Source organism: Pseudogemmobacter hezensis, assembly GCF_013155295.1.
Taxonomy (GTDB): domain Bacteria; phylum Pseudomonadota; class Alphaproteobacteria; order Rhodobacterales; family Rhodobacteraceae; genus Pseudogemmobacter; species Pseudogemmobacter hezensis.
Window position 1 is genome coordinate 1 of sequence record NZ_JABJXT010000005.1, and the last position, 225,170, is coordinate 225,170.

Below are 225,170 nucleotides of genomic sequence, written 5' to 3' on the forward strand. Positions count from 1 at the left end.
CTGCTTGAGCCGATCGGGAGCATCCCGCCAGCAGAGGCAGAAGCAAACTTCTACGCGGCTCTGGAAATTGAAGACATCGCCGCGTAACTAACCGTAATCAGCCTCCGGCAAACCCGGAGCGGTTCAATCCGCTATCGAAAGCGCAGGAGGAGAACCTATTTAAGCCCATCAAGTTCGTGCCCATTCAAGGCCTCGATCAGGAGGATGCGGACGATCGGATTGTGGCGGAAGCAGTTCGCGTGATGAAGGAGGATCATGCCGCGGGCTACGATCATCTAGTGATGGCGCGAGCAGGCACTATTTCCCGGGCTGCTACTCTTTACCTTAAGTATGCAAGCGCTGCTCCCGACGCCGCCCCGGTCCTAATTCATAGCGAACTCAGTAAAGCTGATCGAGATGCCAGACTAAATGAATTGATGGAGAAGCGAAGCAAGATCGCAGTTTGCGTGGATATGCTGGGCGAAGGCTTTGATCTCCCGGATCTGAAAATTGCCGCCCTTCATGATAAACAGCGGAGTGAGGCGGTCACTTTCCAGTTCGTCGGGCGGTTCACACGCACGCGTAATGATCTTGGCGATGCAACGGTGATCGCCAACATCACCGGCACGGACATTAAAGATTCACTTAGGGCGCTCTACGCTGAGGATGCTGACTGGAATCGAGTCTTGAGCGTTGTCGGAGCCAATCGGACGGAGAAAGAGCGTCGCCGTGAAGAGGTATTTTCGGGATTTTCTGAGGTGCCCGAGCATTTTCCGCTAGAGACTTTAACGCCTCGGATGAGCACTGTTGTTTACAAGACAACCTGTGCAACATGGCAGCCCCATGCTGTTGAAGATCTCTTTAAGGCCGGGTCCATTGTTGAAGGCCCACATATTAATGAGACGGAGCGGATCGCGATCTTCGTCAAAAGAGATGAAGATCGCCTACGGTGGACTTCTACCAAGGAGCCTACGAATGTAGAGTACAACCTCTACATGATCCACTGGGATGACGACCAAGGGCTGCTCTACATTAATAGTTCCCGACTTAAGGATCTTCATGAAGATATTGCGAAAAAAATCTGTGGGTTAGATGTCGAGCGGATCCGCGGCGAGCATATCTTCCGGGTTCTCGACGGTTTCCGTCGAATGGTTTTGATGAACCTTGGCTTAAGCGAAACGCAACGCAAGCCAGTCCGTTACTCTAGTTTCATGGGATCGGACATCGGTGAGCAACTTGATACGTTGCCTGGAAATCGCAACAGAATGAAAACCAATCTCTTTGGGCAGGGCTACACCGACGATGGTAAAACGACGATTGGCTGTTCAGTAAAGGGCAAGATCTGGTCCTACGACAGTACGAACAATTTTGGCGACTGGATAGACTGGTGCCAAAGTCTTGGCCGTAAGCTAACCGACAGCACGATCACAACCGATAAGATTATTCAACGATTGGTCAGACCAAAACGGCAGACGAGCCGTCCCGAGAAGCCTGCGATCGCGATAGCCTGGCCGGAGACCTTCCTCCATCTGCAAGAAGACAAGGTTGATATTGAGGTCGAAGGTGTACGATCTCCCTTCTATGACTGCGATATCGAACTAACATCCTTTAGCGCGACAGGTCCGCTCGGTTTTCGCATTGTTGCTGATGAGAGGGTCGCCAAATTTGAGATGACAATTGATGCATCTGGCGCACACTATCGCCAAATCAGCGGGCATGATGTTTTGGTTCATTTCCGCGGCAAGGAGAAATTTTTGAAAGATAAGTTTGTAGAGGACCCGCCGCACATTTACTTTGCCGACGGTGATATGCTCGTCGATCACGACCTGTTTGTGCTACCACCATATGAGGATCGTCCCGCTTTTGATCTGGATAAGATCGAACCTGTTAACTGGATGGGCGTCAATATTCGTCGGGAGTCCCTTACATCCATGGACGATGACTCGATTCAGGCCTTCATGGCTCGTCGATTGCGCGATAGCGATGCGGAGTATGAGGTAATCTATAATGACGATGGATCAGGAGAAATCGCCGATTTGGTCGCTATGCGATTATCAGGAAATACTCTCAAAGTGGATCTCTTTCATCTGAAATATTCGTCAAGCGATCACCAAGGTGCGCGTGTTGATGATCTCTATGCCGTATGCGGTCAGGCGCAGAAATGCATCCGTTGGCGCGAGCGGCCTGACATTTTCTTGGATCATCTGCAGAAAAGAGAGGCAAAGGCGAGGAGGGGCAGTCGTGCTAGTCGATACCTTGTTGGGTCGCCCGCCAATGTCAATGGATGGGTAAACCGCTGGAAAGAGCTCTCCTATGAATTCGGCGTGACGGTGGTCCAACCTGGCTATGTCAAGACGGACTTCAACCCTAGCCATTTGGAGATTTTTGCTTCGACTGAGGCACTTCTGATGGACACGTGGGGGATGAAATTTCGAGTGGTGGTAGCCGAGCGCAGCTAATCCTCGCAGTTTCAACTTAAAAGATAATTGGTCTCAGATCTGTACAATGCTGTCGTCATTTTGTCATCTTCTCAGGTAAGACCATTTCCAAGGCTGTTTGCTGCATCTTGCATGAGTGACCGTTATCTTGGCTTTGCTGTGATTGCGATGCTGCGACTCGGTCAGACGGCTTTCCGCCCTTTTCGACCTTGTAGGCGTCTCGGTGGCGCTACTTGCTACCGACAGCGTGTCTGGCCATGCAAGTCGTTGGCCAGGTGATTGCTTTTGAAGCATCATGTTTTGAGCGAGTTTGATGGCGCAGTGGTGTGTCATCGGGACCGCCGTTGATTTTGTTGCTGCCTCTAGAAATTTCCTGAATTCGGCACCGCGCTAGTGTGGGGCACTGCGTATCCCGCGTAGGTGCGCTCCATATCTCCCGCTATCGGGCCGCGTGGTCATCCGACTGGTAGACGGTCGGGCCGTGCGGCAACTGTCAGTCAGTATCGGGCTGGGTGCCGACCTCCCGACACGGGCGAGGAGCCCGTTTCGCCATCTGACGCGGGACGCGCCTGTAGCGTGACGCGATCCGGCCAGGGGTTTTGCCCATCGCGCAGCCAGGTCAGCGTTTCACGCCAGAAACTCCGCGCATGGCTGTCGTGGAACAGGTTGAAATGACCGATGCTCTGCCGCCCGTAATCGGCGGGATGCAGCAGCACGGCGGTGCGATCCGCGCCGGTGTAATACCCAAGGGTGCGACGGATGGCGGGAGGGGTTCCCAATTCGTCATCCGAGACCCCGACCGCGAGGATATCCGCGCGGACAGAAGCCATGCGTCGCGTTACCTCCGACCTTTCCGCAACCGGATGCGACAATTCGAAACGCATGCGGCGGAAGGCCCATTCATGGGCGACCCCGGCTGGAAGGTCCTCCAGCCACCCAAGGCGCCGGCCGGGGAAATAGCCGCAAAGCGCTGCAAGTACTGGCATGGCAATATGCCATTTCAGCAAGAGCGCCAGTCGCCGCCGGGGGGCGTAATCGCCCCACCATGCATATTGCGCGCCGATGGTGAGAAGCCGGTCGATCTGCTCCGCTCCTGCCGCGAGGCCGGGAAGAAAGCCGCCGATGCTGTGCCCCACCACGATCAGCGGGCCGCCTCTGCGCCCGGCCATGAACGTCAGCGCCGCCGCGAAGTCCTGCGTTCCCCAGTCCTGCCAGCGATAGCCACACCCGCGCAGATCCGCCGGGCGTGACAGTCCAATGCCGCGATAATCCCAGGTCAGGACGTCGAACCCGTGCATGGCAAGAAAAGCCGCATAGCGGTGATAATACTGCGCGAGCACGCCGGTGGCCGGGTTGATGATGACCCGGCCTTCACGCATTGCCCGGGCGGGCCACAGATGACCATGCAAGCTTACCCCGTCGGCGCATTGGAGCGTGACGGGAGCGTTCGGCGGGGGTTGATGATCGCAACTATGTTCCATGCGCGCCAGCTTAGCAGCGGGTCGGATTGAGTATATTCACTGGTCGGTATATATTTGGCCATGGCTAGGCTGTCTTCCCCCACCCGCGACCGCATCCTCGACGCTGCCGGAAAGCTGTTCTATGCCGAGGGGCTCCGCGCCGTCAGCATGGACGGTATCGCCGAGGCGGTGGGGGTGACCAAGCGCACGCTCTATTATCATTTCCGCAGCAAGGACGATCTGATCGCCGCCTGGCTCCAGATGCGGGACCAGCCCAATCTGGCCGTGTTTCAGCACTGGTTCGCGCGGTCGGAGGGCGATGTGGCCGACAAGGTCCAGGCCATTTTCGACCAGCTGGCCCGTGCCGCACGCCGCCGCACCTGGAAGGGCTGCGGTTTCCTGCGGGCCTCCGTAGAACTGGTCAACCTACCAGGCCACCCGGCCATTGCTGCGGCGCGCGCGCACAAGAAGCGGGTCGAGGCCTGGCTGTGTTCGGTGCTGCGCGAGGTGGGGGACGATATGATTGCGCAGACGCTTGCCCGCCAGGTCATCCTGCTGTTGGATGGCGCCTTCGCGGTCGTCCTGCTGCACCGCGACCCGGAATACTTCGAGGTCGCCGGAGCGGCCGCCGCCGCTCTGATCCGCAGGGGGCGCCATGAGATCCTGAAGGAACAGCGCCGGTCATAAGCACGAAAGGTAATATCAGACTCCAGCGACCAGGCGCAGTTCGGCATGAAATGCGTCAGGTGCACATTCCAACGCTGCGAACGTCAGTTCTCTGGCACCATCGATCACATAAGTGCACCCTCGAGTGCCGGGAACGCGGAACGTATGTGAGGTCAGTCAGCGACCTTCTTCACGAACTGCGACTTTAGCCCCATCTGGCCAATTCCCGGGATTTTGCAGTCGATGTCGTGATCGCCGTCAACCAGTCGGATGCTGCGTACCTTGGTGCCCACCTTCACCACAGAAGAAGATCCCTTGATCTTCAGGTCCTTGATGACGGTGACGGTATCGCCGTCATGCAGCACATTGCCCACGCTATCCCGCACCTCCCGCGTATCTGTGTCTCCAGCCGAACCTGGCTGCCACTCATGGCCGCATTCCGGGCAGGTCAACACCGTGTCCGCCTGATAGGTATAGGCGGATTTGCATTCTGGGCAGGGGGGCAGGGTATCGGTCATGGTTTGGCAATAGAGCTATAAGGTCAAAAATGCCAGATGCGCATGTTCGGGCATCCGCAATATCCTCTCGTGTCTCTGGCTACGGAGCCCCCCCTCAGATTCACTTGGTGGGCGGTTCCGGCTTCAATCTCCCGTCAGTGGATCGAGATGATCCCGTCAACAGCTTTCCATTCTGATGGCCTGATCAGGTGTTGATGCGCGACGCGCACGGAGTGCAGCGGGCCGTGGAGTTTTGCTTTCCAGAATTCCAGAAAGCCTCGCAGTTCCGGGAACTCCGGAGCAAGATCATATTCCTGCCAGATATAGGTCTGGAGGATCCCCGGATGATCGGGCATCCGGTAGTGGATTTCCGCAGTTGTGAGGCCGTAGCCTTCCAGCTGCATACGGAGCTCGCGTCCGTGAATACGGGTCATATCATCCTCCTTCGTTTGATAACCCGGACAGAGGCATGCTGTCCCGGCGAGAGCGAATTTTCAAGATGTTGGGGCGGAGCTCGCGATTTTTTGTCGGGGGAATACAGTCTGTTAGCAGCGACGGGTTGCGAGTGATTTTTTTTGACCTGACCCCTTGAAACCTCTTTTGGGGTTACAGAATTATATGGCGCGCGACGCCTCACGGGTCGCGCGGCCCCGCTCTGGGCCCGGTCTTTCCGGGCCGGTCCGGAGCGGTGGAACCTCTCAAAATCTGTTTGTCCAAGAGGAGAACGATATGACGTTCCGTCCACTGCATGACCGTATTCTGGTCCGCCGTATCGACGCTGAAGAGAAGACCTCCGGGGGGCTGATCATCCCCGACACCGCCAAGGAAAAGCCCCAGGAAGGGGAGGTCCTGGCTGTCGGCTCGGGTGCCCGTGATGACAGCGGCACGCTGATCCCGCTCGACGTCTCTGTCGGGGATCGCATTCTGTTCGGCAAATGGTCCGGTACCGAGATCCGGCTTGATGGTGAGGATCTGCTGATCATGAAGGAAAGCGATGTGATGGGTGTCATCGACCAGCCCGCCGCCGCGAAGAAGGCCGCCTGAGGCCTTCCCCTGCAATCCAGTCGAAGAAACTGCCTGTAGAGGAGAAATCAGAAAATGACTGCGAAGGAAGTCAAATTCCACTCTGACGCCCGTGAAAAGATGCTGCGTGGCGTCGATATCCTTGCCAATGCCGTGAAGGTCACGCTTGGCCCCAAGGGGCGCAATGTCGTGATCGACAAGAGCTTCGGAGCTCCGCGCATCACCAAGGACGGTGTATCGGTCGCCAAGGAAATCGAGCTTGAGGACAAGTTCGAGAATATGGGCGCGCAGATGGTGCGCGAGGTTGCCTCCAAGACCAATGATGCTGCCGGGGATGGCACCACGACGGCGACGGTTCTGGCGCAGGCCATCGTGCGCGAGGGCGCGAAGGCTGTTGCTGCCGGCATGAACCCGATGGATCTCAAGCGCGGCATCGACAAGGCGGTCGAGGCCGTTGTCGGTGAGTTGAAAGCGAATGCCCGCAAGGTGACGAAGAACGACGAGATCGCCCAGGTCGGCACGATTTCCGCCAATGGCGATGCGGAGATCGGCGGTTTCCTGGCCGAGGCGATGCAAAAAGTCGGCAATGAGGGCGTCATCACGGTCGAAGAGGCCAAGACCGCGATCTCCGAGCTGGAAGTGGTCGAGGGCATGCAGTTCGACCGTGGCTATCTATCACCCTATTTTGTGACCAATCAGGACAAGATGCGGGTCGAGTTGGAGGACCCCTACCTGCTCATTCATGAGAAGAAGCTCTCGAACCTTCAGGCGCTCGTCCCGGTCCTTGAGACGGTGATCCAGTCCGGCAAGCCGCTCCTGATCATCGCCGAGGACGTCGAGGGTGAGGCTTTGGCGACCCTGGTGGTGAACAAGCTGCGCGGCGGGCTGAAGATCGCGGCGGTCAAGGCTCCGGGCTTTGGCGATCGGCGTAAGGCAATGCTGCAGGATATCGCCATTCTCACCGGCGGCACCGCGATCAGTGAGGAACTGGGCATCAAGCTGGAAAACGTCACGCTCGATATGCTCGGCCGTGCGAAGAAGGTCGTCATCGACAAGGACAATACGACCATCGTCGATGGGGCAGGCACCAAGGCCGATATCCAGGCGCGCGTCAGCCAGATCAGAGCCCAGATCGAGGAGACCACCAGCGACTACGACCGCGAGAAACTTCAGGAGCGGCTGGCAAAACTCGCAGGCGGTGTTGCGGTGATCCGTGTTGGCGGTGCAACCGAAGTCGAAGTGAAGGAGAAGAAGGACCGCGTCGACGATGCGCTCCACGCGACCCGCGCTGCCGTGGAGGAGGGCATCCTTCCCGGGGGTGGCACGGCGCTTCTGCGCGCGGCGAAGGTTCTGGACAGTATCGCGACCGAGAATGCTGACCAGAAACACGGCACCGAGATCATCCGGCAGGCCATCGAGGCCCCGGTTCGTCAGATCGCGGCCAATGCCGGTACCGAAGGGGCCGTCATTGTCGGCAAGCTCCGGGAAAGCTCCGAACCGACCTGGGGCTGGAACGCCCAGACTGGTGAGTTCGGCGATCTCTATGCGCAGGGCGTGATTGACCCGGCAAAGGTGGTCCGGACTGCTCTGCAGGACGCAGCTTCGGTTGCGGGGCTTCTCATCACCACCGAGGCGATGATCGCAGAAAAGCCGAAGAAGGAAACAGCGGCTCCTGTTCCCGCAGGCGGAATGGACTTCTGAGGTGAAAACCAGACGGCCTCGCCCCAGGTATGGGGCGAGGCCACTGACCTTCGCGCCGAGGTCGCGTCCCGGAGGTTCGAATACTTACCGCCATAGCCCCGCAGTCTGACTGCGGGGCTATGGTCATCCTGACCTTCTCCTCGACTCCTGAGGGCTCCCGCTTGCCTGGTTACATAGTGCTGCGGGTGGCGTTTGTCGGTGGGACAGGCAATACGCGCTTGAGAATGTCGGCCAGAGTTACGACGCCAGCGACGCGGTTTTCATTCATAACCACCGCCAGTTGAACGCTTGCCGCGCGCATATTTGCCAAAGCCTCATAGATCGGTGTTTCGGCTTTCAGGATGAATGCCGGGCGCGCCAGGCTGGTGGCGGGGATCTTGTCGTCCTTCAGCAGGAGGTCCCGCACATGGATGACGCGCGGTTCGCCGGCTCCGCCAATGAGCAAGCGCATATGCGTGGATTTCGAAGCGATTTCGCGGACCTCTGCCACGGTTGCGTCCGGTTTGACGGTGGTCACGGAATGGCCGGCTGCGATGATGCTCTGGACCGGCATGGTGCCGAGGTCGATCAGACCGGAGAGCTGACGGCGCAGGCCGGGTTCCAGCGCGCCAACCTCGGCGGAATGCTCGACAAGCTGGCGGATGGTGGCTGCGTCCTGTCCTCCTACTGCGGCGCTTTCGACCGGTTCGACGCCGCTCGCCCTGACCAGACGGTTGGCGATGTGGTTGATCCAGCGAAGGAGCGGGCGCAGCGGCCAGATATAGGCCTGCGCAAGGAGGCTGATCGACATTGCCGATTTCTCGGGATTGGCAATGGCCCATGACTTCGGGGCCATCTCTCCGACCACCAGGTGCAGAAAGGTGACGAGCAAGAGAGACAGGAAGAAGGATGCGCTTTCCGCCAGCCAGCTGGCGGCCCCCCATTCAAGGAGGAGCGGTCCAAGCGCGTAATGGACCGCAGGCTTGGTAATGGCGCCAAGGGCAAAGGTGCACAGCGTTATCCCGAGTTGCGCCCCGGCCAGCATCAGGGTCAGGTCATTCATGCCACGCAGTGCCGCACGGGCAGAACTGCTGTTCGGGGCCAGCTCTTCCAGCCGGTGCCGCCTCGCGCCGAGCAGCGCAAACTCGATGATCACGAAGAAAGCACTGAGGACGATCAGCGCGATTGTCGCGAGGGTAACAACAAGCGGGTCGGTCATTGGTCCTGCTCCGTCTCTTCGACAAGTTTGACGCGCACGAGGCTTGGGACATGGCGCGCGATGCGCAGGACATTCACCTCCAGCCAGCGGCGGACCGGCGCGTCGGATACGAGATCGGCGCCCTCGGTCGGCAGATCGATGCGAATGGTTTCGATCTTGGTGGGCAGGCGGCCCAGTTGCGCGATAAGCAGACCGGCAATCGTTTCGAAATCGCCGCGGGGCAGGTCATGGTTCAGGGCCCGTTCCACCTCATCCAGGTGAACATCGCCTTCCATAACCCAGACATTCTCGGCTTCTTCCTGGACCGGCGTGATAGCACTTTTGTCGAATTCGTCGGTGATCTCACCCACGACCTCCATTGCGATGTCCTCGATGGTGAGAACCCCCGCGAAACCGCCATATTCGTCGATGACGCAGACCATCTTGTTGCCGGACTTGACCAGCGTGTCGAGCGCGGCGGGAAGCGGCATCAGGGTCGGCACGATGGAGACTGGCCGCATCACCGATGTGGCAGGCGCGTCAGGCCTGCCTGCATTGATCTGCGGCAGAATGTCGGCCAGATGCACCACGCCGACGGGCACGTCATCGTCATTGATGACCGGGTATCGTGTGTGCCCGGTGGCCATCATCTTCTGGATCTCTGCAATGGTGGTGTCGGGGTCGATCCAGTCGGCCTGGGCGCGCGGCACCATTGCGTGCTCGACATCGCGATGGGGGAAATCTAGGATGCGGTCCATCATCAGCGACAGTTCGACCGGAAGGTCACCGCTCTCGCGCGATTCCGCGATGATATGTGGCAAATCCTCGGCCGAGGCGCTGACGTCCAGATCATGCACCGGTTCGATCCGCAGCAGTCGCAGGAACAGGTTGGCCGATTTGTCAAAGAAGGTGATCAGCCAGCCGAAGATCTTCAGATAAGCTTGGGTCGAGGCCGCGAGCCTTTTGGCCATGGGTTCGGGATCCGCGATGGCCAGGTTCTTCGGGTAGAGTTCGCCAAAGATCATCTGCACGATGGTGGCGAAGACGAGGGTCAGCGTGGTGCCGACTGCGATTCCTACGGTTTGCGGCACGCCAATGCCGCCGAGAAGCAGGCCCAGTGACTGGCCCACCAACGGTTCCGCGACATAGCCGACCATGAGTCCAGTGACCGTAATACCCAGTTGTGCGCCCGAGAGCATGAAGCTGGTGCGTTTGGTGACCGCGAGCGCGCGCTTCGCTCCGGCGTCTCCGCTTGCGGCCTGCGCCGCCAGACGGGTGCGGTCGACGGCCATATAGGAGAATTCCTGGGCAACGAAATATGCTCCGGCCGCGATAATGACGAGGATCACAAGAAGGCCGGCAAGCAGAAGTAAGAGGGGCTCAATCATCGGAGGGCATGTCTCAGGGTTGGAGGCAGGACGCCGGAGCCCAAGGCTGCCGTGCGGTGCTGTTGAACGAGTTGGTTTTCTGGGGGGAGCGGCTCACGCGGCAGCAGGGTGCTCGGCAAGGCACTCCTCGGAGGCGCGAAACTATGTTCCGAGAAAACACAGTCCCGTTCAGCGGTGAACGCACCGCTGCGGTAGCGGTCTGGATCGGACCGGGAGAGTTCTGGTTGGTGTTCTGCGGAGGATCGATGTATCGCAGACGGCGTCTCATCGTCCTCCGCGGGACTTCGGCTGGGATCAGGCATCAGGTGCGGTCGTCTGATAGGTAGCGCACCAGAACTCCTTTCCGAAAAGCTTCAGTATCGAACCCGTGGCGCGTCGCGTCTGCAAGGTTGAAACAACATATCATTTTCTTCAGCCTTTTCCCAGTGAGGTCTATGAAACAATTATGCGCAGGTATCTTAGCTATGCGCAGGTATCTTAGCCCTCTAAGATGATGGCCGTGCCGCGGAGATCGGGGTATTTTCTTCCCTACACGCGGCGATTGCCCCCTAACTCCGGATCCGCCACATGTTCGCCCGATCAGGGTTGGGCTCGCAGCGCTCGGCAATGATCAACACCGTTGGCTCGATTGCGCGAGTGGTGAGCGGGCCATTGAACTGCCAGCATTGTCCGGCTTCATAGGGACGATTGCCAAAGGTGCCACTGCCTTCCACAACCGCTACAGCTGCCAGGGGATCCATGAGCATGACCCGTTGCTCAGGGCCGAGCATCTCACAGGCGATGCGGAACGGAAGATGGTCGCCGGGCAGAGATGCAATAGGGCTCGGGACAAGAGTGGTCTGCTGGGAGATTTGTGCCAGCTGCGCAGCATCTGTTGCGGTCAGAGGTATAGCGTCATCATTACCACGCGCGATTTCCACGATTGTCAGGCCAGGACCGAGGGCATGTACGGTCCCTGCTTCGACAACAAACATATCGCCGACCGCAGGTTCGATTTTTCTCAGAAGGGCTGGAAGATTGTTTTCCACCACTGCAGCCCGGAGCTGCTCGGCAGTGCAAGGCTGCTTCAGTCCAAGTTGCAGCCAGGAGCCAGGGGTGGTGTCAGCGATGTACCACCATTTGTCGCCGCGTTCCGGTCCGTACAGAGGATGCACGGCGGGGGTTCCAGAAGAGGCGGTCCGGATCCATCTGACTACAAGCCCGGTCTCGGACGCATCGAAGACCGTCTCGACAGCGGCCTGTTGGCAGTCCGCCTCGCCCATATGTGAGCATGCAGACGGTTTTCTGGGGGGCAGCAACTCTGCCCTGAAGGGCAGGGCTGGGGTGTCAGGTGCGAAGTGGTTTCGGTTTTTCTGTGTCTCGATCAGCATCGGCCCGGTTTCCCAAACGGGTGTTGGAGGGTGATAGTAGTGAAGTGACTGTAATCACCGGACAATATCCGGGGACTTCGCCTGAGATGGGGAGAGCGATCCTGTTTTCAAGATCCCTGAAGCTGTCGAAACCGCGACCGCCGCGCTTCTCCAAGCTGCCGGATAGTTTGTAACGATAACAGCAGTTAACCTCGCCCAGGACCATGCTCGCGAATCCTTTGGTAGTAATTCTGCCTCTCATGCGCTATATGTGTTGAGCATCTTCTGTTTTTCGGACCTGTCCCTTTCGGCTCAGCTTTGGATTTTCAGCTTTGCCGGGCCGCCGCATTTTGTGGGTGGCACCTATGAAAGGAACATCACGATGGCCAATGGCACCGTGAAATGGTTCAACTCCACCAAAGGCTTTGGTTTTATCGCGCCCGAGGGTGGCTCGAAGGACGTTTTCGTCCATGTGACCGCGCTTGAGCGTGCGGGTATCCGTGGCCTTGATGATGGTCAGGCTGTCTCGTTCGATCTGGAACGTGATCGCAATGGCCGTGAATCCGCTACAAATCTCGTACTCGCCTGATATTCGGGTATTGATACAGAGAGCGGGATCGGTGTGATGCCGGACCCGCTGTCCCCGGAATGGTAGAGATGCGATCCGCATATCCCTTCCGCCTTCCAAGAAAGAAATCTGGTTGATTGAAATTAACTGGGGGCAACCCCTTTCCTTTGTCATGTCTCCTGATGGCGATGTGCAGAAGTTCAGCACCATCGAGCAAGTAAAATACTGGTTGCTGAAAAGGTGGCCGATTGCGGACGAGGCGCGCTCGACAGCTCTCCAGCAGGTCGAAGCGGCCATGGATTGTATTGTTCCCGTCGGTGTGGCGCGACGCGCCTTCGTCGCTGCGGCAAGATCGGCCGGCTTTGTACCGGAAAACCTTGTCGGCTATTCGTCCCGGCGTGCGGCCTGACGCCCCTGTTGGGGGACCAGTGCGGCCGTATTCACTGCTGGCCTTCAAATAACAAGGTCCCGGCGGGGAAGGCCTTTTCCCCAGGTCGGATGGTAATTGTTTTGGAAATCGGAGAATCATAATGCCTGGTACATTGAGCAGAGCACGGCAGATTGCGGAAATGGCTTTCGACAAGACCCAGTCGCAGTTTCTGGACCGCACACGCGCATTGGAAGAGCGGGATACCGAGATTTCCGAGCGCGCAGAAAAAACCCGCCGGTTGAGAACAGCACGGCTCGAAAGAGAACAGGCCGGAAAGCTGGTAGCTTCCCTGCCAACAGGAAAACGCATCAAGGCGGTCTGATGGATCGCCCGGATTTCACATCCAAAGCAAAGACAAGAGAAATGACCAAAACCAAAGAATACTCGGATCGCCGCAGCGACGCGAACAAGGCCAAAGCGGCCCTGCTGGAGAAGTTCAGGACTGCCACTGCTGCGCCTGATCTGGCCTCAAAGCGGGCCGAACGTGCTGAGGTGGTGCGGGCACGCGACGCCCGCCGCGCTGCGCATGATGCGGAAAAACTGGCAGAGCAGCAGCGCGTGGCGGCTGAAGCTGCCGCGGCGGTCGAAGAAACATTGCGTCAGAAAGCAGCCGAAGCGGCCGTGATCGAGGCGAGCCAGTCAGACCAGGCGAGACGAATTGCCCTTGTCCTGTCCGATGAAGCTGCACGCAAGGCCGCACGAGATCTTCGTTACGCAAAGCGGAAGTCTGCGCAACTGGTTGCCTGATCTTCCAACTTGAACTGCCAGGGGTGCCATTGCGCCCGAACAGTCGGATGTTCCTCATTCGAAGTCGCTTCGTCGCTCGACGTGGGGCCGCTGGTAAGAGGCTACATCGCTGCGCCTTCCAGTCAGAGACAGACTTCGCGGGCGGGGGGTAATATGTGCTGCCCGCGCGAAGTGTTCAATGCAGTTCCACATTGGCCGGAAACTGCCTCCGAGCCATGCCGCGACGCAGCAAGCCATTGACCTTACTCGCGGCATCATGAGAATCTGATGTTGATATCTGGTGGGCGCGAGGTTTGTCTCAGCGCTGTCTGCAGTGCCGGTTCTGCATTGGCGACCAGATGATGAGACCTTGCATTTCGTTTCTCGGGGAGACCGGTCCCGTCGAGAAGAAGTGACATGATGCTGAAATTCAGGACACAGATTTTTGACGGCCTGATCGCCCTCTGGGCTCTTGTTCTGAGCCCGGCGATACCTGTGCTTGCACTTCTCCGCTGCCCCGGTCTGAACCGTCGCATGATCCGTTTTTGGGCGAGGGGTACGCTTGCGCTTTCGCGTTGGGTGCTCGGGCTGCACATGATCGAAACCGGGAAGGAAAACGTCCCGGATCGGAGGCCATGCTTCTACGCGGCGAACCACCAATCTGCCTGGGAAACGCTGGCTTTCAACGTGTTGATCCCGGACATCTGCATCGTGGCAAAGACCGAACTTGCCCGGATCCCGATCTTCGGCTGGTTCCTGCGCAATGCGCCGATGATCCTGGTTGATCGCGCGGGCGGGGCCAAGGCTCTGACCAGGATGGTGAAGCAGGCCCGACAGGCCGTTGCCGAGGGCCGGTCGGTGATGATTTTCCCGGAAGGAACGCGGGTCAGGCCAAGGCAACACCGTCGTTTTCAGCCGGGGATTGGCGGGCTCTATCGAAGCCTCGGGCTGCCGGTTGTCCCTGTGGCCCATAATTCCGGGCTGTTCTGGACTGGCGAGGGTAAGCGAGCGGGATCTGTTGCGGTATCATATCTTCCTGCCTTGCCCGCCGGATTACCGCCACAGGAGGTCATTGCCCGGCTGGAGGAGATGATCAACGCCGAGAAAGGCCGCCTCGAAGGTCTCGTCGACGCGTGATTGCCTGCCAGCATTCACGACGGCATCCAGCAGAAAAAATCTCGTGTCAGCCCCTCTTGAAACCCGAAACGTGGTTTCTAAATGGATTTTCGCAGGCGGCCCGGATGGGCGTCTGTCGTCGGATAATCCGGCGAAATCATCAACTTGTACCCATGTTGCTCAATGGAGGATGTGGCTATGAGAACCACATTTGACTTTACACCGCTCTTCCGGTCGAGCGTTGGCTTCGACCGGCTCCTGACCACGCTGGAAGCTGCAACGCGATCTGACGCGGCAGACAGTTGGCCGCCCTATGATATCGCGCGGCTGGATGAGGACCGCTATCGCATCACAATGGCGGTGGCCGGTTTCCGCGAGGGGGATCTGACCCTGACCCAGGATCGCAATGTGCTGATCATCACCGGACGCAAGGAAGGTGAGGACAAGGCGCAGTATCTGCATCGCGGAATCCCGGCGCGCGCCTTCGAGCGCCGGTTCGAGCTTGCCGATCATGTCCGCGTCGACGGCGCGTCCCTGACGGATGGTCTCCTTGAAGTCTCGCTGACCCGGGAGATCCCCGAGGAGAAGAAGCCGCGCCGGATCGAGATCGTGCAAGGCACCGACGCTGCGGGCGCTGACCTGCCGCGCATCGGTACCGCCAGGGTTTCTGAAAAGCAGCCGGAGCCGGTCGCAGCCTGACCCCCGACCCAGACCAGATCGCAGACCTGGCCCCGGGCGCGCAACGCGCGCGCTCGGGTGAGAGATGCGTATGATGAATGGAGAAAAGAGATGAGTGTGAGAGATCTGATTCCCCAAAGCTGGACGCGCAACCTGCCCTGGTGGCGCAGCCGTGAGAGCCAGCAACCCGCGCAATGGCGCGAAAGCACTCCAGCCCGGGAGGAAAGTGGCGACCCTTTTGTGAGCTTCCACCGCGAGGTGGACCGGTTGTTCGACGACTTTTTCCGCTCTTTCGGCATCCGCTTGCCGTCCTTTTCTGGCAATGGGGCTGGCTGGGCGACACCGGCCTGGGGCGCGACCTGGCCCAGCGTCGAGATTGCCGAGACCGACACGGCGATCCGGGTGACGGCCGAACTGCCCGGTCTTGAAGAGAAGGATGTCGAGGTCCTGTTCGAGGATGGGCTTCTGACCCTGCGCGGCGAAAAGAGTTCGACGACCGAAGATCGCGAGCGCCACTTCTCGGAGCGGGTCTATGGCCGTTTCGAGCGGCACATCCCTTTGCCGCCGGGGATCGATGAGAATGCCATCGAGGCGGGATTTCGCAATGGCGTTCTCACCGTCACGTTGCCACGAACCGAGGCGTCCCGCGCGCAAGTCAGGCGTATTCCGCTGACGCACTGATCCGCGCCTCTTCTGTTCCACGCATTGGAGGATGACATGCAACTTGTGAAAGGAGACCTTACGTCCGCCGGCCCGTCCGCCTTTGCCGCTGGCGGTGCAGACTGGAGCTCGTGCCTGCCAGAGGGCAGCCGGGCCGTGATCTGGAAGCCCGCGAAATCTGCGATGACCTCGGGACGGGCGCGTACAAAACGCTGGCGCTTGCGCATAGAGCGACAAAGCGCGCCCTGGATCGAGCCGCTGATGGGCTGGACCGCGGATGATGATGTGGCGCAGCAAATCGAGCTCGGCTTTCCCGATCTCGAGGCCGCGATCCGCCATGCGCGCCGTCTTGGTCTGCCCTATGAGGTGCAGATGCCCCCGGGCACCGACCTCAGGCGCGGCAGTCCGGTCCTGGTCGCCACATCGCCCGGAGTGGCAGCGCCGTGCGGTGATGCGGATCTTTCGCGGCAGGCGGCCTGAAAGGGGCGGCCATGAATCCGCTCGTAGCACTCGATTGTCAGCGCGTACTGCCTGATCGCTTCGGGCTGGTCATGGCGGTGGCGGCGCGGACCCGCGCCCTGCGTGAGGGCGCGCCGCCCCGGCTGGATGATGCGCCAGACAGCGAGACGGAAACCGCGCTTTGCGAAATCGCGGCAGGCCTGTTCAGCCCCGAGGAGCTGGGTGCCTTCCTTCCGCCTGCCGCGCCGAAGCGGCTGGCTAAGCCCCACTGACCAAATGCCAACCATCTGATGAAAGGAGGAAAATGATGATCGCAAACTGGACTTCCACACAAGACAGCACATTCAACCGCCTTGTCGCGGGCGCGGCGATTGTTGCGGGCCTTCTTCTGACCCTGTTGCCGCTGGCCATTTCTCTGCCGACGGCTGCGTTTTGGGGCACCCTTCTGACCGGCCTCGTCCTTGTCGGCATGGGCGGTTGGAGCCTGTGGTCTCCGCATGAGGCCGCTGACCGGCTGCTATTGCTCGCCGCGCTATGGCTGGCGATCAGCCCCTGGGCCACGATGGCGGGGCACCCGTTCTGGCTGAATGCGCTGCATGTCGCGGTGGGGCTCGGTCTCGCGGGATGCAGCGGTCTTCGGCTCTGGTCCGCCCGTGCGCAGCGCCGTCGTGGAACCGGCGGGGCGACAACCGCCTGAGGCAGACGGGCCGGCCCTTTCAGGGGCCGGCCTTTTACGACAAGGAGATGTTCCATGGCTTCGGTTCGTGTTCCACCGTTTCGCTGGCTGCTCGTTTTGATGACTGCGGCGCTGGTGGTTTTGACCCCATTCCCCTCTCGGGGCGAGACGGCTTTCATTCAGGATGATCGCGGCGTTCTGACCGCCGCGCCGATGCTGGAGCGGGTCACGCCCGCCATCGTCAATATCGCCACCCGAACAGAAGTGGAGATCAACGCCAATCCCCTGTTCAACGATCCCTTCTTCCGCCGCTTCTTCGACCTGCCGCCGGGGGCGTCTCCGCAGCCGCGCAGTCAGCCGCGTATGAGTGCAGGTTCCCGGGCCAGGATCTCGCGGGCCGGGTGGCTGGCAATGGCAACCGAATGTTCCGCCGAGATCTCCCCTGCCGCGATCAGCGCATGATAGCGGTTGCAGCAGATCCGCAGGAATGAGGTGAAATTGCCGAGGTCGTGATCGACATCCACCGCCTCATGCCAGAGCCGGGTGATAAGTTGCGCGACGGTCATCCCGTCGCCCGGGCCGATCTCGGTCAGGGTTTCCCGGAAATGGTTCTTGATCCGGATCGAGGTGGCGACCCCGTCGATGCGTAGGGAATAGATCTGCTCGCCCTCGAAATCATGGATCGCGGTCTTGAACGTATCGCCCGCGGTTTTGTCGGGGCCGCCCGCGTTGATGCTATGGCCGTGCCAGAAGCGTTTGGAACGGGACCATGGTCTCATAGCCCTCGGTGAAATCGCCGGTGATTATCAGGATCTTCGCCATCTCGCATCCTCCCTCGGCTCGCGGTGCGGGAAGGATAGGGCAGGGCAGGGCAAGACTGCGTAGGTGTTAGCAGAGAACAACATAGAATGTGGGCAACCGCGGGAGCGGACCCGCGATACAGTCTTGGAGCATCACATGGGGTTTCGACCCCGAGGATTGTCAGGTCATGACGTGTCCCGTCGCGGGTTTCCCAACTGAAGCGCGCACCGTTGCGAAGGCCGATCAGTGCAATACCGATTGGCGTTGCAACCGAGACTTTTCCTGCCGAAATATCGGCCTGCTCAGGCAGAACCAGCGTGATGAGCTGATCTCTTCCGGTTGTGTCATCGCGGAATCGCACATGGCTGCCGAGACCGATCGCGTCAGCTGGAACCTCCTGCGCCGGAAGGGTTTTCGCCCTGGCGAGTTCATCGAAGAAATGAGCGGCCAGTGCCTGATTACGATGCTCCAGGCCTTCGGCCAGCTTTTCAAGGATCGGCATCGCCTCTTCGGAAATCACGATATCGGGCCGGGGCATATGTTCGAGCATCTAAAGGCTCCTCTTCGGGCCATGCGTTTGTGTTCGGGAGTGCTGTGAAAAAGCCGGAACGATCTTCGCCTTCTTGAGGCGCTTTCCCATGAGCCTTTCAGCAAGCCGGGCGCAGAGATCGTTTCTTGCTCATGCGGATCAAGCTGGGGTCTAGCCGAGCGGAAGTCAAGAAACCGCAGTTGCGGTCGACGGGCAGAGGCCGCCTCGGCCCGCTCTCTCGCACCCTGCCGTAAGGATTGTCTGGACAGTTTTCTCTGTGCGCCCCTAGGCTGAGCCGATCTGTTCGGTATCTTTCGGTGAACCATGGCTGAACGCCTGTTTTCAAGACTGGATGACGTCTTCGGGGAGGCCGATTGGCTTGCCGATCTCAAGGGGGCTGTCCTCGCCGTCGATTGGGCAAACACTGCTGCAGGTCCCGTCAGCAACTGGTCGCCCGCCTTGCGCTCAACCATACGAACAATGCTCTATGCCGCCTCACCCATGGCAGTATTGATCGGCCGCGAAGGTATCGTCATTTGTAATGAGGCAGCACGTGAGATTTTCGGGGATGCCTGGGCACAGGCGCAGGGCAAGCCAATATTCTACTCTCTTCCGGTTGCGCGGAAATTCTACCGCGACAAGATCGACGATGCCTATCGTGGCCTGAGCCATCGGCTGAAAGACCAGCCGATCCGTCTTTTCCGGGACGGTGCGGCGGTGACCTGTTGGTTCAATCTCGGCCTCTCGCCGATCATGGGGGATGATGGCGAGATCTTCGGCATGCTTATGGCCGCGAGTGAAACCACTGCGCATGTCCGGACACGGCGAGAACTGCTGCTCGTGCAAGAGCGTATGGAGGTCGCGCTTGAGGCAGGTGGTATCGTCGGGACATGGGATTTTGATATCCGAACGCGCAAGATGATCATCGATGGCGCCCTCGCTGAACAATACGGCATCCCCTCTGCCGAAGCGCGGTCGGGTATCATGATAGAGACCCTGTTTGAGATCCTGCATGAACAGGATCGTGCCAGGGTTCTGGCTGCGGTCGAGGAGGCAGTGGCCACCGGGAGCAAGTTTCACAGCCGGTTCCGCACGATCACGCCGGACGGCGCCCTGCACTGGTATGTCGCATCCGGAAGGCCAGCTCGGGACGAGGCCGAAGCCATCACGAGCTTTGCGGGGATTCTGATCGACACGACAAGCCAGTCGGAAGTTGCCGCCGCACTGGAGGCAAGTAATCTAAGATTCGATACTCTGGTCGAGGCTATTCCGCAGATCGTCTGGAGTACGGATCCGCAGGGAAACCACGATTTCTTCAACCAGCGCTGGACTGATTTCACCGGCATTGACCATGCCGATATCACCCCATCAACCTGGACCGACTTGGTCCATCCCGATGACTGGGACCGTGTGGCTCAGACCTGGGCCCGATGCCTCGAGACCGGGGAAGCCTACGACATCGACTATCGCTTCAGGCATAAAGGGGGCAATTACAGATGGTTGCGTGTCATCGCACTGCCCATGCGGGATACCGACGGTGAGATCACGCGCTGGTATGGCACGTCAACCGATATCCAGGATGCCAAACTCCTCGAGACCGAGCGCGAACTCGTCAACCGCGAGCTTGACCACCGCATCGGCAACCTCTTCGCAGTCGTCAACGGCTTGATTGGGCTCTCCTCTCGCGATGCCGAAGACATCGAGAGTTTCGCGAGTCAGCTGAAAAGCCGGCTGTCAGCGCTTCACAAAGCGCACCAACTCGGCAAAGCAGCTGTCGCAAGCAAACCTGTCTCGCTAGGCAGTTTACTCGCCGAGATCCTTGCGCCCTACCGGCAGGTGGCGTGGAGCACTCTGGCCGACGACGCAGACGCGCTGATGCTAAAACCGGAATCGGTTTCTTCCTTCGCTCTGGTTCTGCATGAGCTGGCGACAAATTCAGCTAAGTATGGGGCGCTCTCCTGCCCCGATGGGCATCTCGAAATGAGCCTGGCTGAACGTGAGGGCGAGGTCGTCATCGAATGGCTTGAGCAGGGAGCCAGCGAGACTGCGCCTGGCAATAGCGCAGGGGGATTTGGGTCGAAGCTGCTGACTGCGATCATCGAAGGACATTTCCGGGGCAGGTTCGAGCGAGATCTGAGGCCCGAGGGAAACCGCATTGCTCTGCACATCCCTCGGGTAGCATTCGGGGATCAGGGTGCGCCGGAATAGCATCGTTCCGGATGGCGCTGAGCTGACGTACAGTAGTAACAGGGCGTTCCTCTATTGAAAGATCAGCATTTGGTCTTTTGCGTCCAATAGTCTCCAGTCACCCGGCGCTAGATCTTCAGGCAGGCGCAGATCGCCCAGCCTTTCCCTGTATAACTCCAACACGTGATTGCCACATGCCGCAAACATGCGGCGCACCTGATGATAACGGCCTTCTGTAATCGTCAGAAGGGCTTCCTGATCTGTGACCACCTCCAGAAGGACTGGGGCGAGAGGTTTGTCATCACCTTTCAGCGTCAGGCTGCCGGAAGCAAACACCGCCGCCTCATCGCCGTTGAGTGGGCGGGCAAGCCGCGCACGATAGGTTTTCCTGACCCGCTGCCGGGGGCTGGTAACCCGATGCAGAAGATCGCCGTCATCCGTCAACAACAGCAATCCTGAGGTCTGCTTGTCGAGCCGTCCCACGGCCGAGATCCCGGGAACTCGCCGCTTCCAGCGCTGCGGCAGGCAATCATAGACCAGAGCTCCGCTTTCCTTATGGGAACATGTAGCGCCCACGGGCTTGTTCAGCAGGATCACGATCCCCGGCAGAGGATCAAGCGCTTCACCATTGATGTTCATGCGCGCTACCAGATCGGGCGTGACTGGAATCCGCATGGTGACGTCACTGATCGCTTCCGCATCAAATACGATACGGCCTGCTTTTGCCAGCCATCCGATCTCGGAACGTGTCCCATACCCCATGGAGGACAGCAATTTGTCGATACGTGAGCTTGAGATCTTGGATATGGTATTGATCCTCTGTCAGATAGAACGATGGGAAGCCCCCCAAAGTCCGGTGGATCGCTGGAGCGACGCATCCAGGGGGTTACAGTGAAGCTGCCACCTGGGGAGTGAGGGCGACGCCCTGCTTTCTCAGACCGTCGTCGATCAGACTGAAGACCTCGTTGCGACAGGCCATTGCGAGATCATGCTGGGGCACCCAGTACTTTACCCGATAGGTGATCCCTTGTGGGCTGAACTGCGCCACCTGAACTTCGGGAGGTTTGTTCTTCACGATGGACGTCGCCCTTGAAAGCGCCGCCTGGACAAGCGTCTTCGCATCGGAGACGGAGAGGGTCACAGGCAGGGTCAGTTCGGCATGATCCCGGTATTCCGGCCTTGGCGCGCTATAGTTTGTGATCCGCTGACGCGATATCTGGCTGTTGGGCAGGATCACATGCGTGCTGTCCCGCGTGATCAGCCGTGTGCTGCGCCAGCCGATTTCCTGTACACGCCCCTGTGCCAGACCGTCGATACCGACCCAATCGCCAATCCGGAAGGGGGCCTCAAGTCCAAGGGCAAGGCCAGAGAACGTATCTGCCACAACATTACGGATGGCAAAGCCAAGCACGGCCAGAACAAGGCCGGAGCCGGTCAGGATGCCCGAAAGATCCTGGCGGAAAAAGAGCGACAGGCTCGCCAGCGTTGCTGCGGCGAACAGGGCAACGCGAAAGAGGTCCAACGCCACTTTTGGCACCGGTCGCCTGCCCTTGCGGCGCGGTGTCAGGCGGGCGGAACTGACGGCATGGAGGAGATGCGCACCAAGAAAGAGCGCGGCTGCGATGGCGGCGCTGCGAACCGGCTCCCACCAATCTGGTTCTATCTGAAGGGTCGCGAGTATCGGATGACCAAACAGCGCAAATGCGACCAGGACACTCAGCAGAGCTGCCAGCTGCAGAGGTGGATTGCGCATACCAGCCCCCGTCATTCGCTGTCCGCCTTCCCCTCTTGCCGCTTAGTGCCGATGCGGGAGGGTCGTATGGGCTGCGGGCGGGGCTGCGCCGTCCTCGAGCCGGAGAACGGGATAAGGCAGAGCGGACAGCGATGCGCGGCGGCACGGGGAACATCCTCACCGCAGGCAGGACAAGTGATGGGCAACAGAGCGCGATACATGAGGGAAACCTTCCGGCAGAACATAAACAGGGCATCTTCCCCGGCCCCGTCACCTGCCATTTGGCTTAGGCTAACGGAGCCGGGGCGGCGCATGCGCCTGTTGAGCGCAAATGTTCAGAGGCATGGGGCCAGGGCGGCGCATGACGACATCACTCTTCCGGAAGGTTTTGGACTGTTTCGATCCTGACTTCTGATATGGTCCTTTTTCAAAATCTTTCAATGAGTTGATCTGGTCTGCCTTCGCATCGTGTCCTAAAGGCTGCAAAGAGAGCGGAGTGTCTGCGGATTGCCTTGAAACAGATGAGAGCCCTCAGCTTGATGATGACTGTCCGCCGACTGTCGCTACAAGATCTGTTCGGGGATGAGGGCTTCTATCAGGGCTGAGCGGAAAAAAGGTTGCTGAGGTCAGTCGTTTCATCAGCTTCGTCGGTCCATACCCTGAACATGGTCAGTTGATGCGGCCCGAAAGAATGGATCAGAGGAATATCGGTCGCATCCCGTCCGCGCGCGATCACGACACGGCCGATACGTGGCTCATTGTGGCGGGCGTCGAGGGTGAACCAGCGGTCCTCCAGCCAGATCTCGCACCAGGCGTTGAAATCCATTGGTGCCGGGTTCGGGGCCACACCGATATCGCCGAGGTAACCATTGGCATAGCGGGCCGGGATGTTCATGCAGCGGCAGAGTGTGATCGCGAGATGGGCAAAGTCACGGCAGACGCCGACCCTCTCCCGCCAGGCCTCTGCTGCGGTGCGGGTTGCCCGCGCATGCTCATACCCGAAGGTGAGGTGGCTGTTCACATAGTCGAAGATCGCCCGTACCCGCGTCCAGCCCGGTGCCAGATTGCCAAAGAGTTCCCAGGCCTCTGCCATCATGAGATCGGTTTCGCAGTAGCGGCTCGCGAGCAGGTAACCGAGAGCCTCGTCCGGTAAATCGCTGACGGAGCATTCTCGCGCCGTCTCGTCCCATTGATCAGGCCGGCCTTCCACCTCGACCAGACTGTCACGCGAGAGGCGCGTCGCACCGGCAGGCGCAGTCAGCCGCAGGCAGGAATTGCCATAGGGGTCGATATATGTCCGGTTGGGGACTGAAGGCTCGATCTGCACCCCGCTGGTCCTGACCATGTTTCCGGCCAGATCCGGATGTGGGTCCAGCAGCGCGATCACTTCCGTTGGCTGACCGCAGGTGATCTCGATCTCATATCCCAACCTGATAAGCACATTCATACCCCGCACATGACAGAGGAAGAACGTTTCCGGGCGAGACAGGTTCCGATGCGAGGATATGCGGCGGGCCGCGGCAGAGTCCCGCCGATGATGGTGGTGGGTTCGGAACCGGGCCTCCGGGCAGGACGTTTCCCTTGCACGAGTGTTTTGAGTGAAAGGAGAGAATGCCATGGACCATACCAGACATATCCGCCTGAACGACACTGAACTGACCGAGGCTGTCCTGAACGGAGCTACCATCTACGGCCCCGGCGATGAGAAGATCGGCCATGTTTCTGAAGTACATGGGCAGGGCAATGCCGCTCAGGTCGTTGTCGATGTCGGCGGCTTCCTGGGCATCGGGGCGAAGCCGGTGGCTGTGCCTGCGCGTGACCTCGAGTTCATGCGCGATGAGAGCAATGCCGTCCATGCGGTGACCCGCTGGACCAAGGACGAGCTGAAGGCACTGCCGGAACATCGCCACTGATCAGGGACGTATTGGCCGCCCGCCCGCCGGGGGTGGGCGGCTCCACTCAGGGAGGACGTCATGAAGACGCTTCAGGATGCCTTTGAGCATACGTTGCAGGATATCTACTGGGCCGAGAACGCGCTCTTGAAGGCGCTGCCCAGGGTTTCGAAGTCTGTGAACAATGCCGAACTGAAGGCAGCTTTCGATGATCACCTGACCGAGACGAAGGGCCATGTCGCCACGCTCGACAAGGTGTTCAAATCCATTGGCAAGAAAGCCTCTGGCGAGAAATGCGATGCCATGGCCGGCCTTCTGAAAGAGGCCGATGGGCTGATCGAAGAGGCCGAAGGACACGCGCTTGACGTGGCGCTGATCGGCGCGGCGCAGGCTGTCGAGCATTACGAGATCGCCCGATATGGCACCTTGCGCGAATGGGCGAAGGTTCTGGGACATGATGAGGCCCATACCTTGCTCGGCTCCGTTCTCGATGAGGAAAAGGCTGCCAATGCGAAGCTGACCGCGCTGGCGGTCATGGCCGTGAACGAGGCCGGCAACAAGCGGAAGTGATCTTGCAAGGGGCGGCCCCGGACCCTGGGCCCGCCATTGCAGATCAACGCCGGACGGCGCGGGCACCCCAGATCAGGATGCATGCGCCGACGGCTCCGGCGACCAGATAGCCGAGCCAGCCTCCGAACGAGACCCCCAGCAGGCCGAAGAGGAATCGTGCGACTGCTGCTCCGATGATGCCGAGCAGGACGTTCAGGAAGATGCCGGTATCGGACTTCATGAAGCTCGATGCGATCCAGCCGGCAAGGCCGCCGATGATGATGGCTGCGATCCAGCCGATGCTCTCATTGTCCATTCATCCCTCCTGTTGGTTCGGTAACGCCGGTAAGCCGGTCCAGATGTACTTTGCGAAACGCGCCCATTTCTTTCCGATACCTTCCGGCGCGTCCCGGGGCAGGTTCGTCGCGGCGGTGAGGGCACTCCTGCAAGTCCCAGGTCAGACCGCCCGGCGCCTTCTTACCTCGCCTGACAGTATCTGCGCGGACGTTTCATTTTACGCACGGCCACCTCGCGGATGTCGCGCGCGATGACGACGCCGATCTCAGCGCAGGCCGTGATCCCCTGGACGAAGGGCCGATCATGCATCAGCCAGGGGATCGATCCTAGCCATATCCGGCTGGCGAAATCAGCGCAGTTGAGCAGGGCGTAATCCTCGTCGACCTGCGGGATCTCCTGATCGGCCTGCAGCAAGGCATTTCGGAGCGTCGGGAAGGGCAGGTCTTTTGTTGAGAGGGGTTTCTGGCCGCGCGCATCAATGAACGTGTCGAATGTCCATGTTTCCCCCTTCGCCTTGATCACCGTTTTCGGGCCCTCTCGCCGCAAATCGTAATCCTCGCCAAGGGGCAGAATTTTTAGGATGCCGGCTTCGCGCAGGGCGAGCAATCGGCGGATCGATTCCGAAGGTACGGCGGCGTAGTTATCGACAAATAAATTTTTCAGGCCCTTGTCGAAACGCGCGCGATCCTCTTCCGAAAATTCGGGGACCAGATCTTCGATCTGCTCATGCATGCGCAGAATGGCGTATCGCCAGGGTATAGTGATGCGGGCGGCCTTGTTGCCTTCGACCTCGCGCAGGTTTTCGCGCGCCCAGCGGAACGGGTCACTGGCCTCGCGCGCGGCGAAATAGGCGTCGGGAAAGCTGTCGGCATCGAGCTTTGCGAGATTGATACCTGCGGCCCAGGCCGGATCGGCTTCGGCAATCTCGCGGGCGAATAACGCGAAGACATCATCCAGCCGTGCGCCCTCTGTCTTCAACGTATCGAGAGCGGCTTCCGTCATCACCTTTAGCGGCTCATAGGGAATGGGGCAATAGAAATCAGCTTCAGGCAAAACACCGGTCCAGGACATGAGGGTAACGCTCAGCCCATCACTGGTTGACGTGAAGATCAGATCCTCGCCTTTGTGCCAGAACCGTCCATGCTGGTTCACGACCGCCATGGCCGCGTCAATCGAGCTGAGGGAGGTTCCCATGATGCCGACGCGACAGGCAGGGATCTCCGCGTCGATGAGGCCCGACCAGGGGCTGGGAAACCAGCTGCGCGTGGCCTCTTCCTCATCGGGGAAGACATGGCCAGTGGCCAGGATTACCCTGTCAAATATGGTGTCGACGGGGCCGTTTGCCGTGAGGATTCCGATGCCGCTTCCGTCGGGCTGTAAGTCGGTGACTTCTGTGCTTTCCATGACCTCGACCTCATGTCCGGTGGCTCGGGCCCGGTCGATCAGTTCCAGAAGCTGGTCGCGGAAGTATTCTCCGAGTAACAGGCGCGGTGTGAATTGGCGCGCGTCCAGGTCCTCTGGGTCGAGCCCGTAATCGCGGAGGCGCGCATCGGGCTGTCCCTCCAGCCAGTCAAGATATGGCCCGACTAAGGGCGGGATCTCGATGCTCGCGATATTTGCGAGCATCGCCTTGCTGGATGTTTCGGGGGAATATGGCATGCCGATACCGGCTTTCTCGCCGCGCTCGAACAACCAGATCGACAGGGGGTCGGGATGGTCGATGAGGTGGCGGAGTGTGTAGATGCCAGTCGGGCCGGTGCCGATGATCGCGATGCGTTGTGCCATGCGGGGTCTCATTTCTGCCGTTAAGATTGCATCTGCTGCCATTGATCTGAACAATGTCCGGTCTGGGGCTGCGGCGGTGTGGTTTGACGCAATGCCTGCCCGACCGTTGCGGCGCGGTGACATCGCCGATCCTGCTTGGCCCTTCGGCAATCTGGCGGCTGGCGGTGAACTCCTCACCATAGCGGATCGCCATGATGTCGAGCGTCTGGCGCGTGGCCATCACCGCGCCATGGCCGGGGCGGGCATGGTCGGAATGGCCGTGGGTCACAAGCGCCCGGTCAACCGGGCGGAGGGGGTCGATGTAGAAATCCCCTGCGGCACAATAAAGCCCCGCTTCGGTGGGATAGACGATCTCCTCCGCCCCGAGCCTCATGCCAGATCACGCAAACCCGCTTCGCGCGCCCAATAGCGGTGCTTGGCGGTATCGGGCAGGTCTTCCCAGGGGCCGACGCCCGCGCCATCCTCGATCCCGGCGCGGGTCAGGATCACGCCCGATCCCTTGCAATAGCCGATGGCCTTGAGATGGGCGAAAGCATCCATGACAAAGCCGATCGCCGCACTGTCTCGCGCCAGCTTTTCGGCCTGATCCGGCATCAGGATCATCGCAATCGCGTCGAACAGAACCGAAGGGCTGCCGGCAAGCTGTCCGTCCGGGGTGATTGTACCGCCCTTCAGCTTCAGCGGCCCCACTTTGGGCGCGATGGTGAAAACCGTGCCGCCTTCGGCCTCGATGGCCCTGGTCAGCTTGTCGATCCCGGCCTTGTCCGATCCTTCGGCGATCAGGAGGCCGACCTTGCGGCCCTTGAGCGTCTCATGCCAGTTCTTCTGGATCGACAGCGCGTCCGACGGGTCAAGATCCAGCGGCTCTCGGAAGGGTTTGGCGGGCGCGGGCAGGTCGATGCCAAGCCCATCGGCGACCCGCGCGCTGAGATCCTTCTCGATCAGTTGCAGATGCGACAGCACCCGTTCGCGCACATGATCCAGCCCGACTTTCGACAACTCAAAGACGAAGGCCGAGGCGATATGCGCCTGCTCATTCTCGGTCATGGATCGCCAATACATGCGCGGCTGGCTGTAGTGATCGCCGAAGGTTTCAGAGCGGATGCGCAGCGTGTCGCCTGCAACTGCCTCGCGGGCGCTGACAAAGCCCTCGGCACTGGCGCGCGGTCCGGGATCCTCGCCCGCTTGGTCGAGGCTGTTGGGCTCGTAATTCGCGCGGCCCTTCGGCACCTGTACCTGCATCAGCCCGTCGCGCATCATATTGGCATAGGGGCATTTCGGCGCATTCACCGGGATCTGGTGGAAATTCGTCGTGCCGAGGCGCGATTTCTGCGTGTCGAGGTATGAAAACAGCCGCCCCTGCAGCAGAGGATCATCCGAGAAATCGATCCCCGGCACGATGTTCGAGGGCAGAAAGGCCGCCTGTTCGTTCTCGGCGAAATGGTTGTCGGGGTTTCGGTTCAGCACCATGCGGCCGACCACCCGCAGGGGCACGATTTCTTCGGGGATGATCTTGGTGGGGTCAAGTACGTCATAAGGCAGGCCGTCGGCCAGTTCCTGATCAAAGACCTGCACAGCGAAATCCCATTCCGGGAAATCCCCGGCCGCGATGGCCTCATACAGGTCGCGCCGGTGGTAGTCGTTATCCGCCCCCTGCAATTTGGCGCTTTCGTCCCAGATCAGCGATTGGGTTCCTGGAACCGGGCGCCAGTGGAATTTGACAAAACTGACCTTGCCCTCGTCATTGACGAATTTGAAGGTGTGGACGCCGAACCCTTCCATCATGCGCAAGGATCGTGGGATGGCACGGTCTGACATAGCCCAGATGACGGTGTGCAGGCTTTCCGGCATCAGCGAGACGAAATCCCAGAACGTGTCATGGGCCGATGCCGCCTGCGGATAGCCGCGATCTGCCTCCATCTTTACCGAATGCACGAGGTCGGGGAATTTGATCGCGTCCTGGATGAAAAAGACCGGGATGTTGTTGCCGACCAGATCCCAATTGCCCTGATCGGTGTAGAATTTGACCGCAAAGCCCCGCACGTCGCGTGGTGTGTCGACCGATCCCGCGCCGCCTGCGACGGTGGAAAAGCGCACGAAAACCGGGGTTTCCTTGCCCTTCTCGGACAGAAGGCTCGCCCTTGTCAGTTCAGGTATCGGGTGGGTGCAGGTGAAGACCCCATGCGCCGCCGAGCCACGCGCATGGACGATCCGCTCGGGGATGCGCTCATGGTCGAAATGAAAGATCTTCTCGCGCAGGAGAAAGTCTTCCAGCAGCGTCGGGCCACGCGCGCCTGCACGCAGAGAATTCTGATTGTCGGAAACCGGAATGCCGTGGTTCGTGGTCAACAGAGCGCCGCCGCGCTGCTGCGTCTCACCCGCATTTCCGGTCTTGGTGTCGTAAGGTTTGCGTGCCATCTGTCCTGCCTTTCAAAGGTGGGAAAGGGTGGCGCTGTGGGGCCCATGTCCTGTGTGGGCATCTCCGAGGCCCGTGGCGCCGGCTCTGTCGTGAGGCGGGGCGCGCGCCATATCAGCGCGCGCGCGCCCCGCGAACTTTTGTGGCGTGTCAGAGGCGGTAGCTGAACCCGCCCCATATACGGCCGTCATCGCGATGACGGCCGCCGCGCACGGCACCGGAGACGGCTGCCGCACCCGCGACCAGAGCCGCGGCCGTCAACAGGAAGGCGGTCAGGATCGCACTTTTGCGGGCTGTCTCGGCTGCGGCGATCGCGGCCTCCTCGGCCTCTTGTGCAAGACGCTCGGCCTCTGCCTGCGCCTCGGCCACCGCACCTGCGGCCTGCTCACGCACTTCCTGGACGGCGGTCACAGCCTGATCCACGCGCGCCTCGACCTCGGCCTCGCTCTGTCCGGTGCGCCGCGCAACGGCAGCGATCAGGAAAGCGCGATCATCTTCAGAGATCTCGCCGGTCCGCAGGACATTGCCCAGAACCAGACCGCTCTGGCGCGCGAGTTCTGCGTCATCCATCGACGGCGTGCCCGGCGAGGTGGTGCCGTCCGCCTGCTGCACGCCCTGACGCATCGCGCCGACTTCAGGGCGCATCAGGGTGCTGTTGATATAGTCCATCAGCCCCTCATCTGCATCATCTGGAATTGCTGCGCCCGCTGCTTGCGCCACCCCCTGAACAGCGCCGCCGACCGCATTGCCTGCGCCCTGAGCCATGCCCCCGACGGCCGCTCCGGTCGCTGTCGCTGCCGTGCCTACGGCGGAAACCGCACCGCTGATGGCGCCCGCAGCCATCCATGCCGTCACCAGCATGCCGAGGCCCCAGACAACGAGGCCGTTGATACCGTCGCGTGCCGCGACCTCATCGGCGGATGCATCATCGACGCGCCGCCGCATCCGCCCGGCAATATAGCCGCCGGCGAGATAGCTTGCGACCAGCGTGATGACGAGCCAGAGCGCCGTTACGATCAGCCAGAGATTGAGCGAACCCTCACCCGGCTCGGCCGAAATCGTCGAGAGGCCCAGAGCGGCCCCGAATGCGGTGAATATACCGGCCGTCGCCGCGGCAACGACCGCGCCACCGAATACCGCAGCCCAGTCGATATAGGCCCCGCCGGTCTCAAAGCGCGGGGCCGAGGCGGCAGTCATGGTTTCTGTACGTTCCATTCCAGCCCCTCCTCAGCGCAGGCCAAGAAACGACAGGATGGCAAGAACCACGACCACAAGGCCGACCAGATAGATGATGCTGTGCATGAACGTCCCTCCCGGAAATGCCTGTTCAGGCGATTACAGATAAAACTGAGGATGCAGCGGGGGCGTCGGGTGCCGCATCCAGAGGGAAACGCAAACGATGTATTCTGGTTCCTTCTTTGACGAGCGAGCCGAGACGACGTTGCGTCACCCGGACAGGCAGCTCAGTTCAGGCGCCAGATTTCGAAATTCAGCAGCGTGGCAAAGGAAACCCAGGCGTAATAGGGAATGAACAGGCCCGCCGAAAGCTTGTCTTGCGGCAGCGCCCGCAGAATGAAAACAATGATCGTGGCGAGCAGAAGGGCGATCACCACCAGGGCGAGGCCCGGGTTTTCCAGCCCGAAGAAAGCAGGCGACCAGGCATAGTTCAGCAGCAGTTGCAGGCCCCAGAGGGCGCGGAGGCTCGGGGCTCCGGATCCGCTGTCTGCTGCCCTCTCATATACCCGCCAGCCCACAAGGCCGATGATCACGTAAAGCACGGTCCAGACCGGGCCGAACAACCAGTTCGGCGGGTTGAAAGCGGGTTTGGCGAGGCTTTCATACCAGGGGCCGGGGATGTTGAGCCAACCGATCACCCAGCCTGCGAGAACCACAGGAATGACGAAAAGGGCTGCTTTCAGGGACATGCTTTGATCCTTTGCGGGAGGGTGCCCTGGTCCGCCGCGGTCCGCCGCGTCACCGACCCGCCGCCATGGCCAGGCAGGATTGGGCCAGACAGGATTGCGGCCCGCGCGGGAGCAGAGCGGGCCGCAACTTTCCGGAAAGGGAGGGAAAAACCTTTCCGGATGAAAACCGTGCTCAGCGCCGACGGTCGCCGGACAGAACGCCACTGAGCAGCATACCGGCAGCAAGGCCGATGAGACCGACAGTCGAGAGCACCGTGGCGGTCGTGCCGGGATTGTCGCGCATCGCGCCAACGGCGACATGGGCCTGTTCACGGACATGGGCAACGGCCTGATGGGCGCGGCCCTTGCCATCCTCAAATGCCTCTTCTGCGTCGTCCATTGCATCCGAAGCGCGCGATGCAAGTGACTTGCTGATCTTCGACATTTCCTTTTTCAGATCGGCGATCTGCTTTTCGAGATCGGCGCGGATATCATTTGCGGCATCGGCCATCACTGCACTCCATTATATCACCAGACGGGCCAAGGGCCTCGGCTAGGGAAATGCGCCGAGGCCGATCTGGTTCCGGGAAATGACGCAGCGTTCTTTGCAATCAAATGAGGCGTGTAATGGATGCGGCACGCGTGAGGTCCTCGGTCAATGCGCTCCGCAATTTCCTGGCTGCCTCTCCGCTTTGCCGGAGTATCGCCGAGGGGTGCCAGGTGATCAGCACCGGCCCCCCATGCAGCCCGGTTTCCACTTGCCCGCGCCGATCGGCAAGGGGGACGGCATTGCCGGTCAGCGCGAAAGCTGCCGAGGCGCCGAGCGCGACGACAAGTTCGGGCTGAATGAAGGCCAGTTCCAGCCCCAGCCACCAGCGACAATGCTCGATCTCCTGGCGGTTCGGATTCTGATGCAGACGACGCTTGCCGCGCGGTGCGAACTTGAAATGTTTCACCGCATTGGTGAGCCATACCGCAGCAGGGTCCATCCCGGCCGCCGCCATGCTATCGCGCAGCAGCTGGCCAGCCGGGCCGATGAAGGGTCGGCCCTCCAGATCCTCACGGTCGCCGGGCTGCTCGCCGACCAGCATCAGGCGGGCAGACCTCGGCAACCAGGCGCTGGAAGCCCGGTCGGGCGACCAGACCGGATCCGGAGCGTCCCAAGCTATCGTCGACGACCCGGACCTCGGCGAAGCCGGTGTCGCGGGCGGCTTCGGCCAACTGATATTGCCGCTTCTGGCTTTCAAGATTGCCCAGCACCTAACCTATCGTCGACTGACGGACATAGACGACTGCGCTGCGGGCGAGGTGTTCAGCGCTGATCTTGGTGTGCATCATGACCTGCGCCCTCCGCAATCTTGGCCGCGGCCATCAGCAGAAGTTCGGGCAAGACTTCCAGGATCGCAGGTGTCACCGGCACGGTCGGGGGGCGATCCGGGCTGTCGCTCAGGTCCAGGCAGAGCTGCCTCTGCATCGGCTGCTTCCGCTGCGAGAGGGGTCGGGGTCGGCGGGGCATGCGTATCCTCCTCTGGAATCGATCTCCCACAGGATGACGCTAGCTGGGCGTCACGCATCAGATCCAGGGTGCGTGCAAGCACATCCAGCGCTTTGAGAGCGACAAGCGGCGGACGGCATTCAAGGCGCGCGCAACAGGCAGCGTCGCACATCCAATGTGGCAGGGTTCGGAAAACCCCCTGCCGTTCTTCGACTAGAAGGGAGTCAGATCCGCGCCTGCGCCCTCCGTCGCGCGCGCAAGGTGCGACCATGCAGCGGGTGCCAAGGATACTCGATCCGCAGGTCGCGCAGTTGGTATGTGGAATGAAAGCCAATCGGCCTTCTTCGCGCGGAACACGAAGACCGTTCCGGTGAACGGGGCCTTGCGCAACTCGTTCTTCACCATCGCGGCCAGGCTGTCGTGACCCTTCCTGAAGTCGATGGGTTTGGTCGCCACCATGATCCGCACCCGGTGCGACGGGAAGATCATGAGCAGGCCCGCAGCGCCATCGCCAGTTCCGCGACCCAAGCAGCAGGCGTGGCAGCATCAAGACGCACTGTCGCCGGCCAGATGATCAGATCAATCGACGCCGTCATTGTAGCTGTCGTGACCGCCATCGGCGACGCCACGGGAGCTGAAAACTCTGCCCCCGTAACCTCAGGCACAACCAGCTTGCCCTTCCGCGCCAGCGTCCGCCACGAAGATAGGTGGTTGGCCTTCAGTCCGTGCCGACGCGCCACCTCGTTCACCTTGATCCCGGGAACCAGTATCTCCGCCGCCATCCGGCCCGTCGCCTCGTCAGACCATCGCCGCTTGGCCGCTGGAGCCGCCAAGAGCTCCACAAACCCAACTGCCTCCATCCTGCGCTCCCGATGGAATCCCATGAAAGCTCCCGTGCAAATCTCCACACGAGGGCACATCGCAGCTTACGGAGTCAGCAGGAAGGTGGGGTCAGGACGGCGCTCTGATGTCTTTTTCAAAGGATCGCGCCAAGCGATTTGGAATGCCGGGGCGTTTATCGTGGTCTGGGCGCCCAAAGGTGGGCACGAGGTCTGAAGACGTCGGTGAGCAAGCTCTGATGCGCGGGTTGGATACCGCATGACCGATTGTGCGTTTCGGGGCTATCCCTGTTTTACAACGGGAGTCAGCACGAAGCTGGCCACAAAGCGACTGTCGGATATTCCCCTGCCATCGACCTCGCGCCCGCCATTGGGCGCTTTGGGGGACAAGCTCAGTGCGTGGGCATGGTGCGGCGTGCGATGTCGCACATGAACGCCTCCATATCCCGCGCGATTGCCGCAGTGACGACAGTCGATTTCTTGCCGCGCTGGCTGAGCTTGCGGCATCTGGCGGTCAGGCGGGACTGCGCCTTCCACGCAATGTCCTGAACCTCTGGTGACTGTTCCTCGAGGATGTAGAGCTTCCTCTCGCCCGGTCGCGCCTGCAGACGATAGGTCCAAGCACCCTCGATCAGCTTGTGGCGCACACGAGAGTTGCCCGCTCGGGTGATACCGCCGTGGCTTGTCGTCTTGCCGGTCGAGTATTCGCTCGGCACGAGCCCCAGATAGGCCATCAGCGTCACCGGTGTCTCGAACCGCCGCACATCGTCGATCTCTGCCATGAAAGTGACGGCGCTGATCAGCGCGACGCCCCGCAGCGCCTGAAGCGCATTCACGGCCGGCGAGAGGGTCCAGTCCGGCACCAGAACCTCGATATGCTTGGTCAGTCGCTCCAGCCGCTCCGAGGCATTGCGTACCGCCTGCAGCATCTCCTGAAGCGCGATCTGGTGCGCGGGATGGTCGAAGGCCAGGGTCTGCAGCCATCGCCGATATCGCATAGTCTAAGGTTTGGAGCGCTGATAGACGCGTCCGTGGCGCAGCACGAAGGCCGAGACGAGCTGGCGCTTGTGGCGCTGATCCTCTGCGGCGCTTTCCCGGGCCCGGACCAGATCGCGCATCGCCTCGTGCGTCTCGTCAGGGACCCAGACGGAGGCCAGCTCTCCGGCCCGCAGAAGGCGCGCAAGACGCAGGGCATCAAGTCGATCGGTCTTGACCCGCTCTCCCGCTCTGACCGGGATCAGGGACGGGGCAATCACGCAGCCGGCGCAGCCGGCGGCGCGTATCTGGCGGTAAAGACCGTAGCCCGTTGGCCCGGCCTCGTAGCAGGCCGAGATGTCACCGCGCCCGGAAAGCTTCTTTAGCAGCTTGTCGACGGTGGCAGGGGTATTCTCGAATGTGCCCAGACTGAGCACCTCATCCCCCCGCTCTCCACCCGCGATCGCGACCGCAAGCTTGTCCTTTGACACATCAATTCCAACGTAGGTCGTTCTATCGGCGTTCAGCATGTCTCTCTCCATCGCAAACGGACGGCACCCGCCGCCCCGCGATCAGATTACAGGCTTATCCGTCAGGCCAGGGCCGGTGAAAAAGACATGCGGTCTTACTGCAAAGTGGCAAAGGCGCAAGCTACACCTGCAGGCTCATCCGAACGCAAACGACCCGGCCGACAGCCACTACCTGTGGTGGAGTTTCTTGAACCGCTTGAAACCACATGGGACGAGCCGGACAATTTTGGCGCGGCGCTCCGGCTGCATGCCGCCCGCCATGGCTAAACCATTTATCATCTCCACAATGCCGTGGTGAGATCCGAAGATGGTGTGCATCGCAGTACCTTGATTGCGTGGGGCAGGGGCGCGAAGGCAGGGGATCGAGGGAGAGCCATTCCTCGATCCGGATCACATGGGTCCAGTCGTCGCCGAAGTCGTAGAGATAGCTGAAGGCCAATTCCTGCCCTGTGAAATCCGCCAGCCTGACCTCTGAGCAGTCGAAGATCCTCACTCCACCGAAGCTGTCTTCAAGCTGGCCGGTATCGCCATAGCGCAAGCCGCCGATCCGGATTTCATGCAGATGGCTGTCGGTCCAGCTGAACGCAGCCTGAAGCACGAGGTGAAGCTTGCCGAGCGTCCAGTCTGTTGGCACGACAAGACGCCGCCAGATAGGCGGCTCGATTTCGGCCAGCGCGACATGCAGGCGGACCGCGTTCACCGGCTGGTACATGGCGGATGCTTCCTGATCAGATCGCGAAATCCTCAAGCGACTTGCCGGATGACAGCGCGTCTGCGATCCATGCCGGTTACCGCCGTTGCCGCCTGTAGGGTTGTCACCTCCGGCGGGATCGTCTCGGCGAAAGGCATGGCGGGCAGGTCGTGGATGCGATTGACCGTGCTCAGCGTCAGCGAGGGCCAACGGAACTGCCAGGTGCCGTCGGGCGATGGCGATTGGTCGAGAACGAAGGCTTGCCTCCGAATATCGAGCCCGAACTTTCGAAGATGACAGGCGGAACACAGGTCGGCCTGCCATCGGCGATCACGACGATCTCGGCCTCTCGTATCACCCGCATGGGCTATCCATCCAATCCTCGCAGATCAAAATGCAGATCGCGCCATTCGCCACAATATTGCTGCTCAAAAAACGGGCATCCAAGAAATTTGGCATTGGATGCTAAAAATTACCCGGAAAAGGCGCGCCAGATTTCACTTTGGCGGTGGCTGGCTTAGAAATCGCAACCCCATGCTGCACACATCCCAGTATGTTCGTTCTCGATTGCTCAATGTGGGCTATCCGCCCCACCATAGACAGGCCGAGCCATGAGCCCCGCCATGCCGGTCTTCATTCTTCAGCAGAACAGCACCCCCGCATCCGAAACTGAGCGCGCACTCTTATGGAAACCCTGGATGGGGGAAGATATGGTCAAGCTGCGCCATGCTGAAGCGAAGGGTTGGCATGACGGGCGGATCGGGGCGTGGACGAACCTCGCATTCATCCGGGCTCGATGGCGCTGCACCATGTCCCGGAAATCTTCAAGGATCACCACCCGTCTGCGGACCACGCTGACCGGCATCCAGTTCGGCCGCGTGCCCGATCCGCATGGGTGGTTCGACCGCATGTTCTAAGCCGCAAACCGAAGACGATTGAATAGAGACGAATACGCATGACTTCTGCTCCAGCCCCCTCCCATTGCGATCAAGATCAGCCCATCGGCTTCATCGGCCTCGGTGTCATGGGACAGCCCATGGCGCTGAACCTCGCCAGGGCCGGAACGCCTCTGATTGTCTGGAACCGATCGCCGGAAGCGGTCGAGCCGTTGCGCGTGGCGGGCGCGGCGGTCGCCGGGTCGGTCGCCGAGGTGTTCGCGTGCGCGCGGATCGTGATCCTGATGCTGGTCAACGAGGCGGCGCTGGATTCCGTGCTGGAACGCGGCACGCCCGGTTTTCAGGAACTCGTCTCTGGCTCAGTGGTGGTGTCGATGGGGTCGAACCCGCCCGACTACTCGAAGGCGCTGGCTGCCGAGATCGAGGCAGCGGGCGGGCGCTACGTCGAGGCTCCGGTCTCCGGTTCGCGCAAGCCCGCCGAGGCGGGTCAACTGGTCGCCATGCTCGGCGGCGACCCCGGGACGGTCGCGAAGGTCGCGCCGCTGCTGGCCCCGATGTGCCGCGAAACCGTCATCTGCGGCCCGGCGGGCAGCGCGCTGATGCTCAAGCTTGCCGTCAACCTCTATCTCAACACCATGCTGGCCGGGCTTGCCGAGGCGATGCATTTCGCCGGCCGCAACGGCCTCGACCTGTCCACGTTCAAGGCCGCCCTCGACGCCGGGCCGATGGCCTGCGACGTGACACGGGTGAAAATCCCGATGCTGGCGGCGCGGGATTTCTCCGTGCAGGCGGCGACGGCCGATGCCTTCAACAGCACAGGCCTGATCGCCGATGCGGCGCGCGCGGCCGGGCTTGCAACCCCGCTGCTCGACATCAGCCGCGCGCTCTATGGCGAGAGCGTGGACCTCGGCAATGGCCGCCTCGACATGGTGTCGGTGATCGAGGCCATCGAAGCGCGCACGGCGGCGCTGGACGGCAGCGACGCCGCCCCCGGCGCATCGCGTTGACCGGACCCCGCCCGTGCTCGCCGCGCTTCAGATCGTTTCGCCGATCTTCGCCCTCATCTTCGTTGGCTGGCTCGCCGGGAAGACGGCGATCCTCGGGCCGCATGCCACGGCCGAGATCAACCGCTTCGTCGTCTGGCTGGCGCTGCCCGCGCTGCTCTTCAACGTGATCGCCGGTTCCGACTGGAACGACCTGTGGCAGCCCGATTTCATCGCGGCCTATACCGCCAGCGCGGCGCTCAGCATGGCGGCCGGGCTCGCCGTGTCCTTCTGGCGCAACCGGCACCTGGCGGACGCCGCCATCGAAGGGCTCAATGCCGGCTATGCCAATATCGGCTTCGTCGGCTTTCCCATCGTCCTGCTGGCGCTCGGTCCCGACGCGCTGGTGCCGGCGACCATCGGCTCCATCATCACCATGTGCGTCATCTTCGCCGCCGCCATCGTGCTGGTCGAGGCGGGCTTGCAGGCCGAACGGCAGCCGCTTCGGCTCGTCCTCAAGGTCGGGGCCACGCTGATCCGCAATCCCATTCTCATGGCTTCCGCGACGGCCTTCGTGTTTCCGGTCACGGGGATGGTCGTGCCTGCGCCGGCGAAAACCTTCCTGACGCTGCTCGGCAACGCGGCCGCCCCTTGCGCGCTTGTCGCCCTGGGCCTGTTCCTCGCCGCGCGCAAACCGGCGAACGGCCGCGCCTCCCAGGCCATGACGGTCTTCCTGATCCTGTGCAAGCTCGTCCTCCAGCCCGCCCTGGCCTGGCTGCTGGCCGTCCATGTCTTCGGCCTGTCGTCCTTCGCCACGCTTGCCGTCGTCCTGCTTGCGGCTCTTCCCGCCGGAACCGGCTCCTTCATGCTCGCCGAGTTTTACAAGCGGGACCCGCAAGTGTCCTCCCACGTCATCATCTTCTCGACACTGGCTTCGACCGTCACGCTCGCGATCATCCTCGCCGTGATGGCCTAGCACCTTCAGAGCCTTCGATCACCATGTGGACGCGCAGCCCACGGACCTGTTCGAGGATCAGGTCGCGACGATTGCGATTTCCTCGGTGCCGCGCGCGGCATCAGCAGGATAGTCGATCCCCATCGGCGTGGCGGTAACGAATGCACGACCCCTGATGCCGATTTCCCGGATATTATGGTATATAGTGCCACATTGCTTCGTATTCGTGATGGCTGGAGCCGGCTGTCACTGTATATTGAGCGGATGAGCAAACTGGACGACATAGACCGCCGCATCCTTCGCGCCCTCCAGCAGGATGGCCGAATGCAGAATATCGAACTAGCCGCCAAGGTCGGCCTGTCGCCGTCACCCTGCCTGCGTCGCGTGAAGATGCTGGAAGACGCCGGCATCATCCGCCGCTACGTCGCGCTTCTCGATGCGTCGAAGATCGACATGGGACTGACTGTCTTCGCCCGCGTCTGGCTGACTGGCCAGCACGTGGAGACTGTGGACCACTTTACCAACGAAATCGAAGCTCTGCCGCAGGTCGTTGAATGTCATCTGATGGCTGGCGACTGCGATTTCCTGCTGCGTGTGGTCGCGCGCGATCTGGACGATTACCGGAAGTTCCAGATCAATCACCTGACGCGCATCAAGGGCGTACAGAGCGTGAAGACCGAAATCCCCATGCAGAACATCAAGCTCACTTCGGAACTGCCGCTATAGGCATTTCTACGATCATTGCGTAAAAGGGTTCGACAACCGCCCTCCACCGTGTTTGCGCCCGGTTGCAACAAGCCCTCATTCAGTACGCGCTGAAAATCTTGAGAGGTCTGCTGGGAATCGCCTTTCCGCGTTTCGCCGCGCTTCGTCAACAACATGATGGTCCTTTATCGGTCACGCGGCTGTCTGGCGGCGGCAAAGCAGGGCCAAGCTCGGCGAGATAGCGCCTTCGCAGGAATCTCGCGACACGCCTTGAAAACCCGTCGATGTAGGACAGGATCACCGGCACCACGATCAGCGTGAGGACGGTCGAGCTGATCAGCCCGCCGATCACCGCATGGGCCATCGGCGCGCGCTGCGCCCCGCCGCCGCCCACGGCCAGCGCCAGGGGGATCATGCCCACGATCATCGCCAGCGTGGTCATGACGATGGGCCGGAACCGGATCGCGCCGGCATTGACCAGCGCCTCGTTCAGCGGCAGGCCGCGCCTGCGCTCTCGGTTCGCGAAATCCACCAGCAGGATGCCGTTCTTGGTGACGAGCCCCATCAGCATGATGAAGCCGATCAGCGAGAACATGTTGATCGTGCTGCCCGCGACCATCAGGCCGAGCAGCACGCCGACCAGCGACAGCGGCAGCGCCGCCATGATGGCGATGGGTTGCAGGAAGCTGCCGAACTGCGAGGCCAGCACGATATAGATGAAGGTCACGGCCATCAGGAGCGCGGTTATCATGTGGCCGATGGTTTCCTGCATGGTCGAGGAATCGCCGCCGAACTGGATGCGATAGCCCGGGGGCAGGTCGAGCGTGGCGATCAGGGTTTCCAGATCGGTGGTGGCATCGCCCAGCACGCGGCCGGAGATGTCGGCCGAGATCTGCACCTCGCGCGTCATGTCGAGGCGGCGGATTTCCGAGGCGGTGGCGACCCGGGCGAACCCGGCGACCTGATCGAGCCGGACCATCGCCGGGGTGCCATTGGCATCCGTCCCGCCGGTCGTGAGCATCAGATCGCCGAGCGCATCGGTATCCGCGCGCCGCTCGGCCGGCAGGCGGACCACGACATCATGGGTCTCGCCCAGAGGATCGGTCCAGGTGGTGACCTCCTCGCCGCCGATCAGGGGCGCGAGGGCGGCGCCAATCCGGTGGATGCCGAGGCCCAGATCGCTGGCGGCCTCGCGCCGCAGCCGCACCGCGATGACGCTGCTCGCCGCATCGGCGCTGGAGGCGATGTCGACCATGCCGGGAATCCCGCGCATCCCTTCCATCAGCCCGGCCGCGATCCGCTCCAGTTCCGTCTGGTTGTCGCCGAGGACGCTGAGCCGGATCGGGCTGTCGCCGCCGCCGAGCCCCTGCTGCACGATGGCGATCTCGATCCCCGGGATGACCGAGAGACGCTCCCGGATCGGATCGGCCAGCATGACGGGGGTGCGTTCGCGTTCCTCCTGCGGCACGAGGCCGACGAGGATGGCGGCGCGATGCTTGCCGGTGGCGGTGCCGGTGTTGACGGTGGAATAGAGCGTATCGACCTCGGGGAATTCGCGCAGCGCCGCCTCGATCTGCCCGACCTTGGCGGCGGTATAGTCGAGCGAGGAGCCGACCGGGGTCTGCACATTGATCTGGAAGCGCCCCTCGTCGGCCCGGGGCGTGAACTCTGCCCCGACCAGCGGCACCATGAAGAGGCTGCCGATGAAGATACCCACGGTCGCAGTCAGCGTGACGAGGCGATGGCGCAGGGTCCAGCCGATCAGGCGGCGGTAGCCGCCGGCCAGCCGCTCGAAGCCATGCTCGAACCGCGCGATCAGGCGGCCGATGGGCCCGCGCTTCGCATCGGGTTGGGAGTCCGGGTCATACCAGACGCTCGACAGCATCGGGTCGAGCGTGAAGGCCACGAAGAGCGAGATCAGCACGGCCGCCGAAACGGTCACGCCGAATTCGTAGAAGAAGCGCCCGACGATCCCGTCCATGAAGGCCACGGGCAGGAAGACCGCGACGATGGTGGCGGTCGTCGCCAGCACCGCGAGGCCGATCTCGCCCGTGCCGTCGAGCGCGGCCTGAAGGTGCGACTTGCCCATGTGCAGGTGGCGGGTGATGTTTTCGCGCACCACGATGGCGTCATCGACCAGAATGCCGATGGAAAGCGTCAACGCCAGCAGGCTCAGCGTGTTCAGCGTGAAGCCCAGCATCGAGATCACCGCCAGCGTGCCGATCATGGCGATGGGCAGGGTCAGGCCGGTGATCACCGTGCTGCGCCATGAGTTCAGGAACAGGAAGACGATGGCGACGGCCAGCGCCGCGCCCTCGATCAGCGTGGCCTGCACCTGCGCGACGGATTCGCGGATCGGCAGCGAGGCATCGGTGACCACGCTGAGCATGACGCCGCTCGCGGCGAGTTCGTCGTTCAACCGGTCCAGGCGCGCGATCACGTCGTCGACCACCTGCACGGTATTGGCATCCTGCACCTTGACGATGTCGAGCGCGAGCGCGGGCTGACCGTCATAGAGCGCGAGGCTCTCGGCATCGGCAGCCCCGTCCGAGACGGTCGCGACATCGCGCAGATAGACCGGCCCGCCGCCGCGCCGCGCCACGATCATGTCGAGGAAATCGGCGGGCGCGTCGATCCGGCCCTGCACCTGGATGCCCAGATCGGAGAAGCCGGTCACCAGGCTTCCGGCGGGCCGGTTCTGGTTGCCCTCGCGCAGCGCCGCCAGCACCTCGTCGATGCCCACGGACAGCGCGCGCATCCGGGTTTCGTCGATGGTGATATCGACCTGCTTCGTGCGGCCACCGACAAGCGTGACCTGGCCGACGCCGGAGACGGTGGTCAGCTGCCGGACGATGCGCTGCTCGGTCAGGGCGGTCAGCCCGGCGGTATCGAAGCGCGGGCCGCTGACGGCGATGGACAGGATCGGCTGGTCAGAGGGGTTGAAGCGCGAGACCACGGGCTTGTCGACATCATCCGCGAAACTCGCCTCCAGTGGCGCGAGCTTGTCGCGGACCTGCTGCACCGCCGCCGGCCCCGCCACGTCGAGCCGGAACTCGGCCACCACCACTGATCGGCCCTCATAGGAGGTCGAGGTGACCTGATCGAGCCCGCTGACGGTGTTGATCGCCTCTTCGATGGGTTTCGAGACTTCGGTTTCGACCGTCTCGGGCGTGGCGCCGGGATAGGTGGTCATGACGACCACGATCGGCACATCGACATTGGGATACTGATCCAGCCCCAGCCGGGGATAGGAGAAGGCGCCGAAGACCACCAGCGCCACCATCATCATGGTGGCGAAGACGGGATGCGCGACCGAGATGCGGGTGAGGAACATCCGTCAGCCCCCCGAGGCTTCGGCCAGCGCGCCGTCGCCGAGACCCGGAAGCGGGGCGATGAGGATCGTGTCGCCCGCTGCGATCCCTTCGCGGATCTCGATCTGCCCGCCGCTCCACGTGGCGCCGGTCACGACGGGACGGCGCTCGAGCCGCCCCTCGGCCAGCCGGAGCACATAGGCCCCTGCCTCATCCTCGCGCAGCGCGGTCTCGGGCAAGGCCAGCACATCGGTGCGTTCCTCGACAAGGATCGTGCCCGTTGCGAACATGCCGCCCCGCAGCCGCCCGTCCGGGTTCACGAGCCCGATATGGACCGCGATGAAGCGCGAGCCGTCGTTCGCGACCGGATTGATGCGCAGGACAGTGCCCCTGACCGTCTCGCCCTCCAGCCCGTCGATGCGCAGTTCGGCCGACTGGCCGGTGGCGAGACAGGACACGTCACGCGTGGCGATGAGGACCCGCGCTTCCAGCCGGGACGGATCGACCAGCGTCATCAACTCGGCCTCGGCGGCGGCGCGCTCGCCGATATCCACATTGCGGCTGGCGACCACCCCGTCGAAGGGCGCGCGGATTTCAGCATCGCGCAAGGCCGCTCGCGCGATCCCGGCCTGGGCCCTGAGGCCATCGAGCTGCGCCTGCAAGACTGCCGCTTCGCGACGCGCCTGGTCGAGCTGGTCCTGCGAGGCGATGGTGCGTTCGGCCAGACGCTCGATCCGGTCGAGCGCCTGCCGCGCGAAGAGAAGCCGGGCCTCGGTCGCGTCGATCTCGCTTTGCCGCAGCGCCAGCGTGGCCGCGAGGTCTTCGGTGTCGAACCGCACCAGCAGATCCCCGGCCTTGACCGCTTCACCCTCGCGCGCCCCAAGCTCAACGACAACGCCCGCGGACCGCGCGCGCAGGATGACGCGCTGCACCGGCTGGACCTCGCCGCTCACGGTCAGGCGCTCGGCGATGGTTGCGGGCGTGGCGCGAAGAACCTCGCGCGGCAGGAGTTGCATCACGGGCTGCGCAGGCGGCACGGCCGCCTGCGCTCCGGCTGTCGTGTCGACGCCCTGCGACGCGCCATCTGACGACACCAGAAGGGTGGAGGCGAGATAGAGACCGGCCCCCGTCATTGCGACCAGCGCGAGGGATCGTATCCAGATAGTCATCCTGCGTCTCCTCCTGCTCGTGATCTGGTAGTGTCTGATGGTTTCGGGGTGAGGAAGATCATTTCAGGAACCTTTGGAACCGGCTGAGCGACAGCGCGAACAGCGCGGTGCCGATGGCAAGAAGCCAGAGCATCTGTGGCCAGATCACATCGAGGCCCGCGCCGCGGAACAGAACCGCCTGCGCCAGCTTGACGAAATGCGTGTTGGGGGCGGCCTGCATGACGAACCGGACGGGGTCCGGCATCGCCTCGATGGGCGTGCTGCCGCCCGACAGCACCTGAAGGGGCAGCAGCACCATGATCAGCAAAAGCCCGAACTGCGGCATCGATCCCGCCATCGTTGCGAGAAAGATGCCAAGCGATGCGGTGGCGAAGACATGCAGGGCGGCGCCGGTGAAGAAGAGCAGCAGCGAGCCTTGCAGCGGGATGCCGAGGAGCCAGTCCACCATGCCGAGCAATGCGAATGCCGTGCCCGCCATCACCACGAGGCCCATCGACCAGATCTTGCTGATCAGGATTTCCGGCGGCGTCACCGGCATGACCAGCAGATGCTCGATCGTGCCATGCTCGCGCTCGCGGATCAGCGCGGCCCCGGCCAGGATGATCGACAGCATGGTCACGCTGTTGACCACGCTCATGATCGCCTGGAACCAGCCGTCATCGAGTTCGGGGTTGAAGCGCGGGCGCAGCACGAGGTTCACGGGGGGCACGTCGCTCGCGCGATAGCGGGCGAGGAACTCGGCTACCTCGGCCGAGACGATCCGCTGCACATAACCCGAGCCGAGGAAGGCCTGGGTCATCCGCGTCGCGTCGACGTTCAACTGGATCTCGGGCTGCTTGCCGGCCAGCAGGTCGCGCTGGAAATCGGGCGGGATGTTCAGCGCGAAGGTGTCGAGCCCCTCGTCCATCCGGCGATCCATCTCGGCGGCGGTGATGAGGACAGGTGCTGCGAAATAGGGTGGCTGGAAGGCTTCCAGTATCCGCAGCGACAGCGGCGACTGATCCTCGTCCACGATGGCGATGGGCGCGCGGTTGAGCGTCTCGGAGCGCGAACTGCCCGAGGTATAGACCGAGAAGGTGAAGGAAAACACGATCAGGAACAGCATCGCCGGATCGCGCAGCAGCCCGCGGATTTCCTTGACGCCAAGGTGCAGGATGTTGGCGGGGTCCATCGGCTATTTCTCCTGCTTGCGCATCAGGAGCGCGCCGAGGCCGATCAGCACCGGGATCACCAGCGCCAGGCGGAGGATCGCGCCGCCGAGTTCCTCAAAGCCGAGCGCCTTGGAGAACACGCCGCGCGAGATGGTGATGAAATGTGTGGTCGGATAGATCTGCGAGACCACGGCGCCGACGCCATCGAGGGAGGATACCGGATCGGTGAGGCCGGAGAACTGCACCGCCGGCAGGATGGTGATCAGCGCGGTGGCGAAGACCGCTGCGAGCTGGCTGTTCATGAAGGCCGAGATCACAAGGCCGATGGCCGTGGCGGCCGTGACGTAGAGAAAGCCGGACAGCACGAAGACGGCGAAGCTGCCGGTGAAGGGCACCTTGAAGGCGAAGATCGCCAGCGCCGTCAGCAGGAAGAAGTTCAGCATGGCAATGGCGGTATAGGGGATCTGCTTGCCCAGCAGGAATTCGAGCCGCGTCACCGGGGTGACGTAGAGGTTGGTGATCGAGCCCAACTCCTTTTCCCGCACAACCGACAGGGCCGAGAGCATCGAGGGGATCAGCAGCAGAAGAAGCGGGATCACCGCCGGCACCATGGCGACGAGGCTCTTGATGTCCGGGTTGTAGCGGTAGCGCAGTTGCAGGCCGAAATCGCCCGCCACCGCCGCCGCGCCAAATTCCTCGCGCATCCGCTGGGTCAGCCAGTGCGCATGCATGCCCTGCACATAGCCCTGCACGGTCTCGGCGCGCTGCGGACCGGAGCCGTCGATCCAGCCGCCGATCTCTACATCGCGGCCGCGCAGGATGTCGCGCCCGAAATTCGGCGGGATTTCCAGCGCAAGGTTCAGTTTCCCTTCGCGCAGGCGCCGATCCATTTCCGCGTAGTCCGCAAGCGGCTCCTGTTCGATGAAATAGCGCGATCCGGCGATCTGCTGGACATAGTCGCGGCTGATCGTGCTGTCGTCGTGGTCCAGAACCGCGAAGGTCAGGTCCTTCACATCGGCTCCGATGCCGAGGCCGATCACGAACATCAGGATGAGGGTGCCGAGCACGGCCAGCGCGCCCCGGATCGGGTCGCGCCTGAGTTCCATCGTCTCGCGCATCGCATAGCTGAACATGCGGCGGGGATCGAAGGCGGGGCTTTTCGCAGGGACATGGTCCTGCGGCAGAACCTGCGGGGCTGGCGGTCCCGGTGCGGATGTGGTGTCACCGATCGCCTCCTGGAGATAAGAGATGAAGGCGTCTTCCAGCGTCGCCGCGCCGCGCCCCCCGGTGATGGCTTCGGGCGTGTCGGTAACCAGAACCTTGCCCGCATGCATCAGAGAGATGCGGTCGCAAAGCTCCGCCTCGTTCATGAAATGGGTCGAGACGAAGATGGTCACGCCATCCTTGCGCGACAGATCCGACAGGATCTGCCAGAACGCATCCCGTGCCACCGGATCGACGCCGGAGGTCGGCTCGTCGAGGATCAGGATGTCCGGCGCGTGCAGCATGGCGATGGCCAGCGACAGGCGCTGACGGATGCCGAGGGGCATAGCGTCGGGTCGCTGGTCCATCACATCGGTCAGGTCGAATCGTCCCGCCATCTCGCGAATGCGGGAGGCAATCCGGCCGTCGTCGAGCTTGAACAGGCGTGCATGGAGGTCGAAGTTCTGCGCCACGGTCAGCTCGCCATAGAGCGAGAAGGCCTGGCTCATGTAGCCAACACGCTTGCGCACCGAGAGATCATCCGGATCGACCTCGTGGCCGAAAAGCCTTGCCGTGCCTTCGCTGGCGGTCAGCAGCCCGGTGAGCATCTTCATCGTAGTGGTCTTGCCGCAACCGTTCGAGCCGAGAAAGCCGAAGATCTCGCCCTTCGGAATCCTGAAGCTGACATCGTCCACGGCGATGAAGGTGCCGAACCGCATGGTCAGGCCCTCGGCCTCGATGGCGTAGTCGCCCGCATCCCGCGCCATGGGCGGGATGACCACCCGGTTGTGACCGCTGCGGTCCTCCTCTGGCAGGAGTTCGATAAATGCGGCGTCAAGGTTGTCCGTCGCCGTGCGCGTCATCAATTCCGCCGGCGAGCCGGTGGCCAGCACCCGGCCCGCATTCATCGCCACCAGCCAGTCGAAGCGCGCGGCCTCCTCCATATAGGCTGTGGCGACGATCACACTCATGCCCGGGCGGCCTGCACGGATGCGGTCGATCAACTCCCAGAACTGGCGGCGCGACAGGGGGTCGACGCCGGTGGTAGGCTCGTCGAGGATCAGCAGGTCCGGGTCGTGGATCAGCGCGCAGCACAGGCCCAGCTTCTGTTTCATCCCGCCCGAAAGCTTGCCCGCCGGGCGATTGCGGAAGCTCGAAAGCCCGGTCGCGGTCAGTAGATCGGTGATCCGGGCCTCGCGTTCGGCCTTGTCCTGCCCGAACAGCCGCCCGAAGAAATCCACGTTCTCGAATACCGACAGTGTGTGGTAGAGGTTCCTGCCCAGCCCCTGGGGCATGTAAGCGATACGAGGGCAGACCGCCTTGCGGTGAGCAGGCTGGCTCATGTCGCCGCCCAGCACCTCCAGTGCTCCGGTCTGCAGGGCACGCGCCCCGGAGATCAGCGCGAGCAGGCTGGATTTCCCCACCCCGTCCGGTCCGATCAGCCCCACCATGCGGCCGGCAGGGATATCCAGCGCGACAGAATCCAGCGCCTTGACCCTGCCGTAGGTCAGGCCGACCTCCCGGATATGCGCAACGGCGGCATCACTCATTGCGCTACGAGGTTCTGTTGCAGAAAGTCGGGCCATTCCGCATTCGGATCGATCCGCACATAGGCCATGCCGGGCAGGCCGGTCTTCACCTGCCGGATGTGCTGCAGCAGCAGTTCCGGGGCGATCTTCGCCCGGACGCGGAAGGTCAGCTTCAGCCGCTCTTCCTCGGTTTCGACAGACCGCGGGGTGAACTGCGCCACGTCGGATACGAAGGACACCGTGGCCGGGATCACCGCACCGGGCGCGACATCCATCACCAGCCGCACCTCGGTGCCGATGGCGATCCGTCCCGCCAGTTCCGTGGGCAGGAAGATGTTCATGTAGACGTCCGATACGTCGATCATGTTGATGACGCGCCCGCCCGAACCCAGCACCTCGCCGGGCTGCGCGAGCCGGTATTGCACCCGCCCGTCACGCGGCGCGGTCAGCGTCGCATCGGTGATTTCGGCGGCGACGCTGCCGAGCGCGGCTTTTGCGGCCGCAACGGCAGCCTCTGCATCGACGATCTGCGCCCGTGCCGCACCGATCGCGGCGTGCGAGGCTGCCAGGGATGCCCTGGCCGAAGCCAGGGCCGCGCGCGCCTTGCGCTCGTTCGCGCGATCATCGTCGAGAGCCTGTTGCGAGAGGGCGTTGGTCAGCGCGAGAGCCTCGGATCGGGCCAGACGACGCTCGACCGCATCCAGTTCGGCTTCCCGCAGCTCGACCTCGGCCTGCGCCGCATCGCTTTCGGCCTCGCGTTGGGTCACGAGGCTGTTCGCGGTCTCGATGCCGATTTCCGCCCGCCGGATCTGGGCTTCCGCCTCCAGCTTCTGCGCATCGAGTTGGGCCGTGTCCATCTGTGCCAGGATCTGTCCGGCCTCGACGAAATCGCCCTCATTGACGAACACATCCTTCAGCCGCCCGCCGGTCTGTGCCGCGATGTCGATATCCACGGCTTCGAGCCGGCCATTGCTGCCGGTGATCCCGGCCGGAAGGGATTGCGGATCGCTGCCGAGCCAGAACCAGCCACCGAGAGCCGCTGCCGCAACAGCGCCTCCGGCGATCCATATTCTGCGGGATGTCATGCGGACCTCTCTGGGAAAGCGGATCGCGCCGCTGCGCCATTGCCATCGGGGTCAACCCCCTTCGGCGATGCCGCGACGGCGCGGGCAGTCGGGCGTCAGTTGCCGAAGCGGTAGGAAACCCCGATGAAGCCGAACGCCTGGGTGTCATCGAAGACAATCGGGCTGTCCTTCACGTCGCCGAGGAGCTTCGACATCGTGGCGGACGCCGTCAGGTTCACGCGGTCGGTGACCCGATAATTGGCGGTCAGGCCGATCGAGACATCCTTGAACCCCCCACCCGGAGAGAACGAGGAGATGCCAGCCGAAGCCGCCTGCATCGGCGTGACGCCGAAGTAGCTCTGGTTGTAGTCGCTGTCCGACCAGGTGGTGCCAATCACGGGGATGAGCGTCAGCTTCTCTGTCACGTTGTAGCGGTAGGACAGGCTCGCATCGACGAGCATGCCTTCGAGATCGCCCGATACCGCCTTGGTCACGCCGAAGGTCGCATTGAACCCGTCCCGTTCCCAGTCCGTGAACAGGCGGGCGCCCGCGCTGCCCGAGACTTCCCCGAACGCATAGGGGAGATCGAAGCCCGGAATGTAGACGATGCTCGCCCCGAACCTGAAGTCCCCGTATTCAAGAGGATAAACGCCGATTCCGTTGCGCAGGTTCATGAAAAACGGCCCGCGCGCGATGTCGATCAGCGGGATCGCCCGCGTGCTGCGCTCGTCGGAGCCCTGATATTCCGGGGCGCTGGCGGCGCCGAGTCCGAAGATCATGCGGTCCCGGGACGGCAGTTGAGCCTGCGCCTGTGTCCGGACCTGGGTCTGGGCCTGTGCCGGCAGGGCAATGCCGGCGATGCCGAGCGTCAGGCCGACGGCGCAGAGCCGCAAAAGACCGCCTGGGGTTCGTTTCTTCATTCTCCGCTCCATTGTTCGAAGTGCAATTCCGGGGTTGTCTGCATTGGCCAAAGCGTATGAGAGCGCCCCGCAGGTCTGGTAGAGACGTCGTGACGCTGCGCCGTCCTTAAGATGCTTAAACGTATCTTATGCCGCCATGGATCTTGTCAATAAGATTCTTGGTTGTATCTTATACAGGGGCGGACTTCTCGGTCGCGGTCGTTTCGGTCGGAGAATTATGCTTGATATTTGAGCGAATAGCCCGAATGGAACGTCATGCTAACGCGCCCATGATGTTCCATTCGGGCAGGTACAATGTAAAAGTATTGCTAGCTGTCGGTTCCGATCCGCCTTCGGTGGTCTCGCGCCGGCAAGCGGCGAGTATTCCGGGAGGCAAAGCAGTATGGTGGACACCGGAAGCGAAAGAGCACGTCGCAGACGTGGCGCCGCTTTGGAGGAAGCTATTCTCGATGCGACCTGGGAAGAACTGGCCTCGCACGGCTATGAGAGCCTGACCCTGGAGGCCGTCGCACGACGCGCGGGAACGAGCCGCCCGGTCCTCAGCCGCCGGTGGGACAGCCTGTCGAAACTCGCATCTGCGGCCATTGCGCGATACGCGATTCAGAATCCCATCGACGTGCCGGATCTGGGAAGCCTGCGGGAAGAACTGCTTATGCTGCTGCGTCAGGTTGCCCGGAGATCCTCACCGAAGCTGGTGCGACTGATCTATGAAATGCGCAAGGATCTCGAGGACGCGTTCTCCAGTTTTGCCGACATCCGCTCCCAGGTCGGACGTGCGGGATATCCCACGCAGCAGATCCTGGACCGCGCCATCGCCCGGGGAGAGGTCGCCCCGGAACGCATAACCCCCCGGCTTCTGCGCCTGCCCGTCGATCTTGCGCGCCACGAGATGATGATCACCTTCCAGCCGCTTTCCGAGCCAGACATCTACGAAATCGTTGATGATATCGTCCTCCCGCTCTGGACTGCGCGAGTCTGATCCATACCGTTTTCGGCGGAGACGCCGCTAACTTGCCAGAACGGCCATGATGTTTTCGATCAGCAGCAGATCCTGGCGCGCGTCGGCGATGTCGGTGTCGATTGCCGCCCCTTCGGTGATCGCGGCATGGAAACTCGCCCATTCTGCCACGAAGGCATCCTGCCGCATCGGCTGGTGGAAGGTCTCCTTTACACCGGACTCGCCCTCGGCTTCGGTGACGCGCAGGGTCGCCGGCAGGTGCCGCACGAAGGGAGTGTCGTAATCCAGCCGGATGACGCGCTCGTCCGACAGCACCTCCATGCTGGCGTCGAAGCGGGCAATCCGGTCGATACCGGTCTCGAAATGGCAGATAAAATCGCCATAGTCGAAATCGACGGTGAGGAACCGGCCGTCCCGGCGATGGCGGGCCGACAGCACGCGCGCCGGCATTCCGATGAGACCGCGCATGACCGAGATGTCATGCGTCGACAGCCCCAAGAGCAGCATATGGACGAAGGCACGGGGGCCTTCCGTGGTCCCCGCGACCGCGCGCGTCGCAAGCGCGTTCGCCTCGGCCGCCTCCGCCAGGCTTTCGGGCGGAATGTCGTCGCCCTCGATGATCGCCGCCGTCGGCTTCAGAAAGGCGCTGTTCGGCCCGATGATGGCGCGCAGGCGCGCCATGTTGATTTCGGCCCCGCCCGCGGCGATCAGCCGCTTTGCCTCGTGAAAAGCCTGGGCGTGCCGCCGCATATAGCCGATCTGGGCGATCATGCCTGTCTCTTGCGCGGCGGCGGCAAGTGCGTCCGCCTCGGGCAAAGTCATGCACATGGGCTTTTCGATCAGCACATGGCGTGCGGCGCGCATCGCCGCGATGGCGTGCGGCGCATGCAGCGCGCTTGGGCTGGCGACAAGGACCGCGTCGACCTCGGGGTTGTCCAGCAGCGCACCGATCGAGTCATGGGCCATGGCCCCCGGCATCCGTGCCGCCAGTTGCCCGCGCACGGAAGGCGAGGCGTCGTAAAGCGCCCGGACGGCGAAACGGTCGCCCAGTTGCCCGAGCGCCGGGATATGCAGGTGCTGCGTGACCATGCCGCAGCCGATAAGGCCGATGCCCAGTGGTTTCATCGCTTCGTCTTTCTCCAGCATCGCCGAACCGCTGTCCAGCGGATCATTCGGCGAGGAAGCCGCGCAGGTCCGCGACGAATTTCTGTGGGTTCTTGAGCATCAGGAAATGGTCTCCCTCTTCTGCGCTGGTATAGTTGAACAGCCGCCCGTGGGGCGCGGTTTCGGCGATCCAGGCTTGGCTCGGCAGGTTGTTGCTCTCCTCGCCAGAGAAAACCGCGACGGGGATGTCGAGCTTCTGCTCGATCACGTCGCGCCAGTCGTTGGCTGCATGGTCGAACAGAACGCGGAAAGTATAGGCGGGGTCCGTGTCGATCACCGCATGGGCGAAGCCCGCCGAGTTCTGCGTATAGGGCGAATCCATCATCAGCGACCGCTGCACCACCTTCATGTCGACGATCTGGTGGTTGGTCGGCGCGCCCTGATAGGCGGCGATCATCCTCTCCACCGAGGTGGTCATGCCGCCGGCGTTGAGGCGTTCCTCCTCGGACCAGTCGTCATGGGTATAGATCGACACCGGTTGATCGACGAAGACGGCCTTGGAAATCCGCTCGGTACCGAACAGGTCAATGTAGCCCCAGATGACCGACACGCCCATCGACCAGCCCGCGAGGACCGTCTTCTCAAGACCGACATGGTCAAGAAACTCGTTCAGATCCATCGAATAGCGGGCGATCCGCGCGCCCTTGAGCGTCTTTTCCGACAGGCCCTGATTGCGCGGGTCTAGGACATAGACATGATGGCTCTGCGACAAGAGCCAGATCACGTTGATCAGCTCCGCGCCATTGGCGCCCCAGGCCGGCACGAAGACGATCGGATCGCCGCTTCCCGCCTCCCAGTAGCTCAGCCGCACGCCGTCGTTGGTGGTGAAGCGTTTGATCTGCAGCCCCGCGAAGTCCGACAACCTCCCGGGCATGCCGTCGATCCGGTTGGGAAAGGTGTAGTCGGTGCCCAAAGCCTCGACCGCCGGTTCCGCCAGAACGGGGCCCGCAAGCAAAGGCAGCGATACAAGCGCGGATATTAAAAGGTGTTTCATCGAAGCCTCGTCTGGATTGTCGCGGGACATGGGGGCCGGGATAACTGCCGGTTCAAGGGCGGGAACCCGGCAGTCACCGGCACCCCGCCCTCGACCGATGTCAGCCGAACAGCTTGCCGGAACCGGCCCAGTCGGACGGCTTCACGTCCTCAAAGATCACATAGATATAGCTCGCATCGGTCTTGGTGTTGCGGACGATGCTTTCGGTGATTTCGGCGGCGACCTTCGCTTTTTCTTCAGCCGACTTGCCTTCGAACCAGCTTACGCGAACCACGGGCATGTTGTTTCCTTTTCATTGCAGGACATGGGGCACAGATCCCCGACCCTCGGCACGAGGGCGCAACAGGACTTGCGCCGTAAAGGATAGTCGTGTCTCTGTAGATTATAAATGCGTACAAAGTGACTTTATAGTAGAGTTGAAATCTACAATGACCCAAATAGATCATCTTGCCGGGGTTCAGGCTTTTGTCGAGACCGCGCGCCATCTGAACTTCACCGAGGCTGCGCGGACTTTGGGCGTGACCAAATCCGCTGTGGGGAAAAGCGTGAGCCGCCTTGAGGCCCGCCTCGGAGCCCAGTTGATCCACCGCAGCACGCGCCGGCTGGTACTGACCGCCGATGGCGAGGCCTATCTGGCGGTCGCGCGCCGCGCCCTTGAAGAGATAGGTGCTGCCGAAACCTTCCTCGCGAGCGGCAACCGCGACGTCGCCGGGCGCCTGCGCGTGGATGCGCCCGCCGCCTGGGGGCGTCAGGTTCTGCTGCCGATCCTTGTCGGCATCACGCGCGATCATCCGGGTCTGCATCTGTCGCTTTCCTTCACCGACCGCATCATCGACCCGATCGAAGAGCGCGTGGATCTCGTCATCCGCTTTGGCGAGACGCCGGACACCGGCGGCCTGATTACCCGCAAGCTGGCGGAGCAGCGCGCGCCGCTGGTGGCCGCGCCGGGTTACATCCTGCGCAAGGGGGTTCCAGCCTCGCCGGCGGACCTGCACCATCACGACTGCATCACAGGCGTTCGGAAAGATGCGCCCACCGGCTATCGGATCGCGCAGGGACAGGCCCCGGCTGAGCGAATCAATGTGCATGCCACGCATGAAATCGGCGATGGTGCGGCGGTGGTCGAGGCGGCAATCGCCGGGCTCGGCATCGCACAGATGCCTCTGTCGCTGGTCGCACAGCCGCTGGCGGATGGCAGGCTGGTCGAGGTTCTGCCGGATTACGGCATCGCGCCGGTGGGCATCTACGCGCTCTGGCCCGAGACGCGGCATCTGCTGGCCCGGGTTCGCCATGTCGTCGATGTGCTCGCAAGGCATGGGCAGCAGGGGACCCTTTAGAACCCAGGCCTGAGCGCCGGTGTCTAACCCTTCATGCTTGCAGGTTGCGATGCCACGTCATCCGACCGTGCAAGTCCGCGATCCCAGGATGGGTTAGGGCCAAGGTCGCTCACCAGGAAATCAATGAAGGCGCGGACCTTGGCCGGAGGGCGGCGGTTGGCCGCGTAGACGGCGAAGACACCGGCAAGTTCCATCGGCGGATGATCGAGACAGACGGGGACCAGCCGCCCTGCGCGGATTTCGCTGCCGACAAGAAACGTGGGCTGATAGATCAGGCCTTGCCCGGCCAGAGCCGCGGCAAGCAGGGCATCGCCATTGTTCGCCTGAAATCTGCCGCTGACGCCCGCGCTGAAGGCACCATCTGTCCCGAACTGCCAATGCGTCGGGCCAAGCGCGGTCGACAATGTGTAGCCGAGGCAATCGTGGGAGGCGAGATCCGAGATCGTTCGGGGCGTGCCCCGTGCCGCCAGATAGGCCGGGGAGGCGGCGACGAGCAGGCGGCAGCGTGCGAGCTTTCGGGCGATCAGGGTTTCGTCCTGGATATGCCCGATCCGAATGGCGACATCCCAGCCTTCCTCGACAAGATTGACCACCCGGTCGCTGAGGCCGAGGTCGATCGTCAGGGCAGGATGCAACCTCGAAAATCCCGCAAGGCGGGGCACGAGTTCGCGCACGCCGAAAGACACCGGCACGTTCACTCGCAGCCTGCCGGTCACCTCGACCCGCTCTGCGCTGGCGACGGCATCGGCCTCCGCGAGGTCCGAAAGGATGCGCTCCACACTTTCCAGATAACGCCTGCCGGCTTCGGTCAAGGTGATCTTTCGGGTCGTCCGGTGGAGCAGCTGCACACCCAGCCGCTCTTCCAGCGCGGCCATATGCTTGGTCGCCATCGTCTGCGACATGCCAAGCGCCCGCGCGGCGCCGGACAGGCTGCCGAGAGCGGCCACCCTGGTGAAGACCTGCATTCCCGCGACCCGATCCAGCATCTGACTTCACTCCGTTGGTGTGAGCTGTTCCTATTTCTTGCCGGATTGTCGGTCAAGCGACCCGGGTGCATATCCATGGTGCGGGCCCTGATGGCGACGGGACAATCGTCGGGGCCCGCGCGGCGAATGCCGCAAGTCTTTTTTCCCGGCCAAAGAGACACCTTTCGGCCATCCTTCCCTGACGTGACGGAGAATACCCATGAAACGCACATTCAAAACCCTCGCCACGGCCGCAGCGCTTGCCGGCGTGTCCACCCTTGCGGTTGCGCAGGACCGGCCGGCGGATATCGTCAGCCCGATCACCGACGGCACGCTCGCCCTGCAGTCGACGCCTGCCGAGGCGCGCGCGGCGGGTCGTTCCGCCTATGACAAGCCGACGGCCGAAAACAGCATCATGCTGTTCGTGGACCATCAAGTCGGGCTGATGGCCTCGGTCCGCGACTTCGCGCAGGCATCGGGCTACAAGGCCAATGTCGTTTCGCTAGCGCAGATGGCGAAGGCGATGGACATCCCGGTGCTGCTGACCAGCTCCAACGCGCAGTGGCAGAACGGCGACATCCTGCCCGAGCTGAAGGAGATCTTTCCCGATCAGCCGATCATCCGCCGCACCGGCATCATCAACGCCTATGAGGATCCGACCTTCCGCAAGGCGCTGCTGGATCTGATGGCGGAAACCGGCCGCACGCATATCATCATCTCGGGCGTGACGCTCGGCACTTGCGTCGCGCTGCCGACCCTGTCGCTGATCAATGACGGCTACCAGGTCATCCCGGTGGTCGACGCCTCGGGTGCGTGGAGCGCCTATGAAGCCGATGCCGCCATCGCCCGCATGGGTAATGCGGGGGCGCAACTCCAGTCCGTCTTCGCGCTTGGCGCGGAACTTCAGGCCGACTGGAAGCGCCCCTCGGGCAACGACATGCTGCTGCCCTTCACCGAGGGCCTGCCGGAATACGGCTGGATCGTGCAGGGCTTCTGGAACAATGCCGGCGAAACCCGGGCCGTGGCCGATCCCTTCGGCCTCGTGAAGTAAAACGCTGCGGCGAGGCGCATCTTTCATTGCGCCTCGCCGCACTCGGAAGCCGGGCTTTCGATCAGACATCTGTCACCCGGAAAGGAGCGTGGAATGGAACTCGGACTCTATACCTTTGGCGATCTGCCGGTCGGGACGATCGGCCCCGAGGCCGCGCACCGCCGCATTCAGGACATCATCGCCGCCGCAAAACTCGCCGACGAGGCCGGCCTGTCCGTCTTCGGTGTCGGGGAGCATCACCGGCCCGACTATGCCGTTTCGGCACCCGAGGTCATGCTGGGCGCGATCGCCGCCGCGACCGGGGCGATCCGATTGACCACGGCTGTCACCATCCTGTCCTCGGCCGATCCGGTGCGCGTCTTCGAACAGCTCGCGACCCTCGACCTTGTGTCGAATGGCCGCGCCGAGATCACGGTGGGGAGGGGCGCTTTCATCGAATCCTTTTCGCTGTTCGGCTATGCGCTTGAGGATTACGATGCGCTTTATATCGAGAAGCTCGACCTGTTCCTGAAACTGGCGGCAGAAGAGCGGGTCACTTGGCAAGGCCATTTCCGCGCACCGCTTCAGGACGCGCCGGTCGCGCCCAGGCCGCTTTCGACCGACGGCCGGATCTGGATCGGTGCGGGCGGCACCCCGGAAAGCGCCGTTCGGGCGGGCAAGGCGGGATTGCCGCTCAACCTTGCCAATATCGGGGGCGATCCGGCTCGGTTCAAACCGTTCATCGATCTCTATCGTCGCACGGGCCATGCCGCAGGCCACGATCCCTCGGGTCTGAAAGTGGCGATCTCCAGCCATCTGCATGTCCAGAAGGATGCGCAGGCCGCCCGCGACGCGTTTTATCCGCATTACGCGCGCTATATAGGTCACAACCTGCCGAACGGCGAGAATGGCTGGAAGGTCTCACGCGCCGATTACGATCAGATGCTGTCGCTGCGCGGCCCGCTGTTCGTCGGCAGCCCGCAACAGATCGTCGACAAGATCCTCTACGAACGCGAGCTTTTCGGCCATGACCGATTCATGGCGCAGATCGACATAGGTGGCCTTCCGTTCGGCAAGGTGGCGAACGCCATCGAGCTTCTGGCTACCGACGTGCTGCCGCATGTGCGGCGCGCAGGTCCAGCCCCGACCGGGCGGGATGAAAAGGCCCCGCATTCGGACAGATAACCATCCGGTGGCAGACCGCACCGGTCCCTCGATCATCCCCATCTCAAGGAAAATCATCATGATCGACACTCGCACCGTTCCCTATGCCGTATTCGTCCTGCGCGTCGCGCTCGGGGGGCTGTTCCTCGCCCATGCGGGGCTGAAGATCTTCGTCTTCACTCCCGCCGGGACCGCTGGCTTCTTCGGCTCGCTTGGCCTGCCGGGCTGGCTGGCCTATGTCACCATCGTCTGGGAAGTCATCGGTGGCGCCGCGCTGATCCTCGGCGTCTGGCCGCGCATCGCCGCAGTCGCGCTGATCCCGATCCTGCTCGGCTCCATCTTCACCGTCCACGGCGCCGCCGGATTCTTTTTCGACAATGCCAACGGCGGCTGGGAATTCCCCGCCTTCTGGATCGTCGGGCTGGTCGTTCTGGCGCTGGCCGGCGATGGAAAGTTCGCGCTGAAGCCCACGCCGACATTCTGAACCTTACTGTAGAGGAGAACGACCATGACCACCCCATCCGCCCCTGTCCGATCCGAAACCGGGTCTGCGCCGCTGTCCATGGGCAGGGTCGCGCTCACCGTCAACGATCTCGACCGCGTCGGCGATTTCTATCAGCGCGTGGTCGGGCTTCACCGGCTGGGCGGGGATGGCGAGAGTGCGCTTCTTGGCGCGGGCGGCACCGTCCTGCTGGAATTGCGCAGCGACAAGGCCGCGCGGCGGAGGTCCCCGCGCGAGGCCGGTCTGTTCCATACGGCTTTTCTGCTGCCCGAACGGGCCGATCTTGGCCAATGGACGAAGAACGCGATGGCAACGCGGGCCCCGGTGATCGGCGCCTCGGATCACGGCGTCAGCGAGGCGCTCTACCTGTCCGATCCCGAAGGCAACGGCATCGAGATCTATGCCGACAGGCCGGTTTCGGCATGGAAGCGGGCCGGCGGCCAGATCGAGATGCCGAGCGATCCGCTCGACGTCGGAGATCTGGTTGCCAGCGTCGGCGACGGGGTCTGGACCGGTTTCCCCGAGGGCTCGGTGATCGGGCATGTGCATCTGCAGGTGGGGGCCATCGCCGAGGCCGAGGCGTTCTATGCGGGGATCCTCGGGTTCGACATCACCTGCCGTTACCCCGGCGGCAGCTTTTATGCCGCCGACGGCTACCATCACCATATCGCCACCAATATCTGGAACAGCCGCGGAGCACCCGCGCGCAGCTATCCCTCGACCGGCCTCGCCGAGGTCGCGATGGAGGTGAACCCCGCCCGGCTGGAGGCGGCCCGCAACCGCGCCGCCGCCGCCGAAGCGGGGCAGGGCACCCTCGCGCTGCGCGATCCCTGGGGCACGGCGATCACTTTGCGCATGTCAGGAAAGGACTGAATCATGCTCGTGGACGGGAAATGGACGGCGGACTGGCATCCGGTGCAGGCGACCGACAAGAAGGGCGGTTTCGTGCGCCAGATCTCGGGGTTCCGCAATTGGATCACACTGGACGGCAGCGCCGGGCCGACCGGCGAGGCGGGCTTCGCGGCCGAGGGCGGGCGCTATCACCTCTATGTGGCGCTGATCTGCCCCTGGGCCTCGCGCACGCTGATCGCGCGCAAGCTGAAGGGGCTTGAGGACATCGTTTCCGTCTCTGTGGTTGAACCCGCGCTGACCGACGAAGGCTGGCGCTTCGGCGATTATCCCGGCTCGGACCGCGACATGCTGAACGGGGCCACCTATTTGCACGAGCTCTATACCCGCGCCGACCCGCATTACACGGGCCGCGCCACCGTGCCCGTGCTCTGGGACAAGACGCGCGGGACAATCGTGAACAACGAATCCGCCGAAATCGTGCGGATGTTCGACACGGGCTTCGGTGCGCTGGCGCGCCCGGACCACGATCTCTACCCCCAGGGCCTGCGCGACCGGATCGACGCGCTGAACGAGCGGATCTATCCGCGTCTCAACAACGGGGTCTACCGCGCGGGCTTCGCCACCACGCAGCTCGCCTATGAGGAGGCCTTCGCGGATGTCTTCGGCATGCTGGACGAACTGGAGACGCATCTGGCGGGCGAAGGGCCGTATCTTCTGGGCGAGCGGTTCACCGAGGCGGATATCCGGCTTTTCGTGACGCTGGTGCGTTTCGACGCCGCCTATTACGCGCTCTTCAAATGCAACCTGCGTCGGCTGGCCGATTACCCGGCGCTCAGCGCCTATCTCCGGGCTGTCCTCAATCTGCGGGGTGTGCGCGAGACCGTCAATATCGACCATATCAAGCGCGGCTATTATTCGATGCGGGCGCTCAATCCCAACGGCATCGTGCCGGTGGGGCCGGACCTGCCCGGACTCAACCCCGTCACGCTAGCCCCCGCCGCAGTGGCGCCCGCAGTGCAAACCCGAAAGGAACGGTCATGAGCCGGTCTCTCGTCATTTTCCTGCACGGCGTCGGCAGCCGTGGCGCCGATCTGGCACCGCTCGGCGATGCCTGGCGTGCGCTGCTGCCGTCGACGGATTTCGCGGCGCCGGACGGGCCCTTCGCCTTCGATCACAGCGGAAGCGGCCGGCAATGGTTCAGCGTCAAGGGCGTGACGGAGGCCAACCGGCCCGGCCGCATCCTCGCCGCGCGGGATGCCTTCGATCACACCATCGCCGGGATCGTCGCCGCGCATGGCTTGACGGGACAGCCTGACCGCGTTGCCCTGGTTGGTTTCTCGCAGGGCTCGATCATGGCGCTGGACGCGCTTGCCTCCGGTCGCTGGCCTGTGGCGGCGGTGGTCGCTTTCGCTGGCCGCCTCGCTTCGCCCGCGCCAATGGCGCCGTCGACGGGCAGCAGGGTCCTGCTCGTCCACGGTGACGGCGACCGGGTGATGCCTGTCGAGGAAAGCCGAACCACCGCAGCGGCTTTGAAGCAGGCGGGCGTCGATGTCGCCCTGAATGTCCTGCCCGGCCTTGGTCACACGATCTCGCCAGAGGGCGCGACGGCTGCGGGCGCGTTCCTGTCACACGTATTGACGGCCAGTCAAAACGACTGAAAGAGCCACAACCGAAGACGTCGGGCCGCCGCGCGGTCCCTTGCCCGGTGAGAGTCGGAAATCTTGCCCGCGAAGCCGATGAACCATCCTGGCCCCGCTGGCTTCCGCATAGGGCAGAACGGGGCGGGCGGGACGCGATACCCCGCCTGCCACCGGCCAGCGGGCCTGTCCCGATGGCCGGATGTTCCCGAGCATCGGGTAGCGCAGGCGTTGATGGTGGCCGGGCCGGATGAGGCGGTAAATAGTAGACCCACAGGAAACTCTGTGTGGAGCCTTTGTGTCTTTACGCTGAAACAGCGCCGGAATAGCAAATTTCAGGATGTGTAGCCCATGGCATACCGCCCGATTTCCATTGCTGAACGGCATTGACCACACCTGACACAACGACCGCCGATTAAGCTTGTCTGGCAAGAAGCGTCACGACTTGTTCAGGCCGGGTTGGCGCCATGGCCGCTGGCATCGGGAATGCGGGCGCCGGGAAAAGCTCGGAACAAGGAGATCTCCCAGCTACTTCACCCGAACCAGCGCCGCCGGGTCACTCTCTTCGTGGGAGCCACGGGATCAAACGATACAAGAGGAAGGACAAGAACTGGCATGTCAACTTCAACACGTGGCGGGGCGGATAGCCGCGCCGGAATGAGCAACCGCGCACGGTGGACGCTCCTGATCTTTGGGGCGCTGCTCGCCCTGGTCGGTCTGGCCCTGACAATAGGCGGGATTCAGCTCGCGGGGCTGGGCGGATCCTGGTATTATCTTCTTGCCGGTCTGGCGTTGCTGGCTTCCGGCGGTCTTCTCGCGATGCGCCGGTCTGGGGCCCTTTGGCTTTTCGGCGCAACCACCATCGCCACGGTTCTGTGGGCGCTGTGGGAAGTCGGCCCGGAATTCTGGGCACTGGTTCCGCGCCTTGCACCCTTCGTGGTGATGACCCTCATTATGGGGCTGCTTGCGCCCCTGCTTCTGGGCGGAGCGCGAAAGAAGGCCAGCTATTCCGTCTCTGTGGTCGCCGTGCTGGTTCTGATCGCGGGAGCCGTGTCGGTCTTCATCCCTCACGGCGTCATCAGCCCCGGCGCCACAGTCGTCGCGCGCGCGGTGACAGAGGCGCCCGGGGAATCGCGCTGGCAGTATTACGGCCGCACCCCTGACGGGACCCGCTTCGCGCCCGAAAGCCAGATAACGCTGGAAAATGTCGATCAGCTCAGCGTTGCCTGGACCTTCCGCACCGGCGAGATGGCCGAACTTGGGTCGGAGAATCAGAACACCCCGATCCAGATCGGCGATACGCTCTATGTCTGCACGCCGCTGAACAAGGTCTTTGCCATCGACGCGGACACCGGCGAGGAACGTTGGAGCTATGATCCGAAGCCTGTCGATACGACCGTCTGGAACCGTTGCCGTGGCGTGGCCTATTATGAGTCCTCCGCCGTCGCCGCGCCGCCGATCCCGGATGCAGAGACGGGCGCTGTGCCCGCCATCGTTCCTGCGAATGCGGTCTGCGGGCGGCGTATCGTGACGACGACGGTCGATGCGCGTCTGATCCAGCTCGATGCCGAAACGGGCGCCCTGTGCGAAAGCTTCGGGACGGGCGGGATCGTCGATCTCAAGGCCGGGATGGGTGAAATAAAACCGGCATGGTATCAACCCACCTCGATGCCGACAGTGGCCGGGCGGCTGATCATCGTCGGCGGTTGGGTGTTCGACGGGCGTTCGGTCGATGAGCCCTCGGGCGTCGTCCGCGCCTTCAACGCGGACACCGGCGCGCTGGTCTGGGCATGGGATCTTGGTAACCCCGAGATTACCGGCCTGCCACCGGAGGGCGAGACCTATTCGCGCACCACGCCGAATGTCTGGTCCACGCCCGCCTTCGACGAAGAGCTGGGCCTGGTCTATCTGCCGACCGGCAACCAGAACCCCGATTTCTGGGGCGCGCTGCGGCCGGAGATTTCCGAGCAGTATTCCTCGGCCATCGTCGCGCTGGATATCGCCACCGGGCGTGAGCGGTGGAAGTTCCAGACCGTGCATCACGACATCTGGGACTATGACGTTCCCGCCCAACCGGCGCTCTACGACGTGCCCGACGGAAACGGCGGCACGATCCCGGCTCTGGTCCAGCTGACGAAGCGCGGTCAGATTTTCATGCTTGACCGCCGCACCGGCGAACCCATCGCTGATGTCGTCGAAAAGCCGGTTCCGCAGGAACATCAGGAAGGCGACTGGGTTTCGGCCACGCAGCCCTACTCGGTCGGTATGCCCGCCATCGGTGCGGAGCCGCTGTCCGAGGAAAGGATGTGGGGGGCGACGTTCTTCGACCAGCTTTCCTGCCGGATCGCCTTCCGCAAGCTGCGCTACGAGGGCGAATTCACGGCGGCCACCACCGAGGCCAGTCTGCTCTATCCCGGCTATTACGGCGGGATGAACTGGGGCAGCGCCTCGATCGACGCGGGGACGGGCTATCTGATCGTCAACGACATCCGCATGCCGCAGGTCGTGCGGCTGATCCCGCAGGCCGAACTGGCGGGCGCGAACGCGGGTCACGGCGTCGGCAGCATCTATCCGCAGGAGGGCGTGCCCTTCGGCATCGAGCACAGCTCGCTGGTGTCGTTCCTCGGGCTGCCGTGCAATGCCCCGCCGTGGGGCACCTTCTCGGCAATCGACCTGTCGAAGCGAGAACTGGTCTGGCAGCGCCCGGCCGGAACGGTCGAGGATACCGTGGTCGCGGGCGGCCTCAAGGCGAGCCTTCCGGTTCCGCTCGGCATGCCGACGCTGGGCGGCCCGATTACCACCGGTTCGGGGCTGGTCTTCTATGCCGGGACACAGGACTACTATCTGCGTGCGCTTGACGCAGCGACGGGCAAGGAAATCTGGAAAGGTCGGCTGCCGGTTGGCGCCCAGGCCACGCCGATGACCTATATCTCACCCAAAAGCGGGCGCCAGTTCGTGGTCGTATCGGTCGGTGGCGCCCGTCAGTCGCCGGATCGCGGCGACTACGTGGTCGCTTACGCCTTGCCCGAGGCGCAGTGACCCGGAGTATCTTTACGGCGTTCGTAAGAAACCGGATCCAAAAACCCGCCCCGAAAGGGGCGGGTTTTCATTTTCAGCGTCTGTCAAATGAATCCGGGTGGGAACAAGTTTCTCACCTGGCAGTGCCGCCTTTGAAAATCCTCGGATGGTCGATGAGCTCGCGCGCCATCAGATGCGCAAGACGAACGGCTGAGGTCATATTCTCCGGCACAATGGCCCGGCCTGACTCGAGGAGTTCGCGCCCACAGGCGGCAGGGTCCGCAATCGGATTTGCCAGTCTGCGCAGGCAATCCTGCGCAATGTCGCCCCCATCGACAGCAGGCGGCTCCCGATGCACGATCTGGCCAAGCCGCATCGCGATATGGCCGAGGGACAGCGCGGCGACCGCATCCCCGATGACCGCCGTGTCTGCCCGGGCCCGCGTCACCATTTCCACGACGAGATGACGCAGCCGCGACAGGTGGCGTTCGGCCAAGGGGGTGCCGGCGCGCAGGCTGACGAACGCAATCTCGCGCCGGATCGAGGCTTCGATGTGGCCGCGGCGGCGATCGACGTCCATCGGCAGGACCCAGCGATAAAAGAAATCGCTGATCACCACGCCCACGATCAGCATGGCGGCGCTAGCGACGACAGTCTGCGGCGAGGATGGCAACATGTCCACCGGCCGCGCCATGACGGCAAAGAACATGTTGAATGTCAGGCCTGCGAAAACCGTTGCCCGGCTTGCCTGCAGCAGGGAGGCGACACAGAACAGTGGAAGCGCCAGCAGCAGCGAGAGCCACGAAAGCTCCGCGAACGGGACAATGCCCAGCCGCCATGCGACAGCTGCCAGCGCCGCAACCGCGCCGCCGATCAACCCTTGGCGGACCAGGGGCAGAGGCTGGTCCAGCGTCGCGAACAGCACGGTGAAAATGGAGGCGCCGAGCACCAGGAAGCGCCCGGCCTCCCATCCCGTCAGGGTCCAGACAACAGCGGGCGTTGCAATCGCGAGGAAGCCGCGCGCCACCGCGCGCTTGAGCCCGGTCAGATCCGGCTGCGGCCGCATGCGCGCGGTGGAGACAATGAGCGAGGGGTCGGCGAGTGCCCGATGGCTTTGGGCGACCTCCCTCAACCCGGCCGCGAAGGTGCCGAGGATGGCCTTCAGTTCGGCATGCGCGGCGGCGGTCCGCTCGATCACGCCGAGGGCGGGCAGGGGGGCGAGTTCTCCGGTCTCCTCCAGAACGTCCGCCGCGCGCTCCAGTGCGGCGCGCAGCGCCGGCAGGTCCGCCTGCTCGGTGATGGATCGGCTTTCCGATGCCTTGCGGATCATCCTGGCCACCACGATCAGATCCAGCAACGATGCGGACATCGTGTTGAGCGGTCGCAGGCGGCGCCGCGCCTTGAACGATCCGGCGGCAGCATCCTCGGCGCCCGCCGAGATCGCGGCCAGGGCCGACAAAAAGGCCGCTTCCCGTGCCACCAGGTCGGTCTGATGTTCCTGCAACGCCATGCCGACCAGGCGGAGACCCTCGGCCAGCACGGTCGCCGAGCGCGCCGACAGGCTCTGGGCCCGCGCACGGGGCTGTAACAGGAATCCCACGGCCAGCGATGCGCCGATCCCGATCAGCGTGTCGGCAACGCGGGCGCCGGCAAAGCTCAGGGGTGCGATTTCGGTCCCGGTCGTCAGGGTCACGACGACGCTGGCCGTCAGCCCGGCCAGCGCCGCCCCATAGGCGCGCTGATGCCGCATGGCGTTCGCCAGGCCGCAACAGAACGCCAGCCACAGCGCGAGGCATGTCAGTTCGAGATAGGGGTTCCCCGCAAGCGCGATGGCCACCCCGGTGGCGGCGCCCAGAAGCGTTCCGACGAACTGGGCGACGCTGCGCTCCAGCATCAGCCCGCGCGGCGGCTGGCCGATCATCCATGTCGCCATCGCGGCCCACCACGGGTTCTGCAAGCCAAATCCGGTGGCCACCACCATTGCAATCATGGCGGCCAGTGTCAGTCGAAGGGCGGTTGCCCGGACAAGCGGATCACGCAGGGCGCCGTTCAGGTTTTTCATCGGGGTATTCCGAAAGGCTGTCCATCCTGCCATGAAGACCGGATGGGAGAGTTGCCGAAGGATGCAGGCTCCCCTATTTTCAGAACTGACGGGTAAAGTAAATAGGATTGGCATGACCGCGAAGCGAGAAAATCCGTCCGGCCGTGGACGGGGAAGGCCGCGAGACGCCGGCTTGCGCGAACGGATACTGGAAGCCGCCGAGGCCGAGTTCCTCGACAAAGGGCTGGAAGGCGCGCGCATGGAACGCATCGCCCTGCGCGCGGGCACATCGAAGATGGCGCTCTATCAACACTTCGCCTCGAAGATGGTGCTGTTCCATGAGGTCCGGAACAATCTGCTGATCGACCACTTGCCGCAGGTGGAGCAGTTTTCTCTGGATGCCGACCCCCGCGAGGTGCTCGTCGAGATCGCCAGGCATTATCTGAAAGCGATCACCGCACCCGCCACGATCCAGCAGCTGCATCTGCTCTGCCAGCCGCGCGCGAGAGATATTCGCGCGGCAACGGCTTTCTTTGACAGCGGGCCGCAGGCTGCCGTTCGGCAGGTCGAAGCCCTGCTGCAGCAGTACTGCGACCGCGGTGTGTTCGCCGTTCCCTCGCCGCGGATGGCGGCAGAACAGTTTCTCGCCATGGTCCGCGGAAACGAACACATGAGGGCGCTTCTCGACCTGCAACCCGGCAGGGACGCGGAGGCGCTGGATATCTATTTGACCTCCTGTGCCGATCTGTTCGTGCGCGCGTTTCGCGCCGGTTAATGCTGTATGGCCGCAGTGCGCGGCGGGTGTCGGGACAGGAGTTGTTGTGTCCGCCCGTTCGCAGCGCAAGGACGCGCATCCGTTCGACCCTGCAGCGCTATGGCCGCGCCGAGCCGTGACGCCACGAAATCGATGAGTGCTTGATCTTCGGCGCGGTATGGCGGCTGGACGGCCACAGGATACAAAAACGCGCTGATCCTGCACATACGTGTCCAACACCCAGGGTCAGCTTGCCGGCAGCGATGGCATCGCAGACCATGAAATCGGGCAGCAGCGCTATGTCCATGCCCGCTTCCGTCAAATCCAACAGCGAATCCATGGTATTGGTGACGGACGATTGGGGTGGGTTGATGTTCAGCATGCTACCGCGCGTATACAATGGCCAGAGGGCGATGATGGTGGCCGAACAGTTCGAGAGGCTCGACACGATTTTTCCCGGACAGATCGATCTGGGCATCGGCCGCGCTGCGGGGGGGGGCCGCCGGACCGAGCATGCGGCCCCTGAACGGGATTTCGAAAGCGATATCCGCCAGCTGACCGATTATCTGAAGGACAACGGTCGTCCGCCTGCGCGTGGCATTCCCGTCAGCCAAGAAGTGCCGATCCGGCTTTTGGGCAAGTATGTACCGTGCCTATCTGAGCGCCAAGCTCGGCCTCCCTTATGCCTTCGCCTCGCATTTCGCGCCACATATCCTCATGAATGCTATTATGTACTATCGTGAGAATTTCTGGCCATCTGTGGCGCTGGCCGCGCCCTATGTGATCGCGGGTGACAATGCCTTCGTCGTCGATACCGAGGCTAAAGCAGCGCTTCTCGTCAGTTCGCATTTCCATTGGGTCAACATGCTGTACAAGGGTCGCCCCGGCCCCTTGCCGTATCCGAATATAGGCTATCTCGCATCGCTGTCCGATCATGAAAAGCAGAGAATACAACAGGCATTGGCCTATTCCATTTTCGGCGACAAGACGCAGGGTCGGACAGTGGCTGTCGGATTTACTGCCAGGACGGGTGCGGATGAGCTGATCCTTGGCGCCCGGATCCATAATCCTGCTGCTCGTTGCCGCTCCTCCCAACTTTTGGCGGAGGCCCTGTCATGTATGATGGTGAACTCTGTGATCTAGATTAGGGTTTGTCGGTCAGCCCTTTTGATCGCTTGCCCTGCATTTTGCGATAGAGCGTGGCACGCGAAACCCCGAGGTAGCGTGCCGTCTCCATCACATTGCCCTTGTGATAGCGGAGGGCTGTCTCAATCCTCGCCGTCTCGGCTTTCGAGCGTGCCAGAACATCATGAGTTTCAGAAAGCTCGATCAGCTGGGTCGGAAGATGCGCCACTGTGACCGTATCCCCTGCCAGTGCGATTGCACGACGCAGGGCGAAGTGAAGCTCTCTGAGGTTGCCGGGCCAGTGATGGCAGCACAGGATTGCCAGCGCTTCGGACGAAATATGCGGCGCAGCCCGACCGGCCAGCCGGGCTTCTTCGGCCAGAGCCCGCAGGAATACCTTCTCCGGCTCGGGGGTCGATCGCAGCGGAGGCAGGATGAATGCGGCACCGTTAAGCCTATGGACGAGATCCGGACGAAGTCCCGCCAGTTCCGGCTGCAGGTCCTTTGCGGAGGATGTGACCGTGATGAGAGGGCGTTGGGCGCCTTCCAGAACCTGAACCAGGCTTCGCTGCATCGGAACGGACATCTCGTCGATCTGATCGAGAACAAGAGCAAAGCCTGGTCGTGCCCTGAGCGTATCGAGTTTCAAACGGGTGACATCATCAGCCGCCCCGCCCTCTAGCATCAGGAAATCGCCGGAGACAAGGCGGGCGAGCCGGAGCGCGAGTGTCGTCTTTCCGGTTCCCGTTTCACCTATGAGCATAAGCGGTAGTTGTCGGCGTGCGAGGTCAAGAGCTTGGTGTAGTATTTCGTCCAGCCGGGGATCTGAGAGCGTCGCTTCGGATCCGGGCGTTGCCACTGGCTGGTGACCGCTGATTGCCACAGTTGTCTGGCTTGGAGCCGCCACGCGCAAGTGCCCTGCTTCAGCAGGAGTCATAGGTTCGGACCAGACTCCGTGCACAACATCAGGCTCGACGATTTGATCAAGGCGAGCCATCGGGAGTTGGTCTGCCGCGCGGCGGAGCATCACGGGAGCGTCGTGTGTGAAATCGACGATTTGCCCGGAATCATCCAGCGCCAGCATGGAAAGCGCCGCCGCATCGGCGAAATCGCCATCCGCCGAGAGGCTGACGAGGCGGTGGCCGGAATTGCGCCGCTGAAAGAGCTGGGTTTCGATCCTGCGCGCGGAACGGTTCACCACATCGCTCAGAAGGCGGACAGCCTGTGCGCCAATCCTGCCAAGCGACGAGATGTTGAGCACACCCGCGAGCTGGCCATTGCTGCCGAAGATCGGGGCCACGGTGCAGGTGATGTCGCTCAATACGCGATTGAAGTGTTCGTCTCCGACAATCGAGAGTGGACGGCGCTCCAGCAGGCAGGTGCCTATGCCGTTTGTCCCCTGCATGTCCTCGGCCCAGACCGAGCCGGGCAGAACGCCCGCCCGGTTCAGATCGTCCATATGATAGGGATCGCACCGGAAAAGCAGCTTGACCCCCTGGGCCGAAGCCAGAGACACAGTGCAGGCATCGGCGGCCAGACGGCGGAACAGCCGGTCTATTTCGGCAGTGGCCGAGCGGATCAGCAACTCCTCCTGATCCAGCGTTTCACGCAGCTCGCCATAGCTCAGAACGTCGGCACGGCGCGCGAAGTCAGGCAAAAGCCGGTGGGTTTCAAGACATCTGCGCCAACTGCCTTCGACTAGGGCCGGCAACCCTCTCGCCCCTTCGACCGTGGACAGGGCGCGCAACCGATGAATATGAGAAAGCATGCCCGGGCCCTCCCCTGCAACAGACATGGTCGTTATTCCGGTCGGTCTGGCCGACCGTACACCCTACCAATCTAGGCGGTTCCCCAAAGAAAGACAGAGAAAATCTGCCGGTCAGCGAGAACCATCCTTGAACGGAAAGCGGCCCCCGCATCGGACGGGGGCCGCTCCCTGTTTCGGATGGCGCGAATTCGCGGGGAGGAGGCCATCCGAATGCGGTCGCGTCAGGCCGAGGCCTCGCGGATCATGTTGCGGGCGATCACCAGCTGCTGGATCTGGGTCGTGCCTTCGTAGATGCGGAACAGGCGCACATCGCGATAGAAGCGCTCGATGCCGTATTCCTCGACATAGCCCGCCCCGCCGTGGATCTGCACCGCGCGGTCGGCCACGCGGCCCACCATCTCCGAGGCAAACATCTTGCAGCATGCGGCCTCGGTCGAGACATTGGCCCCCGCGTCCTTGCGCCGCGCGGTTTCCTCGATCATGCAGCGGGCGGCAAAGGCCTCTGCGCGGCTGTCAGCCAGCATGGCCTGCACCAGTTGCTTTTCGGCGATGGGTTCGCCGAATTGCTTGCGCTCCATCGCATAGGCCAGGCTGTCGCGGATCAGACGTTCCGCGGCGCCGACGCAGACGGCCGAGATGTGAAGCCGCCCGCGATCCAGCACCTTCATCGCGGTTTTAAAGCCCTGTCCTTCGCGCGCGGGCCCGCCGATGATGGCCGAGGCCGGAACGCGGCAGTCTTCGAGGATCACATCGGCGGTATGCGATCCCTTCTGCCCCATCTTCTTGTCGATGGCGCCGATCGAAAGGCCCGGCGTGCCGGCCTCGACCAGAAAGGCAGTGACGCCGGCGGACGTCTTCGAGGTGGGATCGGTGCGCGCAAAGACGGTGAACAGGCCCGCATGCGGTGCGTTGGTGATAAACCGCTTGGTGCCGTTCAGCACGAAGTCATCGCCGTCCCGGCGGGCGGAAGTGCGCAGCGATCCGGCGTCGGAGCCCGCCTCGGGTTCGGTCAGCGCGAAGGACGCGATCATCTCGCCACTGGCGAGCTTCGGCAGATAGGCCGCCTTCTGCTCGGGCGTCCCGTCGATGATGATCCCCTGCGAGCCGATGCCGTTGTTGGTGCCGACCAGCGAGCGGAAGACGGGCGAGGTCTGGCCAAGCACGAATGCGGCGGCAACCTCTTCGGACATGGTCAGGCCCAACCCGCCGAATTCCTCGGGAATGGACATGCCGAACAGGCCCATCTCTCGGATTTCCGCAATGAGGCCGGTCGGGATACGATCGTCTTCGGCAACTTGCGCTTCATGTGGCACAAGCCGTTCGCGCACGAACCGATCCAGCGTTTCCAGAAACTGCTTCAGCGTCTCGGCATCCAGGCTCATGGTCTGGCGTGTCCTTCTCTCTTGGCGGCCGGATGGCTGAAGCCGTCCGGCGATCAGCATTTCACAGCAGGAATATCAGACACTTGGGAAACGTGTAACTGGCGCAGGTGTGGCAGCACGGCAGGGATAGCCTGTCGCACAAGAGACAATTGCCGCAGGGGTGAGGTTCCCTCTAGCAATGAAGGGGAATGTGGCGGCGCAGCTTTAGCTGGGGCCGGATGCGGCCATTTCGGATCACATCCGGGGTGCTGGCTGTCGGCAATGAGGAGGACCTGTGATGCATTCCACCCCGTATCCCCGGATCGAGCTTGTGATCGGCGCCGAGCGCATCGGCCCCGAGGCGCGTGAGGCCCGGCCCGTGATCAACCCAGCAACGGGTGAACAGTTGGGGATGATGCCTTCGGCCACGCCGCAGGATCTGGACCGGGTTGTCAGCGCGGCCGAAGCGGCCTTCGCCACATGGCGCGCAATGTCGGCCTACGATCGCAGCGCGATCCTGCGGCGGTTCGCCGATTTGCTCCGGGCCAATGCCGAGGCCATCGCGACCAACCTGACGCGCGACATGGGCAAGCCGCTGGCCGAAGCGGTGGTCGAGATCCGCTCGGGCGCCGATCACGTCGACTGGCACGCCGAGGAGGGGCGGCGCATCTATGGGCGCATCATTCCCGCCCGCATCGCCGGGGTGCAGCAGCAGGTCCTGCGCGAGCCGGTGGGTGTCTGCCTCGCGATCTCGCCCTGGAACTTCCCGATGAGCCAGGCGGTGCGCAAGATCGCGGCGGCGCTCGCCTCTGGTTGCACCGTGATCCTGAAGGCAGCGGCGGAAACGCCGTCCTCGGTCATGGCGATGGCCGACCTCCTGCGCGAGGCCGGGCTGCCGGACGGCTGCCTCAACCTCCTCTGGGGGGATTCGAACCTGATCTCGCAGACGCTGATGGCGCGGCCCGAGGTCAAGAAGCTCAGCTTCACCGGCTCGATCCCGGTGGGCAAGCATCTGGCGGAACTGGCGGGTCGTCACATGAAGCGGCTGACGATGGAACTCGGCGGTCATGCGCCGGTGCTGGTCTTCGACGATGCCGATCCGGAGGCCGCGGCCCGCGCGCTGGCGGCGAACAAGCTGCGCAATGCCGGGCAGGTCTGCATCTCTCCAACACGGTTTTTCGTGCAGGAACGCGGATATGAGCGGTTCGTCGACGAACTGGCGGGGGCTTTTTCTAAGGTGAAGGTCGGCGACGGGCTGGAGCCGGGTGTGCAGATGGGGCCCTTGTGCCATCCCGGGCGTGTCGCCGCGATGGAAACCCTTGTCGCCGATGCGGTCGAGCGCGGGGCGAATGTGGTGACCGGCGGCAGCCGGATCGGCAATGTCGGCAACTTCTATGCGCCGACCATCGTCACCACCGAGGGCGACGAGATCGCGCTGATGAACGACGAACCCTTCGGCCCGATCGCGGTGGTGTCGCCCTTCCGTGGCATCGAGGACGGTCTGGCGCGGGCGAACCGGCTGCCGCTCGGCCTTGCCTCCTATGTCTTCACCAGTTCGCTGGAGCGCGCCGAGCAATCAGCGGCCGGGTTGCAGGCGGGCATGGTCAGCGTGAACCATTTCGGCCTCGCCCTGCCGGAAACTCCCTTCGGCGGGGTCCGGGACAGCGGATACGGCACCGAGGGCGGGTCGGAGACCTTCGACGCCTATCTCAACACCAAATTCGTATCGATGATGACCCGGCCCGTGGCGTGAGGATCAGATGACCGTTCATTGCGAGATCGCCGGGGGCGTGGCCCTCATCACCATCGACAATCCGCCCCTGAACGTCCTCGGCCAGGCAACGCGCGCCGGTCTTGATGCCGCGATCATACAGGCGGTCGAGGCCGGGGTTGGCCGCATCATCCTGACCGGCGCGGGGCGCGCCTTTGTCGCCGGTGCGGATGCGAAGGAATTCGACGGCCCTCCCCTGGCGCCGCATCTGAACGAGATACTCGCAAGGCTCGCCGCGCTGTCGATTCCCACGGTCGCCGCGATCAACGGCATCGCGCTCGGCGGCGGCTGCGAGATCGCGCTGGCCTGCCGCTATCGCATCGCGGCACCCTCGGCGGGGCTGGGCCTGCCCGAGGTGACGCTCGGGATCGTCCCCGGCTCGGGTGGCACGCAGCGGTTGCCCCGGCTGACGGGAATCGCGGCCGCGGTCGATCTGATCGGCCAGGGCGGCAGCGTGAAGGCGGCGGAGGCGCTCGATCTGGGCATGATCGACGCGATCGCCGAGGATCCGGTCGCGGCGGCGAAGGCGCTGGACGAGGCCACGCTGCGCGGCGCCCTCGTCGCGGATGTCCGTCCCGCACCCGAGGCCGATGCGGCGGCCATCGAAGCGGCGCGCGGGCTGGTGGCCAGGCGCATGCCGGGACAGACGGCGCCACTGATCGCCATCGGCCTGGTCGAGGCGGCGGCAGAGCATCCCCTGGAGGCCAACCTTGCGGCCGAGCGGAAGGCGTTCCTCGACCTGCGCGGCGCGGATCAGTCGCGCGCGCTGCGCCATATCTTCTTTGCCGAGCGGGCGGCGCTTTCGGCGGGCAAGGCCTTCCCCGCGCCGGTCGGCGCGATAGAGACCGCCATCGTCGTGGGCGGCGGCAACATGGGCGCCGCGATCGCCTATACACTGGCGAGCAGCGGTATCCATGTCACCGTGGTCGAGACCGATGCCGCCGGGCAGGTTCGGGCGCAGGCGAATGTCGATGGGCTGGTGCAGCAGGGAGTGAAGCGCGGCGCGCTGTCCGCCGATGCGGCGGCGCGGATCGCCACGCGGCTGACCTGCGTCGCGGGGTTCGACGCCCTGCCACAGGTGGATCTGGCCATCGAGGCCGCCTTCGAGGATATGGAGGTCAAGCGCGGCATCTTTGCCACCTTGCCGGCCAGCCAGCCCGAGACGACGATCCTTGCCACCAACACCTCCTATCTCGACGTGAACCGGCTGGCGGATGGTATCCACAATCCGGGCCGGTTCCTCGGGCTGCATTTCTTCAGCCCGGCGCATATCATGAAGTTGCTGGAGATCGTGCGCGGCGAGCGGACTTCGGCGGAGACGCTGGGGGTGGCGTTCGCGCTGGCGAAACGACTGGGCAAGATGCCGGTGCTGGCGGGCGTCTGCGACGGCTTCATTGGCAATCGCATCCTGACCCGTTATCGTCAGGTCGCCGATATCCTGCTGATCGAGGGCGCGCTGCCCGGGCAGGTGGATGCCGCGATGCGCGGTTTCGGCATGGCCATGGGCCCCTATGCCGCGCAGGACATGTCGGGGCTCGACATCGCCTATGCCAACCGCAAGCGCCAGAACCTTAAGGACCGGACGGATATCCGCCATGTCCCGGTCGCCGACATGCTGGTCGAGGATATGAAGCGCCTCGGCCGCAAGTCCGGCGCGGGCTGGTATGACTACGACGACAAGGCCAGGCCCATGCCTTCTGCGGCGGTGGAAAAGGTCATCCTCGAAGCTTCTGCAGGCGCTGGCGTCACCCGCCGGAGCTTCGCCCCCGAGGACATCTCGGGCAGGATTCTGCTGGCGATGATCGCCGAGGCCGCGGACATCCTCGATGAAGGCATCGCCGCGCGCCCGCGCGATATCGATATCGTGCTGGTGCATGGCTACGGCTTTCCGCGCTGGCGCGGCGGCCTGCTGCACTATGCCGACACCTTGGGCACCGCTGCGATCCTGCGCCGGATCGAGGAACTGGCCGTCGCCGATCCGCTCACCTGGCGGGTGCCGCCGCTGCTGCGCCGCCTCGCCGACACCGGGACGGCCTTTGCCGACCTCAACGACTGAACCGACAGGAAACGACCATGAGCGATGTGTTCATCTGCGACTATGTGCGGACCCCGATCGGGCGTCACGGCGGCGCGCTGGCGGCGTTGCGCACGGACGATCTCGCGGCCGTGCCGCTGACGGCCTTGCTGGCGCGTCAACCCGAGCTCGATCCGGCCGCCATCGAGGAGGTGTGGATGGGGTGCGCCAACCAGGCCGGTGAGGACAACCGCAACGTGGCGCGCATGGCGCTTTTGCTGGCGGGACTGCCCGAATCCGTGCCGGGCGTCACGCTGAACCGGCTCTGCGCTTCGGGGCTCGAGGCGGTGCTGACTGCGGCCCGGGCGATCCGCGCGGGCGAGATGGACATGGCCATTGCGGGTGGCGTCGAAAGCATGAGTCGCGCCCCCTTCGTGATGCTGAAGGCGGAAAGCGCGTATTCCCGGACTGTCGCGATGGAGGACACCACCATTGGCTGGCGCTTCGTAAACCCGAAGATGCGGGCGCAATACGGCGTCGATCCGATGCCGGGAACTGCCGAGAATGTCGCGACGGATTTCGCGATTTCGCGCGCCGATCAGGATGCCTGCGCGCTGGCTTCGCAGCAAAAGGCCGGGGCGGCGATAGCCAGTGGTTTTTTCGCGCGCGAGATCGTGCCGGTCACAGTCCCGGCCGGCCGCGGCAAGACGGTCAAGGTGATGCAGGACGAACATCCCCGCCCGCAGACCACGGCCGGGGACCTGGCGCGGCTGAAGCCGGTGGTGCGCGCCGATGGCTCTGTCACCGCGGGCAATTCCTCGGGCGTGAACGACGGCGCCGCCGCGCTGTTGCTTGCGTCGGAGGCGGCGGTGAAACGCCACGGGCTGTGCCCTCTGGCCCGCGTCGCCGGTGGCGCGGCGGCGGGGGTTGCGCCCCGGATCATGGGCTACGGCCCGGTCCCAGCGGTGCGCAAGCTGATGGAGCGGGCGGGGCTCGGCACGGCGGATATCGACCTGTTCGAGGTGAACGAGGCTTTCGCCTCGCAGGTTCTGGCCTGTCTGCGGGGGCTGCGCATCGCCGATGACGATCCGAGGGTGAACTCCCATGGCGGGGCCATCGCGCTTGGCCATCCCTTGGGCATGTCGGGGGCCCGGATCGCGGGCAGCGCGGCGCTGGACCTTCACAGCACGGATGCGCGCCGGGCGATCGTGTCGATGTGTGTCGGCGTTGGACAGGGCGTCGCGCTGCTGCTCGAGCGCGCGTAAGAGTGTCTGGCTGATAAGGCGCGTCCGTCGTGCCGAACCTCTGCACCGGCAGTGATCACTGCCGGTGCAGAGGCATCCCGAAACAGATCAGGGCCGGTTCGCGTATTTCCGTGATCCGGCCCTTCCGCTGTCCTTCCGGGCAGCCGTGGCGACTGTTACGGCTGAAGGTTGATCAGGATCTTCAGGTGGCTGCCCGCGGGATCGAGCAACACGTCGAAGCCTTCCTTGATCGCGGTATCGAGCGTGACCGTCCGGGTCACCACCTTTTGTGCCGGGATCTGCCCCGAGGCGAGAAGGCGCATCACGCGCGGCCAGATCTGGCTCGGGTAGGCCCAGGACCCCCGGATGTCGATGTCCTTGTAGACCACGTTGAACCAGTTCACGGGCGCCTCGCCCGAATGCAGGCCGATCTGGACGACGACCCCCTGCTTGCGCACGGCATCGACGCAGGCCTGCAGGGCGAAGGTGTTGCCGACGCATTCCAGCGCGACATCCACGCCGACATTTCCTTCGGTCACGTCGCGGACGACATCCCCGACATTTTGCTCTTTCGGATTGATGGTCACGACATCCGGCAGGATACCCTTGGCGATCTCCAGCCGCGTCGGGTTGGGGTCGGACACGAAGAGCTGCACCGCCCCGGCCGCGCGCGCGGCCAGCAGGGTCAAAAGGCCGATCGGCCCGGCGCCGGTCACCAGAACCGAATCACCTACCTTCACCCCGCCACGGTCACAGCCGTAGACGGCGACGGCGGTCGGCTCGACCAGGGCCGCATCGGTATCCGACAGGGCCTCAGGCACCTTGTAGACATTATAGCCCTTCAGCAGGCAGGCCTCGGCCATTCCGCCTCCAACCCAGCTGAGCCCGGCCAGCGCCATCGTGTCCGACAGGTTGAAGGCGCCACGGTCGATGTAATAGTCGCCGCTGCGCGGGGTGATGAACGGCTGGACAGACACACGGTCGCCGACGGCGACATGCGTCACGTCGCGGCCGACTTTCGTGACCACTCCGCCGAATTCGTGGCCCAGGACCTGGGGACCGGACACTCCGGTCACGGGATGCGGCTCTTTCGGCACGAAGATCGGCCCGTAGGCATATTCATGCAGGTCGGTGCCGCAGATGCCGACATAGCGATTGCGGATTACCACCTCGTCCGCCGCAGGGTCCGCCGGCTCCGGAATGGTTTCGACGCGCAGGTCTTTGGCTGCGTGGAAACGCAGTGCTTTCATGGGGTTTCCTCCTCCCTCGTGCCACCTGACGGAGGTGTCAGGCGGACTGCATCGGCGGATCCACGGAATTCGGCTTTTTGAAGAGCGCGGGTGCGCCGACGGCAGCAGGAACAGAAGTAATTGCTCTCCCTTTCCGGTGACAACTGTCTCTCATGAGACAGCGGGCAAGCCCGGATTGGCGCAATTGGGCCAGTATACAGATGCTAACCGATTGATATCCATGGATCGCACAGCTGGAGGACGTGCGTCGGGAGCATTGCTCGGCAGGCATTTGCCCGGCGCGACAAAGAGGAGGCTGGAGATGATGATGAATGACGTGAGTGTAGACGGGACCCTGACGGATCGTTTTCGCGCCAGCATGCGCCTTGCCGCGGCAAGCATCTCTCTGGTGACCGCCCGCGATGGGTCGGGCAAGCGGCACGGGATGGCGGTGACCAGCGCCACTTCGCTGTCGATGGATCCGCTGTCGATGATGGTCGCCGTCAATCGCACGGCGTCGATCCATCCGGTGATCGCCGCCAGCAGCACGTTCTGTCTGAACCTTATGACCGAGGATCATGGCGCTATCCTTGAACGCTTTTCGCGCAGCGATATGCGGGAAATGCGTTTCGCGACCGACGACTGGTCCGAGGGGCTGCACGGGCTTCCAGTCCTGCGCGGCGCCCTGGCGTCGCATCTGTGCACCGTTGTCGCTGCACATGACTTCGGCACTCACACGGTTTTCTTCGGTCAGGTCGACGATGTCGTTTTGCCTGGGGCCGGGATGCACGAGTCCGCACCGCTCGTATGGCGGAATGGGGAGCGGGTTTCCATCCGCTCCCGCGTGGCCTGACACTTTCAACTGCGCCCATCCGGGCGTTGAGCAAACCTGAGGGAGGAATACTTTGGAAATCGGACTGTTCCATATGCCGCTGCATCCGGCCAGCCGCGCGCTTTCGGATGTCGTGAAGGAAAACACCCAGAAGATCATCTATGCCGACGAGCTCGGCTTTGCCGAGGCCTGGGTGGGCGAGCACATGTCGGCGACCACCGAGCCGATCACCTCGCCGCTGGTTTTTCTCGCCTCGCTTCTGCCGCAAACGAAGAACATCAAGCTCTGCTCCGGCGTGGTCTGCCTTCCGAACCGCCATCCCGCCATCGTGGCTGCCGAGGTCGCGCTCTTCGATCACATGGCCGAGGGCCGCTTCGTGTTCGGTGTCGGCCCGGGCGGACTCGCGTCCGACATGGAACTGTTCGGTAACCTTGATGCCGGCATCCGCAACGAGCGCATGGCCGAGTCGATGCAGATGATCCTGAAGATCTGGTCGCAGGATCCGCCCTATGACATCCAGGGCAAGCACTGGCAGATCAAGATCACCGAGAACATCATCCCCGAACTCGGCGTCGGCTTCATGCAGAAGCCCTATACCAAGCCGCATCCGCCGATCGCGCTGACTTCGATGTCGCCGGGCAGCAGCTCGATTTCCTTCGCGGTGAAAAAGGGTTACCGGCCGGTTTCGGCGAACTTCGCCCCGGAAAGCACGATCATCAGCCACTGGGAAAAATATGTCGAGGGCTGCGAGGCGATCGGGCGCGAACCCACCGGCGAGGACTGGACCATCGCGCGCAACGTGCTGATCGGCGAAAGCGATGCGCAGGCCGAGGACTGGCTGATGGATCCCAAGGGCTCGAACTTCTACTACTTCGACTATCTGTTCCAGGTGCTGAAACGCGCCGACTATATTTCGGTGATCAAGCCCGATCCCGACATGAAGGATGAGGATGTGACCGTCGAGGATATCGTCCGCGCATCGGTCATCTTCGGTTCGCCCAAGACCGTGGCGGACAAGATCAACAGTCTGCGCGAACGGTCCGGCCCCTTCGGCACGCTGCTGATGGCGGCAATGGACGGCAGCGGTGAGAACCTCGAGCGTGAGCGTCTGACGATGCGCAGCCTCGCACAAGAGGTTTTGCCGATGGTGAACGCGTCCTGAGCCAGGTGGACTGGTAAACCGGAGTATCTATCGTGAATATTGACTGCAAGATCGAGCCTGCGTCGGAAGCGCTGCCTTTTCGCGTGGTCCCGCACGAAACGGATCCGGTGAGCCAGGCCATCGGGATCATTGCCGAAGGCGGCATGGTCATCGTTGTCGACAACGATGACCGTGAGAACGAGGGCGACCTGATCGCCTCGGCGCAGGGCATCACGCCAGAGATGGTCGCCTTCATGGTCAACCATACGACGGGCATCCTGTGCGCGGCGATGGATGACGACAGGGCGGAGGCGCTTGGTCTGCCCCCGATGGTTGCGCACAACAACGACCCACAGGCAACGGCTTTCACCGTGACCTGTGATGCTGTCGGCTGCGGGACGGGTGTCTCGGCCAGTGACCGAACGCTGTCGTTCCACGTGCTGTCGGCGGCGACACCTCAACCGGGAATGCTGCGTCGGCCCGGGCACATCTTTCCCCTGCGTGCGCGCAGGGGAGGTGTCCTGACCCGCGAAGGGCATACCGAGGCCGCCTGGGATCTCGTCCGGCTTGCCGGTCATGTGCCGGTCGGAGTGCTCGGCGAACTCGTCAATCCGGATGGCACTATGATGCGGGGCGAACAGATCGCTGCCTTCGCCCGCCGTTTCGGGCTCCAGACCATCTCCGTCGCGCAAATGATCGAGTGGCGCAGGGCGCGCGGCGATATCTGACCCTTACTTTGCTCGCCCCCGTTGATGCTGATGGGGGCGGCTATCTTTCCTTGAAGCCCGCTGGAGCGAACATGAACACATTGCCTTCGGGCTGCCTGAACGGCACGGTCGTAGTTGATGCCTCGCGGGTGCTCGCCGGGCCGTTCGCCGGCCAGCTTTTGGGCGACTATGGCGCAGAGGTCACCAAGGTCGAGGCCTTTGACGGGGACGATACCCGACGTTTTGGCCCGCCCTTCGTCGATGGCGTCGCACCCTACTTCCTTGGCCTCAACCGCAACAAGCAGGACCTGGCCATCGACCTTTCGACCACAGCCGGAATGGAAGTGCTGTTCGAGATGCTCGAACGGGCAGATGTGTTCATCGAGAACTTCAAGCTCGGGACCTGGGCCAAATGGGGGATCAACGATCCGGCCGAGATCACCCGCCGTTTTCCCCGCCTGATCCATTGTCGGGTTTCGGGCTTCGGCGATACCGGCGAATATGGAGGGCTTCCGGGCTACGATGCGGCGATCCAGGCGATGTCGGGCTTGATGGCGATCAACGGCGACCCGGCTGACGACGCCTGTCGCATCGGCGTTCCGGTCGTCGACACCTGCACCGGCATGTATGGCGCCATGGGAATCCTGATGGCCCTGCTGGAGCGCAATCGCTCCGGCAAGGGACAGATGGTCGAGGTCACGCTCTACGATACCGCGATCGCGATGCTGCATCCGCATGCAGCCAATGTGCTGAACGGCGGCAAGGCCATCCGCACCGGCAACGGGCACCCGAACATCGTGCCCTACGACCTGTTTCCGACCGGCACGGTCAAGCTGTTCGTTGCCATCGGCAACGACCGCCAGTTCCGCACCTTCTGCCGTGAGCTCGGCGACGAGGCCCTGGGTACCGATCCGCTTTACCGCACCAACGGCGACCGGGTGGTGAATCGCGAGAGCCTGCGCGCGCGGATCGAGCCTCTGCTGAGCCCGCACGACGGTCTGGCGCTTTTCGAGCGGCTGATGGAGCTTGGCGTTCCCTGCGCGCCGGTCCTGTCGGTCGAGCAGGCGCTGGCGCTCGACCACACCCGCAGCCGCGAAATGACGGTCGATTACGAGGGTTATCGCGGACCGGGCCTTGCGGTGAAACTCAAGCGGACGCCCGGCTCGGTCAGACTGGTCCCACCCAGCATCGGGCAGCACAGCCGTGAGGTTCTTGGTCGTTTCGGTTTCGATGATGCGAAGATCGCCGCGCTGTTCGGAGAGGCCGTGGTCAGATGAGCATGGGATTTCCGATGAACTGAGTTGACCGGATTTCAGCCCCGGTGATCCGCCTGGAGGCCCGATCTGTGGCCAGTCTCATTTGAGACAGTCATTCCGCCTGCTTTGTCTCTCCTGAGCCATATACCAAACTTCGTTTCTCAATGTAGCATCTGCCGACCTTCTGTCTGAGGAGCCAGAAGGTCAGGGGGAGATGAAGAGGCACGGACATCCATGATCGTGACAGGCAGAAGGCATTTGGGCCGGCCCTGACTCGAGACCATGACCGATCCGAATTCATATTCCGGAGATTGCTTTGGGAGGAGCAAGATGTGGGAGCAGGGGAATAGCGCGGAACATTGTGGAACGGATGCTTCGCTTCAGGAAGTTTACCGGCTGCGTGCCGCCCGAAGCCAGGAAGTAGCGGCCCCGCTGTCAGGCATTGTCGCCGACTCGTGGAAGCGCTGTCTATCAGAATACAATCTCGACCCTGATCGTGTGCCGCGCGCGGCTGTGCTTACCCATTCCGAGATGCGTGAGCTTGCGGATCGACATCACGAGATGATCGGCATTGCGGGACCTGAGGTCGAACGGCTGTTTATGAGACTGGTCGACAGCGAGTATCTCGTATCCTTCGCATCGCCCGAGGCGGTCATGATGCTGTTCCGGTGCGATTTCCCATTCCTGGACAATATGTCGGCCTTCGGCGTTCAGCCGGGGTCGGTCTGGGTCGAGGAGCGTCAGGGTACGAACGGTGTCGGGACCTGCCTTCGCACAGGTCGTTCAATCGCCATTGCGGGGGGTGAGCATTATGGGAGCTCAACCCGGGCGCTCACCTGCATGACGGCGCCCGTATTTGGTCGGGATGGCGCTATTGAAGGCGCGATCAACGTGACCACCGCTTCGGGTGGTGATATGCGGGCGAACCGTGTCGTGCGCGATATTGTGGAACGCGCGGCGCTGCGCATAGAGAACCGTCAGTTCCTTCGGCAGCATCGGACGAGCCGCCTGTTGCGGATCGCGGTGGACGTTGTCGATGCGGAACTGGCCGAAGCGAGCCATGTGGCACTGGATGACCAGGGCCGCATTCGTGCGGGCACTTCTAACCTGCAGGCTTTGGTCGGTGTTTCTCTCGCGGAGGTCCTTGGGCGCAGAGTCGAAGAGGCGTTCGATCTCGACTCTGATCTGGGCATGATCCGTCCTGACGAGACTATACGGATGCATGCCTACGGGCGTCGTCTGCAGGCATTGGTGCGCGAGCCCGTGTCAGAATCGCCGCGCTGGAGGGCCCGCTCCGGCGGTCGGAACCCGGCACAAAGCGAAGTGATTTCAAAGGTGCAAATGGTCGATGAGGTTTCAGAGCCCCGTTTGTCGCGTATGGGACCAGTTTCTGAAATCGCTCTGGAGCGCGGGCAACGCCTTCTTCAATCTGGGCTGCCACTGATCGTGGTGGGAGAGACCGGCACAGGTAAATCGGCCTATGCCAGGGCTGTCGCTACCCGCTGTCTGGCGCGGGAGGGCGAGATGATCTTTGTGGACTGCGCGGCGATGTCTGGTGATGAGGCCGGCCGTGCAATCCGATCCATCAGTCAAACCCGCGGCCGTGCCTGCCTGATCCTGGACCGGATCGATGAGCTCGACGACGCGGGGCAAATTGCACTTCTCGGGATGCTGGAAAGAGATCGCAGCGCAGGGGCAAACGGGATCTCCGTTGTCGCCAATACCAATCTTTCGTTGGAACAGATGCAGAAGGACGGCCGCCCGCGTGCAAGTCTGCTTCATCGGCTCAAGGGTGGTTCGATCGTGCTGCCGCCGCTTCGGGCGATCGCCGACCTCGAAGGCATGATCCTCGAGATGTTGGAAGTCGAAGCGCAGATACTGGGCAAAGCGAACATTCGGCTCGGTGACGAGGCACGCGTTGTTCTGCTCAACTATCACTGGCCCGGAAACGCACGGGAGCTACAGCATGCGCTTCGACATGCGGCGGCTCTGTGCGATGACCGCTTCATCCAGCTCGATCATCTGCCTGACGACATCGTTGCGGAAATCGCGGACACCGATCTGACCGCGCGATCGAAGTCGGAAGCCTCGCGCATCCAGGCTGCGCTGCGTCACAACAACGGCAATGTCTCGCTGACCGCCAGGTATCTCGGCGTGTCGCGGGCAACGCTCTATCGAAAGATCAACATCGGCAAGGTCCGCGTCGAGGCCTCGTAGTCCTCGCGCCCCGCCGTGGGACAAGGTCCCGATCCTTTCGCCGGCGCGAGGCGGTGCCAGTCGATCCTGCGCTCCGGCGATGCCCTGTTTCAGCAGTCAAGAATGGAGGAAAAATCTTGGCAGATTCTCAGTTTTCCCTGAGCGGAAGTGTCGCCCTTGTCACGGGTGGAGGCCGTGGGATCGGCGCAGGTATCGCGAAGGCATTGGCCGGGGCCGGCGCCGATGTGCTGATCGCCGACTATAATGCGGCTCTCGCCGAAGAGGGGGCCGCCGCAGTCAAGGCCCTGGGGCGTAAGAGCGCCGCGATCGTCGTCGACGTCCGCGATCCCGAGAGCGTTCAGGCGATGATCGACAGCATCGAAACCACCTGGGGTCGGCTCGATATCGCGGTAAACAACGCAGGAGTCGTCAGCCTGGGCGGAATCGAGGACCTGACTGTCGAGCAATGGGACGACTTGATCGACGTCAACCTGCGCGGGGTCTTCCTTTGTTGCCAGGCGGAGATCCGGCTGATGCGCAAGGCGGGCTTCGGACGGATCATCAATACATCATCGATCGCGGGCAAGGTTGGGTTCCCGAACCTTTCACACTACAGCGCGTCCAAATTCGGCGTGATCGGCTTCACCAACGCGATCGCAAAGGAGGTCGCGAAGGAGGGTATCACCGTCAACGCGCTGTGCCCGGGGATCGTCGCTACCGGCATGTGGCGCGGCGAGACGGGGCTGTCCGGGCTCTGGGCTCTGCCTGGGGAAACCGAAGAGCAGTCCTGGGCGCGGCATCAGCACTCCTTTCTGCCGCAGGGTGAGGCGCAGACACCGGAGGATATGGGACAGATGGTTGTCTATATGGCTTGCGCGCCGCATCTGACCGGTCAGGCTCTGGCGGTCGATGGCGGGTTCTCGCTGGGCTGAGGACTGCGGAGACCCGGCCAAACCAGGTCGGGCAATGGACATCACCTACGTTCCGATGGCGCGCGGCTTCGTCTACCTGGCCGCCGTCGTCGACTGGTGCAGCCGCAGGGTCCTTGGCCTGGTGGCTGTCGATCACGCTCTCGGTGGACTTCTGTGTCGAAGCGCTGGAGGAGGCGCTCGCCCGCCACGGCCGGCCGAGATCGTCAACACCGACAGTCATACGATTGATGCCAGTTCTCGGGTGGTTTGACTCAAACACCGATCGACCATTCGCTGGGTTGGCGCCGCATGGCTTTCCGGTGTGATCTGACCCTCACTCCGATCGCCCCAACACATGTCTTTCCCTGGACCTGTCGATCATCCGGGAACGCCCTGCGGCGAGGCTTGGCCTCGAAGATGCCGCCGTGACCCAAGAAGGGCATGACCATCCGGTCCCGCGACTGTCCTGTCCCTGCATCCTTCGAAGCAAAGAGCAGACAGGCGCCACAGGAAAGGATATCGACCGCCAGTTTGGCCGGGAGGTCATGGGGGTGATGCGGGGCGGATCGGTATCCTGGAGGTTGGGGCGGCAGAGGGGCTTGGGGCTGTAGGTTGACCTGATGGCCAAGTCTGACCTAGCGCTCCCGCGGATAGGAGTATCGCGCAAAACGGATTGCATGCTGGGCATTCAGCGCTTTCCTGGGTTACCTTTCGTGCTCCTACCCCGAGGGACGGGGTCGCCTATTCCCTAGACAGAACAACGAAGTATTCGCTGATTCATCGCTTTTGCACAGGGCGCGGCTTAACATAGATCTCCAGCTTGTGACCGACGATCTCGAAGCCGTGTTCCTCTGCAATTCTCTGCTGAAGCTGCTCGATCTCGTCGCATCTGAACTCGATCACCTCGTCCGTCTCGACGTTGACGAAATGATCGTGGTGTTCCGATCCACCGGCCTCGTAACGCGCGCGGCCGTCCGCAAAACTGTGGCGCTCGATCAGCCCGTGCTCGGTCAGCACGTTCATCGTCCGGTAGACGGTCGCAATGTTGATGCCTGGCTCCACTTCGGTAACACGCCGGTGAAGTTCTTCGGCATCGGGATGGTCGGGTGACTCGGACAAAACGCGCAGGATGGTGCGCCGCGGCCCGGTGAGGCGCATCCCCTTTTCCTTGCAGAGCTCGGCGAGTTTGTCTTCAAGATCTTTGGTCATGCGTCCGGTTTTCGTGTGTGGTTTTCGGCAGTCAACGGCAGGCGCAGACTTGCTTTTCGTCCGTAGGATAGCAGGAGGGCTTGCAGGGGTCACCAGCGGATCGGCCCCCTACCTTATCCAAGACAGGCGGTCATACCGGGCGAAGCTCCTCCATTTCCTGCACGGCTCCATCTGCCCCGATGCGGTAGAGGATCGGAACACCCGTCGCGATCTCTCGACCGACGATCTGTTCGCGATTGAGACCTTCCAGCTTCATGATCAGGCCGCGCAGGGAATTGCCATGCGCAGCGACAAGCACCGTCTTGCCGCTCGTTGCCAATGGCGCGATGTGCTTTTCATACCAGGGCAGGACGCGGTTCGCCGTGTCCAACAGGCTTTCGCCTCCCGGCGGGGCAATTTCGTAGGAACGGCGCCAGATATGGACCTGATCCGCGCCCCAGCGTTTCCTCGCGTCGTCCTTGTTCAGGCCGGAAAGCTCACCGTAATCACGCTCGTTGAGCTTCGCGTTCCGGGTGATCGTCAGATCGCTGATGCCCATTTCGAGAAGCAGATGGTCCAGAGTGTGGTAGGCGCGCCGAAGCGCGGAGGTGAACCAGGCATCCGGCACGATTTCCTGCGCAAGCAGCATTCTGCCAGCCAGGCGGGCCTCCTCGATGCCACGGTCAGTCAGGTCGGGATCGCGCGCTCCGGTGAACAGGTTCTGCGCGTTCCAGGTGCTCTGTCCGTGGCGCAACAGGATCAGGGTTCCGGTCATCGTCTCATGCTCTCTCGCTGTCCTCGGCCCCGCAATGCGTTGGGAAGGTCATGTATGATATTGCAAGTCAGTTGCAATACTCTTGACCAAGACGCCGCTTTGGTCGAGAAGTCAATTGCGATCAGGTCGCAACAAGAAACCCCGATACACCTGCGACGAAAGAGTGGCGATGCTCGACCCGAACATGAAATCCCAGCTCAAAGCCTATCTGGAGAGGTTGCAACGCCCGGTCGAGATCACCGTATGGGCCGACGACGGCCCGAAGTCGCAGGAGATGATGGCGCTGCTCGAAGACATCCGGGGGTTGTCGGACAGGATCACCGTGACCCGGGGCACAGATGCGGCGCGGGTGCCATCGTTTGCGCTGACCTCGCCGGGGCAGGACATCCATCTGACCTTCGCGGGCCTGCCGATGGGGCATGAGTTCACCTCGCTGGTGCTGGCGCTGTTGCAGGTGGGCGGCTATCCGCCCAAGGCGGAACAGGCGCTGCTCGACCAGATCCGGGCGCTGGAGGGCAACTTCCGGTTCGAGACCTATTTCTCGCTGTCGTGCCAGAACTGCCCCGACGTGGTGCAGGCGCTGAACCTGATGGCGGTGCTGAACCCCGGCATCGAGCATATCGCCATCGACGGCGCGCTGTTCCAGTCGGAGGTTGAGGGACGGCAGATCATGTCGGTGCCGACGATCTTCCTCAACGGCGAGCCCTTCGGTGCAGGCCGCATGGGGGCGGAGGAGATCCTAGCAAAAATCGACACGGGTGCCGCCAACCGCGCGGCGCAGGCGATCAACGATCAGGCGCCCTTTGACGTGCTGGTGGTGGGCGGCGGCCCGGCGGGCGCGGCGGCGGCGGTCTATGCCGCGCGCAAGGGTATCCGCACCGGCGTGGTGGCCGAGCGTTTCGGTGGGCAGGTGCTGGATACGATGACGATCGAGAACCTGATCTCGGTCCCGCTGACCCACGGCCCGAAACTGGCCGCCGCGCTGGAAACCCATGTGCGCGAATATGAGGTGGAGATCATGAACACCCAGACGGCGAGTGGGCTCGAACCCGTGGCCGGGGGCTTCCGCGTCACGCTGGCCTCGGGCGCGGCGCTGACGGCGGCCTCGGTGATCCTGTCGACCGGCGCGCGCTGGCGGCGCATGGGCGTGCCGGGCGAAGAGCAATATCTGAACAAGGGCGTGGCCTTCTGCCCCCATTGCGACGGCCCGCTGTTCAAGGGCAAGCGCATCGCGGTGATCGGCGGCGGCAATTCGGGCATCGAGGCGGCCATCGACCTCGCCGGTATCGTCGGTCACGTCACGCTGATCGAGTTCGACAGAGCGTTGCGCGCCGATGCGGTGCTGCAACGCAAGCTGCGCTCGCTGCCCAATGTCACCATCCTGACCAATGCCCGCACCACCGAAGTGAAGGGCGACGGTGCCCGCGTCACCGGCCTTGCCTATGAGGACCGCGCTTCGGGCGAGATCCGCGATCTGGCGCTGGAAGGCATCTTCGTCCAGATCGGCCTCGTGCCCAATACCGACTGGCTGAAGGGCACCCTGGCGTTGACCCAGCGTGGCGAGATCGAGGTCGATGCGCATGGCGCGACCTCGCTCCCCGGTGTTTTTGCCGCCGGCGACTGCACCACCGCGCCCTACAAGCAGATCGTGATCGCCATGGGCGAGGGCGCGAAGGCCAGCCTTGCGGCCTTCGATCACCTGATCCGTCGGCCGCTCGGCGAAAAGGCGGCATGATGTTCCCGAACCGCATCCTGCCGATCGACGATCCCCGGCTGCGCCAGCCCTCAATGCCGGTGATCGCGATGGATGACGAGACCCGCGCGCTGGCCGCGCATATGTTCCGGGTGATGGATGCGGCCCGCGGTGCCGGCCTGGCGGCGGTGCAGATCGGAGTCCCGAGGCGGCTGATCGTCGTGGATGTCGAGGATGCGAGCGGCCTGCGCCATCGTCTCGCCCTCGCCAATCCCGAGATCGTGGAAGCGAGCCGCGCGCAGGTAGCGGGAGGCGAGGGCTGCCTGTCGATGCCCGGAGTCGTGCAACAGGTGGTGCGCGCCGAAACCGTCGTGGCCCGTTATCTTGATCTGGATGGCCGAGCGGCTTCGGTTCGGGCGGACGGGATGTTTGCGGTCTGCCTCCAGCATGAGATCGACCATACCAACGGGATCGTCTTCACGGACAGGATGTCGCGCCTGAGACGGGATCAGGCCCGGCGTCAGTATTCCCGGAACCTGCGGCAGGCTGCCCGACCGGCCATTTCCCTGGAGGGCGGACTGCAATGACGATCGGCAATGAGAACGATCTTGAGAAGCTGCGCGTGATCGGACGTATCGTCGCCATGACCTTGCAGAAGATGGGGGCCGCGCTTGAGCCGGGGATGACCACGGCGGAACTCGACGCTATCGGCCGTGAGTGCCTTGAGCGCGAGGGTGCCCGTTCCGCGCCACAACTTGACTACAAGTTCCCCGGCGCGACCTGCATCAGCGTGAACGAAGAGGCCGCGCATGGCATTCCTAGTTCGCGCCGGATCGAGCGGGGCGATCTGGTGAACATCGACGTTTCGGCCGAGCGTGACGGTTATTACTCGGATACCGGGGCGTCCTTCATCGTGCCGCCGGTGATGCCGGAGGCGCGACGGCTGTGCGAAGACGGCGAACGTGCGATGTGGGAAGGAATCCGGCAGGTCCGCACCGGCCAGCGGTTTTCCGAGATCGGTCGCGCCATCGGCTCTTTCGCCCGCAAGAATGGCTATAGTCTGATCCGGGATCTGGCCAGCCATGGGGTTGGGCGATCCTTGCATGAGTATCCACAGGCGCTGGCGACCTGGAACAATCCTGCGGACAAGCGCGTGATGCGGGAGGGCATGGTCTTTACCATCGAGCCCTTCCTGTCGCTGGGTGCCTGGCAGACGGTTCAGGGCGGCGATGGCTGGACGCTCTATGCCATGCCGCCGGCACCGGTCGTGCAATTCGAGCATACGGTCGTGGCGACCCGGCGCGGGCCGGTGGTGTTGACTCTGCCGGATGGCGCCCCGGGCATGGGGCATCTTGCATGACGGATGAGGAATTGCTGCTCGCCCTGCAAGCCTGTCGGATCGCGCATCACATCCCCGGAAGGCTGCGGGTCAAGCTGGGCACGACTGGCCCGGAGGGTTTGCCAGGACCGGCCGAGGCATCCGCCCTGCTCGAACGCCTGCGAGCGGTCGAGGGCGTGCGCTCTGTGTCGGTGAACGCACTCGCCCGATCCTGCACGGTGGACTACCAGCCCGCCGTTCTGCCGCCAGCGGGTTGGGAAGACCTGCTGGCGGGACGACGATCAGAGGGTGCGGAGCGGCTTCTTGCGGGCTTCGCGCTGGCGGGATTGTCAGGAGAGTGAATGTGGAAAGGGGCTTTGGACAATGAATCCGATTGTGACACTGGCGGCGGGGATCGTCCTCGGCGCACTCGGCATCCGCTGTGGGCAGAAGGTCGGCTCGGGCAAGGCGATCAGCGACAAGACCGCCGCAGGCACGGCGCTGCTGCGTGGCGGGCTGCAACGGGCGGGAAACGATTTGCGGGGCGCGGCCGTCTCGGGGCTTTCCTTGGTCGAAAAGCAATCCGGGCAGTTGCGCCAGCGGCTGGAAGGGTCTGCGGGCGAGCCGGTCGTGGAAGCTGCGGCCGAGGCGCCCAAACCGGCGACACGGCCGAAGCGCAGTCCCCGTAAATCCTCAACCGCGGCGGCAGACAAGGCGAACCCGTGAAGAAGAAGGATCGCAAGCGACAGGCGCGACTTGCCCGCACGGCGTTCATCCGGGGGATGGTCGCAACCGGGATTCTGGCGGTTGCCGAGTCCAGCGGCAGGCCGCTGTCGCGGAAGGTAGTCCGGCGGGTGCTGAAATCCGGCATCGCGGTCGCGGGTGGCACAGTCGTTGCCGATGCGCTGGAGCGGGATGACCCCGTGAAAGCGATGCTTGCGATCGCCGGCGGGATCATTGGGGCAGTGACGGTGGATAGCCTGTTCGCCATGGCGGATCAGGAACAGGAGCGAGAGAAAGATGGCAAAGAAGAAATCGGGTAAGAAAAAGAACGGCAAGGTCCGCTACGTCGAGGTTGCGCCGCAGAAAAGCACGATGCTCGATGGGCTCAGGGCTGTCCTGCCAGAGACTGTCTCCGGGCAGCTTCTGGTGGGGGTGCTGATCGGCGGTGCCCTGACTTATGCGCTGAGCGATGAGAAGCTGCGCGAGAAGATCATCCGTCAGGGCGTGCAAGGCTTCGGCAGCCTTGCCGGAGCGATGGCCGAGTTGAAAGAGCAGATTGCGGACATCCAGGCGGAAGTCGCGTCAGGACAATCCGGGGACGCATGACGCAGGGTCTCTGGCTTTCGCAGGCCGAGCCGGTTCATCGCCTCTCGGGCCGCGTGCGGTTCCGTTGCAGTTTCCGGGATTCGGGGCCGGCGGATTGGGTGGCGCTGGCGGCAGAGGCCGCGCGATTCGATGGGGTAGAGGCGTCGCGGGCAAGCGCCCATGCGCAATCGCTTGTTCTCGCCTGTGATCCGACCGTGACAGATGCGAGCCGCCTGCGGGACGCGCTTCTGGCGCTTGGGCAGCCGAACCCGTCCATTGCGAACGAAGGCGCGCAAGATCACGGCCCCCGCAATGCGCTGCTCGCCAGTGCGGCGATCCTGTTCGGGATCGGCTGGCTGCCGCGCGCGGCGCAGCTCGCGATTTCCACGATGGCGGCGCACTCGCTGCTGCATGAAGCGGGCGAGGATCTGGCGCAGGAGGGGATCACTTCCCGCGTTCTGGAAGGGCTCGCGGTGGCGATCTCGCTGGCGCGGGGGGATTATGCAGTGGCGAACACCACCGGCTTCCTGCTGTCGCTCGGCGAATATCTCAGCGAGTCCACTGCGCGGCGTTCGGACATACTGCTGCGCGATCTGCTGCGCCCGGTCCACCCTTCGGTCTGGGTGACGCGCGGCGGGCAGGAGGTCGAGATCCCCGCAGATGCGGTGGTGATCGGCGATACGGTGGTCGTGGCCGCCGGATCGGTCGTCCCGGTGGACGGGCGCGTCCTTTCCGGCATCGCCGGCGTCAACGAAGCCGCGCTGACCGGCGAGGGCGCTCTGGTCGAGAAGACACGGGGCGCGCGGGCGCTGTCGGGTTCGGTGGTGCAGGAGGGACGGATCGCGATCTATGCAGAAAGCGTCGGCGCGGGCACGGTGACCGCCCGGATTGCCGAATATGTCGAACGCTCGCTGGCCGCTAAGGGGCGGATGCAACTGGAGTCTGCCCGGCTCGCCGACCAACTGGTTCCGACGATCCTGCGGGTGGCAAGCGGAGCCTTTCTGATCTCGGGCGACTGGCGGCGCCCGGCCTCGGTCCTGCAAGCGGACTATTCCTGCGCGCTGAAACTGGCGACACCGATCGCATTTCGTTTCGCCATGTATGGGGCGGGGCAGTCGGGCATCCTCATCAAGGGCGCGGATGCGCTGGAACGCCTGGCCGAAGCCGATACCATCGTTTTCGACAAGACCGGGACGCTGACCACCGGCGTTCTGGAGGTGACGGATGCCATTGCCTTCGACGAGCATTTCAGCCCGGACGATCTGCTCTGTCTCGCCGCTTCGGTCGAGGAGCATTATGCCTTCCACCCGCTGGCAATGGCGGTGGTCGAGGCTGCCCGCGCCACCGGCAGGAACAAGCATTTCGACCATCAGGAGGTCGAGTTCATCGTGGCCCATGGCGTCGCCAGCACCATGGACGGCAAGCGCATCGTCGTCGGCTCGCGCCATTTCGTTGAGGATGACGAGGGGATAGATTGCAGCGCGCATCGCCCGATGATCGGGAAACTGCTCGATGAGGGAAAGACGGTTCTCTTCATCGGCTTCGGCGGCCGTCTGCTCGGGATCATCGGGCTGGAGGACACGCTGCGCCCGTCCGCAGCCGCAACCGTCGCTAGGCTGCGCGAGCTGGGGGCACAGCGGATATTGATGCTGACCGGGGACCGCGAGGACCGCGCGGCCGAAATCGCCGACATGCTCGGCCTCGACGGCTATCACGCGGATCTTCTGCCCGAGGACAAGGCGCGCATTATCGAGGATCTGGGAGAATCCGGCGCGTGCATCGCCTTTGTCGGGGACGGGATCAACGATGCGCCCGCGCTGGCGCGTTCCCATGTCGGCATCGCGATGAACCGGGGCGCGGACATCGCTCGTCTGACCGCCGATATTGTGCTGCTCGAAGATGATGTCGCCGGTTTGAGCGATGCGGTGATGATCGCCCATGAAGTGATGGAGATCATCCGAGTCAGTTTCCGGCTGACCATCGGGCTCAACACCAGCATCCTGGCGGGAGCGGCGCTTGGGGCGCTGTCGCCGCTTGCAACCTCGGTCCTGCATAATGGCAGCACCATCGCCATCCTCCTCAATGTGCTGCGGCACCGGATCGGATCGCAGCGCCATCTTGCTGCGATCTCCTCGCCCTGATGCTCCGCATCACAGCTTCAGGGCGGGGATAATCTGCTTCTTGCGGCTGACGATGCCGGGCAGGGTTACCGTATCGCCGTCTGACCTGACCCCGAAACTGGCCTCTGCGATCTGCGCGACCAGCGTATTGGGCACCAGCAGGACCGCTTCCTGTTTCAGAATGTCGATGATGAACAGCAGCAATTGATCGGCCCCGGTTTGGGCTGCGACCTGGGGCATCGTGGCGATCAGCGCCGCCTTGCGCGCCAGAAGCAGGGACGGGGTAGTAGTTTCCAGAACCGAGATTCGCAGGAGCTTGTCGCCGATCGGATAGGCTTTGGAATCCATGGTCAGCAGGGCCGCCTCGTCATAGGCGGCAACATCGGACTTCGCGGCAAACAGCTCGGCCGCATAGTCGGGGATCACGTTGCCCAGATCCCCGGCCAGTGCCGTGGCCACAGCCCGATCATGAGCCGTCGTGGTCGGCGAGCGGAACTCCAGCGTATCCGACAGGATGCAGGAAAGCATCACGCCCTTCAGGTTTCGGGGCATCCGCGCCATATCCGGGCCGATCAGATCGTGCAGGATGGTTGCACTACAGGCAACCGGGCGGATGGCGATCTCGATCGGTGCCCTGGTTGTCAGGCCGCCGGCGAGAAGATGGTGGTCAACGATCCCGATAATCTCCACCATCTGAATGGAAGGCGGCAGCTCCGATGGGTTGTTGGTGTCCACGATGAAGCATCGGTCGCCTTGCGCGACATCACCGAGGATTTCGGGTGCGTCAGCCTGCCACCTCTCCAGAACGAATGCGGTCTCGGTATTCGGGGCGCCGAGCGCGAAGGCCCGCGCCAGCTCTCCCCGGATTTCACTCAGATACCAGGCGGCGATCAGAGCCGATCCGATGGCATCTGTGTCGGGTGCCTTGTGGCCGAAGACCTTGATCATGAGGGTATCCTTTGCTGGCGGGATTGGGCTGACAGGAAAATCGGGTGTCGGAACGTCGCCTCAACGCACGGTGCCCGAGGCGGCGGATCTCGCCAGAACGCCGAGCAGCGCCTCGTGCGGAACCGAACCGGCCATGGCGCAATCCCCGAGCCGTCGCGGCAGGATGAAGCGCAACGTGCCGCCCATCGCCTTCTTGTCCTGCTGCATGAGGTCGATGATCGCCTCCGCAGGCGGCATGGTGCCCGGGATCTCCGAGATGCTTGCCTTCATGCCCATGCGTCGCAGATGGCGGCGCAGCCGGTGCATGTCCTCATGCGGGCAATCCCCGAGCGTACTGGCAAGCTCGAAGGCAAGCATGCAGCCGATTGCGACGCCTTCGCCATGCCGCAATCGGTCGGAGTATCTCGTCGCTTTCTCCAGGGCATGGGAGAAGGTATGGCCGAGGTTGAGAAGCGCGCGATCACCGGCTTCCGTCTCGTCCCGGCCGACGATTTCCGCCTTCATGCCGACCGCGCGCCGGATCGCATGGACCCGTGCGGCAGGATCGCCGGCGATGACGGCCGGGCCGTTTACCTCCAGCCAGCCGAAGAACGATGCGTCGCCCAGAAGGGCGCATTTCAGGATCTCGCCATAGCCGGAAAGCAAATCGCGCCGCGGCAGGCTGTCCAGAAATGCGGTATCGGCCAGAACCAGTTCGGGCTGGTGAAAGCTGCCGACAAGATTCTTGCCTTGATTGGTATTGATCCCCGTCTTGCCGCCCACCGAGCTGTCGACCTGGGCAAGAAGCGTCGTGGGGATCTGAACGAACCGCACGCCACGTCGAAGGATCGAGGCCGCGAAGCCGGTCAGATCGCCGATGACTCCGCCGCCGAAGGCGATGATCAGATCATTGCGCTCGACCTGTCTGTCGAGCAGCCATTCGGTGGCCTCGATCAGATGCCGCCAGCTTTTGGTGGCCTCGCCCGGTGGAAGCACCAGGGCGGAAGAAGCGATCCCCTCATCCTGCAACGCAACGGTCAGGCGCTGGAGGCCGATTGCGGCAACGGTTTCATCGGTGACGATGGCAACGCGCGGCCGGGCGAGGAGCGGTGCGATTTCACGCCCCGCCTGATCAATCAGCCCGCTGCCGACAAGAACATCATAGCTGTGGGTGGCAAGGTGAACGCGAATGGTGCCGGGTATGGAGGAACGGCTCATCGGACCGGGCAACCGATCAGCGCCCCGAGCTCTGCCGCAGCGCGCGCAACCCGTTGCCCGAGTTCCATTCCGGGAACCCCTGCGCTGGCCCAGTCGGACGGTGTGGCGAGCACAACCGTGGGAGCGACGAGCATCCTGAAGCTGCCAAAGAGGTTGCGCATCGGCCCGTCAAGCGCGAGCGTTGAGCGGACAGAGCCCGCACTGGCTGCAAGCACCACCGGCTTGCCACGGAGGGCGGGAGGATCGATCAGATCCACGAACATCTTGAAGAGGCCGGAGTAGCTGCCGTTATGCAACGGGGTGATCATGACCAGCGCGTCGGCTTGCGTAATCATGCGGAGTGCTGTGTCCAGATCGGTGTCGGCCTCGCCGGTCAGGCTTGCGTGCAGGATTGGGCTTGCCAAAGTGCGCAGCTCCGTCAGTTGAGGTAGCAGAGAGATCGGGGAACGCCGGAACTCGCCCGCAAAGCATCCGGCAAGGGTGCTGCATTGGGACGGGTTTCCGGTTCCGGCGGACAGGATGGCGACGGTTGGCATCTGGATTTCGCAGCATTGGCCGACTGGGCAGGAGAGTCTCTCCGGTCAGCATGTTGTCTTTCATGACGGAGGTGGTGGACCGGCGATCTGTCGCCGGTCCATGAAACTGTCAGATTTTGCCGACCAGATCGAGCGAGGGCGCTAGGGTCTGGTCTCCTTCCTGCCACTTCGCCGGGCAGACCTCGCCTGGGTGGTTACGGACGTATTGCGCGGCCTTGATCTTGCGTAGCAGGTCCTCGGCATCACGACCGATGCCCTCGGCGGTGATCTCTACCGCCTGGATCAAGCCGTCGGGATCGATGATGAAGGTGGCACGATCAGCCAGGCCCTGTTCTTCCCGCATGGCATCGAAGTTGCGGGTGATGATGCCTACCGGGTCGCCGATCATCGTATAGCGGATCTTGCCGATGGTCTCGGAGGCATCGTGCCAAGCCTTATGGGTGAAATGCGTGTCGGTCGAGACCGAGAAGACTTCGACGCCGAGCTTTTGCAACTCGTCATAGTGGTCGGCCACGTCGCCCAGTTCGGTTGGGCAGACGAAGGTGAAATCGGCCGGGTAAAAGAAGAAGACGGCCCATTTGCCGAGGACATCGGCCTCGGTTACTTCGATGAACTTTCCGTCTTTGAAGGCCGATGCCTTGAACGCGCGGATTTTCGTGTTGATCAGTGCCATGTCGTCTCTCTTGATCTGATGGGGACCGGCCGCCGCGCGGCTCAAGCCCCGCAGCTCACGGTCGGATTGAAGTCGCGTGTCGGGCTGCGAAGCGCCTCAGGGAGGCGCGCGTTCCCAGACCCGGGTGACCCCGATCTTTTCGGCCGGACGGATCAGCCCGTCCCGCGCCATACGGCGCAGAAGATGCAAGGTGCCGGTACGGCTCATGCCGAGCCGGTCCTGCAACTCGCTCTGTGTCCTGGGTCGGCGCAGTTGATCGAGAACGAGCTGGCGTCGGGCGGTGGCCCCGGCATTTCGCCGGCCAAGGTTTTCCGGGGTCTGATTGTGCATTCTTGTTCCCGCCCGACACCTGCTCGACGGTCCCGCTGGGGATGGGACCGATCGGGTGACGCCTCTATGCGCTCAACTCATCCATTTTCTTCCCGGCATTGGGGCCGGAGCGCAGCGACCATATCTCGTCGATATGAACGAGAACCGCGAATTTCGGCGTCTTCATCCCGTTCTTTTCGGCAAAGGCCACGGCATTGTCGAAAGGCGCCCCTTCGGTGAACAATTCCGGCGTGCCCAGGAACCGATAGCCGTCCAGCTTTTCGCGGTCGATCACCGCCACGGCGATCCTTGATCCGTTCTGCATATTGGTCAGGGTCTGGCCGCCGGTATTCTCGTTGAAGATCAGCGTACTGTCGTCATAGACGCGCAAGCTGCGCTTGGGGCCGAGATTGGGAATAGCGCCTTCGGTCACCGTTGCCTGGATCGGAGTCTGCGTGGCCAGCATGTCTTTCATGGCCTGGGTCAAGGTTTTCATCGTTCGTCTTTCTGTCAGTGGAAGGGCCGCCCTATGATCTGCGCCGGGCGGCATGGCGGGATCAGATTGTCGGATCAGTTGGACAGGCCGCAGTGCCCGCAGCTTTGCAGGTCGGTGGCGCGTTCCATGTGAGTGGCCGCATGACTGACCGCGGCGGCGCTCTCGCGCAGCTGAAGGACGTAATGCCCGATGGGTGGCGCGGGCGCATCTTGCGCCGCGAGGTGCCCGGCCAGTTCGGAGAGCGTATATTTCAGGTGCTGGATGCAGGCGATCCGCAGTTCGAGTGGGGTCGCCGGTTGCCGCGCGGCACCATTCAGGCGATCGAAGGCAAGGATCAGTAGACGACGGCATTCGGCCTCGCGCCCCTCCTGTCGGGCAAGTTGCGCGAGGTTGTGGCAGGCGATGTTCATGATTGCCGGCAGCGGGATTGCCGTATCGTTCGGATTCAGGGTGGCGAAGATCCGCTCGGCTTCCTCAAGGCCCCGAAGGTAGAGTTTACGGGCCGGTTCGACCGCGCCGTCCTTGAACGCCTGATTGGCCGCCGAGGTCAGTTCCAGCCAGCGGTGGTCGCGCAGGATCGGGGTGGCCGTCGCCATGGACAGGTTTTCGGGCTGGGTACGGGCGTTCATGGTGCATCTCCGGTGAGGTTCGGTTGCGGGCATGACGAAGCCGTGCGCGCATTGCGCGCACCTCGTCAGACGGAAAGGGTGAGACTCGAGGCCCATGCGGAGATGGGAAGCCGCGGGTCGGGGATCTCAACTTGCAAGCGGGTGCCCCTGGCTATGGGCGGTATTCCCTGGGGTGCCGCCATTCAGGATCGTCGCAATGACAGCAAGTGTATGAGCGATTCCGAGAATGGAGTTGATCGCGCCATCCCGGACCCCGCCTGCGCGCACAGCATGGAGCCGGGACAGAAGATCGACCTGGCCGGCCCAGGCGGCGGCCGCAGCGAGGGAGAAGAGCGCCATGGCCGCCGCTTCCTGATCCTGCGGCGGGACGGCTCCGGGTTCGTTTGGGGGCTCCTCTTGTGCAATCAGATCGGAGGCGGGTTGTTGCGCCAGGAGGGATGCCACCGCCGCCCGTTGGGCCAGGTCGCGCGTCTGATGGGGAATTCGAACTTCGGCATCCCGCAGGACTGCCTGTATCAGATCGGCATTTCCGGTGGCGATGCCGGCCGCGATGACCGAACCCCATTTCTGATCTTCGTTGAGCGTTGCGTTTCCCTGATCCAAGACAAGGAGAAGCCGCGTTCCCGCTGATCGCGCCCAGGCGGGCAGGGTCGCGCATAGGGCAGCCAACGGCCGGTGTGGCGGCTCGCAAGGTGACTGGCCAATCAGAGACTGGCGCGCGATCTGGCGCAGATATTGGCGGCGGTTCATATCTCTGTTCCTGTATCCCGCGGTCTCTCCGGTTCCAGCCGGATCACCACGTCGATATTGGCGATGCGGTAGCCTTGCGGCGGTTCAGGAAGCCGGGCGAAACTGATTTCTTCCGGCGGAATGTCGATGACCCGGTTGTCAGCCTCGACATGGAAGTGGTGATGGTCGCCGGTGCCGATGTCGAACTGTGCCGGGCCGCCGGCCGTGGCGAGACGGCGGATCAGACCATGCGCGGCAAACTCGTTCAGGGTGTTGTAAACGGTGGCCATCGACAGGCGCTGGCCGGTCTCCGCAGCCACGGCAAAGATCTCCTCGGCCGTGAAATGGTGATAGCTTCGGCCGAACAGGATGGCCGCGATGGCGCGGCGTGGGCGGGTGCTGCGCAACCCTGCTCCGTCCAGCAGGTTTGCGCCTGTGGGAGACGGGTTACGTGGATCGGTTTGGAGAATGGCTTCCTTGAGCATGGGAGCTGACTTGTTGCTGGCGTTTCGGGTCAGGATCTTTGAACGGGAGAGTCATTCCGGCGGATGCGGCAGAGAATATCGACGCCGGAAAGGACGTAGCCGGGCGGCGGTGGCGGCAGATCGCCGAGGCGGATCAGGTCTGGCGGGATGTCGAGCAGGCGGTCTTCATCCTCGACGTAGAAATGATGATGATCTTCGCCTTGCAGCTCATACCATGCGGTGTTGCCGTAGATCGGCACGCGGCGCATGAGGCCCGAGGCGCAGAAGTGCTTCAGGCTGCCATAGACCCGGCTCAGCGAACCCGGGGCGCCGCGTCGGCGCACCTCGTCAAACAGCCCCTCTGCCGAGACATGCGCCGGAGGCTGGCCGAACAGGATGTCGATCATAGCCAGTCGCTGCCGCGTCGCACGCAGCCCGGCTTCCGTCAGGATGCGGCGCGCTTCGTCGGGGGCGAGCCCGTTGTCATGGCTCAGCGTCATGGATGACCTCATATATTGCGAGTGAGTCGCAAGAAGGATGCGCTGGCTGGGCAGGGGAGGTCAAGCCAATATTGCGACTGATTTGCAGTTGCAATTTCGCGGGCACCCGCTATCCATACTGCGACTCACTCGCAACTAATCCGTTAGGGAATGTTTGCGAAGGCTTCACGACCGGAAAACACGAAAGGACTTCTGATGTCTTCGACACTGTCGCGTCTCCTGGGCGCAGTGACTGCCACGGCCCTGATGGCCGGTACCGCTATGGCGGATGATGATCGCCTGAAGGTGGTGACGACCTTCACCGTGCTGGCTGACATGGCGCAGCGGGTTGCCGGGGATGCGGCCGATGTCGTGTCGATCACCGTGCCGGGGGCCGAGATCCATGGCTATGAGCCGACTCCGCAGGATATCGTGCGCGCTCAGGATGCCGATCTGATCCTGTGGAACGGCATGAACCTGGAACTGTGGTTCGAGCAGTTCCTGCGCAATCTGGGGGATGTGCCCTCGGTGACGCTGACCGACGGCATCGACCCGATCTCGATCTCGGGCGGGGAATATGACGGCAAGCCGAACCCGCATGCCTGGATGGGGATCGACAACGCGCTGATCTATATTGACAATATTCTTTCCGCCTTCGCCGAACATGATCCGGAAAATGCCGCGACCTATGTGGCCAATGCCATGGCTTATAAGGCGGAATTGCGCGCCGTGCTGGAGCCGCTGCGCGCCCGGATCGCGACGGTGCCGGAGGCGCAGCGCTGGTTGGTGACCTGTGAAGGCGCCTTCAGCTACATCGCCCGCGATTACGGCATGCAGGAGCTCTATCTCTGGCCGATGAACTCGGACGCCATGGGTACGCCACAACAGGTTCGTGGTGTTATTGACGGTGTGCGGGCCAACAACATCCCGGTCGTCTTCTGCGAAAGCACGGTCAATACCGCACCGGCCGAGCAGGTCGCGCGGGAAACCGGTGTGAACTATGGCGGCGTTCTCTATGTTGACAGCCTGTCGGAGCCCGATGGTCCGGTTCCGACCTATATCGACCTGCTTCGTGTGACTTCCGAGACCATCGCCAATGGTCTCGCCCCTGCCGCGCAGTAACCCTCCTGCTGAGCGATCTGGCCTGCCGCGCGGTTTTTGCGCGGCAGGCTGCGGCATTCAGGCATCCCCACCCGGGCGACCGACCCTTTCCGGCAGAAAGACCACAGATGATGCAAGACAGATCCATTCAGCCAGGTCAGGGCGATGGCAGCGGGATCACCGCCCGCGATGTGACTGTGACCTATCGCAACGGTCATACCGCGCTCCGCAACGCCAGCTTCCAGATCCCGAAGGGAACCGTGACGGCGCTGGTCGGCGTGAACGGTGCCGGGAAATCGACGCTATTCAAGGCGGTGATGGGCTTTGTGCCGGTGGCAAAAGGCGAGATCCGGTTGCTCGGCCTGACGGTGAAGGAGGCGCTGAAGCGCAATCTCGTCGCCTACGTGCCGCAGAGCGAGGAAGTCGATTGGTCCTTTCCGGTGCTGGTCGAAGATGTGGTGATGATGGGGCGCTATGGCCATATGGGCTTCCTGCGCCGCCCCTCGAAAGCTGACCATGATGCGGTCAGCTCCGCGCTGGCGCGGGTGAACATGCAGGACTTCCGTCATCGCCAGATCGGCGAGCTTTCGGGTGGCCAGAAGAAGCGCGTGTTCCTGGCCCGCGCCCTGGCGCAGGATGGGCAAGTGATCTTGCTGGATGAGCCCTTTACCGGCGTCGATGTGAAGACCGAAGAGCAGATCATCGCGTTGCTGCGCGAACTCCGCGCCGAGGGCCGGGTGATGCTGGTCTCCACGCACAATCTCGGCTCGGTGCCTGAGTTCTGCGACCGGGTGGTTCTGGTGAAGGGCACGGTGCTGAGCTACGGTCCCACCGAGACCACCTTCACCCGCGAGAACCTGGAACATGCCTTCGGCGGTGTGCTGCGGCACTTCACCCTCGGCGGCGACGCGCTGCACGACGATGACGATGCGCGCCATGTCTCGATCCTGACCGATGACGAACGCCCCCTGGTGCAATATGCGGGCCGCACCCATACTGCGGCAGGGGAGGGGAAGCAGTGAGTGTGCTTCTTGAACCCTTCACCTATGGTTACATGACGAATGCGATGTGGGTCTCCGCGCTTGTCGGCGGCGTCTGCGCCTTCCTGTCGGCCTATCTGATGCTCAAGGGCTGGTCGCTGATCGGCGATGCGCTGTCTCACTCAGTCGTGCCCGGTGTCGCTGGCGCCTATATGCTGGGCCTGCCTTTTGCGCTTGGCGCATTCATCTCCGGTGGGCTTGCTGCCGCGGCAATGCTGTTCCTGTCGGACCGTTCGGGGCTGAAGGTTGATGTGGTGATCGGGCTGATCTTCACATCGTTCTTCGGTCTTGGCCTGTTCATGGTCTCTATCAATCCGATGTCGGTTTCGGTCCAGACCATCACCATGGGCAATATCCTTGCGATCTCTCGCGACGATACGATCCAGCTTGCGATCATCGGCTTCGTCTCTCTGGCGGTTCTGCTGATGAAATGGAAAGATCTGATGGTCGTCTTCTTTGACGAGAGTCATGCCCGTTCCATCGGTCTGCATCCCGGCTTTCTGAAGGCGGTGTTCTTCATCCTGCTGTCGGCCTGCGTGGTGGCAGCGATGCAGACAGTCGGGGCATTTCTGGTGATTGCCATGGTGGTGACGCCGGGGGCCACGGCCTATCTGCTTTGCGACCGCTTTCCGCGTCTGATTGCCCTGTCGGTTCTCATCGGGACGGTGACGAGTTTCGTCGGCGCCTATGCCAGCTACTTCCTCGATGGTGCGACCGGCGGCATTATCGTCTGCCTGCAAACCCTGATCTTCCTTGCGGCCTTTGTCTTTGCACCAAAACACGGGTTGCTGGCTGCCCGCGCCAAGGCGCGTGCTGCGCTGCGTGAGGAGGCAGTTCAATGATCGACCAGCTTCTGCTGCCCTTCCAGTTCGGCTTTATGCAAAATGCCTTCTGGATCGCCGCCGTGGTCGCCGTCCCGACCGCACTCTTGTCCTGCTTCCTTGTCCTCAAGGGTTGGGCCCTGATGGGGGATGCCGTCAGCCATGCCGTGCTGCCGGGGATCGTTCTGGCCTATATCTTCGGCTTCCCCCTGATCCTTGGGGCCTTCGCTGCTGGCCTCTTCACCGCCGTTTCAACCGGCTATCTGGCCGAGAACAGCCGGGTGAAGCAGGATACGGTGATGGGGGTGGTCTTCTCGGGCATGTTCGGCCTCGGGATCGTGCTCTACACCTCGATTACCTCTGACGCCCACCTTGACCACATTCTCTTTGGCAACATGCTCGGGGTGGGGTCGGAGGATCTCTGGACGGCAGGCATCATCGGTGCGGGTGTCTCAGCTTTGCTGCTCCTGAAATGGAAGGACCTGATGCTGCACGCCTTCGATCCGGCGCAGGCGCGGGTCTCTGGTCTGCCTGTCGGGCTGCTGCATTATGGCCTGCTGACCATCCTGTCGCTGACCATCGTAGCCACCATGTCGGCAACCGGGCTGATCCTGGCAGTGGGCCTGCTGATTGCACCCGGGGCGATTGCCTTCCTCGTGACCCGCAGTTTCGGCAAGATGCTGGCGGTCTCGGTCGTGGTCTGCCTGTTTTCGATGCTGGGCGGTGTCTATGCCAGCTTCTTCCTCGACTCTGCCCCGGCGCCGACCGTGGTGCTGATCCTGACAGCCCTCTTCCTGATCGCCTTTGTGCGCAAGATCCGCCTGCAACGACAGGTCACGACAGCAATCTGAGCACATCCGAACGGAGCACTACCCGTTCCATATACTGCTGTTCTGGCGGGGTGACCCGCCAGCAGCCCCCTCTGGCACGCCTCGCGTGCCCTCTTCAAAGGACGTTCCGATGCGTGGCATCTCTCGCGCCGCAACCGCATTCGCAATCGGTCTGACTGCAACTGCAGCCTCGGCCGAAACCACTTCCCCATGGGAGGGCAATATTGATCTCGAGTTCGGTATCGATTCCACCTTCCGAGCTGATGACCCTGATGCAAGGCTGACCGACACATTCGGCAGTGCAGCCTTCGCGCTCCGTCTGCGCATGACGGACGGCATCGCGTTGAACTTTGGTGCCACCGCAGAGGCGGTGCTTGATCCGCGCCCCGCCACAGATCGCACCTTCGGAGATATCGGCCTCTATATCGATACGCTGAATCTTGAGGCTGAAATCGGTCCGGTCACCCTGACCGCAGGCAAGTTCGGAGCTGGTTTCGGCACGGCCTGGGACACGATGCCGGGGATTTGGAGCGCTGATCTGGCTGAGGATTATGAACTCGCCGAGCAGCTTGGTGTCGGCCTGTCGTGGGATCTTGGTGCAACACCGCTTGGCAGTCTGACTTTGGGTGTCAATCTCTTCACTGCGGATACCACTACGCTCTCGGATTCCGCATTGACCCGGCGCGGCCGGTTGACGCGCGCCGACGGCGGGGCCGGCAATACCGGGCGCCTCAACAACGTCTCGTTGACCCTTGATGGCAGCGACCTTGAGGCTGCACCGGGCCTTTCGTGGCATCTGGGCTATCGGCAGTTGAAACCGGGCATTGGAGACATTGCCAGTGAGCGCGGCATGGTCTTCGGTTTGGCCCAGACCTTTGAACTCGGGAATGGGACAGAGCTGACCGTTGCGGGCGAAGTCGCAAGATTGCGCAATGCCGGTGGCAGCGCCGATGATGCGGACCATGCCACGCTCGGCCTCGGGCTGGCACGCGGTGCCTGGCATGGCGAACTTGCGGCGTCCTCCCGTCGTCTCACTCTCGGAGCCGGAGGCTCGGCACGCGACACGCTTGTCCAGATCTCCGGCGGCTACACCTGGGATAACGGTATCGATCTCAGTCTTGGATATGGCCGTTTCTCGGAGGCCGGCTCACGTTCGGAAATTATCGGTCTGCGCCTGACGCGCAGCTTCTCCTTCTGAACACATGGCTCACGCCCCTGGCGCAAGCGTGCCGGGGGCAGTTCATCATTGGCCGGAAACCATGGCATACCTCGACTGGACCATCCCTCTGAAGCTGCTCGCGGTTCTCGTGCTCGTCGGCGCGAACGGCTTCTTTGTTGCCTGTGAGTTCTCGCTGGTGGCGCTGCGACGTTCACGTATCGACCAACTGCGCAACGAGGGGCACCCGCTGGGCGGTGATCTGACCCGTGCCAGCGACAACCTCGATTCCTATCTCGCGGCCACGCAGATCGGGATCACGCTGTCCTCGCTCGGTCTTGGCTGGATCGGTGAGCCGGCGGTGGCTGCGGTCCTTGGGCCATTGTTCTCGGGCCTGCCATCACCGCTAAACTGGCTTGGAACCCATACAGCCGCCTTCATCATCGCTTTCAGCCTGGTTACGTTTCTCCATGTGGTCTTTGGCGAGCTGTTGCCCAAAAGCCTTGCCATCCAGCGCTCCGAACAGGTCGCGCTGCGCATCACCCGGCCACTGGCGCTGTTCCTCCTCGTGTTCAGGCCGCTGCTCTATGTGCTGAACGGCTTTGCCAACTGGGTGTTGCGCAAGATCGGCCTCGATCCGGCGACCGGAGAGGGCCACCTCTATTCCATGGAGGAGTTGCGCCTGCTGATCTCGGCCTCGAATGAAGCCGGGCTGATCCACAAGGCGCAGGGGAACCTTGTCGATCGGGCCCTGACAATGGGTGACCGCAAGGCTCTTGCCTATATGACCCCCGCGGTCGATCTGGAATGGGTGGAGGCAGATCGTCCCTTAGCGGAAACCCGGGCGCAGATGCTGGCGAGCCCCTATAGCCGTTTCCCGGTCAGGATCGGCGATGGCGGACAGATCGGCATCGTCACGGCCAAGACCATCCTTGGTCTCGATCCGTCGCTACCCACGCTTCCGTCGGAGGCAATCATGGAGGCGGTCTTCCTCCCGGAATATGCACGAGTGGTCCAGGTCATGGAGGAGTTTCGCCGCAAGCATCTCGAATGTGCTTTGATCCTTGATGAACTGGGCGATCTTGAGGGTATGCTGACGACCCACGACCTGTTCGACGCGCTGGCCGGTGACAGTCGGACGCCGCCGCAAAAGGTCAAGATCAAGCCGCGGAAAGCGGGAACGCCAGCGCAGCCAACCCAGATCGAGGATGGCCGGATATTCGATGCCGGTCTTCCCGTTGACGAGTTCGCACGGATGGTCGGGCGGCCGCTTCTCGGGATGGAGGAGAACCGCTGGTATAATACGCTCGCCGGCTTCGCTCTTGAGCGGCTGAAGCAGCTACCGCAGGAAGGGCAACGCTTTGGGCATGACGGACTACTTTTCGAGATCGCCGAGATGCGTGATCGGAGAATTCTGCGGATATCCGTCTTTGAGCAAAGTGGCCCTCGTCCGGAGGACGCCTCGTCGAATGGTGCGGAGAACCAGCTGCCCCAGGTTGGCTTGCAGAAATGTCACGCCTGAGTGAGAGATGGAATCTCGCCAGAGGCGACGTTCCATATCCAGACATCGAGATCGGGATGTGAAGGAACAAATGTTTCCAGGTCCGCTCGGATCAAAGATTCGTCCCGCGGCGGAATGATGTAGAGGGCCAGTGGCTTTGGGTGGTGCCGTGGGAGGAGTGCAACCATCTCGGAATCCTCAGGGGCCTGCCCAAAGTTGAGTTTGCGGATGCTCTCTTCGCGGAGTCCGGCCAGTTCGTTCAAAAGGCGATGCTCATAGATGCTGCTGAACGGGATCCAGTTCGTCGTGCAGACCATCAGGACGATCTCTTCTACACTGGCCAAGCCGGCGGGATTGAGGCCGAACGTCGCGAACAAGATGAGATGGCTACTTTCGTCCGCTTCCCAGAGAGAGAGTTCGTTGGCAAACAGGGTCTGGACCCTCGACCATGACCGATCATCGATCAGGAGCGGGAAGTCGGGCAGATGGCGAAGGATGATTTTCCGGCCAAGGCGTGACGTGTCGATGGATTTCACCTCTCCAAGCATCAACATCAACCGGCCCTGGCCACCGGCTCCGGGTTGCAGCGGAAGAAGGGCCGCCATCCTGCGCTGCTCGATCTCCGATTTCGCCTCCAGGCGGAAGGTTTCGGGTATGAACAGCAGTGAAGCCAAAGTCTCGCCCCGGACCATCATGGTGCGGGAGGCTGCGATCAGATGCGATCTGACCGTCCACCAATAGCGCTTCCCCGCCCAGTTTGCTGTCCATCTGGTCAAATCGGCCTCATGCCAGAGCAGATGGAGCAGCGCGGCCAGGGAGAGCTTTGGAGGGACCATGACGACAGAGCTCTTGACGCCTGGAATCGCAGGAGCAGAGTTGCCCGGATTGCGGGTACCGGTTTTGGCGAGGCCGAACCCCAGCTTCAGCGACACCCGACCGGTGGCGTCATCCCGGCGGATTGCATTGCCTATGAGGGTGTCCAGTGCCGATGTGCTCCACTGCGGTTCAAAGGCCTCGCAGCCGGGATCGTGGCTTTCCCCGGAAAGCGGCATGCGCTTAACGAGGTATTGGCCACCAATTTTGGCGATATAGGTCGGAACACCTGGTTTTCTGCAAAGGCACAGGGGGCGAATTCTGTCCTGCCAGGCCCGTTCGAGGGCCTTTTGGAATTCGGGGGCGGATACCTTCAGGATGGTGCCGTTGATGTCGAAGCGGCGCATGTTGGCTGCCTTTCAAACTGAGGGGAAGCGATTGTGGTGCCGGGACGTGACGGAGCCCGGGGGTCCTGCCTGTACAGGGCCACGTTTTCGCTCGACAAGCCCGATGAGGCTTCCGGCCAGGTTAAGCCGGCCGCCCCGGTGTAATCGGATGAAGGTTCTGAGCAGCCCTCCCGGTGATCTGACAGGGGTGACCGGGTGGTTCCGATTGGCGTCAATGATCAGGATCGCGAGTGCCGCACGCAGAGGGCTCAGCTGGTCCAGAGCCTCTTCCCAGGCTGAATCGCTGATACCCAGTTCCGGTACACGCCGCGCTGCAGCCTCTATGAAGTCGGTCTGGTCAAACTCGCGCCGGCCATCACGAACCCCGTCGAGCCAGAAGCGCATTTCCTCACTGGAAATGGCATAGAGTTGTGTCGGCTTCAGAAATGCGGTGTCAGCGGATATGATATTGGCAGGGGGATTGCTTTCTTCCGACCGCGAAGCATGCTGGCTTTCCTGGCAGCTACAGGATTCAGGAAATCTTTCGGTTGTATCTTGTATATGGCACCGGAAGTCCGTTTCCGGTTCACCGGAAGGCTCATGGCACAGATCGCGGAATTGGCTGGCCTCGCGAACTGCCGCAGCGATAGCGGCGCGGTATTCGTCGAGGGCTTCTGCGGTCCATCTGCGGTCCATTCGATGCGGCCATGCATCTTGCGCTTGCTCCAGCTGCAGCAGCTGAGGGCTTTCAGGATGGGTTTCCCTGAGCTCAGTAAGGAGCAGTCTGAACTGTTGCCGAAGGGCAAGACAGGACAGGCGGAGGGCGCGCACCCGGTTGGCCTCGCGCTGGAGAAGTTCTCTCAACTCGAAAAGATGTGTCACCTGACTGATCAGGGGGCTGAACGACAGGCCATATTTTTCGGGCGAGGCCGTTACGGGCGCACAGCGGCGGCCGTTACCGATGGTGCCGCGTGAGATGAACCCGAGCCTGACAAGAGCTGCCTCATCGTAGCGCAGCGCGCGGGCCGATTTGTCCAGATCCATTGCCAGCTGCTGCTGCTGCACATAACAGACTGCATCCGTGCCCGGGTCGGTCCAGTCAGAGGGCCGCGTCCGCCGGATCATCGCGAGAAGGGCGTCGAGCCGGGCGGGTGACAAGCCCAAAGCGCTTCGCAGATCTATAAGCAGTCCCTCGATATCGCCGCGCTTCAGTGTGCCGGGCAGGACTGGCCAATTGGACGAGGGGTCTTGCAAGCAGGCCTGATTGCTTCTCATGCCCTTTGATCCTTCATTACAGGCAGCGAGCAGGACGCAGGGGATCGATCGCAGAAACTGCGATTTCTCGTTGCGCATGGTCCGGGGAGGAGCTACGCTTAACCTTGTCGTGGTCGGGATTGCCGTCCCTGCGTAGTCTTGCCTCCCCCCGTGCCGGTTGCCGCCGCGCGGGTGTTGCAATTTGTGGCTACGCGCGAGATCGAGCCGGAGTTGGCCGCTGGACCTCGCGAGCGAGCATTACAGATTTCCGCACATCTCTGGCGAACCCCGCGGAAGGTGGGATTCAAAGAGGCCAGGAGTCACGGACACGTGGCAGACCTGCGGGGAAGGGATCATGGCCGCGCCAGTTTTCGGTTTCCTATCAAGGTAGAAATGGCTTTCCAGATCTCTCCTCATGGATGATCGCCTGTGGTGGACACGAGTTCACCGCAACGTTCACTACCGTGAGAAGGAATGTCGGTATGTCGCAAGAAATCCCAAGTTTCGGCTGTGTCACGCACAACCTCTATGCCGTTCGGTTGAATCGTGGGGGTCGGACGGAACTCTTGCTTGTCGGCGTGAGGTTGCAGACAGATCTGGGTCAGCATTTCGAATTCCTCTTCGACGGAGAAACCGCTGCGGGCGCGATTGTGCTTGCCCAGCCGCTTGACCTGCCCCTGAGCGGGACATCAGGGCTGTTGTCAGCCCTCATCGGTTGACCCTTCCCGATTTCCGACGGAGCTGAGCGCGGATGAAACGGACGGTTTCCAGCGGAATCCCGGTGCTCCCGGCGATTTCTTCGTCGGTGTGGCCCTGGCCAATGGCGTCCCCGATCCTGCCCCAGTCCAGCGGAAATGACAGATCAGAGCGGTTCGCGCCGCGCTTTGAGCGCGTGCGCGGGCTGCGCAGAACCTTCTCGATCTTTGCACAAGCCGCTTCGCTGATTTCTGTGGTGGAACGTGAGATGTCGAGCGGAACGGCAACCTGGGGCAAGCCCCAGCTATCGACGAGCCGGATCAGTCCGAGCGGATCAGAAAACACCTTGGGGCGAGGATTGGTGGAAAGCCCAAGTGTGCAGTTTACCTTGTTGTCCAACGGTGTCGAAAGGGTGAGCCTGATCTCCCCATCCTGTACGAGCCTGTCGATATGGAGAAGGCGGCTGCGCAGCAGTTGTTCACGAAAGCGGATGGATGTCATGGTGATGGGGGGCAAGGCACACCTCATTGCATGGCGGTACGCTCGGCACCTGAAGGTGCCGGTGACGTTAGCCGCCGTTTCGGGCTGGGTCCGCTTGAGCCTGGTCAGAAGGACGTGTGCCGGACTGGGGATAGAGCGGAAGCGAGTCTGGATTATTGATCTATGACACCATCACGGCACATTTAATATCATTTATCAACATAAACTATGAGATGTTGACCTTGGCTAATCGTTGTTAGGTGGTCGGCGCGTCGCCGACGGTGGCTGTCGCGGCGTAAAACAGTTGGTCATGGCGCTCCAGATTCATGATATTATTGACTAAAATGAGTTTGGTACATTTCAGCCTGGGACGCTTCTGCATTCGCTGAAGCCCGCCGCAGGTTCCATGCGAGATGACGATTGATGCTGTCCGGAAGTGGCGGATACGACCCGTAACGCCGAGGCTGCTGTTCGCCGACATCTGACAGGAATCTGCGATCTTACAAGAATTGCCCATTGTCAAAAAATAGGTGGAAACGCGTAAGAATGGTATGTATTGTCAAGACGTGCAGGTTTTGCGCGAAACGTCGACAATTCAGCAGACCATCCATCGGGAGGAGACCCGTCGTGGGAGAACAGGCAAACCGGAAGCCTCATGTCGTGTTCGAGAGGATGGCAGCACAGCTGGTGAGGGAGGGAGCTGATGTGGAACTCATTGCCCGAGGCAAAAAGGGGACCCGGGACATCGATGGCTGGTATATGATGATCAGGCAACCAGACGGACGGCGCCTGCTCGTACTCACAGTGCGGGAGGCCAAGCTGAAGTTTACGCAGACGATTATCGCTGTGTTCAGAATGCTCGAACGCATGTCGGCGAAAGAAATTCTTGTACCGCTCGAAGCACAGATTGAAACGGAAGGCGAACTTTGGGCCTTGCATGCCCGACTGAATGCTGAAGCTGGTACGCAAAGCGCAGGATAGCGGGAGAACCGTGGATCGGATTACAATCCGATCTGAAGGGTCGGCATCGAGATGATCGTTCCTCAGTTTTGACATTTGATACTAAACGTCAACGAATCATATTGATTGATTCACTCTGATCTGTAATGTGCGTCGGGCAGGCGGCCTGCTGACCACATCCCAGCTCCAGAGGTAACTCCATGAAACTTTTGCGTTTCGCGGTGGCCGTTGCGGCCACCCTGCTTCCTGCTGCGGCAATGGCCGCAGGTGCCGGTACCGGCGTCGAGGCCGGTTTCGCCGGCATCACCACCACGCTCACGACCCTTCTCAGCGGTGCGGGCGGCTATCTGATCCTCATCATTTCGATCATCGTGGCGGCGATCACGCTGATGGCGACCGGTCGCTGGACCTTCGTCATCACGGCGGTCGCCGTTTCGCTCTTCCTCGGCTACGGCGTCTCGATCGTTTCCTCGATCGGCGGCGTGACTGCGACGATCGATATGCTCGCTGAAGCTCCTGTGAGCTTGCCCGTGCAGCACCCGGTTCTCTGAGCCGCCGGCCGCACGGCTTATCCCGTGCGGCCATTCCTGTCCTTTCCAGCTACATTCGAGGAGCAGATGCAGGAGAACGTCGTCCGCATCGAACAGCGCCTTCAGGATCAGGCCCGCATCCTTCTCTTCCCAGTGGATGAGGGACTGGCCCTGCTCGCGCCTGCAGGCGTTGGTATTGCCCTGCAATCCGCCATCTCCGGGATCATCCTCGGTGTGATCAGCTACCTCTTGTGGAAGCGCCTGAAGGGGGAAGGCGGCCTGGAGCGGTTGCTCGCACTTCTTTACTGGTCTCTGCCCCGCGAAGTCGGCCCGATGAAATCCTGGCCCGACAGCTCCGTGACGATCTGGAGGGGCTGATGGATTTCGCCACCCTCAGCCGCAAGATGAAGGCCGCACAGAAGGCGCGCAATGTGCTGGTGGTGCTGCTGGCGGTCTCGGTCGCGGGCAATTTCCTGCAAAGCTACCGGATCAGCCAGGAAAACACTCAGGTCGTGCTGATCCCTTCCCGGGTGAGCGACGGTATGGTGGCCAGGGGTGCCGCAGATATCCGCTATATCGAGGCGCTCGGCCTCGACGCCGTCTATTCCATGTACACGATCAGTCCGGGCACGATCCGCTATGGCAGGGATGTGATCGAGCGGATCGCCGCAGCCCAGGACCGGGCGCGGTTGCTCGAAAGCTATGATGACATCGCGGAGGACATCCGGTTGCGCCGGATCTCGACCGTGTTCCGGCCCGAGCGGATCGAGCACAACCTCTCCCGCCTCCAGATCGTCGTTGAAGGCAGTCTGGCAACCTATCTCGACACCACTGAAGTCTCGACGGGACCGCGCCGGATCCAGCTCAGCTTCGTCGAGGAAGGCTCCTCGATCCGGCTGTCTCGGATGGACTTGCTGGAGGTCGAGAAATGAACCGCTCCCTGATCATCGCCGCGTTGATCGCGTCTCTGGCCTGGCCCGCGCTTGCGGAACAAAAGCTTTCGACCCGGCCGAACGGCTCGGTGCGGATTTCGGCCTCGGCCGGGGATGTGACGCGGATCAGCGTCGCCGGCGACCGGATCCGGCGCATCATCAAGGATGAGAGCCAGTTTCAGGAAATGAACGACGAGGCAACCGGCGACATCTTCCTGCGCTATGCCGGGGATCAGTCAAAGCTCGCCCCCGAATCCGGCTATATCATCACCGAACGCGGGGTCACGATCAGCTACGAGCTGACCCCGAAATCGAACCTCGGCGCCGAGACGGTCATCATCACGGTCAATGGCTTGCCGGATCTCCCGGCAGGCACAACGAGCGGCAGCGCGGGCGCAAGCGGGCAGAGATCTGCGGCGGGTTTCGAGCTGGCGGCGGGTGAGGGCGGCGGGGGGTATGCCTCCAGCCTCGTTGCCTTCACCCGTGCGACCATCGACAAGCATGTCGCCGGGCGCGCAGCCCCCTCGCGCGGGCATGGCACCGTAGTTGCCTCGGAAACCGGCAGCGGCATGCGGGCCCGGGTGATCGTTGCGGCTGGCGGAGAGTCCGGCCGCTATGTCCGACCGCAGGATTTCTTCAACAGCAAGGTGCTCGCCGTCTGGGTCGAGCGCAATGATCTCGCGCCCAATACGCGGGCCTGGGTCGTGGTGGTGGAGAAACGCTGATGGCTGAGGCACGCAAGCAAAAGCAATGGCTGATCCTTGGCATCGCCGGTGGGGTGCTGCTCCTCATCATCCTGTTTCTCGGCCAGGTGATGAATGCCCGTCGAAGTGCCTTCCAGGGCATCGGCAGTTCCGGTCATGTCGATGAGACAATCATCGCGGACCGCACCTCGCAGGCCTCCCCGGAACTGACCTGGGCGAGACAGAGCCGGACCGAGATCGAAAGGCTCAGCAAGACCGTGACCGAGCTGACCGCAAGTGTCACCGCGCTGACCGAAAGCCAGAAGGCGGAGATCGAGGCGATCCGCGAGCAATATGACGAGGTGATCGTCACCCAGCAGGCGGAAATCGACGCGTTGAAGACCGGGGACCCCGGAGGGGCGGCCGCAGCGGCACCGCCGGGTGCGGCTCTTGGTCCCAATGGCGAGAACTATGGCCAGGAGTTCATTACCGGTGGCGGCCGCACGGCCGCACCAGGAAGACCTGGCGCAGGGGCCGCTGGCAGCGAGGCAGCCGTCCAGCCCTTTGGCGGTGGCTTCGCCATCGACTTCTCGCTGACGCCGCTGCCGGAACCGCCGCCTGCGGCGCCGGATGACCGCTCATCCAGCGTCCATGTTCTCGGCTCGTATATTCCGGCCGGAAGCTATGCCCCGGCGGTGGTGATCTCCGGTGTGGATGCCTCGACCGGCGTCGTCTCCCGCGACAATCCGGTCCCGGTGCTGGTGCGGATCACCGGGCCTGCCATCACCGCAGCCGGCGGCGCGGGCGCAGGTCGGCGGATCGCGATCACCGGCTGCACCGTGCTCGGCTCCGCCATGGGCGATCTCTCCAGCGAACGGGTCTATGTGCGCCTGACCACCCTGACCTGCCTAGGGAAAGGCGATCAGGTGATCGAGACCCAGGTGGCAGGCCTTGTGGCAGGCTCAGGCAAGGCCGGCGTGCGCGGCCAGGTGGTCAGTCGCGAAGGCAACCTCGCAAGGAGTGCCGCACTCGCCGGCGCGCTTGGCGGTTTCGCCGATGCCGTCTCTTCGGCCGCCTCGATCGCAGGCTCGAATGATGGCGCCGAGACCGTGGGCTCGGTTCTGGCCGGCGCAGGCACCGGCATGCTGGGCGGTGCGGCCGGAAATGCCGCCGACCGGCTGGCCGAATACTACATCGATCGCGCCGAACAATATCAGCCCGTGGTCTCGCTCTATGCCGGGACCGAGGTCGAGGTCGTCTTCATGGAAGGAGTCTCGCTCAAATGAGCCTTGCTTTGCATCCGGGCGCGATTTGCGCGCTTCTCCTGCCTCTTGTTCTCGCGGCCTGCGGCAGTGGCAATACCGAGAAGGATTTCCTCTGCCCGGCCCAGACCGGCGGGTCGCCCTGTGCCACGATTTCTGAGGCGGATCGCGGCGGCACCCCCCGGACGCAGCCGGTCGAGGAGCGGTTTGCCGACACGCTCGGCAAAGAGATGTCCCAGACCCCGCTTGCCGCCACCGGTGGCAAGGCCGGGGCAGGGGGTGCTCCCGGCGGGATGGGGGACGGTGGTCAGGCCTATGCAGCCGCGCAGTACCGGGTTCCTGAACAGGTGGGCACGCTCTGGGTCGCCCCGCATCTCGATGCGGACGGGTTGCTGCACGAGGCCGGGTTTGTCCATTTTGTCGTGCAGGAGGCCCGCTGGGCCTCGGGCAGGCCGTGATGGGGGCGTTCAAATCCTTCTTCGCAGGCCTTTTCGATGATCCCGACTGGTCGGAAGACGAGCCGCAATCGCTTGCCAGCGATGTCGTCGCGGAACTGCTGCCCTATCGCATCTATGACCCGGAATCCGAGCTTTACTTCAACGAGAACTCGACGGGCTTCATCATCGAAGTGAACCCGGTCATCGGCGCCGATGATCTCGCCTCGAACCTGCAGGCGGTGATCAACTCGAACGCCCCGAATGGGGCCACGATCCAGTTCCTGAACTGGACCTCGCCCGATATCGATGGCCCGCTGATCCGATGGGCGCGACACCGGCTGACCGGCGACGATCTGGTCAAGGAGATGGCGCAGCGGCGGATGGGTCACCTGCGGGCGGCGCGCTACGGCAACGACCATGTGATCAAGGCGGTGCCGCATCATCGCCGGGTGTTTGTTGCCTGCTGGCTCGACGGATCGGTCGACCTCAGCGGCCAGAAGGATCTGCGCAATTTTCGCAGAGCGCTCTACTCGGTCTTCGGCGGCGAGCAGTTCGTGCGCCACCTCGGGCCTGCGGATTTCGTGCGGCTGATGGGCGAGCTGCTGCATTGCCGGGGGCTCACCGGCATATCGCAGCTTGAGTACAGCGCCGAAGAGGCGCTGAACCACCAGTTGCCCGGAGCGGGCCTGCTGGTGCGCCGGGCGGCCATCGGTCTTCTCGGCGATCCACCCATGGCGGTGGCCAGTGCCAGTGTCCGACGCTACCCGCGGGAGTGGCAGTTCGTCCTCGGCATGCTGCTGAACGGCGTGCCGGAGCGCATCGCTGATCGCCCGGTCGGGCCGGTTCTGACCTCCTTCGCGCTGCGCGTTCGCTCGAAATCCGATGCCTCCGGTTTCTTGATGAAGAAACGGGCCGGGCTCCAGCACACCGCCAGCACACAGTTCGCGCGGTTCGCGTCCAACCTTGCCGAGAAGATGCAGGAATTCGACGGGCTCAACGAGGCCGTGGAGATGGGCGAAAAGCTGCTCGATACCGTGTTCACGGTCTCGGCCTATACGCTCGGCGGCATCGAGGATGCGCGACACGCGCTCGCGGAAATGGCGAAGATCTACCGCTATGCCGGGCTGGTGCTTGAGAACGATACCTTCGTCCAGCTCCCGATCTTCCTCTCGGCGCTGCCTTTTGCCGTCCATGGCAAGCGGATGGAAGATCTGAAGAAACTCCAGCGGATGAAGATTCTGAAGGCCGAAGCCGCCGCAGCCATGGCGCCGATCCATGGCGAATGGACCGGCTCCGGCAACGGGCGTGGCGTGCTCCTGCTCGGCCGCCAGGGTCAGATCATGGACTGGGATAATTTCCTGTCCGACGGGAATTACAACGTCTCGGTCGTGGGCAAGTCCGGCGCCGGCAAATCCGTCTTCATGCAGGAATTGGTGACCTCGATCTATGCCGCCGGCGGCAAGGTGGTGGTGATCGACGACGGCTATTCCTTCAAGACCACGGTCGAGATCATCGGTGGCAGTTTCGTCGGTTTCGACGGCTCGCGCGAGATCAGGCTCAATCCCTTCTCGATGCTCTCGGTCGCCGATATGGGCCGGGACGAATACCGCGCCGACGCCGTGGAATTGCTGACCCGGATCTTTGCCTCGATGGCTGCGCTCGGGGAGGGGGGCCAGTCCCGGGTCGAGGATCTCGAAGAAGGCTTTATCAGCCGTCTCGTCGGCGAGGTCTGGGACGAGAAAGGCCCGGCGGCCGAAGTCACCGATGTCTGGGAGCGGCTGAAGGCGATTGCCAGCGAGGACCAGCGCCTGATGGATGTGGTGGTCAAGCTGCAGGCCTTCACCCGCGGGGGGCCCTATGGCGCCTATTTCGCCGGGCCCGCCAACCTGAAGCTCGACAGCGATTTCACGGTCTTCGAGCTTTCCGACATCAAGGGCCAGCGCGTGCTGCAGGATGTCGTTCTGCAGATGATCATGTTCCTGGCGACTGAACTGATGTTCAAGACCGAGCGTGCCACGCCGGTTGCCATCCTGATCGACGAGGCCTGGGACCTTCTGCAGAGCCATGCCACGGCGAAGTTTATCGAAGGCGTTGTGCGCCGCGCCCGCAAATACACCGGTGCGCTGATCACCGGCACGCAAAGCATCGACGACTATTACGACAATGTCGCCGCGACGGTCTGTCTGCAGAACAGTGATTGGACCGTGTTTCTGGCCCAGAAATCCGAGACCATCGACCGGCTGGTGGCCGACGGGCGGCTCTCGGTTTCGCCCCATATCGCCGGCCAGCTGAAATCCCTGCAATCGGTACGCGGCCAGTTCTCGGAAATGGGCATCAAGGGGCCCGGCGGCTGGTTCTTCGGTCGGCTGTTGCTCGATCCCTTCTGCCTCGCGGTTTATTCCTCGAAAGGTACCACGGTCGAGAAGATCCGCCGCCTCCGGGGTCAGGGCTACAGCACGGTCGAGGCAATCCGCATCCTTGTCGAAGAGGGGGCGGTCGAATGAAGCTGAGCCTCGGTCGTTTCATCGAACTGGCGCTGACTGCGATGATCAGCATCGCCGTCACCCTTGTTATCGTTCTTGCGACGCAACCCGTCGGCTTGCCCACCGGGATCGTGACCATTGATGCGACCGAAGCGGTGCTGCGCTTCATCCAGGCCGGTGGCCGGGAGATGTCGGATGCCGATTATGAACAGGTGGCTCTCGCCTGGCAGGCCGATCTCGAAGCTGCCATTGCGGAGTTTGCCCGCGCCAATAACGTGATCGTGGTGAACTCGGCGGCGGTCCTTGCGGGAGCGCCCGATATCACTGGCCTTGTGGCCGATCGCGCTCTGGCCGGTGCGAGCACGCGAGGAGACCTGCAATGAGGGCAGGACGCATTCTTCGCTGGAGCATCATCACCTGCGGCGCCGTATTTTGCCTCGCCGGGTTCTGGGCGCTGAACGCCTTGCGGCTGAACATCAATGCCTCGGATTCCATGCCGGACCATGCTTACGTGATGTGGGCCTGGCCGAAGCTGATCTGGCGCGGCGCGGTGATCGCAGCAGATCCGCCCGAGGCCTATGCCGGACGTTTCGAGGGGCTGTACTTCACCAAGCGGGTCGAGGGTCTGCCAGGCGACCGCATCTTCCATGTCGGCAATGCGGTCTGCATCGAGGCCAGGTGCTTCCCGCTGGCGATACGCGATGGGGAGGTTTTCGACGCGCCGCTCCCGGAAGGTCTGATCCCTCCGGGCAGCTATGCCGCCTTCGGCACTTCCGACGATTCCCTCGACAGCCGCTACGCCACAGTGGGCCTCTTTCCACGTGATCGCATCCGCGCGGTCGGTTTTGGCACCGATCTCATCCCTGAATGGAAGGAGTTGAAGGCATGGCTCGACGCCCGCGGATACTGATCCTCCCGTCCCTCGCCGCAAGTCTTCTGGCCTTCACCCCGTTGCAGGGCGTGGCAAAGAACTTCGGCGCCTATGGCACGGTCTTTCCGATCATCGAGCCGGATTTCCTCGAAGAGATCCTGTCGCGCTTCCGGGCGATGGAGGAAAATGGCGGGCTCGCGCAGATGGAGCGCGACATGCAGGATCGCACCCGCGAATACCTCGAGCGGCCAACCTCGCTGATCGATCTGCCCGCCGCCGAGGAATACCGGGCGTTCCATTTCGATCCGTCCATCACCATCGACCGCGATCTGGCCGATCACAACGGGACGGTTTTCGCGCGCGCCGGCACCACGGTGAATCCGCTCGCCTATTCCGGGTTTTCGAAGCGCATCGTGGTGATCGACGGCGATGCCGCGGATCAGGTCAGCTTTGCGCTGGAAGAGGGCGACGAGCTGGACACGCTGATCGTCATCGCCCGAGGTGCGCCGCTCGATCTGATGCGCCAGCATGGGCGCCGGTTCTGGTTTGACCAGGATGGGGTGATCGGCGCGCGCTTCGGCCTCGAACATCTGCCTTCGGTAATCACCCGGGCAGATCCCTTGCTGCTGATCGAAGAGATCCCGACCGGGGAGGCGGCCCAATGAAACGCATCGGATTTCTGCTTGGCCTCGCCCTCTCGATGATCCTGACCACCGAGGCCGCCCTGGCCAAATGCAATGTCCGCTTCCTCAATCCGATCACCGAAGTCTGCTGGGATTGCATTTTTCCGATATCCATCGGCGCAATCCGCGTTCTGAACAAGCGTCCCGATACCTCGAACCCGTCGCTGCCGGTCTGCATCTGTCCCGGCGTGCCGCCGCGGATCGGCCTCGCCATCGGGCTCTGGGAGCCGGCCCGCCTCACCGATGTCGCCAATGAGGCCGGCTGTTTCGTCAATATGGGCTTCAAGGCCGATCTGGGCCTGTTCTCGATTGGCAAATCTTCGGTCACCAGCTCGGACGGCGATCAGACTGGCAGCAAATGGCAGGTCCATTACTACTATTACCCGCTGATCTCCTGGCTCGGCACAGTGGTGGATGGCCTCTGTCTTGAGAACACCACCTTTGACATCGCCTATATCAGCGAGTTCGACCCGCTCTGGCAGGACGCGGAGCTGAACACGATCGTCAACCCCGAGGCCATCCTCTTCGCCAATCCCGTGGCCCAGGCAGCCTGCGCGGCCGACTGCGTTCAGGCTTCCAGTGGCGGCCTGCCGATGGACAGCCTGTTCTGGTGCAATGGATGTCAGGGCGGGATGTATCCGATCCAGGGCGACAGCAACGCCCATTATGGCGGTGTCCAGGCCAGTGAGACCGTGACCGCGAAGATGATCGCGCGCCAGCACAGGCTTGGTCTTGCCCGGAACACGTCTTCAAGCAGCTCCGCGCTCTGCACGCCCAATGTCGCGCCAATCATCAAGAAATCGCAATACCGGCTGCAGATCACCCGGCCGCGCGCCGCCACGAGCGGGCGCTATGCCTGCGGGCCGCTCGGTTCTTCGACCCAGTTCGTCGATTCCATGCGGGAGTTTCCATATAAAGGGGAGAGCTTCGGATGGCTCATGTGGCGGAAACGCAATTGCTGCGCGCTCTGATGCGAGGGACAGGCGTCGCGGCAATCGTCCTCGGTCTGGCATCCCCAGTGTCGGCCGAGGACGAGCCCCCGGTGCAGTTCGCGCCGGGGGCAACCGGATCGATCACCATACCTTTGGTCGATATCGTCAGGGACGCCGAGCGTCGCGGCGAAGAGCTGGCCGACAGGCTCACGATCCAGGAGCCTCGGGAAGGGGTGGAGATCGAGGATCTGGAAGGGATCCGCACACGGGCGTTGAACGATCCCCGCGTGCGGCGTTTGCTTGGGACGGATGGCGCCGGGCCGGAGGAGGCCCCGCAGGAAAAATACGCGGAAACCCGGGCGATCCTGTTCGCGAGCTTCTCGATGCCGGCAGCATCGCTCCGGCAGATGATGCAGGAAGCCACAGATCACGGGCTGACCATCGTGTTTCGGGGCTTTGTCAACAACTCGGTCTTCGAGACCCGGGCAAAGCTCGAGGAGGTTTTCGGCGAGGACGAGATCGGCGAGGCTTTCGCCATTGATCCGACCCTGTTCCGGCGCTTCGATATCCGTGCCGTGCCGGTTCTCGTGGTCCTGGGCGAAAGCCTGGACGTCTGCGAAACCCCTGCCTGCGAGGCAGATCTGCCGCCGCGCCATGATCGGCTGAGCGGCAATATCCCTGTCGAGACAGCGCTGCGCCTGATCGCAGCCGGCAATGGCGATGCGGCCGAAGTGGCCCGGGCACTGGCAGAGGTGCCAAAATGACCTTCCGGGCGCTGCTTCTCTCGGCGAGCCTGATGGCATTCGCGCCGCCGGTGGCAGCGCAGGAGCCGGATTTCGATCCCTCGGCCCGGGCGAAGGCCGCAGGTGACGCGGCGCGGCTCGGGCAGAGGTCTTCGGTCTTTACCGGAGGCACGGTGTCGGAGGTCGTCACCCCGTTCGAGACGGCAAATCCGCCCGAGACCACCATCAGCAGCGGCAACATCGAGGCCAGGCAGAACGAAGTGATCGCCGGCGAAACCGATGCCGCAGACGCCTATGGCAATGTCATCGACAGCGTGACGCTGCGCCCCGCCTATGACCTCGGGACCGACCATATCGGTGTCACGGTCGGCGACCAGGCGACCATCAGCGCCGAAGAAATTGCAGGCCAGTACTTTTCCAGCACCGTCAGTGCCGATCCGGCCTGCAATTTTAGCGAGTTCAGCGTGCTGGAGCCTTTCGAGCGGTTTTGTGACGTGCATTCCAACATGCGCGAGGAAACCTGTACGATAAGCCGGGTTGTCGAGGTTGACCGCCGGGACACCTGGCGATGCGACCGGACCACCGACGATGTCACCGTCACCTGCACACCCGGCGAGGACGGGGTCTGTGCAACAGAAGATTTGCCCGAAGGCAATCCGGCGAGCCAGTGCAGCTTCATCGAGGAGCGCTGTACCGCCTGGGAGAGTTCAACGATCCGGGAACCGCAAACGGGATCCCGGTTCGTGACCAGCGGGGCGAATGCTTCCTATGTCTGGTCGGATGAGCTGTTCAGCTTCTATGTCTGGGACGGCGAGATCGTTGGCTTGTCGCCGTCGGGGGATGACAGTCCCGACCCGATGTTCATTCCCGATGGCGAATGGCTCTATCACAAGGATTGCGCCCCCGATGCGCCCTATGGCGCCTATGGCTTCTACGACTGCGGGATCTATCGCACGAAGGAGGGGCTCCTGACCGAGGAGCAGGGTCCATTCTACGGGCTTGAGGAGGGGGTAGGCTACGGCTGGTTCGACGAGGATGGCGTCGGCGGCCCGCTGATCTGGGCCGGGGTGAACTATGGCTATCACACCGACGGGGCTGTGATCGGCGACTGCACCTATAACTACGGTGACTGGGGGCACGCCTTTGCCGATTTCTCCTGGGCTCCTGTCTACAACAGCCCGGTGATGCGCGAGTTCTGGTATCCGGTCCGTCGCACCTGCCAGGTCGAGAACCGTTGCAGTCAGATCGAGCGGGATTACAGCTGCACCACCAATGATCAATGCGGCTCGCTGGCTGCGAACACGTCCTGCAGCCGCACCGAACATAGCTGCCTCACCACCGGCGATGCAGGCTGCGAGCTGGAGCGCTCGACCTGGGACTGTCTGAACGATCTCAGCGACCACGCACCCGCCGCACGCCTCGACTCCCGCATTGAGCGCATCGAGGACCGGCTGGTCAATTCCTGCGACCCGTCGCCCGAAGCACAAGGCTGCATCGCGGGAGAATCCGTCTGCTCGGTCGGGGCCGAAGTCCGCACGATCATGGGTTTCCCGGTGTCCCGCGACTGCTGGGAGTACGAGCAGGGTTTCACCTGTCTGGCGGAAGGCGTCGAGGACTATACCGATTGCGGCCCGTTCCAAGCCGATCCGTCCTGCGAGGTGATCGGGCAGACTTGCCTCAGCTTCGTGGAATCCGACGAGACGGTCGGGGGAACGCCCGCCGAATGCCAGCATTGGGAATACCAGTATCGTTGCGGCGGCGGGATGGAACTTCCCGAACATTGCACCGCCTTCAACGTCTGCGTCGGCGAACTCTGTGAAGGCATCATCGACGAGCCGAACACGGATTTCGGCAATGCGGCGGCCTGGCTGACCGTGCTGGATGAGGCTGCAAAAGACAGCGAAAAGTCTGTCGACATGCAGGACGTCACGCTGTTCTCGGGCACCGGGCGCAACTGCAAGGTTGGCGCGCTCAGCACCATCAACTGCTGCAACGACAGCGGATGGGCGAACGGCATTCTCGGCGATTGCTCTGAAAGCGAACTGGCGCTGATGGATCGCATCCAGGCCAAGGCGGCCGTTTATATCGGCACCTACTGCTCACGCAAAGTCCTCGGCGTCTGCCTCCAGAAGCGCCGTAGCTACTGCACCTTCAACAGTCAGCTTGGCATGGTGTTCCAGAAGGAAATCCGCCGCCTCGCCGGGCGCGGATGGGGCAGCGCCAAAAGTCCGAACTGTGCCGGCCTGCCGCTCGATCAGATCGAGACCATCGACTGGGATCAGATCGATCTCAGCGAGGCCTTCGAGGACATGATGAACGACGCCAACGTGCCCACCACCCAAATGGTCACCGACTATCTGCGCGACCGTCTCGAGCTGACGGCGGGGGCGATTTCCGAAGGAGATTGAAATGAAAAGACGTGAATTTGTTGCGGGCCTTGCAGCAACACCGTTTCTGGCAGCAGGTCGGGTCGGGGCAGAGAGCCTGCGCGATCACCCGATCGGGCTGATCCTTGTCGGGGTCAGTTGGTGCCAGTTCTGCAAAGGCGCTGCCTCGGCGCTGCAGGCCGCCGCGGGTCCGGTGGATCTCCCCTTGCTGGTCGCCTCGCAGGACGGCCGGCCGATCGATCCGATCGCCGATTGCGTCGATGCCCGCGGCCATCCGCTCGCGCGGGAGATCCCGCAGGTACCGACCCTGCTTTTCGTCCATATCCCGAGCCAGGAGGTGATCGCCCGGATCGAGGGCTATCGCAATCCACGCGCCTATCTCGCCCGGGTGAAATCAACCCTCATCGCAGCTGCCGAGGCCGGCTATGCCTGAGCCCGAAGCATCGCCTTCATGCCGGTTCCGTTCAGCGGTCCTCTCGGAAGCAGGAAACTGGTCCGCAGGCGTGGGAATTGCGTGCCCACCGGCTTTACGCGCTGCCGCGGGCACCGGACGGCCCCGCTGCGCGAGCCGGAAAAAACTCGCATCGAGGGGGGCGATCTCACCATCAGGTCCGCTCCCTCCGGTCTTCATATTTCCGCTCCTCGCGTTGGGTTGCCCGCCTTGCGCCGATCAGGTGGATGTCGGGTCCATCGAAATGCCAGACGATTACCCACAGACCATGGCGCAAAGGCCCGATGGTCACATAGCTCGGTTCGGCGCTGTCACTGTGGGATTCGTCCAGAGTCAGAGCACTGCCCCAGGGAAAGGTGTCCAGCTCGGCCGCGATCATCTCAAGGCCGGACGCTTTGTCCGGCAAAGGCGTATCGCTGCGAGTGTTCGATCGTGGCAAGGGCATAGCGGGGATTTAGATCTGCCGCGCCAATGGTCCAAGCCGGATCCTCGCCACGCAAGGGCCATGCGTCGGAAGTCGCCGCATGTCGCCGATGCGTAGCGGCCCCCGTTTTTTCGTTCTGGTGGGGCTGCTGCAGCTGGCGGTTTCTATAACTGCGGGCCCGGCCCTGTCCCGGGATGGTATCCTTCCGGGCTATTGTCAGGACGGCATTCGAACTGGCTGGAACTTCTACTGCGACCCGCCCCCGGCCGTGGCAGAGGACGATGCCGCTCCATCTCCGGCGATCTCTGGCCCGCCCGCGCAAGAGGAGCCACCGAAGGCACCAAGCTATACCGAGCAGATCGAGACGTTCCGCAAAGAACTGGACGAGATCAAGTACCGCGCGGTGCTCGATCCGAGCCCCGAGAATCTGCAGGCCTATATGGAAGCCCAGCAGAACATGACCCGTATGGCCACGACCTTCACCGACCAGTGGCAGCGCGTCCTGTTCCAGACCCCGGCCCTCGACATCAACACCCGCTTTCCGATCAGCCAGATGGGCGGGGCGGTCTATCAGGACCAGATCCGGGTGGCCCGCGAGACCTCGCTGCGCGATGCCGCCGCAAATCTCGGCTTCATCGTGATCGTAGAGGATCCAGCCATGTGCGGTCTCTGTACTTCGCAACTCGAAGTGGTGGCCCGGATGCAGGCGAATTTCGGAATCGAGGTGATCATCGTCAGCGCCGACGGATCATTTCATCCCCTCTTCCCGAACGCCCAGGTCGATACCGGCCAGCTGCGTGCGCTCGGTCTTGCCGACAGCCCGCGACCGACCATCGCCCTGGTGGAACCCCGGACCGGCACCGTCGAGCCTATCGGCTCCGGGCTGCTGACCGAGGACGTTATTCTCGAACGTGTCCATGTCGTCACCCGGATCCCAGCCGGCGAGCGCTACTAGGAGGCCCCATGTCCAACAAACTCACCACGCTGATCGCCAGCGCCGCCGCTTCCCTCCTGCTCCTCTCCCCCTTCCAGGCCCCGGCCCAGAGTCTGGGTGATGATCTGAAGGGGTTTTGGGAGCGGACCGGCGGCGGCATCAATGTGACACGGCCGCAGGCCTATCAGGGGCAAATGGGCGGCTATGTCACTCTCGGTTCGCTCTATGTGCGCACCAAGCCGCGCAACGCGACCATGATGCAGATCCAGCTGCCGAGCGTGCGCGCGGGCTGCGGCGGCATCGACATCTTCGGCGGCTCCTTCAGCTTCATCTCGAAGGAAGAGATGATCTATCTGATGGAAGCGATCATGCAGAACGCCGCAAGCTTCGCGTTCGAACTGGCGCTGGAAAGCCTCTCGCCCGCTGTCGCCGAACAGGTCTCGAAACTCCGCGACCTCCTCCAGGAGGTGAACGCGATGAACATCAACAGCTGCGAGGCGGGGCAGCTTCTTGTCGGCTCGCTCTGGCCGAAGATGGACGGCGCGTCGCAGCACATCTGCCAGACGGTTGGCGGGATGAACGGCAAATTCGCCGACGCGGTCGCGCGCCGGCATGGCTGCGGAACCGGCGGCCAGCAAAATGAGACCCTGGGCGAAGCGACCGGAGAGCTGGCCGATCAGGTGCCGATCAATATCAACTACGCCTGGCGCGCGGTGAAGAAGAACGGTTTCCTGTCGTCGAACCCGACCATCGGCGAGTTGTTTATGTCGATGACCGGCACGATCATCACCACCGGCGCCGCCAACGACAACGAAGGCCCGCGGCACCGCACCGTCGCGCCGCGTGCCTTCAGCCCTGAGATGCTGCTGGCCCTGGTCGATGGCGGAACCGTCCCCATCCTGAAATGCGACGATTTCGACCTCTGTCTCAACCCGGTCTGGACCGATATCACGCTCTCGCATGACGATGCCTATTTCGCTCTGGTCGAGGACGTCGTCAGGGGCATGTCGGATGCGATCCGCGACGATACGGCGCTGACGGAGGAGATGATCGGCATCATCGGTCTGACCTCGGCCCCGGTCTATGAGACGCTGAAGACCGCCCGGGCCTACAAGTATCAGTTCGTTGACGACGAAATCGCGCTTCTGTCCGAGCTCGTGGCGGTCGAACTGGCCATGCTCTACATGAACGAAACCCTGAGCGAGATGAGCCGTGCCGCCTCGAACGTCGACACCTTTGGCGACATCATTCGCGAGTTTCAGGAAACGATCCGGCAGACGCAGAACGGCTTCGGCACTCTTCGTCGTCAGGCGGCCGAGAAATACAACGACGCGCTCTCCGCCATCGAAAAGCTCCAGTTGCACAAGGCGCTCCTGACCGCCGGAAGCTCGACCAAATTCGCCTCGATGATGGGGCAGGGGGGCTGACGTGCAGTGGGAGATCTATACCACCGGCGGCGCCTATTACCTGTGGGACGTCTTCAACATGCTTGCGGCCTATACCAGCAGCGGCAATTTCAGGAACCTGATGTCGATCGGGGTCATCATCGGGGTCGGCTGGATGTGCGTCCAGCTGGCCTGGGGCGGCAGCCTCGGCGGCGCCATGAAGTATCTGCTGACCATGGTCGTGGTGATGCTCTTCGCGCTCGGGCCGCGCTCCAGCGTGGTCATCATCGATAAGACCAGCGGAACGATTCCAATCTACGGCATCGTCGACAATGTGCCGACCTCCATCGCCATGCTCGGGCACTATACTTCGGCGGTCAGCTATTTCGTCACCGGGCAGATGGAGACGCTGATGTCCACGCCCACCGACCTGACCTATCAGCAGAATGGCATCCTTTTCGGATCGACTCTGCTGGCACAGGCTGCGAACTGGCGCGCGGTTAGTCCGAAGATCCACGAGAACCTCGTGAACTTCATGCAGCAATGCGCCATCGACGCCTCAAACCTCGGCCACATGGACCTCGAAATGCTCGCCACCAATGGCGAGATGGAGAGCTTCATCACCGCGAACATGCCGGCGTCGCTCGCCTACTATGACGTGGTGACCGGCGAGACCCGGACCTGTTCGGCGGGCTGGGCCGATGTGCGCAATTCGGTCACCGCAGAGGTGAATGCGGTGCTTCGGCAGAAGGCGGCCGGGATTTTCCAGGGAGTGAATGCGACGGGCCCGGCCAATGTCGCGCGCCTGCAGGGCACGCTCGCGGATTTCCAGGGGCTGCTGGCGATGTCTTCAGCCTCGGCAGTCTCGACGATCAAACAGGCCATGTATGTCAACGCGATGGACGATGGCATGATGCGCTTCATCGCCACCAGCGGCAATTCGGCGGCGATGGACATTTACCAGATCGCCCGGGCGGATATCCAGACCCGCTCCAGCTATGCCGCCATCGGCGCCAACGCCGCGAAATGGGTGCCGCTCCTGAAGATCACCTTCGAGGTGCTCTACTTTGCCGCCTTTCCACTGGCAGTCTTCCTGATGATGACGCCGCTCGCGACCACCGTATTCAAGGGCTATTGCGGCGGCTTCGTCTGGATCGCGGCCTGGGAGCCGCTCTCTGCGATCCTGCATTCCGTGGTCATCAAGGCCTCGACCGGCTTCTATCGCTCGGCCGGCGCCGTGACGAGCGACGGCTCGGTCAACGATGTAGTCCTCTCCTGGGCGAACCATTTCGGGATACGCGCCGTGGAACAGGATGTCGGCACGGTCGCGGGTTATCTGATGATGTCGGTGCCCTTCCTCGCCACCGCCATCATGTTCGGGGCGAACCGCATGGTCGGAATGGCGACCTCGATGCTCAACGTCAGCCAGGGGGCAGCGATCGAGACCGGACGCGAGGCAGCGACGGGGCAGATCAGCCTCGGCAATATGTCGATGAACAATTACGCGGCCAACAAGATGAACATGTCTTCAGTGATGGATACCGGGCGCGAAACTTTCACGGCGCCGAATGGGGCCTTGCTGACCCGCAACTACGACGGCAGTCACTCTTGGGCAGGTGGCACCGCCGTCTCCAGCGGCGGTATGACAGCCCAAGCCAGCGAAGCCGTACGTTCCGAAATCTCGCGCCGCGCCGAAGAGTCCCGGGTTGCTGCCAGCAGCGCCGCGACAGAGCTGTCGGATTTCATCGCCAGCAGCGCCAGCGACCTTACGGCCTACGGCCGCAGCGTCACGAATGGCACTATGGGATCGTCTACTGGCAGCAGCGACATTACCGATCAGAGCAGTCGCGGTGTTCGGGAGTCGTTCACGAGGGTGGAAGATTTTGCGCGGCGTCATGGCATTTCGACAGAGCTTGCGATGCAAGCTGCACTCTCTGGTGCTCTTGGCGTTGAAGGCAAGCTCGGTGGTCCAATTGGCGGGAAGGCGTCGCTCAGCGGTCAAGGCCATCTTGGTGGAGCGAGCCGGGAAGAGTTTACGGAACTCGCAAGGTGGGCAAATGAGGAGGGTCTCAGCGCGGACGCTCAGCACATCTTCGCCAACCGTCACTCTCTTGCGCGATCGGAAACCAGCGGAACACAAACCTCCGCAAGCGAGGACAAGCGCTTCTCGCTCGAGGAAGGACAACGTCTCGCCGAGACTTACATCACCCGGCTCGATGAAGCGTCGACCTATGCCAGTGCCGAAAGCCGAATGGAATCCGCAGGTGTTTCGATGGATGCGAACCTCAACCAACTGGTTGGGCGCGAACTGGTGCGGCGCGGTATGTCGCCGCTGGATGTGGGTACGGTTTTCAACCCGCAGACACCCGAGGAAGTCGGAAAAAGCTCTGCAATCATCGACAGCGTGGTCGAGCGGGTTGTGGACGATATGATCGGTTCCGGCCCGGCGGATCCAACGGCGGGCTATACCAATGCGACGGATCGGGAGGCGTTCAGAGTGCCCCCCTCGAGTGAGGCGGTCTTCTCCGATGGCGCGGGTGGTACCACTGTCGTTTCGCTGGAAGGCGAGCGCGAAAAGGCGGATGAGAGGATTGACTACCATCAGGAGCATATCGCCGGTGAAGGCCGGGATATGTATGCGGGCTTCGAGGAAGCCTGGGAGAAAGGTGTCGTCGCGAACGCAGACGCGGAGCTTGGCCACCGTGGCGATATGGACCAGACCATTGGTGGGGCGATGGCCCGCAGGGTCTTCGGCTGGATGGATGTCGATGAGACGGAAGGAGAGGCGCTGATGCGCGCGCATCCCGAAGCCTGGACCTCCGCTGGCGCCGCCTATGATTACTACGCCGCGAATCCGGAAAAGTATCGCGAGGTAACTGGTCGCCCTTTCGTTGAGGGGCAGGAGATCCCCATCTCTCCCGAAATGGCGGGCGGCTCCGCGCGTGAATTGCCGACGCCCAGGGTCACGATGCGCCCAGCTTCAGGAGTTACACCTCCCCCGGAAGCGGATGTAACGCAAGTGCTGCCTGGAAAAAGCATCAGCCCGGAGGAGCGCGATGTGGTGATCCGAACGGTTCTCGGCGAGGCAGCTGGCGAGAGCAATGCAGGTATGGCGGCCGTGGCGATGGTGATACGGAACAGAGCGGACGATACCCGCTATCCGGATTCCGTCGGCGAGGTCAGCTTGCAGCCGCGGCAATTCTCAGCCTGGAACGAGGATGGCAGCGGGAATGATCTCGTGACCAAATACGGACCCGGAAGCCCGCAGTATGAAAGGGCTGCTTATATCGTCGATGTGGTGATGGCAGGCCTGGTTCCGGACTTCACGGAGGGTGCGACCCACTATTATTCGCCGGCCGGGATGCGCGCGCTTGTGGATCAGGGCTATCAGAAGAACCTGATCCCGACTTGGCTCGAGCGTGAAACTGCGTCACGCGACACGTTGCCTGTTCAGGTGGGTGGTCACGTGTTCACCGGGCGGGCCAGGTCGGAAGACTAGAAAGAACTGGCCCGAACAGGCGCTTGGTCTGTTCAGTCCCACTTCATCATACGATGGCGCATTTCGTATTCCGGGGTGCCCGGGATCATTTCATTTTCAGCCCACGTATCCCGCATCGGTTCGAGTAAAGGCGAGCCATAGCGCGAAAGCGATTTCCCAGATGCTGGTCGCGTAGCGACAAAGGCTGCAAAGGCCAGAAACCCGCCGATCACCAGGAACGCCGGATTAACGACGCTGCCAGCAATCAGGAACGGAACCGCCATGCCGCCAAGGATCCGCGCGACCATCTTCCTTTGCTTGTCGACAACCTCATCGCCGGTCGGCGCAGCTTCTCTGCCCGTTGAAACCCGCGTCACGCCGGGAAGAGCAGGAGTTTTCAGGGCTTTGTGGGACATGAGCAGATCCTCGGATGCGGATCGGTTCTGGCAGGAGGTGGGCTTGAACGATGACAATTAGAACTTTCTGAGAACATAGCATGGGTCGGTCAGTGTAGAAAGGGCAGAAGCATTATCCCAAAGGCTATCCGCGAACAGGCTGGATTTCCGCCTGGAACCGGCCTGAATTCACCATGGTTGCCGATGGTATCCTGCGCGAGTTGTGCTTTCTCAAACAAACCGACAACCCGGTATTCGCCACGACTATCTCCCGGGCTTTCAAATCTGCCTGTCTGTCCTAGGTGAGGGCAGCCAGAGTATAGGGCGGTGTTGTCCGATAAACGTATACATATTTCGGACATTATGGTTGTTTCATATCCGAAATCATGCTACATATTTCGGACATGACAGGACCAGTATCAGATCTGAAGGCCGACGTTCTGGCGCGGATTGACGCAGGGGCTTCCAGCGCCGTCTGGACGCCTCGGGATTTTCTCGACCTCGGGGCGCGGGATGCGGTGGATAAAACGCTGCAACGCCTGACCAGTACAGGAGCCTTGCGGCGGATCGATCGCGGCCTCTATGACAAGCCGTCCTTCAACACGCTGACGCAGAAAGAAAATCCCCCCGACCCGCGCAGCGTGATCGATGCCATCTCCCGGCGTAATCGGATCCGTGTGCTGGTGGATGGCATGACAGCTGCGAATGATCTCGGGTTCACCAATGCCGTGCCCGCTAAGGTGGTCGTACATGCAGATACGCGGCTGAAATCGATCTCGCTCGGCCAGATGGAAATCGTCTTCAAGCCGACCGCCGCGAGCAAGCTCCATTGGGCCGGTCGCCCGGCCATGCGTGTCGTTCAGGCACTTCACTGGCTGCGCGATACTTTGGGGAAGGACGACAGTGACGAACTTGTCGCCCGACGTCTGGGCATGATCCTTCGTGACCCGAAGGACGGTCTGGCACTGCGGCAGGATCTGTCCGAGGGTCTGGCGTCGCTTCCCGCCTGGATGCAGAATCTGCTGCGACCAATGCTGAAGGAACAGGCCGCCTCATGATGAATCCCGCATACGACCAGATTCTCGCCGTCGATGCGGAGACGAGGGCGGGTCTCTTCACGACCACGGCGCAGCGTCTTGGGACCACGCCGCAAAATGTCGAGAAGGACTTCTGGGTCTGCTGGACACTGGACGCGCTGTTCAACGGTCTGAAAGACAGGCCCCGCCTGCTGTTCAAGGGAGGCACATCCCTTTCCAAGGGCTTCGGGCTGATCAGGCGCTTCTCCGAAGATATCGACGTTACGGTGTTTCGGGACGATCTCGGAGTGGCGGCGTCGATTGAGGAGTTGCAAGCCCTCAGCGGCAAGAAGCGGGGGGCGGCGCTCGATGCGATCAGGGCTGCCTGCGAGACGTGGATCAACAGGCCGTGCCTGATCGGATTGTCTGAAATCGTTGATGAGATCGCGAACAGAAACAGGCTGAGTCCGGAGCGGTTCCGGATCGAGCCCGACCCTCACGACAGTCAGGCGCTCTATCTGCACTATCCATCGGCAACGCCCGCAGACGCCTATATTGCCAAGGCGGTCAAAATTGAATCCGGCGCGAAATCAGCCCTTGATCCCAATTCGGAGCGGGTGATCCGGCCCTATCTTGAAGCCGATGTGCCCGGCATCGACCTTGGCGTTCCCGGCGTCACGACAGTCGATGCGGAGAGGACGTTCTGGGACAAGATCGTCATTCTTCACGGGCTTCGGCGCTGGTTTGATAACCGGGGTGAACTCAAAGGTGACGGCCAGCGCGTCTCGCGGCACTATTACGATGTCTGCCAACTGCTAACATCGGATGCAGGAAAGAGCGCATTGAAAGACCGCAGACTGGCCGAAGATTGCGTCGCTCATGCCAGAATGTTCTTCAACCGCCCGGCCTTCGACCTGGCGACAGCTGCACCGCCAACATTTTCTATCCGTCCCGAGGGACAGATGCTGGATGATCTCCGGCGCGATTATCGCTCGATGGCAGGCATGATCTTTGGTGAATCTCCTGCATTTGAAGCGGTCATGGAAAGTATTTCCGAGCTCGAAGTGGCGCTTAACGCCGTGGGAAAGGAAACCGGAGTAGGGAGCAAACGAGGTGATGCCTGAGAAAGCGTTGTGAACCCCGGGGAAATGCTGCGGGTATCAGATCGCTGCATGGACCGAATGTCGGTACCTCAGACTGCGCGCACGCGCATTACGCCGTTGCAATCCACGGCAAACCTTTCACTCCCAAGTGGCATTGCACGGCTGCGCGGGAAGCGGATACCGGCATTGCGACTGAGAGCAGCATTACGGTGCCCACCTTACGATTGACGGGGTTCACGCTCTTCATTTCGCCGCAAACCTGAATTTGTATTACATAAGTACTATTATACGACTCTGATCTGTAGGCTTTAGCCGCGCAGGCCGGTCGCCTTCAGCCAAGCATCAACCTGACCGAAAGCGTCCCTCTGCCACTGATCCGCGTCACGCTCTCCGAGGATTTGGCTGCCCTCAACAAACCGCCGGACGCAGGTCGGCCCGAACCCTTCGATGCTGTCGAACTTCGCAGCGATAAAGCTGTATCCGGCCACGGCGCTGTCATGGGCGAGAAGCGGTCGGCAGGCAGCAGCGAGCGCCGGGATGCCGTCGGGATAGTTCCGGATGCAGTAGTAGATGTCATAGGCATCCTTTTGCTTCAGCCGATTCTGAAGCGCATGCCCCTTCATCGCCAGCAGCGCCGGGACAGAGCAGACCGCCAGTTCCACCCTGTTGCGCCCGCCGTTCGGCATCGTGCCGTCTATCGCCACCAGTTGGTGGAACCGCAGCGCCAGATCGGCACCATCCGCGCGCTGCACCGCGAAATCCGCGATGATCGGCGGGCTGTTCTTCACGATCTCCGCATCGCGCGGCATCAGGAAATCGACCACGATATCGATCGGCGGGCCGCCATCCCCGGCCGAAACCGTCCGCACCAGCTGGAAGCGCCGAAAACCATCGCGCTGATCGTAGCCCTGTCTCATCAGTGCGTCGACCAGCAGCGCATATTCGCCGTCAGCCAGCGCCTCGGCGTCGAGACTCAGATCGACGTCGAGCGTTCCGACATGCCGCATCTCCTCATTGTCCAGAAGCAGCCAAGGCACCGCACCGCCGATGATCGCGAACCGGCCCCGGAAGCTGCCGAGGATCTGGCCGATCTCGATCAGGACGCTCTTCGCCGCCTGAGTCGTCCGGTCCTCGTATTCATTGGCCGATTGCGGATCCTGTTCGGGCTTCACCATCCGAGCAGTTCCTGCCGCAGATGCGCCGCAGCCTCTCGACCGCGCTCACCGCTGGCGGTGAGGTCGAGCCAGGTCTGCACCGCACTGGTGCAGCGAATACCCTCCGCCGGACTGATGGCATCCCGGAACAGCCCGTTATCCGCAAGGACCGTAATCACCACATTCTCTCCTTTGCTCGTTGGCTCGAGCATCAGTTCCGCCGACGCATGGTCCAATCCACCCGGGTCGCAATAGAGGAACTGGCTGGCATTGCGCCCGTAGGGTGCGAGCCATGCCGCAGCCGAAAACGAAGCGAGGATCACGTTGCCTTCGTCGCCGGCCGCCGTCTGAATAGCGCACCGCACCGCCTCTTGCAGCGCCGCGCCATGGAGCGAGGTATAGAACCGTAGCCGTTTGCCTTCGTGGGCTTCATAAGCTTCGGCCCAGGCATCCAGCAACCCGCCGGGGTCGGGGATCACCAAGCCATCATCGACAACGCGCCCCCAGTCCCGGTCGATGAGGCCCCTGCGGACATTGCTCACATGGCCGAGGCTGACACCAGCAGCGTCAGCCAGATCCGCGACCCGCCAGGGGTACTTCGGATCGCGCAACAGGACCCGGAGCACCTGGGCCGATCTGGGTCGGAACAGGGATTTCATATCGCGGCGTTCCGCAGACGGCGCGCCCTCGACCTCCCGCTCGAGATAGATCTGCCCGAAGGCCAGCCGCGCATTGCCATGCAAGTCGAGATAGCCGACGTCATCCTCGACGCAGAGCCGCCGGGCTTCGGGCGAGAGATAGGGCGCGATGAGGATCGGCACCCAATCCTGATTGCGCGACCGCCGGAGTCCGTGCATCTGATGCAGTGCTGCCCGCACATTGCGCGGCTGGCCGTTCGCGATCACTTCTCCGACCAGCGTCCAGTACTCGCCACCAATGGAGGCCTCGATCACAAGATCCAGCCGCCGATCACCATAAGCCTGCTCCAGTGCCTGATGCGTGATCCTGACGCCCGGTACGCGATCGAGCATCTCCGGCAGGCGATCAAGCGCCTGTTCAGCCACAGATTTCACTGATTCGGTCATTTTCAGCATGTGCTGAAATTACGCGAGGACCCAACACTCAGCAACAAGTTTCACTGATTTTGAAGCTTTCAACACATGCTGAAATCATACCAATACATGAAATAGCGACCAGGAAGTGCTGAATGGTGCATGACGACGGGGCTGGGTGCGCTTCGCCCGCCTGACGGTCTTGCGACAAAAATCAGGACCGCTCAATGCGCTCTCGGGTCGGCCGGTGAAGGCACCCAAGATGCACCATCACAATAACGCAGTGCCGTTCAATCTGTCGCGGAGATGCTTTCCGACCCTGAAGAAGGGCACATTCTTCCCCCTGATCTCCACAGTTTCCCCGGTACGGGGATTGCGGCCGACACGGGCGTCACGCGCTCTGGCAGAAAACACCCCGAAGCCACGCAATTCCACACGGTTGCCAGCAGAAAGCGCGTCGGAAATACACCGGAAAACCGTCTGAACGGCGGCTTCCGCCTGTCTTGCGGTAAGCTCACGGTGTTCTTCCAGGATCTTCAGGATCAATTCGGATCGGATCATTGGCAGGCTTTCGTTCGTGTTTCAGCCGCGGCGCAGGAAGGCACGTCTGTTTCGCCTTGGCAATGGTCAGCGCTCCACTGCCGGCCGACAATCAGTAGCCGAGCCAGCGCAGAACATCACCGGCATCGTATGTTGCATGATCACCGCAATCACCGAGAAACTCTTCCCTGCTTGCCGGATCATGAAGACCGTGCCGTGCCAGTTCCTCGAACGCGCGCTCACGGCTGATCAGGATTCCTTCCGCACTTCCGGAATAGCTGGCAGGTTCCTGACCTGCATCAGCACCCATGGGATCATGGCTCTTTCGCACCCGGTCGGCGGAACGCCTCCCGCAGGCGGTCTGCAGCCATCATGCCCGGAACCAGTTCGTCGCGGAACACGAAGGCCGGCGTTCCATTGATTGACAGGCTCTGGGCGAGACGCTTGTTCGCCGTGATGATCCCGCCAATATCAGCGGCCCCTCCCCGCTCGACCAGCGCCTCGAAATCATAGCCGGCAGCGCCGGTCAGCATGCGCAGCAGAGCATCATTCAGCGCACCCTTCTGCGCCAGCAGTGCATTGTGGAACCCGATATAGGCCGCATCTCCATGTTCGGCGCGAACCGCGAGCGCGAGGCGCGCCGCCTGTTCCGATGCTGGCCCCAGGATCGGGAACTCCTTGAGCACCAATGCGATATCGTCACGCCCTTCGAGGGCTGCGGTAAGCTCCGCCAAAGCCGCGCGACAATAGCCACAGGCATAGTCGAAGAACTCGACCACCACGACCGGCCCTTCGGGGTTTCCCTTGCGTGCGTCCGTGCTGTCGAACAGGGCGGGCGCGTGTTTTTCGATAAGGTCAAGCTGGGCCTTCGACTCTTTCACCGTCTCCTCTCGCTCCAGGATGGTGAACACCTCCAGCACGATGCCGGGGTTGTCGAGCAGCCAGGCCCGGGCGCTCGCGGCGAAGTCCTCGGTATAGGCAGGCGTTTCTGCTCGAACTGGCGACGCGAGCTGCAGGATCAGCGCCGCCACGGGAATGCCGTACCGGGCCCTGCCCGCTCTCCTGATGGCTGATCCGGTCAAAACTCTGCCATTGCCCCACAAGCTTCCCATGGTTTCGCCCTTCCTGTTCTGCGTTTCGCTTTTTGACGTTTAGCACCATTGTTTGCTGTTTGATACTATTTGTTTGCGTCGTATATCTAACGTCATGCGCTTGGCGCGAATTCAGAACATGGGGGGACACCATGCGGCGCAGCAACCAGCCGACCCGCTTCGTCCGCGGCGGACAGACGACACAGCATTGGTGGCGTATGGCGGCGCAGGTCCTGCGCACTTCGCTTTTCATGGGACTCGCCGCCTTTACGCTGACCTACTGTGCCCTGATCGCGGTGAACTACGAGTTCCGCCTTGTCCGCGAGACCTTTGTGAGCTGGCTTGCCGATTACAATGTCGCGATCGGAAATCCCGCGCGTTCAATCAGCTACGTTGACTATCTCCACCGGCGACAAGTCAGATCGGCCGAGGAGATTGCAGCCGATCCTCGGATGACGGCGACCGCGACCCGATACCGCGAGAATGCCGAACATCTCGCCTGGGTCGCGGTGACGCCGGCTGGCATCGTGCTGGTGGTCAGTATTGGGATTTTCGGATGGGTCGGGCGGCGTCTCGGAGAGAACCAGCATGTGCGCGGCAGCCGTCTGATTTCCCAAGCGGAACTCTCACAATGGTCCCGGCAAAAGTGGAAGGGCTACCGCAAGCGTTTCCGTTCAGGTGCCAAGAAGGATGCCTATACGATCGCCGGGATTCCCTTCCCGCCCAATGCGGTCGAAGCCCAGACCGGAGTTTTCGGGACAGTGGGGGTAGGCAAGACCAACGCCATCAAGGAATTGCTGAAGGCGATAAGGGAACGGTCGGGACGCGCGGTCATCTACGACCGGATGGGTGGTCTGGTTCGGGATTTCTACGATCCCGAGACCGACATCATCGTGAACCCGTTCGATGCCCGTTCGGTGATCTGGTCGCCCTTCTTCGAGGCTCGGTCCCCGGCAGCGCTGGCGCAGATCGCCGAGGTGATGATCCCGCAGCGGCCGGGACAGAGCGATCCCTTCTGGAGCCAGACGGCACGGCTTGTGTTCGAATATGCCGCCCGCTCCCTGATCAAGGCCAGGACCCCGACCAACGCAGATCTGCGCCGCGCGATCATGACGATCTCGGCCGACGAACTGGCGAAGCTGCTCGCCGGAACGCCGGGGGCGCATTTCTTCGGGCCCCATGTCGAGAAGACCTCAGCCTCGATCCGGGCGAACATGATTGCGGAACTGCGGTTTCTCGAGTTTCTGCGCGACGATGGTGCGCCCTTCTCCGTCCGCGAGTGGGTGAAGAGCGAGAAGCCCGGCTTTCTGTTCCTCACCGGCGATGCTGAACACTCGGCAGCGACACGCAACATCATCAGCACCGCCGTCGAGGTTGCGGCCAATGCACTGATGACCTGCGAGGAACGACGGGACCCATCGCTCTGGTTCTTCCTTGACGAGGTGCCGACGCTCAACCGCCTGCCCTTTCTCGTCTCCAAGCTCGCCGAGGTCCGGCAGTTTGGCGGCGCCTTCGTGCTCGGCTATCAGGTCTATGCCCAGCTTGAAGATATCTATGGCGAGAAGGGTGCGCAGAGCATCGCCGGCACGCTCAACAACCGCATCGTCTTCAACACGCCCGACGCACGCACCGCCAAGCTGTTCTCCGACTCCCTGGGATTCCAGGACCTGATTGAGCAGCGCGAGAACCTGAGCTTCGGCGCCCATGAAAGCCGGGACGGCGTCGCCTTCATGAGCCAACGGGTCGAGCGCCCGATCGTCACCCCCTCGGAGATCCAGGCACTGCCACAGTTCGAGGCCTATATCCGCTTCGCCTATGATGCCCCCACCGCCAAGGTGTTGTTCGAACCGGTTTCGACCGAGCCACGCGCCGAGAAATTCGTCCCCTACCATGGTGGCGGTTTTGATCTCGACGGGATGGACCCGCACAAGACCCCTGCCCCGGCGGATGAGGATGGCTCGCTGCCCGCGCAGATCGCGCCGACGCTGATCGACACGGTCCAGGAGGAGCAGCGCGGCAAATGGGCGAGCTGGTCGCCGGAGCAGCAGATCGACGCCTTCTTCCGCTGGCGCAAGGCGGGGCGCACGGAAGATTTCAACGTACAGAGCGGGCAGATGGAAGCGCCCCTCATGGGCATACCCGACGAGATACTCTGGGACCATTATTACCGTGCGCGGCTCAAGGGGAATGACAACCCGGCCTTCCGGGTCACGCCAAGTACTGCCGCGCTGGTTTCCAGCCGCAGGAGGGGGGTAGCCGCACCGTCGGGCCCCGAAGTCCCGTCCTATGCTTCGGTTCTGGAATCCTGCGTCGAGGTGAACTCCGGTGTCGACATCGCCGATCCACCCACCGAACCGGAGCCGGATCCGCTCTTCGACATCATGGATGATCGTGGCTCTCTGCTATGATGTCGCTCAGCAATGTCTCGGCCGGCGCCGCGGCCAGCGGCTATTACCGGGCTGAGGGCTATTACATTGCGGGCAGCCCGGAGGCCGAAGCGGCTGCCTCCTGGTTCGGCAAGGCGGCCGAGCATCTCGCTGACATTGGCTGGGATACCTTCCGCGAGCGCATCGATGATCAGCTTTTCGCAGACATGCTTCAGGGTCATGCGCCCTCATTGGAACGCGATGCAGAGGGCAACTGGAGGGAGGGCCAGACGCTCGGGCGATGGTCGGGCGGCGAGCGCCAGCACCGGCCCGGGATCGATCTGACCTTCTCCGCCGGCAAATCGGTTTCCATCATGGCGCTGGTTGCGGGGGACGAACGGATCCTCGCCGCTCATGACCGGGCCGTGAAGGAGGCGATGGCCTATGCGGAGAGCCGCTTCATCGCCACGCGGCGCGAGGTGAATGGCGAGATCGTTCAGGTGCCTGGCAAGATGATCGCCGGGATCTTTCGCCACGATACCTCCCGCGCGCTCGATCCCCAGCTTCACAGCCATGCCGTGGTCCAGAACATGGTGCTGGGCGAGGACGGGAAATGGACCGCCCTCAGCAACGAGGCATTGTTTCGCAACGCGAAGCTTCTTGGCAGCGTCTATCGCAACAGCCTTGCACAGGGCCTGGGCGAGCTTGGTTATGCGGTCGAGCGTCAGGGTCCGGACGGCTATGTCGAGATCCGCGGTGTGCCGAGGGAACTGATGGACGGCTTCTCCAAGCGCCGCCAGCAGATCGAGGCCGCACTTGCAGAGCGGGGCATCGAGCCGACGGCCGCCAACAGCGAACTTGCCGCGCTCGCGACACGGCGGGGCAAGAACCGGGGCGTGGACCGGGCGGAATTGCGCGACGCCTGGGAGAAGGAGGCCTGGGATCTTGGCTTCGCACGCGAAGATCTGCAGGCGATCCGGGACGGGGCCGCGCGCGACAAGGCGATGCAACTGCCAGGCGTCACCCGCGAAGGTGTCATCACTCACAGCGAGGAGGACAAGGCGGCGGCGATCATCGACTTCGCCATACGCCATGTCAGCGAAAGGAACGCGGTCTATTCCGCCGACGATCTCTTGCAGACGGCGCTCAACCGCAACAGCGATGTCGGTCCCGACCGGCTGGAAGATGCGATCCTGCGCAAGGAGGCGGAAGGCCGGCTGGTTCCCGTGCATGTTCACGAATTGCGGGAAACCGCCCTGAAGACGCCGCGTCCGGAAGGCATGCTCGGGACCCTGCGTGACCACGGCACCGCCCCCTATCGCCAAGAGGAAGGAAAGAAAGAAAGCTACTTCGTCACGCTGGAGACCGACCGCGGCGAGAAGACACTCTGGGGGGTCGGTCTGGCCAGAGCGATGAAGGAGTCCGGTGTCGCGCCCGGGGATCATATCGCACTGCGGGTTGTCGCAGGCGCTCCGGTCAAGGTTCGCGATGGCGATGGCTGGAAAGAGGTCGTCCGCAACAGCTGGGTTGCGGAGAAGGTCGATCCCCAGCCCGCCCGGGAGGTCAGGGTCGATGAGGTTTCGAAATCCCTCTACAGCGACGATGCCACGCTCGCAGCAGAGCTGCGCGTCCAGCAGGAATATCGTCAGGGTCGGAGGGAAGGCGGCATCTCCCTGCCCGCGCGCATGCGCGAGGCCGGCGGCGTCAAGATGTCGGGTGAGGCAACGCTGCGCGAACGGCTGACCCAGTCCAGCCTGACCGAAGGCCAGCGCGATGCCATCCTGATGGGCCTCTCTTCCGAGGGCCGCTTTGTCGGTGTGCAAGGCTATGCCGGGACCGGCAAGACCTACATGGTCGAACAGCTGCACTCCCATGCCGAGCGGGCGGGCTATGCGGTGGAAGGTGCTGCTCCCACCAATCGCGCGGTCGCCGAGCTCGCAAAGGTGCTGCCCGGCTCCAGGACAATCGCCCGCTTCAAACTCGATGCCGATATCGGCCGGGACGCCTCTGACAAGTCGAAGACCATCCTCGTCGTCGACGAGGCCTCGATGATCGGCACATCGGATATGCGCGATCTAATGGCCTGGGCCAATCAGGCAGGCTATGCGCGGGTCATCCTTCTCGGCGATATCAAGCAGCTCGACGCGGTCGCCGCCGGCACGCCCTTTGCCCAGCTTCAGCGCGCAGGGATGCCAACCGCATTGATGGCCGATATTCAGCGCCAGCGCGACGGTGCCCTGCGCGATGCCGTCCTGCATTCGATCCGCGGCGAGATCCGTGCGGCCTTCGACCGGCTCAGCAATATCTCGACGCCGGGGAAAGACGAGAAGTTCACCGACAAGGTCGCCCTTGCCTGGCTCGCCCATACGCCAGAAGAGCGGGAGCGCACCGGTCTGATCGTTCTGACCAACAAGGTTCGCGAGGAGGTGAATGCCGCGATCCGGGACCAGCTTCGCCAGGAGGGCAGGATCGGCGCGCGCGACACGAGGGTCCAGAGCCTCGCCCCACATGATTTCACCCGCGCCGAGGCGGCGGAAGCCGCGAGCTACAAGATCGGGGATATCGTCGTCCCGATCCGGGATCTGAAGGCGGCGGGCCTTGTCGCCAATGCGCTCTATCGGGTGACGGACAGCAGCCTGCGCAGCAACACGATCATGCTTCGCCCGGAAGAGGGCGGGGCCACGATCCGCATTCCCCTTGCTCCTGGCGGGAAGGCGGCCACCAGTCTTGTCGCCTATGAACCCGTCGAGCGGGACTTCGCCCCTGGCGACCGGGTGAAATTCGCGATCACCGACCGCGGCAGCGGCGTGGCCAATGGCGCACGCGGCATGATCGAACGGATCGGCTTCAAAGAGGTCGAGGTCCGGCTGGAGGATGGCAAGCGGGCGGTTCTGCCGCTCGAGAGCCTGGCGGCCCGTGGCCTCGATCATGCCTATGCCGCGACCGCCCATGATTTCCAGGGGGCGACGATCGACCGGATCATCGTCGGCATGATGTCCCGCGAACGGCTCAGCACCCAGAAATCCTTCTATGTCGGGCTCTCCCGCGCCCGCGATGAAGCGCTGCTGATCACGACCAATGCCGGAGAGCTTGCCGACCGTATCGAGAAACAGACCGGCGAGAGGCCGGCCGCGCTCGACGCTTATGAGCAGCGCTTGCGCGATGAAGCGCGGGATCGGGAGGCGGCCAACAAGCTCCGGGAGCAGGAGCGCCAGGCTGGCAGCGCGCCAGACCGCCAACCCGGCAAAACGCCGGACAGTCACGATGCCGGAACGCTCGACCGCCATAACGCCACAACGCCAGAGCGCCAGCCCGCCGAGCCGTCAGACCGCCATCCCGCCATGTCGCGAGACCAGCAGAACGCCGGGCAGCCAATCCGCCAGCCCGTCAGAGACCCCGGCAATACCGAGGAGATCTTCCGCGAGCAGCTGGCGGCTCTGAAACAGGCGGACCGCCCGCCCGAGCGCAATGACCGCGAGGCTGCCCGTACCATCCAGGAGATCGAACAGATGCAGAAAACCAAGGAAGGACCAATCAGATGAGACGCGAGAATATCGAGAACCGCTTCCGCTTCGTACTTGGCCCTGCCGCGGCCGCGCTGACGGCAGAGCACACGCCGGCCGGCGACATTTCCCGTCCTGACCATCTCGAAGCCGGGATCGCCTGCATCCAGAGCGACCTTGTCATCGAACGTGAGACCAACCGCCGCCTCACAGAGGCCTTCCAGAACCTTGATGCCCGCTTCCTCTCTCTCGTCTCGGCCCACAATGACGGGATGCGCGGGCTGATGATGACGGTGGGGCAGACGGTGCGCGAGCTCCATGTCATCCGCCGGGTGCTGATCATCGCGGGCGCCACCAGCAACGAACAGGCAGAGCGGCTCTATGATAAGGCCCTGCCCGCCATCACCGAACTGCGCGCCACCATGGCGCTGTGGCGCCAGCGCGAGGGGCTGGAGATCCCCGAATTCTCGCTCGAGGAAGAGGATCGGCTTCTGAACCAGCTGATCCAGAACCCGGCAACCGAGCGCGAGCGAGGCGAGGCAACAGCTGAATCTCTTGGCGAAGCGCTCACCGAACAGTTCCACCGCATCCGCGAAGGCTTTGACCCCAGGCTCACCGAAGAACGCCATGAACGCGAAGTGGAACGCGATGATGACTAGGTTTCCTCTCCGCTTTCTGCTCGATTCCGCCCAGAGGAGCTCTGCCATATTCCTCCACGGCCCTGCCACGAGATGGATCTGGCCACTCGCATCCCTTATTTTGCTGGTGATTTCGCGGGTCAGCAGGTCAAAGTCATTTCAGGGCAGTTCTGGTGGAAGACCAGAGCCCGTCCCGCATGAACTGTCATATATTTTAGGGTGTTACATCCGCCAGTGGCGGCGGTCAGCTGAGCTGCGTAGGGTGTGCCCTCTTCCTCCGAGATGGAACATCGAGGACCTTCTGCGGAGATCCCGCTCCCTCCTGCCAGTCGGCTCAGGCGGATGCCTTCTGACCCTGTTCCTCGCCGGTTCTGCGCTTGCGGACAATTGGAAATCGGGCTCGTCCTTCGAGACCGGAGTGGTATCCGCGCGGCCTGTTCCCGAAGGATCAAGCTTTGCCGGGCTGCAGGTTGCGTCATCCTTCGATCAGCCCGCCGCCAGTGCGAAGCGTGACATAATGGACGGTTCATTTCGCCTGCCTCTGGCCGGCGGTGATCTGGAGAAGCTGCGGGCGCTGATCCAGCACGCGGAAAGCCGTGTTGCGGGCTATGATGCCTGGCACGAGAGCGCCAGCATCCCGCCACCCAAAGCGCCAAGTCGTATGACGCTTGCGGAAATCCGGGCGTGGATCGCGGCGACGCCCGGACAGCAGCATGCGATCGGCCGGTATCAGATCATCCCCGCGACGCTGGAGAGGCTCATCCGCAGGACAGGCTTGCCAGCGGAGACGGTGTTCGACGCGACGATCCAGGATGCGCTGGCAAATGTGCTGATCCTCGACGCGGGTTACTCCGCATTGAAGGACGGCAGCCTGTCGCTCGATGCCTACATGGACAATCTGGCACGGGTATGGGCCGGGTTCCCGTTGGAATCCGGTCTGTCGGCCTATCACGGCATTGCGGGGAACCGGGCAACGGTGAGCCGCGCCTTTTTTGCCGAGCAGGCAGCGCTGATCTTCCCGACGGAAGCGGCGCGCGCAAAACCCCCGGCCCGCGCAGCGGCAGGGGGCTGATGTGCCGCCGTGCCGCCGTGCCGCCGTGCCGCCGTGCCGCCGTGCCGCCGTGCCGCCGTGCCGCCGTGCCGCCGTGCCGCCGTGCCGCCGTGCCGCCGTGCCGCCGAAGCGGCTGCGCGCCAGACCGGCAGGCCGTCAACCCGTCATTCCGTCACAACGCCAGAGGATAGAGAGATGAAAGTGATTGCCGCCTATAGCCACAAAGGGGGAACCGGCAAATCGACCGCGCTGATGCTGCTGGCGAGTGCCATCGAGGCACGCGGCCAGTCGGCGCTTCTGGTCGATTGCGACCCGCAGCGCAATTTCAACATGTATCGTTTGCAGAGTGAGGAAATCGGCTGCTGGTCCGAGCGGCTGGAAGTCCGCTATCTCGATTTCGAGGCAACCGGCATCGCGGACCTCGAATCCGGTCTGATGGCAGCGGAGGATTCCGGCCGTTTCGATTACGCGCTCCTGAACCTTGCCGGGGTAGATCATCCCTTCAACCGCGAAGCCCTGCGTTATGCCGAACTGACGCTCCTGCCGTTCAAACCCGCCGCAACCGAACTGTCGGAACTCGGCCCTGCGCTCGAAGTGATCCGCAATCTGGAAGCCGAACGTGAGGTCGGCGCGGCACGAGTGCTGTTCACGATGATGCGGCCAAAGCTGACGGTTGCCGCCAGCGCCTATCGCGATGCAGCGCTGGACGGGTTTCCCGTGATGGAAACCCGGCTGCGCGACACGGCGATTTTCGCCGACATCGTGATGCGCGGTCTGCTCGGCCGGGCGATTGCCAGCACCGAGGCGCAAGCCAGCGGGTTGGAGAAGATGCAGGTGAAGCGCCTGCGAGAGGCTTTGGACGATTGTCAGATGCTGCTCGCGGAAGTGGATGCGATCATCGCGGCGGAAGGACGGCAGGCATGAAGAACCGGGGAGTGATCAACAGCGGCCCACGCCTGCCCGGGTCGGCGCATAAGCAGGATGGCAGGCCCGGTGATCTTCCGGGACGGATCGCGGTTCAGGACCGTATTTCGCCCGACCCTGAAACAGCATCCGATCCGGGAAAACCGGATCTGCGGGATGCTGCGCCAGAGTCATCCTCCGGCCCTCGCATACCGGATCGCGCTCCTGCACCCAAGCCGGCGTCTGCGCCCCTGCCCCGGCGAAAATACTCGCTGACGCTGAAGATCGAGACGGTGCTGGCCGATGAATTTGCGAGTTTGCTGGCCAGCTATCCGGTCGGCGGTCGTAGAGCGATCCGGCACAAGCTGGCGGCGGCAGCGCAGGAGCGGCTTGCCCGCGAACTGCCTGCCGCGCCACTGCCACGCCTTGGGACCTGCAGCAGCGTCCGACTCGATCTTCGCCTCTCCGGCGAGATCGTCGCGCGCCTGCTGGCGCAGCATGATCCGCATGGGCTGATGCCGACAGTAACAGTTCTCGCGCGGGCGGTGGAACCGATCTACGCGCAGCTTCTCAGCGATGTTTTACGCAAGACCGGCCACGTGCCCTTCGGCTGACAGGTTTTCGCGCCGATTCCACCAGGAGCAGCGCCGCGAAAGCGGCCCCCGCGCGGGCAGCGCCGGACCCGTCGCGCTGCGGCCCTTGCGGCTGCGGCGCGACGGGTCATTCTTTCAGCGCGAGGCCGCTCTCCCACTCCGCGCATTTCCGGGGATGCGCGGGTTCGAGTCGTTGCGGTAATCTGGCGGCCCCTGTTGTTCGGGGCCGCCCCTGCGGGATCAGTATTCTTCGGGCAGGCAAAGGGTCAGGACGCGGATTGTCTGGCTCGGGTCGCTTTCCACCTCCGGCCCCATCAGCTCCTCGTTGTCGTAAAGGTCGATTTTCCAATAGATGCGGAAGGTGTCGCCATCATGGGCAATGTCCGGCATCCCGAAACTGCGGGCGCCATAGCGACTATGGTCGTCCATGAAATTCTCATCGTTGCGGGTGATTTCAAGCGCGGCCTGCACAAACTCCGGCCCCATGTCACGGATACCGCGCGTCACGACAACCCGGCCCCTGATCTGCTGGCCCTGCCATTCTGCCGGGGCGAGGGCCTTGCGGAAGGCGTCATTCTGCGCGCCGATGATTTTCGCCTCGCTGCGGGTTGCCTCATAGCGGTCGAGGTCAAAGACCGGCCCGCCGCAGCACGGGCAGGTTTCGGCGGAAGCGGTGTTGACGGTTTCGCAGGTGATGCATTGGTGACGTGCCATGAGGAAACCCCTTTTCAAACTGGCGATCCCTTCCGGCCTGGCCCCGTTGAAAAATCAGGGCTGTCCGGGAAGGTGAGCCGCGCTGTTGCGCGTCTCTCCTTCTCGGATTGCCCCTCGGCGAGAGCAGGAGGGGGGCCCGGCAACTGGAAAATCAAGACACAAGGGTCGGGGGCCCCGTCTGCACAAGCTGCCTCTTCTTGAGAAAAATCGTGATTTCGGCCGCTGCCGAAATCTCTCTCGAACAGGCGGCGCGGAAGATGGGGGTGGCCATTGGGGCGCAGCATTTTCCGGTTGACGGGGGAACCGGCGGTTCCCTTTCTTCTGTTTCTTTTCGCTGCACCGGCAGCTCGCGATGGTGCTGGCCTTGCAGGGGGCGTTCGGCTTGCCCGAATCCCCCCTGCACGCCCCGACCCGCGGGACTGGCAGTAACACCGCAAGTAGCTTCCGGTGAGATCGATGCGGCAGAGCTCTGCCACATCGATCCGTTCCTCAGTGGCGCGTGACCTCCCAGGGATCAATCTCGGTCAGAATGGCGACCTCATCTCCTTCTATATCCTCGGCAGGGCAGGCAGCGCAGGTGCCATCTCCGGCACGAAAGACGACGATCGACACCATCAGGGTCGCAGCGAGGCTGGCGGCATAGGCGGTGGCATCTTTGAAGGACATGGTTCAGCTCCTGTCTTTTGGACGCAGGGGCCAATCCCCCGCGTGACAGGCGCCCCGCAGGCCTGGTGGAAGCCGCACTCACCGGGCGCGTTCGGCTAGCCCGAATCCGCCCGGCGGCATGCCAGCGGCATAGCCGACCCCTTGTGGGTTGAGTGTGGAGGCTTTCAACCGGGCCAGGGACAGCGTCAGATCGCGAGGGATTTGTGCTTCCGGATCAGACGGCGCTTGGCCAGATCCCGATGCCCGGCCCTTGCCACACCGTTGCTCCGGTCCGAGGTAGCGCTCCATTAAGGGCTGCTGATGCTCCATGCATGCCAGTCGAGGCACCATCAGATGAGAGTTTCGCATCTGGCCGCCCTGCGATGCAGCCGCCCACCTCCCGAGCAGGATCGAAACGGAGCCGATGCTGGCACAAACACCATCCGGGCCGGTCAGCAGATCCTTGTACCGGTCCTAGGTGCCCACGATGCATAGATGGCAGGGATCCCGCTGCGCGCGATCCCCGTTTGGCGGGAAGCGGCGACGCATGACAGAATCACCGCAATCTGGCCGCCATTCACGCAGAGCCTCACCCCGGTTCCGTTGAGGCGCAGGTGCTGACAAACTGCGCCGCGTGAGGATCGTGACCCAAATGGGCGGAGACGGCCGCTTGCGGCTGGCTCCGGTCGGGGCCGCTCTGCGGACATGACTAGAGCCGTGCCTCGCGTTTGCGCGAGGTCACGCCCAGATTGCGGGCCAAAAGTCCGCAGGAGCGGGCGATGATTGGTTTGCGGCGTAGAGGCAAGCGCGGTATTCCTGTCGACGAGGACAGCGACTGGCGCGGACTCTTTACTCTCAAGGGTATCGCAAAATGGATCTCGCCTTTTTCTTTCGTCAGAGGGCTGACTTTATTGCCTCCTTTTATGATACCGGGTCTCAGGCATTTACGTCGCGCATCAATGGCATCGAGGAGGAGGTTCCTCCTTGGGACGACCTGCCTCCTGGCTTCGATCCGGAAGCGGGTGAGCCTCCCTATATGGAAGAATGGACCGACGCCACAGACGGATTGCAGATGCTTGGCCAAGCTGCAGTCTCACTGCTGTCGGATGCCCTGAAGATGTATCTTGAGGGGTTGCGACGTCACGGCGAGGTCGATCTGGACGCAAGTGACAAGCGCACCGCCAAAGAGCGGGGGTTCATCCGGGCCTATATCGCGGCGCTCTCGCGCAGATATGGTCTTGACCCCGAAGACCAGTCCCGGGCGATCGACATGATCGAGCAGGTCGTTCTGGCCCGAAATCTCAGCCAGCATGGCAGCAACCTCACGATGCTGAGCGAGCAGCATCCTGCTCGCGATCTCGAGCGGTTCCCTTCGATGATCTTCGCGAGTGAGGCGGAAGAAAAGCTATGGCGAGAAAATGAAACAGGGCTGTCATTCATGCGCCCCCGATTGCGTATTGACGCTGCAAATCTGAAAGCGGCGTTGGGGGCGAGCATAGCCTTTGTGGACTGGGTCGACGCAGCAGTTGCTCGGAAGCAAACGATTGATCCCATGTCCTGACTGCGGCAAGACCGCTCGCCCCGCCCGGATTTCCCGGGCGGGGCGGTGATCCTGCGGCTCAGTTTGCGTCGCGGCGCTGCGGGCGGGTCCAGACCAGGGAGTGGGTCTCGCCGCCCTCGTCATCGAAGAGGCTGGCATAGATCGGGGCGTTGAAGGACGGATCGTCCAGCTTCAGCCCCAGATAGGGACGGCCATCGTTCGAGACCTTGTCCCAGGCGGCGCCGATCTCGGCCCGGCCGACATAGACACGGTGCGAGGGGGCATTGTCGCCGGTCGCGCGGGTTTCGGGGACAAGCCGGACGTTGCGGGTCTGCAGGCTCAGGGTGACGATCTCGCCGGTGTATTCGTTGCCGGTTTTGCGGAAGGTGCCGATGTTGGCCATGGTGTTTCTCCTCGATGGCTGATCCTCGGGCCGCCCCTTGCGGCCTCGATGGGGATCGTCCGGCCGGAGGCGGGCGCTGATGCACCCGGGCCAGAGCCCGGGCCTGACAGCAGAGGAGGGACTTTCTTGTCCCGCGAGGAATGCGGCCCCCAAGGGCCGCAGGGGAAGAAAGTCGCGACGGCGCTGTTGCATCGAGGCGATCGAGGCGCGCTCGCGCGCCGCCCTTCGGCCAGATCAACCCATCGCAGAGGCCGCCAGGGGCTGCCCGGGACTGTCTGGCCAGCAGGAGAAGACACCTGCCCTCGCCATCGACGCCGCCATCCCGGCATGATGCCCCAGCGGATGACATCGTGTCGGCACACCCCGTCCCGGTGCTCTTCCGATATCCCCCGACACCTCAACACGCCGCGTCCGTTTCCCTTTCGGTCGGCGATCATAGCTCCAGGACGGTTCTCGACGGGTGACCGGATCCGAGCGGGATGCAAGGCCGGACCGGGCATCATCGCGGCCATCATCCTGCTGCGCCCGACGTTGGGTCCACGAGAACCACCGGCATCGATCTGCACACCGTCCCGCCATCAGACCAACAACGCTGGCAACCAGCCTCCCGAAATCACGGCGGGGCGGGGCGACAGGGCAACTCTGCTAGGCAGATAGCGCAGCAATTCGCGTCAGGGATCGTTGCCCGAATGGGGGGGAGACGGCCTTTGGCTGGCTCCCGTCCGAAGGACCAGAGCCCGACCCGGTGTAGCCGGGGGACGCCCTTAAACTTGTGGTGATCCAAGAGCGTTGATCTCGCGCTCCAGCGCCGCAATCTCTACAAGGATTTCATCAAAACCCGGTGTATCGCCGACGATCATTTCCCGCATCCCGGCGTAATCTCTTCGCAGCGCTTTCTCCAATTCCGGGCCCGGCAAGAGCCTCAGGCTACCGGGCGTTGCCTTCTCGTAGTTTGCCCATGCAGCGCGGAACCAGATTGATTTGTGATGGGCTACTTCGTTCAGGAGAGCCAGATCCGAGAGTGCCAGCGCCCTGGCCTGATGGCGGCTCAGCATTGCCATATCGTAATAGTGACGCGACATCCGATCAGGCAAAACCTTGCCCGTGTCCCGATGTGCCAGCATGTGCAGGATGGTCGCTTTTTCCCAGAAGGTGCGCTCGACACCAAGGACGATGACAGCGACCCCCGGGTGGGACAGGTGCCCCGGAATCGCCCGCTCCAGATCCGGGATGAAACGTTTTTCCTCGGCGGGCAGAAGGACGCCACGTGCACCGAACTCCATCCGGACCACGGGCTTCACATAGCCATCCGCTCCCGCAACATTCGGGTAGGAGAAAAGCAGGGTCTGTGAATCTTCCGGATCGCGCTCAACCGAATGATGTTGCTGTAACGTTGTCGCAAACAAGGCCTGCAACTCGGCCAGCAGGAGCCCGCCGATGAAATCGGCAGCAGCTCCTTCCAGCTCCGCCAGCAACGCCTTCTGTGCCTTACCGGAATGTGCCGCCGGGTCCTTTTCGCCAACAAAGCCGAGCAGACCGCGATCCAGCGAGAGGTCGATGTCTTCGGAGAACCGGCTGATCGCGCCGAAGGCTTTGGAGAGCGATGTGCCGCCTTTGAAAATCAGATGCCGCCGAACCGAAGTCCCTGCGAAAAGCTGCCGCAGCGTCCAACAGACCCAGAAATCCTTCTCGACGATCACGCTGCTCGTGCCAAGCCGGGCGGCAGCCTCGTCGAAGGCCGCCAGTCGTTCACGCGGATCGTCGTTGGCAAAAACATCCATCGTCAGATCTGGGCCGCGATCTGCTGCACCACAGGCTGCATCCAGGCCGGAGCCTGCTTGCTGTGCCGGATCAGCACATCCCGGTCCCGGTCATCGAGCGCCCGGGCAAGCTTGCTGACCACCTGGCTGTCGACCTTGTCCTTGCCGAGATAGCGCAGCGCCTGGAACACGGCACCACTCTTCTGGCCCGCACCGACCAATGTCTTCGGCGAAGCGTTGCGAAACTCGATGATCTGACGCCCCACGATCCTGCTGCGGGTCGGACCATCGGTCATATAGACGTGTTTCGCCGGAACCTGCGTGGACAGGCCGAACTGGTTCGCCGCAGTGGCGGGCGATACCTGAAGGATATGGTTGCCCTTCCGCGCGATGGCCTGGGCCACCGCATCGACTGGAGGAGCAACCATACCGAACTTCTTGCTGATCCTGGGATAATCGTAGAGCCCGCGGGCAAGACGCCGGATCAGGCCTTTTTCGGCCAATTGGGACAGAGCCTTGTCCACGCTGTCGCGTGAGGCAATATCGAGGAAATCCGCAGGCGCGAAGATCGCGCCGCGGCCCTTCCCGACGATCCGTCTGTGGATTCTTGACGCGCTCATGATGCCCTCTCTGTTCAGAAAATAGGGTATCTTTTTCTGAATTGCAAACCCGGAGGCATCAGAGCCGTTTGCCCCGCCCGGATTTCCCGGGCGGGGCGGTGATCCTGTCGGCTCAGTTTGCGTCGCGGCGCTGCGGGCGGGTCCAGACCAGGGAGTGGGTCTCGCCGCCCTCGTCGTCGAAGAGGCTGGCATAGATCGGGGCGTTGAAGGACGGATCGTCCAGCTTCAGCCCCAGGTAAGGACGACCATCCGTCGAGACCTTGTCCCAGGCGGCGCCGATCTCGGCCCGGCCGACATAGACACGGTGCGAGGGGGCATTGTCGCCGGTCGCGCGGGTTTCGGGGACGAGCCGGACATTGCGGGTCTGCAGGCTCAGGGTGACAATCTCGCCGGTGTATTCGTTGCCGGTTTTGCGGAAGGTGCCGATATTGGCCATGGTGTTTCTCCTCGATGGCTGTTCCTCGGGCCGCCCCTTGCGGCCTCGATGGGGATCGTCCGGCCGGAGGCGGGCGCTGATGCACCCGGGCCAGAGCCCGGGCCTGACAGCAGAGGAGGGACTTTCTTGTCCCGCGAGGAATGCGGCCCTCTGGGCCGCAGGGGAAGAAAGTCGTGACGGCGCTGTTGCATCGAGGTGACCGAGGCGCGCAGGCGCGCCGTCCTTCGGCCAGATCAACCCATCGCAGAGGCCGCCAGGGGCTGCCCGGTGCTGTCCGGCCAGCAGGAGAAGACACCTGCCCTCGCCATCGCCGCCGCCATCCGGGCATGATGCCCCGGCGGATGACATCGTGTCGGCACACCCCGTCCCGGTGCTCTTCCGATATCCCCGGACACCACAACACGCCGCGTCCGTTTCCCTGTCGGTCGGCGATCATAGCTCCAGGAAAGGTCTCGACAGGTGACCGGATCCGAGCGGGGTGCAAGGCCGGACCGGGCATCATCGCAGCCATCACCCTGCCGCGCCCGACGTCGGGCCCGCGGGAACCACTGGCATCGATCTGCACACCGTCCCGCGATCAGACCAACGACGCTGGCAACCAGCCTCCCGAAATCACGGCGAGGCAAGGCGACAGGGCAACTCTGCCAGGCAGATAGAGCAGCAATTCGCGTCAGGGATCGCAGCCTGCATGGGGGGACGGTCTTTTGCCGGCTCCCGTCCGAAGGACCAGAGCCCGTCCAGGTGTAACCGGGGGACGCCCGAACCCGGAGCAGAGTGCCGCCAGATGATCCATCACCGAATTGAATCTCATCAGCCGAAACGATTCCGGAAAATCATTGGACCTGTGCCCGGCAGGAATGCGAGATTCCAGGCATGCAGAAAAATCACAGCACTGCTCATCTCCGGCGCATAGATGCCGAGCGCAATATGCGCCGCTTTTATGCCGCTTCGATCCAGCCGACGCTTTTCGGAGAGGTCTCGGTCGTCCGCAACTGGGGACGGATCGGAACAGCTGGCCGTATGCAACTGGAAACCTTCCATGAACCTGTGCAAGCTGAAGAGGCATTCCTCAAACTTGTCCGTTTCAAGCAGCGGCGCGGCTATGAATCTCGCGCTGAAGAACCCATATCGGATCAGACATGATCTTGAGCCGAGCCTGACCTCAGATGCCTGAAACCCCTGACGCGGTGACCTATGAACAGATCAAAGGTGCCATCGGTTCTCTGATCTGGCTCTGGTCGCAAATCGAGCGAGACATTGGCAGCTCGATTACGCGCATGACCCGGACCACAGGCAAGAACATCCCGCACCAGCTCTCGTCGAAGATTGCACTATGGGGCGAAGAAATCCGGAGTCGGACAGACGTGACAAGTTGCACCGGTCGCCGGGCGACTGACCTCAGTCACATGCTGGAACAGGAATTGCGCAAAGCCCTCCACGTGAGAAATTTCGTCTGCCATGGTTTGCTGGACATTGTGCCAGAAAACCGTCAGCCCGGCCAGGAGCCTGTCTGGAGGCGGAACTCAACGGTGAACATCTCGTCAAAACCTGGAGCGAATTGCAGGCGATGTTCGCATGGATGTCCCGGGCAAGCTGGCTGATCCGTGATCTGACGGCGGTCGCTATGGCTTTTGGTCGATCAGACCACACCATCACCCTTGAAGGTTGGAGGGACTTCCCGTTACAGCGATGAAAGCTGGAGAATTGAAAGATTGCGCAGCTGCATCCCGGAGCTTAATCTTCCGGGGCCAGATACCGGAGAGACCATGCCCGAGATCAATCTGAACGACCTGACGCTGACCGAGCTGAAGAAGCTCGAAAAGGACGTCACCAAAGCGATCACTTCGTTTGAAGATCGCAAGAAGGCTGAGGCCCTTGCCGCGCTGGAAGAGCGGGCAAAAGAGTTCGGCTTCACGCTCGGGGAGTTGACGGGCATTACGACCAGCAGAAAGCGGTCTCCTTCCGAGGCAAAATATGCCCATCCGGAAAACCCCGAGATCACCTGGTCCGGACGCGGGCGCAAACCGCAATGGATCAATGACGGCCTTGCCGCCGGCAAATCGCTGGAAGATTTCGCGATCTGAGCGGGCAATCCCGCAGGCCCAGAAAGGCACCCGCAGGAAGGAAGAGATGCGGCGCTCACGCGCCGCCTCCGATCCGCATGACCGGAATCCCGAGCTTGCGGGCCTTGTCAGCGAAGTTTTCCTGAATGCCGGTGCCCGTTGTGACCACGACCCCGATCGGCAAGATCTCGAGCATCGCATCGTTCCGCTTGAAGGGCGCCGCATTCTTGTGGCGGTTCCAGTCGGGGCGGAAGGCAACCTGCGCCACCTTGCGGTTGTCGGCCCATTTCGCGGCGATCAGCTCTGCACCCCGCGGTGAGGCGCCGTGCAAGAGCACCATGTCCGGATGCTTGGCGTGAACCTGATCGAGCCGATCCCAGATGACCCGGTGGTCATTGAAGTCCAGACCGCCCGAGAAGGCAATCTTCGGGCCTGCGGGCATCAGCACCTCGGCCTCGCTGCGCCGCTTGGCGGCGAGGAAATCCCGGCTGTCGACCAACGCCGAGGTCATGTGACGGTGATTGACCATGGAGCCCGAGCGCGGGCGCCAGGCCGATCCGGTATGGGTCTCGAAGGCTTCGGCGGCGAGATCACGGAAGGCCTCCATGGCACTCCTGCGCTCGACCAGCGTCTGCCCTTCGGCGGTGATGCGCTCCAGTTCGACGGATTTTACCTCGGAGCCGTCCTGCTCTCTCTGAAGGCGGCGCTGCGCCTGCTCGTTGTCGTCGAGCTGCCGCTCGATCCGGGCATTGGCGCGGTGGAAGAGATTGACGGTGCCCCAGAGCAGTTCTTCGAGATCGGGTTCCAGCCGGGTATCGCCAAGCGTGGCGACGAAGGCATCGAAGATATCGGCAACCGCCTGGGACACGGCCTCGCCCTCGGGCATCGGGCGCGGATCGGGCTCATCCTGGCCAGGCCGCCAGCCGTGCTGCTGGAGATAGGCGATCGCGTGGTAGGTGGGAGAGGTGGTGTGGCTCGGCTCTTGCCCGCCAAAGTCTTCCGTCATCATCGGGTGGCTCCTGATCTTCGGCCGCGCCCATCGCGGCCTTCACAGGCGACGGAAAGCCCATGGGCGGGAGGGAAAGGCAGTCCGAGCTCCGCGAGGACCCTGATGGCCAAGGCCGGCTATTTTGCCTCGCGATGCAAAGCGCGGGCCGCTCACGGCCCGCGCGGCGGAAAATAGCCGGGCGCCGCGCCATTGCCTTTCCCGCCCGCTTATGGGCCCGCTCGCCCTCTCAGAAGGCCGTGGGCGCCGACCGCAGCCGAAGGGAGCCGCCCGATCACGCGAGAACACCGGCAGGCACCAGCCCAGCCCCTCCCGCGCCCCCTCACCGGCGATCTCAATCCGGCAGGAACCGCAGGCGATCCATGGGATGAAGCTGATCCAGCAGAAGCTCCCGCAGGGCAACCGGACCAAGACGTTGCAGATCGTCGTTGAAATCGCCGAACGTCGGCATCAACAGCACCGGCTCGATCCCGGACTCGAAAGCGCGGGCGGCAAGGCGATCACTGGCCCCCTCGCCCGCCGGATCGCGGTCACAGATGATATAGAGGCGCTGCAGCCCCTGCGGGAGCAGCACGGCCGCGAGATGACCGGCCGAGAGCGCAGCCAGCGATGGCAGACCGGGCAGCGCTTCGCGCACAGAGAGGACGGACTCGATCCCTTCCCCGGCGGCAAGCACATCCCGGGGTGCCCCGAAGCGCACGCCATGGCCCAGCAGATCCCCCATGGCCCGTCGCGGTGGGTCGAGCGGCGCCTTGCCGGAACCATCGCGCGCGAGCCAGGTGCGATGCGTGCCGGTCTGTCGGCCTTTCAGGTCGGTGACGGCAGCGATCAGCGCCGGCCATTGCTCGGTCAGCCCGCCATCCTCCGGCCGGTAGAAGCAACGGGGATGGAACCGCAGCGCGGGAAGGCCCGTGAGGACGGACAGACCGCGGTTGCACAGGTAGGTTTCCGCAAGGGAACCGCCAAGATTATGCGACATGCGGAAAAGACGCCGGGCTGCAGTGCCAAGATCGGAGGTCGCGTCCGGGCGATGCGAGGCAGGCGATCTGACGACAGGCTCCGGGTGCGGTTGGCCAAGGAAGCGGGAGGCCTCATTCGCAACATCCCGGAACTCATGCAGTCCGCAGCGGATGCGGACAAGATCAAGCAGATCGCCATATTCTCCTGTTTTTGCATCCTGCCAGTTGCCTGCAGCCCCTTTGCCGGATTCCGGCCCGACCAGCCGCACGAACATGCTGCGGCCGGGGCTGTTGTGAACATCGCCGACAATCCAGTAACGACCGGTCTTTCGACCGGCCGGGAGATAATGACGGCATACCGCCTCAGCCTGTCGGCCAAGACGGGCTGCGAGGTCGGAAGCGATCATGCGCGACATCATGCGCCCTCCCGCTCGGAAATCCTCCGGACCGGCCAGTGCTCGAAGAGCCGCGTCAGCACTTCGACGCCCTTCGCATCGGTCGGCACGAACATGCGAAGCTTCCAGCAGATGATCTCATGGAAGAGGCCATAGGCGGTCAGGCGCTGCCGCATCTGATCGGTGAAGCAGGAAAGCTCGATCCGCCAGGCGCCCATGACCCGGGCGCGGCGCAGTTGCAGCCCCTCCTGAAGATCCAGGATGGTCTTGCCGTCATTCAGTGCGGCGAGCGCCTGTTCAGGCGTCAGCGAGGTAACCCCCGCGGTGCTGGCGGAAGCCGCCCAGGCGGGCGAGACCCGGCGGCCGATGATCCGCTCACCCTCATCGGTCTGGAGACGATAGACCCGGGTCGAATCCTGCGGCAGGCGCTTCCAGATCGGCAGAAGCAGGCCAGTGACCATACGCAGCGTGGTTTCCGAATACTCCGGAACCTCGCCAAGCTCGGCTTGCCAGGCCGCGCGGAAGGCTGCGAGATCGGCAGCGATCCAGGCGGATTCCTCCATTCGGCTGATCGAGAGGTTGAAGCTTTCCATCGGCCGGATCAACCGCACCCGGCGGATGATCTCGCCATCATCGAGCATGATGCTGGTCGAGGGGATTTCGACAGCAGCGCGCCCGGATCGCTCGTTGATGAGAAGCTGCGCTTTCGGCTCCTGCTCCAGCCAGTCCAGTGCCGCAGCGAGACCCAGTGGCTCGTTACGCTCGCGCTGGAGGATGGTCAGAAGCTGGGTGGCCGCTCCGGTGCGGGGATGCGTGTAAATCACCTGCCGGTCGGTGACCGCGAAGCTCTCTGCCTGCAGCGTCTCCAGGCCCATGTCGTAGATGCCGGCGGCAATGGCGCCCTCGACTTTCGCGGTCAGCAGCTGCTCGAAGGCCGCGAAGAGCACCCCCTGCATCTCGATGGTCAGCGCCAGCAACCGGTTGAGGAAGGTGGTGATCGGCGGCAGATCGTCCTTGATCCCATTGTCATCCGTGAGCTTCAGCCCGGTGATCGCCTCGAACGTCTCAAGCGGGCAGCCTTCGACCTTGCCGCGATAGAGCAGGATATAGAGCTGGCGAAGGGCATCACGCGCATAGGGGCTTTCGAGGTTGTCCTCGGCGCGGAAGAGCCCCTGCCCGGCAGTCTGGCGCTGACCGCGGGTGATCGCGCCAAGCGTGTCTAGGCGGCGGGCGATGGTGCTGAGGAAGCGTTTTTCCGCTTTCACATTGGTGGCCACCGGCCGGAACAGCGGCGGTTGCGCCTGGTTCGTCCGATGGGTGCGCCCGAGACCCTGGATTGCGGCATCGGCCTTCCAGCCCGGTTCCAGCAGATAGTGGACCCGAAGCCGGGTGTTCTTCGCCGAAAGCTCGGCGTGGTAGCTGCGCCCTGTGCCGCCGGCATCGGAGAAGACAAGCACACGCTTGTCATCGTCCATGAAGGCCTGGGTCTCGAACAGGTTGGCGGAGCCGGAGCGGTTCTGGACCACAAGGCGCTCGCCCTTGCGGATGATCCGCCGCGCCCGGCCGGTGATCTCGGCGACCATATCGGTCCCGAAGTGCTGGATCACCTGATCGAGCGCACCGGGAACCGCCGGCAAGCTGGCGAGATGGGCGATCATCTCGTCGCGCCGCGCCACGGCTTCGCGGCTTTCGACCGGCTGGCCGTCGCGCGTGACCGGCCGCGAGAACATATTGCCCTCGGCATCGGAATAGGGCTCGTAGAGCTGCACCGGGAAGGAATGCTGCAAATACCCCAGGACATATTCCCTGGGCGTGATATCGATGCGGACGTCATTCCACTCCTCGGTCGGCAGCTCGGCAAGGCGGCGTTCGGTCAGGGCTTCGCCGGTCGAGACGATCTGGATGACGGCAGCATGGCCAGCCTCGAGATCCTCGGTGATCGAGCGGATCAGCGTGGGCGTTTTCATGCTGGTCAGAAGATGGCCGAAGAACCTTTGCTTGGTGGACTCGAAGGCGGATCGTGCCGCCGATTTTGCCTGGCGGTTCAGCGTCCCCTCGGAACCCGTAATATTCGCCGCCTCCATCGCCTTGTCGAGATGTCCGTGAATGACCATGAACGCAGCAGCAAAAGCATCGTAGATGCGGATCTGCTCCGGGGTCAGTTCATGCTCGACCAGCTCGTATTCCACACCGTCAAAGCTGAGCGAACGGGCCGTATAGAGGCCGAGCGCGCGCAGGTCGCGGGCAAGCACTTCCATGGCGGCGACCCCGCCATCCTCGATTGCCGCAACGAATTCGGACCGGGTCGAGAACGGAAAATCTTCGCCGCCCCAAAGCCCGAGCCGTTGCGCATAGGCCAGGTTGTGGACAGTCGTCGCGCCGGTGGCCGAGACATAGACGACGCGGGCCTTCGGCAGCGCATGCTGCAGGCGCAGACCCGCCCTGCCCTGCTGCGATGGCGTGACATCGCCGCGTTCACCCTTGCCGCCGGCGGCATTGGCCATGGCATGGGCTTCATCGAAGAGGATGACCCCGTCGAAATCCTCGCCCAGCCAGTCCACGATCTGGCGGACGCGGGATTTCTTCTCGCCGCGCTCGTCGGAGCGCAGGGTGGCATAGGTGGCGAAGAGGATGCCTTCCGGCAGGGTGATCGGCTTACCCTGCGAGAAGCGGGACAGCGGCTGGACCAGCAGCCGTTCCATGCCTAGGGCAGACCAGTCGCGCTGCGCGTCCTCGATCAGCTTGTCCGACTTGCTGAGCCAGACCGCACGCCGTCTGCCCTGCAACCAGTTGTCAAGCAGGATCGCCGCGCCCTCGCGGCCCTTGCCGACCCCGGTGCCGTCGCCGATCATGAAGCCCCGACGGAATTGCACGGTCTGGGCAGCATCCTCGCGCGCTGCCGTCACCATGTCGAAGGTTTCATCGACCTGCCAGTTTCCCGGCAGGAATTCGGCATGGGCTTCGCCGGCGAAGATCACCGTCTCCAGCTGTGCGGCGGAAAGCGTGTCGCGGATATCGAGTGGCAACAGCGGACGATAATCGGGTTTCGGCGGCGCGACCGAGGCCATTGCGGCCGATTGCACCAGTTTCGTCGGATGCGCCTTGCCGCCCGGAATGGCGATGGTCTGGAGCGCATATTCCTCATAGATCGCATCGGTCAGGCGCCCGGCCTCGTCGGGATGCCAATCCAGCGTGTCATAGGTCAGGCGTTCGGCGGCCGGATCGACGGGGCCCGTCTCGGCCGTCCGGCGAAACGCACGCTTCGGTCGGAACCCGGGGGAAGCCTGCACCAGGCGCGCCGCTGCCGCGCGCGGCGTGGCCGGAAACCGCACCTCAGACCGGGCCGGGAGTTGGTCTGCGACCCAGCCCATGAGGGTGGCGACATCCGGCGCGCTGCCGGGCAATGCCGGAAAGGCATTCGGATCTTCGGCCGGGATCTTGTCGATCACCGTCAACCGGGTCGGAAAGGTGGTGCCGTGCTTCGCATAGACCGCGCCATCGACAGCTGCCGAGAAGACCACGCGCCCGGTCTCCTGCAATCGGGCGAAAGCGTCGTGCCAATCCGGATGATCCGGCGAGAAATTGGCGCCGGTGATGGTGACCAGGCGACCGCCGGGTGCCAGGCGCGCCAGCGCCGAGGCCACATGGCGCAGCGTCGTGTCCGCAACACGGCCCTGAACATTGGCCATAGCGGAGAAAGGCGGATTCATCAGCAGGACGCTCGGAACCTGCGCCTCGGGCAGGTGGTCATGGATCTGTGCAGCATCGAAGCGCGTGACCGGCACCCCCGGAAACAGCGCATCGAGCAGGCCGGCGCGCAGGTCTGCCAACTCGTTCAGCATCAGCGTGCCGCCCGAAATTTCCGCGAGAACCGCGAGAAGTCCGGTCCCGGCCGAGGGTTCCAGCACCCGGTCGGTGGGCGTGATCGCGGCAGCAGTTACCGCCGCGAGTCCAAGCGGGATCGGCGTGGAAAACTGTTGACGGGTCTGCATTTCCTCGGAGCGCCGGGTCTGGGACGGCAGCAGGCCGGTGATCCGGGTGAGCAACGGCAACAGGGCCGCACTCGATCCGGCTTTCTGCAGGAGCGCGCGACCATATTTGCGCAGGAAGAGGACCGTCGCAGCCTCGGTCGCCTCGTAACCTGTTTTCCAGTCCCAGGCACCATCGGCATCGGAGCCGCAGAAGCTGGCTTCCATCGCCATCCGCAGCACCGTGGCATCGATCCGACGGCCCTGCGCGAGATCGGGCAGCAGCAATTGCGCGGCGGCGATCACCGCCGGGGCATGGGCAGCATCGGATGAGCCCGTCGGACGGACGGGGGGCATCATATTCATCGGGAAATCTCCGGAGAGCAGGTCATGGGGACAGGCCGCGCGGTGCTCTCTCCCCCGCACGGGCCTCAAACCCTTCCCGGCCCCCCTCTGGCTCTGGGATCCGGTGGCAAATGAGAAAAGGCCCCGCCCGGAGGGCGGGGCCGCTGCGATCAGGGTTCAGTCGATGGCCTGGAAGATCTCGCCGGCCTCGGGGTGACCGGCTGCGAACTCATAGAGCCGGGCATAGGCTTCGCTGAAACGATCATCCTCGAAGCGGAAGCTCAGATGCGACAGGGCGAACATGGTTGCGATGATCCCGGCGGCATCGGCCGAGACCTCGCCCTGATAGCCATTGCCTTCCCAGGTTATGCGGAAGCGGGGCTTCGAAGTCGGGGCCAGATAGAGCGGTTGACCGGCCATCTCGAAAAAATTCCAGAAACCGCCACCATAGTCGAGCGGGCTGAGCAGTTCCATCAGCGCATAGATGAAGTTCTCGGCGAAGATCAGGCGGTGAAGGCCGAAAAGGTCGGGCAGGAAGGTCTGGCGCCGATCTTCCGACACCAGCGTCGCGGGTTTGAAATCGAGCATAGGATGGAACTCCGGGAGAGAGGAAGGGGCCGAACCGCGCGGCGCTCTCCCTTCTCCGCCGGCTCTGCCCCTCCCCGACAAACCTCTCCCTTTCGGGCGCAGCAGTTGATTTTGTTCTCTTTATGTTCTATATTGAAGGAGCTGCTTGATGGGGAGATTCCCGATGGAAACCGCCGCTTTCGCCTTGCCGGTGACAGCTCGCCAGATCGCCTATGCCCGGTTCCTCGCCTTGCGGAACAAGACCCTGTTGCCCTGGGAGGTGCAGCAGGATCGCCGCTCGCTCAGCGCCTGGATCGAGGCGCAGGCGAAACTGGCTCCTGTGGCCGATAACAGCCCCAGCTCGAAACAGGTGGCCTTCGCCGAGCGGATCGCCCGCATCAAGCGGCGTGCTGTGCCGGATGAATGCTTCCGGGACCGGCAGATGCTGTCGCGCTGGATCGACAGCAATCGGTGAAAGGGCCACCTGCAGTTCACCTGTTCATGGCCCATCCGACGAAGCTCGACGGGCCATCATAGGCCTCGTGCTGCGTCTCATCGATGACGAAGCCAAACGGCCCGGCCCGGTATTCGGCGGAGGGCACCAGGAAGCGCCGTTCTTCGACCCGCTCGCCGCGCTTCCCGCCTCGGGTGGCGATCACTTCGGTGAAGCCGGGATGATGGTCCGACCGAAGCGCAGAGATCACTATCCAGTTCCCGGCATGCTTCTGGTCGAATGCCTGCCGGTCGCGCTCGTGGGATTCCCCGGGCTGAAGAATACGACCATGGATTTTTTCCCAGGCCTCCGGCCAGTGGTTCCGGATGGTCTCATCGGCCAGGCGTCGCTCGCGGGTGGTGAAGAGTTCCGGCAGACCCTGCGCGACAGCCGCCCATTCCGCATCCTCCTCGTAGAAACCCTGCGCCTTCCGCAGGGCTGGATGGATGCTGAGGTTGCGGAACGGATCGAGATGGAAGCCTCCATGACCAGCAGTTGAATGAAACACCACACCCTCGGCATAGACCGTGCCACCCTGCGACGGGCCCCAGGGAGTGTTGGCATGCACGATCACTTCGCGTCGGCCCAATGCGGCAACTTCGCGCTGGTGCCCGGCGTTGTCGTTCACCTGCGCCCGGAACGCCGCTTCATCGACGACAAGACCGCAGTGCCCGTAGAAATCCTGCCTGGTCCATTGGCCCAACGGCTTCGTCAAACGCCAGCCGGTGGCGAGGAAATGGCGCCCTGCCCCGTTCGGGAGCATGGCGAAGGCCGTATCGCCGACGCGGGCGACGGCAAAGTCTTCCGCGCTGCAGCCAAATTCCACGACGGGTAGTTTTGTCGCGGAGGGATCTGCAATGATCGGAACGCTGGTGGTCATTGTGCCAGCGCCTCCACCGCATCGATATCCTCGCCATTCAGAACGGCGGCGAGCCATTCCCGGGTTGCCACCCAACCGATCGACTTCCGGCGCGAAAGATCGACAACATGGGCACCGCCTCCGAACGCGTCCACTCGCGGACTGCTGCAGGTGTCGGCGTAAGTAAATCCCCACAGGCCCGAAAGATCGAGTTCCTCTGCACAGCGCAGGACGAAGGTGATGACACTGTCGACATCACCGCCGTCCTCATCCGATATCCAGAGGACCGTGCTGTCCGGCCCGTCCTGAATCTGGATCTCGAAGGCGAGGCTCCCGCCCCAAAGGTCATTGGGATCATTGGACTCCTCGCACTCCGCGGCCATCCGGGTATAGATGGCGAAAGCCTGCTGTGCCTTTTCCGAGGATCCGACGTCGAGCAGGCAGGAGAAATGGGTATAGTAGTTGGCCATGGTGACCCTCCTTTCGGGATAAGAAAAGACCCGAGCCGCGAGGCCCGGGTCAGATGGGATTGGTGATTTGCTGAGGATCAGCCCGCTGGTGCGCTGTGGATCCGATCTGTGTCGAATTCGACGTCTTCGGCGACAACGCGGCGATCATCCGCTGTGATCTGATCGATGAAGGCGATGACGCCCTCCCGCCGTTCCTCAAACTCGACGAATTCGGGGGGAGCGGTGGATTCCATGGCAGTTGCGGCCATGGCCTTCGCCTGCGCGATCGCCTCTGCATCGCTCGCAGCTTCGACGGTGAAGCCTTCATAGGCGCGGAGCCAGAATCCGATCTTGACGGTGTATTTGGTCATGGAGCCCTCATTCCGCTGCAACCGCGGCAGGCAGCATCAATGCAGACGCCCCGCTGCGGACATGGGCATGTTCGATCAGCATCTGGCGATAAAAGCGTTTTCTCGCCGGACACAAACCTCGCTCCTTACGGATATTGGGATGGAAGGCGCGCACCGCTGCGCGCAATACGATGAAGTCGCTGGCCTGCGGGGGAACACCAAGCAGGAGATAAGCCGGGTCTGGTGGGGGGCGATGGTTCTCCGGCGGCGGTTCTACGTCGCGCTCGATCCGCTGGGTTCGGCCCATCCAGGCCTCCGGCCGGATCGCCTTTGCCCAGTCGGCGAAGCTCGGGATGAACCCGAGATCCTCCTTGACATGCTGCTCGCCTACCCATCTCGTCGGGATGATCCGGCCCGAGGACAGGGTCAGCGTCTTGCCAAAGACCGCCTCGCAAGCGTAGATTCCTTCGGCGTGATGCCTGAGAGCTCGATGCTGGAAGGTCGCGATGATCTCCTTGCTTCGATCAAACCAGTCGTGAACGGCGATGTAGTCGTCGACCGTGCCGCCCCATTTCTTCACCGAGCTGAGGGCGTGATGATACGGATGTGCCATGCCTGCCTCCTTCAGAACGCATGGGCGTAATATTCGGACGAAGTGAACCGCTCGTTGAAATCAAGCTGGATCGTCTCCGCCCGGGCGTCGAAGCAGAATTCGCCCCAGGCACCGTCGTTGTTCTCCCAGCCGCCATGCGTGCCGGCAAGGAAATCGTAGGCCATCCGCTCGATGGCTTGTTCGACGGTCATCGCCTGGGCAACAAAGCCGGGATCGCCCCAGGAAGCCGAGGAAATGGTGATCTCGACGCCGGGCAGTTCGACGGTCTGATTGTCTCGATAGGCGGTGATGCTCTCGATCTGGCCAGAATCGCTGCAGCCATCGAATTCGACCGTGACATGGGTGATGCCGGCGGCGGTCAGCGCCGCGAACAGCACCTCCTTGTTCCCGCCAACGAGCGAGGAAGCCCGCTCCTGAAACGCGGTCTGGCTGGCCATATAGGCCTCGAAATCAAACCCCGGCGCCGGGGTGGCAGGTATTGTGGTGTCGGACATGGGAAATCTCCGGGTAAAGTGAGCGCTGCGAACCGGGGCTCTCTCTCCGGCCCTCCGGTTCATCCCCCTTCGCCGACCTCTCCCTCTCGGGTGCGCCAAAGAAAAAGGGGCAGCCCCGCATGGGACCGCCCAACAAGCGCCGTCGAACTCACCACTCAAACACCGGCAGTCCGGAACAGACATCGGCATCCCGGTCGAACAGGACATAGTCGGCTCCCGCCGCCCTTGCATAGGCGAGGATGTGCTTCAGCACAGGGTCGACCACTTGCTCGAATTCGGGATGTTCGAAATCCGGGTCCAGGATCCAGATGAAGAAGCCGGTGCTGAAGCTCCAGACCGAGGGCATTCCCTCGGTTGCACGTCCGTCTGCCCGTCGCCTACACTCGGCATCGAGCCAGTTCGACAGCTCTTCGGTCAGATGCGCCGTGCTGAGATCGGCAAACTTGCGCAGACGGATCGGTACGTCCGCCGCCTCGTCCACCGATGAAACCAGGCACCCGGAATTGTCGCGAATTGTCCCGGGCATCAGACCAACTCCTTCAGGGAGCGCCGAACCTCTTCACGCCAGGCCGCATCGACCAGCCGGCCCTCCAGCACAGAGGCCTTGTGGCGCAGGCCTTTTGCCGTGCTGTGATTGTCCCATCCCGCCTCATAGCTCGCCTCGGCCCGGATCCGGCTGGCGGCTTCAACGACCTGACGCGCCTCAACATTGGTGGAGACCGGATCGCACCAGCGCATCTCGGAACCCCAGACCTCGCCCGCGAGAACCAGGTGCTTGTCGCGATCGAGGATGACGAACAGCCTCGGCGAGAAGCCCAGAGCTTCATCGTCATCGAGCTGGAAATCCCCGCTTGCGACGGCGAGGGTGACAAAGGTGATCGCTTCGGCGATGGAGGCACAGCGACCGAGCTTCACCGTCCGCTGCTGCCACCAGGTCCCGAGTGCAGGATCGTCCTCGGTATATTCGACCTCGCCGACGCAGGTGATGACCAACGGCTGCGCGAGGATGGTGGCGATTTCACCGCTGACACGGCGCGGCGGAAGAGCGGTTTTCGTGGGATCGAAGGCAAGGGTCATGACAGGAACTCCGGGCCGGGTCGGCGGGAGCCTCTCTCCCGCACCTCAATCCCGGCGCCAGCCTTCTCCCCGCCTCTTCCTCTGTTCGGGCAGACCACAGGGAGAACGAAAATACCCGCCTGCCGGAACGACAGGCGGGTATGGATCTGGCGGCAGAACCGCGCTCAGGCCGCGACGGCCATGGCCGCAGGCTCGGGCGGCGTCTCGTCACCGACCACCTCGATCCGGGCATTCGAATGCGGGTTTTTCGACAGCCAGAGTTCGGCCGCCTCGCGATGCTCTGCCAGGTGCAGAAGCTCGACCTTGTCGCGGAAGGTCTGGAATATCCGGACCATCCCCAGGCTTGGTGTCTCGATGATTTCGAACTGCAGATCGGAAGTGACCGAATAGGTGCGATGCACCACGATGAGGATCACCCCGGCGGAGGAGTAATCCCCCTCGTGCAGCGTAATTGAGGCCGGGAAGAGAGAACCACCGCCACCGGAAGAACGCTCGGGCGTCTTGGCGACAAGACGGCCGACACCGTTGTTGCGTTGCCACGAGGCAAGTTTCTTCGTGAACCTGGCCGGCGGTCGAGGCGCCCCGTCACCGTAGCGGACAAGCGAACCCAGGGGCGCCGTTGTGAAAATCTGCTGTGCAGACATGGGAAACTCCATGATGAAGCGCGACCCGGCGAGACCGGGCCGAAGGCTGATGGGAAGGGGAAAAGCAGGGGCGGCGTTCGACACCGCCCCCGAGGGGATCATTCCGCTGCGACCAGGTCTTCGGTCCGGATCTCTTCGACCGAACCCTGCGGCCCCACCGCATCGTCGGCGAGGAAGGCAGGCAGATCTTCGGCCTCCACGATTTCGAAATCAGGGACCGGATCGACCGCGTCCTCGGCGCTTTCCACCCGGAAGATCTCGGGCAGCCAGCCGGTCCCTTGGAGCAGGCGCGCGGCCTCGGTGGCCATATCGCCTTTCTTCAGGTGGTCGATCATCTGGGCGGCGCCATCACCCTTCGCTTCGCGGACCGCTTCGAGAATGCGCGGTTTGGTGACCCGGCTGAGGTAATTGTCGACCGTCGGTTCCCAGCCGGCTTCGAACATGTCGAGGCCGGTGGCGAGGGACAGCCGATCCGCCTCTGCCATCCGCTGCTTCAGCCCATGCTCGGACACGCCATAGCCGCTGTAGGGGTTGGGCTTCTCGTGCAGCGCGTTGACGCCGAAGGAGACGCAATGCGCGAGCAGCGCCAGGCGGCTGGCAGTGTCGAGGCCGGCGATCCAGGTCCAGAGCACATCGTCATCCTCCTGCGGAATATCCTGTTGCCACGCCTCGTGCCGTTCCGTGATCGAGAGCGCCGGCGGGAAGGATTTCAGGTCATCTGGAGCCGCGGGATGAACCGCCCGCACCGAAGCCTCGATCACTTTGGCCGGCGTCGTCCGGAACAGATCGCAGGTGAGCTTGTGCAGAAGCGCGGTCAGTGCCACCTCCGGATTGCGCGCCAGGGCATCCTGCAGCGCCACAGTCCGGTAGGCCGTCAGCTCCGAGAGCAGGCGATCGGGCAACGGCTTGATCACCTCGCCGTCGTCTTCCTCCGGCTCATCTGCGCCGCGGCCGACGGTGACCACGGAACCGGCCACCCGGTCATCGCGGTCCCCGGCATAGTCCAGATCATCGCGATAATCGGGATGATCGCCGGTCGGTTCGGCAGCATCGCCCTGCGCGCCCTCTTCAGCCTCCGGCACTTCATCCTCAGCACGGATATAGCCCCGCTGGATATCCAGAGTCCCGTCATTCGCGATGCTGATGAACACCCCGGCCCTGCGAATATCGGCGGGTTCGAAGGTTTCGGGACGGTTTTCGTAGCCGTCGAGCAGCGCCTCGATCTCACCCAGGCGAGCATCGACCTCGTCGGGGTATTCTCCGGCGTCGGCATATTCGGCCTCGAGATCGTCGAACTCGCCGCGCAGCGCCTCGCGGGTGGCCCGTTCTTCCTCGGTCAGTTCCGCCCGGGTGGCAACGGCCCGCCGGAAGCTGAAGGTGTGGCCATATTCAAAGCCGACATCCGCCTTGACCCATTTCCAGCCCTCGGCGGCAATGGCTTCGGCCTCGGTCTTCAGCTTCTCGCCGACCAACCGGTCGAGCAGGCCGACATCGTCGATCCAGCCCCCATTGTCGTCTTCGAACAGGTCCCGGGTGCGCGTGCCCCCGGCCTGCTCATAGGCCTCGATTCCGACAAAGCGCATCCGGCGATCGGTGCAGCGCACCGAGGTTTCGGTCAGCTTGCGGCGGATGCTGTGCGGCTCGCGCTGCCAGGAATCCTTCACCGCGTTCCAGACCTGGATCTGGCGCTCATGGTCCGAAGACACCGTGAAGGCCATGAGTTGCTCGAGCGCCATCTGGTCGGCCGCATAGGTATCGAGCAGTTCCGGCACAACGGTCACCAGCTTCAGGCGCTGTTTCACCACGGAAGCCGGGACGAAGAAGGCCGCAGCGATCTGTTCCTCGGTCTGGCCCTTTTCGCGCAGGGCCTGGAAGGCGCGAAACTGGTCGAGCGGATGCAGGGCCGCGCGCTGCGTGTTTTCAGCCAGCGAGTCGTCCTCGGGAAGGATATCGTTACCGCCCGCGCGCAGAATGCAGGGGATCGGCGTATTCTTCGCCAGCCGTTTCTGCTTCACCAGCAGGGTCAGCGCCTGGAAGCGGCGGCCGCCGGCGGGCACGTCGAACATGCCGGTCTCCGCACCTTCGGGATCGAGGACCGGGCGCACGTTGAGGCTCTGCAGCAGGCCACGGCGCGCGATGTCTTCAGCCAGTTCCTCAATGGAAATGTCCGCCTTGATCTTGCGGACGTTCGACTGGCTGAGCACCAGCTTGTCTAAGGGGATATCGCGCGAGCGCGAGAGGGTGATTTTCTGAACGGCCTTGGCCATCTGTCATCTCCACGACGGGCGCCGGGAGCCTCTCTCCCGACCCTGACCCGCCGCAGAAACCCCCTCCCCCCTCTTTCTCTCTCCCTTCCCGTCATCGCGCCGCCGCCAATCCTGCAGGTTGTTGGCCGCAAAGCGCTGCATCCTCGCCCCGCCCCAGACGACCTTGCTCCTGCCCTGCCGACCGCTTCGGAGATCGATGCCACTGCCCGAAGCACCTATGATCAGCAAGAAAAAACGACGATTGCACTATGGAGAGCGCATCAGAAACGACTCTGCGCGGCGGACCGAACGCCGTCGGTCGGCGGAACAGACTCGGCGGGTGATGTCGCTCAGGACCCATCAGAGACACTCGTGCAGACCGCAGCATTCAGTAGCCCTTGCGGGCGCAGGGGAAAGCCGGCCCTTACCTGCCGCTCGGCCTCGATTGATGCTGCATTGCCGCCTTCCTCGAAGCGGTCACTCGACTCATGCCGCAGCGGAATTTTATCCAGGACGGTGGCGATATTTCTTTCACTGTGCCACCTCGTAGGTCCAGACACGGAAGGATTTCAGGACATGGGGGCCGAATGAATTGATCAGGGGAACATCAGTTGCGTCTCGCCCCCGCGCCACCACGATCCGGCCGATCCGCGGTTTGTTGTTGCGCGGGTCGAAAGTGTGCCACGCCCCGTCAAGCCAGACCTCCATCCATGCGCTGAAATCCATCGGATCGACCACCGGCACACCAATATCGCCCAGATGTCCGTTGACGTAACGGGCGGGAATATTGAGGCACCTGCAAAGCGTCACCGCAAGATGCGCAAAATCGCGGCACACGCCGATGCGCTCCTGCCAGGCCTCGAATGCCGTCCGTGTAGCGCGGGCCTGCATATAGTCGAACTGGATATGTCCGTTCACATAGTCGCAGATCGCCTGAACCCGCCCCCAGCCGGGCGCGACTGCACCGAAGAGATCCCAGGCCGTCTGGCTGAGCCGGTCGGTTTCGCAATAGCGGCTGCCCATCAGGTAGACCAGGCAATGATCAGGAAGATCAACCACCGATACCTCCCGCGCTTCGGGCAGGACGCGGTCAGGCAGACCACTGTCGGCGATGGTGGCATCACCCCAGATCGTCAGATCCCCGGCGAGCGCGGTCAGCCTGCGACAACGGTTCCCATAGAGGTCAAGGTAGGTCGAATTCGTCAGCCCGGCAGGGGTCGTGAAGAAGGTTTCGGGTTTGCGCAGATCTGCCGCACGATCTTCGTGCACCTCGAGCAGGCAGACCAGCGGTGTGGGCTGTGGGCAGGTGAGGGCGATTTCGTAACCATAGCGTATCAGCATCGAGTCTCCGGTTTATGAGCGTGTAACGACATCCGGGCCCTGGGCAGAGGGCGCGGAGCGATCGGATATGCGGTTGCGGCAGAGCGTACCCCGCGCCCGGAAACACTATGTCGACTGCAGAGACGAATGTGCTGATTGCGCCTTCGGAAGAACGGGCGTGATCGCGGGCGAGTTCCGTAGAGGTTGGGCGTCGGCGGCGCGGCGGTCAAGAACATTCATAAAGTCAGCGATCGGCAGGGCTGCCGATTGAAGTTTGCATGTCGAGATCCGATGTTGACGAAACCGACAAACAACCTTGCGTGGAGAAAAGCTCCGTCTTGCTTCCCGGATTCGCCTGCCAGACATGGTGCCAATTCAGGCTGGCGAATCCGGGAATTGCGGCGAGGAGGGCGAAAGCGGCGGTTTGCCGAGTGCGCACCGCAGTTCGCAATGCATTGGTGGTTGAAAACCCCGCCTCTGCCCGCTAACCGAAGGGGGCCTGTACAGACCGCTGACGTAATGGCTTTTTGCCAGGGCCGGAGAACTCTCCCTCACGTTGTCGGAGAGAAGATGTATAGGCACAGATGACAGATCAAACAGGTCGGCCCAGTTCCGTGTCTCCCCGCAACGCGCGCGCATGGCTCAGCGCCCTCGCGCGCTACCGGGAACCGACGATGGCGCGCAGCCTCTTTGAGTTGGCGGTAACGCTGGTGCCGTTCGTTGCGCTTTGGGTGCTGGCTTGGGCGGCGCTTTCAGTGAGTGCCTGGCTGGCACTCGCTGTGGCGCTTCTGAACGGTGCGTTCCTCGTGAGGATCTTCGTGATTCAGCATGACTGCGGGCATGGCTCGTTTCTGTCGAACAGAAAAGCGCAGGACTGGCTTGGTCGCAGCCTTGGCGTTTTGACCTTGACACCCTACGCCGTTTGGAAGCGCACCCATTCGATCCATCACGCGCATCATGGTGACCTGGACCACCGCGGAATCGGTGATGTGCTGACACTGACCACAGAGGAGTACTGGGCACGCCCGGCTTTCGGCCGCCTCGTGTATCGTATGTATCGCCATCCGATCGTGCTGTTCCTCCTGGGGCCCAGCTACCTGTTCATCCTGCAAAACCGGCTGCCATTAGGCTTGATGAAAGCGGGCTGGCGATACTGGGCCTCGGCCATGGGCACCAATGCGATGATCGGAATCGCCCTGGCCCTGATGATATGGTTCGGCGGCCTGATGCCGGTTCTGCTGATTTTCCTGCCCACCTCTATCGTAGCGGCAACAGTCGGGGTCTGGCTATTCTACGTTCAGCACCAGTTCGAAGAAACCCACTGGTCCCGCGGAGAGCACTGGCAACTCCATCATGCCGCGCTCGAGGGCAGTTCACATTATGTGCTGCCGCAGCCACTGCGCTGGCTGTCCGGAAATATCGGCATCCATCATGTGCATCACCTGTATTCCCGGATTCCATTCTACCGGCTACCAGAGGTCCTCCGGGATCACCGCGAACTGGCAGAGGCTCAAAGGCTCACCATCAGCGAGAGCATTGCTGCAGTTCGGCTGCATCTCTGGGATGAGGCCGAGGGCAGGCTTGTGTCCTTTGCCAATGCTCGCGCGAAGTCCAGCCTGAAAACATGACCGGCCATGAGGCCAATATCCAGTCGCCGTCCGGGCCGATCTCGCGGCACCAACTCCGGATCGGTGCGTGCAGGCCGTTACTCAGGCGGCCTGACGGCAGGACAGGGCAATGAGATCTTCGGGAATGAAGCCCGCTGTGCGGGCCGCAGCGATGAACGCGCGCCGCGCAGTTCCGACCGAACCCATGCAGAGCATGGCCGCATCAACATGATGAAGCGCCCGTTCGCGGGCGATATCCGACACGGGCCACTTTCTGGACAGCCAGTATTGTGCCTGCTCTATAGTATTGAATTTCTGCATATCGCCATCTGGCGACATGACAAAGGACAGGGGTTCCCCCAGTGGATTTCTATCAAGTCAACTCTTTCAGGGAGATGGAGAACCGGTACATTCGTGATGTAGGGACGGTTCAGGAAGGCGGGCGGGCCGGACAGCGTCGATCCCGCCTGTGGCGTCAGAGCGCCTGAACTCAGGCGAGCGTAAGGTTCGTCGCCGATTCACGGCCATTGCGGTCACGCTCGATGTCGAACGAGACGGCCTGACCGTCATCAAGACCGCGCAGCCCGGCACGCTCCAGAGCGGTGACATGGACGAAGATGTCCTTGACCCCACCTTCGGGAGCGATGAAACCAAAACCTTTGGTGGAGTTGAACCATTTCACGGTGCCATTGGCCATCGTGATATTCCTTTTCAAGATGCTGCCCACACAACGTAGCAGCCCGGCAAAGCTGAAGATCGAATGCTGAGCCGAAAGGAACAGGTCCAAAAAACATATGCTGGTTACTTATAGGGCAAGGAGCATGAAATTGCGAGACCTATCTGATCAGCCCCGACAATCAACTCCAACCCGTTGTGCAGGTTAGTCATTTTTCGGATTTTTTCGACCACTCGTTTCATCCCTCAATTGTTCTTCCGAATCTGTGCCGAGGTCCGGATTTTCTCCAGAGATCGGGGGGGATGCCGTCCTTCTTCCCCAGACGGGTTTCCGGTATGATCGTGGGGTAGCTTTCTGGCTGAGAAATTCGACCAGGTTGAAAGGCGCCTTTGGTGTGGAGTATCCCATATATCTTCCCCTGATTTGCAAAGCAAAGCGGCGGAGCAGGCTCCGCCGCTTTACCTTCCCGGCTACTCTTTTATGACAGGTGCGGACGAGCCGTAACTTGGCATCGCCTTGTCTTGCCAATTCACACGGGAATCATGACTGCCGAAAATAGGCAGCGTTTTATTCCTGGATCAGTTTGTGTAGCCGGACATAAGGCCGTATCGCGACCTCAGCGGCGAGCCCGACCTTCATGTGATTTTCATCATGCGCTGCACCAGCATCAGCGTGTATCTTCCTGCCAACACCGCCAATAGAGTTCGCAGGCATTGGCTCGCAGCATTTTTCCGACTTGATCATAAAATTTCCTTTTATTTTTAGTAAACACCTTGCTTCTGATGAGGCCCGGGGCGAATTGCGAAAGCTTATTATCGACGAGACTTACTCTTCGGAGGAGGGTTCAAGGACAATTCCTCCTCCTTTGCCAAACGAGCCGCACGAAGGGACAGAGTCAATTCATAGCGTTTTCGGGCTTCCGCTTCGACAATATCTCGTGCAGCAACCGTGGTGTGATCCATGATGCTTTTTCTCGGTGACAAGCGAAGGACCTCTTGCTTCTTTTTCCTGTCAGCCAAATCAATCCCCGCTTCGTGGCATGCCTGCAGATCACGCAGCAACAACCACACCGGCAAAAGCCGATGTGGAAATAAGAGAATTTTACGGATATTTCTCACCAAGGAGAGAAATCACGCATTCGTCCAGCCTTTAGGCCAGGCAAATTCTGCTTTTAACTAAGTAAGCTATAACTCTCAAAAATCAAGGTGTAACAATCAGATTCCCCTCAAATATGATCTGAAGGCGATCCAACCACATGATATGATACAACCTTATGGGCGCCCTGCGAGACAGCTGCAACACAGCCAAATTTGAGGGATTGCTATTTGTGGCCTTTTCCATCATTCTCTTGCCAGAGGTTGATCTGGTGTCGAGAATGCTCCGCCAGGCACTTTTGTCTTTCTATCCAAAAATTGTTACCGCTCCTTCAGGGGGTGAATACAATGGCTGGTTCGAACCATTCTCAGCATCTTCGTATCCCACGAGGACCGTATATTCACGTCCGCACGTTGCGGTCGAACAGCTAAAGGACGATTTGATGGCCAAGGGAAACAAACGCGGAAATCGTGAGGCGAAGAAGCCCAAACAGGTCAAGCCCGCACCTGTGGCAACGCCTTTGTTCGAAAAAGGCACGCTTGCAGCCGCGGCAACACCGAAGAAGAAAAGGGGTTGAGCGGCGGCCTCGGAGTGGCTTTCAAACATATTCCTCGCCGAATGGCGAAGTCCTGGCAGATGGCGACCAGCATTATTGTGCCCGGCCAGCCCTGGACGGATACGGCACCTGTTCGCGCGGAACTCTTCAGCGCCGAGCGGCTTGAGCAGCACGCGATCTCTCTGGCCTCTGCGCAGCCGGTGGCTGTCAGGACGAAACGGGTCCCGACATTGCGCCGGCGGCTGGACGACAATGCAAGGGTGTTGCTTGCGGCCTGGCGCGCCAGCGCCAGCGAAGTGGCGGCCGGGCGCGAAGTGGTGCCCGCCGCGACCTGGCTTCTCGACAATTATCACCTCGTCGAGGCGCAGATACGCGAAGTGCGAACCGATCTGCCTGATGGATACTATCGTCTTTTGCCAAAACTCGCAGAGGGACCATTCGCAGGCTACCCACGTGTCTTTGGCCTGACATGGGCATTCGTGGCCCATAGCGACAGCCATTTCGATCAGGACACCCTGCGCCGTTACCTCACCGCCTATCAAACGGTGCAGCCGCTGACGATCGGGGAGCTCTGGGCCGTAGCCATCACCCTGCGCATCGTTCTGATCGAGAACCTGCGCCGCCTGGCGGATCAGATGACGATGGGTCGTGCCGACCGGCTGGACGCTGACAGCCTTGCCGATCGCATCTGCGCCCCGGGCGCGGCGCATTCGGCCCTGTTGCCAGAGGTGGAACGTCGGGCAAGGGAACCTCTGTCCGAGGTTTTTGCCGCCCAGCTTGCCCGTCGGCTGCGGGACCGCGATCCGCGCACCAATCCCGCGCCAGGCTGGCTTGAGGAGAGACTGGCGGCCCAGGATACGACCATCGACACTGTCGTCCGTCACGCACAGGAGCGACAAGGTGCCTCGAATGTCACTCTGCGCAATGTCATCACCGCGATGCGCAGAATTTCTGCGACCGACTGGTCCGATCTGTTTGAAAGCGTGAGCTTGGTTGAGGCAGACCTGCGCGCCTATCCGGGCTATGCTGCCATGGATTTTCCCAGCCGCAATCTGTACCGTAGCGGGGTAGAGGATCTCGCGCGCGGCGCGGCGCTAAGCGAGGGAGACGTCGTCGCTTTGGCATGCGGGCGGGCATCGGCAGCGCCTGCGGGGACGATGCAGGCGGATCCGGGCTGGTCGTTGATCGCGGCAGGGAGACCGGCCTTTGAACAAGAGATCGGCTTTCGTCCCCCTGTCCGCCTGCGTGTTCACAGATGGGGCATCGCGGCGGGCTTGGGTGGCTATCTTGGCGCAATTGCGGTTCTGACGCTGGCGTTGCTGTCGCTTTGCGGGATGTGGATCGCGGGCGGAGTTGTGGGCACGCTCTGGCTTCTGGCCATGATGTTGCCGGCCAGCGGTGTTGCGGTGATGCTGGTTGACCGCATCGTGGGCGCAGGTGTCGGGGCAACCTTGTTGCCGGGCCTCGACCTGCGGGCCGGTGTACCCTCTGAATTTCGCACTGTTGTCGCGGTGCCGGTGCTGGTCTCCGGTGAAGAGGATCTTCGCGCGCAGATCGAGGCGCTGGAGGTTCATCATCTTTCCGGTGCGGGCGGCGATCTCACCTTCATGCTTCTGACGGACAATGTCGACGCCACGCAGGAGGTCATGCCCGGTGATGCGGCACTGCTGGCCCGGGCCGCCGCAGGCATTGCAGAGCTGAACCGCCGCCATCCGCCTAGCCCGGCCGGCCCGCGTTTCCTGCATCTGCACCGCTCCCGGCAGTTCAATGCCTCCGAGGGCGTCTGGATGGGGTGGGAACGCAAACGCGGCAAGCTGCACGAACTGAACCGCCTGCTGCGTGGTGCAACGGATACCGGGTTCCGCGATGCTGATGGACGAGTGCCCGTCGTTCCTGCCCGCGTGCGCTATGTCATCACGCTGGATGCCGATACGCGGATGCCGCGCGACACTGCGGCGCGCCTGATCGGCAAGATTGCTCACCCGCTGAACCGCCCGGCATTCGAACCGGGCTCAGGCCGTGTGAGCAGCGGCTATGGTATTCTGCAACCGCGTATCACCCCATCCCTGGAGCCGGGCTCGCCTGCGACGCTCTACCAACAGGCGACCGCCGGGCCTGGCGGGATGGATCCCTATGCATCGGCGGCCTCGGATCTGTGGCAGGATCTGTTCGGCGAAGGGTCGTTCACCGGCAAGGGCATTTATGACATCGACGCCTTCGAGGCGGCGATGAAGGGGCGGGTTCCCGACAATACCCTGCTGAGCCATGACCTGCTTGAGGGCATTTTCGCCCGCGCGGGTCTGGCCTCGGATGTGGAACTGGTCGAGACCTTTCCCGGCTGCTTTGACGTTGCCGCCCGTCGTCAGCATCGCTGGACAAGGGGGGACTGGCAGCTCCTGCGCTGGCTCTTCGCGCCCGGAATGCCGGTGCTGGGCCGGGTCAAGATGGCCGATACGTTGCGCCGCTCGCTGATCGCACCCACGATGCTCGCCGCCCTGACGCTGGGCTGGTTGCTGCCGGGGGGTGCTGCGCTGAGCGCAACGCTGCTGCTCTTGGTCGCGCTGGCAGTGCCGGTGGTCTGGTCGGCGATCCTCGGGCTGATCCCGCGCCGGTCCGGGCTGGATCTTTCCAGCCAGCTGCGCCAGTCGGTGGGCGATCTGGTCCTCGCCGGTCTGCGGGTCGGGCTGGCGGTGACCTTCCTGGCCGATACGGCCTGGCGGATGATGGATGCGGTGTTTCGCACCCTCTGGCGGACCGGTTGCTCGCACCGTCATCTGCTGGAATGGACCACAGCGGCACAGGCCGCGCGCCGGACGCGCGCCGGGTTATGGGACATGTCACGCTTCATGGCGGGCGGGATGGTGCTGGGTGTTTTTCTGGTGGCGGGCGCCGTGACGCTGGCCCCCGCTTCAGCCGCGCTGGCGCTGCCTTTCGCCGCTCTGTGGCTCTGTGCGCCGTTCATCGCACTGCGGATCAGCCGTCCATCCACCCGCGCGCTTGAGGACTCCCTCTCTCCCGATGCCGCGCGTGAGCTGCGGCTGATCGCCCGTGCGACCTGGCGCTACTTTGAGACCTTCGTGACCGCGGGACACAGCCATCTGCCACCGGACAACCATCAGGAAACCCCGGTGCCGCTGACTGCCGCCCGCACCTCGCCCACCAATATGGGTCTCTATCTGCTGTCCTGCGTGGCCGCCCGGAACTTCGGCTGGATCGGAACTGTCGAGGCGACAGAGAGATTGGAGGCGACTCTTGCCACGATGCAGGCACTGCCGAAGCATCGGGGGCACTTCTACAACTGGTATGGGACGGCGGATGGTCGGGTGCTCAACCCGGCCTATGTCTCATCGGTCGACAGCGGAAATCTGGCGGGGCATCTGATCGCCCTGGCAAACGCTTGCGAAAGCTGGGCAAGGGACGAAGGCTGGCCGGACAGCAACACGCAACGCGCGGGCCTTGTCGATACACTTCAACTTGCGCGGCAGTCACGTAATGGTGGCAGAGTGTCGATGAGCGGCCTCCTGGACGGGTTGGAGGCCGCAATCCTCATGCCCGGGGAAAGCGTTGCCTGGCCCGCCATCCTTCGTCTCGCCATAAAGGCTAAAGGGGCATTGGCGAACGAACCGTTGGCCGATGATCTTGACGGCTGGTTGCAGGCCCTGAGCGATCAATGCGCGCGCAATGCCCACCCGTATGATCCCGCCGCGCTGCCGCCGCGCCTGCAGGCATTGGCAGCGCAGGCACGTGCCATGGCTCTGGCGATGGATTTCGCCTTCCTGTTCGATCCGGACCGCAAACTTCTGTCGATCGGCTGGTCGCGCGACGACAATGTCCTTGACGAGAGTTGCTATGATCTTCTGGCCTCCGAGGCGCGGCTGGCCAGTCTCTTCGCCATTGCCAAGGGTGATGTGCCGGTGCGCCACTGGTTCCGCCTGGGTCGCTCAGCGACGCCCGCGCGCGGCGGATCGGTTCTGGTATCATGGTCCGGCTCGATGTTCGAATATCTGATGCCGTCACTGGTGATGGAGGAGCCTGCTGGCAGCCTGCTTGATCAAACCAACCGGCAGGTGGTGGCGGGGCAGCGCGCCTATGCACACCGGCGTGGGGTCCCCTGGGGAATTTCGGAATCCGGCTTCAACGCTCGTGATCTGGACATGAACTACCAGTATTCCACCTTCGGTATCCCGGGAATGGGGCTTAAGCGCGGCCTTGCGACCGACCTCGTCGTGGCACCCTATGCGACCGGGCTTGCCGCGATGTTCGCCCCGGCCGAGGCGCGCCGAAACTACGCTGCGCTGGAGGTGGCCGGGGGCCGTGGTCGCTACGGATTTTATGAGGCGCTGGATTTCACGCCATCGCGACTACCCGAAGGCGAAACAGTTGCTGTGGTTCACAGCTATATGGCGCATCATCAGGGCATGACCATCGTCGCCATCGCGAATGTTCTGCAGTCTGGCCGTATGCGGGCGCATTTCCATGCCGAGCCGATGATCCGCGCGACCGAGCTTGTCTTGCAGGAACGCATCCCGCGCGACATTCCGGCCGTGAAGCCGCTTCCCGAAGCCGTTGCGGTGCCCGACAGCCCAAGCGCGCTGGATATGCAGCGCATGGCGCTGATCGAAGGCGCCCCACAAGGTCCGCCGGTCAGCCACATCCTGTCGAACGGCAATTATGCGGTCATGCTGACCGCAACAGGTGGCGGCTACAGCCGCTGGGGCGACATCGCCCTGACGCGCTGGCAGGCCGATCCCACCCGCGATACCGGCGCCACTCAGATCTGGCTGCGCGACTTGTCGGATGGCCGCCTTTCCCCGGTCGGCGCGCCTGCGGGCGCGGATAAGCGCGAGGTGCATTTCCTTGAAGACCGCGCCGCGATCACCCACCGCAAAGGCACACTGTCCACGGCGATGGATGTGCTGGTCTCTGGCGAGGATGACGCGGAGGTGCGCCTTGTTTCGATCAGTTCCACGTCTCGCCGTCCGCGCGAGGTGGAACTGACGTCCTATGCCGAACTGGCCCTGACCACACCGGCGGCGGATGCGGCGCATCCAGCCTTTGCCCGGATGTTCGTGCAGACCGAATACCTGCCAGAATTCGGTGCAGTCATCGCAACGCGCAGACCGCGTTCCCCCGATGAACCGGCGGTCTGGGCGGCGCATTTTCTGGTGGTGGAGGGTGAACTCTCCGCTGCGATGGAATTCGAGACCGACCGCGCGGCCTTTATCGGGCGCGACAACGACCTGTCCTCGGCGCAGGCGCTGGCGGCAGGGAACAGGCTGGAGGGCGGGGTCGGAACCGTGCTTGATCCGGTTTTCGCCCTGCGCCAGCGCGTCACGATACCAGCAGGCGGCACTGTGAAGCTGGCGTTCTGGATGGTCGTTGCGCAGACGCGTTCCGAACTGCTTGATCTGATCGATCGTCATCATGACCGCAACGCCTTTGATCGGGCAAAAACGCTCGCCTGGACTCAGGCACAGGTCCAGTTACGCCACCTCGCGATCAAGCCAGCACAGGCGGCCGGTTTCCAGCGCCTCATCGCGCCGATCCTTTATTCTGACAGGCGTTTCCGCGCCCGGCCCGACCAGATTGCTCAAGGGGCTGGCAAGCAGTCGGCACTTTGGCCCATGGGGATTTCGGGCGACCTGCCCATCGTGCTTTTGCGCATCGATGATATGGCAGACATGGCGCAGGTCCATGAGATGCTGCTGGCCCAGGAATACTGGCGCGGCAAACGGCTGGCGGTGGATCTTGTGATCCTGAACGAGCATCCGGCATTTTATGTCCAAGGCCTTCAATCTGGGATCGAGTCCGCGCTGCGCGGCAGCCACACCCCCGATTCAAACAACGGGCAAGGGAAAACCTATGCACTGCGCGCAGATATGATCCCGGCAGAGGCGCGGGCACTCCTGATGGCCGTAGCGCGCGTCGTGCTGGTCGCACGGCGCGGTACGCTGGCGGAGCAGATCGCTCTGCTCTTGCGCGATGAGGCGGCATCAGACACACGATCGACGCCAGAATCAGCACCCCTTACAAGGGCGATACCTGTAGACGCTTACCCGACGCAGGATCTGGAGTTCTTCAACGGCATTGGCGGCTTTGCCAAAGGTGGACGCGAATATGTGACCATCCTTGAAAAGGGCAAACCCACACCCGCTCCATGGATCAATGTCATCGCCAATGATGATTTCGGTTTCCATGTCTCGTCCACCGGCAGCAGCAGCACCTGGGCAGAGAACAGCCGGGAGAACCGGCTGACGCCCTGGTCGAACGATCCGGTGTCCGATCCGACCGGGGAGGCCTTCTATATCCGCGACGATGAGACGGGCGAAGTGTTCGCACCGACAGCCCGCCCCCTGCACCGCCCCGGGCCGCATATTGCGCGACATGGCTTCGGCTACAGCCGGTTCGCGCACAAGGCGGACGGGATTGAGTCTGAATTGTTGCAATTCGTGCCGCTGGTCGATCCGGTCAAGATCTCGCGGCTGAGCCTGCACAATCTCTCGGGTCGCCCCCGGCGCCTGACGGTGGTCAGCTATACCGAGCCGGTGATGGGTATATCACGCGCCGCCGCCTCGCCTTTCCTTATCACCGAATGCGATGCCGAAACCGGTGCCCTCTTCGCGCGCAACCCTTGGAACATGGCATTTCCTGACCGCGTCGCATTTGCCGATCTTGCCGGCACGCAGACCAGGTGCACCACCGACAGGACCAGGTTTGTGGGCTGGGGCGGTAATCTGGCCGCACCAGCAGCAGTGGCGCGGGGAGTAGCACTGTCGGGAACAACCTGCACCGGACATGACCCCTGCCTGGCCTTGTCGCGGAAGATCGATCTGGCACCCGGGGCAAGTATCACCATTGATCACTTCCTCGGCCAGACCGACTCGTCCGAAACCGCGCGAACCCTGATCGCCAGACTCCGCACTGCTGACCTCGACGCAGTGCTGGCCGAGGTCGAAGCCCATTGGGAGACGGTGCTCGGAACGGTTCAGGTGGAGACGCCGGACCGGTCGATGGATATCATGGTCAATGGCTGGCTGCAGTACCAGACACTGGCCTGCCGCGTTCAGGCGCGTGCCGGCTTCTATCAGGCAAGCGGGGCTTATGGATTCCGTGACCAGTTGCAGGACGGCATGGCGCTGACACTGCCGCAGCCCCACCGCATTCGCAGCCATTTGTTGCGCGCCGCCGGGCGGCAATTCCCCGAGGGCGACGTGCAGCACTGGTGGTTGCCGCATTCGGGCCAGGGCGTGCGCACCCGGATATCGGACGATTGCGTCTGGCTGGCCTATTCCGTCGCTGACTATGTTTCTGTGACCGGCGACATTGCGGTTCTCGAAGAGCGGGTGCCCTTCATCGAGGGGCCGTTGCTGGCACAGGGCCAGCATGATGCATTCTTTCTGCCCCAGCCATCGGGGGGCGATGCGACGCTCTGGCAGCATTGCATATATGGCCTCGACCGGGTCATCGCTCTGACCGGCACATTGGGGCTGCCGCTGATCGGAACCGGCGACTGGAACGACGGCATGAATCGGGTTGGTGAGGCGGGGCGCGGCGAAAGCGTCTGGCTGGGCTGGTTTCTGCTCGACACGCTGAACCGCTTCATCCCCCTGGCCGAAGTCCGCGATCCGGCGCATGCCCTGCGCTGGCAGGCCCATGCTGACGGCCTGCGCAAGGCACTGGAGGGCGAAGCCTGGGACGGCGAATGGTATCGTCGCGCCACCTTCGACGATGGAACCTGGCTAGGCTCGGCCGCTGGAACCGCGTGCCGGATCGACTCCATCGCGCAAAGCTGGGCAGTCTTGTCAGGTCAGGCTGATCCGGCCCGCGCCGCCACGGCCCTGGCCTCGGTCGAACGGCATCTGATCCGCCCCGATCCGGGTATTGCTCTGCTGTTCACCCCGCCTTTTGACAATGCGGCCGTCGGCTTCGGCCCCGATCCCGGATATATCGCCGGCTACCCCCCTGGTCTGCGTGAAAATGGTGGGCAATACAGCCATGCCGCGATGTGGGCGGTACTGGCACGGGCGAAGCTTGGCGACGGTGACGGCGCAGTGCGCCTGTTCGCGATGCTGAATCCGATCAATCATGCGCTGACAGCGGAAGACGCCGGACGATACAAGGTCGAACCTTATGTCGTGGCGGCGGATGTCTATTCGGTTGCGCCGCATGAGGGACGGGGCGGCTGGACATGGTATACCGGGTCTGCGGGATGGATGTATCGCGCTGCGGTCGAGGGCATTCTGGGTATCCGGCGCGAGGGTGACCACCTGCGGATCGCGCCGTGCTTGCCTGCACATTGGCCTGGCTTCTCCGCAAAGGTGCAGGTGGCTGGCACCGCCATCGATATCCGGGTGAAGCAGGGCGACATTGCGCCAGACGGTTTCATAAATGTGGAGGATAACGACACACGGGTGCTGTTGGACGGGGCAAAGCAGCTGGTTAGGTTGCACATTCCGCTTCACTCCGTGTGATGGTCGACAACTCGGTCCGGGCAGTCGCGCAGAGTCTCTTTACGATGATGCCTGCTGGAAGTTTCCTGCAGTCACGGTGACACTGACGGCCATCTCGACGAGGGCATCACTGTTGCCGATGAAACTGCCCGAAACCGGGACGATCTGCCGTACATCGCGAGCCACGGCAACCGGGATCAGATTCCTTGCGCCAACACTTCGATTGGTCGGATCAAAAGTGATCCAGCCCGCGCCGGGGACGTAGATTTCGGTCCAGGCATGGGTCGAACCCGGCCCGGTGGACCCGAGAAGATTATCGCGAGGATCAAACAGATATCCGGATACGATACGGGCGCCGAACTTGAGTATCCTCGCGGCTTCCGCCAGCATGACCGCAAAATCCCTGCATGAACCCCAGCCACGGTGGAGGGTTTCGAGCGGCGATTGCGTGCCTTCGGTCTCCCGGCTCTGATAGGAAATACGATCAGATATTCCGTCGCTTATATCCATGAGCAGGGATAGCGTGTCCGTGCGCCAGCCGTAGACAAATCCCTCTACCCAGCGAGAGAAGTGGCCTTCCGGGTCCGGGTATTGCGGCATGGCCAGAGCGCCGAGATCGGTCCAGTCGTCACCGGAGTAGAGGAAGGGCCAGCGCATCGCAGACGACGCAATGGAAAATCCGGGCGAAGGCGATGCCGTTAACTCGATGCGTGCGCGGCTCTCAATCTGCAAGCAGGTTGTCGGCTGCAGAAATATGGCCGTGGTAATCACATTGCCCGAAACATCATTCGCCCATGACAGTTCCGCCGCCGGAGACAGGGAGACGTCATGGGAGAGAAGGCGCAAGTCTCGCGACTCGCGCGGTCGAAGCATCATGCGGTGCGGTCCGAGGGATACCTCGCTTCGATATCGGTATTTGGTCGTGTGAACCGTTTCCAGAACAATCACATGTATCCTGCTTTTCTCTGTAACTATACTCGCAGATAATGAGTTTTCAGGGCTTCCGCGACGAGCCCTGAGGAACGGGAACGGCATTCTTCCACGAATGTGAGCCCTTGCAGCGTTTGCATATGCGCTCGCCGAACCCCTCGCTCCAGAACATCGTCTGGCAGCGCAGGCAGGTTCGTTCCTTCGGCGCATCCGCCCGGGCTGGTTGCGGAAAGGTATCTTCTGGCGGGGAATTATTCATGTTTTTTGGGCTCGCCCTCGATCAACCGCGCAAGATCTCCAAGGGCGCGTTGGATCAGTTTCTGCTTCCGGGCGTCCCGTGCTTCGGTGGTCTCTGCGTAGCGGCGGATCAGGTATTGGGCCTTCACGGCTGCCTCGAGCCAGGTCACCGATGGCTCGGCGAGAAGCTGCGCTTCAAGTTCATCCTGACGTTTGCGCAAGGCCTCTTGATCGGCTTCGAACTCCCTCAGGGCATGACGGCGGAAATCTGTGGCCATCTGTCCCTCGGTGCTGCGACGGTCATCAAGGTTCACCGGATCTTCGCTCACTCTGCGGCACCCCTCAGAGGGAGTGCTGCAAGGTCGCGTCCTATAGTGGCGTCGAGATCCTTCTCCGTAATCGGACGCATCTCGACCCGACCGGCCTGTCCGGTGATCATCATATAGGTCGAGGTCCTGCGGTAAGCCTCAAAGCTCAAACCTTGCAGAAGTTCCTCCTCGACAAGGACATCATAGCTCCCCGCGGGCAGCAGGTCGGCATAGCCGGGCAAGGTGAAGGGATGGGTGAAAGTTACCTTCTTCGTGGATGACCGAATGTTCATCTGTAGCTCCCGATCAGGTCTGAAAACCTCGTCCGTGCGTCACGCCTTCCCTTCGGGTACGGTGCCACACGGAACGTTCCGACTATACGGCCATCTGCCGACACAGAGGCTGATCGGTGTTAGCGTCTGATCTGAATCAGGCCAGTAACAAAGCGGCCGGCCATAGTCGGACTTCCCTGCACCGCAGAAGCGGATGGCTCCGTGTATATCGAGCCCATGCAAACCTGGATCAGTCCGGCCCCCCACTTCACCGATATACTGCAAGACGCTGACGGTGCATTCCATCGGCAGGTTTTAACAAGTTCCAGCGAGGCTCCGGAGCTGGCAACCGGTGGAATCCGGGGTGCGGGCTGCGGAGCCACGCTTGTCGGGCCGAGAATCAGTCTTTGCAGGCAGGTCATCAGCGCAGCAGCGGACCCTCATGGTCCATATAGGCGGTATCGAAGCCTGCGAGGCTCTGCAGCCGATCGAAGTCGCCGAAGGCAACCCTGCCCTTTTGGAACGTGACCAGCCCGTCCTCTCGCAGTTGCCGCAGCACCCGGTTGACGTGAATGGCGCTCAGGCCAAGCGCATCAGCCAGATGATACTGGGTCAGAGGACAGGAGTATCCAGTCCTGTCGCCAGCATTCACGAGGTTTAGCCGTGCCCCGAGTTCCATGAGAAGATGCGCCATCCGCTCCACCGCCGAGCGCCGGCCGAGATTGACCAGATGCTCGACCATCATCGCCTCGTCCCGGGATGAGGCCCAAAGGACAGCGGTGGCAAGTCGGGGCGCGTGGGCAAAGGCGCCAAGGATATCCGGCGCGAAGACCTCGGAGGCTTCGATACTCGTCAGAGCCTCGAGACTCAGGTCCGAGGTTCGGAACAGGATGCCGCGCAAGCCCAGAAAATCGCCGGGAATCTGGAAGTTGACGACCTGTCGCCCCCCATCGGGCAGCATCTTGTAGGAACAGGCCCAGCCCTCGGCCAGTATGTAGGCAGAGGCGTTCGACTGGCCCTCGTGCATCATCTCATGACCTGCGAGGAAGGTTCTGCGCCGCCGGTGAAAACCCGCAAGAGTCTCCAGATCGACATCGGACAAGGCGACGAAGGCCGATAGTTTCCGGGTCAACGGACTGCTTTCGATAGGGTTCAACGGCTTCTCCCGGTTAATGCGGAATTTACGACAGGGATGCGGGCAGACTGCTCTGGATCAGTCCAGCCGACAGAACTTCCTGTCAGGATGAGGCAGTTCATCGGGATTCTGTCGTGTCCTGATCCCTTCTACACCAAAAGGACGTTGCGCGATGCCCGGTCAGACAGATCACGCAGGAATGGCTGCTCTTTCCATTTGCGAGGCGCTCCTGCTTGCCATGAACGACCACAACCTCTTGCCTGAGCGCGAGATCACCGGGGTGCTCCGTGATGCGGCCGCTGCGCATGAGAATGCCGTGGGCGATACCGCAAAGATCGCAATGCATCGGAGCGTTGCCAGCCTGATCAACGTGATCATGGCTGGGATCAGCCCATCTGGAAGGCCTTAGCGCTGTGTTCATTAAGGCGGGCAAGATCCGCAGATAGCGCTTTCCCAGAACTGAGCGCCGGGAGCGTCATGCACACTTTCGCAGGGCTATTGTTCTGCTTCCACATTACCAGCTTTCAGGAGCGACCGACATGTCTGCGAAAGACGTTATCTTCGGCACAGAGGCCCGCGGTCGGATGGTGAAAGGCATCGATATGCTCGCCAATACTGTCAGGGTCACCCTCGGCCCGCGGGGACGCAATGTCATCCTGGCCCGGGACTATGGTGCTCCACGGATCACCAAGGACGGCGTGACCGTTGCGCAAGAGGTAGAGCTTTCGGACAGGTTCGAGAATATGGGTGCCCGGCTGGTTCGGGAAGTCGCAACCCGCACCAATGACGAGGCCGGAGACGGTACGACGACTGCCACGGTCCTTGCGCAGGCAATTGTCAGGGAAGGCATGAAGGCGGTGGCAGCCGGCTTGAACCCGATGGATCTGAAACGCGGCATCGACAGCGCTGTCAGAGCTGCGGTCAAAAATATCACAGGCATGTCGCGACCGGTTCGCGACAGTGACGAGATCGCACGGGTCGGAACAATCTCGACCAATGGTGATGCTGCCATCGGTCGACAGATCGCAGATGCGATGGAGCGGGTTGGCAAAGATGGCGTCATCACCGTCGAAGACGCCAAAGGCATGGAGACGACGACCGAACTGGTTGAAGGTATGCAGTTCGATCGCGGCTATCTGAGCCCCCATTTCATCACCGATCCTCAGAAAATGGCTGTGGAACTCGAAGACTGTGTCGTCCTGCTGCTCGACAGCAAGCTTTCAGCCCTCAAACCGATGCTGTCGCTGCTCGAGGAGGTTCTGGAGGCTGACAAAGGGCTTCTGATCGTTACCGAAGAGATCGAGAGCGAGGCGCTTGCGATGCTCGTGGTCAACAAACTTCGCGCCGGACTGAAAGTTGTGACGGTGAAGACCCCGGGCTTTGGAGAGAGCCGAAAGGCTATGCTGGAAGATCTCGCCATTCTGACGGGGGGCGAGGTGATCTCGGCCGATCTGGGAACGCGACTTGAAGATGTCACGATGACACGCCTGGGCACCGCAACGAAAATCCTCGTCGGCAAGGACACCACGACCTTGATTGGCGGGCAGGGTGACAAGCTGGCAATCGCTTCACGTGTCGGCCATATCCGGGCGTTGATCGAAGATGAAACCTCTGACTATGAAAAAGAAAAACTTCAGCAGAGGCTGGCGCGTCTCGCCGGAGGCGTTGCCGTGATCCGCGTCGGTGGTGCTACCGAAACCGAGGTCGCCGAACGCAAGGACAGGATTGGCGACGCGCTTCATGCGACACGCGCAGCCGTCGAAGAGGGCGTAGTCCCGGGCGGAGGGGTTGCGCTCCTCCTCGCGGGGAATCTGTTGAATGATTTGAAAAGCGACAATGCCGATCAGGAGGCGGGGATCAGGATCATCCGCAGGGCGCTACAGGCACCGTTGCGGCAGATCGCCGAAAACGCCGGACTCGACGGCGCCGTCATCGCGGGAAAAATCTCCGAATCCGCGAGTCGCAGCTTCGGATTCGATGCGCAAACATTAAGCTTCGTCGACATGTTCGAGGCCGGTATCGTGGATCCGACAAAGGTGGTGCGTATCGCGCTCGAAGATGCCACATCGATTGCGGGCCTTCTGATCACGACCGAGGTCATGATCGCCGAACGCCGGTGAGACGTAGGAGAAAAAATAACGTGAGCGGTCTCGCCACAGCCGTCGATCTCGCACTGCGTAGCACCGAAAGCCGGGAATTCCCGAGGAAATCCGGAACCTGGGCACGCGATACTAACACCAATCAGTCTATCGAGGCCGTCCAACCCGTAATATTGGCTTCAGTTGATCAAGTCCGTTCAGGTCGCCTTTGGCCACAAATCACCTGCATCAGCTGACCGACGACATCTGCTTTTGAACCGTACCCGGCTTCGCGCCAGAAATATCCAGTGATGTTCTGTGAGCACGAGGCCAGCATCCTGAAAGGACGCAAACATGAACACTCCTGAATGGCTCAAGCCCGGCATCTATGGTGGCATCGTTGGCGGTATCGCAGTGACTGTGATCGGTTTTGGATGGGCAGGATGGTCGACGGCGGGAGGCGCCAGCCGACTGGCACAGACCGCGGCTGCCGAGCAGACCGTTGCCGCACTGGTTCCGGTCTGTCTGGCGATGTCCACGACCGATCCGGAACGGGTCAGCAAGATCGCCACGATCCAGCAAGCGACATCCCCCAGAAGGCGCGATGCGCTTATCGCAACCGGTTGGGCGACAATGCCTGGAAGTGACGCGCCAAATCGCGATCTTGCGACTGCCTGCCTGGCCGCGCTGGAGCTTCCCGCCGCCTGATCAGGTCCCATCCCATCTTGAGAGCAAGGCGCTGGCACGGCTAGCGAGGCCTCGTGTTCGGCCGGGCTCAGGATGGGACTGTGAACGAGGTTTCGGAAGCTGCGTGACAGTTGTGACAGGATCGCAGTGCCAGAGCACGCGTTTCTGACAGGCAGTCCTTCCGAGAGCGGGTGGGAGTGTGAGCGTGGCTACATCGCAACGTCAGACACGAGTATCCTATGCCGATCCGACCAATGCCAGTGATGGCCCAGGCTTGGCGATGCAAGCGCCCGCTCTCTGAGGTTCGTGGGCATTGTGAGCTTGTCACGGTCCCAGAAAATGCATTCCCTGATACGAGCACCTACGGCCAGGGTTTACGCTGCAAACCAGGATCGAACAGGATGGTGCCACTTGCACTAGAATCGCCTTGCCTGAGAACTCTCACCTCGAGCGATCCCGGAACCGCTGGAGCAGCAACAAAGGGCCTCCGAAGGTCTGACGATGAGCTATGCGTTCTCGCGAAGTGATCGGTTGGATGAGGTTTCGAGAAGGGCTGCCCTGCAAGGTTTGATGCACCTGCCATGCCGCACCGCCGTCAGGCCGCTTTCCGCCCTGAGGGTTGGTCCGGGGGCGATGCGGCTCTTCGTCGCGCGCCACCTGCTGACGGCAGCTACGTCCGGATACTGTTGAAAAACCCTGTTGCCGGTCGGCCTTTGAGCTGATTCACTTTGGAAAAGCATAGGGGTGGCGGCAATGATGGGTCCTCGTCAGATCGCTCAAGGTCAGCTTTTCTACGAGTTTTCGCTCGACGCCATGGTGCCGCCTGATCACCTGCTGCGGTCGATGGATCGCTTTGTCGATTTGTCAGCGGTTCGGCCATTGCTTGCCTCTTCCTATAGCTCGGCCGGGCGTCCCTCTGTTGACCCAGAGCTGATGATCCGCATGCTGATGGTCGGCTATTGCTACGGAATCCGGTCCGAGCGGCGGCTGTGTGAGGAAGTCGGGCTGAACCTGGCCTATCGCTGGTTCTGCCGCCTGGATCTGACAGATCGGGTTCCGGATCACTCGACGTTCTCGAAAAACCGCCACGGTCGGTTCCGCGATTGCGATCTGCTGCGCCGGATCTTTGAGACCGTTCTGGCCCGGTGCATCGCGGAAGGGCTTGTTGCTGGCCGACTGTTCGGCGCGGATGCCTCTCTGATCAAGGCCGATGCGAGCCGCTACAGCAAGGTGCAGACCGAAGACTGGTCCGCAGGCGAGAACATCAGCCGGGCTGCGCAGGAATACCTCGATACCCTTGATGATGCGGCCTTCGGCGCCGCGACACCAGTGCACCCCAAAACGCTGTCTCCCAGTGATCCGGCCGCTCGTTTTACCGGGGCAAACGGTGATCGTCCCTTCTTTGCTTACAGCACCAACTATCTCGTCGATCTGGAGCATGCGATTATCTTGGATGTCGAGGCGACCGCACCGGTGCGTCAGGCCGAGGTCGGATCGGTGCGTGATATGCTCATGCGCACCGAGGACACGTTCGGCCTGCATCCAGAAACGCTGGTCGCCGATACCGCCTATGGAGCGGGCGAGATGTTGGGCTGGCTGGTTGATGAACAGGGCATCAATGTCAATCGGCATCCAAACGGGCCCCCCGATCGGCGCCCAAAAGTGACCCCTTTGGCGCGCGGGTGAGCAGGCCCGTGGCGGCGTAGCTTTCCAGCTGGCGCAGCCGACACGGGCCTGCGTTTCGGAGGGGGTTCAGGCTCGGGTTTTGATGCGCCAGCTGTCGTTGCCGGTCTCGACGATGTCGCAATGATGGGTGAGGCGATCGAGCAGCGCGGTGGTCATCTTCGCGTCCCCAAAGACGGTTGGCCACTCGCCGAATGCCAGGTTGGTGGTGACGATGACGGAAGTCTGCTCGTAGAGCTTGCTGATCAGATGGAACAGCAACTGGCCGCCGGACTGCGCGAATGGGAGGTATCCGAGTTCATCAAGGATGACGAAGTCGAGCCGCATCAGATGTTCTGCAAGCCGGCCCGCCCGTCCAGCACGGGCCTCGGCCTCCAGCCTGTTCACCAGATCGACGACATTGAAGAACCTGCCCCGGGCACCATTGCGGATGACCGCGCGCGCGATGGCCACGGAGATATGGGTCTTGCCGGTCCCCGTGCCGCCAACCAGCACGACATTGCGCTGTTGGCTGAGGAATTCCCCGCTGGCCAGATCACGCACCAGGGTCTCGTTGATCGGGGTGTCATCGAAGGTGAACTCCTCGATCTCCCGGGCATAGGGCAGCTTGGCGGTGGTGATCTGGTATTTGACCGACCGCGCTTTCTTCTCGTTGATCTCTGCGGCCAAAAGATCTCCAACGATCTGGCGGGGTTCATGCTGGCGGCGCGCATCCCGTAGAGCTTCAACTCGCCCATTGCGGCCATGATGTCAGCCCGATCCATCAGCTGGCCCTCCGTAGCAGGTCATAACGGGCGCAGTCCGCCACAGGCTCATGGGTCAGGCGCAAGGCCGGAGAGGTCAGCAGGAGCGGTGGTGGCTCCGGATCGCGCCTGCGAGACAGGATATTGAGGATCACATCGGCGGAGTGAACGCCCTGCGAGAGGGCTTCGGCGCATGCCTTTTGCACCGCAGGCATTCCTTCCGTCAGCACGGCGCCGAGGATCTTCACCATCTGGCGGTCGCCATCCGAGGAGCCCTGCAGCTTGCGTCGGATTTGTTCGAGAGCTCCGGGAAGAACCCAGTCCTTGAACGGTGCGCCGTTACGCAGCGCCCCGGGTTTGCGAAGCAAAACAGGCACATAATGCCAGGGATTGTAGACCGTTCGGTCTCGGCCGAAGTGACGCGGGTGGTCTCCGACCAGTCGGCCCTCCTGCCGGATCTCGATCCGCTCAGCATAGGCCCTGATCTCGACCGGCCGCCCGACAGCCGTTGCCGCAACCGAGTATTTGTTGTTGTCGAAGCGCACGAGGCAGGTCTTCGACACCGCGGCAGGCAGCGAATGGAATCCGTCGAAGCGCCCGGCATAGGGAACAAGGTGTGGGCGCTCTTCCTGAAAGACCTGCCAGACGGTTTTGTCCGTCAGCTCCGGATGCTTGCTGGTTCTGGCCGAGGCGATGCACTTGTCCAGCAGCCAGGCATTCAGTTCTTCGTAGCTTTTGACCCTGACGCGGGGCGCGAAGAACCGCTGGCGAACTGTGCCGACCTGACTCTCCACCTGGCCTTTCTCCCAACCCGCAGCAGGGGTGCAGGCAACAGGCTCTACCAGATAATGGCTGGCCATCTGCAGGAACCGACGATTGTAGAGACGCTCTTTGCCGGTGAAGATGGTCTCCACCGCCGTCTTCATGTTGTCGTAGATCCCGCGGGTGCAGGTGCCCTTGAAGAAGGAGAAGGCCCTGTCGTGGGCATCGAACACCATCTCCTGCGTCTCGCGCGGATAGGCCCGCACGAAGAACATCCGGCTGTGACACAGGCGAACGTGGGCCACTTTGATGGTGGTCGTCGCCCCATCAATGACCACAACCTCGTGGCTCCAGTCGAACTGATAGGCTTCGCCGGGCGCAAAGCTCAGGGGCACGAAAGCGGAAGAGGCGCCCGAGCTCTGATTGCGCGCCCAGTTCGAGGCGTAGCGGCGCACCGCATCATAACCGCCTTCATAACCGAGACCGCTCAGCTCTTCGTAGATCTGTGTCAGAGACTGCCGTTCCCGGCTGGCCCGCGCGACGTTGACCTCAAGCAGCCGGTTGAGCTCCCCCAGCCAGGCACCCAGCTTCGGGCGCGGCTGCACCGTTCGGGTGTAGGTGAACTCGGTAATCCCGGTGCGGATCACCTTCCGCACCACCTTCTTCGACAGCTTCAGGTCACGGCAGATCGTCTTGATCCCCTTGCTCTCGGTAAAATGTAGCCGCCTGATTTTTGCGTTCGCCAGTGGGCTCGAACCAATGGCGCCTCACTGGCTCACTCTCCACGATCAGCATCCTGTGCTCGGCCTCCGATAATCATCGAAGGCACAATGGACCCAACCCCCGGTCGGTGGGGTCCCTTTTGGACGCCGATCACCCCAGAAGCGGGGTCCTTATTGCAAGCCGTTCAACAGCATCAATCCGCACATCCCGGTCTTCGACAAGACCGAGCGCAGCGACGGCGCCTTTCCGGCCACGGCCTTCTCCTTCGATCCCGAAGCCAACGAATATACCTGCCCGGGTGGAAAGAAGCTGAAGAAATACTGGCGGGAGATGCGTCAGCCGCGAACCGGGGTCTGCAAGGACGGTGCTACCAGATATTATGCCAGCAAGCATGATTGCTCCGCCTGCGCCCTGAAACCGAAATGCACGCCGAATGTCGAGGCCCGCAGGATCGCCCGGCACAAACATGAGGACGCCCGGGATTATGCCCGGGGATTGGCGAAGACGGATGCTTACATAGCTTCAGGCTATGCCAGGAAGAAAGTCGAGATGCTCTTCGCCCATCTCAAGCGCATCATGCGGCTCGACCGCCTGCGTCTGCGCGGACCGAACGGCGCGAAGGACGAATTCCTCCTGGCTGCCACCGTCCAGAACCTGCGGAAACTGGCGAAACTGGTGCCGATGATGCCAAACGCCACCTGAAACAACGATGGCGGAGGTGCAGCGCGCTGACAGCTCCGAGAAGAACAACTACTTCTTCAACACTATCTCCGCAAAGCTAACATTCGTCGTCGCCAAGAGTCATGCTCTCCCGCTGCGGCGAGTTCTGCGGTGACGCCTCCACCACCCGTGGCCAACCCTCTGCCACCCTGCCGATACTGGCCTGCGAGGATATCGTCTCTGGTGCTTTGACGTTGCGGACTTGGCGATTGGCTCTGTGCATGCGAAACAGGAATGATCCAGCACATGCAAGATACTCCCCGGACAGTATCAAGGAACGACCATGTATCATCACATCCTGATTTCCACGGACGGATCGGAAACCGCGACCAAAGGCCTCGATCACGGGCTGACGCTGGCGAAGGCGCTTGGATCGAAGGTGACGATCATAACAGTCACCGAGCCGTTCCCGGTCTATGCCGCAGCAGCTGGCGGTGCCTGGGTCACGCCTGTCGAGATGAATGGCGGCGACGAAGAGAGCCAGAAGGAACTGGCGGACGGGATTCTGAAATCTGCCAAAGAGGCCGCGGACAAGATCGGTGTCCCGACCGAGGTCCTGCATGTGCCGAACGCATTCGCGGCAGAAGCAATCGTTCAATCGGCGAAATCCCTGGAATGCAGCCTGATCTGCATGTCATCGCATGGCCGTCGTGGCCTCGGGCGCCTTTTGCTTGGTAGCCAGACCGCGGAAGTGCTCGCCCAAAGCCCGATCCCCGTGCTCGTCGTGCGATGAGCCCTGCGGATAGCCGCAGACAGGATCGAAGGCGAGACCCGTTACCAAGATGACCGGACCCGATCTGCCACCAGAATGGCGGCGCCTCCTCGGTGCTGCCGACCGCGCGCCGGATGGTATCCTGGCTCTTGTCGACGAGACCGATGAAGATACCAGCGCGATTGCCGAGCGGCTGACAGATCTGGGCCTGTTTCGGGTTGTGACGGCCAGGACATATCGCCTGACCGATGCCGGTCGTGATGCCATTACACGCCGATCAGCCACGGGATTAAATGCCCGGAGCAAAACATGGGGATGGCTGCGCCGCCTCTTTGGCAACCGCTAAAGTCACGGATGGTCGGGCGGGTTACCGCCCATACCCATCATGCCATCCTTGCCAGCGAAAGGGTGCCTCCCTAAGTCAGGGTCGGGTCCACGACCCCAGCGACAACAGAAAAACGGGCATCCTGACAATGCGCTATCTGCTTGCGTTCTATTCGGAGACCACCAGCCAATGGCGCTGCCTCGATACCGCGCGCCTGCCTGTTGCGGCTGAAAGTGCAGAGGATCTGCCTGATGCATTGCGATCCGCCTACTGTATCACCCTGCGATGGCTCATGGCCCGGTATGACATCGGCGCATTCGCACCTTCTGCGGCACCCTCCCCGGCACAACAGATCCTTGTCTATGCCCTCGAGGCAGACAGCGTGATCATCAACGATGAAACCGAATACCTTGGCGCCTGGCTGGAGATGTTCATGCGAAGCAACAGCCCTGTCGGGGTGATTGCGATCCAGGACCCGCGCGATACCAGCCAAAGCAGCATGGCAAAGCTGAAGGAGCGTGCCGGCGAGCCTCTGCAATCCGCAGATCCGGCTTGCCAGAGAACGATGGATCTGATCCGGGATAAAAGTGCGGCCGAGCCAGAGCCGGAGCAGCCTGCAGAGCGGCCCATGGTCCGCGAGCGGGCCAGCTGAGAGCGCTGCCTTCACGGCAGGTTTTTCAGGATTCCGTCGATCTGCCAAATCTGACACTTTGACAGCCGAACAATTGGAGACGACACGAATGACCACCATCAACGATATCGCGGCCAAGATCGCCGAAGATCAGGGGCTGACCAAGGCGCAGGCGAAATCTGCCGTCGAGGCGGTTTTCAAAGCCGTGGCAGAAGCCGCTGGCGCAGGCGAAGAAACCTCGATCCCGGGTTTTGGGAAATTCAAGGTGAAGGAAACTGCCGAACGCGAAGGCCGCAACCCCGCGACTGGCGAGACCGTGACCATCGCGGCGGCGAAAAAGCTGACCTTCACGCCAGCCAAGGCATTGAAGGATGCGTTGAAGGCCTGAGCAGCGGTCTCACAGCACTTCCCGCACCGACAAGAAACTGTCCTCGGGTCGGCGGGGTCGCACCGTGACCAGGAAATCATCGGGCACGGAAATCGGAGCCCTGTCGTGGAAGCGGTCAAGCGCCGCTTCCTCGTCTTCAGCGTCGACCAACCACGCCCCGTCCACCGTGCAGAGACCTTCGTCGTCGAGGTCGTCGGGATCGAGGTCGTCCCAGCAGACCAGCGCAACCACTTCCACGATGAACAGGGTCATGGCGCAGTCTCCGCAGGATAGGTGTCGTCGAGAATCTGTTGGATCGTCTTGCCCTCGTGACGCTCCAGGCTGCTAGTCCAGACCTCTTGTCCGAAGACATTCCATTGATCGAGGCCGGGGCGGATTTCTGGCGTGAGCATCAGGCAGGCCGCCATGGCGTCGGAATGGTCCCTGTTGGTCTCGAAGGCGAGTTCGAGGGTGCGAGTCGTCGGCGCCGGCCGATCCGGGTAGCGGCGGAAATGCGCGATGATGGTGCGCAGCTGGCGCTGGAATGTGGGCCGGTCAGTCATGGGGCACCTCTGCGGTATCGAAGCAATCGCAGGCCTCAGCGAGTTCACTCTGCGACAGCGTGCTGGCGCGTTTGATCAGCGCCGCGCGCAGCATTTCCGGGGTGACGTCGGAAGCATCGCGCTCGCGCGACACAACCTCGAAGGCAAAGTCGAAAGCGTGGCTGTACATCAGAACACCCCCGCCGCGCGCAGGCTGACCTCGCGACCGGCCCCGACGATGATGTGGTCATGAAGGGTAATGCCCATGACCGAGCAGGCTTCCTGCAGTTTCTTCGTCATGGAGATATCGGCTTCCGAGGGTGCGGGATCTCCGGCCGGGTGGTTGTGGACCACCAGCAGCGCGGAGGCGTTACACTGCAGCCCCTTCTTGATCACCTCACGCGGATAGACCGGAACGTGGTCCACCGTGCCGATCCCCAGGCATTCGTCGGAGATCAGCCGGTTCTTCCGGTCGAGATAGAGCACATGGAACCGCTCTTCCTCGCCGCGTACCGTGACGGCACAGTAGTCAATGACCGCCTGCCAGTTGTCGAGGATCGGGTTCCGGCTGATGTAGCGAGACAGGATCTCGCGTGCCTCGAGGATGACGCTTTGCTCCTGCTCAGTCATGCCCCAGCCCTCCGGCCGGAGTGATGTCACCGACATCCTCATCGGCATCGTCATCCGACAGGACGAACTGGAATTCCTGGGTGATGAAGTCATTGAGACGGTAGGCCAGATCGATATTGGCCCCGACCGACAGGCCGAGCGCCTCGAAGGCAACGTGGACGGCGGTGTCCACCTTTTCATCAAAAGTCTGCATGATGATCCTCATGGAATGAAGACCAGCCCCCTGCCTCGCCGTCTGGAACGGCAACGCAGAAGAGCTGGTTTGAAAGGGGGAAGCGATGCCACTGACACGCATCGCGTAGCTGGTGAGCGGCGTAAAAAGGGGGCTGCATCGCCGGTCAGCGTCAGGAAAGCCGGTTGTCAGCCGACCCGGTCGAGCAGCTTCTTGGCCTTGCCCTCGAGATCGAGACGCGCGTCCTGCTGGGTCTTTTCCCGCGCGAGACGGGTAATCCCCTGCACAAAGTCAAAGATGCTCGAGGGCGGATGACCCTCCTCCTTCAGCACCGTTTCGATGATTTTTCCGGTCTCGGCCTTCGAGAAGCCGCGTTTGCGCAGGAAGGTTTCACGGTCCTCCTCGGTCCGGGCCACGATCTGCTGCCGCGCGGCCTTCACCCCATTCACGAAGCCCGCAGGAGAGGAATTTGCGAAACGGGTCAGCGCCGGTGCCGCTTCATGCGCGAAGCGGGAAGCCGCATATTTCGAGTGGCGGATGGTGATTTCCTGGAATTCCTCGACGCCCCACAGGTTTCGATTCTGACACACTGCTCGCAGGTAAAAGCTTGCGATTCCAAGTGTTTTTGCGCCGACCTCCGAGTTCCAGGCATAGAACCCCCGGAAGTAGAGATCAGGCGATCCATCAGGCAGCTTGCCGGCCTCGATCGGGTTGTGATCGTCGACCAGGAACAGGAAGACATCGCGATCCGAAGCGTAAAGCGTGGTGGTGTCGCGGGTGATATCGACATCCGGATTATAGACCCCGGTCGACCAGTCCAAGGTACCCGGTACTTTCCAGCGCGTGTCTCCGGTGCCGTTTCCGGCAATACGCTGCACCGCCTCCACCAATTCGTGATCGAGAATTCGCCCGTAGTCCACGCCGGTTGCCGCCCTCAGCTCGAGGCGCCCATCTTCGGTCTCGAGGGTCTTGATCTGTTCGACCCGGTTGCTTGAGAGCCCGTATTGCAGGTTGATCCCGGCCAGCGGCGCGGGCAGTTGTCGCAGGTAGGCCGCCGGCGCGCCAACCATGCTGGCGAGTTGCCCGAATGCCCAATGAGTGGGTGCCACCGGCGCGTCAGCCTTCGGAAAGATCAGTTGGAGCCGTTCGGCATTGTCGCGGCTGGCGTCGACATGGATCCGGGCCGTCTCGACAATGCGGGTGCGGCTGCGTTCCGACCTGCCCTTGACCGAGGACCAGAGGTCGTTCAGCGACAGATAGCGTTCATCATCCGGACGACTGAACCATTCGGACGACACGCGCCCATTCCGCTCTCCGCGGCTGACATCCACCTTGTAGCCAGCGCTGCGCGCCGGGCGTGCCGGTTCCAGATTTCGGATCTGTGTCATGACTGTTCTCCAGGCGAGCCCCGGGAGCCTCTCTCCCGGCCAGAACCCGCCGCCCTCCCCTTCCCTCCTCTCGCTCTTTCCAGCAGCGCCCACCGCACCCCTCACAGCAAACACATCATATTGTGCCCATCGACCAACAAGACACAATATGATTGAATTCCGACTCCCTTTGTCCTATGCTGGCTCTCACCTTGAGGGGGCTCTCATGGACGTTTCCGGTACAGTGTTGCCTGTCACTGCGAAGCAGGTCGCCTATGCGCAAAAACTGGCTCTGCGCAATCAGGTGATCCTGCCCTGGGATGCCCAACAGGATCGGCAAAGCCTGAGCCGCTGGATTGAGACGCAGGCTGCTGTTCGGCCAGCAGAGCGCTTCAACCACCCGAGTTCAAAGCAAGTCGCCTTCGCCGAACGCCTTGCGCGGATCAAGCGAAAGACAGTGCCCAATGCCTGCTTTCGGGACCGCGAGATGATGTCTCGCTGGCTTGACAGCAACCGCTGACACCGGGTTTGCCTAAATGTTAATCACGCCCGGGAACCGCCTTACAGATAAGGATCTGAGGGTCCTTGTGCACCGCGATATCCACCAGATCTGTGGATAACCAGGTCAGACGATCAGCCCGCCTCCCCGGTCTGGCAGGTAGTCTGCATAGCCGGCGAGAGAGAGGTGAGCGGTTTTCTAAGTTTGCGTCTCTGAAGACCGCTCGTCAAAATTGCGGCGGTGTCACCAACGGCGCCTTGCTTCGTTCAGGGGCTGTCGGTCAGCAGGTTTGCAGTCACCGATGGAACAAGCCCGGCAAGCCGAGGGCGAGCAAAGCCATCCCCAGTGGCAGGGAAAACAGAAACCCCATCTGCCCGTAGCCAACTGCCCCGGTTAAACCGCCCAGGAAAAACGCTAACAGGAGTGTCAGAAGGAGCCGCAGCTTTCGCCAGTCAGGGGCGACAGGGCTCGCGGCGTGGGAGAGCCTGTACGCTCCTCGCCCTAGCTCGATCCCGATATCCGTGACCATGCCCGTTGCATGGGTGGTTCGAATACGGGCAGAGGAAATCTTGGTGATGGTCGCGTTCTGCATTCCCATAATGAAGCACAGGCAGCAAAGCGCGAAGAGGCGGCCGAACTCACTGGTGAACAAACCTCCGCTTGCGAAACACAGCAGGAAAATCCCCTGGATCGAAATCGGCAGTGCGTATTGTTGTTGTCTCTTCTGGTACCGGGCCAGGTTGATCAGGAATGTACTGAAAGCGGCCCCTGTCACGAAGGCGCCAAGCGCCAGCACCGCGATGAGCGAGATCCAAAGGTTGCCGAGGACAATGTTGTCCGCCAGTTGCGACAGATAGCCGGTCATATGGGATGTATATTGCCCGAGCGCGAAAAAGCCACCGGCATTGGCTGCACCCGCGATGGCCGCAAGAATTGTCGCGAGCACAAGATCGCTGCCCCGGGAGCGTCGGTGACCAACCAGAATCCGCGCCGAAACGAGGGGACGCGAGGCGTGACGATGCTGAGCCAATATTCTGGACCTGATGATAGTCAAGGTGTTGTGTATCCGCGACAAGAGACTCGGACGGTGGCGAGGCTTTGCGCTTATTCAATATCTCCCGCGAATCTGCGGCAAGCCGAATTCCCGGATGAGCTGGCATCCGACCTGATCGTTGAAAGTCCCGCGTTCTGTTCCGCAGGCCTCTGTTCTCCCCTGCAAGTCAGTCATTTCCAAGGCGGTCGCGCAGCACGTATTTCTCTACCTCCAGCAGGATCAGGGACAACACGCCGATCACCAGGATCAGCGCCCCGTCTCTGAAAGCGAGAGGCACCGAGCCAAAAATCGTGTTCATGAGCGGGAGGTAGGTGAAGGCGATCTGGGCCACCACGACAATAGCGATGGCTCCCAGTACCGGGCCGGTGCCCTTTACCCCGGTCAGGGTGAAACTGCTCATATGCAGGTAGCGCACATTGAAGAGGTAGAAGATTTCCAGCACCACAAGCAGGTTGACGACCATGGTTCGCGCATAGTCCAGATCGCGTCCCTGACCCTGCGCCCAGAAGAACAGCGACAGCGACAGCGCCATAAAGAGGAACGAGACGAAGCATATCCGCCAGACGAGAAAGCGGGTCAGCAAGCCGGATGCGGCCCGACGCGGCGGGCGGCGCATCACGCCGGGTTCGGGTGGCTCGAAGGCAAGAACCAGACCCAGGGTGGCGGCAAGGATCAGATTGATCCACAGGATCTGCACCGGCGTCATCGGCAGGGCGAAGTTGAACAGGATCGCCGCGATCACCGTCAGCGCCTCGCCGCCGTTGGTGGGCATGGTCCAGCCGACAACCTTGCGGATATTGTCATAAACCGTGCGCCCTTCATGCACCGCTGCGACGATGGAGGCGAAGTTGTCGTCCATCAGGACCATCTCGGCCGCTTCCTTGCTGGCCTCGGTGCCCTTGATGCCCATGGCGACACCGACATTGGCCTGCTTCAGGGCGGGCGCGTCGTTCACCCCGTCGCCGGTCATGGCGACGATATGGCCCTGCGATTGCAGTGCGCGGACGATCCGCAACTTGTGTTCAGGGCTGGTGCGGGCAAACACTTCTGTTCCGGCCACAGCGCTCGCAAAATCCGCCTCGGACAGCTGGTCGAGATCATGTCCAGTCAGCACGCTCGGCGTCTCGGCAATGCCAAGCTGTCGGGCAATGGCCTGCGCGGTGGCCGCGTGATCGCCGGTAATCATCTTCACCGCGATGCCCGCGCCATGGCATTCGGCGATGGCGCGGCGCGCCTCATCGCGCGGCGGGTCGATGAAGCCGCACAGCCCGAGGAAGACCAGGCCCATCTCAACATCGGCAAAGCCAAGCGCCGCCTTGTCCGTATCCACATGCTTCATGGCGAAACCGAGGACCCGTTCGCCCTCGGCCGCTGCAGCAGCGATGCAGTCGGTCCAAAAGCCCGCATCCAGCGCGGCCGGACCGGCTGACGTTTCCTGCTGGTCGCACATCTCCAGAATCCGTTCGGGCGCGCCCTTCACCAAAATCACGCCGCAATCGTCCAGCGGCACGCGGTGCAGCGAGGCCATGAAGCGATGCGCGGCATCGAAGGGGATTTCGTCAAGCCTGGGCCACTCCGCCCGCGCCTCATCGGGGTCCAACTGCGCCTTCAGGGCCAGCGTGACCAGCGCGCCCTCCATCGGATCGCCTTCAACTTGCCAGCTGTCGGGGCGCAGGCGCGCATCGTTGCAAAGCAGGGCGGCGCGCACCAGCGCGAGGCCTGGTCGGTAACCCGCTCCTTGCTCGTAGAGGCGCGCAGTGCCTGGCGCATAGCCCGAGCCCTCGACCATGCGCGTCTCATGCGCCGTTACCACGCGGCGGACGGTCATCTCGTTGCGGGTCAATGTGCCGGTCTTGTCCGAGCAGATGACCGAGGTCGCCCCAAGTGTTTCCACCGCCGGAAGCCTGCGGATCACCGCCCGCCGCGCGGCCATGCGCTGAACACCAATCGCAAGTGTGATGGTAATGACCGCCGGCAGACCTTCAGGCACCAAACCCACCGCAAGCGCGACCACGGCCATCAGCGCGTCTTCCCAGGCATAGCCCCGCAAGGTGACGGCAAAGGCGAACAGCACCGCAGCACCGACGAATGCCACCATGGAAAAGCTGCGGCCAAAGCCATTGATCTGCCTCAGAAGCGGGGTTGTCAGTTCTTCGACGCCGCCCAACAGGGCCGAGATCCGACCGATTTGCGTGGATAGCCCGGTGGCGACCACCACACCCGTGCCCTGTCCGGTTGCAACCAGCGTGCCGGAAAAGGCCATGCAGCTGCGGTCACCAATCGCTGCGGTGTCTGAGACTGGTTCCTCCTGCTTCGAGGCCGTGACGGATTCACCCGTGAGGATGGCTTCGTCAATGGTCAGGCTCCGGGCGCGCAACAGGCGCAGATCGGCGGGCACGCGGTCACCGGCCTCGATCAGCACCACATCGCCCGGGACAATCCCGGCCATGGGCATGCTGGTGCGCTGGCCGTCGCGCAGCACGGTGGCCTGGGGCGCGATCATGTTGCGGATCGCATTCAGGGCGTTCTCGGCCTTGCCCTCCTGCAGAAAGCCCACAATGGCGTTGACCAGCACAACCGCCAGAATGACGCCAGCATCCACCAGATGCCCCAAGGCACCGGCGGCCAAAGCACCGCACAACATGAAGTAGATCAGCGCGTTGTTGAACTGCGACAGCAGGCGCAGCCAGATCGGTCGCGGCTTCGCGCCGGGCAGTTCATTCGGTCCGTATTGTGTCAGGCGCTGCGACGCCTCGGTGGAGGCCAGGCCATGTTCATCCGCGCGCAGGGCCTCGATGACGGCCGATCCGGGAATGGCATGGGAGCCGGAAAGATCGCGGGGACCGGCTTGTGTCTGAGGCATCGGTTATCTCCATCCTGTGGGCGGCCGGGACGGACGAACCCAAATTTCAGTTTCAGTAGATAAAGCGTCGGAAACCCGATTTTTTACACCTGTCTATCAACGGTCAACGCACAGGTCGTCGCAGTCACGCTGTCGTATGGAACCCATTATCGGCATAGATCACCGATCCACTCATCGGCGCAGCTGCCGGACTGGCCAGGAATGCGGCGATGCCGCCAATATCCTCGATGGAAACCAGCTTGCCTGTCGGCGTGCGCTCGCGAACGCGGTCGAGCAATTCGTCGAAGCGCTCAATCCCAGAGGCGGCGCGGGTCATGACCGGCCCGGTGGACAGGGCAAACGCCCGGATATCGCGGTCTGCCAGATCGGCAGCCGCATAGCGGACGCTTGCCTCCAGCGCGGCCTTGACCGGGCCCATCAGATTGTAATTCTCGACCACGCGATCCGCGCCGTAGAAGCTGACCGTGATCAGCGATCCGCCTTCGGTCATAAGCGGTGCGGCAAGGCGGGCCATCCGCAGGAAGGAATGGCAGGACACGTCCATCGCCTGCGCGAAACCTTCGGCCGAGGAATTCACCACGCTGGTATGTAAATCCTCGCGCGGCGCGAAGGCGATGGAATGCAGCAGAAAGTCCAGTCGGCCCCAGTCCCGCGCGATGCGGTCGAACACCGCCTCAAGCTGCCCCGGAATGCGAACATCGCAGGGCAGGAACAAGTCCGCGCCAAGAGCATCGGCCACCGGGCGCACCCAGGGTTCGGCCTTGTCGTTCAGATAGGTCAGCGCCAGTTCAGCACCCGCATCGCGAAAGGCACGGGCACAGCCAGCTGCGATACTGGTCTCATTGGCGACACCGACGACAAGGCCGCGCTTGCCGGACAGATCGGCGACAGGGGTCATGCTCTGTTCCTCAGATTATGGGCTTCAGCCGCAATCACGCTTTCTTCGTCGGTCGGGATGACGAAAGCCTGCACGCGGCTGTCGGGTGAACTGATGCGCATGGCATTGGCCGCATTCGCGGCTGGGTCCAGTGTCAGGCCAAGCCATGACAAACGTTCGACCACCATAGACCGTATGGCGGGCTGATGCTCACCGATCCCGGCGGTAAAGACCAGCGTGTCCAGGCCGCCAAGCGTGACTGCCAGTCGTGCCGTCTCACCCGCAATGCGATGACAGAACAGATCGATAGCCTCGGCAGCCTCAGGGCAGTCGCTTCCCATCAACTCGCGGCTGTCTGCCTCAAAACCCGATACGCCAAGCAGCCCGCTTTCGCGGTAAAGCATCGCTTCAACCTCCGGCAGGCTCCATCCCATCGGACCCATGAGGTGCAGGATCACGCCGGGGTCCAGCGCACCTGATCGTGTCGCCATGGGAATGCCGTCGATGGTGGAAAAGCCCATCGAACTGTCCCGGCTGATACCGTCCTGCATCGCGCAGAGGCTTGCCCCGCTGCCCAGATGCGCAGCCACCACCTTTGCCCCCGGCTGCAGGCCAATGTCGGACAACGCACCCGCGATAAAGCGATAGGACAAGCCGTGAAAGCCGTAGCGTTTGATGCCCTGATCGTGCAGCGCACGGGGAATGGCAAAGCGGCGCACCACTGGCGCGTGGGTCGCATGGAACGCGGTATCGAAAGAGGCGGTCTGTACCACTTTCGGATAGAGGTCGCGCATCGCCCGGATCAGTCGAATGCTTTGCGGTTGATGCAACGGCGCCAGGGCCGCCAGCGCCTCGACCCGGGCCAAAGATTCGTCTGTGAGGATCGCCGGGCCTGCGAAATCGTCGCCGCCGTGAACCACGCGATGGCCGATACAAGTCAGGCGTTCAAAGTCGAACTGCGCGGACAGCCAGTTGAAGGATTGATACAGCACTGCCGTCAGATCGTCCTCCGCTGCGGTAAGCGGCATAGAAAGATGTCGGCCATACCGGCTCAGGCGGATTTCGAACGGGTCATCGCGAAAGTCGATCACACCGCGCGCGATGGACCGCGTGGTGTCGCCGACAATCTCGTAAAAGCCCAGCTTGATGGTTGATGAGCCGGCATTGAACGTCAGGATCAGATCGCCGCCCTTCATGCCAGCCCCCTCTCGGCCTTGCGCACCACCGCGAGCTTGGCCAGCGCCGCCGAGGCGATCCGCGCGGAGAGCGGGTCCGACCGGCTGGTCAGCACGATCGGCACCCGCGCGCCGAGGACCAGCCCCGCTGCGGTCGCCCCGGCAAAATAGATCAACTGCTTGGCCAGCATGTTTCCGGCCTCCAAGTCCGGCACCAGAAGCACATCTGCCTGCCCCGCAACGGGCGAGGTAATTCCTTTGGTCAAGGCCGCCTCGGGACTGATGGCATTGTCGAATGCCAGCGGCCCATCGACCAGCGCGCCAGTGATCTGGCCTCGCGCGGCCATGACCGTCAGCGCGGCGGCATCAAGGGTGGCGGGCATCGCGGGGTTCACCGTCTCGACCGCTGCCAGAACCGCGACCTTCGGCTGATCCATTCCCAGAAGGCGCAGCAGATCAACGGCATTCTGGCAGATGTCGCGCTTCTGCTCCAGCGTTGGCAGGATGTTGATCGCCGCGTCGGTCACGATCACCGGCTTGCCATAGGCGGGCACGTCCATGGCATAGACATGGCTGATCCGCCGTTCCGTGCGCAGGCCAGAGGTTTTCGATACCACCGCACCCAGCAATTCATCGGTATGCAGGCTGCCCTTGACCAGCAGCGACACCCGCCCCGCAACCGCCAGTTCCACCGCACGGGCGGCAGCGGCATGGCTGTGCTCGGTATTCTCGATCTCCATACCGTCGAGCGACACCCCGGCCTCTTCGGCGACAGCGCGGATCTTTGCCTCGGGACCGATCAGCAGGGGCACTAAGAGCCCCTCGTCGCGAACCTCCGCTGCCCCGAGGATTGCGGCCTTCGAGCAGGGATGAACGATTCCGGCGGCGACTGGCGGCAGGTTGCGCGCCTCCGCGATAAAGCGGTCATAGCGGCTGGCGGGCAGCAGAACCGCCTCTGGTGGACGGCCTGGCTCCCAGACGATTCCGGTCAGGGGCGCCATAACTGTCGCCACCCCTTCCAGCACCTGTTCACCGCGCTGATTGGTGCAGGTGGTTGTCAGCCGGACGATGTGATGCGCCTCGGCTTTTTCCACCACACGCACTTCGGCGGTGATGGAGTCGCCCGGCGACACGGGGCGCAGAAAACGGACTTCCTGCCCCAGATAGATAGTGCCCGGCCCGGGCAGGCGGGTACCCAGCACCGCCGAGACCAGCGCGGCCGTCCACATGCCATGGGCAACAATATGGCCGAACGGACCACTGGCCGCGAAACCGGCATCAAGATGCGCAGGGTTGATGTCGCCCGAAACGGCGGCAAAAAGCCCGATATCATCCTGACCGACCGTACGGGTCACGGAAGCATGGTCGCCGATCTTCAGTTGCTCGAACGTCCGGTTGGTCAAAGGCTGCATTGTCATCAGCGCCTCATTTCTGGAAGACATAATTGCCCGGTGCATCGCAGAGCACAGGATAGCCGGCTTCGGCTGCGCCCATGGTTGGCGTCGCCGCCCGTGCGCCGGACTGCCTTGCCAGCCACGCGGCCCATTCCAGCCACCAGGACCCAGGTACCGGATCATGCGCGGCCATCCATTCAGCGGCAGACAACAGCCGGTCGCCATGGGACTGGGTGGCGATCCGGTATCGGCGGCCGGGATGCCCCGGCTCGCTGACGATCCCGGCGTTGTGACCACCCGAGGTCAGCGCGAAGGTCACATCGCCATTGGTCAGCTGATGGATTTTGTAGACAGATTTCCACGGCGCCACATGGTCACGCTCGGTGCCCACCACGAACATCGGCAGGCAGATATTCTGCAACATTGCAGGCGCCCCCTCGACCATGAACCGCCCGGTGGCGAGTTCGTTGTCGAGATACAGCCGTTGCAGATATTCCGAATGCATCCGCCACGGCATCCGCGTGCTGTCGGCATTCCAGGCCATCAGGTCGTTCATCAGCATACGCTCGCCCATCAGATACTCATGCACCATCCGCGACCAGACCAGATCATTGGAGCGCAATAGCTGGAAGGCTCCGGCCATCTGATCGGCCGAGAGATAGCCCCGGTTCAACATCATGCTGTCGAGGAAATGCATCTGGCTCGGGTCGATGAACAGCGCAAGCTCGCCCGGTTCGGTAAAGTCCACCTGCGCCGCCAGAAGCGTCATCGAGGCCAGACGCTCTTCCCCCTCCCGCGCCATCGCGGCCGCCGAGATCGACAGGAGCGTGCCGCCGAGACAATAGCCCGCCGCATGAACCTTCGTTTCCGGTACGATTGCCGACACTGCATCAAGGGCTGCCATCACGCCGAGACGACGGTAGTCCTCCATACTCAGATCGCGATCCCCGGCATCCGGGTTGCGCCACGAGATCGAGAAGACGGTATGACCCTGCCCCACCAGCCAGCGGATCAGCGAGTTTTCCGGGCTGAGGTCGAGGATGTAATACTTCATGATCCAGGCAGGAACGATCAGCACCGGCTCCGGATGCACATCTTCGGTCGCAGGCGCATACTGGATCAACTCGATCAGGTGATTGCGGAACACCACCTTTCCCGGCGTCACCGCCACAGCCGCGCCGGGCGCGAAATCCTCCACGCCGGGTGGCAGCTGGCCGGTCATCTGGCGCGAAACATCCTCGGCCCAGTTCTTCCAGCCATGCCAGAAGTTCATCCCGCCGATTGCCCAACTGCGTGCCAGAATCTCGGGGTTGCAAAATGGGTTGTTCGAAGGCGACAGCATGTCGAGCCACTGCTTTGCCGCAAAGGACACCACATCCTCATGGTGCTTCATCACACCAGGCACCTCATGGGTCACATTGTGCAACCATTGCTGGCCCAGCAGGAAACTCTGCGCCATCCAGGAGAACGGCGGCTTTCGCCAACCATCATGCGTGAAACGGCGATCCCCCGGCAAAGGTTCGATAATCCATGGTGCCTCCGGATTTGCGGCATTTCCCATCAGATGCGCCATGATCCGGCCCGTCTTCCGCCCGGCCTTCCAGAGTAACTCGGCCTGCTTGCCCGGCGCCGAAGCCAGGTGAAACCCCCAGTCGAAAAATGCCAGCGCCGCAGATCCCGGCGACACGCCTCCCGTGACCTGACCCGCCAACGCTTCCCGCATCCGGTCAAGCGCCTGGAACGCCGCAAGACCAAGGGCTTCCTCATTGCCCTGAGTGACGTGCAGTGGCGCATGCTGGCTCAGGCGTCCTGGTTCTCTTGACGCAGGTTCCGACTGCATCGTGTCGCTATCCGCCATCAGCTCCCTCAAAAATCGCCGCATCAGGCTCGGATCATACCATCCCTCAAGTCAACCGCCGCTGACCTGGATCAAGGAAAGATCGCAAGTTGCACGATAAAATTCCGCATCAACCATGAAGGGAGACGTCTGATGACGGCGCAAACCAAGATCCAAGCCGATTCTTCGCCTTTTCTGGAGTTCGGCTGGTTCAAACATTTCTCAGATCTGGCGACACAGCCGCAACACTTTCAATCGGCGCTGTGGCGCGAAAGCATGCAAACCGCAGCAAGCCTTTCACAGTTGCAGGCGGACTGGCTTACCAAGCTCGCTTCAGTCAACAACCCGATGGACGTGGCCGCACTTACCAGCGCGCATTGCCAAAACCTCTGTCGCAAAGTGATCGAAGAAAGCACCCGCATGACAGGCGCAATCACTCCGGTCGCTCAGAAGGCGGATTGAGCAGCCCGCAGAAACCTGAGCTTCCCTGCTGCATCGGCATTGCCTCTTCATCATTACACGGTCTTCTCGCTGACGAAAATTAGTCGCGACCTCATGCCCATGCAGCGACTGACCTATAGCGAACGCCCTTGTGCAGACTGCACCGGACTGATCGCCTCTCCAACGAAAGGGTCGACTACCGAGGTATCTGCGGTCTCGACCGCGCCCTGCCACAGCTTTTCCTGCGCCGGCAGTTTCTGACGCAGCCCTGTCTCGTCGCCGTGCCAGCGATCATTGAAGGCGTTGCGCAGAGCCCGCCCGGAATAGCGCCCGGGCCAGTCGATCCGCCGGAGCGTATCGACAATTCGGGTGCGGATAGTGTCGTTGCCGTAATGGGCCAGCGAGGGTTCGACCGTGCGTTGGTCAACAAGTGCCTCCTGCGTTCCCCAGACGCCCGGCTGCGCGGCAAGAGCTGCCGAAGTTCTGCTCGGCTTTCGCGGCACCAAGGAGGGCTTCGAGAACGATCCGCGCAAGAACAAGGCCCGCCGCCTGGTCACGCATGGGATCAAGATGATTCGCGGCGGTTATCGGTTGCTGTTGCGCTATCCGATAAAGACACAGCCAGAGTGACACAAAGACCCTCCGGCCTGTCTTCCTACGTCCCGCGCCTCAGTGTTAATCCTTCAACATGCAGCGAAATCTCTACCATCATCTTGGCTGGCATCACGGCATCGAACTTTTCGAGGCCGCGTTCAGCACCCAGACTTTCGGACGCCACGCCCATGAAGGCTTTGCCATCGGCGCAATCGCCGAAGGCGCGGGCGGCTATGTCTGCCGGGGCGAGAGCATGGTTCTGCCGGCCGGTTCGCTGTCGCTCATGAACCCCGAGGAACCCCATACTGGCCATGCCGCCGCAGGCCGGGTGCGCTACAATATGCTCTATGCTTCCGAGGACGCGGTGCGCGCAATTCTCGGCTTGCGGCATCTGCGCGGGTTTTCCGCTATCGCACCGCAGGACCGGGGGTTGAAGGTGACGCACGCACTCGCTGCGCTGGCCCATCGCCTCAACACCCAAGCAACGGCGGATTGGCAGATCGCCGTCGAAGAAGCCACCCATGACGTGCTGGTTCAGGCGTTCACCCACTATGGCGGGGCCGAGCTGCGTGCGGCAGGCCGAGAGCCGGCCGCCGTCAGGCTGGTCAGGGCGCGGATCATGGCCGGGGTTGAAGCCGGCGAGGCGCTGACCCTCGCCGAGCTGGCGGGCGAGGCCAGCTTGAACGTGTCCTACCTGATCCGCAGCGTCAAACGCGCGACAGGGCTGACGCCCCACGCCCATATCGTGCAGGCCCGTGTCGATCACGCGCGCCGGATGCTTCTGGACGGCACGCCAGCCGCAGAGGCGGCCATTGCGGCCGGCTTCTGCGATCAGGCGCATCTCATCCGGCAGTTTCGCCGTCACTATGGCGTGACGCCGGGTGCGCTGGTCCGGCACTGAAAGGTCAATTTGATCCAATCCCGATAGGGCCGAACCATGTCAGAGCGTTCCGAAAAAAAGACCGTTCTTCATGTCGTTCAAGCCCGTCATTATCCTAGCCGAAGACCTGCCCACAGGTCTGAAGACCAATTTCGCCGCCGTCCTCGGCATGAGCCTCGGCCAGTTGCGGCCCGAACTCGTCGGAGCCGCGACACCGACGCAGGACGGCGTGACGCTTTCGGGCATCACCAGCGTCGCCCTGCCGGTTCTCGGTGCGCCAGCCTCCGATCTGCCCGCCTTGTTTCTTGCCGCTGAAGACCTGCCGATCCGGCTGGCCTATCTGCGCTCGGCTTTCGAGGCGCGGGATTATGCCGATTATACCGCCCGCATCGCCGCCGCGCCGCTGGCCGGCCACGCGCCGCAAGCGATCCTGATCGGCGGTCCCCGCAAGGCCGTGGACCGCATTTGCGGCCGTCTTCCGCTGCTGCGCTGACCCATGCCGCCGTTCGAGACGCTTCTTGCCATGTCCGGCTTCGCGCTGGCTGCCTCCGCGACGCCGGGGCCGGTCAACATCATCGCGCGATGACGGGCGCACGCTATGGCGCTGCACGGGCGCTGGCCTTCGTCACCGGCGCGACCGCGAGTTTCCTCGTTCTGTTTCTCGCCTTCGGCACGGGTATGCTGGCGGGAACGGGCTGGATATTGGCGCTTGCCAAGCCAATGACCCTGATCGGCAGCGCCTATCTGCTCTGGATGGCGTGGGGCCTCGCACGCGATGACGGCACGGTGGAACGGCAAGACCTTGACCATGCGCCGGGCTTCTGGTCGGGCGCGCTGGTGCAGGGATTGAACCCGAAGGCATGGCTTGCCGTGTTTTCCTCGCTATCGACCTTCGTGCTGCCGCTGGCGGATCGCGCGACGGGGCTAATGGTCTTCGCCGCGCTGTTCGGCTCGATCTGGTGGCTGTTGCTCACGCTATGGGCATGGGGCGGCGTGCGGATCGGTCAGGGCCGGATGCGCCTGTTCAACTGCTTGATGGCGCTGGCGCTGGTTCTTTCCGTCGCGTGGATGCTTGCCGGGACGTTTATGTGAAGCCTTCGAGCCCCGACATCGATTTACCCATGGGAGCTTTCGCCGCAAGAATCAGGCATGAAAGTCTGCCTTGCGCGACGGATACCCGCTGAGATCCCGCAGACTATAGCTTCATTTCTGATCAAGACATGATCGGAGAACGAAGTCAGTTGAGGAACGCCTATTTCGCACTGCCTTTGGAAACGCGGCTGACATTCCCACACCTTCAGGAAGCCATTGCCCGACCTTAGCACTGCATCTGAAGTGCCCTGTAGTTCTATCTTGCCGGAGCACGCTGTTCGTCGCGCAGGCGGTCCCTGACCTGCTCATAGATCTCTGTGACCCCAGGCATTGCGATGGTTACGGCCAGACCGAAGGTAACGGACTCATCCAACCGCTCTCCCTGATCCGGTTCGCGCTGTATCCAAAGCGGGATGGTCATCTCAGCCGTCACAATCGCCGCTTTTTCTCCGCGCCAGGAGCGAGTGTACACAGTGCCGCGGTTGGTCTGGTTGAAATCTGGCTGATCCGGGTGGGCTTTAACGCTGAGTTGAGCGATCCCATCCGGATCCAGTATCTTCATCCTGACAGACCGGTAAGAGCGGCGCGCCGCGACGACTGGCGTAAACCAGGCCAGCGTGGCGGAGAAGGAGTGCGGCCTCGGCTTGCCTCCATAGGCAGCTGGAATCGGTATAGAGATCGGCACCCGCTGTTCAGGTCCGACCTCTCCTGTTGCCCAGAAGGTTGCACGATCTCCTGCACAGGCGACTGCTTCATCTGCATCGACCGGGCCGTAACCGACAAAACGCCGAATATTGTCCTTCTGCTTGGAGGCCTGCCCGCTTCCCTGTGGCCCGAGCAGCCGGCGTACGAAGGCTGCCGTTGCATCTGGCCAGCGTGCAGGATGCACGAGGAGAGCCTTGAGGAGGGCCGCGCGGTTTCTTGGGGGCAATTGAAGGAAACGGTCTCCGTAGGCGGCTTCAAGCGCGTCGTGAATCCTGTGTGCCGTGCGCGAGGCAATGGATGTCGCAGCACTCGTGCCATTCGTATAGCTCTCGGACCCTTCAAGACCTTGACCGGAGGGTGGTGAAGCAACTCTCAACCCCGCACCCCGGCCAGGCCGGCCGGGGGAGACCCGGATTGCCCCGCCAGCCCCGCTTGCAACGACGCGGAGGTGCTCGCGCGCACCCGGCATCAGCAGATCGGGTTTTACTGCCCCTGCAAAACCCGGCCCAAGGGCACTGGATGGATTTGAAGTGTCCAGGACTGGGTAGGGATCGACATTCGCACGCGCGGCCGCGCGGTCGGTTATCGACACCCAATCTGAATTCTTGGCACCCACCGTCAATCCGTTCACGGTTTCGCCCGGAGCAAGAAGCCTTCTGTCCGCCTGAATGCCGACGATGGCCTGGATCAGCGCTGCGGATCTGGCGTCTGGTGTCGCCCCCTCGAAAGCCAGACTGGTTGCGAAGGCCGGAACCTCGAAATCCCGAACGACATTGCCGGCGCTGACAAGGAAGAGGATCCCGTATCGGTGAGCCAGACGGTCGAGGAGTCGGGCCCATGGGGACATTTGCCCCTGAAACTGGCGGTGACGGTTACCGAGGGACAAATTGACGATGATGACATGCCGTGCGGTCGGGTCAGCGCCATCACGCATCTGCACGATCGCCTGATAGATGACATCCACGATCAATCTGTCCTGCGGAAACTCGTCGGAGGTTCCGAGGACAGGTATGCAATGAATCTGTCGCGGCAAAGGCGCTTCGGTCCGGTTCCGGTCCCCATGTATGATAAGAGAAGCCATCGCGGTGCCATGTACCCGCTGGCTTACCAAGGCGGCCGGCTCCAGTCCGAAATGGTCTTCGACGATCAGATGGCGACGCAGCAAGGGGTGCCCCGCAACAGGAACGCCGTCCAGAAGCGCAAGGATGGCATCCTTCGAGAGCTCACCATCTGGTGCTGCTGCCTGGAGCGGCAGCATGTCTTCGACCTCGACTGCTGTCGCCACGCTTTGAGGGCGGATATGCATCACGGAATCCAGGCCAGCGATACTGGACTGCGCCCGCTCAATGATCGCCAGGATCGCACGAACCGGCAGTCGGGCCAGAACCGCATGATACGCTATGTCAGCCAGCCTTGCGCGGCTGACGATACTGCCGTCATGCGCCCGAATTGCCTTTGTCAGTTCGGCTTCGTTGGAGGCCCCTGCCCTCTCCGCTGCGCGGAAAACCAGTTCGATTTCCAAAGCAATCATATCGTCGTCGCTACGCCCTGCGACCTGCTCGGCGAGGATATCACGGTCTGACCCCTGCACCCTGTCTGAGGGCCCCCACGGGCGAAGATCGCGCAAACAATCGAACACATCCCGCCACGGAGCGAAGCCGGTCCCAAGAGTACCGGAGCGTAGCCAAATCGTCCAAAGCCGGAGGATCTGGGACAAGGCTGTGGCATCTGGCACGAGAAGATAGGCGACCGGCTGCTTGTCATCGTCGGAGGGTAGCAGCTCCTCCTCGTCTATCAGTTCAAGGCCTGGCACCTTTTTGATCGCATTAGCAAAATTCTGAATGCTTCCCCGAGCCTCAAAGACCAGCAATCGTTCAGGTGCCAGCGCAGACGGATCTTGCCTGAGTTCAAGACCAGCCGGGTCTCGCGCGAGGACATCTGCAAGGCGCTGAAACCTGGGACCAAGCTTCTTACCCTGAGCGTCCCGCTGGTACTTGGGCAGTGGCGGCGGAAAGCCGGGGCTATCCTTCTTCAGGCGCGGACTTGGCTTGCCGGGTTCGAGCCGCAGCAGTGGTTTTCCCGGGTCGCTGACCATTCAGTAATGCCTCCGGCCTCACTCGGGAGGCCCAGAGATCGAGTTCGATCTTCAGTGCCGCGTCGACGGAAACCTCTCCCAGCCCCAATATCTGCCTGCGGCGCACACTCTGGCAAAAATCCAGCGCCTCGGCATAGCTCACTGCCCCGAGTTTTCCCGCAATGGTGCGGATCGCAAGGCGTGGTCTATCTGGCCAATGAGAGATCACCCGGTCAAGAAATTCTTCAACTCTGGCGGTATCGGGGGCTGGAAAATCAAGGCGTAACTGGAAGCGCCTCCAGACAGCTTTATCCAGCAGTTCTCCGTGGTTTGTCGCCGCCACGACGATGACATAGCTCGGTAGCTGGTCGAGTTGCATCAACAGGAAAGAGACGACCCGCTTGATCTCGCCCGTTTCGTGTGTGTCACCACGCTCTTTACCGATCGCATCGAATTCATCGAAGAAGAGGACGCTCGGACGGGTACGAACATAGTCAAAAAGCTTCCGAAGCCGTGTATTGGTTTCGCCCAGATAGCTGCCGATCAGAGCGTCGTACCGGACCACAAAAAACGGAAGGCCAAGTGCCTCGGCGATGGACTCGGCAAAAGAGGTCTTTCCGTTTCCGGGAGGTCCCGAGAGCAGCACGCGATGTCGCGGCTCATAGCCATGCGCCCGCAGTACATCGGCCCGAACGTGTTCCTGCACCAGTTGACGCCCGTTTTCCTGGACGGGCAGCGGCAGCAGCAACTGCTCCATTCGGGCCCGCGGATCGACCTCCAGAATGGCTTCCTTGCCTGCTCCTGACAGGATCGCGGCGGATGTCAGGGGTGGCGGTGCGACGGGAACATTGGCCATCGCCTTCTCAAGACGGTCGGCGACGATATGATGGTTTTGCGCGCGCTCTTCTGCCACGAGCGCCTCGGTCGTAGAGCGCAGCATTTCCCGATCACCGGCAGCGCCGGCGCGCACAAGGGCTATCAGGAGGTCACTTCGCGCCATGGTTCAATCAATCAGAGGTCTCGCTGCTTCGCTGAATCCTAAACGGAATTTGAGGGAGTGTCTTGCCCACAAATCACTCCAGGGCCATATATGGCCGCCCGCGGCGGACGGGGGAGACGTTACTCGTCCCCATAGCCCCGGTTGCGCTTCGTTCGTGCGAGTTTGAGCAGGGCGTTGATCGCCTGTCCCTCGTCGCCATGCCGCTCGACCAGCAGCTGACCACGGCAGCCGATCCTGCCCCATTCGCGGATCAGACTGGAGCCGCCGAAAAGATCGCGCTCGATGGTCATCCGGTAAAACCGCTTCATGTTGCAGGAGGCATCGATCCGTTTCAACTTGATCTCGCGCGGGAAGACCTCACATTGCACCGGCAAATCGAACATTCCAGGCTCCAAACCCATTAGACGGAATCTTCTCAAACCACGTTTGTTCTGTCAATGTTCCCTCTTATTCCGATTTCCCCGACTCGGGAGAGCCAGATGTGCAATTTATATTCCCATGCCAAGAGCCAGGACGCGATGCGCAAGGTGTTCCAGGAGGTCATGGAACCCGATGAAGAGCTAATCGACGACACCGGAAACCTCCCGCCGATGCCGGGCATCTGGCCCGACTATCGCGCACCGATCATTCGCCCTGCCCCGGGGCGAGGCTGGCAGCTGACCAAAGCAAGATGGGGCATGCCGACCCCGCCCGCCTATCTAGAAGGCAAGCGCACGGACCCCGGGGTGACCAATATCCGCAATGCAGCTTCGCCGCATTGGCGCCGATGGCTCGGGGTCGAGCATCGTTGCCTGGTCCCCTTCACCAGCTTTTCCGAGATCGACGGAAGGGCTGGTGCGCCGCGCAACCATCCGGTCTGGTTTGCCCTCGGGCCAGATCGACCGCTGGCCTTCTTCGCCGGCATCCGAACCGAATGGACCTCTGTGCGCAAGCTGAAGGAAGGCGAGGTGACGGCCGAGTTGTTCGGATTCCTCACCTGTGCCCCCAATCGCGAGGTGCGACCGGTCCATGAGAAAGCGATGCCGGTGATCCTGACCCGATCGGAGGAGTGGCGGACCTGGTTGACGGCGCCAACAGAACAGGCTCTGCGCCTGCAGCGACCCCTGCCCGACGGCGCCCTGGAAATCGTTCTGGAGGGCGCGCGTGAAGATCCTGCGTGACCGGCCACTCTCGACGGCCATGACCGACCCCTTCAGCCTGGCCCCTGCCCGTGTCCTTGAAGCGGAAGGCGCGGGCAGAAACACCTTCGCTCTCTTCCAGGCCTCCCGGCACCCGGGTCCGCTCTTCTGGATTCTGCCGCAGCACGAACCCCTGCGCCCCATGGCACGGGGATTGCCGGCCGGCATCGGCGAACGCCTGCATCTGATCGAGACCCGCTCGGAAACCGACCTTCTCTGGGCGATCGAGGAGACCTTGCGGGCACGGCCTTCCGGCCTCGTTATCGGCGAACCTGCCAAGCCGCTCAGCCTGACCGCAGGACGGCGGCTTCAGCTGGCCGCTGAGGCCGGGCAAACCACCGGCCTGCTGCTGATCCGCGAAGGTCAGGGATGCAACGCGGCCGAGACCCGCTGGAAATGTGATCCGGCAGCCGGGCCTGCGGACTCGACTCGCCATCAGTGGAGTCTTAATAAGAACAAATCAGGAACTCTTGGACTCTGGGCCGTACAGTGGGATGGCGCGACGACTGCTTGCCATATGGTTTCCGAGGCTGGCCAGTGACGTCAGCCTGCGGACGCGCCCCGTCGAGGGGCCCTTTGCCCTGACGCATCGCGCGGGCAATGCCGATGAGCTGCGCTGTCTCAATGCCGCTGCGCAAGCTCAGGGTCTGCATCGCGGCATGCCCCTGGCAGATGCCCGCGCCCTTGTGCCCGATCTGGCGACCCGCCTCGCGGATCCCGTGCGTGAGACGGCAGCCCTTGTGGCTTTGCGCCGGTGGGTGGTGCGCTATGCGCCCCAAGTCGCAACAGACGGCGATGACGGGTTGATCGCGGATATCACCGGGGTCGCACATCTCTTTGGCGGCGAGGAGGATCTGCGCGGCGATCTCCAGGCCCGGCTGATCCGGGCGGGGCTGAACGCGCAAAGCGCGATTGCTGGCAGCCGTGGCGGCGCACATGCGCTGGCGCGGCATGGCGGCGGGATCGTGCCCGATGGCTTGCTGGCGGAACGGCTCGGCCATCTGCCGGTCTCGGCGCTGCGTATCTCGCCGGAGATTTCCGAGGGGCTGTCGCGCATGGGGCTTTCTCGCATCGCCGATCTGATCCCCCTGCCCCGGGCTCCGCTCGCGCGCCGGTTCGGGGCGGGGCTGGTCACGACGCTGGACCAGATGCTCGGCACCATGCCTGAGCCTGTCGGTGCCCAGCCCGAGGCGCCGCAGTTCGGGGTACGGATGACCCTGCCCGAACCGATCGGGTTAACGGGTGATGTCATGGCGGGGCTGGACCGTCTGCTCGAGCGCCTTTGCGGCAAACTGGCCTCAGCCCATATGGGCGCGCGGCGCGTCCGGTTGGAACTGCGTCGGGTCGACAAGGCGACCGTCACGGTCGAGGTTGGTCTTGCGCGGGCAATGCGGGATCCCGAGCGCATATCGGCGCTGTTCCGCAAGGGCGTCGAGGAGGTCGATTCCGGCTATGGGATCGACGCGCTTCGGATCGAGGCCGTGGTGACCGAACCCCTGGCTCCACAACAGATCGGAGAGGCGAAGGTCCGGCAGGAAGACGAGCTCAACGACCTGATCTCCCGCCTCGGCAATCGGCTGGGCTTCGACCACGTCCTGCGGTTTCTGCCCGCCGAGAGCCGTATACCGGAGCGCAGCTTCCTGACGGTGCCAGCCGCCTATAGCGAGGCGACCTCCCTGCCCTTCCGCAAGCGTCCCCGCCGACCGGCCATGATTTTCCCGCCGGAGCCGGTCACCTCCGCCTCCGGGCATCCCCCGGCGCGGTTTCGCTGGCGTCGAATGAGCTTCACCACCCTGCGCGCGGCCGGGCCGGAGAGGATCACTCCGGAATGGTGGCTCGATGATCCCGCCTGGCGCAGCGGCGTTCGGGACTATTGGCGGATCGAGACGAAGGAAGGGCCACGGCTCTGGCTCTTCCATACTCCCATGGCTCCGGCCTGGGCCGTGCAGGGGACATTCCTGTGACCGCCTATGCCGAACTTTGTGTCACCACCAACTTCACCTTCCTAACGGGCGCTTCGCATCCCGAAGAACTGGTGACGCGGGCAGCCGAACTGGGGCTGACGGCCATCGCGATCACCGACCGGAATTCGGTGGCCGGTGTGGTTCGGGCCTTCTCGGCACTGGAGGAATTGGCGCGGCTGCGGGAAGCCGAACATGCCGGTGACGAAGGTCCGGCGATCCGGTCAAAGCAGGTTACCGATCCGTCCAGCCGGCAGCAGCTGTTAAGCGGCCAGACCCCGAGCGTTGCGGGGATGCAACCGGAGAGCCCCCTGCCCCGCCTGATCCCCGGCGCCCGTCTGGCCTTCACCGACAGTCTCGTCGAATGGCTGGCCCTGCCCACAGATATAAACGCCTGGTCGCGGTTGACCCGGCTCCTGTCCCTCGGCAAGCGCCGCGCCCCAAAGGGCGAGTGCTATCTGCAGGAGGCGGATCTGCTGGACTGGGGCCTGGGCATGATCCTGATCGCGCTGCCGCCAGATGTCCTGGACGCCGAGCCGCCCGCGCTGCATCGGATAGAGACCAGCCTTCGACAGGTTTCCCGCAGATTCGCCGGGCAATGCTATCTCGGGGCAGCGCCCTTCTATGACGGACAGGATCAGGAGCGGATAGACCGGATCGCCATCCTCTCCCAGGCCACCGGCTTGCCCAAGGTCGCCGTGGGTGAAGTCATGATGCACCGCTCGGCACGCCGGCCGCTGGCGGATGTGCTGACCTGCCTGCGTGAGGGCTGCACCATCGATACCATCGGCGAGCGACGGCTGGCCAATGGTGAACGCCGCCTGAAGTCCGGCGCCGAGATGGCCCGGATGTTCCATCGTTACCCGGCGGCGATCCGCCGCTCGGTCGAGATCGCAGACCGCTGCGCCTTCCGGCTCGACCAGCTGCGCTACCAATACCCCGATGAAGCACAGGATGGCGAACCGGCACAGGCAAGGCTGGAGCGTCTGGCCCGTGAGGGACTCCAGCTTCGGTATCCCGACGGGGCCCCGCCAAAGATCTTGACGCGGGTCGAGAAGGAACTGCGGCTGATCGCCGAGGTGGATTACGCACCTTACTTCCTGACGGTCCATGACATCGTGGTCTTCGCACGGTCCCGTGGGATCCTCTGCCAGGGGCGCGGCTCGGCCGCCAATTCGGTGGTCTGCTATCTTCTTGGCATAACCGAGGTCCCGCCGGAGAGCATTACCCTGATCTTCGAACGTTTCATCTCGAAGGACCGCGGCGAGCCACCCGACATCGACGTCGACTTCGAGCACGAGCGGCGGGAAGAAGTGATCCAATGGATCTATGAGCGCTACACACGCGAGCGCGCTGGCCTGACCGCTGTCGTGATCCATTTCCGGTCCCGGGCTGCGATCCGTGAGGTCGGCAAGGTCATGGGGCTGAGCCAGGATGTGATCGCCCGGCTCTCGGGGCAGATCTGGGGATCATCTTCTTCGGCTCCGGGAGAGGACCGATTGCGGGATGCCGGGTTGAACGCGGACAACTCCCGTGTCGCGCTGGCCATGCAGCTGATTGGCGAGATCATCGGCTTTCCCCGGCACCTGTCGCAGCATGTCGGCGGTTTCGTCATCACTCATGGCCGGCTGGACGAGCTGTGTCCGATCGAGAACGCGGCCATGGAAGATCGCACCGTTATTGAATGGGACAAAGACGATATCGACGCACTCGGCCTTCTGAAGGTGGATATCCTTGCGCTTGGCATGCTGACGGCTATCCGCAAAGCCTTCGGGTTGATCGAGGATCACCGGGGCAGGAGGCTGACGCTGGCAAATGTCCCGACGGAGGATGGTCAGGTCTATGAAATGCTCTGCCGTGCCGATGCCATCGGGGTTTTCCAGGTGGAAAGCCGGGCGCAGCTCAACTTCCTGCCCCGTATGCAGCCGCGCAAATTCTACGATCTCGTCTGCGAGGTCGCCATCGTCCGGCCTGGCCCGATCCAGGGCGGCATGGTGCATCCCTTCATCAATCGCCGACAGGGGAAGGAGAAGGTCGAGGATCTGGGCTCTGCGATGATGGAAGTGCTTGGACGCACCTATGGTGTTCCGCTGTTTCAGGAACAGGCGATGCAGATCGCCGTGGTCGCGGCGGGCTTCTCGCCGGTGGAAGCGGACCGGCTGCGCCGCAGCCTCGCGACCTTCAAACGCATGGGAACCATTGGCTCGTTCCGGGATCGGTTCATCGGCGGCATGTTGGCACGCGGCTATGACGCCGAGTTCGCGGCACGCTGCTTTGCTCAGATCGAGGGCTTTGGCAGCTACGGGTTCCCGGAAAGCCACGCCGCGAGCTTTGCGCGGTTGGTCTATATCTCAGCCTGGCTGAAGCATCATCATCAGGCGATCTTCACCTGCGCATTGCTGAACGCGCAACCGATGGGCTTCTACGCACCTGCGCAGCTGATCCGGGATGCCCGGGATCACGGTGTCGAGGTGCGGCCGGTCTCGGTGAACCATTCGGAATGGGATTGCACGCTGGAGCGCCGCCCGGACGATGCGCTCGCCTTGAGGCTCGGGTTCCGACAGATCAAGGGCATGCGGGAGGAAGATGCGGGCTGGATCGTCGCCGCCCGTGGTAACGGCTATCCCGATGTCGAGAGCCTGTGGCGACGGGCAGGGGTCCATCCTGATGCGCTGGAGCGCCTGGCGGAAGGGGACGCCTGTGCCTGCCTGGGGCAGAACCGGCGTGACATGCTGTGGCAAGCGAAATCCCTGAAGGCGCCAAAACCGCTGCCATTGTTCGGCATGGATGGGGAAGGGGGCACGGAGCCTTCTGTGCATCTTCCGCAGATGACTCTTGGACAAGAGGTGATCGAGGACTATCTGGCGCTTCGGCTTTCGTTGCGGGCTCATCCGCTGGAGCTGTTGCGGCCAAACTTGCCGGAAAGCCTACCACATGAGCGGCTGGTTGGGGCGAAGGGCAGGGTGATCGTCACGGGCCTCGTCATCACCCGGCAACGACCGGGAACCGCGTCTGGCGTGGTCTTCCTCACACTGGAAGATGAGACCGGTGTTGCCAATGTCGTGGTCTGGAAGAATGTCTATGAGGCCTTCCGAAAGGCGGTGATTGCCGGACGGCTGTTGCGGGTGACTGGCAGGATAGAGCGGGATGGCGCCGTCGTTCACCTCGTTGCAGAGCAGATTGAAGATCTTTCGCCGCGCCTTGCGACGATTGGGCAGCAGTTGAAGATCGGGGCTGAGACCGAGCGGGCAGGGGAGACGATGCGGCCGATCCGAACCGGGGGCAGGGCGGTTGCGCGGCATCCTCGCGAGCAGGCGCGAAAGCTGTTCCCCAGCAGGGATTTTCACTGATCATCAGATAGATTCGTGGACGTTTGTCACGTAAACCCTTGTCTAAGCGTGGTTTCCGGCCGGAAACTGTCTGTGTCTGTGCGCGGCAGTAAGGGATCGAAACATTCGATGGACGTTAAGTGCACCGTTTTGAGCTTTTTTCAGTAGCGAGTGCAGGTAAACAGCTGGTTGCCTGATTTGGGGATAAGCTTGTGTGAGGCCAAGAACTGCTAGAGTGTGACCCTGCTCTCCAAGTACGGAGCGAGCGTCTTGCAGCATACTTTCTCGAATACCTAGGCTCGGACCTAGCTGGTTGGCCAGATTGCAGAGGTCACTCCATGTCTTCGGTGGGGTAAGCGCGAATTCCATAGCTGTGCTGGCACGCGCTAAGCATTCGCCGAGTGATACGGGGGCGCTTTTGTGGTGGTTTGGCTTTGTTGCAGGTGCTGTTTGTTCTAATTCTATAGATTCTTTATTTGAACTATGAATGTCTCGGTCAATTTGACCGTCGCTGTCGGACAAATTTGTTGATTCATGCTCGCATGATTGGAGTCTTTGAGCCGATGTGAAGTCATCCAGCTTGGAGATTGCGTCTTCCAAGGCTTCTACTGAAGTGTTTCGGCGCAGAAGTCTGTACAGTGACAAGAGGTCCTGTTCACGTTCGGGATGGCGTTGGATGGTTTGGTAAAGGCGATCCCTAAGCAGGGCTTTACGGGCTTGGATCTGAGCTGCTGTATATGCTTCCTGTTCCGCAAGAGCTTGTAGTCGCGGAAGGGCATCTCGCAACGGGGAAACGTCGAAACCATATGACAGAACAATGAAGCCCGTCTCATCGCGGACCGTGTAACGCTTTCGATTGGGACTTTGCTGCCGATAGATAAGTCCGATGCTTTCGAGTCTACCGAGGTGGCGCCGCAGGGTTCGTTCGTCGATGCCGTCGCAGCGCTCCTGCAGCGTGGTGTTGGAAGCATGGACGAAGGGTGAGCGGTTCCAGTCCTGAGTAGGGATAAGCGAGAGAAGTCCTCTCAGAACGGCAATGCTCCGATCCTTGAGACCCAGGGCTTTGCGGGCTTTTCGGACGATATCAAAAGCGGCCCAGCGAGGGTCAGTGGGCGCAAGCGAACAGGACGCCTGGCGACGGTATTGTTGGATGTTCTGCATGTCACTTCACGCAGACAGAGGAATCCTGATGATATCTCGAACTGGAGATGCAAAAACCTGCTGCGTCCTGCGGTAAGCAGCGGGACAAAAGGTCAGCAATGCCCAAAATTCTTCCGTTCACCGCTTATGCGATGTTGCAGTAGAATCAGCCCTGAGCTAGAGTCTCGCTATACACTGTGCGAAAAAAGGGTTGGCGCCCTTTCTAGCTTCGGGCCTCTCGGGATACCTCTCGGGAGGCCTTTTCTGTCTGATTTGTGCTCCTCTATTGTTGCTGCTCTGTCTTTTTCTGTGCTTCAACAAGCGCAAGAAGTGCTTGTTCAGGGTTTGTTGAGATCCACTGATGCAAGGCCTGCGAACTTGCACTTGTGACAGTGATGGTAGCACTGCGCGTATTGGACCTGACGATGCCGATCCTTGATGCTGCGCTTTGCGGTGCAACCGACTTCTGACGAGATGATGTGGCTTTGAGCGCCGCAGATACCATACGTTCCAACTCATCGAAACGGTCGTCAGAGATCGCGCCACGATCACGCATCTCTAAAACACCAAGCACAAATTCGCGTTGGTTTCCGGGCGGAAACCCTGCTTTTTCAATCATTTGCGCTACTCTATACCACCGGTCCCTACCGACCTTGTGGGCGGGTCCAACAGCGTCTACAAGCCCATGGTCGAGCTTGCTCATGACTTGCCTCATCCGAGAGAGCCCGGTGAGTTTTTCGCCGCTCCTTCGGGCTTTCTGGTCGATGTTGAGCGCATCGCAAATCAGTTCGTCTGACTTTCCTGCGTCGTCCAACTGCTTGGCGAAGAGTGCCTTCTCAATCCAGCTCAAGTCTTTACGAAAGGTGTTCTCTTGACCTTGCGCAATAATAGCCTCGTCTTCCTCGAGGTCCCGAACCAAGGCCTTGGCGGGCAGATCGAGGCTACGCAATGCGGCGAGACGCCGTCTCCCGTAGACAATCCGAAACCTGCCGCCCGCCGATGGACTGACAAGGATCGGGATCAGCTGGCCCTGTTCGCGAATGCTGTTGGCAAGGTCTATGACGTCCGGATCGTCGTCCGCAATTCGGTCTTTGAACTGGGATTCATCAATGAGCTTGGTCTCTATTTCTCGGATACTCGACGCCGCGGCTGCGTGAAGTGACTTGGCCATGGCAGAAAGAGACGGCGCTTTGGACGGCGCATCGGACATGGGTGGTTGTTGGGGGAGGGGGCTTCCAGTCTCATCTCCGGCTATTTCGAAGCGGATTTTTCTAGCCATGATCAGGTGTCCTTCCGGTGCCAGGCGGACTGGATCAGCGCTTCAATTTCGGAGACGACGCCATTGATCGACTCGATTGCGCGATCATAAGTCTGGCGGGTGAAGTCACTGCGGCTGATCTCATAAAGTGTCTGTTGCGTCAGACCCGCGTCAGAAACGGCGGAGGATTTGAGGAAAGTTTGGGTCAGAACATCGTCGCCGAACATTGTCCGCAGGAAGGCCGCCATCTGCGTTTGCGGTCCGTCATTCGGCTCAAAACGCGTAATGAGGAACTTCATAAAATCCCAGTCAGGTGACGCCCCGACATCTGCAATTGTCTCCATGAGAGTGGCAGCGAGCTGTAAAAACTGCGCCATCGAGGCGACGTCGAGCATGCTTGGCACAACGGTCACGAGTAGACCCGTCGACGCCACAAGCGCAGAGAGTGTTATGAACCCGAGCTGCGGCGGACAGTCAATTACCACTACATCGTAGTCGTTTTCGACGTCTGCGATGCACAGGGCAAGCCGCTGATAGAAAGGCGGCTGCAGATTGTGCCTTAGCGCATGGGCCGTCTCTGTCTCAAACTCTGACAGAAGGAGACCGGCGGGAGCCAAGTTCAGATTGTGAAAGTAGGTCTTTCTAACGATGTCGTTGAAAGGAACGGGGTTTTCATACCTCATGGCATCGTAGACCGTGCCCATTTCGGCGAATTCAATTTCCGGGCGAAGCCCGAACATCGATGTCAGGCTTCCTTGAGGATCAAGATCGATTGCGAGGACGCGGTAGCCATCTAGGGCGAGCTTCTGGGCTAAGTGAATAGCAGTGGTTGTCTTTCCTGCTCCGCCTTTGAAGTTCGCTACTGACAGAATCTGAAGCTTGTCGTCGGCGCGCCGACCGGGGACCAGATACTGGAACTTCTTGGCACGGCTATCCTGCGCGATGATATGGCGTGTGGTATCAACTTGCTCGGCCGTGAAAGAGCGTCTGCCACGACTGTCCGTCTCGACCTCAAGCTCAACCTTGTCATTGAAGAACTGCTTGCGAAGATGATCTAGAGAAACCCCGATCAAGTCTGCGGCTTCAGCAGCGCTAAACCGTCTCAACTCCTTGGTCGCATCAGGAAGAAACGAGTTCCGCATGTTCGTATCGAGAGAACGGCTTAGGCGGGTTGCCATGGCCTGGATCCTGCGGTCGATGCGGGTTGCCTGCTCGTTCATCATACGCCTCGTGTCCGGCTGTTCCGGCTCTACTGCTCTGTGAACGCTTGCTTGGTTTATTTTTCTGTTTAGCGTTCTTAGGCAGAAATGGCAGGAACGCGAGGTTCTTACAAGCTTTTTTCTCCTCTACATGTTGCTGAGCGCGCGCATGGTAACGCTGTATCTGGAGGGCAAGGATGCCAAGTAACAGGTAAGTTACTGATTAAAAATGAAAATAATCGCGATAGGCGCGGAGGGGTGCGCAGGCTTCAGTTGAAGGCGCTCCCGCCGCTCTGCCGTTGCCTCTCTCTGGACGGCGAATCGACGTTTCCGCGAATGGCAAGAATGTGTGCCAGTGTTGGGTCGCTTTCCATACGATCATAGGCCCGCTGCCTTCGTTAGGTTGACCCTGAACCTGTCGCGGCGGCGCTGATACCGCCGAGTCATCTCCGCACTGGCATGGCCGAGTTGCTTCTGGACGTGGCGCTCATCGACCTCAGCCGATGACGCTAGTCCGGCGCGCAGCGAATGGCCCGAGAAGAGGGCAGGGCGGTCCTTTTCCGGCAGATCACCGCGTACCCCCGCCGCCAGTGCGGCCCGCTTGACCAACCGCGCCACTTCCCGGTCGTTCAGGCGCAGCGGACCGGGTTCGCGGCCCTTCCCGGTGATGCGGCGGAACAAAGGCCCCTGGCTGATGCGGGCGAGCTTCAGCCATAGTTCCAGAGCCTCGACGGGGCAGGTGGCGGCCGAGGAGCCGCGCCCGATCTCGACCTCGCGCCAGCCGGTCTTGCCGCGCAGGGTCACCAGCAGGCCGGCGGTCAGCACCTCGATCCAGCCGCGTCCGTCTTCGGTCTGGTCCCGGCCGGCGTCCAGACCGGTGATTTCGGAGCGCCGCAGACCGCCGGCGAACCCGATCAATAGCATCGTGCGGTCGCGCAGACCTCGCAGGCTACCGCGGTCGCAGGTCTCCAGCATCGCCAGCAGATCCTCCGGCAGGATCGCCTCTTTCTGGCGCGGTGGCGCTGCATGGCTGTTGCGGATACCTGCAAGGACGGTGGCAATGTGGCGATCACGCCGGTCAAGGTTTAGCCCGCGTTGCGTATATGCCCAGACCAGCGCCGAGAGCCGTCGCTCGATGGTGGAAACGGCGTTTTTACGGCTGCCCACGGACTTCGCGCCAGAAGCGCAGGCGGTGATGTAAAGGCCGACAATCTGCGGATCGGGTTGAGCCGCGTCCAACCCCTCACGTCGACACCAGCCGGCGAAATGCTTCCAGTCGGCGGCATAGGCCTTGCGGGTATTGGCGGAGCTGGCGGCTTCGGCATATCCGCGGGCGCGCTCGGCGAGATCGCGCAGGGCCGGGGGCTGGTGGTCCAGCAGGGCAGGGGAGGGGGCCGCGCTCCCGGTCGGGTCAGAGGTCATGGCGGCGCTCCAGCAGACGGACCAACATCCGGCGTTGCTGGTCCTGAGCGCCGAAGAACACCGCGAGGATCCGGATCAGATCCGCGGCATCGTCGGCAATGAACCAGAAGGTCGCCTTTCCGAGCGTCAACTGACGCAATCCCGGCAGCATGTCATCATGACGGCTGCCGCGATGCGGGGCAGTCGCGATGCGCTGCGAGTCGTCCAGGATGGCAAGCAGCCGCTGTCCGGCCCGTTCGTTTGCCTCGGTTGGGCTGTCGCCGAAGGAGAGGTAGCTTTCGACCAGATGATCGAGGATCAGAGAAAAGTCTCGCTCGGCGGCAGCGGCGAATTCGATGCGCCAACTCATTTCGTGGCGATATCGCCGGGTTGGGCTCCGGCAAGGGTGCCGACGCGGCGGCGCATCTCGTCGGCGGTGACGAAGGGACCGGACAGCCGTTCCGCTAGGAGAGCTTTCAGAGCAGCGCGCTCCAGTTGTTCATCCTCGGCCCTCTGGCGCAGCAGATCCAGCCCGTGCTGCACGACGGCGCTGACCGAGGCAAAGCGACCGTCCTGCACCTGCGCCCGGGCAAATGCATGATGCTCGTCGCTGAGCGAGATCGAGGATTTCACGGTCATGGCGATGCTCCTTGCGCCCTTCAATGGTATGACTGGGTGGTATGCCCGTCAAGCTTTCCCGTGGAGACCACAGCAGAGCAGGGCGCCGCCGAGACGTCCCAAGCCCGAATTCAAGCCGTTTTGGCGGTCAGAACGCTCATCCTTCTATAGAATACCAAAACGACCGATAATGCAACCTTATTGGACATTATGTAGGAGTGACAGACGCGGCGGATAATACCATAATATGTAGCATAAAACGCCGATGACTGCTAGCGTTCTGGCATGTCCCGTGCCCCGAAACCGCTTCCGACGTCCCCAACTCCTCCGGTCCTGCCGCGATGGGTCCGGCAGGCTTCGGGTCGCGATGATATTGAAACAGTGATGTTTTGCGCGGGTGCGGCCCTTGCCGCGCTCGACCCGATTGCAAGGTCTGAGGACCCGGTTGGCATCCTGTGGCGCAAACGCCTGGCCCTCTCTGCTGCAGCGGCGGTTTCCGGGCTGGAAGGACGCCGGGAAGGTGAAGCGCAGCTGCGTGATGCCTTTGCCCTGCGCAAACCCGGCGATGATCCTGGCCCTGCCGGGCGGATACTCATCGGCTGGCGCGCCCTTTGCGAGGCGCGGGCGCTGCGATCTGCGGACTGGCCCGCGCGCCTGCCTGGCTTCTTCGATCTGCCACCCGAACCGGCTTCGGAGCTGTTGCGCGATCTTGGCGCGCGGTTTGTCGGGCGCACCCCGCCTTTGCGGTTTGCTGCCGAGGCAGCGCGTGAACTTCTCGCCTTGGGCCCGGCCCATCGCGGTCTCGCGCTCTGGTTGGCCGATGCTCTTCTGGCCCGCGCGCTCGGTCAAGACTGCCCGGTGCCGCTGCTCGCAGCGCATCTGCCGCGCGCAGCTTTCCGACTGGAGGGCGAGGCATGGGTTGCGGCCTGCGCTGCGGCCTGGGGCAGGGGGGCAGTTGCCGCCTTCGATCTTCACGTCGATCTGACCCGCCGCGCCACTGCTTTGCGCGCGGCAAATCTGCGGCGGCCGGGAAAAGACACCGCCGCCATCATAACCGCACTCCTGACCGAGGATGCGCTGGCGGCCCAGGCCGGGGCCGAGGCCAGTGATCGCGCCGCGCGGCGGCTGTTTGATCGCCTGACGTCCCTCGGGCTGGTGCGCGAACTGACCGGGCGACCGACCTTCCGACTGTACGGGTTGTGACGATGGCCAGGAAATCATCTGAGCCGCTGGACACCGAACTCGCCGATTTGCCGCAGGCTGCGCGCTGGCGCGAATGGATGGCGCGGGTCGAGGCGGTGCTCTTTGCATCCTCCGAACCGGTGGGCCGGGATGTGCTTGCCCGACTGGTCGGTCGGGGTTGCGTGCTCGATCTGCTGATCGAGGATATTTCTGCCGAACTGGCGGGGCGTCCTTATGAAATCGCGCGCATTGCGGGAGGCTGGCAGTTTCGCACGCGGCCGCAACACGCAGGCGCGATCCGCGTGGCGCGCGGTGAGGGAGATGCCATTCGCGATCTGACCCAGAATGAGGCGCTGGTTCTGACCATCATCGCCTATATGCAGCCGGTGACGCGCGGCGCGATCTCGCGCCTGACCGGCCGTGAGGTCAGCCGCGATTTGATCTCCCGCCTGCACCGCCAGACCCTGATCGCCCGCGGCCCGCGCAGCCCCGAACCCGGCGCGCCTTACACCTATGTCACCACGCCGGGGTTTCTGGCGCAGTTCGGGCTGGAAACCCTGCGAGATCTGCCGGACCTTGAGGCGCTCGAAGATGCGGGGCTGCTCAAGCCGGAGAGAGACATCGCGCTGGATCTGCCGATTGCGGGGGAGGACGT

At 62.5% G+C, this 225,170-nt stretch carries 215 protein-coding genes and 8 pseudogenes (1 of these 223 running past the window's edge); 112 read left to right on the forward strand and 111 right to left on the reverse strand.

Annotated elements, in window-relative coordinates; translation table 11 throughout:
* Window positions 1–242 precede the first annotated feature (242 nt).
* Window positions 243–2,438 (forward strand): DEAD/DEAH box helicase, encoded by a 2,196-nt coding sequence (locus HOY34_RS06825; protein ID WP_172361193.1) that lies wholly within the window; start codon window positions 243–245, stop codon window positions 2,436–2,438.
* A gap of 476 nt (window positions 2,439–2,914) precedes the next feature.
* Here HOY34_RS06825 and HOY34_RS06830 read toward each other — a convergent pair whose 3' ends face one another.
* The gene (locus HOY34_RS06830; protein ID WP_253944275.1) at window positions 2,915–3,796 is read right to left on the reverse strand and encodes an alpha/beta hydrolase family protein; all 882 of its coding nucleotides are present in this window, start codon (window positions 3,794–3,796) and stop codon (window positions 2,915–2,917) included.
* 162 nt (window positions 3,797–3,958) lie between these two features.
* Between HOY34_RS06830 and HOY34_RS06835 the strand changes: the two genes are divergently transcribed.
* Window positions 3,959–4,564, forward strand: a complete 606-nt coding sequence (locus HOY34_RS06835) for a TetR/AcrR family transcriptional regulator (RefSeq protein ID WP_172361197.1) — start codon at window positions 3,959–3,961, stop codon at window positions 4,562–4,564.
* 152 nt (window positions 4,565–4,716) lie between these two features.
* On the opposite strand, the gene HOY34_RS06840 is transcribed toward HOY34_RS06835, so the two are convergent.
* Together HOY34_RS06840 and HOY34_RS06845 are read right to left on the reverse strand one after the other, a co-directional pair.
* Window positions 4,717–5,061 (reverse strand): zinc ribbon domain-containing protein YjdM, encoded by a 345-nt coding sequence (locus HOY34_RS06840; RefSeq protein WP_172361199.1) that lies wholly within the window; start codon window positions 5,059–5,061, stop codon window positions 4,717–4,719.
* Between the two features lie 134 nt (window positions 5,062–5,195).
* Window positions 5,196–5,474, reverse strand: a complete 279-nt coding sequence (locus HOY34_RS06845) for an usg protein (RefSeq protein WP_172361201.1) — start codon at window positions 5,472–5,474, stop codon at window positions 5,196–5,198.
* Window positions 5,475–5,769: 295 nt separating this feature from the next.
* On the opposite strand from HOY34_RS06845, the gene HOY34_RS06850 reads away from it, so the two are divergent.
* Both HOY34_RS06850 and groL (HOY34_RS06855) read left to right on the forward strand, forming a co-directional pair.
* Window positions 5,770–6,084: a co-chaperone GroES gene (locus HOY34_RS06850; protein ID WP_172361203.1), complete on the forward strand. Its 315-nt coding sequence runs from the start codon at window positions 5,770–5,772 to the stop codon at window positions 6,082–6,084.
* A gap of 54 nt (window positions 6,085–6,138) precedes the next feature.
* Window positions 6,139–7,764 (forward strand): chaperonin GroEL, encoded by a 1,626-nt coding sequence (gene groL, locus HOY34_RS06855; protein WP_172361205.1) that lies wholly within the window; start codon window positions 6,139–6,141, stop codon window positions 7,762–7,764.
* A gap of 169 nt (window positions 7,765–7,933) precedes the next feature.
* On the opposite strand, the gene HOY34_RS06860 is transcribed toward groL (HOY34_RS06855), so the two are convergent.
* The 3 genes from HOY34_RS06860 to HOY34_RS06870 form a co-directional block, all read right to left on the reverse strand.
* On the reverse strand, window positions 7,934–8,962 hold the full coding sequence (locus HOY34_RS06860; RefSeq protein ID WP_172361207.1) for a hemolysin family protein: 1,029 nt from the start codon (window positions 8,960–8,962) through the stop codon (window positions 7,934–7,936).
* Complete coding sequence (locus HOY34_RS06865) at window positions 8,959–10,329, reverse strand: hemolysin family protein (protein WP_172361209.1); 1,371 nt, start codon at window positions 10,327–10,329, stop codon at window positions 8,959–8,961. Before HOY34_RS06865 ends, HOY34_RS06860 begins: the two co-directional genes overlap by 4 nt.
* Window positions 10,330–10,877: 548 nt before the next feature.
* A complete protein-coding gene (locus HOY34_RS06870; protein ID WP_172361211.1) occupies window positions 10,878–11,699 on the reverse strand; it encodes a cupin domain-containing protein in 822 nt (273 codons plus the stop codon).
* A gap of 361 nt (window positions 11,700–12,060) precedes the next feature.
* Between HOY34_RS06870 and HOY34_RS06875 the strand changes: the two genes are divergently transcribed.
* The 10 genes from HOY34_RS06875 (at window position 12,061) to HOY34_RS06920 (ending at window position 17,012) form a co-directional block, all read left to right on the forward strand.
* Window positions 12,061–12,267: a cold-shock protein gene (locus tag HOY34_RS06875; protein ID WP_172361213.1), complete on the forward strand. Its 207-nt coding sequence runs from the start codon at window positions 12,061–12,063 to the stop codon at window positions 12,265–12,267.
* A 112-nt stretch (window positions 12,268–12,379) separates the two neighbouring features.
* The gene (locus HOY34_RS06880) at window positions 12,380–12,655 is read left to right on the forward strand and encodes a DUF982 domain-containing protein (RefSeq protein WP_253944276.1); all 276 of its coding nucleotides are present in this window, start codon (window positions 12,380–12,382) and stop codon (window positions 12,653–12,655) included.
* A 160-nt stretch (window positions 12,656–12,815) separates the two neighbouring features.
* Complete coding sequence (locus HOY34_RS06885; protein ID WP_253944277.1) at window positions 12,816–12,998, forward strand: hypothetical protein; 183 nt, start codon at window positions 12,816–12,818, stop codon at window positions 12,996–12,998.
* Between the two features lie 41 nt (window positions 12,999–13,039).
* Window positions 13,040–13,423, forward strand: a complete 384-nt coding sequence (locus HOY34_RS06890; protein WP_172361217.1) for a DUF6481 family protein — start codon at window positions 13,040–13,042, stop codon at window positions 13,421–13,423.
* 396 nt (window positions 13,424–13,819) lie between these two features.
* Window positions 13,820–14,539: a lysophospholipid acyltransferase family protein gene (locus tag HOY34_RS06895; RefSeq protein WP_172361219.1), complete on the forward strand. Its 720-nt coding sequence runs from the start codon at window positions 13,820–13,822 to the stop codon at window positions 14,537–14,539.
* A 177-nt stretch (window positions 14,540–14,716) separates the two neighbouring features.
* The gene (locus HOY34_RS06900; RefSeq protein ID WP_172361221.1) at window positions 14,717–15,217 is read left to right on the forward strand and encodes an Hsp20 family protein; all 501 of its coding nucleotides are present in this window, start codon (window positions 14,717–14,719) and stop codon (window positions 15,215–15,217) included.
* 90 nt (window positions 15,218–15,307) lie between these two features.
* On the forward strand, window positions 15,308–15,877 hold the full coding sequence (locus tag HOY34_RS06905; RefSeq protein ID WP_172361223.1) for an Hsp20/alpha crystallin family protein: 570 nt from the start codon (window positions 15,308–15,310) through the stop codon (window positions 15,875–15,877).
* Window positions 15,878–15,913: 36 nt separating this feature from the next.
* Entirely contained in the window at window positions 15,914–16,336 is a 423-nt protein-coding gene (locus tag HOY34_RS06910) for an NADH dehydrogenase ubiquinone Fe-S protein 4 (protein ID WP_172361225.1), read from the forward strand.
* A gap of 11 nt (window positions 16,337–16,347) precedes the next feature.
* On the forward strand, window positions 16,348–16,587 hold the full coding sequence (locus HOY34_RS06915; RefSeq protein WP_172361248.1) for a DNA-directed RNA polymerase subunit omega: 240 nt from the start codon (window positions 16,348–16,350) through the stop codon (window positions 16,585–16,587).
* 35 nt (window positions 16,588–16,622) lie between these two features.
* Complete coding sequence (locus tag HOY34_RS06920) at window positions 16,623–17,012, forward strand: hypothetical protein (RefSeq protein ID WP_172361250.1); 390 nt, start codon at window positions 16,623–16,625, stop codon at window positions 17,010–17,012.
* Between the two features lie 332 nt (window positions 17,013–17,344).
* Here HOY34_RS06920 and HOY34_RS06925 read toward each other — a convergent pair whose 3' ends face one another.
* Both HOY34_RS06925 and rnk read right to left on the reverse strand, forming a co-directional pair.
* Window positions 17,345–17,770 carry a ribbon-helix-helix domain-containing protein gene (locus HOY34_RS06925; protein WP_172361252.1) on the reverse strand — a complete coding sequence of 142 codons (426 nt, stop codon included), beginning with the start codon at window positions 17,768–17,770 and terminating at the stop codon, window positions 17,345–17,347.
* A complete protein-coding gene (rnk, locus tag HOY34_RS22025; protein ID WP_172361254.1) occupies window positions 17,767–18,342 on the reverse strand; it encodes a nucleoside diphosphate kinase regulator in 576 nt (191 codons plus the stop codon). The genes HOY34_RS06925 and rnk overlap by 4 nt, the downstream gene beginning before the upstream one ends.
* Window positions 18,343–18,645: 303 nt before the next feature.
* On the opposite strand from rnk, the gene HOY34_RS06935 reads away from it, so the two are divergent.
* On the forward strand, window positions 18,646–20,529 hold the full coding sequence (locus HOY34_RS06935; RefSeq protein WP_172361256.1) for a PAS domain-containing HWE histidine kinase family protein: 1,884 nt from the start codon (window positions 18,646–18,648) through the stop codon (window positions 20,527–20,529).
* 51 nt (window positions 20,530–20,580) lie between these two features.
* On the opposite strand, the gene HOY34_RS06940 is transcribed toward HOY34_RS06935, so the two are convergent.
* From HOY34_RS06940 to HOY34_RS06950, 3 genes are all read right to left on the reverse strand, one after another.
* Window positions 20,581–21,282 carry a pseudouridine synthase gene (locus HOY34_RS06940; RefSeq protein WP_253944278.1) on the reverse strand — a complete coding sequence of 234 codons (702 nt, stop codon included), beginning with the start codon at window positions 21,280–21,282 and terminating at the stop codon, window positions 20,581–20,583.
* 112 nt (window positions 21,283–21,394) lie between these two features.
* Window positions 21,395–22,261 (reverse strand): mechanosensitive ion channel family protein, encoded by an 867-nt coding sequence (locus HOY34_RS06945; RefSeq protein WP_253944279.1) that lies wholly within the window; start codon window positions 22,259–22,261, stop codon window positions 21,395–21,397.
* Window positions 22,262–22,835: 574 nt separating this feature from the next.
* Window positions 22,836–23,687 (reverse strand): transglutaminase-like domain-containing protein, encoded by an 852-nt coding sequence (locus HOY34_RS06950; RefSeq protein ID WP_216654672.1) that lies wholly within the window; start codon window positions 23,685–23,687, stop codon window positions 22,836–22,838.
* Window positions 23,688–23,856: 169 nt separating this feature from the next.
* Here HOY34_RS06950 and HOY34_RS06955 point away from each other — a divergent pair, with 169 nt between their 5' ends.
* On the forward strand, window positions 23,857–24,153 hold the full coding sequence (locus HOY34_RS06955; protein WP_112309776.1) for a PRC-barrel domain-containing protein: 297 nt from the start codon (window positions 23,857–23,859) through the stop codon (window positions 24,151–24,153).
* A 60-nt stretch (window positions 24,154–24,213) separates the two neighbouring features.
* Window positions 24,214–24,702: a YciE/YciF ferroxidase family protein gene (locus HOY34_RS06960; RefSeq protein ID WP_172361260.1), complete on the forward strand. Its 489-nt coding sequence runs from the start codon at window positions 24,214–24,216 to the stop codon at window positions 24,700–24,702.
* A 43-nt stretch (window positions 24,703–24,745) separates the two neighbouring features.
* Here the strand turns inward: HOY34_RS06960 and HOY34_RS06965 are convergent, their stop codons facing one another.
* From HOY34_RS06965 to HOY34_RS22555, 13 genes and pseudogenes are all read right to left on the reverse strand, one after another.
* Window positions 24,746–24,997, reverse strand: coding sequence for a GlsB/YeaQ/YmgE family stress response membrane protein (locus tag HOY34_RS06965; RefSeq protein WP_112309774.1), 252 nt, complete (start codon window positions 24,995–24,997; stop codon window positions 24,746–24,748).
* A 161-nt stretch (window positions 24,998–25,158) separates the two neighbouring features.
* Complete coding sequence (locus tag HOY34_RS06970) at window positions 25,159–26,763, reverse strand: FAD-NAD(P)-binding protein (RefSeq protein WP_172361262.1); 1,605 nt, start codon at window positions 26,761–26,763, stop codon at window positions 25,159–25,161.
* 369 nt (window positions 26,764–27,132) lie between these two features.
* On the reverse strand, window positions 27,133–29,181 hold the full coding sequence (locus HOY34_RS06975) for a catalase (RefSeq protein ID WP_172361264.1): 2,049 nt from the start codon (window positions 29,179–29,181) through the stop codon (window positions 27,133–27,135).
* A gap of 148 nt (window positions 29,182–29,329) precedes the next feature.
* Window positions 29,330–30,394: a hypothetical protein gene (locus tag HOY34_RS06980; protein WP_253944280.1), complete on the reverse strand. Its 1,065-nt coding sequence runs from the start codon at window positions 30,392–30,394 to the stop codon at window positions 29,330–29,332.
* A gap of 248 nt (window positions 30,395–30,642) precedes the next feature.
* The gene (locus HOY34_RS06985) at window positions 30,643–31,104 is read right to left on the reverse strand and encodes a TspO/MBR family protein (RefSeq protein WP_172361266.1); all 462 of its coding nucleotides are present in this window, start codon (window positions 31,102–31,104) and stop codon (window positions 30,643–30,645) included.
* Between the two features lie 172 nt (window positions 31,105–31,276).
* A complete protein-coding gene (locus HOY34_RS06990) occupies window positions 31,277–31,594 on the reverse strand; it encodes a hypothetical protein (protein ID WP_172361268.1) in 318 nt (105 codons plus the stop codon).
* Between the two features lie 100 nt (window positions 31,595–31,694).
* The gene (locus tag HOY34_RS06995) at window positions 31,695–32,330 is read right to left on the reverse strand and encodes a UdgX family uracil-DNA binding protein (protein WP_436645072.1); all 636 of its coding nucleotides are present in this window, start codon (window positions 32,328–32,330) and stop codon (window positions 31,695–31,697) included.
* 65 nt (window positions 32,331–32,395) lie between these two features.
* Window positions 32,396–32,557: a hypothetical protein gene (locus HOY34_RS07000; RefSeq protein WP_172361272.1), complete on the reverse strand. Its 162-nt coding sequence runs from the start codon at window positions 32,555–32,557 to the stop codon at window positions 32,396–32,398.
* Between the two features lie 234 nt (window positions 32,558–32,791).
* Window positions 32,792–33,067, reverse strand: coding sequence for an IS66 family insertion sequence element accessory protein TnpB (tnpB, locus tag HOY34_RS22380; protein WP_172361274.1), 276 nt, complete (start codon window positions 33,065–33,067; stop codon window positions 32,792–32,794).
* The gene (locus tag HOY34_RS07010; protein ID WP_366926926.1) at window positions 33,064–33,498 is read right to left on the reverse strand and encodes a transposase; all 435 of its coding nucleotides are present in this window, start codon (window positions 33,496–33,498) and stop codon (window positions 33,064–33,066) included. The genes tnpB and HOY34_RS07010 overlap by 4 nt, the downstream gene beginning before the upstream one ends.
* 311 nt (window positions 33,499–33,809) lie before the next feature.
* Window positions 33,810–34,922 (reverse strand): annotated as a pseudogene (locus HOY34_RS07015) (IS110 family RNA-guided transposase).
* A gap of 121 nt (window positions 34,923–35,043) precedes the next feature.
* On the reverse strand, window positions 35,044–35,634 hold the full coding sequence (locus HOY34_RS22035; RefSeq protein ID WP_253944281.1) for a plasmid pRiA4b ORF-3 family protein: 591 nt from the start codon (window positions 35,632–35,634) through the stop codon (window positions 35,044–35,046).
* A gap of 16 nt (window positions 35,635–35,650) precedes the next feature.
* Window positions 35,651–35,710: pseudogene (locus HOY34_RS22555) on the reverse strand (H-NS family nucleoid-associated regulatory protein); the annotation flags it as partial.
* A gap of 526 nt (window positions 35,711–36,236) precedes the next feature.
* Here HOY34_RS22555 and HOY34_RS07025 point away from each other — a divergent pair.
* From HOY34_RS07025 to HOY34_RS07040, 4 genes are all read left to right on the forward strand, one after another.
* Window positions 36,237–36,530: a hypothetical protein gene (locus HOY34_RS07025; protein ID WP_172361189.1), complete on the forward strand. Its 294-nt coding sequence runs from the start codon at window positions 36,237–36,239 to the stop codon at window positions 36,528–36,530.
* A 38-nt stretch (window positions 36,531–36,568) separates the two neighbouring features.
* Complete coding sequence (locus tag HOY34_RS07030) at window positions 36,569–37,516, forward strand: NAD(P)-dependent oxidoreductase (protein ID WP_172361278.1); 948 nt, start codon at window positions 36,569–36,571, stop codon at window positions 37,514–37,516.
* Window positions 37,517–37,529: 13 nt separating this feature from the next.
* Window positions 37,530–38,468: an AEC family transporter gene (locus HOY34_RS22385; RefSeq protein ID WP_172361280.1), complete on the forward strand. Its 939-nt coding sequence runs from the start codon at window positions 37,530–37,532 to the stop codon at window positions 38,466–38,468.
* 243 nt (window positions 38,469–38,711) lie between these two features.
* Entirely contained in the window at window positions 38,712–39,173 is a 462-nt protein-coding gene (locus HOY34_RS07040; protein ID WP_172361282.1) for an Lrp/AsnC family transcriptional regulator, read from the forward strand.
* Between the two features lie 145 nt (window positions 39,174–39,318).
* Here the strand turns inward: HOY34_RS07040 and HOY34_RS07045 are convergent, their stop codons facing one another.
* The 6 genes from HOY34_RS07045 to HOY34_RS07070 form a co-directional block, all read right to left on the reverse strand.
* Window positions 39,319–42,486: an efflux RND transporter permease subunit gene (locus HOY34_RS07045; protein ID WP_253944286.1), complete on the reverse strand. Its 3,168-nt coding sequence runs from the start codon at window positions 42,484–42,486 to the stop codon at window positions 39,319–39,321.
* 3 nt (window positions 42,487–42,489) lie between these two features.
* A complete protein-coding gene (locus HOY34_RS07050) occupies window positions 42,490–43,632 on the reverse strand; it encodes an efflux RND transporter periplasmic adaptor subunit (protein ID WP_172361284.1) in 1,143 nt (380 codons plus the stop codon).
* A gap of 58 nt (window positions 43,633–43,690) precedes the next feature.
* Window positions 43,691–44,803 carry an ABC transporter permease gene (locus tag HOY34_RS07055; protein ID WP_172361286.1) on the reverse strand — a complete coding sequence of 371 codons (1,113 nt, stop codon included), beginning with the start codon at window positions 44,801–44,803 and terminating at the stop codon, window positions 43,691–43,693.
* Window positions 44,804–44,806: 3 nt separating this feature from the next.
* On the reverse strand, window positions 44,807–47,536 hold the full coding sequence (gene rbbA / locus HOY34_RS07060; protein WP_216654673.1) for a ribosome-associated ATPase/putative transporter RbbA: 2,730 nt from the start codon (window positions 47,534–47,536) through the stop codon (window positions 44,807–44,809).
* A complete protein-coding gene (locus HOY34_RS07065; protein ID WP_172361290.1) occupies window positions 47,533–48,600 on the reverse strand; it encodes an HlyD family secretion protein in 1,068 nt (355 codons plus the stop codon). The genes rbbA and HOY34_RS07065 overlap by 4 nt, the downstream gene beginning before the upstream one ends.
* 95 nt (window positions 48,601–48,695) lie before the next feature.
* On the reverse strand, window positions 48,696–49,499 hold the full coding sequence (locus HOY34_RS07070) for a MipA/OmpV family protein (RefSeq protein WP_172361292.1): 804 nt from the start codon (window positions 49,497–49,499) through the stop codon (window positions 48,696–48,698).
* Between the two features lie 382 nt (window positions 49,500–49,881).
* Between HOY34_RS07070 and HOY34_RS07075 the strand changes: the two genes are divergently transcribed.
* Window positions 49,882–50,478 (forward strand): TetR/AcrR family transcriptional regulator, encoded by a 597-nt coding sequence (locus tag HOY34_RS07075; protein ID WP_172361294.1) that lies wholly within the window; start codon window positions 49,882–49,884, stop codon window positions 50,476–50,478.
* Between the two features lie 27 nt (window positions 50,479–50,505).
* Here HOY34_RS07075 and HOY34_RS07080 read toward each other — a convergent pair whose 3' ends face one another.
* The 3 genes from HOY34_RS07080 to HOY34_RS07090 form a co-directional block, all read right to left on the reverse strand.
* The gene (locus HOY34_RS07080) at window positions 50,506–51,603 is read right to left on the reverse strand and encodes a Gfo/Idh/MocA family protein (RefSeq protein WP_172361296.1); all 1,098 of its coding nucleotides are present in this window, start codon (window positions 51,601–51,603) and stop codon (window positions 50,506–50,508) included.
* A gap of 22 nt (window positions 51,604–51,625) precedes the next feature.
* On the reverse strand, window positions 51,626–52,615 hold the full coding sequence (locus tag HOY34_RS07085; RefSeq protein ID WP_172361298.1) for an alpha/beta fold hydrolase: 990 nt from the start codon (window positions 52,613–52,615) through the stop codon (window positions 51,626–51,628).
* Window positions 52,616–52,715: 100 nt separating this feature from the next.
* Window positions 52,716–52,895 carry a tautomerase family protein gene (locus HOY34_RS07090; RefSeq protein ID WP_172361300.1) on the reverse strand — a complete coding sequence of 60 codons (180 nt, stop codon included), beginning with the start codon at window positions 52,893–52,895 and terminating at the stop codon, window positions 52,716–52,718.
* A 148-nt stretch (window positions 52,896–53,043) separates the two neighbouring features.
* Between HOY34_RS07090 and HOY34_RS07095 the strand changes: the two genes are divergently transcribed.
* Window positions 53,044–53,952, forward strand: a complete 909-nt coding sequence (locus HOY34_RS07095; protein WP_172361302.1) for a LysR family transcriptional regulator — start codon at window positions 53,044–53,046, stop codon at window positions 53,950–53,952.
* 23 nt (window positions 53,953–53,975) lie between these two features.
* Here the strand turns inward: HOY34_RS07095 and HOY34_RS07100 are convergent, their stop codons facing one another.
* Window positions 53,976–54,938 carry a LysR family transcriptional regulator gene (locus HOY34_RS07100; RefSeq protein WP_172361304.1) on the reverse strand — a complete coding sequence of 321 codons (963 nt, stop codon included), beginning with the start codon at window positions 54,936–54,938 and terminating at the stop codon, window positions 53,976–53,978.
* A gap of 199 nt (window positions 54,939–55,137) precedes the next feature.
* On the opposite strand from HOY34_RS07100, the gene HOY34_RS07105 reads away from it, so the two are divergent.
* The 7 genes from HOY34_RS07105 to HOY34_RS07135 all read left to right on the forward strand — a co-directional run bounded on the left by HOY34_RS07105 (window position 55,138) and on the right by HOY34_RS07135 (window position 63,141).
* Entirely contained in the window at window positions 55,138–55,968 is an 831-nt protein-coding gene (locus HOY34_RS07105) for an isochorismatase family protein (RefSeq protein WP_172361306.1), read from the forward strand.
* 93 nt (window positions 55,969–56,061) lie between these two features.
* Window positions 56,062–57,132, forward strand: coding sequence for an LLM class flavin-dependent oxidoreductase (locus tag HOY34_RS07110; protein WP_172361308.1), 1,071 nt, complete (start codon window positions 56,062–56,064; stop codon window positions 57,130–57,132).
* 58 nt (window positions 57,133–57,190) lie between these two features.
* Window positions 57,191–57,595, forward strand: coding sequence for a DoxX family protein (locus HOY34_RS07115; protein WP_172361310.1), 405 nt, complete (start codon window positions 57,191–57,193; stop codon window positions 57,593–57,595).
* A 24-nt stretch (window positions 57,596–57,619) separates the two neighbouring features.
* A complete protein-coding gene (locus HOY34_RS07120; RefSeq protein WP_172361312.1) occupies window positions 57,620–58,486 on the forward strand; it encodes a VOC family protein in 867 nt (288 codons plus the stop codon).
* A 3-nt stretch (window positions 58,487–58,489) separates the two neighbouring features.
* Window positions 58,490–59,506, forward strand: coding sequence for a glutathione S-transferase family protein (locus tag HOY34_RS07125; protein ID WP_172361314.1), 1,017 nt, complete (start codon window positions 58,490–58,492; stop codon window positions 59,504–59,506).
* The gene (locus HOY34_RS07130) at window positions 59,503–60,123 is read left to right on the forward strand and encodes an alpha/beta hydrolase (protein ID WP_172361316.1); all 621 of its coding nucleotides are present in this window, start codon (window positions 59,503–59,505) and stop codon (window positions 60,121–60,123) included. Before HOY34_RS07125 ends, HOY34_RS07130 begins: the two co-directional genes overlap by 4 nt.
* Window positions 60,124–60,759: 636 nt before the next feature.
* Window positions 60,760–63,141, forward strand: coding sequence for a membrane-bound PQQ-dependent dehydrogenase, glucose/quinate/shikimate family (locus HOY34_RS07135; RefSeq protein ID WP_172361318.1), 2,382 nt, complete (start codon window positions 60,760–60,762; stop codon window positions 63,139–63,141).
* A gap of 112 nt (window positions 63,142–63,253) precedes the next feature.
* Here HOY34_RS07135 and HOY34_RS07140 read toward each other — a convergent pair whose 3' ends face one another.
* Window positions 63,254–65,182: an FUSC family protein gene (locus tag HOY34_RS07140; RefSeq protein WP_172361320.1), complete on the reverse strand. Its 1,929-nt coding sequence runs from the start codon at window positions 65,180–65,182 to the stop codon at window positions 63,254–63,256.
* Window positions 65,183–65,294: 112 nt separating this feature from the next.
* Between HOY34_RS07140 and HOY34_RS07145 the strand changes: the two genes are divergently transcribed.
* Window positions 65,295–65,936, forward strand: coding sequence for a TetR/AcrR family transcriptional regulator (locus HOY34_RS07145; RefSeq protein ID WP_172361322.1), 642 nt, complete (start codon window positions 65,295–65,297; stop codon window positions 65,934–65,936).
* A gap of 97 nt (window positions 65,937–66,033) precedes the next feature.
* Here HOY34_RS07145 and HOY34_RS07150 read toward each other — a convergent pair whose 3' ends face one another.
* Entirely contained in the window at window positions 66,034–66,393 is a 360-nt protein-coding gene (locus HOY34_RS07150; RefSeq protein ID WP_172361323.1) for a LysR substrate-binding domain-containing protein, read from the reverse strand.
* A 164-nt stretch (window positions 66,394–66,557) separates the two neighbouring features.
* On the opposite strand from HOY34_RS07150, the gene HOY34_RS07155 reads away from it, so the two are divergent.
* On the forward strand, window positions 66,558–67,058 hold the full coding sequence (locus HOY34_RS07155; RefSeq protein ID WP_172361324.1) for an LLM class oxidoreductase: 501 nt from the start codon (window positions 66,558–66,560) through the stop codon (window positions 67,056–67,058).
* A 1-nt stretch (window position 67,059) separates the two neighbouring features.
* Here the strand turns inward: HOY34_RS07155 and HOY34_RS07160 are convergent, their stop codons facing one another.
* On the reverse strand, window positions 67,060–68,808 hold the full coding sequence (locus tag HOY34_RS07160) for a sigma-54-dependent Fis family transcriptional regulator (protein ID WP_172361325.1): 1,749 nt from the start codon (window positions 68,806–68,808) through the stop codon (window positions 67,060–67,062).
* Between the two features lie 221 nt (window positions 68,809–69,029).
* Complete coding sequence (locus HOY34_RS07165) at window positions 69,030–70,190, reverse strand: acyl-CoA dehydrogenase family protein (RefSeq protein WP_172361327.1); 1,161 nt, start codon at window positions 70,188–70,190, stop codon at window positions 69,030–69,032.
* A 277-nt stretch (window positions 70,191–70,467) separates the two neighbouring features.
* Here HOY34_RS07165 and HOY34_RS07170 point away from each other — a divergent pair, with 277 nt between their 5' ends.
* Genes HOY34_RS07170 through pcaF form a run of 3 tightly spaced genes read left to right on the forward strand, consistent with a single transcriptional unit; the run spans window position 70,468 to window position 75,219 of the window.
* Window positions 70,468–71,922 (forward strand): NAD-dependent succinate-semialdehyde dehydrogenase, encoded by a 1,455-nt coding sequence (locus tag HOY34_RS07170; RefSeq protein ID WP_172361329.1) that lies wholly within the window; start codon window positions 70,468–70,470, stop codon window positions 71,920–71,922.
* Between the two features lie 7 nt (window positions 71,923–71,929).
* Window positions 71,930–73,996: an FAD-dependent oxidoreductase gene (locus HOY34_RS07175; RefSeq protein ID WP_172361331.1), complete on the forward strand. Its 2,067-nt coding sequence runs from the start codon at window positions 71,930–71,932 to the stop codon at window positions 73,994–73,996.
* Window positions 73,997–74,013: 17 nt separating this feature from the next.
* Window positions 74,014–75,219: a 3-oxoadipyl-CoA thiolase gene (pcaF, locus tag HOY34_RS07180; RefSeq protein WP_172361333.1), complete on the forward strand. Its 1,206-nt coding sequence runs from the start codon at window positions 74,014–74,016 to the stop codon at window positions 75,217–75,219.
* Between the two features lie 155 nt (window positions 75,220–75,374).
* On the opposite strand, the gene HOY34_RS07185 is transcribed toward pcaF, so the two are convergent.
* Window positions 75,375–76,448, reverse strand: a complete 1,074-nt coding sequence (locus HOY34_RS07185) for a 2,3-butanediol dehydrogenase (RefSeq protein ID WP_172361335.1) — start codon at window positions 76,446–76,448, stop codon at window positions 75,375–75,377.
* A 301-nt stretch (window positions 76,449–76,749) separates the two neighbouring features.
* Between HOY34_RS07185 and HOY34_RS07190 the strand changes: the two genes are divergently transcribed.
* The 8 genes and pseudogenes from HOY34_RS07190 to HOY34_RS07225 all read left to right on the forward strand — a co-directional run.
* Window positions 76,750–77,280 carry a flavin reductase family protein gene (locus HOY34_RS07190; RefSeq protein WP_172361337.1) on the forward strand — a complete coding sequence of 177 codons (531 nt, stop codon included), beginning with the start codon at window positions 76,750–76,752 and terminating at the stop codon, window positions 77,278–77,280.
* A 52-nt stretch (window positions 77,281–77,332) separates the two neighbouring features.
* Window positions 77,333–78,421, forward strand: a complete 1,089-nt coding sequence (locus HOY34_RS07195; RefSeq protein ID WP_172361339.1) for an LLM class flavin-dependent oxidoreductase — start codon at window positions 77,333–77,335, stop codon at window positions 78,419–78,421.
* Window positions 78,422–78,453: 32 nt separating this feature from the next.
* Window positions 78,454–79,128 carry a 3,4-dihydroxy-2-butanone-4-phosphate synthase gene (gene ribB, locus HOY34_RS07200; protein WP_366926927.1) on the forward strand — a complete coding sequence of 225 codons (675 nt, stop codon included), beginning with the start codon at window positions 78,454–78,456 and terminating at the stop codon, window positions 79,126–79,128.
* A gap of 71 nt (window positions 79,129–79,199) precedes the next feature.
* Window positions 79,200–80,384: a CaiB/BaiF CoA transferase family protein gene (locus HOY34_RS07205; protein ID WP_172361341.1), complete on the forward strand. Its 1,185-nt coding sequence runs from the start codon at window positions 79,200–79,202 to the stop codon at window positions 80,382–80,384.
* A gap of 261 nt (window positions 80,385–80,645) precedes the next feature.
* A complete protein-coding gene (locus tag HOY34_RS07210; protein ID WP_216654674.1) occupies window positions 80,646–82,580 on the forward strand; it encodes a sigma-54-dependent Fis family transcriptional regulator in 1,935 nt (644 codons plus the stop codon).
* Window positions 82,581–82,696: 116 nt separating this feature from the next.
* Window positions 82,697–83,491, forward strand: a complete 795-nt coding sequence (locus HOY34_RS07215; RefSeq protein WP_172361345.1) for an SDR family NAD(P)-dependent oxidoreductase — start codon at window positions 82,697–82,699, stop codon at window positions 83,489–83,491.
* Between the two features lie 14 nt (window positions 83,492–83,505).
* Window positions 83,506–83,688, forward strand: a pseudogene (locus HOY34_RS07220) (DDE-type integrase/transposase/recombinase); the annotation flags it as partial.
* Between the two features lie 300 nt (window positions 83,689–83,988).
* A pseudogene (locus HOY34_RS07225) lies at window positions 83,989–84,081 on the forward strand (DUF3363 domain-containing protein); the annotation flags it as partial.
* 166 nt (window positions 84,082–84,247) lie between these two features.
* Here the strand turns inward: HOY34_RS07225 and HOY34_RS07230 are convergent.
* Both HOY34_RS07230 and HOY34_RS07235 read right to left on the reverse strand, forming a co-directional pair.
* A complete protein-coding gene (locus tag HOY34_RS07230; protein WP_172361347.1) occupies window positions 84,248–84,679 on the reverse strand; it encodes a Fur family transcriptional regulator in 432 nt (143 codons plus the stop codon).
* Between the two features lie 130 nt (window positions 84,680–84,809).
* Window positions 84,810–85,433: a 2,3-bisphosphoglycerate-dependent phosphoglycerate mutase gene (locus tag HOY34_RS07235; RefSeq protein ID WP_172361349.1), complete on the reverse strand. Its 624-nt coding sequence runs from the start codon at window positions 85,431–85,433 to the stop codon at window positions 84,810–84,812.
* A 169-nt stretch (window positions 85,434–85,602) separates the two neighbouring features.
* On the opposite strand from HOY34_RS07235, the gene ahpF reads away from it, so the two are divergent.
* From ahpF to HOY34_RS07275, 8 genes are read left to right on the forward strand one after another with little or no spacing between them, the layout of a single operon-like run.
* A complete protein-coding gene (gene ahpF / locus HOY34_RS07240; protein ID WP_172361351.1) occupies window positions 85,603–87,168 on the forward strand; it encodes an alkyl hydroperoxide reductase subunit F in 1,566 nt (521 codons plus the stop codon).
* Entirely contained in the window at window positions 87,165–87,713 is a 549-nt protein-coding gene (gene def, locus HOY34_RS07245; protein WP_172361353.1) for a peptide deformylase, read from the forward strand. Before ahpF ends, def begins: the two co-directional genes overlap by 4 nt.
* Window positions 87,710–88,486 carry a type I methionyl aminopeptidase gene (gene map / locus HOY34_RS07250; protein ID WP_172361355.1) on the forward strand — a complete coding sequence of 259 codons (777 nt, stop codon included), beginning with the start codon at window positions 87,710–87,712 and terminating at the stop codon, window positions 88,484–88,486. The genes def and map overlap by 4 nt, the downstream gene beginning before the upstream one ends.
* On the forward strand, window positions 88,483–88,806 hold the full coding sequence (locus HOY34_RS07255; RefSeq protein ID WP_172361357.1) for a heavy-metal-associated domain-containing protein: 324 nt from the start codon (window positions 88,483–88,485) through the stop codon (window positions 88,804–88,806). Before map ends, HOY34_RS07255 begins: the two co-directional genes overlap by 4 nt.
* Window positions 88,807–88,828: 22 nt before the next feature.
* Window positions 88,829–89,170 carry a hypothetical protein gene (locus HOY34_RS07260; protein WP_172361359.1) on the forward strand — a complete coding sequence of 114 codons (342 nt, stop codon included), beginning with the start codon at window positions 88,829–88,831 and terminating at the stop codon, window positions 89,168–89,170.
* A complete protein-coding gene (locus HOY34_RS07265; RefSeq protein ID WP_172361361.1) occupies window positions 89,167–89,487 on the forward strand; it encodes a hypothetical protein in 321 nt (106 codons plus the stop codon). Before HOY34_RS07260 ends, HOY34_RS07265 begins: the two co-directional genes overlap by 4 nt.
* Entirely contained in the window at window positions 89,465–89,773 is a 309-nt protein-coding gene (locus HOY34_RS07270; RefSeq protein ID WP_172361363.1) for a YtxH domain-containing protein, read from the forward strand. The genes HOY34_RS07265 and HOY34_RS07270 overlap by 23 nt, the downstream gene beginning before the upstream one ends.
* Window positions 89,770–91,893 (forward strand): heavy metal translocating P-type ATPase, encoded by a 2,124-nt coding sequence (locus HOY34_RS07275; RefSeq protein WP_172361365.1) that lies wholly within the window; start codon window positions 89,770–89,772, stop codon window positions 91,891–91,893. Before HOY34_RS07270 ends, HOY34_RS07275 begins: the two co-directional genes overlap by 4 nt.
* A 9-nt stretch (window positions 91,894–91,902) precedes the next feature.
* Here HOY34_RS07275 and HOY34_RS07280 read toward each other — a convergent pair whose 3' ends face one another.
* The 10 genes from HOY34_RS07280 to HOY34_RS07325 form a co-directional block, all read right to left on the reverse strand.
* Window positions 91,903–92,820, reverse strand: coding sequence for a manganese-dependent inorganic pyrophosphatase (locus HOY34_RS07280; protein ID WP_172361367.1), 918 nt, complete (start codon window positions 92,818–92,820; stop codon window positions 91,903–91,905).
* A 60-nt stretch (window positions 92,821–92,880) separates the two neighbouring features.
* Window positions 92,881–94,017: a 3-dehydroquinate synthase gene (gene aroB, locus HOY34_RS07285; protein WP_172361369.1), complete on the reverse strand. Its 1,137-nt coding sequence runs from the start codon at window positions 94,015–94,017 to the stop codon at window positions 92,881–92,883.
* The gene (locus HOY34_RS07290; RefSeq protein WP_172361371.1) at window positions 94,014–94,553 is read right to left on the reverse strand and encodes an NAD(P)H-dependent oxidoreductase; all 540 of its coding nucleotides are present in this window, start codon (window positions 94,551–94,553) and stop codon (window positions 94,014–94,016) included. Before HOY34_RS07290 ends, aroB begins: the two co-directional genes overlap by 4 nt.
* Before the next feature lie 109 nt (window positions 94,554–94,662).
* Window positions 94,663–95,226, reverse strand: a complete 564-nt coding sequence (ahpC, locus tag HOY34_RS07295; protein WP_172361373.1) for an alkyl hydroperoxide reductase subunit C — start codon at window positions 95,224–95,226, stop codon at window positions 94,663–94,665.
* Window positions 95,227–95,322: 96 nt separating this feature from the next.
* The gene (locus HOY34_RS07300) at window positions 95,323–95,556 is read right to left on the reverse strand and encodes a winged helix-turn-helix transcriptional regulator (protein WP_172361374.1); all 234 of its coding nucleotides are present in this window, start codon (window positions 95,554–95,556) and stop codon (window positions 95,323–95,325) included.
* A gap of 64 nt (window positions 95,557–95,620) precedes the next feature.
* Window positions 95,621–96,031 (reverse strand): pyridoxamine 5'-phosphate oxidase family protein, encoded by a 411-nt coding sequence (locus tag HOY34_RS07305; protein WP_172361376.1) that lies wholly within the window; start codon window positions 96,029–96,031, stop codon window positions 95,621–95,623.
* A gap of 74 nt (window positions 96,032–96,105) precedes the next feature.
* Window positions 96,106–96,660 (reverse strand): DUF2753 family protein, encoded by a 555-nt coding sequence (locus tag HOY34_RS07310; RefSeq protein WP_172361378.1) that lies wholly within the window; start codon window positions 96,658–96,660, stop codon window positions 96,106–96,108.
* A 126-nt stretch (window positions 96,661–96,786) separates the two neighbouring features.
* Window positions 96,787–97,410, reverse strand: coding sequence for a hypothetical protein (locus HOY34_RS07315; protein ID WP_172361380.1), 624 nt, complete (start codon window positions 97,408–97,410; stop codon window positions 96,787–96,789).
* Window positions 97,407–97,874, reverse strand: a complete 468-nt coding sequence (locus tag HOY34_RS07320; protein ID WP_172361382.1) for a Fur family transcriptional regulator — start codon at window positions 97,872–97,874, stop codon at window positions 97,407–97,409. Before HOY34_RS07320 ends, HOY34_RS07315 begins: the two co-directional genes overlap by 4 nt.
* Before the next feature lie 29 nt (window positions 97,875–97,903).
* A complete protein-coding gene (locus tag HOY34_RS07325) occupies window positions 97,904–98,353 on the reverse strand; it encodes a Fur family transcriptional regulator (RefSeq protein ID WP_172361384.1) in 450 nt (149 codons plus the stop codon).
* A gap of 195 nt (window positions 98,354–98,548) precedes the next feature.
* Between HOY34_RS07325 and HOY34_RS07330 the strand changes: the two genes are divergently transcribed.
* The 6 genes from HOY34_RS07330 to HOY34_RS07355 all read left to right on the forward strand — a co-directional run bounded on the left by HOY34_RS07330 (window position 98,549) and on the right by HOY34_RS07355 (window position 104,802).
* The gene (locus tag HOY34_RS07330; protein WP_172361386.1) at window positions 98,549–99,454 is read left to right on the forward strand and encodes a metal ABC transporter substrate-binding protein; all 906 of its coding nucleotides are present in this window, start codon (window positions 98,549–98,551) and stop codon (window positions 99,452–99,454) included.
* 110 nt (window positions 99,455–99,564) lie between these two features.
* Window positions 99,565–100,455, forward strand: coding sequence for a manganese/iron ABC transporter ATP-binding protein (locus tag HOY34_RS07335; RefSeq protein WP_172361629.1), 891 nt, complete (start codon window positions 99,565–99,567; stop codon window positions 100,453–100,455).
* Window positions 100,452–101,315, forward strand: a complete 864-nt coding sequence (locus tag HOY34_RS07340) for a metal ABC transporter permease (RefSeq protein ID WP_172361388.1) — start codon at window positions 100,452–100,454, stop codon at window positions 101,313–101,315. Before HOY34_RS07335 ends, HOY34_RS07340 begins: the two co-directional genes overlap by 4 nt.
* Window positions 101,312–102,145, forward strand: a complete 834-nt coding sequence (locus tag HOY34_RS07345) for a metal ABC transporter permease (RefSeq protein ID WP_172361390.1) — start codon at window positions 101,312–101,314, stop codon at window positions 102,143–102,145. Before HOY34_RS07340 ends, HOY34_RS07345 begins: the two co-directional genes overlap by 4 nt.
* Window positions 102,146–102,254: 109 nt before the next feature.
* Window positions 102,255–103,322, forward strand: coding sequence for a hypothetical protein (locus tag HOY34_RS07350; RefSeq protein WP_172361392.1), 1,068 nt, complete (start codon window positions 102,255–102,257; stop codon window positions 103,320–103,322).
* 61 nt (window positions 103,323–103,383) lie between these two features.
* On the forward strand, window positions 103,384–104,802 hold the full coding sequence (locus HOY34_RS07355; protein ID WP_172361394.1) for a hemolysin family protein: 1,419 nt from the start codon (window positions 103,384–103,386) through the stop codon (window positions 104,800–104,802).
* Here the strand turns inward: HOY34_RS07355 and HOY34_RS07360 are convergent.
* Window positions 104,793–106,001, reverse strand: coding sequence for a DUF1173 family protein (locus tag HOY34_RS07360; protein WP_172361396.1), 1,209 nt, complete (start codon window positions 105,999–106,001; stop codon window positions 104,793–104,795). The genes HOY34_RS07355 and HOY34_RS07360 overlap by 10 nt on opposite strands.
* A 12-nt stretch (window positions 106,002–106,013) precedes the next feature.
* A complete protein-coding gene (gene repC, locus HOY34_RS07365; protein ID WP_172361398.1) occupies window positions 106,014–107,333 on the reverse strand; it encodes a replication initiation protein RepC in 1,320 nt (439 codons plus the stop codon).
* Window positions 107,334–107,716: 383 nt separating this feature from the next.
* Between repC (HOY34_RS07365) and HOY34_RS07370 the strand changes: the two genes are divergently transcribed.
* The gene (locus HOY34_RS07370) at window positions 107,717–107,953 is read left to right on the forward strand and encodes a hypothetical protein (RefSeq protein WP_172361400.1); all 237 of its coding nucleotides are present in this window, start codon (window positions 107,717–107,719) and stop codon (window positions 107,951–107,953) included.
* On the opposite strand, the gene HOY34_RS07375 is transcribed toward HOY34_RS07370, so the two are convergent.
* Window positions 107,943–108,446 carry a helix-turn-helix domain-containing protein gene (locus tag HOY34_RS07375; RefSeq protein WP_172361402.1) on the reverse strand — a complete coding sequence of 168 codons (504 nt, stop codon included), beginning with the start codon at window positions 108,444–108,446 and terminating at the stop codon, window positions 107,943–107,945. The genes HOY34_RS07370 and HOY34_RS07375 overlap by 11 nt on opposite strands.
* A 591-nt stretch (window positions 108,447–109,037) precedes the next feature.
* Here HOY34_RS07375 and HOY34_RS07380 point away from each other — a divergent pair.
* From HOY34_RS07380 to HOY34_RS07450, 15 genes are all read left to right on the forward strand, one after another.
* Window positions 109,038–109,391, forward strand: coding sequence for a hypothetical protein (locus HOY34_RS07380; RefSeq protein ID WP_172361404.1), 354 nt, complete (start codon window positions 109,038–109,040; stop codon window positions 109,389–109,391).
* A 179-nt stretch (window positions 109,392–109,570) separates the two neighbouring features.
* On the forward strand, window positions 109,571–109,921 hold the full coding sequence (locus HOY34_RS07385) for a hypothetical protein (protein WP_172361406.1): 351 nt from the start codon (window positions 109,571–109,573) through the stop codon (window positions 109,919–109,921).
* Window positions 109,922–109,987: 66 nt separating this feature from the next.
* Window positions 109,988–110,278 carry a type IV conjugative transfer system protein TraL gene (traL, locus tag HOY34_RS07390; protein ID WP_172361408.1) on the forward strand — a complete coding sequence of 97 codons (291 nt, stop codon included), beginning with the start codon at window positions 109,988–109,990 and terminating at the stop codon, window positions 110,276–110,278.
* Window positions 110,278–110,832 carry a type IV conjugative transfer system protein TraE gene (locus HOY34_RS07395; protein WP_253944289.1) on the forward strand — a complete coding sequence of 185 codons (555 nt, stop codon included), beginning with the start codon at window positions 110,278–110,280 and terminating at the stop codon, window positions 110,830–110,832. Before traL ends, HOY34_RS07395 begins: the two co-directional genes overlap by 1 nt.
* The gene (locus HOY34_RS07400) at window positions 110,829–111,557 is read left to right on the forward strand and encodes a TraK domain-containing protein (RefSeq protein WP_172361410.1); all 729 of its coding nucleotides are present in this window, start codon (window positions 110,829–110,831) and stop codon (window positions 111,555–111,557) included. Before HOY34_RS07395 ends, HOY34_RS07400 begins: the two co-directional genes overlap by 4 nt.
* On the forward strand, window positions 111,557–112,801 hold the full coding sequence (locus HOY34_RS07405; protein ID WP_253944290.1) for a TraB/VirB10 family protein: 1,245 nt from the start codon (window positions 111,557–111,559) through the stop codon (window positions 112,799–112,801). The genes HOY34_RS07400 and HOY34_RS07405 overlap by 1 nt, the downstream gene beginning before the upstream one ends.
* On the forward strand, window positions 112,798–113,235 hold the full coding sequence (locus HOY34_RS07410) for a TraV family lipoprotein (protein ID WP_172361412.1): 438 nt from the start codon (window positions 112,798–112,800) through the stop codon (window positions 113,233–113,235). The genes HOY34_RS07405 and HOY34_RS07410 overlap by 4 nt, the downstream gene beginning before the upstream one ends.
* The gene (locus HOY34_RS07415) at window positions 113,235–115,718 is read left to right on the forward strand and encodes a TraC family protein (RefSeq protein ID WP_172361414.1); all 2,484 of its coding nucleotides are present in this window, start codon (window positions 113,235–113,237) and stop codon (window positions 115,716–115,718) included. Before HOY34_RS07410 ends, HOY34_RS07415 begins: the two co-directional genes overlap by 1 nt.
* Entirely contained in the window at window positions 115,715–116,080 is a 366-nt protein-coding gene (locus tag HOY34_RS07420; protein WP_253944291.1) for a TrbI F-type domain-containing protein, read from the forward strand. The genes HOY34_RS07415 and HOY34_RS07420 overlap by 4 nt, the downstream gene beginning before the upstream one ends.
* Window positions 116,077–116,607 carry a S26 family signal peptidase gene (locus HOY34_RS07425; protein WP_172361416.1) on the forward strand — a complete coding sequence of 177 codons (531 nt, stop codon included), beginning with the start codon at window positions 116,077–116,079 and terminating at the stop codon, window positions 116,605–116,607. The genes HOY34_RS07420 and HOY34_RS07425 overlap by 4 nt, the downstream gene beginning before the upstream one ends.
* A complete protein-coding gene (locus tag HOY34_RS07430; protein ID WP_253944293.1) occupies window positions 116,583–117,233 on the forward strand; it encodes a hypothetical protein in 651 nt (216 codons plus the stop codon). Before HOY34_RS07425 ends, HOY34_RS07430 begins: the two co-directional genes overlap by 25 nt.
* A complete protein-coding gene (gene traU, locus HOY34_RS07435; RefSeq protein WP_172361418.1) occupies window positions 117,230–118,222 on the forward strand; it encodes a conjugal transfer pilus assembly protein TraU in 993 nt (330 codons plus the stop codon). Before HOY34_RS07430 ends, traU begins: the two co-directional genes overlap by 4 nt.
* On the forward strand, window positions 118,222–118,947 hold the full coding sequence (gene trbC, locus HOY34_RS07440) for a type-F conjugative transfer system pilin assembly protein TrbC (protein ID WP_253944295.1): 726 nt from the start codon (window positions 118,222–118,224) through the stop codon (window positions 118,945–118,947). The genes traU and trbC overlap by 1 nt, the downstream gene beginning before the upstream one ends.
* Window positions 118,944–121,334, forward strand: coding sequence for a conjugal transfer protein TraN (traN, locus tag HOY34_RS07445; RefSeq protein ID WP_253944297.1), 2,391 nt, complete (start codon window positions 118,944–118,946; stop codon window positions 121,332–121,334). The genes trbC and traN overlap by 4 nt, the downstream gene beginning before the upstream one ends.
* 1 nt (window position 121,335) lies before the next feature.
* Window positions 121,336–121,746, forward strand: coding sequence for a conjugal transfer protein TraF (locus tag HOY34_RS07450; protein WP_172361422.1), 411 nt, complete (start codon window positions 121,336–121,338; stop codon window positions 121,744–121,746).
* 172 nt (window positions 121,747–121,918) lie between these two features.
* Here HOY34_RS07450 and HOY34_RS07455 read toward each other — a convergent pair whose 3' ends face one another.
* The gene (locus HOY34_RS07455) at window positions 121,919–122,209 is read right to left on the reverse strand and encodes a BrnT family toxin (RefSeq protein WP_172361424.1); all 291 of its coding nucleotides are present in this window, start codon (window positions 122,207–122,209) and stop codon (window positions 121,919–121,921) included.
* Between the two features lie 79 nt (window positions 122,210–122,288).
* On the opposite strand from HOY34_RS07455, the gene HOY34_RS07460 reads away from it, so the two are divergent.
* Genes HOY34_RS07460 through HOY34_RS22390 form a run of 3 tightly spaced genes read left to right on the forward strand, consistent with a single transcriptional unit; the run spans window position 122,289 to window position 128,006 of the window.
* Window positions 122,289–123,143 carry a conjugal transfer protein TraF gene (locus HOY34_RS07460; RefSeq protein ID WP_253944298.1) on the forward strand — a complete coding sequence of 285 codons (855 nt, stop codon included), beginning with the start codon at window positions 122,289–122,291 and terminating at the stop codon, window positions 123,141–123,143.
* A gap of 8 nt (window positions 123,144–123,151) precedes the next feature.
* Window positions 123,152–124,549 (forward strand): conjugal transfer protein TraH, encoded by a 1,398-nt coding sequence (locus tag HOY34_RS07465; protein ID WP_172361426.1) that lies wholly within the window; start codon window positions 123,152–123,154, stop codon window positions 124,547–124,549.
* 1 nt (window position 124,550) lies between these two features.
* A complete protein-coding gene (locus HOY34_RS22390; RefSeq protein ID WP_172361428.1) occupies window positions 124,551–128,006 on the forward strand; it encodes a conjugal transfer protein TraG N-terminal domain-containing protein in 3,456 nt (1,151 codons plus the stop codon).
* A gap of 32 nt (window positions 128,007–128,038) precedes the next feature.
* Here HOY34_RS22390 and HOY34_RS07475 read toward each other — a convergent pair whose 3' ends face one another.
* Window positions 128,039–128,401, reverse strand: coding sequence for a hypothetical protein (locus HOY34_RS07475; RefSeq protein WP_172361430.1), 363 nt, complete (start codon window positions 128,399–128,401; stop codon window positions 128,039–128,041).
* A 383-nt stretch (window positions 128,402–128,784) separates the two neighbouring features.
* Between HOY34_RS07475 and HOY34_RS07480 the strand changes: the two genes are divergently transcribed.
* Entirely contained in the window at window positions 128,785–129,438 is a 654-nt protein-coding gene (locus tag HOY34_RS07480; protein ID WP_172361432.1) for a DUF6088 family protein, read from the forward strand.
* On the forward strand, window positions 129,435–130,520 hold the full coding sequence (locus HOY34_RS07485) for a nucleotidyl transferase AbiEii/AbiGii toxin family protein (RefSeq protein ID WP_366926928.1): 1,086 nt from the start codon (window positions 129,435–129,437) through the stop codon (window positions 130,518–130,520). Before HOY34_RS07480 ends, HOY34_RS07485 begins: the two co-directional genes overlap by 4 nt.
* 287 nt (window positions 130,521–130,807) lie before the next feature.
* On the opposite strand, the gene HOY34_RS07490 is transcribed toward HOY34_RS07485, so the two are convergent.
* The 5 genes from HOY34_RS07490 to HOY34_RS07510 form a co-directional block, all read right to left on the reverse strand.
* Complete coding sequence (locus HOY34_RS07490) at window positions 130,808–131,674, reverse strand: nucleotidyl transferase AbiEii/AbiGii toxin family protein (RefSeq protein WP_172361434.1); 867 nt, start codon at window positions 131,672–131,674, stop codon at window positions 130,808–130,810.
* Window positions 131,668–132,738, reverse strand: a complete 1,071-nt coding sequence (locus HOY34_RS07495) for a type IV toxin-antitoxin system AbiEi family antitoxin (protein WP_216654675.1) — start codon at window positions 132,736–132,738, stop codon at window positions 131,668–131,670. Before HOY34_RS07495 ends, HOY34_RS07490 begins: the two co-directional genes overlap by 7 nt.
* Before the next feature lie 237 nt (window positions 132,739–132,975).
* Window positions 132,976–133,266 carry an integration host factor subunit beta gene (gene ihfB, locus HOY34_RS07500; protein ID WP_172361438.1) on the reverse strand — a complete coding sequence of 97 codons (291 nt, stop codon included), beginning with the start codon at window positions 133,264–133,266 and terminating at the stop codon, window positions 132,976–132,978.
* Between the two features lie 91 nt (window positions 133,267–133,357).
* On the reverse strand, window positions 133,358–133,555 hold the full coding sequence (locus tag HOY34_RS07505; RefSeq protein ID WP_172361440.1) for a hypothetical protein: 198 nt from the start codon (window positions 133,553–133,555) through the stop codon (window positions 133,358–133,360).
* Window positions 133,556–133,559: 4 nt separating this feature from the next.
* Entirely contained in the window at window positions 133,560–134,276 is a 717-nt protein-coding gene (locus HOY34_RS07510) for a DsbA family protein (RefSeq protein ID WP_366926929.1), read from the reverse strand.
* Between the two features lie 212 nt (window positions 134,277–134,488).
* Between HOY34_RS07510 and HOY34_RS07515 the strand changes: the two genes are divergently transcribed.
* The 6 genes from HOY34_RS07515 to HOY34_RS07540 all read left to right on the forward strand — a co-directional run bounded on the left by HOY34_RS07515 (window position 134,489) and on the right by HOY34_RS07540 (window position 143,411).
* Window positions 134,489–136,744 (forward strand): type IV secretion system DNA-binding domain-containing protein, encoded by a 2,256-nt coding sequence (locus HOY34_RS07515; RefSeq protein ID WP_172361444.1) that lies wholly within the window; start codon window positions 134,489–134,491, stop codon window positions 136,742–136,744.
* Window positions 136,741–140,244: a MobF family relaxase gene (mobF, locus tag HOY34_RS07520; protein ID WP_253944303.1), complete on the forward strand. Its 3,504-nt coding sequence runs from the start codon at window positions 136,741–136,743 to the stop codon at window positions 140,242–140,244. The genes HOY34_RS07515 and mobF overlap by 4 nt, the downstream gene beginning before the upstream one ends.
* Window positions 140,241–140,864: a hypothetical protein gene (locus HOY34_RS07525; protein WP_172361446.1), complete on the forward strand. Its 624-nt coding sequence runs from the start codon at window positions 140,241–140,243 to the stop codon at window positions 140,862–140,864. The genes mobF and HOY34_RS07525 overlap by 4 nt, the downstream gene beginning before the upstream one ends.
* A 496-nt stretch (window positions 140,865–141,360) precedes the next feature.
* Window positions 141,361–141,915 carry a lysozyme family protein gene (locus HOY34_RS07530; RefSeq protein ID WP_216654676.1) on the forward strand — a complete coding sequence of 185 codons (555 nt, stop codon included), beginning with the start codon at window positions 141,361–141,363 and terminating at the stop codon, window positions 141,913–141,915.
* Between the two features lie 174 nt (window positions 141,916–142,089).
* The gene (locus HOY34_RS07535) at window positions 142,090–142,818 is read left to right on the forward strand and encodes a ParA family protein (RefSeq protein ID WP_172361448.1); all 729 of its coding nucleotides are present in this window, start codon (window positions 142,090–142,092) and stop codon (window positions 142,816–142,818) included.
* Entirely contained in the window at window positions 142,815–143,411 is a 597-nt protein-coding gene (locus HOY34_RS07540; RefSeq protein WP_172361450.1) for a hypothetical protein, read from the forward strand. Before HOY34_RS07535 ends, HOY34_RS07540 begins: the two co-directional genes overlap by 4 nt.
* A 219-nt stretch (window positions 143,412–143,630) precedes the next feature.
* Here HOY34_RS07540 and HOY34_RS07545 read toward each other — a convergent pair whose 3' ends face one another.
* Both HOY34_RS07545 and HOY34_RS07550 read right to left on the reverse strand, forming a co-directional pair.
* Window positions 143,631–144,104 (reverse strand): DUF3768 domain-containing protein, encoded by a 474-nt coding sequence (locus HOY34_RS07545; protein WP_172361452.1) that lies wholly within the window; start codon window positions 144,102–144,104, stop codon window positions 143,631–143,633.
* A gap of 489 nt (window positions 144,105–144,593) precedes the next feature.
* Window positions 144,594–144,770, reverse strand: a complete 177-nt coding sequence (locus tag HOY34_RS07550; RefSeq protein ID WP_172361454.1) for a hypothetical protein — start codon at window positions 144,768–144,770, stop codon at window positions 144,594–144,596.
* 850 nt (window positions 144,771–145,620) lie between these two features.
* Between HOY34_RS07550 and HOY34_RS07555 the strand changes: the two genes are divergently transcribed.
* Window positions 145,621–146,310 (forward strand): hypothetical protein, encoded by a 690-nt coding sequence (locus tag HOY34_RS07555; protein ID WP_172361456.1) that lies wholly within the window; start codon window positions 145,621–145,623, stop codon window positions 146,308–146,310.
* 58 nt (window positions 146,311–146,368) lie between these two features.
* Here the strand turns inward: HOY34_RS07555 and HOY34_RS07560 are convergent, their stop codons facing one another.
* The 4 genes from HOY34_RS07560 to HOY34_RS07575 all read right to left on the reverse strand — a co-directional run bounded on the left by HOY34_RS07560 (window position 146,369) and on the right by HOY34_RS07575 (window position 149,508).
* On the reverse strand, window positions 146,369–146,692 hold the full coding sequence (locus tag HOY34_RS07560; RefSeq protein WP_172361458.1) for a DUF736 domain-containing protein: 324 nt from the start codon (window positions 146,690–146,692) through the stop codon (window positions 146,369–146,371).
* Between the two features lie 764 nt (window positions 146,693–147,456).
* Complete coding sequence (locus HOY34_RS07565) at window positions 147,457–148,473, reverse strand: nucleotidyl transferase AbiEii/AbiGii toxin family protein (RefSeq protein ID WP_172361460.1); 1,017 nt, start codon at window positions 148,471–148,473, stop codon at window positions 147,457–147,459.
* Between the two features lie 2 nt (window positions 148,474–148,475).
* Window positions 148,476–149,072, reverse strand: a complete 597-nt coding sequence (locus tag HOY34_RS07570) for a DUF6088 family protein (protein ID WP_172361462.1) — start codon at window positions 149,070–149,072, stop codon at window positions 148,476–148,478.
* Window positions 149,073–149,184: 112 nt separating this feature from the next.
* Complete coding sequence (locus HOY34_RS07575; RefSeq protein WP_172361464.1) at window positions 149,185–149,508, reverse strand: DUF736 domain-containing protein; 324 nt, start codon at window positions 149,506–149,508, stop codon at window positions 149,185–149,187.
* Between the two features lie 873 nt (window positions 149,509–150,381).
* Here HOY34_RS07575 and HOY34_RS07580 point away from each other — a divergent pair.
* Window positions 150,382–150,651: a WGR domain-containing protein gene (locus HOY34_RS07580; protein ID WP_172361466.1), complete on the forward strand. Its 270-nt coding sequence runs from the start codon at window positions 150,382–150,384 to the stop codon at window positions 150,649–150,651.
* A gap of 623 nt (window positions 150,652–151,274) precedes the next feature.
* The gene (locus HOY34_RS07585) at window positions 151,275–151,592 is read left to right on the forward strand and encodes an H-NS histone family protein (protein ID WP_172361468.1); all 318 of its coding nucleotides are present in this window, start codon (window positions 151,275–151,277) and stop codon (window positions 151,590–151,592) included.
* Window positions 151,593–151,647: 55 nt separating this feature from the next.
* On the opposite strand, the gene HOY34_RS07590 is transcribed toward HOY34_RS07585, so the two are convergent.
* The 4 genes from HOY34_RS07590 to HOY34_RS07605 form a co-directional block, all read right to left on the reverse strand.
* Window positions 151,648–152,580 carry a DUF2493 domain-containing protein gene (locus tag HOY34_RS07590; protein ID WP_436645099.1) on the reverse strand — a complete coding sequence of 311 codons (933 nt, stop codon included), beginning with the start codon at window positions 152,578–152,580 and terminating at the stop codon, window positions 151,648–151,650.
* A 331-nt stretch (window positions 152,581–152,911) separates the two neighbouring features.
* Window positions 152,912–153,952, reverse strand: coding sequence for a DUF7146 domain-containing protein (locus HOY34_RS07595; protein WP_172361647.1), 1,041 nt, complete (start codon window positions 153,950–153,952; stop codon window positions 152,912–152,914).
* Window positions 153,952–158,265, reverse strand: a complete 4,314-nt coding sequence (locus HOY34_RS07600) for a strawberry notch family protein (RefSeq protein ID WP_172361470.1) — start codon at window positions 158,263–158,265, stop codon at window positions 153,952–153,954. The genes HOY34_RS07595 and HOY34_RS07600 overlap by 1 nt, the downstream gene beginning before the upstream one ends.
* 156 nt (window positions 158,266–158,421) lie before the next feature.
* Window positions 158,422–158,832, reverse strand: coding sequence for an antirestriction protein (locus HOY34_RS07605; protein WP_172361472.1), 411 nt, complete (start codon window positions 158,830–158,832; stop codon window positions 158,422–158,424).
* Window positions 158,833–158,995: 163 nt separating this feature from the next.
* Between HOY34_RS07605 and HOY34_RS07610 the strand changes: the two genes are divergently transcribed.
* Window positions 158,996–159,286, forward strand: coding sequence for a hypothetical protein (locus HOY34_RS07610; protein WP_172361648.1), 291 nt, complete (start codon window positions 158,996–158,998; stop codon window positions 159,284–159,286).
* A gap of 16 nt (window positions 159,287–159,302) precedes the next feature.
* Here HOY34_RS07610 and HOY34_RS07615 read toward each other — a convergent pair whose 3' ends face one another.
* From HOY34_RS07615 to HOY34_RS07660, 10 genes and pseudogenes are all read right to left on the reverse strand, one after another.
* Entirely contained in the window at window positions 159,303–160,184 is an 882-nt protein-coding gene (locus HOY34_RS07615) for a DUF7007 domain-containing protein (RefSeq protein WP_172361474.1), read from the reverse strand.
* Window positions 160,181–160,633, reverse strand: coding sequence for a hypothetical protein (locus HOY34_RS07620; protein ID WP_172361476.1), 453 nt, complete (start codon window positions 160,631–160,633; stop codon window positions 160,181–160,183). Before HOY34_RS07620 ends, HOY34_RS07615 begins: the two co-directional genes overlap by 4 nt.
* A gap of 77 nt (window positions 160,634–160,710) precedes the next feature.
* Window positions 160,711–160,983, reverse strand: a complete 273-nt coding sequence (locus HOY34_RS07625; RefSeq protein ID WP_172361478.1) for a hypothetical protein — start codon at window positions 160,981–160,983, stop codon at window positions 160,711–160,713.
* A gap of 247 nt (window positions 160,984–161,230) precedes the next feature.
* A pseudogene (locus HOY34_RS07630) lies at window positions 161,231–161,575 on the reverse strand (DUF6915 family protein); the annotation flags it as partial.
* Window positions 161,576–161,586: 11 nt separating this feature from the next.
* A complete protein-coding gene (locus HOY34_RS07635) occupies window positions 161,587–162,069 on the reverse strand; it encodes a DUF6878 family protein (RefSeq protein ID WP_172361480.1) in 483 nt (160 codons plus the stop codon).
* A gap of 148 nt (window positions 162,070–162,217) precedes the next feature.
* Window positions 162,218–162,595 (reverse strand): DUF5983 family protein, encoded by a 378-nt coding sequence (locus HOY34_RS07640; protein WP_172361482.1) that lies wholly within the window; start codon window positions 162,593–162,595, stop codon window positions 162,218–162,220.
* Window positions 162,595–163,146, reverse strand: coding sequence for a hypothetical protein (locus HOY34_RS07645; RefSeq protein ID WP_172361484.1), 552 nt, complete (start codon window positions 163,144–163,146; stop codon window positions 162,595–162,597). Before HOY34_RS07645 ends, HOY34_RS07640 begins: the two co-directional genes overlap by 1 nt.
* 164 nt (window positions 163,147–163,310) lie before the next feature.
* Window positions 163,311–163,790, reverse strand: a complete 480-nt coding sequence (locus HOY34_RS07650; RefSeq protein WP_172361486.1) for a UCP036055 family protein — start codon at window positions 163,788–163,790, stop codon at window positions 163,311–163,313.
* A 98-nt stretch (window positions 163,791–163,888) separates the two neighbouring features.
* Window positions 163,889–166,057 carry a ParB/RepB/Spo0J family partition protein gene (locus tag HOY34_RS07655; protein ID WP_172361488.1) on the reverse strand — a complete coding sequence of 723 codons (2,169 nt, stop codon included), beginning with the start codon at window positions 166,055–166,057 and terminating at the stop codon, window positions 163,889–163,891.
* A 510-nt stretch (window positions 166,058–166,567) separates the two neighbouring features.
* Window positions 166,568–167,377 carry a transglutaminase-like domain-containing protein gene (locus HOY34_RS07660; RefSeq protein ID WP_172361490.1) on the reverse strand — a complete coding sequence of 270 codons (810 nt, stop codon included), beginning with the start codon at window positions 167,375–167,377 and terminating at the stop codon, window positions 166,568–166,570.
* Window positions 167,378–167,940: 563 nt separating this feature from the next.
* On the opposite strand from HOY34_RS07660, the gene HOY34_RS07665 reads away from it, so the two are divergent.
* On the forward strand, window positions 167,941–168,984 hold the full coding sequence (locus tag HOY34_RS07665; RefSeq protein ID WP_172361492.1) for a fatty acid desaturase: 1,044 nt from the start codon (window positions 167,941–167,943) through the stop codon (window positions 168,982–168,984).
* A gap of 81 nt (window positions 168,985–169,065) precedes the next feature.
* On the opposite strand, the gene HOY34_RS07670 is transcribed toward HOY34_RS07665, so the two are convergent.
* Window positions 169,066–169,284 carry a DUF982 domain-containing protein gene (locus tag HOY34_RS07670; protein WP_366926931.1) on the reverse strand — a complete coding sequence of 73 codons (219 nt, stop codon included), beginning with the start codon at window positions 169,282–169,284 and terminating at the stop codon, window positions 169,066–169,068.
* Window positions 169,285–169,453: 169 nt separating this feature from the next.
* Window positions 169,454–169,660, reverse strand: a complete 207-nt coding sequence (locus tag HOY34_RS07675; RefSeq protein WP_172361650.1) for a cold-shock protein — start codon at window positions 169,658–169,660, stop codon at window positions 169,454–169,456.
* A 1,252-nt stretch (window positions 169,661–170,912) separates the two neighbouring features.
* Between HOY34_RS07675 and HOY34_RS07680 the strand changes: the two genes are divergently transcribed.
* Window positions 170,913–171,311 (forward strand): hypothetical protein, encoded by a 399-nt coding sequence (locus HOY34_RS07680; RefSeq protein WP_172361191.1) that lies wholly within the window; start codon window positions 170,913–170,915, stop codon window positions 171,309–171,311.
* 59 nt (window positions 171,312–171,370) lie between these two features.
* Window positions 171,371–179,761, forward strand: coding sequence for a GH36-type glycosyl hydrolase domain-containing protein (locus tag HOY34_RS07685; RefSeq protein ID WP_216654677.1), 8,391 nt, complete (start codon window positions 171,371–171,373; stop codon window positions 179,759–179,761).
* A 39-nt stretch (window positions 179,762–179,800) separates the two neighbouring features.
* On the opposite strand, the gene HOY34_RS07690 is transcribed toward HOY34_RS07685, so the two are convergent.
* The 4 genes from HOY34_RS07690 to HOY34_RS07705 form a co-directional block, all read right to left on the reverse strand.
* On the reverse strand, window positions 179,801–180,688 hold the full coding sequence (locus HOY34_RS07690; protein WP_366926932.1) for a transglutaminase family protein: 888 nt from the start codon (window positions 180,686–180,688) through the stop codon (window positions 179,801–179,803).
* 233 nt (window positions 180,689–180,921) lie between these two features.
* Window positions 180,922–181,236: a hypothetical protein gene (locus tag HOY34_RS07695; protein ID WP_172361500.1), complete on the reverse strand. Its 315-nt coding sequence runs from the start codon at window positions 181,234–181,236 to the stop codon at window positions 180,922–180,924.
* Window positions 181,233–181,508, reverse strand: coding sequence for a hypothetical protein (locus HOY34_RS07700; RefSeq protein WP_172361502.1), 276 nt, complete (start codon window positions 181,506–181,508; stop codon window positions 181,233–181,235). Before HOY34_RS07700 ends, HOY34_RS07695 begins: the two co-directional genes overlap by 4 nt.
* 400 nt (window positions 181,509–181,908) lie before the next feature.
* Entirely contained in the window at window positions 181,909–182,643 is a 735-nt protein-coding gene (locus HOY34_RS07705; RefSeq protein WP_172361504.1) for a Crp/Fnr family transcriptional regulator, read from the reverse strand.
* 178 nt (window positions 182,644–182,821) lie between these two features.
* Here HOY34_RS07705 and HOY34_RS07710 point away from each other — a divergent pair, with 178 nt between their 5' ends.
* The 4 genes and pseudogenes from HOY34_RS07710 to HOY34_RS07725 all read left to right on the forward strand — a co-directional run.
* Window positions 182,822–183,031 (forward strand): hypothetical protein, encoded by a 210-nt coding sequence (locus HOY34_RS07710; protein ID WP_436645103.1) that lies wholly within the window; start codon window positions 182,822–182,824, stop codon window positions 183,029–183,031.
* Between the two features lie 130 nt (window positions 183,032–183,161).
* Entirely contained in the window at window positions 183,162–184,742 is a 1,581-nt protein-coding gene (groL, locus tag HOY34_RS07715) for a chaperonin GroEL (protein WP_172361508.1), read from the forward strand.
* A 312-nt stretch (window positions 184,743–185,054) separates the two neighbouring features.
* On the forward strand, window positions 185,055–185,408 hold the full coding sequence (locus HOY34_RS07720; protein WP_172361510.1) for a hypothetical protein: 354 nt from the start codon (window positions 185,055–185,057) through the stop codon (window positions 185,406–185,408).
* A 732-nt stretch (window positions 185,409–186,140) separates the two neighbouring features.
* Window positions 186,141–187,004, forward strand: a pseudogene (locus tag HOY34_RS07725) (transposase); the annotation flags it as partial.
* A gap of 135 nt (window positions 187,005–187,139) precedes the next feature.
* Here the strand turns inward: HOY34_RS07725 and istB are convergent.
* Window positions 187,140–187,834, reverse strand: a pseudogene (istB, locus tag HOY34_RS07730) (IS21-like element helper ATPase IstB).
* Entirely contained in the window at window positions 187,834–189,321 is a 1,488-nt protein-coding gene (gene istA, locus HOY34_RS07735; RefSeq protein WP_172361652.1) for an IS21 family transposase, read from the reverse strand. The pseudogene istB and the gene istA overlap by 1 nt, the downstream one beginning before the upstream one ends.
* Before the next feature lie 169 nt (window positions 189,322–189,490).
* Between istA and HOY34_RS07740 the strand changes: the two are divergent.
* From HOY34_RS07740 to HOY34_RS22585, 5 genes and pseudogenes are all read left to right on the forward strand, one after another.
* A pseudogene (locus HOY34_RS07740) lies at window positions 189,491–190,000 on the forward strand (transposase); the annotation flags it as partial.
* A 301-nt stretch (window positions 190,001–190,301) separates the two neighbouring features.
* Window positions 190,302–190,751, forward strand: a complete 450-nt coding sequence (locus HOY34_RS07745; RefSeq protein WP_172361514.1) for a universal stress protein — start codon at window positions 190,302–190,304, stop codon at window positions 190,749–190,751.
* A gap of 49 nt (window positions 190,752–190,800) precedes the next feature.
* Window positions 190,801–191,076 carry a hypothetical protein gene (locus HOY34_RS07750; RefSeq protein WP_172361516.1) on the forward strand — a complete coding sequence of 92 codons (276 nt, stop codon included), beginning with the start codon at window positions 190,801–190,803 and terminating at the stop codon, window positions 191,074–191,076.
* Window positions 191,024–191,707: a hypothetical protein gene (locus HOY34_RS07755; protein WP_216654679.1), complete on the forward strand. Its 684-nt coding sequence runs from the start codon at window positions 191,024–191,026 to the stop codon at window positions 191,705–191,707. The genes HOY34_RS07750 and HOY34_RS07755 overlap by 53 nt, the downstream gene beginning before the upstream one ends.
* A gap of 88 nt (window positions 191,708–191,795) precedes the next feature.
* Window positions 191,796–192,074, forward strand: a complete 279-nt coding sequence (locus HOY34_RS22585; protein ID WP_172361520.1) for an HU family DNA-binding protein — start codon at window positions 191,796–191,798, stop codon at window positions 192,072–192,074.
* Window positions 192,075–192,083: 9 nt separating this feature from the next.
* Here the strand turns inward: HOY34_RS22585 and HOY34_RS07765 are convergent, their stop codons facing one another.
* From HOY34_RS07765 to HOY34_RS07790, 6 genes are all read right to left on the reverse strand, one after another.
* On the reverse strand, window positions 192,084–192,326 hold the full coding sequence (locus HOY34_RS07765) for a hypothetical protein (protein WP_172361522.1): 243 nt from the start codon (window positions 192,324–192,326) through the stop codon (window positions 192,084–192,086).
* Window positions 192,323–192,616, reverse strand: coding sequence for a hypothetical protein (locus HOY34_RS07770; RefSeq protein ID WP_172361524.1), 294 nt, complete (start codon window positions 192,614–192,616; stop codon window positions 192,323–192,325). The genes HOY34_RS07765 and HOY34_RS07770 overlap by 4 nt, the downstream gene beginning before the upstream one ends.
* Window positions 192,609–192,785: a hypothetical protein gene (locus HOY34_RS07775; RefSeq protein ID WP_172361526.1), complete on the reverse strand. Its 177-nt coding sequence runs from the start codon at window positions 192,783–192,785 to the stop codon at window positions 192,609–192,611. Before HOY34_RS07775 ends, HOY34_RS07770 begins: the two co-directional genes overlap by 8 nt.
* Window positions 192,785–193,225, reverse strand: a complete 441-nt coding sequence (locus HOY34_RS07780) for a JAB domain-containing protein (protein ID WP_172361528.1) — start codon at window positions 193,223–193,225, stop codon at window positions 192,785–192,787. Before HOY34_RS07780 ends, HOY34_RS07775 begins: the two co-directional genes overlap by 1 nt.
* Entirely contained in the window at window positions 193,218–193,418 is a 201-nt protein-coding gene (locus HOY34_RS07785) for a hypothetical protein (RefSeq protein ID WP_172361530.1), read from the reverse strand. Before HOY34_RS07785 ends, HOY34_RS07780 begins: the two co-directional genes overlap by 8 nt.
* A 167-nt stretch (window positions 193,419–193,585) precedes the next feature.
* Entirely contained in the window at window positions 193,586–194,785 is a 1,200-nt protein-coding gene (locus HOY34_RS07790; RefSeq protein ID WP_172361532.1) for a DUF932 domain-containing protein, read from the reverse strand.
* 205 nt (window positions 194,786–194,990) lie between these two features.
* On the opposite strand from HOY34_RS07790, the gene HOY34_RS07795 reads away from it, so the two are divergent.
* Window positions 194,991–195,284 carry a hypothetical protein gene (locus HOY34_RS07795; RefSeq protein WP_172361534.1) on the forward strand — a complete coding sequence of 98 codons (294 nt, stop codon included), beginning with the start codon at window positions 194,991–194,993 and terminating at the stop codon, window positions 195,282–195,284.
* 274 nt (window positions 195,285–195,558) lie between these two features.
* Here HOY34_RS07795 and HOY34_RS07800 read toward each other — a convergent pair whose 3' ends face one another.
* From HOY34_RS07800 to HOY34_RS07825, 6 genes are all read right to left on the reverse strand, one after another.
* The gene (locus HOY34_RS07800; RefSeq protein ID WP_172361536.1) at window positions 195,559–196,209 is read right to left on the reverse strand and encodes a YoaK family protein; all 651 of its coding nucleotides are present in this window, start codon (window positions 196,207–196,209) and stop codon (window positions 195,559–195,561) included.
* A 274-nt stretch (window positions 196,210–196,483) separates the two neighbouring features.
* Window positions 196,484–199,180 (reverse strand): cation-transporting P-type ATPase, encoded by a 2,697-nt coding sequence (locus tag HOY34_RS07805; protein WP_172361538.1) that lies wholly within the window; start codon window positions 199,178–199,180, stop codon window positions 196,484–196,486.
* 124 nt (window positions 199,181–199,304) lie between these two features.
* On the reverse strand, window positions 199,305–200,078 hold the full coding sequence (gene fabI, locus HOY34_RS07810; RefSeq protein ID WP_172361540.1) for an enoyl-ACP reductase FabI: 774 nt from the start codon (window positions 200,076–200,078) through the stop codon (window positions 199,305–199,307).
* Complete coding sequence (locus tag HOY34_RS07815) at window positions 200,075–201,253, reverse strand: acetate/propionate family kinase (RefSeq protein ID WP_172361542.1); 1,179 nt, start codon at window positions 201,251–201,253, stop codon at window positions 200,075–200,077. Before HOY34_RS07815 ends, fabI begins: the two co-directional genes overlap by 4 nt.
* Window positions 201,250–202,650 (reverse strand): bifunctional enoyl-CoA hydratase/phosphate acetyltransferase, encoded by a 1,401-nt coding sequence (locus HOY34_RS07820; RefSeq protein ID WP_172361544.1) that lies wholly within the window; start codon window positions 202,648–202,650, stop codon window positions 201,250–201,252. The genes HOY34_RS07815 and HOY34_RS07820 overlap by 4 nt, the downstream gene beginning before the upstream one ends.
* 7 nt (window positions 202,651–202,657) lie before the next feature.
* Window positions 202,658–204,484 (reverse strand): PHA/PHB synthase family protein, encoded by a 1,827-nt coding sequence (locus HOY34_RS07825; protein ID WP_253944306.1) that lies wholly within the window; start codon window positions 204,482–204,484, stop codon window positions 202,658–202,660.
* 132 nt (window positions 204,485–204,616) lie between these two features.
* Between HOY34_RS07825 and HOY34_RS07830 the strand changes: the two genes are divergently transcribed.
* Entirely contained in the window at window positions 204,617–204,925 is a 309-nt protein-coding gene (locus tag HOY34_RS07830; RefSeq protein ID WP_172361546.1) for a phasin family protein, read from the forward strand.
* Window positions 204,926–205,038: 113 nt separating this feature from the next.
* On the opposite strand, the gene HOY34_RS22050 is transcribed toward HOY34_RS07830, so the two are convergent.
* Window positions 205,039–205,407 (reverse strand): hypothetical protein, encoded by a 369-nt coding sequence (locus HOY34_RS22050; protein ID WP_253944319.1) that lies wholly within the window; start codon window positions 205,405–205,407, stop codon window positions 205,039–205,041.
* Here HOY34_RS22050 and HOY34_RS07835 point away from each other — a divergent pair.
* From HOY34_RS07835 to HOY34_RS07850, 4 genes are all read left to right on the forward strand, one after another.
* The gene (locus HOY34_RS07835) at window positions 205,319–205,534 is read left to right on the forward strand and encodes a DNA -binding domain-containing protein (RefSeq protein ID WP_366926933.1); all 216 of its coding nucleotides are present in this window, start codon (window positions 205,319–205,321) and stop codon (window positions 205,532–205,534) included. The two genes, HOY34_RS22050 and HOY34_RS07835, sit on opposite strands and share 89 nt — an antisense overlap.
* 58 nt (window positions 205,535–205,592) lie before the next feature.
* Window positions 205,593–206,399, forward strand: coding sequence for an AraC family transcriptional regulator (locus HOY34_RS07840; RefSeq protein ID WP_172361548.1), 807 nt, complete (start codon window positions 205,593–205,595; stop codon window positions 206,397–206,399).
* A 70-nt stretch (window positions 206,400–206,469) separates the two neighbouring features.
* On the forward strand, window positions 206,470–206,871 hold the full coding sequence (locus tag HOY34_RS07845) for a DUF2000 domain-containing protein (protein WP_172361550.1): 402 nt from the start codon (window positions 206,470–206,472) through the stop codon (window positions 206,869–206,871).
* Between the two features lie 89 nt (window positions 206,872–206,960).
* Window positions 206,961–207,470, forward strand: a complete 510-nt coding sequence (locus HOY34_RS07850; protein ID WP_172361552.1) for a LysE family translocator — start codon at window positions 206,961–206,963, stop codon at window positions 207,468–207,470.
* A 256-nt stretch (window positions 207,471–207,726) separates the two neighbouring features.
* Here the strand turns inward: HOY34_RS07850 and HOY34_RS07855 are convergent, their stop codons facing one another.
* The 3 genes from HOY34_RS07855 to HOY34_RS07865 form a co-directional block, all read right to left on the reverse strand.
* Window positions 207,727–210,270 carry a S8 family peptidase gene (locus HOY34_RS07855; RefSeq protein WP_172361554.1) on the reverse strand — a complete coding sequence of 848 codons (2,544 nt, stop codon included), beginning with the start codon at window positions 210,268–210,270 and terminating at the stop codon, window positions 207,727–207,729.
* The gene (locus tag HOY34_RS07860) at window positions 210,197–211,249 is read right to left on the reverse strand and encodes an AAA family ATPase (RefSeq protein ID WP_172361556.1); all 1,053 of its coding nucleotides are present in this window, start codon (window positions 211,247–211,249) and stop codon (window positions 210,197–210,199) included. Before HOY34_RS07860 ends, HOY34_RS07855 begins: the two co-directional genes overlap by 74 nt.
* A gap of 119 nt (window positions 211,250–211,368) precedes the next feature.
* Window positions 211,369–211,632, reverse strand: a complete 264-nt coding sequence (locus tag HOY34_RS07865; protein ID WP_172361558.1) for a WGR domain-containing protein — start codon at window positions 211,630–211,632, stop codon at window positions 211,369–211,371.
* A 96-nt stretch (window positions 211,633–211,728) separates the two neighbouring features.
* Here HOY34_RS07865 and HOY34_RS07870 point away from each other — a divergent pair, with 96 nt between their 5' ends.
* The 4 genes from HOY34_RS07870 to HOY34_RS07885 are packed head-to-tail and all read left to right on the forward strand — an operon-like array spanning window position 211,729 to window position 217,738.
* Window positions 211,729–212,409 carry an SOS response-associated peptidase gene (locus HOY34_RS07870; protein ID WP_172361560.1) on the forward strand — a complete coding sequence of 227 codons (681 nt, stop codon included), beginning with the start codon at window positions 211,729–211,731 and terminating at the stop codon, window positions 212,407–212,409.
* A complete protein-coding gene (locus tag HOY34_RS07875) occupies window positions 212,393–212,968 on the forward strand; it encodes an ImuA family protein (protein ID WP_366926934.1) in 576 nt (191 codons plus the stop codon). The genes HOY34_RS07870 and HOY34_RS07875 overlap by 17 nt, the downstream gene beginning before the upstream one ends.
* On the forward strand, window positions 212,922–214,391 hold the full coding sequence (locus tag HOY34_RS07880; protein ID WP_172361562.1) for a Y-family DNA polymerase: 1,470 nt from the start codon (window positions 212,922–212,924) through the stop codon (window positions 214,389–214,391). The genes HOY34_RS07875 and HOY34_RS07880 overlap by 47 nt, the downstream gene beginning before the upstream one ends.
* Complete coding sequence (locus HOY34_RS07885) at window positions 214,388–217,738, forward strand: error-prone DNA polymerase (protein ID WP_172361564.1); 3,351 nt, start codon at window positions 214,388–214,390, stop codon at window positions 217,736–217,738. Before HOY34_RS07880 ends, HOY34_RS07885 begins: the two co-directional genes overlap by 4 nt.
* A gap of 42 nt (window positions 217,739–217,780) precedes the next feature.
* Here the strand turns inward: HOY34_RS07885 and repC (HOY34_RS07890) are convergent, their stop codons facing one another.
* From repC (HOY34_RS07890) to HOY34_RS07915, 6 genes are all read right to left on the reverse strand, one after another.
* The gene (repC, locus tag HOY34_RS07890; protein ID WP_172361566.1) at window positions 217,781–218,878 is read right to left on the reverse strand and encodes a plasmid replication protein RepC; all 1,098 of its coding nucleotides are present in this window, start codon (window positions 218,876–218,878) and stop codon (window positions 217,781–217,783) included.
* Between the two features lie 262 nt (window positions 218,879–219,140).
* On the reverse strand, window positions 219,141–220,136 hold the full coding sequence (gene repB, locus HOY34_RS07895) for a plasmid partitioning protein RepB (RefSeq protein ID WP_172361568.1): 996 nt from the start codon (window positions 220,134–220,136) through the stop codon (window positions 219,141–219,143).
* Between the two features lie 2 nt (window positions 220,137–220,138).
* The gene (gene repA, locus HOY34_RS07900; RefSeq protein ID WP_172361658.1) at window positions 220,139–221,335 is read right to left on the reverse strand and encodes a plasmid partitioning protein RepA; all 1,197 of its coding nucleotides are present in this window, start codon (window positions 221,333–221,335) and stop codon (window positions 220,139–220,141) included.
* A 357-nt stretch (window positions 221,336–221,692) separates the two neighbouring features.
* Window positions 221,693–222,736: a tyrosine-type recombinase/integrase gene (locus HOY34_RS07905; RefSeq protein ID WP_172361570.1), complete on the reverse strand. Its 1,044-nt coding sequence runs from the start codon at window positions 222,734–222,736 to the stop codon at window positions 221,693–221,695.
* Window positions 222,726–223,085: a type II toxin-antitoxin system RelE/ParE family toxin gene (locus tag HOY34_RS07910; RefSeq protein ID WP_172361572.1), complete on the reverse strand. Its 360-nt coding sequence runs from the start codon at window positions 223,083–223,085 to the stop codon at window positions 222,726–222,728. Before HOY34_RS07910 ends, HOY34_RS07905 begins: the two co-directional genes overlap by 11 nt.
* Window positions 223,082–223,354 (reverse strand): ribbon-helix-helix domain-containing protein, encoded by a 273-nt coding sequence (locus HOY34_RS07915; protein ID WP_172361574.1) that lies wholly within the window; start codon window positions 223,352–223,354, stop codon window positions 223,082–223,084. The genes HOY34_RS07910 and HOY34_RS07915 overlap by 4 nt, the downstream gene beginning before the upstream one ends.
* 264 nt (window positions 223,355–223,618) lie before the next feature.
* On the opposite strand from HOY34_RS07915, the gene HOY34_RS07920 reads away from it, so the two are divergent.
* Together HOY34_RS07920 and scpB are read left to right on the forward strand one after the other, a co-directional pair.
* Window positions 223,619–224,536 (forward strand): DUF1403 family protein, encoded by a 918-nt coding sequence (locus HOY34_RS07920; protein WP_172361576.1) that lies wholly within the window; start codon window positions 223,619–223,621, stop codon window positions 224,534–224,536.
* Between the two features lie 2 nt (window positions 224,537–224,538).
* Window positions 224,539–225,170 carry the 5' portion of an SMC-Scp complex subunit ScpB gene (scpB, locus tag HOY34_RS07925; RefSeq protein ID WP_172361578.1) on the forward strand. 7 nt of this gene lie beyond the right edge of the window, so only the first 632 of its 639 coding nucleotides appear in the window; the start codon lies at window positions 224,539–224,541; the stop codon falls past the right edge of the window.

Coding starts and splice junctions, on each gene's coding strand:
- HOY34_RS06825 (WP_172361193.1), top strand. CDS start 243: ATGAAGGAGGATCATGCCGCGGGCTACGATCATCTAGTGATGGCGCGA.
- HOY34_RS06830 (WP_253944275.1), bottom strand. CDS start 3,796: ATGCGTGAAGGCCGGGTCATCATCAACCCGGCCACCGGCGTGCTCGCG.
- HOY34_RS06835 (WP_172361197.1), top strand. CDS start 3,959: ATGGCTAGGCTGTCTTCCCCCACCCGCGACCGCATCCTCGACGCTGCC.
- HOY34_RS06840 (WP_172361199.1), bottom strand. CDS start 5,061: ATGACCGATACCCTGCCCCCCTGCCCAGAATGCAAATCCGCCTATACC.
- HOY34_RS06845 (WP_172361201.1), bottom strand. CDS start 5,474: ATGACCCGTATTCACGGACGCGAGCTCCGTATGCAGCTGGAAGGCTAC.
- HOY34_RS06850 (WP_172361203.1), top strand. CDS start 5,770: ATGACGTTCCGTCCACTGCATGACCGTATTCTGGTCCGCCGTATCGAC.
- groL (WP_172361205.1), top strand. CDS start 6,139: ATGACTGCGAAGGAAGTCAAATTCCACTCTGACGCCCGTGAAAAGATG.
- HOY34_RS06860 (WP_172361207.1), bottom strand. CDS start 8,962: ATGACCGACCCGCTTGTTGTTACCCTCGCGACAATCGCGCTGATCGTC.
- HOY34_RS06865 (WP_172361209.1), bottom strand. CDS start 10,329: ATGATTGAGCCCCTCTTACTTCTGCTTGCCGGCCTTCTTGTGATCCTC.
- HOY34_RS06870 (WP_172361211.1), bottom strand. CDS start 11,699: ATGCTGATCGAGACACAGAAAAACCGAAACCACTTCGCACCTGACACC.
- HOY34_RS06875 (WP_172361213.1), top strand. CDS start 12,061: ATGGCCAATGGCACCGTGAAATGGTTCAACTCCACCAAAGGCTTTGGT.
- HOY34_RS06885 (WP_253944277.1), top strand. CDS start 12,816: ATGGCTTTCGACAAGACCCAGTCGCAGTTTCTGGACCGCACACGCGCA.
- HOY34_RS06890 (WP_172361217.1), top strand. CDS start 13,040: ATGACCAAAACCAAAGAATACTCGGATCGCCGCAGCGACGCGAACAAG.
- HOY34_RS06895 (WP_172361219.1), top strand. CDS start 13,820: ATGATGCTGAAATTCAGGACACAGATTTTTGACGGCCTGATCGCCCTC.
- HOY34_RS06900 (WP_172361221.1), top strand. CDS start 14,717: ATGAGAACCACATTTGACTTTACACCGCTCTTCCGGTCGAGCGTTGGC.
- HOY34_RS06905 (WP_172361223.1), top strand. CDS start 15,308: ATGAGTGTGAGAGATCTGATTCCCCAAAGCTGGACGCGCAACCTGCCC.
- HOY34_RS06910 (WP_172361225.1), top strand. CDS start 15,914: ATGCAACTTGTGAAAGGAGACCTTACGTCCGCCGGCCCGTCCGCCTTT.
- HOY34_RS06915 (WP_172361248.1), top strand. CDS start 16,348: ATGAATCCGCTCGTAGCACTCGATTGTCAGCGCGTACTGCCTGATCGC.
- HOY34_RS06920 (WP_172361250.1), top strand. CDS start 16,623: ATGATCGCAAACTGGACTTCCACACAAGACAGCACATTCAACCGCCTT.
- HOY34_RS06925 (WP_172361252.1), bottom strand. CDS start 17,770: ATGAGACCATGGTCCCGTTCCAAACGCTTCTGGCACGGCCATAGCATC.
- rnk (WP_172361254.1), bottom strand. CDS start 18,342: ATGCTCGAACATATGCCCCGGCCCGATATCGTGATTTCCGAAGAGGCG.
- HOY34_RS06935 (WP_172361256.1), top strand. CDS start 18,646: ATGGCTGAACGCCTGTTTTCAAGACTGGATGACGTCTTCGGGGAGGCC.
- HOY34_RS06945 (WP_253944279.1), bottom strand. CDS start 22,261: ATGCGCAATCCACCTCTGCAGCTGGCAGCTCTGCTGAGTGTCCTGGTC.
- HOY34_RS06950 (WP_216654672.1), bottom strand. CDS start 23,687: ATGAATGTGCTTATCAGGTTGGGATATGAGATCGAGATCACCTGCGGT.
- HOY34_RS06955 (WP_112309776.1), top strand. CDS start 23,857: ATGGACCATACCAGACATATCCGCCTGAACGACACTGAACTGACCGAG.
- HOY34_RS06960 (WP_172361260.1), top strand. CDS start 24,214: ATGAAGACGCTTCAGGATGCCTTTGAGCATACGTTGCAGGATATCTAC.
- HOY34_RS06965 (WP_112309774.1), bottom strand. CDS start 24,997: ATGGACAATGAGAGCATCGGCTGGATCGCAGCCATCATCATCGGCGGC.
- HOY34_RS06970 (WP_172361262.1), bottom strand. CDS start 26,763: ATGGCACAACGCATCGCGATCATCGGCACCGGCCCGACTGGCATCTAC.
- HOY34_RS06975 (WP_172361264.1), bottom strand. CDS start 29,181: ATGGCACGCAAACCTTACGACACCAAGACCGGAAATGCGGGTGAGACG.
- HOY34_RS06980 (WP_253944280.1), bottom strand. CDS start 30,394: ATGGAACGTACAGAAACCATGACTGCCGCCTCGGCCCCGCGCTTTGAG.
- HOY34_RS06985 (WP_172361266.1), bottom strand. CDS start 31,104: ATGTCCCTGAAAGCAGCCCTTTTCGTCATTCCTGTGGTTCTCGCAGGC.
- HOY34_RS06990 (WP_172361268.1), bottom strand. CDS start 31,594: ATGGCCGATGCCGCAAATGATATCCGCGCCGATCTCGAAAAGCAGATC.
- HOY34_RS07000 (WP_172361272.1), bottom strand. CDS start 32,557: ATGCAGAGGCAGCTCTGCCTGGACCTGAGCGACAGCCCGGATCGCCCC.
- tnpB (WP_172361274.1), bottom strand. CDS start 33,067: ATGATCTTCCCGTCGCACCGGGTGCGGATCATGGTGGCGACCAAACCC.
- HOY34_RS07010 (WP_366926926.1), bottom strand. CDS start 33,498: ATGTGCCCTCGTGTGGAGATTTGCACGGGAGCTTTCATGGGATTCCAT.
- HOY34_RS22035 (WP_253944281.1), bottom strand. CDS start 35,634: ATGTACCAGCCGGTGAACGCGGTCCGCCTGCATGTCGCGCTGGCCGAA.
- HOY34_RS07025 (WP_172361189.1), top strand. CDS start 36,237: ATGCCGGTCTTCATTCTTCAGCAGAACAGCACCCCCGCATCCGAAACT.
- HOY34_RS07030 (WP_172361278.1), top strand. CDS start 36,569: ATGACTTCTGCTCCAGCCCCCTCCCATTGCGATCAAGATCAGCCCATC.
- HOY34_RS07040 (WP_172361282.1), top strand. CDS start 38,712: ATGAGCAAACTGGACGACATAGACCGCCGCATCCTTCGCGCCCTCCAG.
- HOY34_RS07045 (WP_253944286.1), bottom strand. CDS start 42,486: ATGTTCCTCACCCGCATCTCGGTCGCGCATCCCGTCTTCGCCACCATG.
- HOY34_RS07050 (WP_172361284.1), bottom strand. CDS start 43,632: ATGACTATCTGGATACGATCCCTCGCGCTGGTCGCAATGACGGGGGCC.
- HOY34_RS07055 (WP_172361286.1), bottom strand. CDS start 44,803: ATGGACCCCGCCAACATCCTGCACCTTGGCGTCAAGGAAATCCGCGGG.
- rbbA (WP_216654673.1), bottom strand. CDS start 47,536: ATGAGTGATGCCGCCGTTGCGCATATCCGGGAGGTCGGCCTGACCTAC.
- HOY34_RS07065 (WP_172361290.1), bottom strand. CDS start 48,600: ATGACATCCCGCAGAATATGGATCGCCGGAGGCGCTGTTGCGGCAGCG.
- HOY34_RS07070 (WP_172361292.1), bottom strand. CDS start 49,499: ATGAAGAAACGAACCCCAGGCGGTCTTTTGCGGCTCTGCGCCGTCGGC.
- HOY34_RS07075 (WP_172361294.1), top strand. CDS start 49,882: ATGGTGGACACCGGAAGCGAAAGAGCACGTCGCAGACGTGGCGCCGCT.
- HOY34_RS07080 (WP_172361296.1), bottom strand. CDS start 51,603: ATGCTGGAGAAAGACGAAGCGATGAAACCACTGGGCATCGGCCTTATC.
- HOY34_RS07085 (WP_172361298.1), bottom strand. CDS start 52,615: ATGAAACACCTTTTAATATCCGCGCTTGTATCGCTGCCTTTGCTTGCG.
- HOY34_RS07090 (WP_172361300.1), bottom strand. CDS start 52,895: ATGCCCGTGGTTCGCGTAAGCTGGTTCGAAGGCAAGTCGGCTGAAGAA.
- HOY34_RS07095 (WP_172361302.1), top strand. CDS start 53,044: ATGACCCAAATAGATCATCTTGCCGGGGTTCAGGCTTTTGTCGAGACC.
- HOY34_RS07100 (WP_172361304.1), bottom strand. CDS start 54,938: ATGCTGGATCGGGTCGCGGGAATGCAGGTCTTCACCAGGGTGGCCGCT.
- HOY34_RS07105 (WP_172361306.1), top strand. CDS start 55,138: ATGAAACGCACATTCAAAACCCTCGCCACGGCCGCAGCGCTTGCCGGC.
- HOY34_RS07110 (WP_172361308.1), top strand. CDS start 56,062: ATGGAACTCGGACTCTATACCTTTGGCGATCTGCCGGTCGGGACGATC.
- HOY34_RS07115 (WP_172361310.1), top strand. CDS start 57,191: ATGATCGACACTCGCACCGTTCCCTATGCCGTATTCGTCCTGCGCGTC.
- HOY34_RS07120 (WP_172361312.1), top strand. CDS start 57,620: ATGACCACCCCATCCGCCCCTGTCCGATCCGAAACCGGGTCTGCGCCG.
- HOY34_RS07125 (WP_172361314.1), top strand. CDS start 58,490: ATGCTCGTGGACGGGAAATGGACGGCGGACTGGCATCCGGTGCAGGCG.
- HOY34_RS07130 (WP_172361316.1), top strand. CDS start 59,503: ATGAGCCGGTCTCTCGTCATTTTCCTGCACGGCGTCGGCAGCCGTGGC.
- HOY34_RS07135 (WP_172361318.1), top strand. CDS start 60,760: ATGAGCAACCGCGCACGGTGGACGCTCCTGATCTTTGGGGCGCTGCTC.
- HOY34_RS07140 (WP_172361320.1), bottom strand. CDS start 65,182: ATGAAAAACCTGAACGGCGCCCTGCGTGATCCGCTTGTCCGGGCAACC.
- HOY34_RS07145 (WP_172361322.1), top strand. CDS start 65,295: ATGACCGCGAAGCGAGAAAATCCGTCCGGCCGTGGACGGGGAAGGCCG.
- HOY34_RS07150 (WP_172361323.1), bottom strand. CDS start 66,393: ATGCCCAGATCGATCTGTCCGGGAAAAATCGTGTCGAGCCTCTCGAAC.
- HOY34_RS07155 (WP_172361324.1), top strand. CDS start 66,558: ATGTACCGTGCCTATCTGAGCGCCAAGCTCGGCCTCCCTTATGCCTTC.
- HOY34_RS07160 (WP_172361325.1), bottom strand. CDS start 68,808: ATGCTTTCTCATATTCATCGGTTGCGCGCCCTGTCCACGGTCGAAGGG.
- HOY34_RS07165 (WP_172361327.1), bottom strand. CDS start 70,190: ATGAGCCTGGATGCCGAGACGCTGAAGCAGTTTCTGGAAACGCTGGAT.
- HOY34_RS07170 (WP_172361329.1), top strand. CDS start 70,468: ATGCATTCCACCCCGTATCCCCGGATCGAGCTTGTGATCGGCGCCGAG.
- HOY34_RS07175 (WP_172361331.1), top strand. CDS start 71,930: ATGACCGTTCATTGCGAGATCGCCGGGGGCGTGGCCCTCATCACCATC.
- pcaF (WP_172361333.1), top strand. CDS start 74,014: ATGAGCGATGTGTTCATCTGCGACTATGTGCGGACCCCGATCGGGCGT.
- HOY34_RS07185 (WP_172361335.1), bottom strand. CDS start 76,448: ATGAAAGCACTGCGTTTCCACGCAGCCAAAGACCTGCGCGTCGAAACC.
- HOY34_RS07190 (WP_172361337.1), top strand. CDS start 76,750: ATGATGATGAATGACGTGAGTGTAGACGGGACCCTGACGGATCGTTTT.
- HOY34_RS07205 (WP_172361341.1), top strand. CDS start 79,200: ATGAACACATTGCCTTCGGGCTGCCTGAACGGCACGGTCGTAGTTGAT.
- HOY34_RS07210 (WP_216654674.1), top strand. CDS start 80,646: ATGACCGATCCGAATTCATATTCCGGAGATTGCTTTGGGAGGAGCAAG.
- HOY34_RS07230 (WP_172361347.1), bottom strand. CDS start 84,679: ATGACCAAAGATCTTGAAGACAAACTCGCCGAGCTCTGCAAGGAAAAG.
- HOY34_RS07235 (WP_172361349.1), bottom strand. CDS start 85,433: ATGACCGGAACCCTGATCCTGTTGCGCCACGGACAGAGCACCTGGAAC.
- ahpF (WP_172361351.1), top strand. CDS start 85,603: ATGCTCGACCCGAACATGAAATCCCAGCTCAAAGCCTATCTGGAGAGG.
- def (WP_172361353.1), top strand. CDS start 87,165: ATGATGTTCCCGAACCGCATCCTGCCGATCGACGATCCCCGGCTGCGC.
- map (WP_172361355.1), top strand. CDS start 87,710: ATGACGATCGGCAATGAGAACGATCTTGAGAAGCTGCGCGTGATCGGA.
- HOY34_RS07255 (WP_172361357.1), top strand. CDS start 88,483: ATGACGGATGAGGAATTGCTGCTCGCCCTGCAAGCCTGTCGGATCGCG.
- HOY34_RS07260 (WP_172361359.1), top strand. CDS start 88,829: ATGAATCCGATTGTGACACTGGCGGCGGGGATCGTCCTCGGCGCACTC.
- HOY34_RS07270 (WP_172361363.1), top strand. CDS start 89,465: ATGGCAAAGAAGAAATCGGGTAAGAAAAAGAACGGCAAGGTCCGCTAC.
- HOY34_RS07275 (WP_172361365.1), top strand. CDS start 89,770: ATGACGCAGGGTCTCTGGCTTTCGCAGGCCGAGCCGGTTCATCGCCTC.
- HOY34_RS07280 (WP_172361367.1), bottom strand. CDS start 92,820: ATGATCAAGGTCTTCGGCCACAAGGCACCCGACACAGATGCCATCGGA.
- aroB (WP_172361369.1), bottom strand. CDS start 94,017: ATGAGCCGTTCCTCCATACCCGGCACCATTCGCGTTCACCTTGCCACC.
- HOY34_RS07290 (WP_172361371.1), bottom strand. CDS start 94,553: ATGCCAACCGTCGCCATCCTGTCCGCCGGAACCGGAAACCCGTCCCAA.
- ahpC (WP_172361373.1), bottom strand. CDS start 95,226: ATGGCACTGATCAACACGAAAATCCGCGCGTTCAAGGCATCGGCCTTC.
- HOY34_RS07300 (WP_172361374.1), bottom strand. CDS start 95,556: ATGCACAATCAGACCCCGGAAAACCTTGGCCGGCGAAATGCCGGGGCC.
- HOY34_RS07305 (WP_172361376.1), bottom strand. CDS start 96,031: ATGAAAACCTTGACCCAGGCCATGAAAGACATGCTGGCCACGCAGACT.
- HOY34_RS07310 (WP_172361378.1), bottom strand. CDS start 96,660: ATGAACGCCCGTACCCAGCCCGAAAACCTGTCCATGGCGACGGCCACC.
- HOY34_RS07315 (WP_172361380.1), bottom strand. CDS start 97,410: ATGAACCGCCGCCAATATCTGCGCCAGATCGCGCGCCAGTCTCTGATT.
- HOY34_RS07320 (WP_172361382.1), bottom strand. CDS start 97,874: ATGCTCAAGGAAGCCATTCTCCAAACCGATCCACGTAACCCGTCTCCC.
- HOY34_RS07325 (WP_172361384.1), bottom strand. CDS start 98,353: ATGACGCTGAGCCATGACAACGGGCTCGCCCCCGACGAAGCGCGCCGC.
- HOY34_RS07330 (WP_172361386.1), top strand. CDS start 98,549: ATGTCTTCGACACTGTCGCGTCTCCTGGGCGCAGTGACTGCCACGGCC.
- HOY34_RS07335 (WP_172361629.1), top strand. CDS start 99,565: ATGCAAGACAGATCCATTCAGCCAGGTCAGGGCGATGGCAGCGGGATC.
- HOY34_RS07345 (WP_172361390.1), top strand. CDS start 101,312: ATGATCGACCAGCTTCTGCTGCCCTTCCAGTTCGGCTTTATGCAAAAT.
- HOY34_RS07350 (WP_172361392.1), top strand. CDS start 102,255: ATGCGTGGCATCTCTCGCGCCGCAACCGCATTCGCAATCGGTCTGACT.
- HOY34_RS07355 (WP_172361394.1), top strand. CDS start 103,384: ATGGCATACCTCGACTGGACCATCCCTCTGAAGCTGCTCGCGGTTCTC.
- HOY34_RS07360 (WP_172361396.1), bottom strand. CDS start 106,001: ATGCGCCGCTTCGACATCAACGGCACCATCCTGAAGGTATCCGCCCCC.
- repC (WP_172361398.1), bottom strand. CDS start 107,333: ATGCGCAACGAGAAATCGCAGTTTCTGCGATCGATCCCCTGCGTCCTG.
- HOY34_RS07370 (WP_172361400.1), top strand. CDS start 107,717: ATGTCGCAAGAAATCCCAAGTTTCGGCTGTGTCACGCACAACCTCTAT.
- HOY34_RS07385 (WP_172361406.1), top strand. CDS start 109,571: ATGAAACTTTTGCGTTTCGCGGTGGCCGTTGCGGCCACCCTGCTTCCT.
- traL (WP_172361408.1), top strand. CDS start 109,988: ATGCAGGAGAACGTCGTCCGCATCGAACAGCGCCTTCAGGATCAGGCC.
- HOY34_RS07395 (WP_253944289.1), top strand. CDS start 110,278: ATGGATTTCGCCACCCTCAGCCGCAAGATGAAGGCCGCACAGAAGGCG.
- HOY34_RS07400 (WP_172361410.1), top strand. CDS start 110,829: ATGAACCGCTCCCTGATCATCGCCGCGTTGATCGCGTCTCTGGCCTGG.
- HOY34_RS07405 (WP_253944290.1), top strand. CDS start 111,557: ATGGCTGAGGCACGCAAGCAAAAGCAATGGCTGATCCTTGGCATCGCC.
- HOY34_RS07410 (WP_172361412.1), top strand. CDS start 112,798: ATGAGCCTTGCTTTGCATCCGGGCGCGATTTGCGCGCTTCTCCTGCCT.
- HOY34_RS07415 (WP_172361414.1), top strand. CDS start 113,235: ATGGGGGCGTTCAAATCCTTCTTCGCAGGCCTTTTCGATGATCCCGAC.
- HOY34_RS07420 (WP_253944291.1), top strand. CDS start 115,715: ATGAAGCTGAGCCTCGGTCGTTTCATCGAACTGGCGCTGACTGCGATG.
- HOY34_RS07425 (WP_172361416.1), top strand. CDS start 116,077: ATGAGGGCAGGACGCATTCTTCGCTGGAGCATCATCACCTGCGGCGCC.
- HOY34_RS07430 (WP_253944293.1), top strand. CDS start 116,583: ATGGCTCGACGCCCGCGGATACTGATCCTCCCGTCCCTCGCCGCAAGT.
- traU (WP_172361418.1), top strand. CDS start 117,230: ATGAAACGCATCGGATTTCTGCTTGGCCTCGCCCTCTCGATGATCCTG.
- trbC (WP_253944295.1), top strand. CDS start 118,222: ATGCGAGGGACAGGCGTCGCGGCAATCGTCCTCGGTCTGGCATCCCCA.
- traN (WP_253944297.1), top strand. CDS start 118,944: ATGACCTTCCGGGCGCTGCTTCTCTCGGCGAGCCTGATGGCATTCGCG.
- HOY34_RS07450 (WP_172361422.1), top strand. CDS start 121,336: ATGAAAAGACGTGAATTTGTTGCGGGCCTTGCAGCAACACCGTTTCTG.
- HOY34_RS07455 (WP_172361424.1), bottom strand. CDS start 122,209: ATGCCCTTGCCACGATCGAACACTCGCAGCGATACGCCTTTGCCGGAC.
- HOY34_RS07460 (WP_253944298.1), top strand. CDS start 122,289: ATGTCGCCGATGCGTAGCGGCCCCCGTTTTTTCGTTCTGGTGGGGCTG.
- HOY34_RS07465 (WP_172361426.1), top strand. CDS start 123,152: ATGTCCAACAAACTCACCACGCTGATCGCCAGCGCCGCCGCTTCCCTC.
- HOY34_RS07475 (WP_172361430.1), bottom strand. CDS start 128,401: ATGTCCCACAAAGCCCTGAAAACTCCTGCTCTTCCCGGCGTGACGCGG.
- HOY34_RS07480 (WP_172361432.1), top strand. CDS start 128,785: ATGACAGGACCAGTATCAGATCTGAAGGCCGACGTTCTGGCGCGGATT.
- HOY34_RS07485 (WP_366926928.1), top strand. CDS start 129,435: ATGATGAATCCCGCATACGACCAGATTCTCGCCGTCGATGCGGAGACG.
- HOY34_RS07490 (WP_172361434.1), bottom strand. CDS start 131,674: ATGGTGAAGCCCGAACAGGATCCGCAATCGGCCAATGAATACGAGGAC.
- HOY34_RS07495 (WP_216654675.1), bottom strand. CDS start 132,738: ATGACCGAATCAGTGAAATCTGTGGCTGAACAGGCGCTTGATCGCCTG.
- ihfB (WP_172361438.1), bottom strand. CDS start 133,266: ATGATCCGATCCGAATTGATCCTGAAGATCCTGGAAGAACACCGTGAG.
- HOY34_RS07505 (WP_172361440.1), bottom strand. CDS start 133,555: ATGGGTGCTGATGCAGGTCAGGAACCTGCCAGCTATTCCGGAAGTGCG.
- HOY34_RS07515 (WP_172361444.1), top strand. CDS start 134,489: ATGCGGCGCAGCAACCAGCCGACCCGCTTCGTCCGCGGCGGACAGACG.
- mobF (WP_253944303.1), top strand. CDS start 136,741: ATGATGTCGCTCAGCAATGTCTCGGCCGGCGCCGCGGCCAGCGGCTAT.
- HOY34_RS07525 (WP_172361446.1), top strand. CDS start 140,241: ATGAGACGCGAGAATATCGAGAACCGCTTCCGCTTCGTACTTGGCCCT.
- HOY34_RS07530 (WP_216654676.1), top strand. CDS start 141,361: ATGGACGGTTCATTTCGCCTGCCTCTGGCCGGCGGTGATCTGGAGAAG.
- HOY34_RS07535 (WP_172361448.1), top strand. CDS start 142,090: ATGAAAGTGATTGCCGCCTATAGCCACAAAGGGGGAACCGGCAAATCG.
- HOY34_RS07540 (WP_172361450.1), top strand. CDS start 142,815: ATGAAGAACCGGGGAGTGATCAACAGCGGCCCACGCCTGCCCGGGTCG.
- HOY34_RS07545 (WP_172361452.1), bottom strand. CDS start 144,104: ATGGCACGTCACCAATGCATCACCTGCGAAACCGTCAACACCGCTTCC.
- HOY34_RS07550 (WP_172361454.1), bottom strand. CDS start 144,770: ATGTCCTTCAAAGATGCCACCGCCTATGCCGCCAGCCTCGCTGCGACC.
- HOY34_RS07555 (WP_172361456.1), top strand. CDS start 145,621: ATGGATCTCGCCTTTTTCTTTCGTCAGAGGGCTGACTTTATTGCCTCC.
- HOY34_RS07560 (WP_172361458.1), bottom strand. CDS start 146,692: ATGGCCAACATCGGCACCTTCCGCAAAACCGGCAACGAATACACCGGC.
- HOY34_RS07565 (WP_172361460.1), bottom strand. CDS start 148,473: ATGGATGTTTTTGCCAACGACGATCCGCGTGAACGACTGGCGGCCTTC.
- HOY34_RS07570 (WP_172361462.1), bottom strand. CDS start 149,072: ATGAGCGCGTCAAGAATCCACAGACGGATCGTCGGGAAGGGCCGCGGC.
- HOY34_RS07575 (WP_172361464.1), bottom strand. CDS start 149,508: ATGGCCAATATCGGCACCTTCCGCAAAACCGGCAACGAATACACCGGC.
- HOY34_RS07580 (WP_172361466.1), top strand. CDS start 150,382: ATGCAGAAAAATCACAGCACTGCTCATCTCCGGCGCATAGATGCCGAG.
- HOY34_RS07585 (WP_172361468.1), top strand. CDS start 151,275: ATGCCCGAGATCAATCTGAACGACCTGACGCTGACCGAGCTGAAGAAG.
- HOY34_RS07590 (WP_436645099.1), bottom strand. CDS start 152,580: ATGATGACGGAAGACTTTGGCGGGCAAGAGCCGAGCCACACCACCTCT.
- HOY34_RS07595 (WP_172361647.1), bottom strand. CDS start 153,952: ATGTCGCGCATGATCGCTTCCGACCTCGCAGCCCGTCTTGGCCGACAG.
- HOY34_RS07600 (WP_172361470.1), bottom strand. CDS start 158,265: ATGAATATGATGCCCCCCGTCCGTCCGACGGGCTCATCCGATGCTGCC.
- HOY34_RS07605 (WP_172361472.1), bottom strand. CDS start 158,832: ATGCTCGATTTCAAACCCGCGACGCTGGTGTCGGAAGATCGGCGCCAG.
- HOY34_RS07610 (WP_172361648.1), top strand. CDS start 158,996: ATGGAAACCGCCGCTTTCGCCTTGCCGGTGACAGCTCGCCAGATCGCC.
- HOY34_RS07615 (WP_172361474.1), bottom strand. CDS start 160,184: ATGACCACCAGCGTTCCGATCATTGCAGATCCCTCCGCGACAAAACTA.
- HOY34_RS07620 (WP_172361476.1), bottom strand. CDS start 160,633: ATGGCCAACTACTATACCCATTTCTCCTGCCTGCTCGACGTCGGATCC.
- HOY34_RS07625 (WP_172361478.1), bottom strand. CDS start 160,983: ATGACCAAATACACCGTCAAGATCGGATTCTGGCTCCGCGCCTATGAA.
- HOY34_RS07635 (WP_172361480.1), bottom strand. CDS start 162,069: ATGTCCGACACCACAATACCTGCCACCCCGGCGCCGGGGTTTGATTTC.
- HOY34_RS07640 (WP_172361482.1), bottom strand. CDS start 162,595: ATGCCCGGGACAATTCGCGACAATTCCGGGTGCCTGGTTTCATCGGTG.
- HOY34_RS07645 (WP_172361484.1), bottom strand. CDS start 163,146: ATGACCCTTGCCTTCGATCCCACGAAAACCGCTCTTCCGCCGCGCCGT.
- HOY34_RS07650 (WP_172361486.1), bottom strand. CDS start 163,790: ATGTCTGCACAGCAGATTTTCACAACGGCGCCCCTGGGTTCGCTTGTC.
- HOY34_RS07655 (WP_172361488.1), bottom strand. CDS start 166,057: ATGGCCAAGGCCGTTCAGAAAATCACCCTCTCGCGCTCGCGCGATATC.
- HOY34_RS07660 (WP_172361490.1), bottom strand. CDS start 167,377: ATGCTGATACGCTATGGTTACGAAATCGCCCTCACCTGCCCACAGCCC.
- HOY34_RS07665 (WP_172361492.1), top strand. CDS start 167,941: ATGACAGATCAAACAGGTCGGCCCAGTTCCGTGTCTCCCCGCAACGCG.
- HOY34_RS07670 (WP_366926931.1), bottom strand. CDS start 169,284: ATGCAGAAATTCAATACTATAGAGCAGGCACAATACTGGCTGTCCAGA.
- HOY34_RS07675 (WP_172361650.1), bottom strand. CDS start 169,660: ATGGCCAATGGCACCGTGAAATGGTTCAACTCCACCAAAGGTTTTGGT.
- HOY34_RS07680 (WP_172361191.1), top strand. CDS start 170,913: ATGGGCGCCCTGCGAGACAGCTGCAACACAGCCAAATTTGAGGGATTG.
- HOY34_RS07685 (WP_216654677.1), top strand. CDS start 171,371: ATGGCGACCAGCATTATTGTGCCCGGCCAGCCCTGGACGGATACGGCA.
- HOY34_RS07700 (WP_172361502.1), bottom strand. CDS start 181,508: ATGAACATTCGGTCATCCACGAAGAAGGTAACTTTCACCCATCCCTTC.
- HOY34_RS07710 (WP_436645103.1), top strand. CDS start 182,822: ATGGCTGCTCTTTCCATTTGCGAGGCGCTCCTGCTTGCCATGAACGAC.
- groL (WP_172361508.1), top strand. CDS start 183,162: ATGTCTGCGAAAGACGTTATCTTCGGCACAGAGGCCCGCGGTCGGATG.
- HOY34_RS07720 (WP_172361510.1), top strand. CDS start 185,055: ATGAACACTCCTGAATGGCTCAAGCCCGGCATCTATGGTGGCATCGTT.
- HOY34_RS07745 (WP_172361514.1), top strand. CDS start 190,302: ATGTATCATCACATCCTGATTTCCACGGACGGATCGGAAACCGCGACC.
- HOY34_RS07750 (WP_172361516.1), top strand. CDS start 190,801: ATGACCGGACCCGATCTGCCACCAGAATGGCGGCGCCTCCTCGGTGCT.
- HOY34_RS07755 (WP_216654679.1), top strand. CDS start 191,024: ATGCCCGGAGCAAAACATGGGGATGGCTGCGCCGCCTCTTTGGCAACC.
- HOY34_RS22585 (WP_172361520.1), top strand. CDS start 191,796: ATGACCACCATCAACGATATCGCGGCCAAGATCGCCGAAGATCAGGGG.
- HOY34_RS07765 (WP_172361522.1), bottom strand. CDS start 192,326: ATGACCCTGTTCATCGTGGAAGTGGTTGCGCTGGTCTGCTGGGACGAC.
- HOY34_RS07770 (WP_172361524.1), bottom strand. CDS start 192,616: ATGACTGACCGGCCCACATTCCAGCGCCAGCTGCGCACCATCATCGCG.
- HOY34_RS07775 (WP_172361526.1), bottom strand. CDS start 192,785: ATGTACAGCCACGCTTTCGACTTTGCCTTCGAGGTTGTGTCGCGCGAG.
- HOY34_RS07780 (WP_172361528.1), bottom strand. CDS start 193,225: ATGACTGAGCAGGAGCAAAGCGTCATCCTCGAGGCACGCGAGATCCTG.
- HOY34_RS07785 (WP_172361530.1), bottom strand. CDS start 193,418: ATGCAGACTTTTGATGAAAAGGTGGACACCGCCGTCCACGTTGCCTTC.
- HOY34_RS07790 (WP_172361532.1), bottom strand. CDS start 194,785: ATGACACAGATCCGAAATCTGGAACCGGCACGCCCGGCGCGCAGCGCT.
- HOY34_RS07795 (WP_172361534.1), top strand. CDS start 194,991: ATGGACGTTTCCGGTACAGTGTTGCCTGTCACTGCGAAGCAGGTCGCC.
- HOY34_RS07805 (WP_172361538.1), bottom strand. CDS start 199,180: ATGCCTCAGACACAAGCCGGTCCCCGCGATCTTTCCGGCTCCCATGCC.
- fabI (WP_172361540.1), bottom strand. CDS start 200,078: ATGACCCCTGTCGCCGATCTGTCCGGCAAGCGCGGCCTTGTCGTCGGT.
- HOY34_RS07815 (WP_172361542.1), bottom strand. CDS start 201,253: ATGAAGGGCGGCGATCTGATCCTGACGTTCAATGCCGGCTCATCAACC.
- HOY34_RS07820 (WP_172361544.1), bottom strand. CDS start 202,650: ATGACAATGCAGCCTTTGACCAACCGGACGTTCGAGCAACTGAAGATC.
- HOY34_RS07825 (WP_253944306.1), bottom strand. CDS start 204,484: ATGGCGGATAGCGACACGATGCAGTCGGAACCTGCGTCAAGAGAACCA.
- HOY34_RS07830 (WP_172361546.1), top strand. CDS start 204,617: ATGACGGCGCAAACCAAGATCCAAGCCGATTCTTCGCCTTTTCTGGAG.
- HOY34_RS07840 (WP_172361548.1), top strand. CDS start 205,593: ATGCAGCGAAATCTCTACCATCATCTTGGCTGGCATCACGGCATCGAA.
- HOY34_RS07845 (WP_172361550.1), top strand. CDS start 206,470: ATGTCGTTCAAGCCCGTCATTATCCTAGCCGAAGACCTGCCCACAGGT.
- HOY34_RS07850 (WP_172361552.1), top strand. CDS start 206,961: ATGACGGGCGCACGCTATGGCGCTGCACGGGCGCTGGCCTTCGTCACC.
- HOY34_RS07855 (WP_172361554.1), bottom strand. CDS start 210,270: ATGGTCAGCGACCCGGGAAAACCACTGCTGCGGCTCGAACCCGGCAAG.
- HOY34_RS07860 (WP_172361556.1), bottom strand. CDS start 211,249: ATGGCGCGAAGTGACCTCCTGATAGCCCTTGTGCGCGCCGGCGCTGCC.
- HOY34_RS07865 (WP_172361558.1), bottom strand. CDS start 211,632: ATGTTCGATTTGCCGGTGCAATGTGAGGTCTTCCCGCGCGAGATCAAG.
- HOY34_RS07870 (WP_172361560.1), top strand. CDS start 211,729: ATGTGCAATTTATATTCCCATGCCAAGAGCCAGGACGCGATGCGCAAG.
- HOY34_RS07880 (WP_172361562.1), top strand. CDS start 212,922: ATGGCGCGACGACTGCTTGCCATATGGTTTCCGAGGCTGGCCAGTGAC.
- repC (WP_172361566.1), bottom strand. CDS start 218,878: ATGCAGAACATCCAACAATACCGTCGCCAGGCGTCCTGTTCGCTTGCG.
- repB (WP_172361568.1), bottom strand. CDS start 220,136: ATGGCTAGAAAAATCCGCTTCGAAATAGCCGGAGATGAGACTGGAAGC.
- repA (WP_172361658.1), bottom strand. CDS start 221,335: ATGAACGAGCAGGCAACCCGCATCGACCGCAGGATCCAGGCCATGGCA.
- HOY34_RS07905 (WP_172361570.1), bottom strand. CDS start 222,736: ATGACCTCTGACCCGACCGGGAGCGCGGCCCCCTCCCCTGCCCTGCTG.
- HOY34_RS07910 (WP_172361572.1), bottom strand. CDS start 223,085: ATGAGTTGGCGCATCGAATTCGCCGCTGCCGCCGAGCGAGACTTTTCT.
- HOY34_RS07915 (WP_172361574.1), bottom strand. CDS start 223,354: ATGACCGTGAAATCCTCGATCTCGCTCAGCGACGAGCATCATGCATTT.
- HOY34_RS07920 (WP_172361576.1), top strand. CDS start 223,619: ATGTCCCGTGCCCCGAAACCGCTTCCGACGTCCCCAACTCCTCCGGTC.